The 230,686-nt window shown below is 44.0% G+C and carries 196 protein-coding genes and 6 tRNA genes (2 of these 202 only partly in view); 99 read left to right on the forward strand and 103 right to left on the reverse strand.

Annotated elements, in window-relative coordinates; translation table 11 throughout:
- Together SCB77_RS06940 and SCB77_RS06945 are read left to right on the forward strand one after the other, a co-directional pair.
- Positions 1 to 566 carry the 3' portion of a DinB family protein gene (locus SCB77_RS06940; RefSeq protein ID WP_320185707.1) on the forward strand. Its footprint begins 94 nt before the window's first position, so 566 of the gene's 660 nt are visible here — the last part of the coding sequence; its start codon lies off the left edge, out of view; it ends in the stop codon at positions 564 to 566.
- A 2-nt stretch (positions 567 to 568) separates the two neighbouring features.
- On the forward strand, positions 569 to 1,018 hold the full coding sequence (locus SCB77_RS06945) for an SRPBCC domain-containing protein (protein WP_320185708.1): 450 nt from the start codon (positions 569 to 571) through the stop codon (positions 1,016 to 1,018).
- A gap of 67 nt (positions 1,019 to 1,085) precedes the next feature.
- Here SCB77_RS06945 and SCB77_RS06950 read toward each other — a convergent pair whose 3' ends face one another.
- The gene (locus SCB77_RS06950; protein ID WP_320185709.1) at positions 1,086 to 2,639 is read right to left on the reverse strand and encodes a SusD/RagB family nutrient-binding outer membrane lipoprotein; all 1,554 of its coding nucleotides are present in this window, start codon (positions 2,637 to 2,639) and stop codon (positions 1,086 to 1,088) included.
- Positions 2,640 to 2,645: 6 nt separating this feature from the next.
- A complete protein-coding gene (locus tag SCB77_RS06955; RefSeq protein WP_320185710.1) occupies positions 2,646 to 5,828 on the reverse strand; it encodes a SusC/RagA family TonB-linked outer membrane protein in 3,183 nt (1,060 codons plus the stop codon).
- A 287-nt stretch (positions 5,829 to 6,115) separates the two neighbouring features.
- Between SCB77_RS06955 and SCB77_RS06960 the strand changes: the two genes are divergently transcribed.
- The 5 genes from SCB77_RS06960 to SCB77_RS06980 all read left to right on the forward strand — a co-directional run bounded on the left by SCB77_RS06960 (position 6,116) and on the right by SCB77_RS06980 (position 10,182).
- Positions 6,116 to 6,721, forward strand: a complete 606-nt coding sequence (locus SCB77_RS06960; protein ID WP_320185711.1) for a hypothetical protein — start codon at positions 6,116 to 6,118, stop codon at positions 6,719 to 6,721.
- 57 nt (positions 6,722 to 6,778) lie between these two features.
- Positions 6,779 to 7,849 (forward strand): AI-2E family transporter, encoded by a 1,071-nt coding sequence (locus SCB77_RS06965; RefSeq protein ID WP_320185712.1) that lies wholly within the window; start codon positions 6,779 to 6,781, stop codon positions 7,847 to 7,849.
- 101 nt (positions 7,850 to 7,950) lie between these two features.
- Complete coding sequence (locus tag SCB77_RS06970; RefSeq protein WP_320185713.1) at positions 7,951 to 8,994, forward strand: sensor histidine kinase; 1,044 nt, start codon at positions 7,951 to 7,953, stop codon at positions 8,992 to 8,994.
- The gene (locus tag SCB77_RS06975) at positions 8,991 to 9,746 is read left to right on the forward strand and encodes a LytR/AlgR family response regulator transcription factor (RefSeq protein ID WP_320185714.1); all 756 of its coding nucleotides are present in this window, start codon (positions 8,991 to 8,993) and stop codon (positions 9,744 to 9,746) included. The genes SCB77_RS06970 and SCB77_RS06975 overlap by 4 nt, the downstream gene beginning before the upstream one ends.
- A gap of 163 nt (positions 9,747 to 9,909) precedes the next feature.
- On the forward strand, positions 9,910 to 10,182 hold the full coding sequence (locus SCB77_RS06980; protein ID WP_320185715.1) for a hypothetical protein: 273 nt from the start codon (positions 9,910 to 9,912) through the stop codon (positions 10,180 to 10,182).
- A gap of 100 nt (positions 10,183 to 10,282) precedes the next feature.
- Here the strand turns inward: SCB77_RS06980 and SCB77_RS06985 are convergent, their stop codons facing one another.
- From SCB77_RS06985 to SCB77_RS06995, 3 genes are all read right to left on the reverse strand, one after another.
- Entirely contained in the window at positions 10,283 to 11,602 is a 1,320-nt protein-coding gene (locus SCB77_RS06985) for a PQQ-dependent sugar dehydrogenase (protein ID WP_320185716.1), read from the reverse strand.
- 103 nt (positions 11,603 to 11,705) lie between these two features.
- Positions 11,706 to 12,104, reverse strand: coding sequence for a DUF1634 domain-containing protein (locus SCB77_RS06990; protein WP_320185717.1), 399 nt, complete (start codon positions 12,102 to 12,104; stop codon positions 11,706 to 11,708).
- 32 nt (positions 12,105 to 12,136) lie between these two features.
- Positions 12,137 to 12,970 (reverse strand): sulfite exporter TauE/SafE family protein, encoded by an 834-nt coding sequence (locus tag SCB77_RS06995; RefSeq protein ID WP_320185718.1) that lies wholly within the window; start codon positions 12,968 to 12,970, stop codon positions 12,137 to 12,139.
- A 413-nt stretch (positions 12,971 to 13,383) separates the two neighbouring features.
- Between SCB77_RS06995 and SCB77_RS07000 the strand changes: the two genes are divergently transcribed.
- Together SCB77_RS07000 and SCB77_RS07005 are read left to right on the forward strand one after the other, a co-directional pair.
- Complete coding sequence (locus SCB77_RS07000; protein ID WP_320185719.1) at positions 13,384 to 14,550, forward strand: sensor histidine kinase; 1,167 nt, start codon at positions 13,384 to 13,386, stop codon at positions 14,548 to 14,550.
- 201 nt (positions 14,551 to 14,751) lie between these two features.
- Positions 14,752 to 15,087, forward strand: coding sequence for a cupin domain-containing protein (locus SCB77_RS07005; protein ID WP_320185720.1), 336 nt, complete (start codon positions 14,752 to 14,754; stop codon positions 15,085 to 15,087).
- Positions 15,088 to 15,106: 19 nt separating this feature from the next.
- Here the strand turns inward: SCB77_RS07005 and SCB77_RS07010 are convergent, their stop codons facing one another.
- A complete protein-coding gene (locus SCB77_RS07010) occupies positions 15,107 to 15,361 on the reverse strand; it encodes a hypothetical protein (protein ID WP_320185721.1) in 255 nt (84 codons plus the stop codon).
- Positions 15,362 to 15,671: 310 nt separating this feature from the next.
- Between SCB77_RS07010 and SCB77_RS07015 the strand changes: the two genes are divergently transcribed.
- From SCB77_RS07015 to SCB77_RS07025, 3 genes are all read left to right on the forward strand, one after another.
- Positions 15,672 to 17,006: a cytochrome ubiquinol oxidase subunit I gene (locus SCB77_RS07015; RefSeq protein WP_320185722.1), complete on the forward strand. Its 1,335-nt coding sequence runs from the start codon at positions 15,672 to 15,674 to the stop codon at positions 17,004 to 17,006.
- Positions 17,007 to 17,018: 12 nt separating this feature from the next.
- Positions 17,019 to 18,095: a cytochrome d ubiquinol oxidase subunit II gene (cydB, locus tag SCB77_RS07020; RefSeq protein ID WP_320185723.1), complete on the forward strand. Its 1,077-nt coding sequence runs from the start codon at positions 17,019 to 17,021 to the stop codon at positions 18,093 to 18,095.
- Positions 18,096 to 18,388: 293 nt separating this feature from the next.
- Complete coding sequence (locus SCB77_RS07025; protein WP_320185724.1) at positions 18,389 to 18,847, forward strand: hypothetical protein; 459 nt, start codon at positions 18,389 to 18,391, stop codon at positions 18,845 to 18,847.
- 132 nt (positions 18,848 to 18,979) lie between these two features.
- Here the strand turns inward: SCB77_RS07025 and SCB77_RS07030 are convergent, their stop codons facing one another.
- Positions 18,980 to 20,848: an acyltransferase family protein gene (locus tag SCB77_RS07030; protein WP_320185725.1), complete on the reverse strand. Its 1,869-nt coding sequence runs from the start codon at positions 20,846 to 20,848 to the stop codon at positions 18,980 to 18,982.
- Between the two features lie 168 nt (positions 20,849 to 21,016).
- Here SCB77_RS07030 and SCB77_RS07035 point away from each other — a divergent pair, with 168 nt between their 5' ends.
- Positions 21,017 to 21,592, forward strand: a complete 576-nt coding sequence (locus SCB77_RS07035) for a pentapeptide repeat-containing protein (RefSeq protein ID WP_320185726.1) — start codon at positions 21,017 to 21,019, stop codon at positions 21,590 to 21,592.
- A gap of 83 nt (positions 21,593 to 21,675) precedes the next feature.
- Here the strand turns inward: SCB77_RS07035 and SCB77_RS07040 are convergent, their stop codons facing one another.
- The 3 genes from SCB77_RS07040 to SCB77_RS07050 all read right to left on the reverse strand — a co-directional run bounded on the left by SCB77_RS07040 (position 21,676) and on the right by SCB77_RS07050 (position 24,854).
- Positions 21,676 to 22,890 (reverse strand): bifunctional 3,4-dihydroxy-2-butanone-4-phosphate synthase/GTP cyclohydrolase II, encoded by a 1,215-nt coding sequence (locus tag SCB77_RS07040; RefSeq protein WP_320185727.1) that lies wholly within the window; start codon positions 22,888 to 22,890, stop codon positions 21,676 to 21,678.
- Between the two features lie 76 nt (positions 22,891 to 22,966).
- Entirely contained in the window at positions 22,967 to 24,424 is a 1,458-nt protein-coding gene (locus tag SCB77_RS07045; RefSeq protein ID WP_320185728.1) for an LptF/LptG family permease, read from the reverse strand.
- A 52-nt stretch (positions 24,425 to 24,476) separates the two neighbouring features.
- The gene (locus SCB77_RS07050) at positions 24,477 to 24,854 is read right to left on the reverse strand and encodes an START-like domain-containing protein (RefSeq protein ID WP_320185729.1); all 378 of its coding nucleotides are present in this window, start codon (positions 24,852 to 24,854) and stop codon (positions 24,477 to 24,479) included.
- 228 nt (positions 24,855 to 25,082) lie between these two features.
- On the opposite strand from SCB77_RS07050, the gene SCB77_RS07055 reads away from it, so the two are divergent.
- The 3 genes from SCB77_RS07055 (at position 25,083) to SCB77_RS07065 (ending at position 28,206) form a co-directional block, all read left to right on the forward strand.
- Positions 25,083 to 25,156, forward strand: a tRNA-Met gene (locus SCB77_RS07055).
- Between the two features lie 549 nt (positions 25,157 to 25,705).
- Positions 25,706 to 25,855, forward strand: a complete 150-nt coding sequence (locus tag SCB77_RS07060; RefSeq protein ID WP_320185730.1) for a hypothetical protein — start codon at positions 25,706 to 25,708, stop codon at positions 25,853 to 25,855.
- 920 nt (positions 25,856 to 26,775) lie between these two features.
- Entirely contained in the window at positions 26,776 to 28,206 is a 1,431-nt protein-coding gene (locus SCB77_RS07065) for an NAD-dependent succinate-semialdehyde dehydrogenase (protein WP_320185731.1), read from the forward strand.
- Positions 28,207 to 28,233: 27 nt separating this feature from the next.
- Here SCB77_RS07065 and SCB77_RS07070 read toward each other — a convergent pair whose 3' ends face one another.
- From SCB77_RS07070 to SCB77_RS07095, 6 genes are read right to left on the reverse strand one after another with little or no spacing between them, the layout of a single operon-like run.
- Positions 28,234 to 28,740, reverse strand: a complete 507-nt coding sequence (locus SCB77_RS07070) for a hypothetical protein (RefSeq protein WP_320185732.1) — start codon at positions 28,738 to 28,740, stop codon at positions 28,234 to 28,236.
- Positions 28,741 to 28,752: 12 nt separating this feature from the next.
- Positions 28,753 to 29,304 (reverse strand): CopD family protein, encoded by a 552-nt coding sequence (locus SCB77_RS07075; protein ID WP_320185733.1) that lies wholly within the window; start codon positions 29,302 to 29,304, stop codon positions 28,753 to 28,755.
- Between the two features lie 46 nt (positions 29,305 to 29,350).
- Complete coding sequence (gene hemE / locus SCB77_RS07080; RefSeq protein ID WP_320185734.1) at positions 29,351 to 30,385, reverse strand: uroporphyrinogen decarboxylase; 1,035 nt, start codon at positions 30,383 to 30,385, stop codon at positions 29,351 to 29,353.
- Positions 30,386 to 30,901 carry a hypothetical protein gene (locus SCB77_RS07085; protein ID WP_320185735.1) on the reverse strand — a complete coding sequence of 172 codons (516 nt, stop codon included), beginning with the start codon at positions 30,899 to 30,901 and terminating at the stop codon, positions 30,386 to 30,388.
- Positions 30,902 to 30,906: 5 nt separating this feature from the next.
- On the reverse strand, positions 30,907 to 31,617 hold the full coding sequence (locus SCB77_RS07090) for a response regulator transcription factor (RefSeq protein ID WP_320185736.1): 711 nt from the start codon (positions 31,615 to 31,617) through the stop codon (positions 30,907 to 30,909).
- Entirely contained in the window at positions 31,607 to 32,485 is an 879-nt protein-coding gene (locus tag SCB77_RS07095) for a sensor histidine kinase (protein ID WP_320185737.1), read from the reverse strand. The genes SCB77_RS07090 and SCB77_RS07095 overlap by 11 nt, the downstream gene beginning before the upstream one ends.
- A gap of 103 nt (positions 32,486 to 32,588) precedes the next feature.
- Here SCB77_RS07095 and SCB77_RS07100 point away from each other — a divergent pair, with 103 nt between their 5' ends.
- Positions 32,589 to 33,290: a YjjG family noncanonical pyrimidine nucleotidase gene (locus SCB77_RS07100; protein ID WP_320185738.1), complete on the forward strand. Its 702-nt coding sequence runs from the start codon at positions 32,589 to 32,591 to the stop codon at positions 33,288 to 33,290.
- 84 nt (positions 33,291 to 33,374) lie between these two features.
- Here the strand turns inward: SCB77_RS07100 and SCB77_RS07105 are convergent, their stop codons facing one another.
- From SCB77_RS07105 to SCB77_RS07120, 4 genes are all read right to left on the reverse strand, one after another.
- On the reverse strand, positions 33,375 to 34,544 hold the full coding sequence (locus tag SCB77_RS07105; protein WP_320185739.1) for a peptide-N-glycosidase F-related protein: 1,170 nt from the start codon (positions 34,542 to 34,544) through the stop codon (positions 33,375 to 33,377).
- Positions 34,545 to 35,027: 483 nt separating this feature from the next.
- Positions 35,028 to 35,843 carry a 3-keto-disaccharide hydrolase gene (locus tag SCB77_RS07110; RefSeq protein WP_320185740.1) on the reverse strand — a complete coding sequence of 272 codons (816 nt, stop codon included), beginning with the start codon at positions 35,841 to 35,843 and terminating at the stop codon, positions 35,028 to 35,030.
- A gap of 48 nt (positions 35,844 to 35,891) precedes the next feature.
- Positions 35,892 to 38,345, reverse strand: coding sequence for an outer membrane beta-barrel family protein (locus SCB77_RS07115; protein WP_320185741.1), 2,454 nt, complete (start codon positions 38,343 to 38,345; stop codon positions 35,892 to 35,894).
- 81 nt (positions 38,346 to 38,426) lie between these two features.
- Positions 38,427 to 38,708, reverse strand: a complete 282-nt coding sequence (locus SCB77_RS07120) for an ATP-dependent Clp protease adaptor ClpS (RefSeq protein ID WP_320185742.1) — start codon at positions 38,706 to 38,708, stop codon at positions 38,427 to 38,429.
- A gap of 66 nt (positions 38,709 to 38,774) precedes the next feature.
- Between SCB77_RS07120 and SCB77_RS07125 the strand changes: the two genes are divergently transcribed.
- The gene (locus SCB77_RS07125) at positions 38,775 to 39,821 is read left to right on the forward strand and encodes a 3-oxoacyl-ACP synthase III family protein (RefSeq protein WP_320185743.1); all 1,047 of its coding nucleotides are present in this window, start codon (positions 38,775 to 38,777) and stop codon (positions 39,819 to 39,821) included.
- Between the two features lie 107 nt (positions 39,822 to 39,928).
- Here the strand turns inward: SCB77_RS07125 and SCB77_RS07130 are convergent, their stop codons facing one another.
- The 15 genes from SCB77_RS07130 to SCB77_RS07200 form a co-directional block, all read right to left on the reverse strand.
- Entirely contained in the window at positions 39,929 to 40,567 is a 639-nt protein-coding gene (locus SCB77_RS07130) for a sterol desaturase family protein (RefSeq protein WP_320185744.1), read from the reverse strand.
- Positions 40,568 to 40,699: 132 nt separating this feature from the next.
- Entirely contained in the window at positions 40,700 to 42,601 is a 1,902-nt protein-coding gene (locus SCB77_RS07135; RefSeq protein ID WP_320185745.1) for a RecQ family ATP-dependent DNA helicase, read from the reverse strand.
- Between the two features lie 4 nt (positions 42,602 to 42,605).
- A complete protein-coding gene (locus tag SCB77_RS07140; protein ID WP_320185746.1) occupies positions 42,606 to 44,696 on the reverse strand; it encodes a ComEC/Rec2 family competence protein in 2,091 nt (696 codons plus the stop codon).
- Positions 44,690 to 44,839: a hypothetical protein gene (locus SCB77_RS07145; RefSeq protein WP_320185747.1), complete on the reverse strand. Its 150-nt coding sequence runs from the start codon at positions 44,837 to 44,839 to the stop codon at positions 44,690 to 44,692. The genes SCB77_RS07140 and SCB77_RS07145 overlap by 7 nt, the downstream gene beginning before the upstream one ends.
- On the reverse strand, positions 44,824 to 46,737 hold the full coding sequence (locus tag SCB77_RS07150; RefSeq protein WP_320185748.1) for a ComEA family DNA-binding protein: 1,914 nt from the start codon (positions 46,735 to 46,737) through the stop codon (positions 44,824 to 44,826). The genes SCB77_RS07145 and SCB77_RS07150 overlap by 16 nt, the downstream gene beginning before the upstream one ends.
- Positions 46,727 to 47,494 carry a DNA-binding protein gene (locus tag SCB77_RS07155; RefSeq protein ID WP_320185749.1) on the reverse strand — a complete coding sequence of 256 codons (768 nt, stop codon included), beginning with the start codon at positions 47,492 to 47,494 and terminating at the stop codon, positions 46,727 to 46,729. Before SCB77_RS07155 ends, SCB77_RS07150 begins: the two co-directional genes overlap by 11 nt.
- Before the next feature lie 290 nt (positions 47,495 to 47,784).
- Positions 47,785 to 48,672 carry an ATP synthase F1 subunit gamma gene (atpG, locus tag SCB77_RS07160; protein WP_320185750.1) on the reverse strand — a complete coding sequence of 296 codons (888 nt, stop codon included), beginning with the start codon at positions 48,670 to 48,672 and terminating at the stop codon, positions 47,785 to 47,787.
- Positions 48,673 to 48,747: 75 nt separating this feature from the next.
- Positions 48,748 to 50,322 carry a F0F1 ATP synthase subunit alpha gene (gene atpA / locus SCB77_RS07165; RefSeq protein WP_320185751.1) on the reverse strand — a complete coding sequence of 525 codons (1,575 nt, stop codon included), beginning with the start codon at positions 50,320 to 50,322 and terminating at the stop codon, positions 48,748 to 48,750.
- Positions 50,323 to 50,376: 54 nt separating this feature from the next.
- Positions 50,377 to 50,922, reverse strand: coding sequence for an ATP synthase F1 subunit delta (atpH, locus tag SCB77_RS07170; protein ID WP_320185752.1), 546 nt, complete (start codon positions 50,920 to 50,922; stop codon positions 50,377 to 50,379).
- 58 nt (positions 50,923 to 50,980) lie between these two features.
- A complete protein-coding gene (locus SCB77_RS07175) occupies positions 50,981 to 51,481 on the reverse strand; it encodes a F0F1 ATP synthase subunit B (RefSeq protein ID WP_320185753.1) in 501 nt (166 codons plus the stop codon).
- Positions 51,482 to 51,581: 100 nt separating this feature from the next.
- The gene (atpE, locus tag SCB77_RS07180; RefSeq protein ID WP_028070619.1) at positions 51,582 to 51,770 is read right to left on the reverse strand and encodes an ATP synthase F0 subunit C; all 189 of its coding nucleotides are present in this window, start codon (positions 51,768 to 51,770) and stop codon (positions 51,582 to 51,584) included.
- 38 nt (positions 51,771 to 51,808) lie between these two features.
- Positions 51,809 to 52,909: a F0F1 ATP synthase subunit A gene (gene atpB, locus SCB77_RS07185; RefSeq protein ID WP_320185754.1), complete on the reverse strand. Its 1,101-nt coding sequence runs from the start codon at positions 52,907 to 52,909 to the stop codon at positions 51,809 to 51,811.
- Between the two features lie 90 nt (positions 52,910 to 52,999).
- Positions 53,000 to 53,383 (reverse strand): hypothetical protein, encoded by a 384-nt coding sequence (locus SCB77_RS07190; protein ID WP_320185755.1) that lies wholly within the window; start codon positions 53,381 to 53,383, stop codon positions 53,000 to 53,002.
- A gap of 13 nt (positions 53,384 to 53,396) precedes the next feature.
- On the reverse strand, positions 53,397 to 53,624 hold the full coding sequence (locus SCB77_RS07195) for an AtpZ/AtpI family protein (protein WP_320185756.1): 228 nt from the start codon (positions 53,622 to 53,624) through the stop codon (positions 53,397 to 53,399).
- Positions 53,625 to 53,721: 97 nt separating this feature from the next.
- On the reverse strand, positions 53,722 to 55,944 hold the full coding sequence (locus SCB77_RS07200; protein ID WP_320185757.1) for a helix-turn-helix domain-containing protein: 2,223 nt from the start codon (positions 55,942 to 55,944) through the stop codon (positions 53,722 to 53,724).
- A gap of 209 nt (positions 55,945 to 56,153) precedes the next feature.
- Between SCB77_RS07200 and SCB77_RS07205 the strand changes: the two genes are divergently transcribed.
- The gene (locus SCB77_RS07205) at positions 56,154 to 56,657 is read left to right on the forward strand and encodes a cupin domain-containing protein (RefSeq protein ID WP_320185758.1); all 504 of its coding nucleotides are present in this window, start codon (positions 56,154 to 56,156) and stop codon (positions 56,655 to 56,657) included.
- A gap of 52 nt (positions 56,658 to 56,709) precedes the next feature.
- On the opposite strand, the gene SCB77_RS07210 is transcribed toward SCB77_RS07205, so the two are convergent.
- A complete protein-coding gene (locus SCB77_RS07210) occupies positions 56,710 to 58,722 on the reverse strand; it encodes a hypothetical protein (RefSeq protein WP_320185759.1) in 2,013 nt (670 codons plus the stop codon).
- Positions 58,723 to 58,897: 175 nt separating this feature from the next.
- Here SCB77_RS07210 and SCB77_RS07215 point away from each other — a divergent pair, with 175 nt between their 5' ends.
- From SCB77_RS07215 to SCB77_RS07225, 3 genes are all read left to right on the forward strand, one after another.
- Positions 58,898 to 60,757 carry a DNA topoisomerase IV subunit B gene (locus SCB77_RS07215; protein ID WP_320185760.1) on the forward strand — a complete coding sequence of 620 codons (1,860 nt, stop codon included), beginning with the start codon at positions 58,898 to 58,900 and terminating at the stop codon, positions 60,755 to 60,757.
- 27 nt (positions 60,758 to 60,784) lie between these two features.
- A complete protein-coding gene (purU, locus tag SCB77_RS07220; protein WP_320185761.1) occupies positions 60,785 to 61,627 on the forward strand; it encodes a formyltetrahydrofolate deformylase in 843 nt (280 codons plus the stop codon).
- A 206-nt stretch (positions 61,628 to 61,833) separates the two neighbouring features.
- Entirely contained in the window at positions 61,834 to 63,609 is a 1,776-nt protein-coding gene (locus SCB77_RS07225) for a hypothetical protein (RefSeq protein ID WP_320185762.1), read from the forward strand.
- Between the two features lie 89 nt (positions 63,610 to 63,698).
- On the opposite strand, the gene SCB77_RS07230 is transcribed toward SCB77_RS07225, so the two are convergent.
- The 3 genes from SCB77_RS07230 to SCB77_RS07240 all read right to left on the reverse strand — a co-directional run bounded on the left by SCB77_RS07230 (position 63,699) and on the right by SCB77_RS07240 (position 66,207).
- Complete coding sequence (locus tag SCB77_RS07230; RefSeq protein ID WP_320185763.1) at positions 63,699 to 64,601, reverse strand: class I SAM-dependent methyltransferase; 903 nt, start codon at positions 64,599 to 64,601, stop codon at positions 63,699 to 63,701.
- A 112-nt stretch (positions 64,602 to 64,713) separates the two neighbouring features.
- Entirely contained in the window at positions 64,714 to 65,469 is a 756-nt protein-coding gene (locus tag SCB77_RS07235; protein ID WP_320185764.1) for an ABC transporter ATP-binding protein, read from the reverse strand.
- 3 nt (positions 65,470 to 65,472) lie between these two features.
- Positions 65,473 to 66,207 carry an MlaE family ABC transporter permease gene (locus tag SCB77_RS07240; protein WP_320185765.1) on the reverse strand — a complete coding sequence of 245 codons (735 nt, stop codon included), beginning with the start codon at positions 66,205 to 66,207 and terminating at the stop codon, positions 65,473 to 65,475.
- 176 nt (positions 66,208 to 66,383) lie between these two features.
- On the opposite strand from SCB77_RS07240, the gene SCB77_RS07245 reads away from it, so the two are divergent.
- Together SCB77_RS07245 and ispG are read left to right on the forward strand one after the other, a co-directional pair.
- Positions 66,384 to 67,313 carry a LiaI-LiaF-like domain-containing protein gene (locus SCB77_RS07245; protein ID WP_320185766.1) on the forward strand — a complete coding sequence of 310 codons (930 nt, stop codon included), beginning with the start codon at positions 66,384 to 66,386 and terminating at the stop codon, positions 67,311 to 67,313.
- A 30-nt stretch (positions 67,314 to 67,343) separates the two neighbouring features.
- Positions 67,344 to 69,359 (forward strand): (E)-4-hydroxy-3-methylbut-2-enyl-diphosphate synthase, encoded by a 2,016-nt coding sequence (ispG, locus tag SCB77_RS07250; protein WP_320185767.1) that lies wholly within the window; start codon positions 67,344 to 67,346, stop codon positions 69,357 to 69,359.
- Positions 69,360 to 69,432: 73 nt separating this feature from the next.
- Here the strand turns inward: ispG and SCB77_RS07255 are convergent, their stop codons facing one another.
- Positions 69,433 to 69,840 (reverse strand): T9SS type A sorting domain-containing protein, encoded by a 408-nt coding sequence (locus tag SCB77_RS07255; RefSeq protein WP_320185768.1) that lies wholly within the window; start codon positions 69,838 to 69,840, stop codon positions 69,433 to 69,435.
- 233 nt (positions 69,841 to 70,073) lie between these two features.
- Here SCB77_RS07255 and SCB77_RS07260 point away from each other — a divergent pair, with 233 nt between their 5' ends.
- Positions 70,074 to 72,017 carry a KUP/HAK/KT family potassium transporter gene (locus tag SCB77_RS07260; protein ID WP_320185769.1) on the forward strand — a complete coding sequence of 648 codons (1,944 nt, stop codon included), beginning with the start codon at positions 70,074 to 70,076 and terminating at the stop codon, positions 72,015 to 72,017.
- Between the two features lie 129 nt (positions 72,018 to 72,146).
- Here the strand turns inward: SCB77_RS07260 and SCB77_RS07265 are convergent, their stop codons facing one another.
- The gene (locus SCB77_RS07265) at positions 72,147 to 73,832 is read right to left on the reverse strand and encodes an amino acid permease (protein ID WP_320185770.1); all 1,686 of its coding nucleotides are present in this window, start codon (positions 73,830 to 73,832) and stop codon (positions 72,147 to 72,149) included.
- Between the two features lie 58 nt (positions 73,833 to 73,890).
- On the reverse strand, positions 73,891 to 74,565 hold the full coding sequence (locus SCB77_RS07270; RefSeq protein WP_320185771.1) for an ACP phosphodiesterase: 675 nt from the start codon (positions 74,563 to 74,565) through the stop codon (positions 73,891 to 73,893).
- A gap of 86 nt (positions 74,566 to 74,651) precedes the next feature.
- On the opposite strand from SCB77_RS07270, the gene tyrS reads away from it, so the two are divergent.
- From tyrS to SCB77_RS07295, 5 genes are all read left to right on the forward strand, one after another.
- A complete protein-coding gene (gene tyrS, locus SCB77_RS07275; RefSeq protein ID WP_320185772.1) occupies positions 74,652 to 75,935 on the forward strand; it encodes a tyrosine--tRNA ligase in 1,284 nt (427 codons plus the stop codon).
- A 50-nt stretch (positions 75,936 to 75,985) separates the two neighbouring features.
- Positions 75,986 to 76,972: an energy transducer TonB gene (locus tag SCB77_RS07280; protein WP_320185773.1), complete on the forward strand. Its 987-nt coding sequence runs from the start codon at positions 75,986 to 75,988 to the stop codon at positions 76,970 to 76,972.
- A 127-nt stretch (positions 76,973 to 77,099) separates the two neighbouring features.
- Entirely contained in the window at positions 77,100 to 79,787 is a 2,688-nt protein-coding gene (locus SCB77_RS07285; protein WP_320185774.1) for an FtsK/SpoIIIE family DNA translocase, read from the forward strand.
- Between the two features lies 1 nt (position 79,788).
- Entirely contained in the window at positions 79,789 to 80,433 is a 645-nt protein-coding gene (locus SCB77_RS07290; protein WP_320185775.1) for a LolA family protein, read from the forward strand.
- Between the two features lie 6 nt (positions 80,434 to 80,439).
- On the forward strand, positions 80,440 to 81,465 hold the full coding sequence (locus SCB77_RS07295; RefSeq protein WP_320185776.1) for a LacI family DNA-binding transcriptional regulator: 1,026 nt from the start codon (positions 80,440 to 80,442) through the stop codon (positions 81,463 to 81,465).
- 9 nt (positions 81,466 to 81,474) lie between these two features.
- Here SCB77_RS07295 and uxuA read toward each other — a convergent pair whose 3' ends face one another.
- Both uxuA and SCB77_RS07305 read right to left on the reverse strand, forming a co-directional pair.
- Entirely contained in the window at positions 81,475 to 82,644 is a 1,170-nt protein-coding gene (gene uxuA / locus SCB77_RS07300) for a mannonate dehydratase (RefSeq protein ID WP_320185777.1), read from the reverse strand.
- A 17-nt stretch (positions 82,645 to 82,661) separates the two neighbouring features.
- Positions 82,662 to 83,483, reverse strand: coding sequence for an SDR family oxidoreductase (locus tag SCB77_RS07305; RefSeq protein ID WP_320185778.1), 822 nt, complete (start codon positions 83,481 to 83,483; stop codon positions 82,662 to 82,664).
- 147 nt (positions 83,484 to 83,630) lie between these two features.
- Here SCB77_RS07305 and SCB77_RS07310 point away from each other — a divergent pair, with 147 nt between their 5' ends.
- Positions 83,631 to 84,632 (forward strand): sugar kinase, encoded by a 1,002-nt coding sequence (locus tag SCB77_RS07310; RefSeq protein ID WP_320185779.1) that lies wholly within the window; start codon positions 83,631 to 83,633, stop codon positions 84,630 to 84,632.
- A 67-nt stretch (positions 84,633 to 84,699) separates the two neighbouring features.
- Here SCB77_RS07310 and rpoC read toward each other — a convergent pair whose 3' ends face one another.
- The 14 genes from rpoC to SCB77_RS07380 form a co-directional block, all read right to left on the reverse strand.
- Positions 84,700 to 88,977 (reverse strand): DNA-directed RNA polymerase subunit beta', encoded by a 4,278-nt coding sequence (gene rpoC / locus SCB77_RS07315; RefSeq protein WP_320185780.1) that lies wholly within the window; start codon positions 88,975 to 88,977, stop codon positions 84,700 to 84,702.
- 68 nt (positions 88,978 to 89,045) lie between these two features.
- Positions 89,046 to 92,855 (reverse strand): DNA-directed RNA polymerase subunit beta, encoded by a 3,810-nt coding sequence (rpoB, locus tag SCB77_RS07320; RefSeq protein ID WP_320185781.1) that lies wholly within the window; start codon positions 92,853 to 92,855, stop codon positions 89,046 to 89,048.
- Between the two features lie 162 nt (positions 92,856 to 93,017).
- Entirely contained in the window at positions 93,018 to 93,395 is a 378-nt protein-coding gene (rplL, locus tag SCB77_RS07325) for a 50S ribosomal protein L7/L12 (RefSeq protein ID WP_002992785.1), read from the reverse strand.
- A gap of 73 nt (positions 93,396 to 93,468) precedes the next feature.
- Entirely contained in the window at positions 93,469 to 93,987 is a 519-nt protein-coding gene (gene rplJ / locus SCB77_RS07330; RefSeq protein ID WP_320185782.1) for a 50S ribosomal protein L10, read from the reverse strand.
- Positions 93,988 to 93,989: 2 nt separating this feature from the next.
- Complete coding sequence (gene rplA, locus SCB77_RS07335) at positions 93,990 to 94,688, reverse strand: 50S ribosomal protein L1 (RefSeq protein ID WP_320185783.1); 699 nt, start codon at positions 94,686 to 94,688, stop codon at positions 93,990 to 93,992.
- Between the two features lie 22 nt (positions 94,689 to 94,710).
- Positions 94,711 to 95,154 carry a 50S ribosomal protein L11 gene (gene rplK / locus SCB77_RS07340; RefSeq protein ID WP_037495627.1) on the reverse strand — a complete coding sequence of 148 codons (444 nt, stop codon included), beginning with the start codon at positions 95,152 to 95,154 and terminating at the stop codon, positions 94,711 to 94,713.
- Between the two features lie 227 nt (positions 95,155 to 95,381).
- Positions 95,382 to 95,927, reverse strand: coding sequence for a transcription termination/antitermination protein NusG (nusG, locus tag SCB77_RS07345; protein WP_320185784.1), 546 nt, complete (start codon positions 95,925 to 95,927; stop codon positions 95,382 to 95,384).
- A 15-nt stretch (positions 95,928 to 95,942) separates the two neighbouring features.
- Entirely contained in the window at positions 95,943 to 96,137 is a 195-nt protein-coding gene (gene secE / locus SCB77_RS07350) for a preprotein translocase subunit SecE (protein WP_274266750.1), read from the reverse strand.
- A 26-nt stretch (positions 96,138 to 96,163) separates the two neighbouring features.
- Positions 96,164 to 96,234, reverse strand: a tRNA-Trp gene (locus tag SCB77_RS07355).
- Positions 96,235 to 96,394: 160 nt separating this feature from the next.
- Entirely contained in the window at positions 96,395 to 97,582 is a 1,188-nt protein-coding gene (tuf, locus tag SCB77_RS07360; RefSeq protein ID WP_320185785.1) for an elongation factor Tu, read from the reverse strand.
- 75 nt (positions 97,583 to 97,657) lie between these two features.
- Positions 97,658 to 97,729 (reverse strand) — tRNA-Thr (locus SCB77_RS07365).
- A gap of 94 nt (positions 97,730 to 97,823) precedes the next feature.
- A tRNA-Gly gene (locus tag SCB77_RS07370) sits at positions 97,824 to 97,896 on the reverse strand.
- Between the two features lie 46 nt (positions 97,897 to 97,942).
- Positions 97,943 to 98,023 (reverse strand) — tRNA-Tyr (locus tag SCB77_RS07375).
- Between the two features lie 24 nt (positions 98,024 to 98,047).
- A tRNA-Thr gene (locus tag SCB77_RS07380) sits at positions 98,048 to 98,123 on the reverse strand.
- Positions 98,124 to 98,431: 308 nt separating this feature from the next.
- On the opposite strand from SCB77_RS07380, the gene SCB77_RS07385 reads away from it, so the two are divergent.
- A complete protein-coding gene (locus SCB77_RS07385) occupies positions 98,432 to 99,613 on the forward strand; it encodes a BamA/TamA family outer membrane protein (protein WP_320185786.1) in 1,182 nt (393 codons plus the stop codon).
- A gap of 31 nt (positions 99,614 to 99,644) precedes the next feature.
- On the opposite strand, the gene SCB77_RS07390 is transcribed toward SCB77_RS07385, so the two are convergent.
- The 4 genes from SCB77_RS07390 to SCB77_RS07405 are packed head-to-tail and all read right to left on the reverse strand — an operon-like array spanning position 99,645 to position 104,180.
- Positions 99,645 to 100,115, reverse strand: a complete 471-nt coding sequence (locus tag SCB77_RS07390) for a hypothetical protein (RefSeq protein ID WP_320185787.1) — start codon at positions 100,113 to 100,115, stop codon at positions 99,645 to 99,647.
- Between the two features lie 29 nt (positions 100,116 to 100,144).
- Positions 100,145 to 101,428, reverse strand: a complete 1,284-nt coding sequence (locus SCB77_RS07395) for a sensor histidine kinase (protein WP_320185788.1) — start codon at positions 101,426 to 101,428, stop codon at positions 100,145 to 100,147.
- Positions 101,429 to 101,474: 46 nt separating this feature from the next.
- Positions 101,475 to 102,839 (reverse strand): sigma-54-dependent transcriptional regulator, encoded by a 1,365-nt coding sequence (locus SCB77_RS07400; RefSeq protein WP_320185789.1) that lies wholly within the window; start codon positions 102,837 to 102,839, stop codon positions 101,475 to 101,477.
- A 15-nt stretch (positions 102,840 to 102,854) separates the two neighbouring features.
- Entirely contained in the window at positions 102,855 to 104,180 is a 1,326-nt protein-coding gene (locus SCB77_RS07405; protein ID WP_320185790.1) for a TolC family protein, read from the reverse strand.
- 349 nt (positions 104,181 to 104,529) lie between these two features.
- Here SCB77_RS07405 and SCB77_RS07410 point away from each other — a divergent pair, with 349 nt between their 5' ends.
- The 14 genes from SCB77_RS07410 to SCB77_RS07475 all read left to right on the forward strand — a co-directional run bounded on the left by SCB77_RS07410 (position 104,530) and on the right by SCB77_RS07475 (position 136,343).
- The gene (locus SCB77_RS07410; protein ID WP_320185791.1) at positions 104,530 to 105,780 is read left to right on the forward strand and encodes an efflux RND transporter periplasmic adaptor subunit; all 1,251 of its coding nucleotides are present in this window, start codon (positions 104,530 to 104,532) and stop codon (positions 105,778 to 105,780) included.
- A 13-nt stretch (positions 105,781 to 105,793) separates the two neighbouring features.
- Positions 105,794 to 108,181: an ABC transporter permease gene (locus SCB77_RS07415; RefSeq protein WP_320185792.1), complete on the forward strand. Its 2,388-nt coding sequence runs from the start codon at positions 105,794 to 105,796 to the stop codon at positions 108,179 to 108,181.
- A gap of 54 nt (positions 108,182 to 108,235) precedes the next feature.
- Positions 108,236 to 108,922 carry an ABC transporter ATP-binding protein gene (locus tag SCB77_RS07420; RefSeq protein WP_320185793.1) on the forward strand — a complete coding sequence of 229 codons (687 nt, stop codon included), beginning with the start codon at positions 108,236 to 108,238 and terminating at the stop codon, positions 108,920 to 108,922.
- 75 nt (positions 108,923 to 108,997) lie between these two features.
- Entirely contained in the window at positions 108,998 to 111,418 is a 2,421-nt protein-coding gene (locus SCB77_RS07425; protein ID WP_320185794.1) for an ABC transporter permease, read from the forward strand.
- A 91-nt stretch (positions 111,419 to 111,509) separates the two neighbouring features.
- Complete coding sequence (locus tag SCB77_RS07430; protein WP_320185795.1) at positions 111,510 to 113,954, forward strand: FtsX-like permease family protein; 2,445 nt, start codon at positions 111,510 to 111,512, stop codon at positions 113,952 to 113,954.
- Positions 113,955 to 114,079: 125 nt separating this feature from the next.
- On the forward strand, positions 114,080 to 116,443 hold the full coding sequence (locus SCB77_RS07435) for an ABC transporter permease (RefSeq protein ID WP_320185796.1): 2,364 nt from the start codon (positions 114,080 to 114,082) through the stop codon (positions 116,441 to 116,443).
- 112 nt (positions 116,444 to 116,555) lie between these two features.
- On the forward strand, positions 116,556 to 118,967 hold the full coding sequence (locus SCB77_RS07440) for an ABC transporter permease (protein WP_320185797.1): 2,412 nt from the start codon (positions 116,556 to 116,558) through the stop codon (positions 118,965 to 118,967).
- A 123-nt stretch (positions 118,968 to 119,090) separates the two neighbouring features.
- A complete protein-coding gene (locus SCB77_RS07445) occupies positions 119,091 to 121,457 on the forward strand; it encodes an ABC transporter permease (RefSeq protein WP_320185798.1) in 2,367 nt (788 codons plus the stop codon).
- 103 nt (positions 121,458 to 121,560) lie between these two features.
- Positions 121,561 to 123,939, forward strand: coding sequence for an ABC transporter permease (locus tag SCB77_RS07450; protein ID WP_320185799.1), 2,379 nt, complete (start codon positions 121,561 to 121,563; stop codon positions 123,937 to 123,939).
- 112 nt (positions 123,940 to 124,051) lie between these two features.
- Positions 124,052 to 126,448, forward strand: coding sequence for an ABC transporter permease (locus SCB77_RS07455; protein WP_320185800.1), 2,397 nt, complete (start codon positions 124,052 to 124,054; stop codon positions 126,446 to 126,448).
- Positions 126,449 to 126,488: 40 nt separating this feature from the next.
- Positions 126,489 to 128,897, forward strand: a complete 2,409-nt coding sequence (locus SCB77_RS07460; RefSeq protein WP_320185801.1) for an ABC transporter permease — start codon at positions 126,489 to 126,491, stop codon at positions 128,895 to 128,897.
- 78 nt (positions 128,898 to 128,975) lie between these two features.
- The gene (locus tag SCB77_RS07465; protein WP_320185802.1) at positions 128,976 to 131,381 is read left to right on the forward strand and encodes an ABC transporter permease; all 2,406 of its coding nucleotides are present in this window, start codon (positions 128,976 to 128,978) and stop codon (positions 131,379 to 131,381) included.
- A gap of 75 nt (positions 131,382 to 131,456) precedes the next feature.
- Positions 131,457 to 133,865, forward strand: a complete 2,409-nt coding sequence (locus tag SCB77_RS07470) for an ABC transporter permease (RefSeq protein ID WP_320185803.1) — start codon at positions 131,457 to 131,459, stop codon at positions 133,863 to 133,865.
- Positions 133,866 to 133,934: 69 nt separating this feature from the next.
- Positions 133,935 to 136,343, forward strand: coding sequence for an ABC transporter permease (locus SCB77_RS07475; RefSeq protein ID WP_320185804.1), 2,409 nt, complete (start codon positions 133,935 to 133,937; stop codon positions 136,341 to 136,343).
- Between the two features lie 13 nt (positions 136,344 to 136,356).
- On the opposite strand, the gene SCB77_RS07480 is transcribed toward SCB77_RS07475, so the two are convergent.
- Together SCB77_RS07480 and SCB77_RS07485 are read right to left on the reverse strand one after the other, a co-directional pair.
- The gene (locus tag SCB77_RS07480; protein WP_320185805.1) at positions 136,357 to 136,782 is read right to left on the reverse strand and encodes a hypothetical protein; all 426 of its coding nucleotides are present in this window, start codon (positions 136,780 to 136,782) and stop codon (positions 136,357 to 136,359) included.
- 78 nt (positions 136,783 to 136,860) lie between these two features.
- The gene (locus SCB77_RS07485) at positions 136,861 to 137,442 is read right to left on the reverse strand and encodes a hypothetical protein (RefSeq protein WP_320185806.1); all 582 of its coding nucleotides are present in this window, start codon (positions 137,440 to 137,442) and stop codon (positions 136,861 to 136,863) included.
- A 596-nt stretch (positions 137,443 to 138,038) separates the two neighbouring features.
- Here SCB77_RS07485 and SCB77_RS07490 point away from each other — a divergent pair.
- The 5 genes from SCB77_RS07490 (at position 138,039) to SCB77_RS07510 (ending at position 145,766) form a co-directional block, all read left to right on the forward strand.
- Complete coding sequence (locus SCB77_RS07490; protein WP_320185807.1) at positions 138,039 to 140,423, forward strand: ABC transporter permease; 2,385 nt, start codon at positions 138,039 to 138,041, stop codon at positions 140,421 to 140,423.
- A gap of 69 nt (positions 140,424 to 140,492) precedes the next feature.
- Positions 140,493 to 141,572, forward strand: coding sequence for a hypothetical protein (locus SCB77_RS07495; RefSeq protein WP_320185808.1), 1,080 nt, complete (start codon positions 140,493 to 140,495; stop codon positions 141,570 to 141,572).
- A gap of 51 nt (positions 141,573 to 141,623) precedes the next feature.
- Positions 141,624 to 144,014, forward strand: a complete 2,391-nt coding sequence (locus tag SCB77_RS07500; RefSeq protein ID WP_320185809.1) for an ABC transporter permease — start codon at positions 141,624 to 141,626, stop codon at positions 144,012 to 144,014.
- 51 nt (positions 144,015 to 144,065) lie between these two features.
- Positions 144,066 to 144,731, forward strand: coding sequence for an ABC transporter ATP-binding protein (locus tag SCB77_RS07505; protein WP_320185810.1), 666 nt, complete (start codon positions 144,066 to 144,068; stop codon positions 144,729 to 144,731).
- A 186-nt stretch (positions 144,732 to 144,917) separates the two neighbouring features.
- Positions 144,918 to 145,766: a transglutaminase-like domain-containing protein gene (locus SCB77_RS07510; RefSeq protein WP_320185811.1), complete on the forward strand. Its 849-nt coding sequence runs from the start codon at positions 144,918 to 144,920 to the stop codon at positions 145,764 to 145,766.
- Here SCB77_RS07510 and SCB77_RS07515 read toward each other — a convergent pair.
- Positions 145,750 to 146,808: a hypothetical protein gene (locus tag SCB77_RS07515; protein ID WP_320185812.1), complete on the reverse strand. Its 1,059-nt coding sequence runs from the start codon at positions 146,806 to 146,808 to the stop codon at positions 145,750 to 145,752. The two genes, SCB77_RS07510 and SCB77_RS07515, sit on opposite strands and share 17 nt — an antisense overlap.
- Before the next feature lie 172 nt (positions 146,809 to 146,980).
- Between SCB77_RS07515 and SCB77_RS07520 the strand changes: the two genes are divergently transcribed.
- From SCB77_RS07520 to SCB77_RS07575, 12 genes are all read left to right on the forward strand, one after another.
- The gene (locus tag SCB77_RS07520; RefSeq protein WP_320185813.1) at positions 146,981 to 147,643 is read left to right on the forward strand and encodes an epoxyqueuosine reductase QueH; all 663 of its coding nucleotides are present in this window, start codon (positions 146,981 to 146,983) and stop codon (positions 147,641 to 147,643) included.
- Positions 147,644 to 147,698: 55 nt separating this feature from the next.
- Positions 147,699 to 148,247, forward strand: a complete 549-nt coding sequence (locus tag SCB77_RS07525) for a YceD family protein (RefSeq protein WP_320185814.1) — start codon at positions 147,699 to 147,701, stop codon at positions 148,245 to 148,247.
- A 14-nt stretch (positions 148,248 to 148,261) separates the two neighbouring features.
- Positions 148,262 to 148,453 carry a 50S ribosomal protein L32 gene (rpmF, locus tag SCB77_RS07530; RefSeq protein WP_320185815.1) on the forward strand — a complete coding sequence of 64 codons (192 nt, stop codon included), beginning with the start codon at positions 148,262 to 148,264 and terminating at the stop codon, positions 148,451 to 148,453.
- 105 nt (positions 148,454 to 148,558) lie between these two features.
- A complete protein-coding gene (gene plsX, locus SCB77_RS07535; protein WP_320185816.1) occupies positions 148,559 to 149,497 on the forward strand; it encodes a phosphate acyltransferase PlsX in 939 nt (312 codons plus the stop codon).
- Between the two features lie 6 nt (positions 149,498 to 149,503).
- Positions 149,504 to 150,502, forward strand: a complete 999-nt coding sequence (locus SCB77_RS07540) for a beta-ketoacyl-ACP synthase III (RefSeq protein WP_320185817.1) — start codon at positions 149,504 to 149,506, stop codon at positions 150,500 to 150,502.
- Between the two features lie 59 nt (positions 150,503 to 150,561).
- Entirely contained in the window at positions 150,562 to 151,044 is a 483-nt protein-coding gene (gene accB, locus SCB77_RS07545; RefSeq protein WP_320185818.1) for an acetyl-CoA carboxylase biotin carboxyl carrier protein, read from the forward strand.
- Positions 151,045 to 151,111: 67 nt separating this feature from the next.
- A complete protein-coding gene (gene accC / locus SCB77_RS07550) occupies positions 151,112 to 152,470 on the forward strand; it encodes an acetyl-CoA carboxylase biotin carboxylase subunit (protein ID WP_320185819.1) in 1,359 nt (452 codons plus the stop codon).
- Between the two features lie 85 nt (positions 152,471 to 152,555).
- Positions 152,556 to 153,425, forward strand: a complete 870-nt coding sequence (tatC, locus tag SCB77_RS07555; protein WP_320185820.1) for a twin-arginine translocase subunit TatC — start codon at positions 152,556 to 152,558, stop codon at positions 153,423 to 153,425.
- A gap of 7 nt (positions 153,426 to 153,432) precedes the next feature.
- Positions 153,433 to 153,870: a ribose 5-phosphate isomerase B gene (gene rpiB, locus SCB77_RS07560; RefSeq protein ID WP_189625143.1), complete on the forward strand. Its 438-nt coding sequence runs from the start codon at positions 153,433 to 153,435 to the stop codon at positions 153,868 to 153,870.
- A 12-nt stretch (positions 153,871 to 153,882) separates the two neighbouring features.
- Positions 153,883 to 155,445, forward strand: a complete 1,563-nt coding sequence (locus SCB77_RS07565; RefSeq protein WP_320185821.1) for a M28 family peptidase — start codon at positions 153,883 to 153,885, stop codon at positions 155,443 to 155,445.
- 162 nt (positions 155,446 to 155,607) lie between these two features.
- Entirely contained in the window at positions 155,608 to 156,525 is a 918-nt protein-coding gene (locus tag SCB77_RS07570) for a J domain-containing protein (RefSeq protein WP_320185822.1), read from the forward strand.
- A gap of 4 nt (positions 156,526 to 156,529) precedes the next feature.
- A complete protein-coding gene (locus SCB77_RS07575) occupies positions 156,530 to 156,796 on the forward strand; it encodes a chaperone modulator CbpM (RefSeq protein WP_320185823.1) in 267 nt (88 codons plus the stop codon).
- Between the two features lie 85 nt (positions 156,797 to 156,881).
- Here SCB77_RS07575 and SCB77_RS07580 read toward each other — a convergent pair whose 3' ends face one another.
- From SCB77_RS07580 to arfB, 4 genes are all read right to left on the reverse strand, one after another.
- Positions 156,882 to 157,700, reverse strand: a complete 819-nt coding sequence (locus SCB77_RS07580; RefSeq protein ID WP_320185824.1) for a hypothetical protein — start codon at positions 157,698 to 157,700, stop codon at positions 156,882 to 156,884.
- A 105-nt stretch (positions 157,701 to 157,805) separates the two neighbouring features.
- Positions 157,806 to 159,053 (reverse strand): M56 family metallopeptidase, encoded by a 1,248-nt coding sequence (locus SCB77_RS07585; RefSeq protein WP_320185825.1) that lies wholly within the window; start codon positions 159,051 to 159,053, stop codon positions 157,806 to 157,808.
- Between the two features lie 30 nt (positions 159,054 to 159,083).
- Positions 159,084 to 159,452, reverse strand: a complete 369-nt coding sequence (locus SCB77_RS07590; protein ID WP_320185826.1) for a BlaI/MecI/CopY family transcriptional regulator — start codon at positions 159,450 to 159,452, stop codon at positions 159,084 to 159,086.
- A gap of 138 nt (positions 159,453 to 159,590) precedes the next feature.
- Positions 159,591 to 160,001 carry an alternative ribosome rescue aminoacyl-tRNA hydrolase ArfB gene (gene arfB, locus SCB77_RS07595; RefSeq protein ID WP_320185827.1) on the reverse strand — a complete coding sequence of 137 codons (411 nt, stop codon included), beginning with the start codon at positions 159,999 to 160,001 and terminating at the stop codon, positions 159,591 to 159,593.
- Between the two features lie 193 nt (positions 160,002 to 160,194).
- Here arfB and bshA point away from each other — a divergent pair, with 193 nt between their 5' ends.
- The 4 genes from bshA to SCB77_RS07615 all read left to right on the forward strand — a co-directional run bounded on the left by bshA (position 160,195) and on the right by SCB77_RS07615 (position 163,779).
- The gene (gene bshA, locus SCB77_RS07600) at positions 160,195 to 161,331 is read left to right on the forward strand and encodes an N-acetyl-alpha-D-glucosaminyl L-malate synthase BshA (RefSeq protein ID WP_320185828.1); all 1,137 of its coding nucleotides are present in this window, start codon (positions 160,195 to 160,197) and stop codon (positions 161,329 to 161,331) included.
- A 67-nt stretch (positions 161,332 to 161,398) separates the two neighbouring features.
- Entirely contained in the window at positions 161,399 to 162,103 is a 705-nt protein-coding gene (pyrH, locus tag SCB77_RS07605) for a UMP kinase (protein ID WP_320185829.1), read from the forward strand.
- 26 nt (positions 162,104 to 162,129) lie between these two features.
- Positions 162,130 to 162,693, forward strand: coding sequence for a ribosome recycling factor (gene frr / locus SCB77_RS07610; RefSeq protein ID WP_320185830.1), 564 nt, complete (start codon positions 162,130 to 162,132; stop codon positions 162,691 to 162,693).
- A 111-nt stretch (positions 162,694 to 162,804) separates the two neighbouring features.
- On the forward strand, positions 162,805 to 163,779 hold the full coding sequence (locus tag SCB77_RS07615) for a sugar phosphate isomerase/epimerase family protein (protein WP_320185831.1): 975 nt from the start codon (positions 162,805 to 162,807) through the stop codon (positions 163,777 to 163,779).
- Positions 163,780 to 163,812: 33 nt separating this feature from the next.
- Here SCB77_RS07615 and purE read toward each other — a convergent pair whose 3' ends face one another.
- The 9 genes from purE to SCB77_RS07660 form a co-directional block, all read right to left on the reverse strand.
- Positions 163,813 to 164,322 carry a 5-(carboxyamino)imidazole ribonucleotide mutase gene (purE, locus tag SCB77_RS07620; protein WP_320185832.1) on the reverse strand — a complete coding sequence of 170 codons (510 nt, stop codon included), beginning with the start codon at positions 164,320 to 164,322 and terminating at the stop codon, positions 163,813 to 163,815.
- A gap of 7 nt (positions 164,323 to 164,329) precedes the next feature.
- Positions 164,330 to 165,472 carry a 5-(carboxyamino)imidazole ribonucleotide synthase gene (locus SCB77_RS07625; protein ID WP_320185833.1) on the reverse strand — a complete coding sequence of 381 codons (1,143 nt, stop codon included), beginning with the start codon at positions 165,470 to 165,472 and terminating at the stop codon, positions 164,330 to 164,332.
- A gap of 17 nt (positions 165,473 to 165,489) precedes the next feature.
- Positions 165,490 to 165,993: an NADH-quinone oxidoreductase subunit B gene (locus SCB77_RS07630; RefSeq protein ID WP_320185834.1), complete on the reverse strand. Its 504-nt coding sequence runs from the start codon at positions 165,991 to 165,993 to the stop codon at positions 165,490 to 165,492.
- 3 nt (positions 165,994 to 165,996) lie between these two features.
- On the reverse strand, positions 165,997 to 166,593 hold the full coding sequence (locus SCB77_RS07635) for an NADH-quinone oxidoreductase subunit A (protein ID WP_320185835.1): 597 nt from the start codon (positions 166,591 to 166,593) through the stop codon (positions 165,997 to 165,999).
- A gap of 176 nt (positions 166,594 to 166,769) precedes the next feature.
- Positions 166,770 to 168,113 carry a signal recognition particle protein gene (gene ffh / locus SCB77_RS07640; RefSeq protein WP_320185836.1) on the reverse strand — a complete coding sequence of 448 codons (1,344 nt, stop codon included), beginning with the start codon at positions 168,111 to 168,113 and terminating at the stop codon, positions 166,770 to 166,772.
- 127 nt (positions 168,114 to 168,240) lie between these two features.
- A complete protein-coding gene (locus SCB77_RS07645) occupies positions 168,241 to 168,927 on the reverse strand; it encodes a zinc metallopeptidase (protein WP_320185837.1) in 687 nt (228 codons plus the stop codon).
- A gap of 206 nt (positions 168,928 to 169,133) precedes the next feature.
- The gene (locus tag SCB77_RS07650; RefSeq protein ID WP_320185838.1) at positions 169,134 to 169,724 is read right to left on the reverse strand and encodes an RNA polymerase sigma factor; all 591 of its coding nucleotides are present in this window, start codon (positions 169,722 to 169,724) and stop codon (positions 169,134 to 169,136) included.
- Positions 169,725 to 170,069: 345 nt separating this feature from the next.
- Positions 170,070 to 171,341, reverse strand: a complete 1,272-nt coding sequence (glyA, locus tag SCB77_RS07655; protein WP_320185839.1) for a serine hydroxymethyltransferase — start codon at positions 171,339 to 171,341, stop codon at positions 170,070 to 170,072.
- A 102-nt stretch (positions 171,342 to 171,443) separates the two neighbouring features.
- Complete coding sequence (locus SCB77_RS07660) at positions 171,444 to 171,989, reverse strand: DUF7935 family protein (RefSeq protein WP_320185840.1); 546 nt, start codon at positions 171,987 to 171,989, stop codon at positions 171,444 to 171,446.
- A 102-nt stretch (positions 171,990 to 172,091) separates the two neighbouring features.
- Between SCB77_RS07660 and SCB77_RS07665 the strand changes: the two genes are divergently transcribed.
- From SCB77_RS07665 to SCB77_RS07695, 7 genes are all read left to right on the forward strand, one after another.
- Positions 172,092 to 172,439: a HesB/IscA family protein gene (locus SCB77_RS07665; protein WP_320185841.1), complete on the forward strand. Its 348-nt coding sequence runs from the start codon at positions 172,092 to 172,094 to the stop codon at positions 172,437 to 172,439.
- 199 nt (positions 172,440 to 172,638) lie between these two features.
- Positions 172,639 to 176,052: an isoleucine--tRNA ligase gene (gene ileS, locus SCB77_RS07670; protein ID WP_320185842.1), complete on the forward strand. Its 3,414-nt coding sequence runs from the start codon at positions 172,639 to 172,641 to the stop codon at positions 176,050 to 176,052.
- 2 nt (positions 176,053 to 176,054) lie between these two features.
- Complete coding sequence (locus SCB77_RS07675; RefSeq protein WP_320185843.1) at positions 176,055 to 176,441, forward strand: TraR/DksA family transcriptional regulator; 387 nt, start codon at positions 176,055 to 176,057, stop codon at positions 176,439 to 176,441.
- 62 nt (positions 176,442 to 176,503) lie between these two features.
- A complete protein-coding gene (locus SCB77_RS07680; RefSeq protein ID WP_320185844.1) occupies positions 176,504 to 177,154 on the forward strand; it encodes a lipoprotein signal peptidase in 651 nt (216 codons plus the stop codon).
- Positions 177,155 to 177,264: 110 nt separating this feature from the next.
- The gene (locus tag SCB77_RS07685) at positions 177,265 to 178,218 is read left to right on the forward strand and encodes a M20/M25/M40 family metallo-hydrolase (RefSeq protein WP_320185845.1); all 954 of its coding nucleotides are present in this window, start codon (positions 177,265 to 177,267) and stop codon (positions 178,216 to 178,218) included.
- Complete coding sequence (locus SCB77_RS07690) at positions 178,206 to 179,144, forward strand: SDR family oxidoreductase (RefSeq protein ID WP_320185846.1); 939 nt, start codon at positions 178,206 to 178,208, stop codon at positions 179,142 to 179,144. The genes SCB77_RS07685 and SCB77_RS07690 overlap by 13 nt, the downstream gene beginning before the upstream one ends.
- On the forward strand, positions 179,141 to 179,665 hold the full coding sequence (locus SCB77_RS07695) for an acyl-CoA thioesterase (RefSeq protein WP_320185847.1): 525 nt from the start codon (positions 179,141 to 179,143) through the stop codon (positions 179,663 to 179,665). The genes SCB77_RS07690 and SCB77_RS07695 overlap by 4 nt, the downstream gene beginning before the upstream one ends.
- 47 nt (positions 179,666 to 179,712) lie before the next feature.
- Here SCB77_RS07695 and SCB77_RS07700 read toward each other — a convergent pair whose 3' ends face one another.
- The 4 genes from SCB77_RS07700 to SCB77_RS07715 are packed head-to-tail and all read right to left on the reverse strand — an operon-like array spanning position 179,713 to position 182,077.
- Positions 179,713 to 180,126, reverse strand: a complete 414-nt coding sequence (locus tag SCB77_RS07700; RefSeq protein WP_320185848.1) for an EVE domain-containing protein — start codon at positions 180,124 to 180,126, stop codon at positions 179,713 to 179,715.
- A 36-nt stretch (positions 180,127 to 180,162) separates the two neighbouring features.
- Complete coding sequence (gldC, locus tag SCB77_RS07705; RefSeq protein WP_320185849.1) at positions 180,163 to 180,513, reverse strand: gliding motility protein GldC; 351 nt, start codon at positions 180,511 to 180,513, stop codon at positions 180,163 to 180,165.
- 1 nt (position 180,514) lies between these two features.
- Positions 180,515 to 180,757, reverse strand: coding sequence for a hypothetical protein (locus SCB77_RS07710; protein WP_320185850.1), 243 nt, complete (start codon positions 180,755 to 180,757; stop codon positions 180,515 to 180,517).
- Complete coding sequence (locus tag SCB77_RS07715; RefSeq protein ID WP_320185851.1) at positions 180,758 to 182,077, reverse strand: DEAD/DEAH box helicase; 1,320 nt, start codon at positions 182,075 to 182,077, stop codon at positions 180,758 to 180,760.
- Between the two features lie 145 nt (positions 182,078 to 182,222).
- Between SCB77_RS07715 and SCB77_RS07720 the strand changes: the two genes are divergently transcribed.
- Positions 182,223 to 184,361: a S46 family peptidase gene (locus tag SCB77_RS07720; RefSeq protein WP_320185852.1), complete on the forward strand. Its 2,139-nt coding sequence runs from the start codon at positions 182,223 to 182,225 to the stop codon at positions 184,359 to 184,361.
- Between the two features lie 122 nt (positions 184,362 to 184,483).
- Positions 184,484 to 184,666 (forward strand): histone H1, encoded by a 183-nt coding sequence (locus tag SCB77_RS07725; RefSeq protein WP_320185853.1) that lies wholly within the window; start codon positions 184,484 to 184,486, stop codon positions 184,664 to 184,666.
- A gap of 79 nt (positions 184,667 to 184,745) precedes the next feature.
- Here the strand turns inward: SCB77_RS07725 and SCB77_RS07730 are convergent, their stop codons facing one another.
- Positions 184,746 to 185,534, reverse strand: coding sequence for a GLPGLI family protein (locus SCB77_RS07730; RefSeq protein ID WP_320185854.1), 789 nt, complete (start codon positions 185,532 to 185,534; stop codon positions 184,746 to 184,748).
- Positions 185,534 to 188,296 (reverse strand): outer membrane beta-barrel protein, encoded by a 2,763-nt coding sequence (locus SCB77_RS07735; protein ID WP_320185855.1) that lies wholly within the window; start codon positions 188,294 to 188,296, stop codon positions 185,534 to 185,536. Before SCB77_RS07735 ends, SCB77_RS07730 begins: the two co-directional genes overlap by 1 nt.
- 170 nt (positions 188,297 to 188,466) lie before the next feature.
- On the opposite strand from SCB77_RS07735, the gene SCB77_RS07740 reads away from it, so the two are divergent.
- The 11 genes from SCB77_RS07740 to SCB77_RS07790 all read left to right on the forward strand — a co-directional run bounded on the left by SCB77_RS07740 (position 188,467) and on the right by SCB77_RS07790 (position 199,355).
- Positions 188,467 to 189,837, forward strand: a complete 1,371-nt coding sequence (locus SCB77_RS07740) for a dipeptidase (RefSeq protein WP_320185856.1) — start codon at positions 188,467 to 188,469, stop codon at positions 189,835 to 189,837.
- A gap of 129 nt (positions 189,838 to 189,966) precedes the next feature.
- Positions 189,967 to 190,698 (forward strand): lysophospholipid acyltransferase family protein, encoded by a 732-nt coding sequence (locus SCB77_RS07745; protein WP_320185857.1) that lies wholly within the window; start codon positions 189,967 to 189,969, stop codon positions 190,696 to 190,698.
- A 27-nt stretch (positions 190,699 to 190,725) separates the two neighbouring features.
- Entirely contained in the window at positions 190,726 to 191,484 is a 759-nt protein-coding gene (locus tag SCB77_RS07750; RefSeq protein ID WP_320185858.1) for an ABC transporter ATP-binding protein, read from the forward strand.
- A 119-nt stretch (positions 191,485 to 191,603) separates the two neighbouring features.
- The gene (locus tag SCB77_RS07755) at positions 191,604 to 191,825 is read left to right on the forward strand and encodes a DUF2795 domain-containing protein (protein ID WP_002996718.1); all 222 of its coding nucleotides are present in this window, start codon (positions 191,604 to 191,606) and stop codon (positions 191,823 to 191,825) included.
- 90 nt (positions 191,826 to 191,915) lie between these two features.
- Complete coding sequence (locus tag SCB77_RS07760; protein WP_320185859.1) at positions 191,916 to 192,380, forward strand: hypothetical protein; 465 nt, start codon at positions 191,916 to 191,918, stop codon at positions 192,378 to 192,380.
- A 204-nt stretch (positions 192,381 to 192,584) separates the two neighbouring features.
- The gene (trpD, locus tag SCB77_RS07765; RefSeq protein WP_320185860.1) at positions 192,585 to 193,574 is read left to right on the forward strand and encodes an anthranilate phosphoribosyltransferase; all 990 of its coding nucleotides are present in this window, start codon (positions 192,585 to 192,587) and stop codon (positions 193,572 to 193,574) included.
- Between the two features lie 2 nt (positions 193,575 to 193,576).
- The gene (locus tag SCB77_RS07770) at positions 193,577 to 194,212 is read left to right on the forward strand and encodes a phosphoribosylanthranilate isomerase (RefSeq protein WP_320185861.1); all 636 of its coding nucleotides are present in this window, start codon (positions 193,577 to 193,579) and stop codon (positions 194,210 to 194,212) included.
- Positions 194,193 to 195,377, forward strand: coding sequence for a tryptophan synthase subunit beta (trpB, locus tag SCB77_RS07775; RefSeq protein WP_320185862.1), 1,185 nt, complete (start codon positions 194,193 to 194,195; stop codon positions 195,375 to 195,377). The genes SCB77_RS07770 and trpB overlap by 20 nt, the downstream gene beginning before the upstream one ends.
- A 4-nt stretch (positions 195,378 to 195,381) precedes the next feature.
- A complete protein-coding gene (trpA, locus tag SCB77_RS07780; protein ID WP_320185863.1) occupies positions 195,382 to 196,152 on the forward strand; it encodes a tryptophan synthase subunit alpha in 771 nt (256 codons plus the stop codon).
- Between the two features lie 119 nt (positions 196,153 to 196,271).
- Positions 196,272 to 196,700, forward strand: coding sequence for an HYC_CC_PP family protein (locus SCB77_RS07785; protein ID WP_320185864.1), 429 nt, complete (start codon positions 196,272 to 196,274; stop codon positions 196,698 to 196,700).
- Positions 196,701 to 196,784: 84 nt separating this feature from the next.
- Complete coding sequence (locus tag SCB77_RS07790; RefSeq protein ID WP_320185865.1) at positions 196,785 to 199,355, forward strand: carboxypeptidase-like regulatory domain-containing protein; 2,571 nt, start codon at positions 196,785 to 196,787, stop codon at positions 199,353 to 199,355.
- 101 nt (positions 199,356 to 199,456) lie between these two features.
- Here the strand turns inward: SCB77_RS07790 and SCB77_RS07795 are convergent, their stop codons facing one another.
- From SCB77_RS07795 to floA, 3 genes are all read right to left on the reverse strand, one after another.
- A complete protein-coding gene (locus tag SCB77_RS07795; RefSeq protein ID WP_320185866.1) occupies positions 199,457 to 200,050 on the reverse strand; it encodes a Maf family protein in 594 nt (197 codons plus the stop codon).
- Between the two features lies 1 nt (position 200,051).
- Entirely contained in the window at positions 200,052 to 200,570 is a 519-nt protein-coding gene (locus SCB77_RS07800; RefSeq protein ID WP_320185867.1) for a KdsC family phosphatase, read from the reverse strand.
- Positions 200,571 to 200,926: 356 nt separating this feature from the next.
- On the reverse strand, positions 200,927 to 201,910 hold the full coding sequence (gene floA, locus SCB77_RS07805) for a flotillin-like protein FloA (protein WP_320185868.1): 984 nt from the start codon (positions 201,908 to 201,910) through the stop codon (positions 200,927 to 200,929).
- 249 nt (positions 201,911 to 202,159) lie between these two features.
- Here floA and SCB77_RS07810 point away from each other — a divergent pair, with 249 nt between their 5' ends.
- The 7 genes from SCB77_RS07810 to SCB77_RS07840 all read left to right on the forward strand — a co-directional run bounded on the left by SCB77_RS07810 (position 202,160) and on the right by SCB77_RS07840 (position 211,186).
- Positions 202,160 to 205,618 carry a response regulator gene (locus tag SCB77_RS07810; protein WP_320185869.1) on the forward strand — a complete coding sequence of 1,153 codons (3,459 nt, stop codon included), beginning with the start codon at positions 202,160 to 202,162 and terminating at the stop codon, positions 205,616 to 205,618.
- On the forward strand, positions 205,606 to 206,436 hold the full coding sequence (locus SCB77_RS07815) for a CheR family methyltransferase (RefSeq protein ID WP_320185870.1): 831 nt from the start codon (positions 205,606 to 205,608) through the stop codon (positions 206,434 to 206,436). Before SCB77_RS07810 ends, SCB77_RS07815 begins: the two co-directional genes overlap by 13 nt.
- Positions 206,436 to 207,002, forward strand: coding sequence for a chemotaxis protein CheB (locus tag SCB77_RS07820; protein ID WP_320185871.1), 567 nt, complete (start codon positions 206,436 to 206,438; stop codon positions 207,000 to 207,002). Before SCB77_RS07815 ends, SCB77_RS07820 begins: the two co-directional genes overlap by 1 nt.
- Positions 207,003 to 207,008: 6 nt before the next feature.
- Positions 207,009 to 208,622 carry a response regulator gene (locus tag SCB77_RS07825; RefSeq protein WP_320185872.1) on the forward strand — a complete coding sequence of 538 codons (1,614 nt, stop codon included), beginning with the start codon at positions 207,009 to 207,011 and terminating at the stop codon, positions 208,620 to 208,622.
- A 49-nt stretch (positions 208,623 to 208,671) separates the two neighbouring features.
- Positions 208,672 to 209,202 (forward strand): azurin, encoded by a 531-nt coding sequence (locus SCB77_RS07830; protein WP_320185873.1) that lies wholly within the window; start codon positions 208,672 to 208,674, stop codon positions 209,200 to 209,202.
- A gap of 143 nt (positions 209,203 to 209,345) precedes the next feature.
- Positions 209,346 to 210,752 carry a dihydrolipoyl dehydrogenase gene (gene lpdA / locus SCB77_RS07835; RefSeq protein ID WP_320185874.1) on the forward strand — a complete coding sequence of 469 codons (1,407 nt, stop codon included), beginning with the start codon at positions 209,346 to 209,348 and terminating at the stop codon, positions 210,750 to 210,752.
- A 53-nt stretch (positions 210,753 to 210,805) separates the two neighbouring features.
- The gene (locus SCB77_RS07840; protein WP_320185875.1) at positions 210,806 to 211,186 is read left to right on the forward strand and encodes an acyl-CoA thioesterase; all 381 of its coding nucleotides are present in this window, start codon (positions 210,806 to 210,808) and stop codon (positions 211,184 to 211,186) included.
- Between the two features lie 15 nt (positions 211,187 to 211,201).
- Here the strand turns inward: SCB77_RS07840 and SCB77_RS07845 are convergent, their stop codons facing one another.
- Entirely contained in the window at positions 211,202 to 211,492 is a 291-nt protein-coding gene (locus SCB77_RS07845) for a DUF3817 domain-containing protein (RefSeq protein WP_320185876.1), read from the reverse strand.
- 275 nt (positions 211,493 to 211,767) lie between these two features.
- On the opposite strand from SCB77_RS07845, the gene lpdA (SCB77_RS07850) reads away from it, so the two are divergent.
- Complete coding sequence (lpdA, locus tag SCB77_RS07850) at positions 211,768 to 213,156, forward strand: dihydrolipoyl dehydrogenase (RefSeq protein WP_320185877.1); 1,389 nt, start codon at positions 211,768 to 211,770, stop codon at positions 213,154 to 213,156.
- A 112-nt stretch (positions 213,157 to 213,268) separates the two neighbouring features.
- Here the strand turns inward: lpdA (SCB77_RS07850) and SCB77_RS07855 are convergent, their stop codons facing one another.
- The 4 genes from SCB77_RS07855 to SCB77_RS07870 form a co-directional block, all read right to left on the reverse strand.
- A complete protein-coding gene (locus SCB77_RS07855) occupies positions 213,269 to 214,276 on the reverse strand; it encodes a LacI family DNA-binding transcriptional regulator (RefSeq protein ID WP_320185878.1) in 1,008 nt (335 codons plus the stop codon).
- Positions 214,277 to 214,402: 126 nt separating this feature from the next.
- The gene (locus SCB77_RS07860) at positions 214,403 to 214,963 is read right to left on the reverse strand and encodes an HAD family hydrolase (RefSeq protein ID WP_320185879.1); all 561 of its coding nucleotides are present in this window, start codon (positions 214,961 to 214,963) and stop codon (positions 214,403 to 214,405) included.
- Between the two features lie 4 nt (positions 214,964 to 214,967).
- A complete protein-coding gene (locus SCB77_RS07865; protein ID WP_320185880.1) occupies positions 214,968 to 215,435 on the reverse strand; it encodes a hypothetical protein in 468 nt (155 codons plus the stop codon).
- A gap of 4 nt (positions 215,436 to 215,439) precedes the next feature.
- The gene (locus SCB77_RS07870) at positions 215,440 to 216,090 is read right to left on the reverse strand and encodes an ABC transporter ATP-binding protein (protein WP_320186612.1); all 651 of its coding nucleotides are present in this window, start codon (positions 216,088 to 216,090) and stop codon (positions 215,440 to 215,442) included.
- A 154-nt stretch (positions 216,091 to 216,244) separates the two neighbouring features.
- Between SCB77_RS07870 and sucC the strand changes: the two genes are divergently transcribed.
- From sucC to SCB77_RS07885, 3 genes are all read left to right on the forward strand, one after another.
- On the forward strand, positions 216,245 to 217,438 hold the full coding sequence (sucC, locus tag SCB77_RS07875) for an ADP-forming succinate--CoA ligase subunit beta (protein WP_320185881.1): 1,194 nt from the start codon (positions 216,245 to 216,247) through the stop codon (positions 217,436 to 217,438).
- Between the two features lie 187 nt (positions 217,439 to 217,625).
- A complete protein-coding gene (gene asnS, locus SCB77_RS07880; protein WP_320185882.1) occupies positions 217,626 to 219,071 on the forward strand; it encodes an asparagine--tRNA ligase in 1,446 nt (481 codons plus the stop codon).
- Between the two features lie 148 nt (positions 219,072 to 219,219).
- Positions 219,220 to 219,840 carry an L-threonylcarbamoyladenylate synthase gene (locus SCB77_RS07885; RefSeq protein WP_320185883.1) on the forward strand — a complete coding sequence of 207 codons (621 nt, stop codon included), beginning with the start codon at positions 219,220 to 219,222 and terminating at the stop codon, positions 219,838 to 219,840.
- Here the strand turns inward: SCB77_RS07885 and SCB77_RS07890 are convergent.
- From SCB77_RS07890 to tilS, 7 genes are all read right to left on the reverse strand, one after another.
- On the reverse strand, positions 219,835 to 220,290 hold the full coding sequence (locus tag SCB77_RS07890; protein WP_320185884.1) for an SRPBCC domain-containing protein: 456 nt from the start codon (positions 220,288 to 220,290) through the stop codon (positions 219,835 to 219,837). The two genes, SCB77_RS07885 and SCB77_RS07890, sit on opposite strands and share 6 nt — an antisense overlap.
- A 53-nt stretch (positions 220,291 to 220,343) precedes the next feature.
- Positions 220,344 to 220,904: a Crp/Fnr family transcriptional regulator gene (locus SCB77_RS07895; protein WP_320185885.1), complete on the reverse strand. Its 561-nt coding sequence runs from the start codon at positions 220,902 to 220,904 to the stop codon at positions 220,344 to 220,346.
- Positions 220,904 to 221,218, reverse strand: a complete 315-nt coding sequence (locus SCB77_RS07900; protein WP_320185886.1) for a DUF721 domain-containing protein — start codon at positions 221,216 to 221,218, stop codon at positions 220,904 to 220,906. Before SCB77_RS07900 ends, SCB77_RS07895 begins: the two co-directional genes overlap by 1 nt.
- Positions 221,211 to 222,314 carry a DNA replication/repair protein RecF gene (gene recF, locus SCB77_RS07905; protein ID WP_320185887.1) on the reverse strand — a complete coding sequence of 368 codons (1,104 nt, stop codon included), beginning with the start codon at positions 222,312 to 222,314 and terminating at the stop codon, positions 221,211 to 221,213. Before recF ends, SCB77_RS07900 begins: the two co-directional genes overlap by 8 nt.
- A 70-nt stretch (positions 222,315 to 222,384) precedes the next feature.
- A complete protein-coding gene (locus SCB77_RS07910; protein ID WP_320185888.1) occupies positions 222,385 to 222,711 on the reverse strand; it encodes a DUF4834 family protein in 327 nt (108 codons plus the stop codon).
- A 134-nt stretch (positions 222,712 to 222,845) separates the two neighbouring features.
- Entirely contained in the window at positions 222,846 to 223,352 is a 507-nt protein-coding gene (locus tag SCB77_RS07915; protein ID WP_320185889.1) for a hypothetical protein, read from the reverse strand.
- Positions 223,353 to 223,357: 5 nt separating this feature from the next.
- The gene (gene tilS / locus SCB77_RS07920) at positions 223,358 to 224,689 is read right to left on the reverse strand and encodes a tRNA lysidine(34) synthetase TilS (RefSeq protein WP_320185890.1); all 1,332 of its coding nucleotides are present in this window, start codon (positions 224,687 to 224,689) and stop codon (positions 223,358 to 223,360) included.
- Positions 224,690 to 224,785: 96 nt separating this feature from the next.
- Between tilS and SCB77_RS07925 the strand changes: the two genes are divergently transcribed.
- Positions 224,786 to 227,188: an OstA-like protein gene (locus SCB77_RS07925; protein WP_320185891.1), complete on the forward strand. Its 2,403-nt coding sequence runs from the start codon at positions 224,786 to 224,788 to the stop codon at positions 227,186 to 227,188.
- Between the two features lie 53 nt (positions 227,189 to 227,241).
- Here SCB77_RS07925 and SCB77_RS07930 read toward each other — a convergent pair whose 3' ends face one another.
- The 4 genes from SCB77_RS07930 to SCB77_RS07945 form a co-directional block, all read right to left on the reverse strand.
- Complete coding sequence (locus SCB77_RS07930) at positions 227,242 to 227,817, reverse strand: non-canonical purine NTP diphosphatase (protein WP_320185892.1); 576 nt, start codon at positions 227,815 to 227,817, stop codon at positions 227,242 to 227,244.
- Positions 227,818 to 227,915: 98 nt separating this feature from the next.
- Positions 227,916 to 228,440 carry a hypothetical protein gene (locus SCB77_RS07935; RefSeq protein ID WP_320185893.1) on the reverse strand — a complete coding sequence of 175 codons (525 nt, stop codon included), beginning with the start codon at positions 228,438 to 228,440 and terminating at the stop codon, positions 227,916 to 227,918.
- An 85-nt stretch (positions 228,441 to 228,525) separates the two neighbouring features.
- Complete coding sequence (locus SCB77_RS07940; RefSeq protein ID WP_320185894.1) at positions 228,526 to 229,506, reverse strand: deoxyhypusine synthase family protein; 981 nt, start codon at positions 229,504 to 229,506, stop codon at positions 228,526 to 228,528.
- Between the two features lie 196 nt (positions 229,507 to 229,702).
- On the reverse strand, positions 229,703 to 230,686 hold the 3' portion of the coding sequence (locus SCB77_RS07945; RefSeq protein WP_320185895.1) for a mandelate racemase/muconate lactonizing enzyme family protein. Its footprint extends 114 nt past the window's final position; 984 of the gene's 1,098 nt are visible here — the last part of the coding sequence; the start codon falls outside the window, past its right edge; it ends in the stop codon at positions 229,703 to 229,705.

Consider the following 230,686-nt stretch of genomic DNA (forward strand, 5'->3'; position numbering starts at 1 on the left):
CAAAAAACCTGCATTACGCTATAGATTCTTTATCTGGAATCGACTCGCTGCTGCAATACTTTGAACAGACGACAAACGATTTAGAAAAACAGGTATCGGGGCTTAGCGCAGCACAATTGGCTTTCAAGCCTGCTGCCGATAAATGGTCGGTTAGTCAGTGTTTGGAACATATCGTACTTTCGGAAACCATGCTTTTCGAGATGGCTAAAAAAGAGCTCCAAAAAGAGGCACAACCGCAGCGCCGTAAAGAAGTTAAGGTTACCAATGAAAACCTCAAACAGATGATGGGCGACCGCACACAAAAATTTCAAGCACCACAAGAATTGCAGCCCTTGGGAAAGTATACAGATAGCAAAACCGCTCTATCTGAATTTAAAACTGCACGAGCGCCAGTCTTAGCGTATATTAAGCAAGCGGATGAAGAAGATCTACGAAACCATATTAGTGAATATCCTACCGGTACGGTAAATGGTTATCAAAACCTACTTTTTATTGCCGCTCACATGGCGCGACACATCAAGCAGATTGAAGAAATAAAAGCCAATCCCAACTTTCCAAAACAATAGCTATGAAGACATCAACCTATCATATCAACATACAAAGGCCGGCAGCGCATGTCTTTGAAACGATGCTGACCCGAGATACCTACAGACAGTGGACTGCGGAATTTGATCCGAGTTCCGATTTTGAGGGCGGTTGGAACAAAGGCGACAAGATTTATTTTCTCGGACCTTCGGAGCATGGAAAACGTCAAGGCATGATTGCAGAAATTGTTGAGCATATCCCCAATTCATTTATATCGATTAGGCACTATGGCATCGTTGATGGCGATAACGAAATCACCGATGGGCCGAAAGTCGAAGCATGGGCTGGAGCCTTCGAAAACTACACGTTCTTGGAGAGCGAAGGACATACCAGCTTGACGGTAGAGCTGGATACCAACGAAGAGTATGCGGCATACTTCGATGAAGCTTGGCCCAGAGCACTTCGCAAGCTAAAGGAAATTTGTGAACACTAATCAAATAAAAGCGGGACAACCTTTTGTGTTGTCCCGCTTTTATTTGATTGCTGCGCTAGCGTAATTATCAATCTTTATTCCACCATATTTTAGTGCTAGTCAAATCGTCTCCTTGATTCGTCAATGCACGCTGGTAGTTATCCCGATTCGTGCTCTGTTCCTTTAAAGGATATATAAATCGTGTTGGAATGGATGTACCTACTTCTGGTATAAAACGATAGCTTTGGGCGGCACCAGTACGTGTACCCGACCAAATCACATCATCCTTTTTCACTAAAAATGATGGAAAGCCTGTTCTCCGTATTTCCGACCAAGCTTCTACGCCTTGATTGTACAAGGCCAAGTATTTTTGAGTCAGTACACGTTCTTGGTTTGCTGCGGGAAGCGTAGCTAAATAGTTCGTCACATCCACCGCACTTACGCCCCATTTCTCCAAAGAAGCACGTACCCCTTTTTCATAAGCCTGCTGATCCCAATTATTGTACTCCGCAATAATAAATTGCACCTCAGCAAATTCTTGAAGCACTTCGGCATAGTCCGCCGCATTGATCACATCGCCAGGCAACGATATCGAATCTGTGGGAAAAAGATTACCGGCAGCGAGCGGCAAGCCATAGGGCTGGCCAACATAGGCGCCCTTAACATTGGGCTTCGCATATTTGGGCAACCTAGGATCTGTCGCTGTAAACGGGCCACGTTTGCCCTGCAAGGCCTCCACCAAAACATGGGACACCGCAAAATCCTTTCTGTTGGCAATCACCGTTGCACGATAAAGAGGCGCCTCATTGGGCGAGGTCGTCGTGTACTTGAATGCGGCATTATCAGCATTGGAGGTAAAAACACCTTTCGCGATAGCATCTTCGATATGTAACCTAGCCAAGGAAACATCCTTCTTTGCAATTCTATTGGCCACCCGTAACCGTAGGGAATTCGCAAACTTAGCCCAATTTGCATTATTTCCCTTGTAGATAATATCCGCAGTCCCAAACGTCGTTGCCGAAGCATACTTCAACAACGTATCGGCCGATTGTTGCAGCTCATTCAGTAGATCTTTGTAGATTTTCTCCTGCGTGGCATAACCGGGCGTCAAGTTATCGGGGTCCTGCTGTAGAGCTTGAAAATCGGGATCCGTATTGCCATACGATTGATAGGGAATATCACCAAATACATCCGTTAAACCTTGGAAAGCATAAGCCTTCAATATACGCGCAACAGCTATCTGGTTGACATTTGTACCAGCCGTACCCGCTGCCGCGATGGCGCGAGTAGACTCGTCCGTATTCAGTTTGATAATTTCGTTGAGATTGTTCAGCGCTTTATACAAACCTGTCCAATAGTTGTCGGCATAGCTGTTGGTAATGACATAGCGCGACTGATCGGTATAGATATTCTGGCTGAAATACTGCGCATAGAGCTGTGCACCGCGCAGATTAAGCTCTTCGTTGCGCAATGTATTCATCAACTGTTTTTCGGCACTCACCAAAATATACGGTGTTGAAACGGCCGATGGCCGGTTAGGATCGGTATTAATTTCCGTAAAAATATCTTTTGAGCAGCTCCCCAGTCCTAGTACTGCAAAGCCAATAATACCTAGTGTATAGATCGTTTTAAAAACTTTCATGTTGTCTTAGAATTTAACGTTTACATTGAACCCATAGGTAACAGGAACAGGAATATTTCCTCCCTCTATACCTTGCACATTTCCTCCACTTGATGTGAATTCCGGATCTATATATTTACTTTCGGTATAGATATTCCATAGATTCCTCCCATAAACCGATACGCCTAGATTCTTAACTAATTTGTTATCCTTCAACGGGATAGTGTAACCAAAGGTTACTTCCCTTAATTTCACAAATGTCGCGTCGAAAATAGAAAATGTTGTCGGGCCGTTATATTCGTTTCTAGCCCATTGCTGTGCCGTGATACGGGTATCATTTTCCACCGCATTGCTCACATCGTAGGTACCATCGGGGTTAAAAGTAACATCGGCCTTCACCCCATCAAGCACTACTCCAGTTTCACGAACGTCATTGGCAGCCGTTTTGTCTAATATCCCCGCATACATCCCCACCTTATAGGTTTGAGAGAAGAACTTCCCTCCCACGCGGCCATCGATCAAAAACCCGAGGTTAAAATTCTTGTAGCTGAAACTGTTCTGGAAACCAAAAATAAATTTAGGTAAAACAGAGCCTAGCGGAACGAGTTGCGAAGTACGCATATAAGTTCCATCTGCCTGAACCACTCGTTGCCCATCATTCGCGTAAACAAAATCATAGCCCAAAAACTGTCCATACGACTCGCCTTCACGGGCCACCAGATTCACTAAAGTGTTGCTCAAGGTCAAGGTATTCACGAGATCATCCAGTTTCACGACCTTGTTCACATTGCGCGCCCAGTTTATGTTGGTATTCCATTGAAAATTTTCGTTGCGGACTGGTGTTGCGTTTAAAACAATTTCCAAACCCTTGTTTTCTACACGACCAGCGTTAAGCACCTTAGACTCATAGCCAAAGGCAGACGATACCGGAACAGGCAAGATTTGATCACGGGTGGTATTATTATAGTAAGTCACATCAAAGCCTAGACGATTCCTAAAAAACTGCATATTCAGGCCTGCCTCCCATGAATTCGTAATCTCCGGTTTAAGGTTAACGTTGTTCAACACGGCTGGCAAGCTGTAAGAAGGCACACCAGCAAAAGCTTGTTCTGCGTTATACACCTTCAACAACATGTAGGGATCGGTATCATTACCTACCCAAGATACGCCGGCCCGCACTTTGGCAAAAGACAACCAATCTAACTTCCGTAGCGCGTCGAGTTGACTAAAGACAAAGCTTCCCGATACCGAAGGATAAAAATACGAGTAGTTATTACTCGGTAGCGTAGACGACCAATCGTTCCGAACCGTCGCGTCCAAGAACAACATATCTCTATAGCCCAGTGAAGCGCTACCGAAAAGCGAAGCTATGCGCCGTTTGTAGGTGTAGTTTTCGATCAACACCGATGAGGCATTTTTCAAATTGTAGTAGTTGGGTATAATCAAACCGCCTTGGGTAACCGCATAATCAACCTTTCGCTGCATATCCCGTACATTTCCTCCTGCCAGTGCATTTAGCGAAAAGTCATTCCACTGTTTCTTCGCTGTTGCAATAAACTCATAGTTGTATTCGTTCAGGTTATTTCCAGCTTCCTCATACTGCGAGGTACTTCTTGAATACATGGCTATGCGATCCTCTGATCTAAAGCTATAGACATCGCCGTGTACCTTTGCCTGCAGATTTAACCAGTTTGTCGCTTGATAATCCAAACCTACATTTCCGTACACGCGGTCCCGTTGTTCCTCCATGTAGCTTTCATAGGCCGACCAGTAAGGGTTATCGATGAAGCGTGTGGCCTCCGCCGCAGGGGTATTTTGCCAGCCTGTACGGTTCCAAGCCAACGGCGTACCATCTGCCCGTTTGTAGTTCTCCAATAACTTATAATCTACCTGAACCGCGCCCCACTGAAAAGCTTCCAACATAATATTCCTATTGGAGGCTCCTGCCCAAGGCTTGCCTAAAGATTCGTTCCTAACATAATTTAGCACCGAACTCACGCGCAGCTTACCCAATTGTGTGCTTCCCGAGAAATTCAAGCTATTACGTCCTAAGGTCGAATTGGGTGTAGTACCCCGCACGTTTTTATTTGTATAAGACAAACGGTAGGTGGTATTTTCTCCACTCCCAGCGATAGCTAGATTATTGGTATTGGCTAGCCCTGTCCTAAAAAAATAGTTAACATCATGCTTGGGATACAGCCAAGGTGTAGTCTGCAAATAGGTTGACGCGTCCTCGGGGTTTAGGCTGTACCATTGTAAGACGTTGGTACCATCAAGGCGTGGCCCCCAACTTTCATCTGACGCGTAGTCTACAATCTTATAGTCTGCACCACTGATATTAACCGTTTGAAATTCCGTCGAATATCCCTGTCCATAGAGCTTCTGTCTTTTTGGCAAACGAACGATTTGCTCGAAATCCAACCCCGTATTTAGTGAGATTGAAGTTTGCTCGCCCACCTTTGCTTTCTTGGTCGTGATCATTATCACACCATTGGCGGCTCTAGAGCCATATAAAGCAGCGGAAACAGGGCCTTTCAATACCGAGATATTTTCGATATCGTCCGGGTTGATATCCTGTATCAGATTTCCAACATCTTTTCCGGCACTTCCGTTAATTGTAGCCGATGAATTAAGATCCCGGTCGTCGAGCGGCGTGCCATCAACAATATACAGCGGTTGGTTGTTCCCTGAAATGGAGTTTATACCACGAAGCGTAACACGGGACGATCCCCCCATATTGCCCCCGGAAGTTGTTACTTGCATCCCCGCCACCTTCCCAGAAAGGGCACTTAAAGCATTGGTAGGACGAGTTTGCAGCTCGACACCTTTAACTTCCTGTACAGCGTAGCCTAAGGCTTTCTTTTCACGTGAAATACCCAGCGCGGTAACCACGACTTCTGCTATTTCATCTGCTACAGGTGCGAGTTGAATAGTAAGCGGGCCATCTCCAAGTTGATTGATCGTTTGGGATTCAAACCCGATAAACTTAACCGTGATGGAAGGCGTATCTGCTTTTACGAGCAGGGAGAAGCTACCGTCGCCACCGGTTAGAGCTTGAATTTTCGTCTGATTATCCGTAACTGTAGCACCTGCTATAGGTTGATTATTTTGGTCGACAACGCGACCTTTTAAGGTGGATTGCGCATATAGCTGCCCGGTACCTAGGGCAATAGCGATCCCCGCTATACTTAGATAGTTTTTTGTTTTCATTACAAAGACTTAGGGTTGAAAAATTCTTTTACGAGTTATTCAATAAATTATCGGAGACTAATTTTGATTTAATTATCTCCTAAACACATTCGACGAAAAAGGACAATACACATAGTTTCACAATGGATGTAAATGATCTGAGCGGCAAATGTACATTTATTCCATTAATTTAGTAGACTTTTATCGTCAAAAAAATGTCATCCTAAAAAGACAAAGCTTAACCTACTGTTTTACAATCGAATGAAAATTGAACAAACCTTTAACTTTCTGAACCGTTATACTTGCGTATGAAAAATCTATCTCTTCTTATGCTTTTATGGGGCTCGATTAACTTATTGGGCGCTTGTAACAATCAGCAGCAACCAAACAAACAGGCAGCGGATGCCCGTGCAGACGATAGTACCCACGAGGCCAAGCTTCAGGACTCCGTCCACTATGAACTTATTCACGATACAGATTCGATTCCTGGAAATATCAACGATGGAGTAGCCTCTCAGCTCAAGGCGCCTATCAAAGCGCTGGCCGCTTTTTATGCGGCGATGGGTGGCAGTGGCTGTGATGGAGAGACCTGCAAGCTCACTACGGCCCTAGGACTGGGAAAGCAGGGCTCTGATGCACATAAGAAATTAATCCAAGACTATTTCCCCGATGATAAAGTGGCAAAAACCGTGGTTGCGCAAGATTGCTATCTCCGCCCAAGTGGAGCTTCAACTTTTTCTGACTATGATTATTTGAATATCACCGAATATGGAGATACCTTGCGGGTGGACTACAAACTACTTCAATACAATCAGGGGACAGAAAAATGGACGGAAGGACCTGACATGTATATATTGAAGGACAATGTTTTCCAGAAAATAAAGCGTAACCTATGGACATTTGCTGAAAACTAGCTTCTTCTAGGAGGCAGTCTTCTTATGCTAAAAACGCTTTTTTTAATCACTCGAAAAATGCACACACGCCGAACAAACATTTATCAAACGTTAGCCATCGTCATTTTCGTTGGTGTGCTACTATATTTTGCACGCAGTGTTCTCGCTCCCCTCGCCATTTCGAGTATTCTCGCGATGTTGTTTGTATCGCCAAGTAACAATCTGGAGAAAAAGAGCATACCCAGATGGGCGACAGCGCTTTTTGCTGTTGCCATTTTACTGTTGGCGGCCACGGGTTTGTTTTTCTTGTTCAGTTGGCAATTGCAGAGCTTTTCGGACAACCTAGATGCCATCAAAGATAATGTCATGAATGTATTGTCTGGCATACAGCAGTGGGTAGAATCTAGCTTTGGACTCGACAGGGCACAACAAAAAGCCATCGCCCAAGAAGAAATGAAAGCTGGCCAGCAGACAGTGGGACTTACCACGACCTTCGCATCAGGGTTTCTAAGTATTGCAGTAGATACTGTGCTTGTCATAGTCTACACCTATCTACTCCTATTTTATCGCGCGCGCATCAAAAATTTCATCTTAAAACTTACCAAGGATAGCAGTAGGATGGAAACGCAGGACATTATATCGTCTTCGACCAAGGTTGCCGCAAAATATGTCAGTGGACTAGCGAAGATGATTGTTGTACTTTGGGTACTATACGGCATTGGTTTCAGCAGCATCGGCGTAGAGAATGCGTTGTTCTTTGCAATACTTTGTGGATTGCTTGAGCTGATTCCATTCGTGGGCAACCTCACCGGTACAGGTGTTACCATTTTGGGCGTTATTGCACAGGGAGGAAAAACGGAAATGATCCTTTTGGTCATCGGTATTTATGCGGTCGTGCAATTTGCTCAGACCTATATCTTGGAACCGCTCATTGTCGGCAATGAGGTCAATATAAATCCACTTTTCACCATCATCGGACTGGTGGTCGCCGAAGCTATATGGGGAATTTCAGGCATGGTGCTCGCGATTCCCGTGATCGGGATATGCAAAATAATCTGCGATCGGGTCGACTTGCTGAAACCCTACGGCTATCTCATTGGAACAGAGAAGAAGCGGAAGGTTGCTTTTAAGAAACGTAAATCCGACTGATCAACTATCTGCCGCACGTAAGGAGCTGACGCCAGCAATCAGCCTTCGACAGGTATTCCAAAAGAATCCCTTATCTTTGCCTCCAAGCAAAAATGTAGAACATGGGGTTCCTTCAAAATAGAGATCGCTATCCGTTGAAATACTGGGTAAAAAGAAGTGCCATCTTTTCGCTATGTATCGTTTCCATTCTAGTGATCGATTCATTGTACAAAGATCAAGGCCGTTTCTGGCTCAACACCGGAATTGCCTTCGCTGGCCTTTTCGGTGTCATTATTTGCAATCTTATTTTGCATGTACATTTCGATGTCAAGGATCCTATAAAATCGCCAATCAAAGTCAAGGTTTTTGGTTATTTTCTAACCTTCGGCATCTGTCTAATGATGTTGACCTTCTCCGCGAAGTTGGGTATGTTGACACATGAAGAATGTCGTATCATACAGGGATCACCAATCAACTTCTTTTTATTGTGCGGCTTTCGTGCTGCCATCCTAGATTTTATCGTGCTGCTATGGCTGTATTTCCTGATGAACGATTATTTTAAAAATCAGCTGGAGCTCGAGCGATCAAAACTTGACAAGCTAAAGGAGCGGGCTGTCAACCAAATGCTTCGCCAACAGGTGCAGCCACATTTTCTTTTTAATGCGCTTTCCAGCTTGAAGTCGCTGATCAAGAAGGACAGTATGATGGCAGAGTCTTACCTCCTACAGCTCTCCGATTATCTACGCGGTAGTTTTATGACTTCTGACGATGGGCTAGCGACCGTAAAGCAGGAATTGAAACTCTGTGAAGACTACCTATCGATGCAAAAGATTCGGTTCAAAGAAGCCATCCAATATAAAATTTGCGTATCGGAAGAAACATTTAAAGCCCATCTGCCAATCTTCTCCTTACAACCGCTGGTGGACAATGCACTGAAACACAACCACTATACTATTGAAAGTCCTTTGCATATTGACATCACCCAAGAGGATGGTTGGATTATTGTGCGTAACAATGTATGCGCACGAAAAATCGCAACCGAGGATAACAATAACTATGGTCTAAACAACCTGAAAGAACGCTTTAGTTACTATCTCAGGGATAGTGTTATCATCCGTGATCAAGGGCTCTGTTTCGAAGTACATGTTAAAATTATCCATACATGAGAACGATTATCATAGAAGATGAAGATCTCACGGCAGAAGATCTTGCATTGACGCTGAAAAGGATTGAACCTAAAACGGAGCTTTGCGCACGTCTTTCCAGCGTAAAGGAAGCTGTTGCCTACCTAAAAACGGCTCCTTCTATCGACCTTATCTTTAGTGACATACAGCTTGGAGATGGTGAATCGTTTGATATCTTTAGGCAAATACCTCCTAAGGTACCTATAGTCTTCTGTACGGCATACAACCAATACATGCTGGAAGCCTTCCAAACCTTCGGGCTAGATTATGTTTTGAAACCGTTTTCCGACGAAAGCATTTCAAAGACACTGACCAAATACAAGCTGTTAAGGCAAACCTTCAATCAAAACACCTTGGAGATGGTTCAGTCGGTACGTCCCCAACAAGCGGGCGATACCCGTAAGAAATCGCTGATCGTAATTAGTGGAGACAAGATCATCCCCATCCAGTTACAGGATATTGCCATGTGCTATATAGAGTACGACAATGTTTTTGTGAAGACGGCTGCCGGCAAAGAATATTTAGTCAATAAATCCTTGGAGGAAATGGAGCATATGCTTGGTGAGGATTTTTTTAGAGTGAATAGACAGCATATCATCAAAAGAACAGCTATCGCGTTTGCGAATACCAGTTTATCTCGAAAGCTTATATTAAATTTACATGTAGAACATCCGATCAAAATATCGGTCAGTAAGGAAAAATACCAAGCTTTTATACAATGGTTGGAGGGGTAGAAAGAACGTATCGGTGCATTCACCGGTGAAGTTGTCGGTTCGGCGGAATATTTGTCCGTTTCAGCCGATTTTCTAATAATGATTACCCACAATCCGTGCATATTTGTTGTGTGCTAACGTCGCAGCTCGGCGTATGCAGAAACTTAACAAAAATTGTGTAGCCATGAAGAAGTATGTATTGATTTTTAAAACGTCCATCCGAACCATCTTGGAGCGTTCCCATCTCATTGCAAAACTCTATAATGTATCTAAAGAAGTGAAATTTGCGACAATTGATCTAGACGACGAAGACTTTATTCTACGTGTAGAATCAACCCAGCGCAACGAAGATTTTATCTCCCGATTTCTCCATCTAGAAGGACATCAAGTAGCATTTTTGGCGGCTTTTGAAAAAGATGAGCATGGTCGCCCTCTATTACAGCCAGCTTATTATTAGTGTAAGATCATACATGTCGCTTTATAAATCAACAACGTTGCGTGGGCTTTCAACCGAGGCCCACGCAACTTGCGCTTTATATGTGATCTTGTAAGAAAAATTATTCGTCGCGTTTTACAGCCCAAACGGTGTTTGCGGCATCATCGGTCACCAACATATACTGCTTGGTAAAAGCAATCGATACGGGACGACCATACACCTCTCCTTTTTCCGCATCACTGATAAAACCGGTCAGAAAATCCTCTGCCTTTCCCGCTGGGCGCCCCTTTGAAAAAGGGACGAACATAACTTTATACCCAGAGAAAGAGGACCTATTCCAAGAGCCATGTTGTCCTATATAAGCGCCTTCGGGAAATCCATCACTTTTGTTGAAGGACAGCCCTAGGGAAGCCGTGTGTGCTCCCACCGCAAAATCTGGCGTTATCGATTTCTCCAATATGCCACTAGGCAGCTTACCTTTCCACCGGGGATCAGTGTGTTGGCCCCAATAGGCATAGGGCCAACCGTAAAAGCCACCGTCTTTCACGCTCGTTATATAGTCCGGAACGAGCTCATCTCCCAACTGGTCGCGCTCATTCACTGCCGTCCATAACGTAGATGTTTGCGGCTCGATATCCATACCTACAGGATTACGGATGCCTGAGCCGTAGATGCGCTCGCCAGAGCCATCCAAATTCACTTCCAGAATAGCCGCCCGCCGCACTTCATGTTCCATGCCATTCTCTCCGACATTACTGCCAGATCCTACCGATATGTAGATCTTTGTGCTGTCGGCATTTGGGACTATATTTCGGGTCCAATGGTTGTTATACCCTCCAGCTGGCAAACTTACTATCTTTTCCCCCTTCTTTGCAATTTCGCCGTTCTTATAAGCAAAACGCACTAATCCATCAGTGTTTGCCACATAAAACCAATCTTTAAGCAATAACATTCCGAAGGGCTGCGACAAGCCCGTAAGCACTGTATCGCGTTCATCGGCAACACCATCGCCATTGCTATCGCGCAGGCGAATGATATTATTGGGACTAGCACTTTTAAACTGGTTGCGGGCATTTGCTTTGTCTTCATCTTCATTTTTTCGTTCCGTACGAGACTGTGCGATATACACATCGCCATTTGGCGCTACATAAACATGCCTAGGACTATTCAAGCTATCGGCAAACTTGACAACGCTAAAACCTCTTTTAGCAATGGGCGTCTTCCCATCTTTCCAGCCGGTAATCTTCGAAAATTTATTCTTGGCGGGGGTCGCCAGCGGTTCTTGTGGCACGATCTGCAATCCATATTCTCTTTCCTGCGCTGCAGAATCAGTTTGATCGGACTCAGCTTGTCTTCCCCCGGCCCCGCAAGAGACCATCAAGCAGCTTATACCAAGAATTGAAAACCATCGTTGGCTCGTACTTATCCAATGTTGTATCATGCTATTTTTCGTTTTTATGTGACGAACTTATGTAGAATGGATTGTGAAGATCCTATCTAATTAACCATAATAAAAACGAAAGGTTCTTGATTTTTTTAAATCCTCACCCTGCCAAACCGCCGAAAATACTGCTTAGCATAATGGACAACACAATGAAGGTAATTATGACGTACATGCGGTCTCTTTCTAGTGCAAACGCAATGAGCGAACAAAAGACACGAAGCACCGGCGTGGCGATCAGGGCCAAAACCCCAAGCTGTATAATTTCCTTGGCGCTTCCGGCAAACGCTCCCTCAGCGATTCCTTTATAGGTCGTGTAGCCTTCGTGCTCCCCGTGAAACACACTGTAGTCAGGGATGAATTCCATACCATGCTGATACAAGTATATCGCTCCTCCCACTAGTGCTATTGCACTAGCCAAGAGCACACCGTAGCGCAGAAAATGGGCAACCAACAGATCGACGTCACGATCGCTCATTTGACTTATTTTTTTTGTAGCCATATTAGTAATGTTTTGAAGATAACATGGATTGGTTAAAATTTATGTTGGAAACCATTGTACATCATCTGGACCGCCACAAAAACAATAGCCACACAAAAAATGATCCTTAGTACCTTAGGATTCATACGTGTCAACAATTTAGCACCCGTAAACGCGCCGGCCAATACGCCCAAAATAACAGGCATCGCGAGTCCCGGATCCATATACCCACGTTGCAAATAAACGGCCGCACTCGCTGCTGCCGTCACGCCGATCATAAAATTACTGGTAGTTGTGCTTACCTTGAACGGAATGTGCATGGCTGTATCCATCGCCAGCACTTTCAGTGCACCCGAGCCGATACCCAATAGACCAGAGATAACGCCCGCAACGCTCATCAGGGAAAACCCAGCGCCCACGTGTCGTAGCTTGTAAGGTACCAGCTTATCGCCTACTGGATAGGATGCATTGAGCTTCAGCTTTTCCGCTAACGGGCTGCCTTCTGACAATGCTTCCTGATTTTTCTTGCGCATGGTCATCGCTGCCGAAAAGATCAATATAATACCAAACAAGATAGCGATGGTATTCGTTGGTGTGTAAATAGCCAATAGGGCTCCAAACACAGCGCCTACGGTAGTGGCTATCTCCAAAAACATGCCCAATCGAACATTGGTAATCCCTTCCTTCACATAGGCGCTAGCCGAGCCCGATGAGGTGGCGATAGATGCAAGCAGTGCTGCGCCTATAGCATAGCGGATATCTACGCCAAAAACAAGTGTCAATAAAGGGATGACGACCACTCCGCCTCCCAATCCGGTCAACGAGCCCAACAAGCCCGCCAAATAGGATCCGATCAGCAAAACAAGGGTAAAAACAAGTACTGTCATGATAGAAATATGGAATAAAACAAAATGGTTTCCTGCATCTTAGGAAAAAACATGTACGAAAACCGACGCAACTCTCTTTGATCCTTGCGCTAGGCAAACGTACGACTTTTGCCATTTAACTTCTATTTTGTATCAACCAAGTGACAGGCTGAACACGCCTTTTTTATCTACTCGATCTAACATCCGCCCTGTTTTTAATTACTCAGATAATCCATAACTTTGCATTTTATTAACCGCGTACTAATTACCATTTTACAGATTGCATGAAAAATCTGCTATCGATCTTGAAAAAGCTCACCCATATTGGAGTCCGTCAAGGTATGTCTTATTTAGAGAACAAAAGGATTCAAATGTTGAATTTGATAGCGTTATCTTGCATACCGCTTACACTCTTTTTTTCCATATGCAATTTTATGAAGGATCATCAATTGCTCGCGGGTATCAATCTGGCCAACAGTGCCGCTTCCGCCATTGTTTTGTTGCTGCACCACCGCCATCAATATAATGCAAGCCGAATTGTATTACTGGCATTCAACTTTATTCTATTTGCGATTGGATGTTTACTATATCAAAATGGCGCAACGTATTATCTCCTTTGCGTCCTTATTGTCACTATCCTCGTGTATGATAAAAAATGGATCCAAATTCTGGCAGGCGCAAGCATCATTGGCGTCATACTATTTGTCACCTTTTACCCGCAACAATTTCTGCATAAAGAAGCACTATCGACACAACGAAACATGATCAACACGATAGGTGCACTGGTATTTATGACGTTTATCATTAGTTTTTTCAAACATGTTCAATATGGCTATCAAGCCAAGATAGAAGAGCAGCATGCAAAACTGAAGCAAATGAATGTGGACATGCAAAAGATATTTTCCATCGTTTCTCACGATATCAAGAGTCCGCTCGCATCACTGCAGAGCGTTATCATGCTATTTAAAGAGGGATTTCTTACGATGGATGCCACCGCACAGTCTATTCAACTAGTGAGCAAGCGAATTGCTCAATTAAATAGTACCTTAGACAATCTACTCCACTGGAGTAGCAACAATCTAAAAGGATTGCAGACGAGTAAGTCGCATATCTATCTAATGGGTGTGGTGCAAGAGACCTGCTACTTTCTAGAAGCCTTGGCTGATCAAAAAGCGATAGACTTTGATATACAGGTAGACCAAGAGATCTTTGTATATGCCGATCGCGATCAGTTAAGCACGATATTACGAAACCTCATCAGTAATGCCATAAAATTCAGCTTTGCCGGAAGCACCGTGACATTGAGGGGCATGACGACGGAAGATCATGTTACACTTCACGTGTCCGACACGGGTGTAGGCATGCGACGAGATCATCGCAAAGCACTCTTTCTATCTCTTCAAGCCCCTGCTTTCGGTACTGACGGTGAGCGCGGATCTGGCGTAGGACTTGTGCTGTGCCATGAATTGATCAAGCAAAATGGGGGTAGCATCCTTGTGGAGAGCACAGAAGGAGAAGGCTCAACCTTCAGCATAAGCTTGCCGATCGGGGTATCACATCGACCAACCGTTTTTGTAGGGGATGATATGCTAGTGGAATAAGGCGTCATCAGCTGGCACATATACATGTTAAAAAAGGCAACTTTTATGTATGCATCAGCTTTTTTTCTTATTTTTGTTATGTTTAATAGTGGATACTTTCAAGTGCCAACGCCAATTGCATACTTGTTTCATTATTAACAATGCGGGGAACTTCGGTATCCCCGTATTCTTTTCAAGTCGAAAAAATAAAAGCTTCTTTACATGGACAAACTATTTGGTATAGATCAAGAATTAACATGGACAGATCTCGGAGCAGGCGTGCAACGTAAAGTGATGTCACATAATGAGGAGCTAATGCTGGTCAAGGTAAGATTTGATAAAGGAGCCGTTGGAGCATTACATCAGCATCATCATGTCCAGATTTCCTATGTACAATCGGGTCGATTCAAGTATATTATCGGTGAGCATGAACAGATCCTTGAGGCCGGCGACAGTTGCATTGTCCCGTCCATGCTGATACACGGATGTGAATGCTTAGAAGAAGGCGAATTGATCGATTCCTTCACGCCGCAACGGACTGATTTTTTATCGTATTAAAATCGATCGATCAGTAAAACTAATCGGTTGCGCTAAAACGAATCTCCTGAGACGACTGTATATCCCTAAAATGGATCGACAAGTGTTCCTGCACGCCATGCAATAATTCGTAATTGGGATTAGCTTTGAACGCTCGTTCAATCTCTGCGAAAGAGGCGAGCAGTTCTTTGTTACCTAGGCATTCCTTGAACACCTCCTCATTGAATGTACCCAAATTCCGATCTTCGGTGCTTTTGATAATCTTTATTTTTCTTGTTGTGAACGTAACTTCCATAACCTATCACTTTTGTTATTCATTTGATCCCCATTCCATGGGTGGTATCCGTTAACTCACCGTTTACACAAAAAGTTCTCAACATGATTCTTTCCCGTAGATGCACCGCAGGTTCAGGTATAAACCGATTGATCTTTGGCTGTACCGATCTGATTATCTTGATGCCAGACAACGAAGGAGGAAAACTGCGTCTTCCGACCTTTTAGTTTAGAACAGTTCTAAACTACCTTGTTTTATTGATTGGTCTGTTGCCGGCCATTTTTTCGGCGAAATAATAAATATATTTATTCCATAAAACCCGTCCAGCATTATGGAAGACATGATTCTCTACAACAGGCTTCAATTTGCCTTCACCATTACCTTTCATTATTTATTTCCTCAATTGACCATGGGACTGTCGCTTATGATTGTCTATTTCAAATGGATGTCCATGAGAACGAAAAATCCAGATTACAACCACGCAGCGAAATTTTGGATGAAAATTTTCGCTTTAAATTTTGCGATGGGTGTGGTAACAGGTATCCCGATGGAGTTTCAATTTGGCACGAATTGGGCCAAGTTTTCCGAACTAACAGGGGGCATCGTAGGACAAACGTTGGCTATGGAAGGTATGTTTTCCTTTTTTTTAGAATCTTCATTTCTCGGTATGTTCATTTTTGGTGAGAAGCTTCTGGGGCAAAGGTTACATTTCTTGGCGGGCTTGATGGTGTTTTTGGGATCTTGGGCAAGCGGTTATCTTATCATCGCGACACATTCGTGGATGCAACATCCGGTGGGTTACGAAATTCTTGAAAATGGGAAATTTGTCCTTACGAATTTCGCAGCTTTATTCAAGAATCCTTGGCTATGGCCTTCCTACTTGCACAACCAAGCAGGCTCTTTGATTACCAGTTCTTTTTTTGTCTCTGCGGTTGGGGCTTTCTATATCTTAAGCGATAAACACCGTACCTTTGGGAAGATCTTCCTGAAAAGCGGCGTTATTTTTGGCGTAATAGCCTCTATAGTTGTCGCCTTCCCTACCGGCGATCTGGCCGCTAAAAATGTAGTAAAGTACCAGCCTGCCACCTTCGCCGCCATGGAGGGCATCTTTGAGACGGAGCGTGGGGGCGCTGAAATTGTACTCGTGGGACAGCCCGATATGGTCAATAAAAAATTGGACAACAAAATCTCCGTTCCGAATATCCTCAGCTTTTTGACCTACCAACGGTGGGATGCCGAAATAAAGGGATTGAATGAATTTGATGAACGCGTACATCCAACCAATGTACCGGGGCTATATTACGCCTACCATATTATGGCAGGGCTAGGTACGATTTTCATTGCTATTATGCTGACTGCTGCCTTTCTTCTGGTCAGAAAAAAACTGTACCAGTCGAATTGGTTGCTATGGATATTGATGTTCTCCATTCCGTTTCCCTACATCGCCAACACGGCAGGCTGGTACACCGCCGAATTAGGTCGACAACCTTGGTTGGTTTATAATTTAATGCGGATGACCAGTGGCGTGTCACCAACGGTATCTTCTGGGAACACCTTATTTACGCTATTGGGCTTTGTGGGGCTTTACATCTTACTTGGTTTACTGTTTTTACTCTTAGTGCTAAAGATCATCCGTAAAGGTCCTGAACCAATCTTAGCACATTAACACTTTTTCACGATGGAAACATTATGGTTTATCGTACTGGTTGTGATGTTGGCAACCTACATTGTATTGGATGGTTATGACTTTGGGGCGGGTATCGTGCATCTTCTGGTTGCAAAGGACGATGATGAACGAAAAGCCGTGACAAACGCGATTGGCCCTTTTTGGGATGCCAACGAGGTGTGGCTTATCGCTTCGGGTGGTGTTTTGTTTTTCGCATTTCCAACGCTTTATGCCTCTTCGTTCAGCGGCTTTTACTTACCACTTATGCTTGTTTTGTGGCTACTTATTTTCCGCGCTGTAGGACTCGAGCTAAGGGGACAAGTTCACAACAGGTTATGGGAGCGATTGTGGGATAGGGCTTTTGGCATTGCCAGCCTACTATTAGCGCTGTTTTTCGGCGCGGCATTAGGCAATGTGGTACGTGGAGTAAACTTAGGCATGGTCGAAAATGGTGTAGCCCAACAGGAGGCACCCTATTTTTTTCTACCGCTATGGAACCCAACCTTCGACCCTCTTGCTGAACATCAGGGGATCATCGATTGGTTTACCATTGTACTGGGTCTGGTATCGGTGCTGACGCTCACTATTCATGGTGCCAATTGGATCATCCTAAAGTCGAATTCGAAAATCAATCTTCGGTTAAAACCTCTTATATTTCGTCTGAACCTGGTCCTATCAGTATTCGTCTTGATCTCTGCAGCGCTATGGTACTATGTAAAACCTATTGCATTCACCAACCTAGAAGAGCATTACTGGCTATGGATATTCCCCATGATTGCACTCGCAGGATTAATTGCACTATTCAACATAAAAAAATTCAAAAAAGATAGTAGTGGATTTATATGCTCCAGCTTGTTTATCCTTGGTAGCTTCGGCACAACAGCTGCCTCGATGTTTCCTATTTTACTTCCCTCAACAAACGACATAAATCCATCGCTAACGATCTACAATGCTTCTGCAAATGAATATGGACTATCTGTAGGGCTGGCTTGGTTTATCGTAGCTAGTATTCTTGTCGTCGTTTATTTCATTATTCAATTTAGGGTATTTCGAGGGAAACTAGACGACCTAGGCTACGGAGAGCATTGATTCCTGACAAGCTCCGTTGATTCCCGAATTTGTTTAATAAGGTTACTTCCAGCCGTGTAGTTGTACGAACAACTACACAGTTGGATCTGTTTCTCTGCTTGCGGGAGAATCAGCTACGAACGGTAATTAAAAAATTCAAAACAAATTAAATAATTGATTAACAAAAACTTAACACAACATTCAAAAATAAAACACCTCCCCTTGCGGCATATCTGCGTTTTTTAGCACAGTTTTTGAAAAGGCTGGATAAATCACAGTTTTTATTTTTTTAAATATTATTTAAAACAAGCATCATGCACAAACTAACGTTTAAAAACGCAGGTTTATTCCTGTTTATGCTCTTCAGCGCAGTATTCTTGAACAGTTGCAGCAAGGATGAAGCTACTGTAGAAGAAGGTTCTTACAAAATCACGATTACCGCAACAAATGTTACAACAGATGATTACATCAGCTTCGTTGCGTCTGGCTCTCCTGTTGATTTTCAGGCAAACACACCATGGAAAGTAAACGGTGCAGAACGTACCGGAGAAACAGCAGTATCTGTTACGGATGCCGACTTAGCTGGCGGTACAAAGACTGTAGTTATCGAATCTGCACGCCCATTGCGTATGGTTGCCATCGGAGCACAGTTTATCCCGACGAGACAAGCGATTTCTATCTCATTTAAAGTGGAAAAAAATGGCCAAACTCAAGTGGAAGAAAATCTACAGCTAGCGCCAGAACAATCGTTCTCTAGAAACTATTCTTTTTAATTTCAGCATACATAAGAAATTATATACGAGCGTTGTCTATATGGCGACGCTCTTTTCGTTCCATCACTCTTTCGAACGTAAGCAACACGTTCTTTAGCGAAACAGTTGTACCAAAGTCTGTTTACGCGCTGCTTAACGCTCGAAAATATATTGCTGCAACAACTCCTTATACTGATCTGTTCCAAAAGTAGAAAGATGGTCTCCGTCGTAAAAGTAAGCTTGCGAAGCATCTCCGTGCTTGATTTTTGGTAGATCATATACATCTATATAACGCGAAGCTATCTTAGATCGCTTCAAAAACTGGTTGACATAGTAACGAGCGGGAACCAAATAATCCGATTTATCCAAACCAAAACGTCTGTGTAAGGTCTCGACGACAGGATACTCGACACGATAGCTCTCTGTTTGCCCGATAAAGACAACTGGAACATTGTAGGTAGCAAAGAAAGTATCTATTCGGTTAAAATACGCGATCAGCTGCTTCTTACTATAGCTAGCATAATTTGCTGCGAGAATCACTTTATCGATCTTGGACATGTTGGTCGGTAGATAGTTTTCATACATAAAATCCATTAGATCACTTGGACCTTGGAAAACGGATGCAACACCGGGTACGGGAAAGGCTTCATCTGCCGTTGCCTGTATCAGATTGACCTTATTGTTATTAGCCAAATCGCGCAACGTAGCTGAAAACATGCCCGCGTGACAATCACCCAAAAGCAAGTAATTATACGTACTATCGGAAATTCGGAAGAGATGCTGGCGATCATAGCTATCAAAGGATGAATTGGCCAACAGGTGTCCCCTGCCAAAATCGTACTGTGCTGGCGCATACTGAACCGGATAAACACGTTGAAATTGCGCTAGCGAGGATTGACTACCGAAGAAAAGCAGCCTCTTTAATGGAATTTGTGTTAGAGAAAAGGTAATAAGTACCGTTAGTAAAATTCCCCCGACTAAAACATTTGGAGCACGAAATCGATGCCGTTTTTCCACTAAGTGATAGGCTAATGTACTAACAGCAATGGACATAAAAAAAAAGAAAACTCTAGCCTCAAAAACCTGATCCCAGGCAAAGTAGGTCGACAAAACGACAATCGGCCAATGCCATAAATACCAACTGTAGGATATCCGTGCAGCATAGACCACAGGCGCGGAACGAAACAACCTGTAATCAGGACCGATGAGCAGCACAAACAAAGTGAGCCCCACGGGTAGTAATGTGGCCGTCGAAGGCCAGCCCCAACGACCAATCTGTAGATAGCCCGACAAGGCGAGCAGCAGTGATACAAGCAGCACAATGCTGAGCAAATTTTTTAGCAACAACGACCAACGCTTGGTTAGGATTGGCCCCAAAAAAAACGCAAAAGCACCTGTCAAAAGCTCCCAGGCTCGCGCTGGAAACATATAAAAAGCAAAGGATTCTTTGACCTGCACATAATAAAACATGCATAACAGCGATAAAAGCCACAACAAGGACAGCAGCAGTATCGGGACAAAGTAAGATTTTCTTTTAAGCCATTTCCCGAATCCCAACCAAACCAACGGATAAATCAGATAAAACTGCCACTCTACGGAAAGCGACCATGTATGCAGTAAAAAGTTCAGTTGTGATGAAGGAGCAAAGTAACCCGATGAATGGTAGTAGTGTATATTTGAAACGAAAAGCGTGCTGGATAGTGCGAACCGACTGAAATCGTAAAGCTTTATTCCAAGCACAGCATAGATTAACAACAGAAACACGAGGATGACAAACAGCAATGCAGGCAAAACACGAGCTAATCTTCTAAAGTAGAAATCCTTCAAATTGAAGGTATTGGAATTTAATTGCTGACTTATTATCTGGGTCATCAAGAATCCGGATAGCACGAAGAAAATATCAACGCCTGCATATCCATCACTAAACAACATGAGTTTAAAATGATAGCAAACAACTGCAACAATTGCGAGGCAACGCAGAAATACGATATCATACCGGATGTTATTCTCTATCGTTAGCATACTCGAGCTTCTTGTACAATTTTTTCTTTCCTAAAGATAGGCAATTAAACAGTTTAGTTTTCAACGAAAAAAAAGACTTTTTTCTAGGCAAATCGAGCGACAATATTCCAAAAATTTCATTGCTAAAGTTGTAAATTGCAACCATTAGACACAACATTCTTCCTTTACATGACACAGGCATACCATCAAGACGAGACGTTCAACAAGGCAAATTTTCAAAATTCCGATCTGCGTGGATCAGAATATGATGGTTGCGTATTCACTTCCTGTATCTTTAACCAAGCAGACCTCTCAGACTGTAAATTCATCGACTGCAAGTTCATCCATTGCGACCTGAGTTTGGCGACTGTTTCAAGGACAAGTTTCCAAGATGCATCATTTTCCCATTGCAAAATGATGGGTATATCATTTGCAAGCTGCAGCACCTTTGGACTATCCTTTGTTTTCGACAATTGTCAACTGCAGCATAGCATTTTTACGAAACTGAAATTAAAGGGGCAGAAATTTAGCAATTGTGCTTTGCAGGAGGTTGACTTTACGGAGGCAGACATCAGCGCAGCAGTGTTTGAGCAATGTAATCTGGAACGAAGTATTTTTCGACAGACGAACTTGGAAAAAGCAGATTTCCAGACATCATTTAATTACAGCATAGATCCAGAATCCAACCGGATAAAAAAAGCAAAATTCTCTATGTGGGGACTATCGGGTCTACTCAGCAAATATGAAATACTGATTGCCAAGTAGGTAATCCTATCTATTCTTTTTTCCAGCAAAAAAAAACAGCTCTTAGCAGATAGCCAAGAGCTGTTTCCTGTAAAACAGTAATCTTAATTGTCTTTCATTATAGAATGTCCCATACGGTCTCTTTTCGTCCGTAAGTACGATTCATTGAATGGGTTGGCCTCGATTTCGATCGGTACATTTTCTACGACTTCCAAACCATAGCCCACCAATCCAGCCCGCTTCGTTGGGTTGTTGGACATCAAACGCATCTTGGATACACCGATATAACGTAGAATCTGTGCTCCAACACCATAATCGCGCAAATCCGCCTTGAAGCCTAGCTGTAGATTGGCATCCACGGTATCGACCCCTTGCTCCTGCAACTTATAGGCATGCAATTTATTTATCAATCCGATACCACGTCCCTCTTGGTTCATGTAAACTACCACACCTTTTCCTTCTTCCTGAATCATCTGCATAGATTTATGCAACTGAGGTCCGCAATCACAACGGCAAGAACCGAATATATCGCCGGTTATGCAGGAACTATGCACACGTACTAAAATAGGTTCATCCTCGCTCCATTCTCCTTTATATAGGGCTAGATGTTGTTCTCCTGTATTTTTCTGTGTAAATGCTTTCAACTTAAAATCGCCCCATTGAGTCGGCATATTGACCGTTTCCTCTTCCTGAATGAGCGAGTCGTGTTTTAAGCGATATTCAATCAAATCTTTAATACTGACGATCTTCAGATCAAAACGTTTTGCTACTTCTATGAGATCCGGAAGACGCGCCATTTCTCCGTCGTCTTTTAAAATTTCGACTAACACACCCGCCGGCTCAAATCCAGCTAAACGTGCCAAATCAACAGATGCTTCTGTATGTCCTGTACGACGTAACACCCCACCGTCTTTGGCGATAAGCGGAAAAATATGCCCAGGTCTTCCTAACTCTTCCGGTTTGATGTTAGGATCGATCAACGCCTTAATGGTCTTAGAGCGATCCGAAGCCGAAATTCCCGTGGTACAACCGTAGCCCTGAAGATCAACCGAAACCGTAAAATTGGTCTCATAGACCGCGGTATTTTGCCCCACCATTAGGTCAAGGTTCAGCTCCATACAGCGCTCCTGTGTGAGTGGCGCACACACCAATCCACGACCATGTGTAGCCATGAAGTTGATAACCTCTGGAGTCGCATTGCGAGCCGCAGTCACAAAGTCGCCTTCATTTTCACGATCCTCGTCATCAACAACGATGATGACTTTCCCAGCCTTGATATCCTCAATAGCTTCCTCGATCGTATTTAATTTAATTTCCATGTTGTGTTAGTCTTTCGTCTACAAAGGTAGGGTTCTTTCATGTGTTTTCTATAATACCCTTGTCAAAATCTGTTGGTTAGCGCGACAACCGCTTCCCAAACTTCGATGTGATCCATTTCCACGCAGCCTCCAACTTCAGCTTATATTGTTCAATATCAAAAAGCGAGGAGTCGGTAGTCGACTTGTACGTCAAAAACATAGCCAATGGGCTGAGCACAATTATTGCCATCCACATGCCGAAAATCGGGTCTAAACTACCATCTTTTGCTGCTTTTTCGGACATCGTGGAAATAATATGGTAAATCAAAAAGAAAATAATTGCGACCACCACTGGCAGTCCTAGTCCGCCTTTACGAATGATAGCTCCGAGAGGTGCCCCAATAGCGAAAAGTAATAAACAGGAGACAGCCAAGGTAAACTTTCGATGAAATTCAATATTATAACGAATATCTTTTTCTACGTATGACTTATAATCCGGCTCTTTCATCTCGAACACATTGTTCATCTGCTGTACCTGTCCCAAAGCGTTGCTGATCAGCATTCGTCGCTGATCTTTCGGAACATAATCTGTCAAGAAATCGTTGAATTTTTTAACCTTAATCTGAGCTACCTGCTTCTCATGATAATAGGGAGAAAGGTAGGTGACATAATTTTTAGCTTCCAAATAGATGTTTCGACGGATACTATCCAGCTGCAGACGGTTGGAATCTGTGTACATTTTCAGCTGTTTTAGATTCAACATGGAATGGTGCGTTTTAAAAAAACTCTCATCTGTTCGCTTCATTTGAAAAGCTTCCATATCAAATTTCTGCTCAGTCTCTTTAAATCGAAATCTGGTAAATTGCTGACGTGGATCGTAGCGTTTAGCATTTTTTGCTCTAGACTCCTCATAACGCACCCCGTCCTTCAAGCGCAGAATCATGTAATTATTATCTGCGGAATTCTGCATAAATCCCTCCTTGGCCAACAGCACATTATTCGTGGCATTGCCAGATCGGTGATCATAAATCATCAGGTTATACAAGATTGTTCCATTCTCATTCTTGCTTTTCGCACGAATAGAATAACCTGGAATCGTACTATTAAATATACCGGACTTAATTAAAAAATCGGCTTTCTTATTGCGCACATCCCAAAGCAGCGATCCCATCTTAAGGTTCACTACAGGAAGGATATAGTCGGAAAACAGAAAAGATCCCGCCGCAAAAAGCGTAACGAAGAAGATAAGTGGTGTCATCGCCTTTCGCAAGGAGAATCCTGCAGCCTTTATCGCTACCAGCTCATAGCTCTCTCCCAAATTCCCGAAGGTCATGATGGAAGAAAGAAGCATGGACAACGGCAAAGCCATCGACAGCTGGACGGCACACTGATAACCGATAAGTTCCATCAGCACGTACCACTCAAACCCTTTACCGATCAGATCATCGATATACTTAAACAAAAAAAGCATCAAAAGGACGAACATCACGATACAGAAACATACCATGAACGGCCTAATAAATGCTTGTAGAATAAGAATGTGTATCTTCTTCATATCGATGCTGAATTTCCCTTCGCAACCTCCGACACAAAGATACTATATTTTTTTATGCTCCGATAACACTCTGTAGATAGCCAATGGAGTTAGCCCATATTTTTTTTCGATCTTCCAGATTATCTTGTTTCACATAATCGGTAATGGATAAGGCAACATCGTTGGTAAGCTCATCTTGAATAATTTCGATTTCAAAATAATATGGCTCGTCGTCAATCCATTTAAAGCGAACGGCCTTATTCTCTTTACTAGTAACTAGCCTCGCCCTATTTACCTCATCATCCCAGATAAATTCGTATACACCATCTTTGTAATTTACATCATCGGCAAACCACTGGGACAAAGCATTCGGCTCCTGAATGTAAGGAAATAAAATCCGAGGGGATGAATTTATTATATATTCTAAATGAATTTCCACTTTTTGTTCCATACAGCTTGTTTTGGTTAATAATTAAAAAACCATTGTTGACGTTTTGTAATTATACAATTTTATTTCGGTAATCAAAATAGAAGCTCTAATTAATTTTGGCTTCTAAAGCCGCACCAAATTATCCAATTCATAATGAGCATATTGCAACACGCCCTACGCAAATCGCCTTCGAATTGATTTTTTTTCTTTGCATGTAGCGAGTATTTGCTATATTTGCATCACGAAAACGGCGGGGTAGCTCAGATGGTTAGAGCGCAGGATTCATAACCCTGAGGTCGGCAGTTCGATCCTGCTCCCCGCTACAAAAAGCAGACACCAAAGTGTCTGCTTTTCTTTTTTAAAAGGGTTGAGATACATAGTTAGAGCGCAGGATTCATATCGGATCAAGCAGAATCTTTGGCATCATACCGAATTCTTGGGGGCGATAAAGGGTTCTTGACCAGCAGTAATGGATCCTTTAGTGATCTTGCAGCTGTTTGCCACCCTTCTGGCCAAGAAAGAGATACACGGCATACGTCGCAGCATATATACTATCGTATAAATGCGCCTATTTATTGGTTAAAGATGATAGCTTTCTCTCTTGAGCTGCCTACGATTGCGCGCAAATACCTAGCAAATAAACTGTAACAGCTATCTGTTCTGTCAAACATGCTAGGACGTTGAACAAAACACCTAGAACTTCTTTTCTAAACTCTAGCTGTTTCTTCGCAAGTGCTAGCTTAATTTTGCTAAATGCTAGCATGTAGGTCGTAACACCTAGCATGTCTTCCAGAAAGTCTAGCATTTCCTTTGAACATGCTAGCATTATTCTCAGAACACCTAGCACTTTTATTAAAACATCTAGCACTTCTATGAAAACAGCTAGAACTTTTGTTAAAACACCTAGCACTTTTGTCAAAACAGCTAGCACTTTTTACAGAAATGCTAGCATTTCTGTAAAAAGTGCTACAGTTTTTTCAAACGAACAAGGCAGCCATTTATCGGCCTTCAAACCTATTTAAACGCATGTTTTAAGCTAAAAAGTAGGAAAAATGAGCCAAGCATATTTTTTGAGGTTTGTAGCATTTTGGCTCGATTATCCTAGTTTTACTAGCCGTGATCTTGTAGCTTTGCACCCCCAAAAATCCAAAGAGTGGATTATAAACATACAGACGAATATAGTTGTTCGAATAAAATCTCTCCAATGAGGTTCAGTCTGCTTTCCGTGCGCTCCCAAAATCGAATGTTTTGGGTTTGCTAAATGCGGCGGCAACCTATATTCTTGAAGATGCGGAAAAAGTCGATTTACGTAATCCATTTCTTCCTTGAAACAAATAGTCGATTATTTTTCTTCAAGCCCAAAACTTTTGAACATAATCCGATTTTTTTTTCACGAAGCCCCTCTCCAATTTCCTTACTACCATGATAGGAAATGGGATAAGTCCTCCCATCTTTCTCACAAATGTAGCGAGATCCGCTGATGCGGATATGGTCACAGCCGACTCAAAAAAAGCAAAATTTGTCGGTTTTTGTTTTTAAATGAGATTAGACAACACCCTCCTTTGCCGCAAACCTAGCGTCAAAATCGAGAAATTAAAGAGATCTTTCGTTTACCATCGCTAAAACTTTTGACATTTCCCACCTATTATTCGCATCTTAGTCGAGAAATAAATCATACGAGGTTTCAGGAAAATTGGTCAGCACTCCGAAACACTTTCCCATCATGATCAAAAGAAATTATTACCATCATTGGTAACGAGTTTGCATCTATCCATGATGAGAATGTTGGTCCTTTAAGGTTAAACCACCTGTATGTAACTAAAGCTAGCGAGATCTATCGAAGACTGACATCAATAAGTATCTGAGAACAAAGATTTACTCAGTCCTACGATTTACGGAAACTTTTGGAACATTTCTCCTGTTAACACATTAAACTAAGCACATGAAAACATCGTTTTTTACAGAGAAGGCCTATATAAATGGCAAATTTGTATCGGGTAAAAAAAAGTTTCCAGTTGTCAATCCGGCCAACGGTAAGACGATCGGTTCTGTACCGGATCTAACGGTTGCGGATTGCAAGAAAGCCATCGATGCGGCAGAACAAACATGGCAGTTTTGGAAAGAAACATCTATTGGTGAGCGCTGCAAAGTAGTCAGAGGCATTTTTGATTTGATTAACGAGCACAAAGATGAACTGGCTGAAATCATGACTAAGGAATGTGGAAAGCCCTTAACAGAATCTTTAGCAGAAGTGGATTATGCCAACGCCTTTATGGAATGGTTTTCCGAAGAAGGCAAACGTGCCTACGGAGAAACCATCCCCTCCTTGAAAGGTGATATGCGGTTGAGCACAATAAAACAGTCCGTGGGTGTTGTAGCAGCCATCACGCCGTGGAACTTCCCGTTAGCCATGATTACGCGCAAAGTAGCTCCAGCATTGGTCGCCGGCTGCACTATCATTGTAAAACCAGCTTCCCAAACACCATTTTCGGCTTTAGCGCTAGCCAAAATCGCCGAACTTGCAGGCCTACCCAAAGGTGTCCTGCAGGTGATCACCTCCACTGATAGCCGCGGCATAGGAAAAGAGTTGGCGAGCAATCCAACAGTTCGTAAGATAACATTTACCGGATCCACCGCAGTAGGCAGCACCTTGATGGCGCAAGCCGCCGGAACGGTAAAGCGTTTGTCCATGGAACTTGGCGGCAATGCCCCTTTCATTGTGTTCGACGATGCAGATATAGAGAAAGCTGTTCAAGGCGCTATTGCGGGCAAATTCAGAAATGCTGGCCAAACTTGCGTGGCCGTCAACCGTTTCTACATTCAAGAAGGCGTCTACGCACGTTTTGCAGAACGCTTAACACATGAAGTCAAGAAGCTACGTATAGGCGATGGTATGAAGAAGAATATACAAATAGGACCACTTATCAACCGAGCTGGCTTAGAGAAGGTGCAAGAACACCTTTCGGACGCGATCGGGAAAGGTGCCATCGTTTCCTGCGGAGGAAACAACATAAAAGACTTGTTTTTTGAACCCACTGTGCTAACCAACGTCTCCTACGATTCGCTTATCGCTAAGGAGGAAACTTTCGGTCCCGTCTGTGCGCTGTTCTCGTTTAAGACCGAAGAACAAGCCGTCACGCTAGCGAACGATACTCCCTTCGGTTTAGCCGCTTACTTCTACTCGTCGAATGTATATCGGTGTCAACGGGTTGCAGAAAAGATTGAATCAGGGATGGTTGGCATAAATACAGGAATGGTATCTAACGCCTCTGCGCCATTTGGGGGAATAAAGCAATCAGGACTGGGCCGCGAAGGCGCGAAACAAGGTTTAGAAGAATATCTGACCACAAAATATATCTGTTATGGTACCTAGCCCATAACAGATATATTATGCTACCATCTACCAGAGGTGGTAGCGTAAACCAAACATCACAAAATTGGGCTCAAATTCTTCCCAATCGAAATGATACTTCACTTTATAACCTCCGTAAACGGAAATATTTGCATCTGGAAAATAATAACTCAACCCCAACTGCGCATTGGAAACAGTAAAGTTTCGTCGCGCCTCTGGTGTCACCACCTCACCATCAATTTCATTAAAGCGATAGAAATCTTGACTTAAGCCCGCTCCAAGAAAGACATTGAAATTGCTTTTTTCCTTATCCAAGAACGAAAAGAGGTAATCGGCACCGGCTGCCACAAAACCATTACGCCCGTAAACTTGTCCTTGCACAGCGGAGTACGTTCCAAAATCATATTTCCCCTGAATACCAAAGGCGCCATTATAGGAAGGAGATTCCAATTGCACATCACCATAAAACCCAAAAGCCCAAGCATGATCTTGCGCTTTAGTAAGCAACGATGATAGGCTTAGCACTGCGATAAAAAGTAAACTGATATTTCTCATAATTCAATCGTTTTAATCTATTTTTTCACCTTTCGATTTTCTATATTTCTTATACAATTTAATCAAAATCATCAATAACACCGAAAGCCCGACAAGCCCTAAAACACCATACAACCAATCCACTGCCGAACGAAAGATCACCAAGAACACGATCGCAAAAAGTACCACGGTGGATAGTTCATTCCACAGACGTAAGTGAGATGACTTCCAAGTGCAGCGCTCTTCAGCCAGTTGCTTCATGATGTGCTGCGATTTAAAGTGGTAAAATAGCAATAGCGCAACAAATGCTAGCTTGACATGCATCCAACCCTGACTAAGGAAGCCGGGCGACAGATAAAGCATAGTGATGGCAGATGTGAGCATGATATACATAGCTGGGGTAGTAATTACCCACCACAGACGCCGCTCCATCAGAACAAACTGCTCGTGCAACACCTTATACTCCGCCATAGGCTTTTGTTTAGCCTCCGTATGGTAAATGAACAGCCGTGGCATATAAAACAAGCCGGCCATCCAACATACCATGAAGATGATGTGCAACGATTTCGCGTACAAATACAACATGTCGAAAAAACTATATAGAAGGGACATCTAACCGCCCCTTCCCTTCTTAATACCTAAATTCCTTTACAACGTCAATGGCATACTTCACATTGTCAAACGGGATATCGGGCATGATACCATGACCAAGATTAAATATAAAACCGTTCTCACCACGCATTCGTTCAAACAATTGATGGATTTTTTCCTTGATTACTGCTTTATCGGCGTATAGAACAAAAGGATCTAAATTTCCCTGTACAGCAATTCCTTGTGGCAAAGCTTGTTTAATATTCTTTAAATCGGCATTCCAATCGACAGAAATAACATCTGGATTGGCCTCGGCCATCATTGGAGCAAAAACGGAAGATCCTTTACAGAAGGAAATAACGGGAACCGAGCGCTTTATATTCGCCAAGATGTATTTATTGTAATAGTGTGAAAAATCACGGTAATCATTCCACGACAGTGCCAACGCCCAGCTATCAAAAAGCTGCACCGCATTAACACCAGCATCGATCTGCATATTCAGATATTGGATGGTTACATCAGCAATCTTTTGCAGAATATAGTGTGCGAGCTGCGGATCGTTGTTCAACAGCAGCTTCGTACGCTTAAAATCTTTGGATGACCCTCCCTCCACCAAATAGCTCAGTATCGTAAAAGGTGCCCCGGCAAAACCGATCAGCGGTATACTTCCGTTTAAGCGTTGTTGAATCACCTTGATGGCGTCCGCTACATATTGTAGCTTATCCAAACAGTCTACGTTTAGATTTTCCGCATCGGCCTTTGAGCGTACGGGATTACTGAACAGTGGACCTACGCCCTGCTCAAACGAGAGGTCGCCTCCCATTGCTTCTGCAGTAACCAATATATCGGAAAACAGTATGGCGGCGTCAATACCCAATAAATCCACGGGAAGCATGGTTACATCTGCTGCAATTTCAGGCGTTTTGCACATCTCCAAAAAGCTGTACTTATTTTTTATCTCCCAATATTGAGGCATAAATCGGCCCGCCTGCCGCATCATCCATACCGGTGGACGTTCCGTAAACTGCGACAAGGCCGCTTTGATCAATAGGTCGTTCTGTAAAGTTTGATTCACTTAGCTATGTTTATTTAGTTCTACTTCTATTTTCTGGATAATCCCTTGCTGCCGTTCGGTCAACCTAAGCTTTTTCGCTAGATCGATGTATACCGGCACCCTATCATAGTTCTTTTTCCGCAAGTTTATATTGGCCAAATTGATCAATACAAAGCCTTTTTCGGTATCCCGCTTCCAGGGTAAGCGCGAGGCAAGTTGAAAATGGTATTCCGCCTCGTCTACCTGATCCTGCTTTAGCCGAATATTGCCCATCATAAATTCGTAATAATTGCGTCTTCCCTTACGCAGGCGATCAGGGTTTTTAATCTCGTTAAGTAAGCGCTCTGTCTTTTCATAATCTTGTTTATGAAAAGATTGCGTTGCCAAAAAAACCGTTCCTTCCCGAAAATGGCTCCATACAACATAGCCGACACCACCAAGGATATAAACCGCAATATTGTAGTGCTGGCTGTACAGCGCATAAAGAAGAAATGCCACCGCTACAGCGATGACAATCATTCTGGATCGTGTGTTCATCAATATTAAACGGTTGGTGTGTCCGTAAATTTATAACCTACCCCACGAATAGAATGGAAGAAAACCGGATGTTTCTGATCGGGTTCGAAATATTTACGGAAAGTAAGGATAAAATTATCGATGGTTCGCGTCGAAGGATACACATCGTAATTCCAAACGGTTTCCAAAATTTGCTCCCGTGAAACGGCCTCGTTCTTACGCTCGATGAGTAGCTTCAGCAACATGGTTTCTTTTTTTGTGAGCGATGTGATGCTACCATCAGCATGATGCAACTCATACGAATTGAAATAAATGGTTTTATCGCCGATGGTATAAGAGTTGAATTCTTTCAAATCATCCGCCTTTAAGCCGCGACGAATAAGATTTCCAACGCGCAGGATCAGCTCTTCCAAATTGAATGGTTTGACGAGATAGTCATCAGCACCTTTTTTCAGTCCGGTAATGCGATCCTCGCTACTGTTCTTCGCTGTCAAAAACATAATAGGCACCTCCGTGTTCTGAAGGCGAATAGTCTCAGCTACCTGAAACCCATCAATCTCAGGAATCATCACGTCCAACACAATCAGGTTAAAACGCTCTTCCTTAAATATTTTCAACGCCTTTTTACCATCTGTGGCGGTGGTCACGCGATAGCCCTCTAACTCCAGATTTAGTTTGATTGCTTCCAAAAGATGCTCTTCATCTTCCACCAAAAGTATACGCTGTTTAGCTTGCATAGTTGTCAAATGTTACTTCAAAAATACTCCCTGATGGAGTGTTATCCTTTACTTTTATTGAGGCATTATGTTTTTGCAATACGGTCTTCACAATATACAACCCTAAACCTGTGCCTTTGGTTTTACGTGTAGACTCGTTCCCTACGCGGTAAAACTTGTTAAATATATTCTTTTTTTCTTCATCGGGAATACCCTGTCCATGATCGGCCACCGAAAATTGCAATTTCCCGAGCTCATTCTTTTTCAGCTGCACCATCACGCTGGCACAGGGTGGCGAATACTTGATCGCGTTCTCGATAAGATTATTGACCACATTAGTGATGGCAAATTTATCGGCATGAATTACGATATCTTCCTGCAGATCGGGCTTGATTACTTGCGAACTGCAGGCGTTCTTTTGTAACCTATCCACCACGATATTTACCACCTCTGTAAAATTGAAATCCTCTTTCGGTAAATTGAAACTCCGACTTTCCAACTTGGTAGTCAACAGGACGTTCTCGACCAGATCGTCGAGCCGTTCAATATCCTTTAAGGAGTTTGTCAAAAACATCTTTTGTTGTTCGCGTTCCAAGTCCCTTTTTAAAATCGTCTGTATATACAATTTCACCGATGCCAGCGGAGACTTCAACTCGTGAGTCACCGAGAGCAGGAAATTCTGCTGCTGCTGCTGCTGCTTATGCTCGCGGCTAAAGAGTTTTTTCAACCGCATCGCTCCCCAAATAAAGATAAGCAAAAAGAAAATACCCTCGCCGATAATCATGCCTCTGCGTTCGGGCTCGTAGCTCACCAACAGATAGCCCCACCATCCCAACTGCATAACGGCATAAAACACCAGAAAATAAAACAAAACAAGGGCTCTCTTCATATGCGTATAATCAATATGCACAAAAGTAACCATTTGCTGCAGGCTATGGAAATGCTAGCCTTTTTTTGACACTAATAAGAAAAATCCTTTCCTATATTTGTACATGTTTTTTGATAAAAAAGATATTTTCTTTGACCTTGACCACACCATCTGGGATTTCGACAGAAATGCTCGCGAGACATTACACGACCTGTATTTCAAGTATAAATTCGCTGCACTAACTGGCGTAGATAGCTCCGATTCCTTTATTGAAACATATACGGCCAACAACCATCGGCTATGGGATCTCTATCACCACGGTAAGATAGACAAAGTCACCTTGCGAAAGGCTCGCTTCGAAGATACCTTTTCACAATTGGGACTGTCACCCACATTGTTTCCTTGGACATTTGAGGAGGAGTACTTAGCTATCTGTCCCACAAAGACGAACCTTTTTCCGCATGCGCATGAAACCTTAGCTTATCTCTCTTCCAAGTACAGGTTACACCTTATATCAAATGGATTTAAGGAAGCTTGCGAAATGAAGCTCGAAAACAGCAAATTATCGCCCTACTTCCAAACGATCGTAATTTCAGAAAATGTAGGTGTTAACAAGCCTGATCCGGCCATATTCCACTATGCACTAGAAAATGGCGCCGCTTCGGTCGATACATCTGTTATGATAGGAGATAATGTGGATGCCGACATACGTGGTGCCCAAAACGTGGGTATTGATGCCATATACTTTAACGCTGTAGGTGCAGAGCAACCTACAGACATAAAACATATGATTATCGATCTTAAAGAGCTGCAAGCATGTTTTTAGTCGAAAAAGAATAGCCGCTTTCAAAACTTCTTAGAATCGATTTATAAAGATAATCGAAAGCTTTTTATATTTACTAACACCAAATTATTGCGTTTCATTTCTAGCAAGTGTACCTACCAAACTAATGGAAACAACAATAGCCCCTCCATAGTTAGCTATACCGGCAACATGCTGAGTCATGTCGAGCCGTAGCTGATGTGTTCCTTGTGTCAACATATTTGCCATGAAAGCTGTACGAGGTGGCACCGTGTCACTTTGGCAATAATTTCTTGTGGGATAGTTCCAGAGACCAGGCTGTACACTTCCATTAGCAACAGATGGATTTCGTTCTTGATACCTTTGTTCCGGCACACAGACCATCCTCGTGCTATACGAATCTATTTGCTGACCGTCAAGTGTTAAAACGTTCGTCGTGTAAAACCCTTCTGGCCCTGTATAGAGCACTCTAAATTTCACATCTGCAATATCGTCAGGAACAGTAAACGATTGGGTCAGGGATTTAGTCTGTGTCAATGTACCGCCCATGTTAAGGAACCCAACGATCGGCAAAGTATAATTATCTTTCGGCCATGAGTTTAAATCAGTATTACCTGAACTCACCAAAGTTAGATCGGTCTTATAGGTGTAGGAATTGTTTCCGGGCTGACCTTGGCTAGATGCTATCCATATTGTAGAGTCCTGATCTTTTAATGCCGAAGCGAAAGCACTAATATCAAATTCATAAGGTACTACCGGAGAGCTAGTCGTAATATTGACAAGCCCACTTTGGTTCCATTGTGTCGATAAGTACGGAAGAACATAACGAGCCATCTCTACTCTTCCCGCGCGATATGCAGCCGTAAGCGTTGGATCGTTCTCGGCAGACGGGGTAGCAGTTCCTTTCGCTGTTTTAAAATAATAAAGATATCCGAAAGGCTCTGTCTGAGCCGTGCCTGCATACACGTTTAGGTGCAACGCAAGTGTAGCACCTAATCCTTGTTGCTGCACTTCCGTTAACCTTGTCGCATAAACAAGCTGATCGTAATTACCTACTTCCAAGGCTACGGTGCTTGGATTAATATTTGACTCGCCGTTTGACGGGTAGAAAAGGACGCCTTCTTGAAGTTTGATTTCGCCAATATTCGACACAGAAGCTTGAGCCTTCGTTGACAAAGCTAAAATCGATTCATCTTTTTCTGTTTGTTTTTGACAAGAGACCAATGAAAACAAACCGATGGTCACCGTGAGCAGTAGTTGAAAATTTGATAATCTCATATGTATTAAGTTTAAAAGAGTAAGCCATTCTTTTCAGAAATTATCGCTGCTGCTACCTTAAATTGATCTATATAACATTTGAAAGAGATTACTCTAACCAAAAGTTACACCTGTCGCAATAAAGCGAAAAATTAACCGAATATTAATACATAACGAAACTCACTATTAAATTATTACATGAATTAATGATATTTAAAAAAATAACATTCAATTCTTAATCAAAACACCATACAAACAATCGTAAGAAACAATTTAATCAACAAAAAACCACTAAAGTAAACCTGCAAACGTTAAACCAAATTATAAAATTTCCCCAGCAACCGTTACCCTTTATACAATGACATTTAAAAGGTTGTCAACGTAAAAGGAGTTTTAAAATTTCTGAAGATTCAATTTGAGGGAGAGTAGACGGGTCACAGGCACATAAAAAAAGGTCGAAATTTCTCTCGACCTCAAACTAATTTCTTACTTCGTTTAACTATTTTAAAGAACCTTCACTTTAATGTTCTTCAACCAAACATCATCGCCATGGTCTTGAAATCCGATGACGCCAGACTTGGTCTTGCCACCAACATTGTTCAACAATTCAAACGCCAATGGCCACTTCGCTTCGCTAAACTTACTGGCCTGTAACAAGGTTGTCCAATCGCTTGTCCATAGGCTATACTCGACTACCTTTACATCATTTTGATAATGGGTAACTTTGCCTTTATTGACCACAATCTTAGCCTTATTCCATTGTCCTGCTGGATTACCATTTTGCGGTTTTGCGGGAATCATGTCATACAGAGAACCTGATTTTCTGTTTCCATCAACCCCCATTTTAGCATCGGGATGGTTATCATTATCCAACAATTGGTATTCTGGGCTAGAAATATAAATCGGTTGATCCTTAACTTCTTTCGCTAAAACGAATACACCGGAATTTCCGGAATTTGAAATTTTCCATTCAAACTCCAGCTCGAAATTCTTAAAATCATGTGCGAAAATCAAATCGCCACCATCAGGATTCGTCACTCCAGCCGGGTTCTTGGAGAATTTCAACATACCATCTTCAATAGACCATTTCGCGGGAACCTTCTCCTTATTATATCCTCGCCAGCCATTCAGGGATGTTCCATCAAAGATAATATACGCGCCATTCGCGTCCTTTTTAAAACTTTTCAGATCCACCTTCGGTAGGTTTAGAATCTCATACTGAGGGACGTTCGACGCAGCTTTTTTTGCCTGCTGTGCATTGCAAGACATACTTGTTACAAGCATGGCCGCTCCTATCACATACATAAAATTTCTCTTCATATTAAAATGCATAAGTTTAGTTGCTGATTAAAGGTAATAAAAATCTCCTTAAAAACCTCCGCCCATATCATCACCCGACTCTCCATTTTCCTTTTGCTCACGTTTCTTCGTCAGATCTTGCAAGCCAAAACGATAGGAAAACGAAAGGGTAACCATCCGCTTCATCCAACGGTGTTCAAAATCGGTAACAATCTGTGGTGTGACGGTCTGCGCACCGAATCGACGGGTATTAAATAGATCGCGAACATTGAGCGAAAGATTGGCACGTTTATTCATAAACTCCTTCTTTACGGCGACATCGACGCCCGTCATGTACTTTGTTTTTCCTTGTGCCATCACCCGTGGAGCGAAATAGTCACCACGAAGCTGAAAAGCCCAATTTTTAGGCAATTTCACGTTCGAGTTCAAGTTGGCATTCCAGTTAACGCCCTCTTGTTCTTGTATATCGAAATCCGCATTGCCTTCAAACTTATTATAGAACAGGTTTCCGTTCCATGTTGCATCCCACCAGTTGGTGATATTAACCTTGGTGATCAACTCGATACCAGCGACATTGGAACTTGTTAAATTCTCCCAACGGCTAAAGGTCACGCTGTTTTCATCCACCAAATAAATGTAGGGCTGCATCACGTCATTCATACGTCGATAGTAGGCTGTAGAAATGAAATTCCACTTGCTGTATGTCTTGGCAAAGCTAGCCTCGAAAGAATGAATATCCTCTGGCAATAGATTTGGATTACCTTGGCGTCTGTTCATCTCATCGGATACATCTGGAAATGGATTCACCTGCCATCCACGTGGACGTTGCACGCGACGTGAGTAGCTGAGCTGCACCTTATCTCCTTTATCGTTGACATCATAAGTTAAAAACACCGTTGGATACAGACGGAAATAGTTCTGCCCTCCATCGACAACCTGCTCTGCCGCAGAAAGGTCGGGATCCTTCGCGAAATAGCGCGTAGTCAGATCCACCTGCTCTGCACGAAGGCCTACCTGATAGCCAATCTTTTTGGACAATTTATTTTGATAATTCACATACAAAGCGTGCACGGCATTGGTCATATCAAAATCGTTACTGATCGAGTAATCAGGAAAATATTGATTATTAAGCGTGTTCAGGGTATCTGAAAACTGCGTATCGAATGACTTACGGATTAGGCTTCGGTAACCTGCTTCGAACTTACTATCCTCATTGAAAGGTAGCACATAATCCAGCTGAATGTTCATCATCTTACCATCCTCGCTGGTTTCATTAATCCTTCCATCGGTAGGTGAACCCGAGCTGTAGGTCTGCGTGAAGCTGTTTACACCATCTTCAGTATCCCTACCATAGTTAAAATTAGCAACAAGTTCTGCACCCTCTCGATCAAATTTACGGATAACGTCTAAATTGAATTCGTAGCCTAGATCACTTTCGGTTTGTCGCGACAGACGCGTGCTCGTGCCTGATAGCGAGGGATGGTTAAGGTAGCGATAGATCAAATCGGCATCGCGATCGTTATCGCGGACGCTTAGGTTGGTAGACAAGCCGATGGTCGTTTTATCATTCAAAAAGTAATCCGCACCCAACTTCACCGTATTGTTGATCCCACGTCGAGATGTTTCCTCAGTATTATCTATCCGACTGTCGTTGTTAAGATACAAATTGTTTCTTGCGCCAGACCCAACCATATTCCGTCTATTAAAGTTGTAGTTACCATAATAGTTGAACTTCTTATCTCGGAAATTAAGCGTCACGCCAGCCATGTAGTTATTGTATGATCCCGCAGAAGCCGTGGCCGTACCATTAAGTCCGGTGCTGATGTTCTTTTTCAGTACGATGTTAATGATGCCGGATTGACCCTCTGCATCATATTTTGAAGAAGGGTTCGTAATAATTTCTACTTTATCGATGGCATTCGCCGGCAGCGATTGCAACAATGCATTCACATCACTTCCTGCCAAGGCAGACTCGCGTCCGTCGATAAGAATCTTTACACTGCTGGATCCACGCAGCGAGACTGCTCCATCCATATCCACCTGCAAGGTGGGAACATTCTGCAATAGATCTGTTGCCGATCCACCTACACTGACTAAGCTTTGTGAAACATCAAATACTTTCCGATCGATGCCTAGGCGCATCTCCGGCGCACGTCCCTCAACGACAACCTCCTGAATCACTTTGCCGTCACCGGTCAACAAAATCTTGCCTAAATTGAGCGGATCGACACTGTTTACCTGAATATTATCGCGAATGATATCTTGTTTACCTACGTAGGTTATACGCAGCGCATAGGTTCCGAAATTAACTTCGCCAAATCGAAGATTCCCCTGCACATCGCTTTGTGCACCTAGCACATACTGCTTGTCAACCTGACGCAACAGGGATGCACTTGCCCCGATAATGGGCTCATTGGTTTCTGCATCGATGACGACGGCTTCTATTTTTCCTTTTTGGGCAAGGAGCAGAAAAGGTGAAAAAATAAAGAATAAAAGTACTTTAACGTTTTTAGTTGATATCATTGTGAAAACAAACATTTTCACAAAAAAACAAAATAAAAGCTGCTATAGTTCTATCGTAACTGTATTATTACGCTAGTGGTTTTACTCTACGGATACTGTAAGTCCTTCCGATTTTAAAATTTTTCGGTAAACCTCCATCTCCGTATATGACCCTTCCAGCACCGCACACTTACCTTCATTGTGTACTTTCCAAGCGATCTGTTCGGCTTGTGGTTCGGTATATTGTAAATGTTTAATCAGACAGGCTATTACGTGGTCAAAGGTATTAATCTCATCGTTCCAAAGGATCAGGCGGTTGGAGGTCTTAACAGCTGCCAAGATTTCATCAAGCGTAAAGGTCTCTTGTTCGGTTTGTACACTCATAATACAAAAGTAGTTATTTTTTAAAAAATGACGTACTTTTACCAACTAATCAAATGGATATAAACTATGTTTCAGTCGAAAATAGCGGGCATCGGCTATTATGTGCCCAAGAACGTATACAGCAACAACGATCTCACCCGATTTATGGAGACAAGTGATGAATGGATACAGGAACGCACAGGTATCAAGGAACGTCGCTATGCTGACAGACTTGAAGAAACGACGACAACAATGGGCGTTGAAGCGGCGAAGGTAGCTATTGAGCGTGCGGGAACAAGTGCGGAAGAAATTGATTTTATCATTTTTGCGACCCTATCTCCTGATTATTACTTCCCAGGCTGTGGTGTCTTGTTGCAGCGAGAGATGGGCATGAAAGAAATTGGCGCTTTGGATATCCGCAACCAGTGTTCTGGATTTGTGTATGCACTATCTATAGCCGATCAGTTCATCAAGACGGGCATGTATAAAAATATATTGGTTGTAGGATCGGAGAAACATTCCTTTGCACTCGACTATTCCACTCGTGGACGCGCAGTGTCGGTCATTTTTGGAGATGGTGCGGGCGCCGTGGTGCTACAACCCACAACAGAAGAAGGGAAAGGTATACTAAGCACACACCTGCATGCCGATGGTGAGGAGGCCGAAAAGTTAGCGATGTACTATCCCGGGGCTTCAGGCGGTAAATGGCTGGAAAATAAACCTACTTGGCCGGATCAAGAACTGGGCGGCATGTTGATGACTAGCGACATGTTGGAAGATGGCACCGCCTTTCCCTACATGGATGGCCAAGCTGTCTTCAAAAAAGCGGTAGTTAAATTTCCGGAGGTGATCCATGAAGCCCTGGCTAAAAATAATCTTCAGGCTGGTGATATCGATATGCTTGTCCCGCACCAAGCCAACTTGCGTATATCGCAATATGTTCAAAAAACGTTGGGACTGAAAGACGAACAAGTGTTTAACAACATACAAAAATACGGTAACACAACAGCTGCTTCCGTTCCAATCGCGTTGTGCGAAGCTTGGGAACAAGGCAAAATAAAGGATGGAGACTTAGTTTGCCTTGCTGCTTTCGGCGCAGGGTTCACCTGGGGATCTGCATTGATTCGTTGGTAACGAAGAGGCGAACAAAAAGTTATGCTTGAAGAAGCTAGTTAATCATCATTTTCTTCTGGACGTTCCAGACGTCCAGAAGAAAATTAAACAATCTAGAAAGCGATCACTTAAAGTTTCTTTCCATTTTTCTTACCAAAGCCTGAATTGAATATGAGGTCCCACAGGGATGAACTCACCCCGAAGCCGCGCTCGGGATCCGAGTAATGATGCAACATGTGATGATCCTTAATTTTCTTGAAAATACCCGATTTGAAATTGGCATGATGCATCGCATAATGGCATTCGTCGTAAATGAGGTATCCAATCAGGAAGCCCGCGAAAAAAGAGGCCAACGTAAATTCTTCAAAGAAGAAACTAAAAATAAAATAGATAAATGCAGCCATCGGTATACTAGCGGAAAGAGGCATCACCAGCCGTAAACGATCTTTGGGATAATCGTGGTGCACACCATGGAAAATAAAGTGGATGCGCTGCCCCCATGCAGATTTTGGATGAAAATGAAACACCCAACGATGCAGTACATACTCTGCCAATGTCCAAAAGGCTAACCCAAAGAAGAAGTACAGCACAACGTCTTCGACTTCCATCTCGCCGATAGCCAATGATCGATAGATTAAATAACAAATAACAGGAATCCAAAAAATCAATGGAATACTATAGTGGATTTTTGTTAAAGACTCTAAAAAATCATTTTTGAACATCCGAGTTGACTCCGTAGAGTTCGAAACATATAATTTTTTTGCCATAACAGGGAGGATTTAAATGATAACACAAAATTAACAAGACTTTAACCTTGATCAAAATTTTACTTTTTGAACTTTTTCATCGTTTTGTCAAATAATGATACCCTACTACTCCACCCTATCGGAACAATCTTTTCAAAAACCTGTATTCCAACTGTATAGACCATTTTTCAAGAGAATAGATTCCTCATCCAACAGTTCACGTACAACCTTCACTTTCGATTCGTCATTCCCAATAGATAACTCATCAACCAGTTGCTTGATGGTTTTACTTTCCACCAACAGCAAGGTCTTGATTTCCTGTCGCAAACTGTCTTCGAGGTCTTTTTTATGCAGACGCATCAAGCAGAGGTCGCACACGCCACAATACGTATTATCTTGTTCACCAAAGTATAGTTGAAGGGCTTTGCTCCGGCAGTCGGTAGTATCCAAGTAGGCATAAATCGCTTTAAGTTGGGTTTCCTTTATCGCTCTTCGCTCTTGAATGAAGGCCGCATCAATAAACAGGTTTTTATAATCTACCCTAGCCTGTAAAAATTCCAGTTGCGGTGCATCCGTTTTAGATAGGTAGCTTGCCAACTGCATTTTTTGTAAACCCTGAAACATCTCTACCACATTGCTGTAGGATGTTTTCAGCTTTTTTGCGAAGTCATATTCATTGACAGGCACATAGTATTCAAACACGCCACCGTATGTCCGTAATACAAGCTTTATCAGGGGGTCATATTTTGCGGACTGTACCTGAAATTTATAAAGCTCCTGGTAATCAATTTCGAATTTAAATCGAGATGGAATAAATACCGCTTCCGATACACTGAGCCAACCATCTCGTTCTAAAAATTTAAGCGCGCTCATGGTTGGTAAAATATCAAGCAGGTATCGTTTACAAAAATCTACGATATCGAAATCAAAGAAAGCACCTCTTCCAGCACCGTAAGCAATCTGAAAATAATTACCTAAATGATGGTATACTTGCTGAATAAAACTAATGGGCGGATAGCTGGCTTCAAAGTTTTCCCAAAGTTTATCGCGGTCGGCCTGTTGGTACATCAACACCGGAAATGCTTTTTTCCCATCCCGACCAGCCCTACCGGCTTCTTGGTAATAAGCTTCCAACGAATCCGGGATATCTAAATGCAGCACAAAACGAACATCGGGCTTATCGATGCCCATTCCAAAAGCATTCGTAGCAACAATAATGCGTACTTTATTATCCATCCACCCATCCTGTTTAAGCGAACGTGTTTGCGCGTCAAGGCCAGCGTGATAGAAATCTGCTGAGACACCATGGTTTATCAGATATTGCGCCACCTCTTGTGTTTCGCGTCTATTACGGACATAGATCACACCCGAACCACCCAGCTTATGAATCATGCGCAGCATGCGCCCCATCTTGTCGTCTTCTGCCAAGGCCATGTATCCTAGATTTTCACGACGAAAACTCATCTGAAAAACTTCTCCACCCACAAAGGTCAGTTTATCCTGTATGTCTTGTACAACAGCTGGGGTGGCTGTCGCGGTGAGTGCTAAAAAAGGCACCGTAGGATGGAGCTGCCTTAACGCAGAAAGTTGCAAATAAGGAGGACGGAAATCATATCCCCATTGCGATATACAATGGGCTTCATCGATGGCAAAAAGACTCACTTTCATGTAACGGATACGCTCCTTCACCAAATCACTATAGAGTCGCTCGGGGGACAAATACAGAAACTTAATACGCCCGTAGATACAATTGTCCAAAGCAATATCTACCTCTCGAGGTGACATACCCGAAAAAATAGCCACCGCGTCTATCCCCTTTTTGCGCAAGTTCTGAACTTGGTCTTTCATCAATGCAATAAGCGGACTGATAACTATACAGATGCCCGCCAATTGGAGTGCGGGCACTTGAAAACAAATTGATTTACCACCGCCAGTTGGTAGCAATGCCAGCGTATCGCGTCCCTGCAGCACGCAAGCAATTATCTCGCTTTGCAAAGGTCGGAATGCTTCATATCCCCAGTACTGCTTTAACAGCGCTAAACTTTTGTTTTCCATGTGTCTAATCGAGCTTCTGCCAAACATAGGCAAAATTATCCTTCAAAATATAATATTGCAAATGGGCGAACGAGGCCGTGTGGATCATTGATGAAATCGTCGCCGCATCATTCGTCCCGTCAAATATAACAGCTTCTTGAGGATTAATTACGCGAAATGTGGTACTATCAGTGACTTTGGCATTGCGGACTAAGATCCAAGAGGTATCTTCCAAGAACAAAGGTTCATAAAATTGATGCACCAATGCAAGCCGACCGAAAGGTGTTTCTATTAAGCTTACTTTGCCGGCAGATACATCAATTTTGTGAAAGCTTATATTCGATTTATCCGCGTAGATGGATAAATCAGTCCAGAGTGCGTGTTTTATCCTTGGGTGATCCAGGCTGTCCAAGGTAGAAATCAAGGCGACGCGTCCGGCGTCAATGACAGCAATAGCGATTTCGCGTTGCACATTGTACATTTTTATACCTTGAAAATCTTGATACTGCAAGCGTTGTATCGCTCTGCTAACGCTCAGCACAAAAGCACAAGAAAGCAATACAAATAGCGCGGACTTCTTAAGGCCATACCAAACCCACAACAGCATAAACAATAGAGCCACCGAAAGTAGTAAATCGACTTTACGTAAATGAATACCATGTATCACAGAAATGGGCATAGCCTGAATCAAGTGAAGACCTTTCAGCATTGCAAAGCACAGGAATGTCAGACATTTACCTAAAAATAGGTTTAACGTTACAAAGGGTGAAATCGCCAGCAATATACCGAGGTACATGAGCAAGGTAGAAGGAATAGCGATGAGCAGATTTCCCAGTAAAAAGTACGTCGGAAACTGGTGGAAATAGTATAATGCAAATGGTGCCGTAAACAGTTGAGCAGCTATGGAGACCCAAATAAGCTCCAAGCATAGCCGAAGGGGCAACCATTGAACACGAACTAGTGAACGTAACAGCGGATACAAGGTAAACAGTCCAAATACAGCAGCATAGGACAACTGGAAACCTACGTCAAATAGTAAGAAAGGATCAAAAAGCAACAGAAAAAATGCGGAAGCAAACAATGCATTCAGATTGCCATAATTTCGCTTTGCCACATCGGCAATTAGCAAAAACGAAATCATCATCCCTGCCCGTAATATGGATGGAGCCATCCCGGTCAGGATGACATAAGCCCATATCGCCAGTAGCATGGATACACACCTAAAAAAACGACCATATCTATATCTTTTCAATCCAGATAGCGACACGTTAAGCAGAAAGAAAACAAGGCTAACATGCATTCCAGATACGCTCAATACATGGATGGTGCCGGTTTCAGAAAAAGTTTGTAACAACTCACCACTAAAATCACTTCGATGCCCAAAGATCAGGGCAGCACACACACTTAATGATTCTTCATCAAGCACAACTTCCCCAAACTTGGTTTTCAATTTATGCCGCAACTTGAGTGCTTCGCCAACGACCCAGTTCCCTTGTTCACGTTCCAAGATCAGGCACTCCCTTTGCTGAAGAAATGCCTGATGATAGATATTTCTATTGGCGCAATAGCGCCGATAGTCGAACTGAAGGGGATTATATGCAGTTGGTATCTGCTGAAATCTATTTACCATAGCCACTTTATCTCCATACTTAAAAGGATTCCCAGCTTCTGTGCGTGCGACACTGACCATGACCGAGCCCGAAACAGCGAAACGATCTTTATCAAATTGTCCTTGAATAATATCTACGGGAAATCTTATTGTCTTTTCCCGAACGACGGGTTCGTCGGCAACTATACCGATTAGTAGTTGTGTGGCCTGTCCATCCAAAGGCGACGACTGATGAACAGGAAGTCGATAGGCCAATGAAAGAAGTCCCAATAAAACGAAACATGGATAAACGAACACAGAAGACAAACGACTGCTGAGGGATTTTAGAAAAATCTGTAAAAAGAGCAAAGCGATGCTAGCGATAATGGCAAACGAGCTTATCGCACACAGTGCTATATTCGAGAACTCGATGTAAAGTCCCAATAAAATCCCCAATGAGAACAAAAAAAACACGCGAGCATAAGGCGTTCTCCGTAGCACTTCCTGGACTGCTAGCGCTACTACCATTGGTAACGCATTTGGATTTTCACTTCGGATCGATAAGGCCCACTGCTTTGGTCAAGCCCCGTTCCTACGGTTTCCGCATCAAAATAGCGGCTAATGCTATAACGTGCCCAAACGTCAGTATGCCGACCTATCTTGTAACGCATGTTACAGTAAGATCGCCATCCCTTCCCATTGTATAAAGGAAAGGAATTGGCATACAGCACATCATTTTCAAAAGCATACAAGCGTGCATCGAAGGAATCTGTTGTAAAATAAGCCACCCTTGCATTAGCCTGTAATCGCCCTTTTGGTCGTGTCCAAAATAGATCTTGGTAAAAGAGCATACCGATGTCCCGTCGTTGCTCCTTATCGAAAGAAACCAATTCACTTCGGGATCGAACTTCCCAAACTTTTGATAGCTTGTTTGAAAGTTCAGCCTTATTTGATGCCTTCCTACATCGGCCAAATAACGCTCCGCTGCATCTGTATTTGCGTTCTCCTGCCGCATCCGATATCTATAACGCAAGCCAATGTCGCCTTTCTTATACCACTGGTAGGTTGCTTGAGAAAAGAGATCCACGGCGATACTGGGTGCGTCCGTACGAAACCGTAACCATGGAAATCGAACAAGATCTGCGTAAGCGACCCATGTTAACTTTCTAGCTAACTGGTACGTCACACCCGCATACACGGCTCGTTCGTTCGCGACGGTACTTCCTTCGCCCAATGCTTGACTGAAAGGTGCATAATAGGCCGGTTGATAATTGCGGTAATTCGCAAATATAGAAAGCGTTGGCGTAAGACTCGCAATCAGGCCATTTATCGTGGCCCATGTGCCATTAACCTGATAAGCAAACTCACCAAACAGATAGACATTGCGAAAGCTCATTTGGTAATTTGCCGTGGTATGAAAACTTGATTGTCCCCTAAAGCGATTGATATCGCGTATTGCAGACGAAGGTATAATTGTCCCGTTATACTGACTGTACAACGCTAGAGCGCCAAACCGCAGCCGTGCTCGTTCATAGGATACATTCATGCCCGTCGTCAGATGATCAATCTGGCGCCTGTTACGTAGTTCATTGGGCGTACGATGCAATCCAGATACCGACAACGAATGAATCTCCATACCATCCGCCGTTTGGACGCGATTGCCTGAAAGCTTACGCCAAGATACAAAGGGAACGAACGACAGGGCATGCCATTGCAATTTACCTGCAATGCCCCGCAGAAAATTATATTCATTCATGGAAGTATAACTACGTAGATCCACAGCACTTCGAGCCGTAGTTGTGATCATAGGACCTTTGCCAAAACTTAGCCCATTCCATAAAACCAATCCCTGTCCTACCTGCATGGCATAATCGCCAACAATCAACTCCTTTAAAAATCCACTTCCCCTTAGGTTAAGACTTACGCCGTAATGATCAAAGCCCCAACGCTGTTGTTCCTTAAAAAATGGCTCGCCGGCATCTTTTTCCATATTAATCGCTACACGAATATGATCGCCTACACGTAACCTATACCGCACTGTATACCTATTAGCATCCCCGAGGTAACGCGAACGTGTCGTATCAGTAATTGCATAGCCTGTCTGTCGTTGCAATATTCGAGCGTATCGAAAAATCAAATCCTGATCGACTTTACTGAGAGCCTCCTGTAAACCGCCACTTTGCAACGGACCTGACGGATGAACGACGACGAACGGGATTAGCTTTTCTACTGTTGTCAAATCCAGTCCCTCTACGGATTGCAACTCCAGTACGGAGAGAAAATTTCCGGCTTTCAGTCGATGTCCTAAAATGCTAGCTATCTGCACCGGGCTTAAAAACAATAGATGTGCAAAATCTTTTCCATCAGATTTATTAAGATCTATGGGGCAGCGCAGATAATGTCGTAGTGTCTCTGTAAATTCGCTAATGTCGACCGATTGATCCAGCCCTTCCAACAATTGTTCGACAATTGCCTCTTCCAAATCCGTAGAAAGATCAACCTGTGCTATAGCGACAGTTGTACACAACAGGCTTGCCCAAATTCCGATAAGTATACGACTAAAACGCATAAGACAACGCTAATTGAGGCGACGATCCAAGCGTAACATGGAAAGCCGATGCCAAATCAAATGCCCATTTACCCTTCATAAAGCCTACACCGCCGGTATACTGGAACGGGGAGGAAGCAAAGCCGCCTCGTAGACAAAACTGCTCGGAGAAACGATATATCAAACCGGAACGATACCGCCACGTTTCGGGATGCTCGCGCCACACATCGACTACTGCCTCAAGTTGACTCGTGACCTGCGCTAAAGCACCGACTCCTACCTCTTGGACAATACGTTGATCCACTAACGTGGAAAATTTTGCTTGCGCAATGTTTCGCCAAAAGAGGCCTAAGCTTAGATGGTCTATTCCGCGGAACTGAAAGCCCAAGTCGCCACTAAACTGTCGCTCACTTTGATAAGAATGTACAGCAAACTGATGATAGTTGACGCCGACAGAAGCAGAAAAATGACCAAAAGAGCGCACGAAAGATGCGCCAGATCGCATAAGGCTACTCAACTCAAAAACGCCATAGTTTGTAACCGTGAAACCTAACCAAGAGCCAGAAAAAACTGGAATCGCCAAATAAAAAGCTTGGCTGGCGATATCCGTTCCGACAAAATGTTGTTGAAAAGCGCTGCCTGCAGCTAGTCGCTTTAGTGAAGTAAGACCTGCGGGATTATCTTGCAATGCAAAGATTCCGTCCTGCGCTACACTGGCACCGCCAGCACCTAAAAAGGGTGCAGGAGAAAACTGTTGAGCAGATAATCGAAAGGCCATTACTAGGAGAAGTAACGTCTTGATTATCATAATTCATTATAATTGATGCTTAAAGATAAAACAAACATCGCACAAAAAAGAAAACAACGAAATAAATTTTACGAACACTCGAACGTAAGCTAGAAATCACGCGACGAAAGTCATGCTAAAATCGAAGAGAAAAAGCACGCATGCTTAGGAAACAACGCTTGAGGGAGATTATTGATCGCGGAGACAGTTTGTCACGAAAAAGAGAGGCCGCACATCGTAATGATGCGCGGCCTCTCAACCTTATAAAAATAAATTTAATTTTAGCCGTTAGACAATGCAGCAGCTCCAGAGACAATCTCTGTCAACTCCGTTGTAATCGCCGCTTGACGCGCCTGATTGTACGAAAGTTTCAAGGACTTCAATAAATCGCCTGCATTCTCTGTAGCTTTATCCATCGCTGTCATACGCGCACCATGCTCGGAAGCATTGGAATCCAAAACTGCTTTGAAAAGCTGCGTTTTTATCGCCTTCGGAATCAACTCTTCAATGATCTTCTCTTTAGAAGGCTCAATGATATAGTCAATCTCGCTTGTTGCTTTATCTGCAACCGATTCTTCCGATGGCAGTAGTGGCAACAATTGTTCTGCTGTCATAATTTGAACTGCAGCATTACGGAACTCATTATATACAATTTCTACGCGATCAATATTACCTGCTTTAAACTCGTCCATCACGTATGTGGTGACTTGCGAGACATTTTGGAAGTTCAGATCACTGTACAAATCATTGTAATTGCCAATCACTTGGAATCCGCGTTTTTGAAAAAAATCGTGTCCGCGTTTACCTATGGCAATGATACTTAAATTCCCGCGTGCGTGCTGTTCAGCATACTTGCTAAAGATCAAGTTGTTGGCCGTTTTTATAGCATTTGCATTAAATGCACCTGCCAATCCTCTGTTGGACGTTAACACGATCACCAATACCTTTGTCGGAATACGATCCTGCGTATAGGGAGAGTCATTGCCTTCAACAGAAGCAGAAACTTGCGCCAAAATATCTCTTAGCTTATTGGCATAAGGCCGTAACTGTACTATAGCATTTGTCGCACGCTTCAATTTCGCTGCAGCAACCATTTTCATGGCTTTTGTGATCTGCTGCGTGGAGGTTACCGAGCTAATCCGGTTTCTTACTTCTTTTAAATTTGCCATATACTAGCCGTAGATTGAGTATGGAGTAGTGTGCATTGAGTATCTCGATACGCAATACGCTATACCCGCATCTGATTAATATTTTGCTGCTAAATCTTTAGCGACTTTCTCTAACACATCGGTCAACTCATCCGTGAATTTACCCGCTTTTAAGCTAGCCAATACTTCAGGATGACGTTGCTCTAACTGCGTTAAATACTCTTCCTCAAACTGACGAACATTTTTTACCGGAACAGAACGGAACAAACCTTTAGTACCAGCGTAAATGATAGCAACTTGCTTTTCTACCGATACTGGAGAGTATTGTCCTTGCTTTAAAATCTCTACGTTACGGATACCTTTATCCAATACCGCTTTTGTCGCAGCATCAAGATCTGAACCGAATTTCGCAAAAGCTTCCAACTCGCGGAACTGTGCCTGATCCAATTTCAATGTACCAGCAACTTTCTTCATCGACTTGATCTGTGCGTTACCACCCACACGTGATACGGAGATACCCACGTTAATCGCGGGACGGATACCAGCGTTGAACAAGTTAGACTCCAAGAAAATCTGACCATCAGTGATGGAGATTACGTTAGTCGGGATATACGCAGAAACGTCACCAGCTTGTGTTTCAATAATAGGAAGTGCAGTTAAAGAACCGCCACCTTTTACCAAATGCTTAATGGAATCAGGAAGGTCGTTCATATTACGAGCGATCTCATCTGACGCATTAATTTTTGCAGCACGCTCCAATAAACGGGAGTGCAAATAGAATACGTCACCTGGATATGCTTCACGTCCCGGTGGGCGACGCAACAACAACGACACCTCGCGATACGCCACGGCTTGTTTCGACAAATCATCATATACGATCAACGCAGGACGACCTGTATCACGGAAAAATTCACCGATTGCAGCACCTGACATTGGCGCGTAGAATTGTAATGGAGCAGGATCAGCAGCAGAAGCAGCAACAACTACCGTATAGGCCATTGCGCCCTTTTCCTCTAAAACGCGAACAATATTTGCTACTGTAGAGTTTTTCTGACCTACTGCAACATATATACAGAACACAGGCTGGCCTGCATCGTAAAACTCTTTTTGATTTAAGATGGTATCGATACAAACAGCAGTTTTACCTGTTTGACGGTCACCGATAACCAACTCACGTTGACCACGGCCAACCGGAATCATCGCATCGATCGCCTTGATACCTGTTTGCAAAGGCTCCGTTACTGGCTGACGGTAGATAACGCCTGGCGCTTTACGCTCAATAGGCATTTCATACGTTTCACCTGCAATCGGTCCTTTACCATCGATAGGCTGACCTAGTGTGTTTACTACACGACCCAACATACCTTCACCTACTTTAATAGATGCAATACGTTTTGTACGTTTTACGGTATCACCTTCTTTAATTTCATCAGAAGGACCTAAAAGTACAACACCTGCGTTGTCTTCTTCCAAGTTAAGAACGATACCTTCTAATCCGTTATCAAATTCAACCAACTCACCGGACTGAACTTTAGTTAAGCCGTAAATACGAGCAATACCGTCACCCACAGTAAGTACGGTACCCACTTCCTCGAGTTCGGCTTCTGATTTAAAGCCTGACAATTGCTCTCTTAGAATTGCCGAAACTTCATCTGGTCTTACCTCTATCATGTTATTATTATAAGGGGTTTTTGATTTTATTTACCTTCCAAAAAGCCGCAGCGACTAAACGCCTTGACTTACAAAATATTTATCCAATTTTTGCAATTTACCTGCAATACTTGCGTCGATCTGCTTATCGCCCACACGAATGACGAAACCACCGATAACCGATGCATCAACCTTGTTCTTCAACAACACCTGAGCACCAATTTCCGAAGCAATCTTCGCCTGTATATTCTTTAAATTTTCTTCGGACAATGCCGTCGCCGAAACAACCGTTGCATTTACGATACCTTTCACGACGTTGTATTCACGAATAAACTCTTGCAGAATATCGACAAGAATTGCCGCACGGCCCTTATTGACCAAGATCGTAAAAAAGGAAACGATAAGCGGATTAACCTTATTGTCAAAAAGGGCTAGCAAAACGCCACGTTTTTTATCACCACTTATGATCGGATTTTTGAGAACAGCTTGGACTTCCGTATTAGATTTAAGGACAGCAATGATCTGCTCCACGTCGGTCTTCACGGCATCTAAGTTACCCTGCTCCTGTACCAGTTCAAGAAGTGATTTTGCGTATCTGGAGGCAACTGTAAAAATTGACATTTTATTAAATTAAAAATTAAAAAAATAGAAACTAAAAAAGCTTGATCGCTCTTCAATCTTAGTTTAATTTAACATCCTTCAACAAGTCCGCCACAAATGCATCTTGTTTACCTTGGTCTTCGAATTCCTTTGTTAACACTTTACGAGCAATATCCAAAGAAAGGGAAGAAACCTGATTTTTCACTTCAGCTAAAGCCAAATTTTTCTGTTCTTCAATTTCCTGCTTCGCTTGCTCCAAAATGCGCTTGCTAGACTCTTGTGCTTCGTGTTTAGCTTCGGAAACAATCTTATCTTTAAGTTCTTTCGCTTCTTTCAGGATCTCGTCACGCTCTGCACGTGCTTCTTTCAATAACTGCTCATTTTCGTTCGTTAAACGAGCCATCTCCAACTTGGCTTTCTCAGCTGAATCCAATGCTGCGGAGATACCTTTTTCACGTTCTTCCAAAGCATTGATAATTGGCTTCCAAGCAAATTTACCCAAGATAAAGATTACGATCAATAAAATGATAACCTGCCAGAAGAACAAACCATACGAGAACTGATTAATTAATGCTTCCATTGTATTATATAGTCTAAATATAAGATGTTATTTTTTGTTCTTTAAAAGAGCACCTTTCGCAACCAACCGTTGCAAAAGGTGCCCTGTACGGTACATTGGATTATTTACCTAAGATTAAAGCACCGAATGCTAAACCTTCTACTAGGGCACCAATGATGATCATTGCAGTTTGAATTTTAGATGCTGCTTCTGGTTGACGAGCGATAGCTTCCATAGCTGAACCACCGATTTTACCTAAACCTAAACCTGCACCGATTACGATTAAACCTGCTCCAATTAAGTTGTACATAGTAATGAATTTATAATATAAAATTTAACAAAAAATGCTTAGTGATGTGCGTGCTCTTCGACTGCCATCCCGATAAATAGAGAGGATAGCATCGTGAAGATAAACGCCTGTAAAAATGCAACTAACAGTTCCAAAAAGGTTAATATCAAGGTCAAAACCAACGATACACCGATACTACCTGGAACAGTCAACTGTTGCTGGAATAAGTATACAATAGCAATAAGTCCCATAACAACAGAGTGACCAGCCGTAATATTCGCAAAAAGACGAAGCATCAACGAGAAGGGCTTTGTGAACATACCCAACACCTCGATAGGTGCTAAGACAAATTTAAATGGAACAGGAACGCCTGGCATCCAAAAGATATGTTTCCAGTAATCCTTATTTGCTTTAAAGTTTGTAATCAAGAATGTAAACAACGCTAAACACAAAGTTATCGAGATATTTCCCGTCACGTTAAAACCTAGCGGCGTCAAGCCTAACAGATTTAATGTAAAAATCAAGAAGAAAACTGACAACAGGTAAGGCATAAACTCTTTGTAACGATGACCTATGTTAGGCATAGCCATTTCATCACGAACGTAGAGCACCAATGGTTCCAAAGCACGTCCTAATCCCTTAGGTAAAGCATTTGGCCCTTTTTTGTAGGTTCCAGCAAGGCTGATGAATCCCCAAAATAAAAGTGCAGCGGCCAAAAATAAACCAACAACGTTTTTAGTGATTGAAAAATCCAACGGCTTCGCGTTCGTAGCGTGATGATGCTCATCAAAAGTCAATGTTCCAGCAGCATCCGTTTTGTAGATCTTGCCGTGGTGCAACGCATAGTATTGACCATCCTTTTCCACAACCGTTTCGCCATGATGAAATTCTCCAGAAGAGAACACCTTAAGACCGCCATCGATCAAGATTACAGGTAAAGGAAAGCCGTAGTGCTTGCCCGCTTTTTTATCGGTAAACAACGAAAAATAATAATCGTCCTGCAAGTGATGCTGACTGTATTCCTGAATTTCATCCGCTTGGGACTTAGGCTCCTCGCCATGACCATGATGTGCTTCTTCAGCAGCACGAAGCGTGTCAAACGGGGCAACAGCAAAGAAGATTACTGCAAAAAATAAAAGTGCTCTTTTAAGACTCACCATTTTCGATTTACTATTGAATGATAAAAAATTTTGCGCAAAAATACAACTTTATTTGGCATTTGTTAACAAATGTTAGAACTTTTTATAGATTTACTTTTCAACAACCCTTATATCTTGATTTACAAGCTTATAGGCCACAAAAATATCGTACAATAAAAAGATAAAAAACGCCACCAAAAAGTTTAATTCTAAAAAGTCATTTTCAAATAAATTTAGACCGGATTGAATAAATAGATAGCTCGCCACAGCTTTAATTAAAATGCAACCTAAAAACACGAAGCTGAGGTAGTTTTTCAATGCGAAATCTGTCAGCAATAAAAGTACAGCTACCAGCAGAGAAGCCACAAATCCAAACGTGTAAATCCCGAGCAACGTGTAGTCCGTCTGCCCCCACTGGCTTTCAACACCTAATTTTTGTAACACCAAAGTTTGAACACCATACCCCAATACTGTTATCAGCAACAGTAAACCCACAAATCTCACGTACTTATTCATTCTTATTTAAATAATTGACCTGTCTTATAAATTGATACATAGACACGATAACCCCCAACATGGTTAGACCTTTCATCCACCATCCACCTTCTACCGCATAGCGAACGTCCAACCAGGCACCTAATCGGTAAAACAGGTAGATGGTCACCCCCATCTGTATAGGCATAGAAGTGAAGACCAACCATTTGTTCTTCGCTTTACTTCCCTTTTTTTCTTCCATCAGCAAACTAAAAGGACTCAAAGATAGGATTTAATATGCAGAAACCATCCTGCACACTCCGGCTTTCTTAGATTTATTCTAAAAAAGAAACAAACAATTAATCTGCAGCTAGTTCCAAAACTTTCTGTCCGATTTTTATATCGGGATAATCGAAATCTGCACCGAGCATAACTTTCAGTTCCGAAGATGATTTTTCTGGATTTTGGCGAATCACGTCCAGTATTCTATTGAGTTTATCTTCCGCAATTAGGTCGGTAGCATCCACTTCTTGCCCTACGTAGTTAATAAGGTGCCCATAGATCGTACCCACCACCATATCACGTTTCTTGGCGATATCTTCGATACTCAAACCATCCATAAACATATCAAGTGAAACGGCCTTTGTATCTTTGATAGTATCATCGTCATTCGCTACTTTAATCTTACTATCTTTAGTTTTCTCCTTTGCATGGAGTGAATCCACAACGCCGGACAGATCGCCTTCCTTGGTCAAGATATCTGCAATCGTCAAACAATGCGTAAGCTGTTCTTTCTTACGCCTGAAATCGAGCAACAACGAACGTAACTCTTCGATATATTTTTTTGTTCTCTTCTTGACCTTCCATTCTTCGATATGTTCTTGTGTTGTGAGAAGAACATTCACATCAAATTTTGGCAGAAACCAGCCTACGGCCGATTGTGTACGCTCACAAATTTTACCGTAATCCAATTGCTCTTTATCCCGAAGCATGGCATATAACTGTGTGATAAACTTGTTGGCAACCTTCTCCTGTTCTTGAAGCGCAGCGATCAATCTTTCAAAGTAGGCCAACGCTGCATCCTTGCTATCGATATTACGTTTTGTTAAGGACTCGCGGAGATCCAGCGTGACCTCCAACAAGCTCGTCCACCGAAAGCTTTGCAACAAAATCTGTCCTAAATAATGGCGCTGGCAGAGCTCCAGCACTTTAGCGACTTCATCTCCAGCCTGCATACGCTGCATAAAATCAACCACCTGGAAGTCCGTGCGTATAGAATGCTGCGGAATTTTTGATTTTAGTACCAGACCGCTTAAGCCGGTAAGCCTACTCAGCGCTACATAAACCTGCCCCGCAGCAAAGGACGTACCGGCATCGATAACAGCTTTATCAAAAGTCAGTCCTTGGCTTTTATGAATCGTGATGGCCCAGGCCAAGCGTAGCGGATATTGGGAAAATGTGCCCATCACCTCTTCTTCGATCTTATCCTCTCCCTTGTTATAGTTATAACGGATGTTTTCCCATGTCTCCCGTCGTACCGTGACATCCTCCGAACCATCCTTAAAACCTACAATAACTTGATGCTTATCAAACTGGAGCTCCTTTACGACGCCGATTTTTCCGTTGAAAAACTTTCTATCTTCACCGCTATCATTTTTGATAAACATCACCTGTGCACCAATCTTCAAGGGCAGTGTTTCCTCCGCAGGATAGGACGATTGCTGAAATTCGTCTTTCACCACTGCCTTGACATTATGAAGTGTTCCACCAAGCTGAATCAATTGTTCTTGATTAATACTATCAGCAAGCTTATTGTGGGAAGCCAACGTAATAAATTGCTCGCCCTCTTTTGGCGAGAAGCCTTCTTGGTAATGAGAATTAAGATATTCCAAGTCCTGTGGCGTGCACTCGTTGTTTCGAATGTTGTTCAGTAGGCCGATAAAATCACTGTCATTCTGCCGATAAATCTTGTTCAACTCCAATAGAACGGGAGGATGCTCACGCAGGACTTTTGCGTCGAAGAAAAATGGGCTGCTGTAGTGCTGACGCAGCAATTGCCACTCATGATCGCGCACCACCGGCGGTAATTGGTACAAGTCACCAATAAATAACATCTGTACACCACCGAAAGGACGCATATCCCGCCGCACAGATTTCAAAATAACATCGATAGCATCCAGCGTATCCGCCCGTACCATCGATACCTCATCAATCACCAAAAGCTCCAATTCTTGCAAAATAGCACGCCGCTGCTTTGTAAGCTTGATGGTGGAAAACAGTCTGCTTTTATTATAAATATTACCGTCTTGCTCGTCCCATTTTAAGGGATAATCTTCGATGAACGTACCGAAAGGAAGCCAAAATAAAGCATGCAGGGTTGTGCCGCCAGCGTTCATTGCGGCTACACCTGTCGGCGCTGTGACCGCCATTTTCTTATATGAATTTTCGCGTATATACTTTAAAAAGGTCGTCTTTCCCGTACCGGCTTTTCCCGTCAAAAACAAATGTTGATTAGTTTGATTAACAAACGAAACGGCCTGCATAAAGGCTATATTTTTATCGTCAACTTTTGGCTGTCCCATGAATGTATCCCTGATTATTGAATGAGGGACAAAGATAACAATATCTATCCGTTCCCTGAGACGTACAGCGCCACTATTGTGAATCCCAGCAGCAAATAAGCGGTGTAAAACGGCTCCAACGCAATATTTTGAGCCTTTTGCTTCCTAAAGCGCCTTTTTATTTTGTGTATTTTGGGAAAACCGCTAACTTCACCGCAAATACACAAGACATGGCAGAACATATTGATAAAGGCGAATTATTTAGCCAAATTGAAGAGAAATTAAAAAACGAAGGTTTCCAGATCGACAATATCGACCAAACGAGACCTTGGGGTGGTTTTTTTGTGATCAATGAAGATCAGGCGCAGCAGTTTGCAGATCAGTACTTCGATGGATTAGATGTACAAGGATTGAAAATATCTGGCAAATTAAGCCCAAAAATTCTTATTGTTGCCCCGAACAAACGCCTTTCTTGGCAGTACCACCACCGCAGAGCGGAAATCTGGCGCGTAACGCAAGGTGAAGTAGGTGTGGTAACCAGTGCCACCGATGAAGAAAATGAATTGAAGCGCCTAAGTGTAGGCGAGTTTATACGCTTGTCACAAGGCGAAAGACACCGCCTTATTGGATTAGAGGGATATGGTGTGGTAGCAGAAATATGGCAACATACGGATAGCGAAAACCCATCCGATGAAAGCGATATCGTGCGCGTACAAGACGATTTCGGAAGATAAGTCAAAAAAGTATACAAAAAAGGGAAGGTGCGGCAATGCTCCTTCCCTTTTTTTATTTATTGAACCATGATTTCAGCGAATCCAGAAACGAAGGTTTCGCTATAGCTACGCCCAAACCATAAGCGCTCTTACCTACTCCGCTATACTTCTCCCGAAGGGATGGTATATCAGCAACGGCCACCTCTACGTTCGACAGGGGAATAAACTCGATGTCGGCTACCGCTTCAAACTTGTTGACTTTCTTTTTCAAGCTGTATTTAAAAAGTTCGTAATCGACATTCATTTGTTTATTTGTCGTCTCATCATGCTGCTCGATAGGTTTATCACATCGAATGGTAACACGATATTTTTCGGAATCAAAGGATTGCCAAAAACTCACATCTTTCTGCACATAGTCGCGTAGCTGTTGCTTTACGACAGCCGAATCATAGTATTTCAGATATTTACGTCCGTTGCCAGTTATATAGTAAGGATTATTGATAATCGTTGTGTATTCAGTTACAAACACATTATTTATTTTATCATCGCTGACAATTTGTACGTTTGCATCCTTAAAAATCTCTCTTTTGTCATTAGAGAGTTCATTATCGACAAGATCAAGACAACCGAAGACAAAATTATTCGTATTGTCCACAACAGCTTTTTTGTTGGTATTCTTAAAATATCGGCGCATCGCGTTAGCTCTGCTATAGCGATAGGTGGTTTTTATCGAAAGCTTGCCTACATCGTTCGTTACATCAAATAGAACGTCATCAAAGATCGCAAAGTTGGGGTATTTGTATCCTTCGCGCTGTTGAATGGTACTCGTCGGATTCAGGCTGAGGTAATTTAGAAAACTGATGAATGAACGGTTTTCAAGGGTTCCGTACTCATCCCTGTAGGTGGCATCAACAAAATGCTCTTCACCGTTGTTCAGCACCTTCAAGATCACATGGTTGAAGTTGAAAAGTGATGGCAGGTATTGGCGTAAATAAAAGTCGGCGTTGTAATTTACCAACACAATTTCTGATTCTACTCCAAGATAGGCCAATGCCGTCTTCAGCAGTACCGTCTTCGCCTTACAATCTCCCTGCTTAAATTCGTACGTTACCCAAGGATCCTGCGGCTTATGACCATGCATCTCCTCTTCGTTATAGATATAGCGTACGTTGTTTTGCACATATTCTATAGCAAGCTGTATTTTTCCTTCTATGTCGTCACCTAGGGCATCAAGCTTTGCCACGAGATCTGTTGCATAATCCTGCAGTGATTTCGTTTTCAAAGCCGCTTCATAATGTGGATAAACCAGCTCCATCAACTGTTCGTAGCTTTGATCGGTGGCAAAATCAATAAAAGGAAAAACTTCTCGGTTAACGTCCACCGCATTCAGGTAGTTTTCAAATCGCAACGAGAAGGTCTCGCCCGCTGCAATCTGCCCTTGTTCAACAGGCATCAACTCGCCCATTGTATCCCTGAAATAAAGCTTTTTGTAGACCATGGGTTGCGAACGCTTATTGATCAAATCAAAGGAGTAGCTACCGTAACCCCAATATACATCCGGACTGAACCAAATATATTTAAAGCAGGCCTTACGCAAGAAATCTTTGTCTGTAAATGTCAAAACTCGGGTATCTTCTACGATAATGATATCGTAGAGTCGCACGTCCTTAATACTGACGTTTACCTTTTTTGAACTGTTAATCACACCATCCACACTTTGGTTTTCATGATCCAGCACCTTAAACCGAGTATCGGGAAGCTTATCAATCAGTTGACCATCGCGCAGGACTGAAATCCGGTGAAAAACGATATGCTCAGCCGGATAGAGCACATATTCGTTGACAGAGGCGAAATCTAAGGTTCCCGGTTGTTGAATGGAATAGGCCATCAGATTGTACTCCGCATTTTGCGTATCGTCCGTGTACTGTACTTTCTTCAGAAAATAGCAAAAATCCCGACCATCGTCATATTGCTGTTGGGAAAAATCTGTTTCCACAATACGGGAAAGCAGCTCTTCGTCGGATGTCAGATCGATCCATGAAGCCGGCTGCCCAATCTGGTATTTTTCTTCTATTTCATGTTCCATAAATGTGTGTTGCTTATTTTAATTGGCAAAGCCATCAAATAGCAGAAAAAACCGTACCGTAATTCATAAAATGTATAAAAAATAGCAAATTTTAGGGATATCGTCTTTTTTGAACATAGGCATCCTTCGGTTTTTTTTCTATTTTTGTTCTCGAAGAAAACTAGCGTAACACTACATGACGACATATAACGAAGATAGCATACGGTCACTAGACTGGAAAGAACATATCCGCCTGCGTCCAGGTATGTATATTGGTAAATTAGGCGATGGTTCTGCCTATGACGATGGTATCTATGTGCTGTTGAAAGAAATTGTCGACAACTCTATTGACGAATTTGTCATGGGAGCTGGAAAGACAATTGACATTACCGTTCACGAAAACAAGGTGGCTGTGCGCGACTATGGTCGTGGCATCCCTATTGGTTCTGTTGTGGATGTAGTATCCAAAATAAATACCGGTGGAAAGTACGACAGTAAAGCTTTTCAAAAGTCAGTGGGTTTGAACGGTGTGGGTACAAAAGCGGTCAATGCCTTATCTAGCCAGTTCGTTGTACAGTCCTATCGCCAAGGCGTTACCCGGATTGCACAATTTTCTTGCGGCGAGCTTGTTGCCGATGAGCAAAAAGATACGTCGCAACGTAATGGTACCGCAACCAGTTTTTTTCCAGACGAGTCCATCTTCCGCAATTACAAGTTCCGCACAGAGTTTGTAGAGAACATGATTTGGAACTATGTTTTTCTAAACTCGGGTCTAACGGTCAATTTCAACGGTCAGAAGTATATTTCTGAAAATGGCCTTAAAGATCTTTTGGAGCGTAATATAGACACCGAATCTATGCGTTACCCAATTATCCACCTGAAAGGCGAAGATATCGAAATTGCGCTTACACATGGACAACAGTATGGTGAAGAGTATTATTCGTTTGTCAACGGACAACATACCACGCAGGGAGGAACGCATCAAGCTTCCTTTCGGGAGGCTCTTGTGAAGACCGTTCGTGAATTTTACAAAAAAGAGTTTGATGCAGCCGATATTCGATCATCGATCATCGGCGCTATTGCCATAAAAGTGCAGGAGCCTGTCTTTGAATCGCAAACGAAAACAAAATTGGGTTCGCAAAGTATCGGTCCAGATGGACCTACTGTGCGTACCTTCATCAACGATTTCATCAAAAAGGCACTCGATGATTATTTGCACAAAAACCAAGATACAGCAGATGCCTTGCTGAAGCGGATATTACAATCGGAAAGGGAGCGTAAAGATATTGCCGGTATCAAGAAATTGGCGAATGAACGTGCTAAGAAAGCCTCGTTACACAACCGCAAACTACGCGACTGTAAGGTACATTTCAACGATAAGAACGAACGCAATCAGGAAACGACATTATTCATCACCGAGGGTGACTCTGCCAGTGGCTCGATAACCAAATCGCGTGATGTACAAACCCAGGCCGTTTTCAGTCTAAAGGGAAAGCCACTAAACTCTTTCGGTATGTCCAAAAAGATCGTTTATGAGAACGAAGAATTCAACTTACTGCAACATGCTTTGAATATCGAAGATGGATTGGACGGATTGCGCTATAACAATATCGTTGTGGCTACCGATGCCGATGTCGATGGGATGCACATTCGGCTTCTGCTATTAACCTTCTTTTTACAGTTTTTCCCAGACTTGGTAAAAGCAGGACATGTTTCCATTCTGCAGACACCGCTTTTCCGAGTAAGAAACAAAAAAGAAACCATCTATTGCTACTCTGACGAGGAGCGTCAGCGTGCCATCGCGAAACTTGGAGGCAAGCCAGAGATCACACGTTTCAAAGGTTTGGGCGAGATTTCACCATCGGAATTTGGTCTTTTCATTGGCAAAGACATCCGTTTGGATCCCGTTATCTTATCCAAAGAGAACAAATTGCCGCAACTGATGGAGTACTACATGGGAAAAAACACACCAGAGCGTCAAAGACATATCGTCGAAAACCTCCGCATAGAGGTCGACTTAGAAGAAGAACTCGCAAAAGCAGCTGCAGCCTCCTAGAGGTTGTAGCTATTACGCACAGAAAACATGTACAACCAAACCTTAATTCTCATCCAATGTCAAGATGCCGTTGGACTTGTGGCGGCGATCGCCCAGATCATTGCCAAACATCAACTTAATATCGTCACCATGCGTGAATTTGTGGACGAGGAGAACAAAAAGTTTTTCCTCCGTGTGGTCTGCAGCGGCGTACCTGCCGAGATTCCCGCATTGCAAGAAGACCTCCTATCCAATTTACCCGCACAGGCACTCGTAACCATAAATCCCGATCGCCAAAAAAAGATAGTCGTATTGGTCACCAAAGAGCACCACTGCCTTGCAGACATACTCGTCCGTCATTTCTTCCAAACGCTTAATGCTGATGTAAAAGCGGTTGTAGGCAATTACGACAGCTTGAAGGGCTTTACTGAAAAATTTGACATCCCCTACCATTTGGTATCGCACGAAGAAAAAAGCAAAGAACAGTTCGAACAGGAGTTAGCCGAAATCATCGAGCCCTACCAGCCGGATTACATTGTACTGGCGAAGTTTATGCGCATCCTCTCGCCTAGCTTCGTTGCCCGTTTTGAAAACAAGCTGATCAATATACACCACTCCTTCTTACCGGCATTTATTGGTGCAAACCCCTACCGACAGGCGCACAAGCGTGGCGTGAAAATTATCGGTGCCACCGCACATTTTGTGACGAACGACCTTGACGAGGGACCAATTATCGTGCAGCGTACAAAATCCATCAACCATAGCTATGATGTTCCTAATTTGGTAACAGCAGGAAAGGAAATTGAAAAAGCTGTGCTCAGCCACGCCATACAGCTGCTGATGGAGGATCGTGTAATGCGGCAGGGAAACAAAACCATCGTCTTTGAATAAGCGGCTTTAAATATCATCAAGATCACCGCTTGGTAGCATGATCCTGAGTGTTGCAAAAAATAAATGCCAGCACGCGACTAGCATATTTTGTGCAAGCTCAAATCCAACCATTGGCGAACAAAATGATTGATATCATTTTTTCCTAAGGGCTCCATTATTTTATGCTTGCCTGTATTTTCCGTATTTCGCGGTTATATTACAGCGATATGAAACATGGTTTCCACATTCCAGTATTAGGACTGGCATTTTCCATAGACACGCCGATTAAGGTGGCCAAATACGGTATCAATTCGGTTCTTTCCATTGTCGACGACGAGCTAATCGAGCGGATACGCTTGTTCTATCTAGCGAAAAGCGGCGAGCAACCGCAGCCAATTTCAAAAAATGAAAGCGACTATCGAGCAAAAAGGATAACAGCCTACCTCGATTTAGTCAAGCAATTGGTGGATGCCGACATAAATCGAATGAAGAACAGCGGATTTGCCATCGGTTCGGATCTAAACAAGTACTATGAGCTCCTTCCAAGCCAGAGTGCGGAAAAGCAGATCTATCTTGCCATGCTTCAACTGGAGGAAGGAAATGAAAGAGATGCATTCGCCAGCCAACTTAAGAAACTCTTGCAGCCGGGCGATATCGATGTAAATATTATGTCGAAAGTAGACAAAATGAACGTCGATAAACACGGCCATACGCTTGAAGACAAGTATTCGGATGCCTCTGCTGCCCTTCGTGGTTTCGCCAATTCTACGCTCACCTCTTCTGTTGTACTATCTGCAGGCATGAACCCACGTCTTTACAATTACCTCGCCGAGCTCCCGGCATTTCTCCCCAACGAGGCGGGAAAACTGGAAAAGAAGATCACATTGAAAGTATCCGATTTTCGGTCGGCAAACATACAAGCCAAATACCTAGCCAAGAAAGGTATTTGGGTTTCCGAGTTCCGCGTGGAATCGGGACTAAACTGTGGCGGTCATGCTTTTGCGACGGACGGTTATCTCTTAGGTCCTATTTTGGAGGAATTTAAACAGAAGAAAGAAGAACTGTTAGCAGAACTATCTACGATCTACAACGAAGCTTTAGCCAAAAAAGGATGTCGCCAACTTGCTGACCTAAAAATACGATTCACCGTACAGGGAGGTATAGGCACCGCCGACGAACAGTCATTTCTCCTCACCTATTACGGCTTCGATAGCGCCGGCTGGGGATCGCCATTCCTATTGGTTCCCGAAGCCACGACCGTCGACGAGAAAACCTTGGATGCTCTTGTACAGGCGGAAAAGGAAGACTTCTACCTAAGCAACGCATCACCACTTGGCGTGCCTTTTAACAACTTCAAGAAAAGTAGTGCCGAACAGGAACGAATCCTGCGCATAAAAAAAGGCCGCCCCGGAAGTCCCTGCACCAAAAAATACCTCATCACCAACACAGAATTCTCCGCAGAGCCCATTTGCACCGCCGCTCGCGTGTATCAACATGCTAAGATAAAAGAGTTGGAAACAAGAGAGCTTTCTGCGCCGGACTTTCAAAAGGCATTCGAAAAAATCACCGAGAAGACCTGTCTTTGCGAAGGCTTGGCAACGGCAGCTTATACAAAATACGGCATACAAAAAGCAAAAGAGAGCGCAGCCGTCGCCATCTGTCCAGGTCCCAACACGGCGTTTTTTCAAGGCATCTACTCCCTTCAACAAATGGTCGATCACATCTATGGAAGAGTACCTATCGAACTACGTAACCGCCCCAATCTGTTCATTAATGAGCTACAGCTTTATGTAGACTATCTTCGTAATTATATACAAGAAGTGGCGCATGATGCTAAAAAAATAAAGTTCGTCGACAAATTTAAAGCACAGCTGCTCGACGGTATAAGCTATTACCGCACACTTAGCAATCCACTCAGCAAACTTGGTTCTTTAAACGTTCCTTCATTTCTCTCTGGGTTGAAAGCCTTCGAAGAGCAATTGCTGAAAATGCAACTGGTATAAAAAAATGGGACCTCACGTATGAAGGTCCCATTTTTTATATTTTTCGCTAATGTTAGCAAGGGCAGTCTTCACAACAGCTACCAAACACTTTACTTCGCTACTTTGCGGAATTTACCAAAAACGCCAAGCGGAAGTTTAACACCAGCGGTGGCCTGCAGGTAAAGTTCGCCGATTTCCAGATTCTCTACAGCCGGAAACGATGTCCTGATCAAATTCTCCACGATTACGGAAGAAAAGCCCAAGGAGTATGTATTTAAAATCAAGAAGTGCTCTTTGGGATCCAGCAATTGTACCACATCGCGCATCATCTCCATGATATGGTCTTCAAGCTTCCATTTCTCACCCTTAGGTCCATGTCCGTAGGCCGGTGGATCCAAAATAATACCGTTGTACTTATTCCCTCTTTTCAACTCGCGCTTTACAAATTTCAATGCATCTTCAACCACCCAGCGAATGTTATCGATACCGGAAAGCTCTTGGTTTTCATTGGCCCAGGTTACCACCTGTTTAATGGAATCCACATGTGTCGTATCTGCTCCAGCGGCCTTAGCAATCAATGAAGCCCCTCCTGTATAGGCAAACAGATTGAGCACTTTTGGCTGCTCCGTTTTAAAAGACTTCACCGATTCCGAGATATAATCCCAATTTACAGCCTGCTCGGGAAAAATACCAACGTGTTTAAAGGATGTCAAGCCCAAACGGAACTTAATGGCAACATCGTTATTTTTGTAAGTTATATGCCAACGATCTTTAAGCTTGGGATCTTTTTTCAACCAGTCGCCTGAAGTGGCAGAACGCCCTTTGAAACGGATATCGTGCTTTTTAGTCCACTCGGATTCGGACAATGTTTTCGGCCAAACAGCCTGCGGTTCGGGACGAATTAAGATTAAATCGCCGAACCTTTCCAATTTCTCAAAATCACCGCAATCGATAAGTTCATAGTCAGCCCAATGTTGCGGAGTGAGCAGCTGAATAGTTGTTGTTGAAGCCAAAAGTTAAAATTCAAAAGTTAAAAAAATCCACGTATGAAAACATCCCGTGGAATCAAATAAGTCTACAAAAATATGAACTTAACGGCTACTTATCAAATCGTATGCTATTCGCCTATTTAATTGTTGACCGCGCAGCCTTCATCAATGGGCTGGCAAAAACAAAATCATTCAGTTCCTGCACGTCCGAGCGGAGCATCTCTTCATTAGATCCTTCCCAGAATTTTTCACCTTTGTAGAGAAACAGAATATATTCACCTATACCCATCACCGAGTTCATATCGTGCGTCACCACAATAGTGGTACATTGGTATTCCTCGGTAAGCTCTTGGATCAGTTCGTCGATTAGAATGGATGTTGCAGGATCGAGCCCTGAGTTAGGCTCATCGCAAAACAGATATTTAGGGTTCATACTTATGGCGCGTGCGATGCCCACCCTTTTTTTCATCCCACCCGAAAGTTCTGCGGGATACAGTTTATTCTTATCCTTCAGGTTAACCCGCTCCAAACAAAAATTTGCACGATCAATTTTCTCCTGCCGGCTCATGTCCGTAAACATATCCAAAGCAAACACTATATTTTGCTCGACGGTCATAGAGTCAAACAAGGCCGAGTTCTGAAACAACATCCCTATCTCTCGGCGAATGGGCACCCGTTGTTCGAAATCCATGCCCGTAAACTCTTCTTTATCGAAAAAAACCTTACCTTCTTCCGGTTCATGCAAGCCGACAATACATTTCAACAAGGTACTTTTTCCTGATCCCGAGCCACCAATAATCAAGCTTACTTTTCCGGGTTCGAAAATAGCATCAATACCTTTCAATACATGGTTGTCCCCAAAAGATTTATTTATGTTCTGAATTTCAATCATATGTTATAGCATCAAAGCGGTAATAATGTAGTCGGAAGCGAGAATGGATATACAGCCAATCACCACAGCTTTCGTTCCCGCTTGACCAACCTCTAATGCTCCACCGCGTACATAGAAGCCCATATAAGCCGGCACCGTAGTAATAATAAAGCCGAATACAAAAGCCTTGACCAAGGCAACGGTCACGGTAAAACCGTTGAAGCCGCCCTGAATCCCTTGGATGTAGTCGGATGGTGCCACCGCACCAGAGAGAGAGCCTCCAAGAAGTCCGCCCGAAATCGCACAAAAAATGGCAATAATAACCAACACCGGAACCATCACGGCCCCAGCGATAACCTTGGGCAATATCAAATAGCCCGGTGCATTGATTCCCATAATCTCTAACGCATCGATCTGCTCGGTAACGCGCATGGAGCCTATCTGTGAGGAAATGGCCGACCCGACTTTGCCCATCAGCACTAAAGCAGAAATGGTGGGGCCGAGTTCCAAAATATTCGAGTCGCGATTGATTTGACCAATGACCGTTGGCGGAATCAAGTCAGAAACCAACTGAAAAGCGATCTGTAAGGTCATTACAGCGCCAATAAAGGTAGAAATGATCACAATAAGCCCAAGCGAACCTAAGCCTATCTCATTCATCTCATGAAAAATTTCTTTTATATATATCTTCCATTTCTCGGGTCTTTTGAAAACCTTGTTCAACAACAAAACATACTTACCAAAATGGTGGAATATCATAGAGTACCTATCGCTTTAAATTAACATCATTGCAAGATACACATTTGCGGGGAAGAAATTTCACCGACACAATGCTTTCTTTTACCGAAGATATTAACAAAGTAACCTAAAACTGGTTTTATAAAAAATTAGTAAGTTATAGTTTTGACCTATATATTTACAGTGAATTAGAAAATATGGAAAACAAAATCACCTCCGGAATTTGGTTCGTCTTTATCGGCATCATTCTTCTGTTGCATAATATTGACGTCATAAACTTCAACTTTATCGCTACTCTCAAATATTGGCCTTTACTGATCGTCATTGTGGGTATAAACTTGATGGTCCAAAACCGGATGTATGGAAACTATATTAAGATAGCTGCTAATGTGCTTTTCCTAGGCTGGATTGCCTATGTAGGTTTAACGAGCCCTTCGAGTCACTGGACATCGCAACTCTTCAACAACCGAGATATTAAGATCGGCGACCTCGATGATGATGCGGAACTGCTCAATAGCGTTCAAACCGAAATAGATAGCTCGGCCGATGCTGCATCCTTGGAATTCAATGGCGGCGCAGGGAAGTTCGAAATCCGCGGTGATAGCACATCCAAACTTGTGAGCGCGCGTAGTGAAAACGATAACATGGGCATGAATATTCAATCGAAGGTGGAAGAGGGAACACAACGGGTGATCCTAAACGCCAAACCAACGAACAACAGCAACAAAAAAACAGGCAAGGTATTCATCGAAATTAATGAAAAACAATTATGGGATCTAGAGTTTAACTATGGAGCGGCCACAATTGACGGCGACTTGTCGAACGTTCGGTTCAACAACTTAGAAATCAATACAGGTGCAAGCGACATGAACCTTAAATTAGGCATGCCGCAATCCGAGGTATCCAAGATAAACATTGCTACAGGCGCTTCCAAGATACATTTCAACATCCCTAAAGAAGCAGCTATTAGCGTAAAGTATTCGTCGATCCTTTCCAAAAATTCCTTCGAGGGCTTCAAAACGAAGAAAAATGGAAAAGCCCTTACCGCGAACTATGAGGAAGCAACCATGAAATTTGACATCGAGTTGGATGGCGCTGCCAATACATTTACAATTACCCGCTATTAATATAAAAAATAGCTAACTTTGTGACTAGGCATGGAGACAAAAGACGCAATTCATTTGGCAGGGGGGTATTGTAACTCCAAAACGACATATAGCAGATTTTTAACACGGGAAGTCAAGGTTGGAAATATTCCTATGGGCGGAAATAACCCCATTCGTATCCAAAGCATGACGACCGTCGATACCATGGACACCATCGGCTCGATCGAACAGACGATACGTATGGTAGATGCCGGCTGTGAATATGTGCGCATCACCGCGCCTAGCATCAAGGAGGCAGAGAACCTAGCCCTCATCAAAAGTGGATTGAAAGCACGAGGTTATGACGTACCACTAGTTGCCGATATACATTTCACCCCTAACGCTGCTGAAACAGCGGCGCGTTTAATAGAAAAAGTCCGAATCAATCCCGGTAATTACGCCGACAAGAAAAAATTTGATCAAATCGATTATACCGATAGTGCCTACGAAGCTGAACTGGAACGTATCTACAAGAAGTTTTCGCCATTGGTGAACATCTGTAAAGAGTATGGTACGGTCATGCGCATAGGCACCAATCATGGATCTCTTTCCGATCGTATCATGAGTCGCTATGGCGACACACCTGAAGGCATGGTCGAATCTGCGCTTGAATTCATCCGCATATGTGAAGATCTAAAGTTCTACGACCTTGTGGTCTCCATGAAATCCTCCAATCCGCAGGTCATGATCAGCGCATATCGCCTTTTGGTCGAAAAAATGGTGGCCGAAAACATGAACTATCCGTTACATTTGGGGGTTACCGAAGCCGGCGATGGTGAAGACGGTCGTGTAAAATCAGCGGTTGGCATAGGTGCACTATTAGAAGATGGACTAGGCGACACCGTCAGAGTTTCACTTACTGAAGAACCCGAAAAAGAGGCGCCAGTGGCGATTGCATTGGTCAATAGATATGCCAAGCGACGTGTGGCCATGGAGCAGGAAGCACCGCAAGAAATTGTCAACCTAGCTAACCACAGCAACACGGCCGCCTATGAAGCTAAAGAAGTAAATGCTTTCATCGGAGGCGCACTAGTCCCTAGAGTGGTAGTCGATATTTCTACCTCGAATCTTAAAGATCCCTTCGTGTTGGATCCTGTCGGCTACCGTTATGATGCCGTAAACGATAAATATCATATGGGCGATCAGTCGGTAGATTTCGTTTATCTAGGCTCAAATTTACCGTCATTCACGCTGCCTGGCAACCTTAAGGTGATTTACGATTACGAGACTTGGGTGACATTGGAAAGCAAGGCAAATAAGCATCCTTTGTTTGACCTAATAAGCTATCAACAGGCAACAGTACATGATCCGGTATTGAATCTCATTCGGATTTCAAACAATGATTTTGTAGGTGAAGCGTTTGCCGATCTGAAGATCGACAAAACGGTTGTGTTTGTGCTAGAAACTGATCATCTACATGGCATGGCCGATCAACGTCAATTTTTTATTAATTTCCAAACTATCGGCCTAGATAACCCCGTCATCATCAAACGATCTTACGCCGTCGATGAATTTTCTGGGCCTGTCGGAAATGTGATGGATCCGGAGGAACCTATCTCGAAGATACAGCTTTATGCAGCGACAGATTTAGGAGCACTTTTGGTTGACAAATTAGGATCCGGGATATGGATAGATTCTCCTGCTACTCCAACGGATAAGGTAGCTTCCCTATCCTTTGGTATTCTACAGGCTACACGTTCACGTATATCAAAAACGGAATACATCTCCTGCCCTAGCTGTGGGCGTACGCTTTTCGACCTGCAGGAAACCACACAAATGATCCGAAGCCGCACGAGCCATTTAAAAGGCCTGAAAATAGGCATTATGGGATGTATTGTGAATGGTCCCGGAGAAATGGCCGATGCAGACTACGGTTACGTGGGTGCCGGACCGGATAAGATAACGCTATACCGTGGAAAGGAAGTTGTGAAGAAAAATGTCAGCGCGACACATGCCCTTGACGAGCTTATCGATATCATCAAAAACGATGGTCTTTGGGTAGAAGAAGAACCACTAACGACGGTTTAAGCTTACAAGTTAAAGAAGCATACTTTTCGTATACTGCGATTCGCTACAAAGAATTTATAAAATTTTCAGGGATTTAACGTACAGAAATACGTTTAACAACGGTCTCTGCGCCTGAGGTGACGCGAACAAAATAAACACCCGTGGTCAACTTTCCATTGGAGTCAAACGACAAATTTTGCATACCCGCGTCTAATCTACCGTTCATTAGATTAAGTACTTCGTTTCCTAGCGCATCCATTACCTTGATGGCCACCGTACCTGGCTTGGACATTTTGAAGTTTGTCGTTATCTGTTCAGCAACGGGATTGTAGAAAACCTTAACATTATTGATAAGCTTTTCGCTATCTTCTTCGGGCAAATGGGAAAGCGTAAATTGAGAAGAGCTGGTCTTAGCAGAAATACGAGAAGATTGTGACGTAGCCTGTACTCCTTGCAGCATATATATGCTTGCAAAGGCAACAAAAGCTATTTTCTTCATCATTCCTTTCATTTTTCTTAAACGTAGATATAGGTAGTTGGTATAAAATCACAATTTCCTCCCGCAACATCTAAAACCTTCTCTCACAAAGTTAATTGTTTTACCGTCATCTAGCATATGATTTTTTAAAAAATATTTTCCATTTAACAATTTTTAACAAGATTATTCGTTGTGTATATTTTTGTATATGTTTGGCACATAATTTACTGTAATTTTGCAGGATAATTTTGTTTCGAATGAAAACCCATAAGCATCACGATGCACATAAGCTTAGCTTTGCAGGCTTACTCATTAGTCTAGGTATCATTTTTGGCGATATCGGTACATCCCCGCTCTACGTTATTAAAGCTATTTTCAACAAAGGAACGATTGAGGAAGATCTTATTCTGGGTAGTCTCTCCTGTGTTTTTTGGACATTGACGCTACAAACCACCATTAAGTATGTTTGGATAACCCTCAATGCGGATAATAAAGGCGAAGGCGGAATTCTTTCGCTGTACTCTTTGGTTAGAAAAAAAGCAAAATGGTTGATCATTCCTGCCATCATCGGCGCCAGCACCTTATTGGCTGACGGTATGATTACGCCGGCGATCACCATTTCATCCGCGATAGAAGGACTGGCCATCCGACATCCGCAGGTACCCACTGTGCCCATCGTCGTCATGATTATTACCCTTTTATTTGTTATTCAACGCTTTGGCACATCCATCGTGGGACGAATATTTGGCCCAATGATGTTTATTTGGTTCAGCACAATCGGCATCTTGGGAGCCATGTATATTAAACATGCACCCGAGGTATTTTATGCCTTAAACCCTTACTACGCTATTTCCACCATTATCAACCACCCCAACGCACTATTCCTGATCGGCGCAATATTTCTTTGTACCACCGGAGCAGAAGCGCTATATTCCGACATGGGCCATTGCGGAAAATCCAACATTCGCATTAGCTGGATTTTCGTTAAGCTTACCTTGGTACTCAATTACTTTGGGCAAGGCGCTTGGTTGATGCAACATGCAGGCACGCAAATGGGCGAAAAGAACCCATTCTATGCCATCATGCCGGAAGGTTTTGTTGTATATGGTATCGCCATCGCCACCATGGCCGCTGTTATTGCCAGCCAAGCAATGATTTCAGGGTCTTTTACCCTTATTTCGGAAGCCGTGCGGCTCAACATTTGGCCTAAAGTTTCCATCCGCTATCCGAGCGACCAAAAGGGACAGCTTTATGTTCCGTCGATTAACCTTATCTTATATATTGGCTGTATGCTTATCATTGCTGTCTTCAGAGAATCGTCTAATATGGAGGCCGCCTACGGTTTAGCAATCAACTTAACCTTTATTACAACGACCATCTTGATGTGTATATTCTTGGCGCGCGTGCACATCCCAAAAATTTGGATTGTCGTGTTCGCCATATTCTACTTTACTATTGAGGTTTCCTTTTTAGCGGGCAATCTGGTTAAATTAACACACGGCGGATGGCTTACATTGCTTCTGGCAACGACCCTGTTCATCGCCATGTTCTCTTGGTATGGCGCTCGGAAGATAAAGAACAGCTTCGTTCGATTTAATGATATCCGGGACTACTTCCCGATCATATCGGAACTTAGCGAAGACAAATCTGTCCCGCTGTTTGCCTCTCACTTGGTGTATTTGACGAGTGCAAACAATAAAAATGAAATAGAATCGAAGATCATCTATTCCATTATCAACAAAAAACCCAAACGCGCCGACGTCTACTGGCTTGTCCATGTTGATGTGATGGACAATCCGCATACGCGCGAATTCACGGTAGAGCAGCTCATCCCAAATAAACTGATCCGAATAGACTTCAAACTCGGATTTAGAGAGGAACAACGCATCAGCCTACTATTCCGTAAGGTTGTTGAAGATATGGTAGAAAAAGGAGAGATCGATATTACCAGCAACTACGAAACCTTGAAGAAGCACAAAATAGCAGGCGATTTCAACTTTGTGGTGCTTGAAAAGATGATTGCCAAAACACATGATCTTAGATGGCATGAAAAGATCATTCTAGAAATCTATAAAATCCTGAAACGCTTCAGTTTATCGGAGGAAAAAGGCTTTGGATTAGATAGTAGCTTCGTGACCCTAGAGCGCGTCCCGCTAAATATCCCAACGACGAAAGAAGTCAAATTAAAAAGACTGAACTAGTTGCTCGCAGATTGGAAGGCAGTAAAATATTTATTTACCTCTTTGCTGCCAAACTCCACAAGTATACGTCACAAAACAATAAGGGCGGCCTATCTCGATAAGCCGCCCTTATTTTATCTAATCTTATTTTTAGTTTGTCGTTTTATTCAGCTTAGAGTGTTTATATCCATAAGCAAAATAGAGCACGAGGCCGATAACCAACCAAAGGATAAAGATTATCCAGTTGCTGGCTCCAAGTTCGCTCATCAGGTACAAGTTTATCAAGATCCCCACAACAGGTAATAAAGAAAACCGATATTTGAATCCCATTACCGCGAGCAGAACCCAACTGAGCCAAAACACCAGCACCAACGACTTATGTTCTACAATCTCCGCGAAGGAAAGAGATTTCCACTCATCTATCGTCCCCTGTGCATAAGTGAAGAGTAATATCCAAGCGAGAACAAAGCCTGCGCCAATCAGGTATTTTCCATTGATGTAGGGCACCTTAAATTTGGACTTGGCCGATAAACCGGCATGATCCATATATAACACGCCGGCACAGACCAAGATAAACGCGAAAAATGTACCGACACTAGTCAAGTCGACGAAAAAATCCATCTTGAAAAACAAAGAGGGAATAGCCACGACAATCCCCGTTACAATGGTCGCATAAGATGGCGTTTTATATTTCGGATGTACACGCGCAAATCGCTTGGAAAGCAATCCGTCACGACTCATCGTCATCCAAATTCTTGGTTGCGCCAACTGATAAACCAGCAAGGCACTGGTAATAGCGATAACTGACGTAACGGAAACGATGCCCGCCATATGATCAAACCCGACGTATTTGAAAACGAAAGCTAGTGGATCCTTTACATTAAGTTCCGTGTAATTGACCATTCCTGTAAGCACTAAGGTGATAGCCACATACAACACCGTACAGATAATCAAGCAGATGATCATGGCTCGCGGCAAATCACGCTGTGGATTCTTACACTCTTCAGCTGTCGTCGATATCGAATCGAAGCCGATAAAGGCAAAGAACACCGCAGCAACCGACCCCATCACACCACGTAGTCCATTTGGTGCGAAGGGCGTCCAATTATCAGGTTTGATATAAAATATACCCCCCACGACCACCAAAATGATGATACCTACTTTGATCATCACCATGATATTACTAGCACGTTGCGACTCCTTGATTCCAATGTAGACAAGCCAGGTTACCAAAAGCGTCACCAAGCCAGCAGGAAAATCGAAGATTATAGGGATGTCGCCGATTCGGGGCGCCGTCAAGTATGCGTCTAGCCCAGATTTATCTGCTGCATTCAGCGCATCCATCCCATCGGAAAGAAACTTAGCATGTGCATCCAGCGCATATCCGGGGGCCATGGTTAACCATTTCGGCAGAAAAATACCGAACCCTTCGAGCATAGACACGAAATACTGGGACCATGATATCGCGACTACGGTGTTTGATACCGCATATTCCAAAACCAGAGCCCAGCCTATTATCCAAGCAAACAATTCGCCAAAAGCGACGTATGCATAGGTGTAAGCACTGCCTGAAACCGGAACCGTACTAGCAAACTGCGCATAGGCCAAAGCGGTAAAAACACAAGCAAAAGCCACAAACACAAAAAGCAGGGAAATAGCGGGTCCACCTTCAAAGCTTGCGAGACCAATGGTACTAAATATACCGGCACCTACAATAGCGGCAATGCCGAGCGACACCAAATCACGTACGCCCAACACCTTAGCCAACCCGCTACCCTCTTGCGAATCCAGCAAAATTTGATCAACGCTTTTCTTCCGGAAAAGTTTATTTATCATATCAGATTGTTAATAATTTCATGCTCAATGAACACAAAAGTGGTAAAATTTGAGCTAATTAGCTCAAATTATCTTGGATATAATGAAATATATCCAAATAATCACCCAAAAACTGCTGTTTATAGGTGATTAAGCAAGTGGTTAGTCTATTAATATCGTCATTGCTTTGTTCGAACCCCCACACTCTTTTGCAAATATTAAAAAGTGCATGCGCGATATTTCCTACGTCTTCGTACTGAAAAATATATTTTGATTGCAGAAAACCTTCATAAAAGGCCAAAAACCGGGGGATGTCAACCTCTCCCAGCGATTTGAGGTATTTTTCGATTGTAGGTTTGGAGACATGGGCTAGATGCTCATAAAGACGGTGCACATTTACGCGATTATGCGCAATCAGCAAATGATCCAAAAGAAGCTCTATACTAATGTGCGCCAGAAATGATGCTCGAATTGGAAGATGCTGTACAATGGGATCGAGCTGCTTACGCAAGCGATGACAATGTTCCAAAAAAAAGCTTGCGCTATGAAATAGCTTGTCTACCTCGACATGTCGGTACCATCCTTCAGAAATCCAGCGCGTCTGAGGAAGGGCAAAAAGCACCGCTTCCGCGCGCTGTGGTTGAAAATTATATTGCTTATCCACATTCTTCAATAGGTCGGGCAGCAAGCCTCCCAACACGGTCTCCGATTGCGGGCTGTAACGTTCAAAGTAGTAATGCGACAAAAAATTCACGGTCCAATCTTCTCAATTATTATCGTAAGATACGGCTTAATCTCTTATCTTTGCAATCTTAGTAAAAAAATCGTAATCTTTAAAAAATGAGCTTTGTAGAAGAACTACGTTGGAGAGGTATGTTGCAGGATATCATGCCCGGAACTGAAGAATTACTGAACAAAGAAAAAGTTTCTGGATATATCGGATTTGACCCTACGGGCGATTCCCTACATGTGGGACACCTCACCCAAATCATGACCCTCATACATTTCCAAAATGCCGGACATCAGCCTGTAGCTTTGGTGGGTGGTGCCACAGGTATGATTGGAGACCCTTCGTTCAAATCTGCAGAACGTAACCTTTTGGATGAAGCTACCCTACAACACAATGTAAATTGCTTGAAAGAGCAATTGGCTAAATTCTTGAATTTTGGCGATGGCGAGAATGACGCCAAAATGGTGAACAACTACGATTGGTTTAAGGATTTCAGTTTCTTAGATTTCATCCGCGATGTGGGTAAGCTGATTACTGTAAACTATATGATGGCTAAAGACTCCGTAAAAAAACGCTTGGAGGGCGATAACGGGCTTTCGTTCACGGAGTTTACATACCAACTTATCCAAGGCTACGATTTCTATTATTTATGGAAACACCACAACTGCAAAGTGCAGATGGGCGGTTCTGATCAATGGGGAAACATTGTAACGGGTAGTGAAATGATCCGTCGTCAAGACCAAGGAACGGCCTATGCGATCACTACGCAGTTGATCAAAAAGGCCGATGGACAGAAGTTCGGCAAAACCGAGTCTGGCGCAGTTTGGCTAGATCCAAAGAAAACATCGCCTTACAAATACTATCAGTTTTGGTTGAATACTTCGGACGATGACGCCAAAAATTGGATTCGCATCTTTACGCTTAAAACAGAAGCTGAAATCGATGCTATCATAGCTGAGCATGACGCTGCTCCACACACACGTGCCGTGCAAAAAGCATTGGCCAAGGATATCACGATACGCACGCACAGCGAGCAAGATTACGAAACGGCCGTAAAAACATCGGAATTTTTGTTTGGTAATGGATCATTGGAATTTTTGGCCGATTTGGAACATGAGGCGGTTCTCGAAGTATTTGATGGCGTTCCTCAGTTTGAAATCAGCAAAGAGGCATTGACCGCTGGCATCAATATTTTAGACTTGCTGGCCGTAGACACACAGGTATTCCCTTCAAAAGGAGAAGCGAGGAAGATGTTGCAAGGCGGCGGAGTTGCCTTAAATAAAGAAAAAATCAGTGACATAGAGCTTGTCGTTTCGGCAGATAGTCTGATCAACAATACATATATCGTAGCTCAACGCGGTAAGAAAAATTATTTTTTGATTATTGCGAAATAGCGAGTAATTTCGGTGCAGAGGAAATTTTGCCTCTGCACTGAAATTCTATAATGAAAAACCTCTTTTACCTATTTGCCTTAGTACTTCTCTTTAATGTATCCTTATTTGGCCAAACCAAGCAAGTAAGCTATCATGATGTTGATGGTGAGCTGGTAGAAACGTCCGAGCAGTCCTATTTTTACAGGATCATCTCCATTGATGAACAATATCCCGATCTCCGAAAGTATCAGGAATACTACACCAAAGATGATCGCCTGAAATTAGACACCCGGTTGACTAGCGGTATGAACACCATGTCTAGAATAGGCGAATGTCGAACGTATTACCCGAATGGACAGTTGCAAGAAAAACTGCGCTATAATGAAAACCATATGCTCATTGATACTGCATTTTCCTACTATGCGAATGGCATCCTTTATGCCCAAAAGTTCTATACCGGACAAACTGAAATTCTTAACGATCTTGACACAAGAGAAGTAGACACCAAATACATATTAGTACAAGACAGCCTTGGAAAGATCGTTGTCACACAAGGAAACGGTATTTTGCCGATTTACGACCTAAATAAGATGGAATTGTTGGAGCAAGGTAAGCTGAGCGACCATAAAAAGAATGGGGAGTGGAGCGGAAAAGCAAACAAGCAAACCTTTGTGGAGACCTGGAAAGAGGATCGTTTAATCAGCGGAATAACCAAGGATTCGCTGGGCGTGGAAACAAAATACGATGAGCAAAATTTCGCGATTGCCCCAGAATACCCGGGGGGAACAAAAGCATTACGCATGTTCGTTGCAAATAATTATCGGTACCCACCAGCGGCCATAGACAACGGCGTTTCCGGTACTATACAAATTGAATTTATCGTCGAACGTAATGGAAAGATGACCAATTTCAAAGTAAGGAACGACTTAGGTCATGGAACGGGTCAAGCAGCCATCAATGCTATCAGTAAGGCAAAAAAACAATGGACACCGGGCGTGCAACGCGGAATTCCTGTCCGAGTGGCCTACGCATTACCTATCACCCTTAATCTCATGTAAATATAGCGCTAGCGCTGCGATATCCCCTATTTGAGCAAATATAAAGCTCGCAGAGCAAAGCTAAATTTGTCATCCGATACTCATCCTTTTTTTTTAAGTTTGTATGTAGGAGGATTATCTAATTTTCATGTCGAATAAAGGGAATACATTCAAAAGTTCCGGTAATAGCAGCAGCAAACGTAGCCCACGGAGTGCCGGAAATGTAACATATCAGAAAAAGGAACGCTTTAAGTCCTTTGAGAAATTAAATTTTTCAGAGGGACAGCGCAAAGCATTGAAGATTGCAGGTATTTTTTTAATCTTCGTTTCTTTCATATTGGCTGTATCATTTGTGTCTTATCTGTTCACGTGGAAACAAGACCAGAGTTACATCGCGCAAACCAATGGTGGATGGTCTACCCTTTTCCAAACAGCGGATGAAATCGCTGACGACGCCGTAGAGCTACCTGTTGTCGAGAATAAGCTGGGTAAACTAGGTGCCTTACTGGCCAATCAATTTATTTACGAGTGGTTTGGTGTGGCCTCATTCCTCTTCGCATTGATATTCTTTGTAATCGGATACAAATTCCTATACAAAAAATCCCTTCTTCCTGTGTGGAAGACCATTCTTTATGCGTCGGTCAGTATCATCTTTCTATCTGTTACTTTGGGCTTTCTGCAAGACTTCCTGACCGATTCCCCGCATATTTTGGAAGGGAAATTCGGTTTTTGGACCAATCAACTCCTGAAAGCTCAAATTGGCTCCACAGGAGTCGCAGCCTTATTGGTACTTGCCTACCTCACGGCCTTGATCCTAGTCTATAACCTTGATCTCAAGTGGACGTGGACCAGTCGGAAAAAAGAATCTGAAGAGGAAGAGTTGGACGAGGAAGAAGATAATTTCGATACTTTCCAGAACCAGCATGCAACCGCTGTATCAGCCAACAAAAACAATATTTTAGGGAATAGACGCCCGGCAGCATACGAAGACAACGAAGAAGAAGTCGAGTTGCCTGTTGCGCCCGCTCGTCCAAAAAGTATTAACGAGATGGCTGCAGAAGCAATAAGCAACAATGCTATCGCCGCTGCTGCTGCGCGCAAACGGGAAGAGCCTGATGTAGAGGAAGACGAAGAAGAGGATTTTACCTTCTCCTCCCCTGCGCCATCGCCGGCAGAAAATGAGATCACGCTGTCTATCGATAATGAGCTGGACGAGCTTGAGCTTGAAACCGAAGTAGACGACGGGCCGGCACTTAGCGTGGCCAAGGTTGTCGAAGAAAAAGAGATAACAGCAAACGACCTAGTGGCTCAATTTGGCGAGTATGACCCCAAGCTTGATCTATCGGGCTATCAGTATCCGACGTTGGACCTTTTGAAGGACTACGGTACAGGCAAGATTACCATCAACCAGCAGGAGCTAGAGGCAAACAAAAATCGGATCGTTGACACGTTGCGAAACTACAACATCGAGATTGAACATATTAAAGCGACGATCGGGCCGACGGTTACCCTATACGAGATCATCCCGAAACCAGGCGTCCGCATTTCGAAGATCAAAAACCTCGAAGATGATATTGCTTTGAGCTTGGCGGCATTGGGTATCCGTATCATTGCGCCAATGCCTGGCAAAGGCACTATTGGTATCGAGGTTCCGAACAGTTCACCCGAGATGGTCTCTATGCGATCGGTCTTGGCTACCGAGAAATTCCAAAAGACCGATATGGATTTGCCTATCGCTTTAGGCAAAACCATCTCCAACGAAGTATTTATTGCCGACCTATCAAAGATGCCCCACTTGTTGGTTGCCGGCGCTACTGGACAGGGTAAATCGGTGGGGATAAACGCTATTTTGACCTCGCTGCTTTATAAAAAGCACCCTGCAGAATTGAAATTTGTGATGGTCGATCCGAAAAAAGTAGAACTTTCACTTTTCAAAACGATAGAGCGTCATTTCCTAGCGAAGCTCCCTGGCGAAGAGGAAGCCATTATCACCGACACGAAAAAAGTCATCAATACGCTCAATTCCCTATGTATCGAGATGGATCAACGGTATGATCTACTCAAAAATGCGCAGGTGCGGAATTTGAAGGAGTACAATGCAAAATTTGTCGGACGCCGATTAAACCCTGAGGAGGGTCATCGATTCTTACCATTTATAGTACTCGTTGTGGATGAGTTTGCCGATTTGATGATGACTGCGGGCAAAGAGGTAGAAACGCCTATTGCACGTTTAGCACAATTAGCGCGTGCCGTGGGCATACATTTGGTGATTGCTACACAGCGCCCCTCGGTCAATATTATCACGGGAACGATCAAAGCCAACTTCCCTGCCCGTTTGGCATTTAGGGTGTTGTCTAAAGTCGATTCACGCACGATTTTGGACAGCGGTGGTGCGGATCAGCTGATTGGCCGTGGAGATATGCTCTTGAGCACCGGAAGTGATCTTACACGTATACAATGTGCATTTGTAGACACCCCGGAAGTAGACAAGATCTCCGAGTTTATCGGTAGCCAAAGGGGATATCCTTCGGCGTTCCTACTGCCAGAATATGTGGATGAAAATGGTGAAGGCAGTGGGTCGATGGATTTTGACATGAGCGATAGAGATCAATTGTTTGAAGAAGCAGCACGGCTTATCGTGATGCATCAACAAGGATCAACATCCTTGATTCAACGCAAACTGAAACTGGGCTATAACCGCGCAGGTCGTATTATTGATCAGTTAGAAGCAGCCGGTATTGTAGGCCCTTTTGAAGGAAGCAAGGCGCGTGAGGTGCTTTATCCCGACGAATACTCTTTGGAACAGTATTTGGAAACGTTGAGAAAAAATGATTAAGATGAAAAAACAGGTAATTGTGTTGATGCTTTTTTTATGGAGTACTTTGGCGGCTTTTGCGCAAAACGATCCTCCCGCACAAAAATTGTTGGATGAGGTTTCTAAGAAATATGATGCCTACAAGACCATACAGTCGAACTTTGGCTTTTCCGCACAGCAAGCCAAGGGTGAGTCTTATGTGGACCAAGGCACGTTGTTTCTGAACAAATCAAAAAATCAATATCGTATACAACTGAATAGCCAAGAGCTAATCAGCGATGGAAAAGCAACTTACAGCGTACTTAAAGAAGACAAAGAAGTACAGATTGCGGATGCGGATAACAGTTCGTCTAGCATAGGACCAAATAATCTATTCACTTTTTATAAAAGTGGATTTAAATATGTGAGTGCCGATGACGAACGTGTTGCTGGCGAAGTGCTGAATGTTATCGAGCTAAGTCCTATTGATACTAAAAACAACTATTTTAAGATCAAATTGCGTATCAATAAGAACAAGCATATCCATGATGTCCTTATCTTCGACAAATCGGGGGCTCGCTACACCTACACGATCAAGACGCTTTACGTCAACAATACATTGGCAAACAGCAACTTCACATTTAACAAAGCAAATTACCCGAACTACGAGCTCGTTGATTTACGATAAATTCCGATGGCAAAAACGACACTAAAGAGTTTAGCGGCCGTCTTGAATATGTCGGTCTCTACTGTTTCCAAGGCATTAAATGACAGCTACGAAATAAGCGAGAGCACGAAGCAGCGTGTAAAAGATTTTGCAAAGAAGCTTGACTATCAACCTAATGTGCTCGCGCAGTCACTAAAAACCGGAAAAACACAAACTATTGGCGTCATTCTGCCCAAGATGACAAGTCCATTCGAATCTCAGATTTTGGAAGGTATGCAGCTGACTGCGAGCGCCCTGCATTACAAGATTGTGATTATGAGCAGCATGGAGCATGAAGAGACTGAACGAATAGCTTTGCAGTCTATGGTAAACAAGGCTGTCGATGGCCTACTGTTTTGCCCTATCCATGAGCGTTCCAACGTAGATCTTGCCAAACAGATTTTCAATAAAACGCCTGTTGTCATTTTCGACCGAACAGATTATCCTTTGGAAACCCATAAAGTAGGCGTTTTAAATGCTGAAGGTACCTTTAGCGCGTGTAAACATTTATTCGAAATAAAGCGTAAGAAAATTGCGATATTCTGTGGTACCAACCAAGGGATCACCGCAAAACGACTTGCCGGATACAGACAAGCACATCAACAGTTTAACCTCGATGTTGTACCCGAATACATTGTGTTCTGCGCTATTAAAAGTATAGAAGACCTCCATTTACAGATGGAGCAACATATTGTGCGCTTACTGAAGTTACCGAACCCTCCAGAAGCCATTATCGGCGCTTCTGATACCATTACCACGCACCTGTTAGGTGTTTTGGCCAAATTGGAAATCAACGTGCCCGAACGTATCGCCGTAGTGGGATTTGCCAATACCGACCTGGCATTATCTCTGAATCCGTCGTTAAGTACCATTCGCCAACCTACGAAAGATATTGGCGCAATTGCCGTACGCAAGTTGGTAGAAGTCATCAATAAAACAAATCGAAGCCAAATAGAGTGGGAAGAAATAAATCTCCCGACTAGTATTCAGCTTCGACGATCGACGATTGGTTGATAGGTCGCCCTATTTATTTCTGATAATGCCGAGTTCTAGGCCACGCAATTCAGCTAAGCCTCGCAGCCTACCGATTGCAGAATAGCCCGGGTTCGTCACTTTGTGCAGGTCATCCAGCATCTGATGGCCATGGTCAGGTCTAAATGGTATAGCGATATCCCGTTTTTGATTTTCAGCAACAAGCTCCTTCATAACGGCATACATGTCCACGTCGCCGTCCAAATGGTCCGCTTCATAAAAGCTTCCCAATGCATCCCTTTTTACATTACGTAAGTGTACAAAATTGACCCGATGTTTTACTTTTTGGAACATCGCGACTAAATCATTTTCAGGCCCCGCACCCAGCGATCCAGTACAAAAGCAAACGCCATTGAAAGGTTTATCGACGCGGCTGATGATCGCCTCGAAATCAGCAATGTTGCTGGCGATCCTAGGAAGGCCAAGAATAGGATATGGCGGATCATCGGGGTGAATAGTCATTTTTATTCCCTCACGCTCACATACCGTAGCTATGCCATTTAAGAAATACGCTAAGTTATCGCGTAATCCGTCAAAGCCGATTTCTGCGTATATCGCGATACTATTCCTAAGATCTTCTAATGAAGGATCTTTCTCGCCCGGTATGCCCATGAGTACGTTATTTTGCAAATGTTTCTTTGCGGCATCATCGTATGTTGCATAACGCTCTTTTGCGGCGGTTGCAATTTCAGCTGCATAAGAAGATAGGGCATCCGGTCGCTCCAAAATGTAGATATCAAAGATAGCCAAGTCTATCCAATCAAAATACAGAGCCTTCGAGCCGTCTTCCATCAATAGATCTAACTGTGTGCGCGTCCAATCCAAAACAGGCATAAAGTTATAACATACCGTCTTTATACCACAGTCCGCCAAATTCTGTAGCGTTTGCCGGTAGTTCTCCAAGTAATGATCCACCTGTGCTGAACGCGTCTTTATAGCTTCGTGCACCGTCACGCTCTCCACCACGCTCCATACCAGTCCCGCCTCTTCAATAATATTTTTACGTTCCAAGATATCGGTTACCGGCCATACTTCACCATGCGGAATATGATGTAGCGCCGTCACGATAGCTGTCGCTCCGGCTTGCTTCACATCTGCCAATGATACCGGATCATTTGGGCCATACCATCGCCACGCTTGTTCTAAAAATCTATTTTCCATTGTTAATCACTTATTTATTATACACCAGACCAGCTGTTGAAACCGCCATCTACAAAAATAGTCTCTCCCGTCACAAAGGCTGCAGCATCACTTAACAGGTAGACCAAAGTACCCTCTAGTTCGGATGGGTCTCCCAAACGAGAAAACGGTGTTCCTTCTACAAATTTGTTGGCACGATCGGTATAACTACCGTCGGCGTTAGTTAGCAACGTTCTGTTCTGCTCTGTTAAGAAGACTCCAGGCGCAATAGCATTGACGCGAATCTTGTTGGAATAACGTAAAGCCAACTCGGAGGCCATCCATTTTGTAAAACCATCGATTCCGTGCTTTGCGACGGTATAACCTAATACTCGCGTGATCGGGCGGCTTGCGGCCAACGAAGATATATTAATAATTGATCCGACGCCCTTTGCGGCCATCACCTCGCCGAATACCATCGTCGGAATAATCGTACCGTAGAGATTTAATTCTATGGCCTTTAGCGTATGACCGATCTTGTTGTCAAAAATACTCTCTTCGGGGCCTATTGTTGCTCCGGCAATATTACCTCCGGCAGCATTTACCAAGCCATCGATGGTTCCCCATTTCTCCAATATACGATCTTTCGCTGACCGCATAGAATCTTCGTCTAACACATCGGCTACGACCGCGAAAGCATCACCGCCCAAGGTCTGCACCAAGCGAACGCGTTCGTTTGCCCGCTCTTCATTTCTGCCGATAATACATATTTTAGCCCCAGCTTCGGCAAGGGCCTTTACAAAAGCTTTTCCTAAGATCCCTGTTCCCCCAGTCACTACCACAACCTTCCCTTTTAAGGAAAATCTATCTAGAATATTCATAGTATGATTTTGAGTTTATAAGCCCCAATAATAGCTAAATTTTTATCTATATACAGTGCTATAGCGGTATAATTCACGATAACGATTTCGTAATAGCGGCAGAAAAAACAAAAAAATAACGCTATTTTAACCGACATAAAACAAACTATGATGAACCGTATCTTATCCTTTGGAGAAATCCTCATCCGACAGCAAAGCCTAGGAGCAAGTTTCTTCGACCAAAAGAACAATAAACTGGAAATTTTCCCCGGTGGCTCAGAAGCCAATGTCGCTGCCTCGTTAGCGCAAATGGGTGACAACGTTTCTTACAGCAGTGCTTTTCCTAGCAACGCCTTGTCGACAGAGATTTTGAGTATCCTGCAAGGATTAGGTGTGGATACGGAGAAATGTATCTCCAGTGGAGATCGAATAGGTTCTTACATATTGATGTCGGCAAATGGCCTATCTAAAGGCGAGGTAATCTATGATCGGAAGTACTCAAGCTTTAGCCAATTGACGGCCGCTGATTTGGATATAGATCAACTGTTCGAGGGCGTCACATGGTTTCATTGGACAGCGCTTAGCCCAGCGCTAAATCAGGATATGGCGAAGTTGATGGAACTATTGTTAAGAAGTGCGTCCGAGCGTGGTATAACTATTTCTGTCGACCTCAATTACCGCAGTAAATTGTGGCAATATGGGCAGGAACCTCTATCGGTTATGCCTGCACTGGTTACCTATTGCGACGTCATCATGGGCAATATTTGGGCGGCTAACAAAATGTTGGGCACAGCCGTAGATGAAAATCTGGACCGTAATACCACGAAAGAAGCTTATTTAGAGGCCGCACAGACATCAGCAGCAGCAGTATTCAGCAGATACCCGAAGTGCAAACATATTGCGTACACTTTCCGCTTTATGGATAGCCCACAACATAATCTGTTTTATGGCACCTACCACAACAGAAGCGTAGATGTGTACTCCAAGACGCTAGAAACACAACAAGTGATCGACAGAATTGGCAGTGGAGATGCTTTTATGGCGGGTCTTATACATGCATTGGTGCATGACATGACACCACAAGAAATTGTAGATACCGCTACGGCAGCTGGCTTTCACAAGCTATTTATAAAAGGTGATTTTGGCGATGGACAAATCAGTTGGTTTTAGCCAAAGCCTCAAAAACAAAAAAAGGGTAGCGAAAATCGCTACCCTTTTCTATGTTTAGTCACAACGACTAGTCCTCCTCTTTAGAAGCTAAAAGTTGATCGTATTCTTCGCGAGAACCCACGATAATATTGCCGTACTGACGTAAACCCGTACCTGAAGGAATCAAGTGACCTACGATTACGTTTTCTTTCAATCCTAACAAGTCATCACGCTTACCAGCGATTGCTGCCTCGTTAAGCACTTTCGTCGTTTCCTGGAAGGACGCTGCCGAGATAAATGACTTGGTACCCAAAGATGCACGTGTGATACCTTGCAATAAAGGACTCGATGTAGCGGAGATCGCGTCGCGAACCTCTACTGTTTTCAAATCTTGACGTCTCAACGTAGAGTTTTCTTCACGAAGCTTACGCATCGTTACGATTTGACCCGGACGTAAAGTTTTCGAATCACCAGCCTCAACAACCACTTTCTTGTCGAATAGTGAATCGTTTTCTTGCATGAAATCCCACTTGTTTACAGCTTCTTTTTCCAAGAATCTCGTATCACCTGGATCCTCGATATTTACTTTCTGCATCATTTGGTGAACGATGGTTTCAAAGTGTTTATCGTTGATTTTTACCCCTTGTAAGCGGTAAACCTCTTGGATACCATTCACGATATATTCTTGTACTGCTGCTGGCCCTTTGATCGATAGAATATCACCAGGAGAGATCGAACCATCAGACAATGGCATACCCGCTTTCACGAAGTCATTATCTTGTACTAAGATGTGTTTAGAAAGCGGAACCAAGTATTTCTTGATCTGTCCATCTCTAGACTCGATAGAAATCTCACGATTACCACGTTTCACGCCACCTAAGGTAACGATACCATCGATTTCGGTAACAACAGCTGGGTTTGAAGGATTACGCGCTTCGAACAATTCCGTTACACGTGGAAGACCACCCGTGATATCTCGGGTTTTACCTGTAGCACGTGGAATCTTCGCCAAGATGGTACCTTCTTTGATTTTCTGTCCGTCTTGAACCGAAACGTGGGCACCAACTGGAATGTTATACGAACGTAATGTGTCGCCAGTCAAATCCGCAATCTTGATTGTCGGGTTTTTCGTTTTGTCACGCGTTTCGATAATAACTTTCTCCTTGTGACCAGTCTGTTCGTCAGACTCATCGCGGAATGTTACACCTTCGATAATCGCTTCGAACTCGATTTTACCACCAAATTCAGAGATGATTACCGCGTTATATGGATCCCAGTCAACTAGGTTTTTACCTTTTTCTACTTTATCGCCTTCGTTTACATACAAGTTGGCACCATAAGGGATAACTTGGTTGTAAAGAACTTTCTTATCATCGCTAACAATGCGAATCTCGCCTGAACGACCGATTACCACTTGGTAAGGGCCATCTTCGCCTTCTTTCGCTACAGAGCGCACGTTTTCAAATTCGATGTTACCATCATATTTCGCCACGATACTAGAATCAGCAGCGATGTTAGATGCCGTACCACCCACGTGGAACGTACGAAGTGTCAACTGTGTACCTGGCTCACCGACAGACTGTGCGGCGATTACCCCTACAGCCTCACCTAGCTGAACACGTTTGCCCGAAGCCAAGTTACGACCGTAACAACAAGCACAAACACCGCGTTTCGACTCACAGGTCAATACCGAGCGAATCTCCACACCTTCGATACCAGCAGCTTCGATCTCTTCCGCTACTTCTTCCGAAATATCGATGTTTGCAGCGATGATCAATTTACCTGTCTCCGGATGGAATACATCGTTCAACGGTGTACGACCCAAGATTCTGTCATACAACGGCTCTACGATATCATCGTTCTCCTTAAGGGCTGTTTTATAAATACCTCTTAACGTAGCACAATCTTCTTCTACAACGATCATATCCTGCGCTACGTCATGCAAACGACGAGTCAAGTAACCCGCATCCGCCGTTTTCAAGGCCGTATCGGCAAGACCTTTACGCGCACCGTGGGTAGAGATAAAGTACTCCAATACGGAAAGACCTTCTTTAAAGTTGGATAAGATCGGGTTTTCGATGATCTCTCCACCGGAAGTACCAGACTTCTGTGGTTTCGCCATCAATCCCCGCATACCGCATAACTGACGAATCTGCTCTTTCGATCCACGAGCTCCAGAGTCCAACATCATGTAAACAGAGTTGAAACCTTGGTTGTCGTTGGAAAGGATATCCATAACGTGTGCCGTCAATTTGTTGTTGATACGCGTCCAGATATCGATGATCTGGTTGTAACGCTCATTGTTGGTGATGAAACCCATGTTATAGTTATTCTTCACCTCATCAACTTCGTTCGTTGCTTGCGTAATCAAATCAACTTTGGCAGCTGGGATATTTAAATCTTGCAAGTTGAACGACAAACCACCTTTGAAGGCCGTTTGGAATCCAAGCTCTTTCATATCATCCAAGAACTGTGCTGCACGAGCCATACCCGTATTCTTCACAATCTCTCCAATGACATTACGCAATGATTTCTTGGTCAACAACTCGTTGATAAAACCAACCTCTTCAGGTACTACCTGATTAAAGATTACACGGCCTACTGTTGTTTCAAGTAATGTATCAACGATTTGTCCTTCTTTATTTTTTGCTTTGGTTTTAACCTTAATAAAAGCATGCAAGTCAATCTTGTTCTCGTTCAAAGCGATAATAACCTCTTCTGGAGAATAAAAGATCATGTCTTCACCTCTTACAATATGGCTTTCTACTGATCTGCGGCCTTTCGTGATATAGTAAAGACCCAAAACCATATCCTGTGAAGGAACCGTTACCGGTGAACCGTTCGCAGGGTTAAGGATATTGTGCGACGCCAACATCAAGATTTGCGCTTCCAAGATTGCAGCATTACCTAAAGGTAAGTGAACCGCCATCTGGTCACCGTCGAAATCGGCATTGAACGCTGTACATACCAATGGGTGTAACTGAATCGCTTTACCCTCTACCAACGTAGGTTGGAAGGCCTGAATACCCAAACGGTGAAGCGTAGGTGCACGGTTTAATAATACCGGGTGACCTTTCAACACATTTTCTAGGATATCCCATACAACAGGATCTTTACGGTCAACGATCTTTTTGGCCGATTTTACAGTCTTCACGATACCTCTTTCAATCATCTTACGGATGATGAATGGTTTGTAAAGCTCCGCAGCCATGTCTTTAGGAAGACCACATTCGTGCAATTTCAAGTTAGGTCCAACGACGATTACCGAACGAGCCGAATAATCCACACGCTTACCCAACAAGTTTTGACGGAAACGACCTTGCTTACCTTTCAAAATATCCGATAGGGATTTCAACGCACGGTTACCTTCGGTTTTCACCGCATTCACCTTACGTGAATTATCGAATAACGAGTCTACCGCTTCTTGCAACATCCGTTTTTCGTTACGCAAGATAACTTCTGGCGCCTTGATCTCGATCAAACGTTTCAAACGGTTGTTACGGATAATAACACGACGGTACAAATCATTCAAATCGGAAGTCGCAAAACGACCACCATCCAAAGGCACCAATGGGCGCAACTCTGGTGGAATGATAGGCACGATCTTCACGATCATCCATTCTGGACGGTTCTCGATACGACCGTTAGCACCACGGAAAGCTTCCACCACGTGAAGTCGTTTTAACGCTTCGTTTTTACGTTGTTGTGAAGTTTCGTTTGCTGCTTGGTGACGTAAGTCGTATGACAACTGATCTAAATCGATACGTTTCAACAACTCTTCCATCGCCTCAGCACCCATTTTAGCTACAAATTTCTGAGGATCTGTATCGTCAAGGTACTGGTTTTCTTTCGGTAATGTATCTAAAATATCTAGGTATTCTTCTTCCGTCAAGAAATCCATGAATGAAATGCCATCCTCTTCTTTGATACCCGGTTGGATAACCACGTAACGCTCGTAGTAGATGATCATATCCAATTTCTTGGTTGGAAGACCTAGTAAATAACCAATTTTATTTGGAAGGGAACGGAAATACCAGATGTGTGCTACAGGAACCACCAAGCTGATGTGTCCCATACGCTCACGACGTACTTTCTTTTCTGTAACTTCCACACCACAACGGTCACACACGATACCTTTATAACGGATACGTTTGTATTTACCACAGTGACATTCGTAGTCCTTTACAGGACCAAAGATACGCTCACAGAATAAACCATCACGTTCTGGTTTGTAGGTACGATAGTTAATCGTCTCTGGTTTGGTAACTTCACCACTTGAACGCTCCAAAATAGTTTCTGGAGAAGCTAAGCTGATCGTAATCGATGTGAAGTTACTTTTGATTTTATTATCTTTTTTGTAAGACATACTTTATAAAAAGTTAAAGCTGTATAGAGAAGCCTGAGAAGTCCGAAAACATCTCAGGCATCTTGATATTAATCTAATGTGATATCTAAACCTAAACCGCGTAGCTCGTGTACCAATACGTTGAACGATTCTGGTACAGATGGCGTTGGTAAATTGTTACCCTTAACGATTGCCTCGTAGGTTTTCGCACGACCAACCACATCATCGGATTTCACCGTTAAGATTTCCTGAAGGATGTTAGACGCACCGAATGCTTCCAATGCCCAAACCTCCATCTCACCAAAACGCTGACCACCGAACTGTGCCTTACCACCCAATGGCTGTTGCGTAATCAAGGAGTATGGTCCGATAGAACGCGCGTGCATCTTATCATCTACCATGTGTCCCAGTTTAAGCATGTAGATCACACCTACGGTTGTCGGTTGGTCAAAACGATCACCGGTCAAACCGTTGTACAAGTATGTTCTACCAGAAGCTGGCAATTCCGCTTTCGAGATCCACTCTTCTACCTCACCCATTTCAGCACCGTCGAAGATTGGCGTAGCGAACTTCATACCCAATTTCTGTCCGGCCCAGCCTAATACGGTTTCGTAGATCTGTCCAAGGTTCATACGTGAAGGTACCCCTAGTGGGTTCAACACGATATCAACTGGCGTTCCATCGGCCAAGAAAGGCATATCCTCATCACGTACGATACGTGCAACGATACCTTTGTTACCGTGACGACCCGCCATCTTATCCCCTACTTTCAACTTACGTTTCTTAGCTACGTAAACTTTAGCCATCTGCACGATACCTGAAGGAAGCTCATCGCCCACGGAGATCGCAAATTTCTCACGTTTAAATGCACCCAATTCCTCATTGATCTTGATGTTGTAGAAGTGTAACGCCAATTTGATCAACTCGTTCTTATCGTCATCTGTTGTCCAACCCGTTGGGTTGATATGCGTATAGTCTAAGTCTGTTAAGATCTTTTGTGTAAACTTCGCTCCTTTAGGTACCAACAGCTCTTTGTAAACATTGTATACCCCTTGGCTAGTTTTACCGTTCACAACCGTGAACAATTTCTCTACCAAACGTTCTTTCAAGATCTTCGCAGCTCTATCGTGTGCCACTTCCAGTTTATCCAAAGCTTTTCTTTCGACTTCTTTAGACATCTTTTTAGCACGAGAGAACAATTTGGTATCGATAACCACACCTTTCAATGATGGAGAAGCCTTCAAAGAAGCATCTTTCACATCTCCAGCTTTATCACCAAAGATCGCACGAAGAAGTTTCTCTTCCGGTGAAGGATCAGACTCCCCTTTAGGGGTGATCTTACCGATCAAGATATCACCACCGTTAACCTCAGCACCGATACGGATGATACCGTTCTCGTCAAGATCTTTGGTTGCTTCTTCCGAAACGTTAGGGATATCAGCTGTTAATTCTTCTTCACCACGTTTCGTATCACGCACTTCCAATTCAAACTCTTCAATATGAAGAGAAGTGAACAAATCTTGCGATACCACACGCTCTGAAATCACGATCGCATCCTCAAAGTTGTAACCTTGCCAAGGCATGAATGCCACTTTCAAGTTACGGCCAAGCGCTAGCTCACCATTCTCGGTTGCATAACCTTCACACAATACCTCACCTTTACTTACCTTTTGTCCTTTGATAACAATAGGCTTCAAGTTGATACAAGTATTCTGGTTGGTTTTCTTGAATTTCGTTAATCTATATGTTTTTACGTCGTCATCGAAAGAAACCAAACGGTCATCTTCGGTACGCTCGTAACGGATTTTAATTTCGTTTGCATCAACGTACTCCACCACACCATTGCCTTCGGCGTTGATCAAGGTACGCGAGTCAGATGCCACGCGAGCCTCCAAGCCTGTACCAACGATCGGTGCACTAGGGCGCAACAAAGGCACCGCTTGGCGCTGCATGTTGGATCCCATCAAGGCACGGTTGGCATCATCATGCTCCAAGAAAGGAATCAATGATGCGGCAATCGACGTAATCTGGTTAGGCGCAACGTCCATGTAGTCCAAACGTTCTGGCTCGATAATCGGGAAGTCACCCTCGTATCTCGCTTTTACTTTAGGATCTAGGAAGTTACCTTTATCGTCATACTGCGCGTTGGCCTGTGCAATAGTTTTATCGTCTTCATCTTCTGCAGATAGATAAACAACGGGCTGGTCAACGACAACTTTACCGTCTGCTACCTTACGGTATGGTGTTTCGATAAAGCCCAAGTTGTTGATTTTCGCGTGTACTGCCAAAGAAGAAATCAAACCGATGTTTGGTCCCTCAGGAGTTTCGATGGTACAAAGACGACCATAGTGCGTATAGTGAACGTCACGAACCTCGAAACCAGCACGCTCACGGGAAAGACCTCCAGGTCCTAAGGCTGACAAACGACGCTTGTGCGTGATCTCCGCCAATGGATTGGTTTGGTCCATGAACTGCGACAACTGGTTTGTTCCGAAGAACGAGTTGATTACAGATGATAGCGTACGCGCATTGATCAGGTCAGTCGGCGTGAACACCTCGTTATCACGAATGTTCATACGCTCACGGATGGTACGAGCCATACGAGAAAGACCAACACCGAATTGTGCATACAACTGCTCACCTACCGTACGTACACGACGGTTAGATAAGTGGTCAATATCATCCACCTCAGCTTTTGAATTGATCAAGTTGATCAAATACTTCACAATAGCAATAATATCTTCGCGGGTTAACACTTTGATATCATCTGCAGTACCCAATTTCAACTTGCGGTTGATGCGGTAACGACCTACATCGCCTAAGTCGTAACGCTTGTCCGAGAAGAACAAACGATCGATGATACCACGAGCGGTCTCCTCATCAGGTGGTTCTGCGTTACGCAACTGACGGTAGATATGCTCCACAGCCTCTTTTTCAGAGTTTGAAGTATCTTTTTGTAATGTATTATATATAATGGAGTAATCCGCATTGTTTGATGCATCTTCTTTCGCTAGGATAATAGATTTAACACCTGCGTCAATGATCAAGTCAATGTGGTCTTCCTCTAAAACTGTTTCACGTTCTAAGATTATCTCGTTACGATCGATAGAAACCACCTCACCTGTATCCTCATCCACGAAATCTTCGATCCATTTTTTCAATACCCTAGCTGCCAAACGGCGACCAACGTATTTCTTAAGACCAGACTTACTAACTTTAACCTCATCTGCTAGATCAAACAATTCAAGGATATCTTTATCCGAATCGTATCCGATCGCACGTAACAAAGTAGTAACTGGGAATTTCTTTTTACGGTCGATGTAAGCATACATGACGTTGTTTACGTCCGTTGCAAACTCGATCCAAGATCCTTTAAAAGGAATTACCCTTGCAGAATAAAGTTTAGTACCATTTGTGTGTCTACTCTGACCGAAGAATACACCAGGGGAACGGTGCAACTGAGAAACGATTACACGCTCTGCTCCGTTTACCACGAAGGTACCTTTTGGAGTCATGTAAGGGATCGTTCCCAAATATACATCCTGTACAATGGTTTCGAAGTCTTCGTGCTCTTCGTCATTACAAGATAACTTCAATTTTGCCTTAAGAGGAACGCTATAAGTTAAACCGCGCTCAATACATTCTTGAATGTCGTAGCGAGGAGGATCGATAAAATAATCCAAAAACTCAAGCACAAAGATGTTTCTTGAATCAGAAATAGGGAAGTTTTCTGCGAAAACCTTGAACAGCCCTTCCTGATGGCGATTGTCAGAAGTAGTTTCTAATTGAAAAAACTCCTTGAAAGATTGCAATTGCACGTCCAAGAAATCCGGGTAATCGATTACCTTCTTACTTGTAGCAAAATTCACTCTTTCGTTTTGAATATTATTGTTTGCCAAGGGAATAAGAATTTTAGTTTAAAAAAACTGAGCCAACTATGCTGTAATCATGTATTTGTCAAATGTCAGCACCCATTTGACACATGTAATAATATAAATAGGAATAGACTCTGGCAAAATATTGACAGAGTCTAAACCTTTAAGGTGCTTTAATATGTGAGATTACTTGATCTCAACAACAGCTCCAGCTTCTTCTAATTGTTTTTTCAACGCTTCAGCTTCGTCTTTAGAAACACCAGCTTTCAATTCTTTAGGAGCGCCGTCAACTAAATCTTTAGCTTCTTTCAATCCTAAACCAGCTAGGTCTTTTACTAATTTAACTACTGCCAATTTCTGACCACCAGCTTCTTTCAAGATAACGTCGAATGAAGTTTTCTCTTCAGCAGCAGCAGCGCCACCTTCAGCAGGAGCAGCAGCAACTGCAACAGCAGCAGCAGCAGGCTCGATACCGTACTCGTCTTTTAAGATATCAGCTAATTCCTTAACTTCTTTTACTGTTAAGTTTACCAACTGTTCAGCAAGTTGTTTTAAATCTGCCATTTTATTTTGAATTTTTGAATGTACTTAAATAATGTTTAATTAATACACGAACTTATATTATAGAGGGCGTTCGTTAGCCTCTTTCTTCTAAAGCTTTTACTAATCCTGCAATCGTATTTCCACCCGATTGAAGAGCTGAAATAACATTTTTCGCTGGTGATTGAAGTGCTGCGATGATGTCTGCAACAAGTTCGTCCTTAGATTTAAGGGTAACTAATGCATTCAATTGATCGTCACCTACGAAAGCTGTCTCTTGAATATAAGCTGCTTTCAATACTGGCTTCTCACCAGTTTTACGCAACTCTTTGATCAACTTCGCAGGAGCATTTCCTGTTTCAGAGAACATTAATGTAGAAGCACCTTTAAGTACGCTACGTAGTTCTTCTGAATCGATACCTGCTTCAAGCAATGCTTTCTCAATCAAGGAGTTTTTCGCTACTTGAATGATGATGCCTTGATCGAAACATTTACGACGAATGTTATTCACCTTGTCTACAGTTAAATCAGCAGTATCTGTAATATAGAAATTACCATAAGATTTAATCTGTTCGGCCAAAGCTTGAACAATTTCTTGTTTTTCTTCTTTTCTCATGATTAAATTCCTGCTACTGATTTAGTTTCAACATGAATACCAGGACTCATTGTTGAAGAGATGTGAATACTCTTGAAGTAGGTTCCCTTAGCTGCAGATGGTTTCAAACGAGCAAGTGTTTGCAACACTTCCAATGCGTTATCATAGATTTTATCTGCTTCGAAGGACACTTTACCAACTGAAGTATGGATGATTCCTGTTTTGTCAACTTTGAAATCAATTTTACCAGCCTTAACTTCGGTTACAGCTTTACCAACTTCGGTAGTTACTGTTCCTGTTTTAGGGTTAGGCATCAAGTTTCTAGGACCTAAAATACGTCCTAATTTACCCACTTTAGCCATCACACTAGGCATAGTAATAATGATATCAACGTCAGTCCAACCACCTTCGATTTTGCTGATATAGTCATCAAGACCTACGAAATCGGCACCTGCTGCTTTAGCTTCTTCTTCCTTATCAGGAGTACACAATACTAAAACGCGAACAGTTTTACCAGTTCCGTGAGGTAATGTTGCAATACCACGAACCATTTGGTTTGCTTTACGAGGATCCACGCCTAAACGAACGTCGATATCCACAGAAGCGTCAAATTTAGTCGTAGTAATCTCTTTTACCAAAGCCGCAGCTTCTTGCAAAGAGTACGCTTTACCAGCTTCAATTTTGGATAGTGCCGCTTTTTGATTTTTTGTTAATCTAGCCACTTTCTTAAACTGATTTCGTTAATTAATTGTTCCAAGGAGCGTTACCGGAAACGGTAATACCCATACTACGTGCTGTCCCAGCGACCATTTTCATAGCCGACTCTACAGTAAATGCGTTCAAATCAGGCATTTTATCCTTAGCGATCGTTTCAACTTGCTCCCAAGTAATAGAAGCAACTTTCTTACGGTTAGGCTCGCCAGAACCACTCTTCAACTTAGCAGCATCTTTCAACTGCACAGCTACTGGAGGAGTTTTGATGATAAAATCAAATGATTTGTCACTGTAAACTGTAATGACAACAGGCAATACTTGACCTGGTTTGTCTTGCGTACGGGCATTGAATTGCTTACAGAAATCCATGATATTCACCCCTTTAGCACCCAATGCAGGTCCTACTGGAGGTGATGGATTGGCAGCACCGCCCTTTACTTGTAATTTTACTAACGCACTGACTTCTTTTGCCATTTTGTTTTGAATTTAATTGTTAAATGTTTGTTAGTAAGTTGGAAGCTCAAACGTAACATTTATTATTCGAAAGCTGTGCGGCTATACACCAACACAACCAAACGAGGTGCAAAGATATATATAATTCTGATTAGAACAAAAAAAGAAATAAAAAAATTATTTCTTTTCTATCGAACAATGTTGTTCTATAAGTGGCATAAAAAAACCCTTCTTCAAAGGGCTTTCTTTTATTCTTTTTCGACTTGCATATAGTTAAGCTCTAATGGTGTCTTACGACCAAACACCTTAACCATAACCGTCAATTTCTTTTTATCTTCATGAACCTCTTCAATCTCTCCCGTGAAGCCATTGAAAGGACCATCGTTCACTTTCACCGTCTCACCAACGTAGTAAGGAACATTCATGCTCTCTCCTTGTTCGGCCATCTCATCAACCTTACCCAAGATACGGTTAACTTCAGACGGACGCAATGGAATCGCATTGCCGGCTTTATCGCCCAAAAATCCGATCACACTATTCAAATTCTTTATCGCGTGTTCAATCTCGCCATCCAGCGAAGCTTCGATCAATACATACCCTGGGTAGTAGTTACGTTCTTTTGCCACTTTCTTGCCATCACGCATCTGGTAATATTTCTCCATAGGTATCAAAACCTGAGGAACTAAATGTTGAATACCCAAGCGACTTACTTCGGCTTCTACATATTGCTTTACCTTCTTCTCTTTTCCACTAACGGCACGAACTACATACCATTTTAACGATTGATCTGCCATAAAACTAACTGCTATTTAGGAGGTAATTCCGTACAACAACTCTAATAGATTGCTTGACGCCTTATCCATCACAAATACGAGAAGTGCAATAAGGATTGATGCTACAAGTACTACCACTGCAGAGCTTTGCAATTGAGCCCATGTAGGCCAAGTTACCTTCTCGGTAACTTCGATGTAGGACTCTTTAAAAAAATCAAGTACTTTAGCCATTTTTTAGTTTACCTAAATTATTTTAGCACGGGCACCAGGACTCGAACCCAGACCAAAGGTTTTGGAGACCTTCGTTCTACCTTTAAACTATGCCCGTGTAGAATTTGTTTACTGCTGCAAATATAGCGTTTAAGCCGTATTGGCGCAAATATTTTTATGTTTTTTTTGCGTTTTTTTACCCTCTACGCTAAGAGAAAAACAAGCTAATCAGCCTCAGCCAATTAGCTTGTTTTTGTATAGTAAGCGAATCTAAAAGATTACGCTAAGATTTCAGTTACCTGACCAGCACCTACTGTTCTACCACCTTCACGGATAGCGAAACGTAGACCTTTTTCCATAGCGATCGCGTTGATCAACTTCACAGTGATTGTGATGTTATCACCAGGCATAACCATCTCAGTACCTTCTGGTAAAGAAATTTCACCTGTTACGTCTGTCGTACGGAAGTAGAATTGAGGACGGTATTTGTTGAAGAATGGAGTGTGACGACCACCTTCTGCTTTTGACAATACGTAAACCTCAGCTTTGAAATCTGTGTGAGGAGTTACTGTACCTGGTTTACAGATAACCATACCACGACGGATATCAGTTTTCTCAATACCACGCAACAATAAACCTACGTTATCACCAGCTTCACCGTAATCTAAGATCTTACGGAACATCTCAACACCTGTTACTGTAGATTTCAAGTTCTCAGCACCCATACCTAAGATTTCAACTGGATCACCAGAGTTGATTACACCTCTTTCGATACGACCTGTAGCAACTGTACCACGACCAGTGATAGAGAATACGTCCTCGATAGGCATCAAGAAAGGTAACTCAGTCAAACGTGGAGGAATTGGAATGTAGTTATCTACAGCATCCATCAATTCCATGATTTTGTCAACCCACTCAGGCTCGCCGTTCAACGCTCCTAATGCAGATCCTTTAACTACTGGAATATCATCACCTGGGAATTCGTAGAATGATAATAATTCACGAACTTCCATTTCTACTAAGTCTAACAACTCTTCGTCGTCTACTAAGTCGGTTTTGTTCATGAAAACAACTAGAGCAGGTACACCTACCTGGCGAGCCAACAAGATGTGCTCACGAGTTTGAGGCATAGGACCGTCAGTAGCAGCTACAACGATGATAGCACCATCCATTTGAGCAGCACCAGTAACCATGTTCTTCACGTAATCCGCGTGACCTGGACAGTCAACGTGTGCGTAGTGACGGTTAGCTGTTGAATACTCAACGTGTGCAGTATTAATTGTGATACCACGCTCTTTCTCTTCAGGAGCAGAGTCAATTGAATCAAATGAACGAGCTTCTGACAAACCTTTATCAGCTAATACTTTAGTGATAGCGGCTGTAGTAGTAGTTTTACCGTGGTCAACGTGGCCGATAGTACCAATGTTTAAGTGCGGTTTACTACGGTCAAATTTCTCTTTTGCCATGTTTATGCGAATTAGTAATTATAAAATATTTCTTATTTAATCCTTATTACAAAAGTAAAAACTTTTGGTTTAATGAGCCAAAGATGGGATTTGAACCCACGACCTCTTCCTTACCAAGGAAGTGCTCTACCCCTGAGCTACTTCGGCTTTCCTAAAAGCTTATCTACAGATAAATGCCTCCACCTTATTTAGATACTTTCATCAAAAAAAGACAGAGACTTAATCAAATACTAAAAAAATGAGCGGAAGACGGGTCTCGAACCCGCAACCTATAGCTTGGAAGGCTATCGCTCTACCAATTGAGCTACTTCCGCTTTTTTGTTCGAAACCTATTACTAGGTTTCGAACGTTTAAAAAGTGTGGAGGGAGAAGGATTCGAACCTTCGAAGCCGAAGCAACGGATTTACAGTCCGTCCCATTTGACCGCTCTGGAACCCCTCCAGACCTGCAATCGAAATTGCATTTTGGAGCCTCTTATCGGGATCGAACCAATGACCTACTGATTACAAGTCAGTTGCTCTACCAGCTGAGCTAAAGAGGCATATTTATTTAAAAAACTCTCTTTTTAAGAACTTCTATCCTTTCAGATAGCGAGTGCAAAAATCTCATTTACTTTTGATATTTGCAAGTTTTTTAAAAACTTTTTTTTATCGTGTTAAAGAACTCTTTTCTTATCATTTCCGAACCGTATAACCCTGTTCGTTTTTGATGATGCAAAGATAGTCACTCTACCGAGACTTCAAAAATATTTTGCAAAAAAAACCGCCCTTTTCGACCATATACTTGATATGCAAGGAAATAATTTACATCTTGCACCGCATTTTTTAAGTAGCTCCTACATCGATATTCATGAAATTGACATTAAACTTCAAAAAGATACTATTCTACGCGCTCACCCTCTTTAGTTTTTCAGCTATTCCAGCCCATGCACAAGACAGCATTCCAACAAAACAGGATAACAATTTAATAAAAAAACTGATCAAGCAATTCCTCTCCTCCGAGAACGATTCGTCTCGTGGAGGCAGCCTTATCATCCTGCCGGCAGTAGGCTATGCGCAGGAGTCGGGTTTCGAATACGGCGTAGCTGGCACCTATAATTTCTATTTGGACAAATCCGACCTGAACAGCCGTACTTCAAATATTACCTTAATTGGTACCTTGACCACCGAAAAGCAGAAAAATATAAAACTTACCTCGGATATTTGGACCAAGAACAACGATTACCATATACTTTCCGAACTCCGCTATCGTGACTGGCCTTTTAACTTCTATGGCCTTGGCTCCGACACCTGGTTGGCTGATGAGGATTTCATCGGGCAAAAGCTTATCCGAGCCAAGATCGATGTCGAAAAAAGAGTAATCCCTAATCTTTACGTGGGTGCCAATGTCAACTACGAGCATTTTCGCTTTGACGATCGCGAAGCTGGCGGCGTGTTCGACCAAGATATAGTCTTGGGCAAGCTTGGCGGGCAGTACCTCGCCTTGGGTGTATCTTCTTTATATGACACCCGAAACAATACGACCTATAGCACCAAAGGTGTTTATGCGCGATTAAAATACGACTACTCACCCAACTTCTTCGGAGGCGATAACTTTACTGGAACGGAACTGGAGGCAGATCTGCGCGCCTTTAAGGAACTGGCACCTACGCTCACGCTCGCCGGGCAAGTGGTTTATCGTGGCACCTTTGGGAAGAACGTTCCCTTCTATGCTTATCGCGACTTGGGAGGCGACATGACCATGCGGGGCTACTACCTCGGACGCTACAAAGACCGTAATTATGCTACCGCCCAAGCAGAATTACGCTACCGCTTTATGTCGCGCTTCGGCATCGTGGGCTTTGGCGGAACCGGTGGAACCTTCTCCCCAGAACGCAGCTTACGCTTAGTGCCTAGCTACGGAGCGGGCATACGCTATTTCTTCAGCTTGGAGCACAATAGCACCATCCGTTTTGACTATGCTTTTGGCGAGAAGAGACCGGGAGAACAGCGACAAAAAGGATTTTACCTCAGCATCAGCGAAGCTTTCTAACAAAGGTTGCAGGCAGACAACGAGCTTGGCTCTATCGGCAATAGGGGTAACGTAGCACAAAATGCTCCTTGCGTTGTCCTTCTCTATGCATCAGTATACCGAAATGGAACAGATCGACACTCACCACCACCCGATGGTCAGCTACCATATTATTCCATAATCTCGTCGCTTTGTGGGGCTCGTGCACGATGATGACCGTCCCATGTTCCAACAAGGAAAGCGAAAACTTCGTGGAAACTTGATGTAGATCTACCCAAACGGCATCTGCCTGCTTGCCCGCTTCAAAAACCTGAAGTTCTTGCAGTTCAAGAGACGATAATACCGCGGCTAAAAGCGACCCGTAACGCCACGGAAAATAGGTCGGAAAAATAACTTCAGGTTCCACAGGTGGTTTCTTTGCATAAATCACCTGCTCTGCCAATCGATAAACGAAGGGCGAATGTGTTCCATGCCGACTATTTGCCGTCAGAAAATGTTTGACAAGTGCCCAGTAATACCACATATTGCAAAAATACAGCTTTTACCAAAGCATCAACCCGGAAACTGCAAAATGAAGCTACTGCCCTTCCCCTCCTGACTTTCCACAAATAGGCTACCCTTGTGCAACAGCATAATCTGCTTGCTCAGCGTAAGTCCAACGCCACTACCCGATTTCTTGGTGGTAAAGAATGGCGTAAAAATCTGTTCCTGTATATCTGCCGGCATCCCACAGCCATTATCCTGCATCTTGATCACCGTATAGCCGTCACGGCTCAGACCGGCAATACTGATGTAAGGTGCATCCACGTCCTTAACCGCCTCAATAGCATTTAGCAGCAAGTTGATTAAGGCCTGTTCCACCAAGTTAACATCCGCTTTCAGCACCAGCCGCGTATCTTTCAGGATAATATCAAACTCTATGGTCTTTTGTAATAAAGTCGGCTCCAGCAGTTGGTAAATATTTTCGAAAAGCACCTTCAATTGGATTTCTTGCATATTAGGTTCATCCACCCGGTTGATGAGGCGATAGCTCTTCGCAAACTGCAACAAGCCTTCACTCCGTCTTTTTATCGTATAGATCCCTACCTTAAGGTCATCGATATCTTCCTCGCCATAGCCTTTCTCCAATCTATCGTGCAAGGTCTCCGCCAATGAGCTGATCGGCGCTATGGAATTCATGATCTCGTGCGTGAGCACGCGCAACAATTTCTGCCAAGCCTTTGTTTCTGTCGCGTCGATTGCTTCATTGATATTCTGATAAACCACAATACGAAAAGTACCGTCTTGTGTTTCAAACTCCGAGCCGTGCATCAAAAGCTTGATCTTGCCCACCGCCGAACTGGCCGTTTCCATCTGCTGCGCCCCCAGTTTCATGTGGATCGTCTTTTCATACAGCTCTTGGTGCCGCTTCGTCAATCCACGGATGTTACCCAAGTGGGGTGTTTGGAAGAGCTGCTTAAAGGCATCGTTTATCCAGATCACCCGCCCTGTATCGGATTGATAAAAGATAATCGCCGAATCGAGCATGTTGATCACCTTATTGAGGTACTGGTGCTGAATCTCCTTGTCTATACTGATTTGTTTGTACACCTGATTGACCTGATTAAACGCCGAAAAAAGCTTCCCTTCCAGCGTTTCCGGTTGCTTGACCGCAAAACGGCGGGTAAAGTCTCGGTAGCGTACAGCCTCCGCAAAATCCAGCACATGCTCGATCAATTTGCGTTCCGCGCTGAACCAGCGATAGCCGATCAGCAGCCAAAAGAAAAACAACAGTACGCTATACAAATACAGCTTCAAAAATATCAGGTAGGCAATGCCCACCGCCGCTACCGACAAAAAAACTAGTTTTAAAAAAAAGAAAAATCCTGAACGCCTCATCGATCTAGATATCATATTTCTCCATCCGCCGGTATAGGGCGGCCCTTGTGAGTCCCAATTCTCTTGCAGCTTTGCTGATGTTGCCACTGTAGCGCTCTATGGCCGATTGAATCGCCTTTCGCTCCATCTCTTCCAGACTTTGCGTAGACATGTTTGCCGCGCCGATAGGCGATTCCACCACAGGCTCCTGCTCAATGGGCGAGAAAAGAATATCCACATCGCGGATGCTCTGCTGCTCGGCCATAATCACGGCTCGCTCCAAGCTATATTGCAGCTCGCGCACATTCCCCGGAAAATGGTAGTTGCGTAGCTTCTGCAAAGCTTCACGCTCCAGCCCCTCTATGTTCTTGTGATATTTTCGGCTATAAAAGTCCAGGAAATAATTGGCCAATAAAATAATATCATCTCCGCGACTACGCAGGGGTGGCACCTGAATCTCCACGGTATTTATCCGATAAACCAAATCTTTGCGGAAGCGGCTCTCATCGGCCAACGATTTTAGCGGTACGTTGGTCGCACTCAACAGTCTAATATCAACCGGAATGCCTTGATAGGATCCCAGCGGCACCACCTGCCGGTTCTGCAATACACTCAATAATTTAGCCTGCTGCTGCAGGCTGATGTTACCTATCTCGTCCAAAAACAAAGTTCCTCCCTGCGCCGCTTCGAACCGTCCCTGCCGGTCTTCGCGCGCATCCGTAAAGGCACCCTTCTTGTAGCCAAACAGCTCACTTTCAAACAATGTATCCGTCAAGGAGCCCACATCAACCTTAATATAAGGACCTTTGTTGCGTAACGATCGGCGGTGTAGAGCCTGAGCAATCAAATCCTTACCCGTTCCGTTTTCGCCCAAAATCAGAATATTGGCTTCCGTCGGTGCCACTTTATCCATCTTGTACTGCAGATCTTCCATAATGGCCGACTTCCCCACGAGGTCGATCTCGTCCCTAGACTTGCTTGCTAACGGCTTCGCTTCGCCAGATGCTTTAATCTCCTCAAATACGGTACTCAACGTTTGCAATAACAGATCGTTCTGCCAAGGTTTCACAATAAAGTCCGAAGCCCCTTGTTTCAAGGAGCGCACCGCTAGATCTACAGCACCATAGGCCGTGATCATCACTACTTTAATATGGGGGTAGACCGCTTTGATCTTCCCAAGCCAGAAAAGACCCTCGTTACCGGTGTTGATCGCACTTTTAAAATTCATATCCAGCAATACCACATCCACTGCCTCGCGGCTCAAAATATTCATCAGATGCTCTGGATTCTTTTCGACAATGACTTGCTTTACCTTCGGCCGCAGCAAAATACGTACAGCCGTTAGTAGGTCTTGGTCATCATCAACGATTAATATGGTGGCTTTCTTCATAAAACACTAAGATACTTACAATTCCAATAATCCCGCGTAATAATCATTGAAATATTTCTGCAACAACCACTGATACTGCCTGATCAACAACTCGTTGCGTGTATTATCCAATTTATTCTTTGCTGTCAAGAACAATACAGAGTTGCTATTGCCAGCATCAAAGTGCACCTGTGCTATGCGGAATGCTTCTTGGTAGCTCAGCTCCTGCTCCTGCAGGTTCTGCACGTTCTTCTTCAGGGTAAGCAAGCTAAACACGGTTTTTGCTGTCTCCTCACGAACGGTATTCTCTTGTATCTTCCGGTTCCATTTTGCTTCGTCTAGATTCAATTTCGCCAACTTCACCTGGCTCCGCGCCGCCATCCGGCTAAAGATGGGCACGCTCAAGCTCAGTGATATCCCCTTCGATGGATAATTCACCAACTGCTGCCAATAGTTATAGCCCAAAACATCCACACTGGAATAGATAGATCTGATGCCCGCATCGAGCGATAAGCTGGGGTAATATGCGGATTTTGCCACTTTAATCGTTTGTTCTGCCTCACGGATACGCCAGTCCAAGGCCTTGAAATTGGGCAACGCTTGCAGCGCTTCCTCATAAAGAGCAGCACCCGACAAGCTGCTTACCGACGATGGCATCGCTATCGGCTCCAAGGCCGGCAGCTCTGCTATAGGTAGATAAAGTAGCGCGGCCAAACGTGCCTCGCTGTTATACAGATCTCTTTTGGTATTCTCTAGCGTGTTCTGCTCCGCATAGGCCTGCCCCTTAAGGTCATGGTAGTCCCCCGGATTGATCGCACCCTCGTCCTGCATCACGGTAGCTCTGTGCAGATTCTCCTGCGTCACGGCAAGCTGCCCCTCGGCTTGCTGCAACATATCGCGCGAGGTCAACACAAGAATATAGGCTTCAATAACATCCAATTTCAGTTCGTTGATCGCGCTTTCAAACTCCAGCTTTCCGGCCTCACGCGCGCTGGCTTTACGCCGAATATCATGCAGGATTTCGAAGCCTCGAAACAACGGCGCATTCAGCGACAGCGACTGGTTACCCGAGTAGTAATTGTTATCCACGAATTGATTTGTCGTGGTATTGATACTTCGTCCTTCATTATAGCCATGCCCAACGTTACCACTCACCACCGGAAGCCGGTTGTACTGTGCTTGTTTATAATTTACCTCATTGCGTGACAATTCCAGTTCGGATCGCTGTAGATTTGGATTATTCTTTATCGCGAGGGAAACACAGTCTGCCAAGGAAAGTGGCTGGGATGTCTGCCCCAGTACAGTGGACAAGCTGCTGCAACAAACAAGGATCAATAAGCTGGCTTTGAGAAAATTTTTCATTCATTACTGTTTCCCTGCCATACACACAGCACGTGCCAAATACATAAAACACTATAAAAGAACAAAATACAATAACAACACCGGATAAACTGTCCGATTACGGACAATTGCTGTACGAGCGTGGACAATCGGACGTTTTCCTGCGAAAATGATCGGTGGACGGCACAAAGTCCCGATTAGGGCTGTCCAACAGCGAACAGCCACTGTCCGATTACGAACACCTACAAAACGGAACCAACACTAAAATACTGATAATTAAATAATTAAAAAAATGGCATGAGATTATATAGGCTATTAGCAACGGCAGATAAAAAACGCCAATTTTTACATATTTGACCTTCAAATTTTAATGGACAGACCGATAGAACAAAAGAAATGGAACACGAGACGTATTTTAACGCTCGTAGGCATCGTTGCACTCGTTAGCCTTATTGGCGCCAGCTATTATTTCACCAGTGGAAATAGCAAGCTGAACGTCGAGGCCGACCGCATCAGCATCGTGGAAATTAAGGAGGGAACATTTCAGGAGTTTATTCCAATCAACGGAACAGTATTGCCCATCAGCAGTATCTACCTCGATGCTTCGGTGGGTGGACGCGTAGAAGAAAAGTTTGTGGAAGATGGTGCCATTCTCAAAAAAGGAGATGCCATTATGCGCCTATCCAACACCGATCAAGAACTAAGCTTGGTAAACCAAGAAACACAAGTTCTCAACCTCTTGACCCAAGCACAGATTGCTCGTACCAACGCCGAGCAGGTGTCCATCAACAACCGCAACCAAATGGCCGATGTAGAACAGGCCTATCGCGAAGCCGAGCGTATCTATCGACTGAACAACAAACTCTATAAGGAGAAAGCAATTGGCAGCCAAGAATACCAGAAATCATTAAACGAGTACAACTACCAAAAGCAGCGCGTTACTCTCACCAAGCAGATTCTTCGTCAGGATTCAATATCGTCAAGCCAAAAGGCTAACCAAGACCGCGAAACCTACCAGCGTACCCAAAGTGCGCTACAGCTGATGCAACAGAAGGTTGGCGACCTAATCGTTCGCGCGCCAGTAGATGGACAGCTGACCTCCTTCGACTCCGAAATCGGGCAAAATAAGAATGCCGGTGAGCGCTTGGGCCAAATAGACGTGTTGACAGGCTTTAAGGTGCGTGCCGAAATTGATGAACACTATATCAACCGCATCTTTACCGAGCAGGTTGGCCAATTTTCCATCAGCGGCAAAAACTACCAGCTAAAGATCAAAAAAGTGTACACGCAAGTCACCAACGGACGCTTTCAGGTGGACATGGAATTTGTCGGCGAAATTCCAAAAGGTATCCGTCGTGGACAAACCTTACAGATACGCCTAGCGCTAAGCGATGAAACAAAAGCTTTGCTACTCGCTAAAGGCGGCTTCTATCAACAAACAGGCGGCAACTGGATCTTTAAACTGGATAAAGGCGGCAAAACAGCCTATCGTGTCGATATACAACTGGGCAGACAAAATCCAGAATATTATGAGGTAGTGAGCGGATTGGAACCTGGCGACAAGGTAATCGTATCCAGCTACGAAACATACGACAAAATACAAGAATTGAACATTCGCTAATTATTATACGACTATGCTAGCAAACTTTCTACGATCGGCGATCAGAAACCTTTGGAAAACCAAAGGATATAGCTTCTTGAATATCTTAGGATTGGCTTTGGGCATCGCTGTCACGGCGCTAATCTTCCTTTGGGTCGAAGACGAAGTATCTTGGAATGATAATTTTGTTAATAAGAAAGATATCTATATCACAAAATCTCAACAGACCTATGATGGGAACATCAATGTATTCGAAGCTACCCCCGGCCCATTCGCCAAAGAATTTCAACGGGAGTTTCCTGAGGTATTACACGCCGGAAGGTTAAACTGGGGCAGCAGCAACCTCTTTACGGTAGGCGAAAAGCAACTTTATCAATTTGGCTATTATGCCGATCCAGAGATTCTTTCCATCTTAGCGCCTGAGTTTTTAAAAGGTGATTTAAAATCGGCTTTAAAAGACCCTAGTAACATCGTGTTAAGTGAATCTGGAGCGAAAAAACTTTTTGGAAGCACTGACGTCCTTGGAAAAACAGTAAAACTTGACAACAACGAAGTCTTCAATGTGTCGGCCGTAACGAAAGACTTTCCAAAGAATGCGAGTTTTAGATACGATTGGTTGATTGATTTCAAAAAACTTGAAATGTCATCACCAGAGTTTGGATACTCCAACTGGGGAAACAATAGCGTGATCACCTTGGTGCAACTAGACCCTGCTGCAAACTTGGCCTCGGTAAATGAGAAACTAAAATTCTACATCGACGATAAACAAGGCTCCAAAGAACACGTAGACGAGAATTTCCTCTATCCCATGGAACGCTGGAAGATGTACAATACCTTTAAACAAGGTGTTGAACAGGAGGGTAAAATTAAAAGCATCCGATTATTCAGCTCCATCGCGTGGTTGGTACTGTTAATTGCCTGCATTAACTTTATGAATCTGTCAACCGCTAGGTCCGAGAAAAGATCTAAAGAGGTAGCCATGCGCAAAATCGTCGGTGCACGGAGAAAATCATTGATAGTACAATTCCTTGGCGAATCCCTTGTTTTTTCATTTATTGCTGGGCTACTCGCCATAGGTTTGGTTCAATTAGGGCTTCCTTCATTCAATACTTTTGTTTACAAAGAATTGGCTATTGAGCTCGACAATTGGCAGCATCTTGGCTTTATTGTGTCCATCGTTGTCGTATGTGGCCTAGTATCAGGCAGCTATCCGGCTTTTTTCCTATCCTCCTTTGCTCCCCTAACAACGTTAAAAGGAGGCAAACGAGCTGCTGGCTCGAGCAACCTCATACGAAAGGTACTGGTCATTACGCAATTTACCGCAGCTATCATTCTAATGATCTGCACGTCGATCATATATCTTCAAGTACGCCATGCTAAAAACCGTGATTTAGGATTTGATCGCAGCCAAGTGATCACAACGAGCATTCAGGGAAGTATGTTGGAACATATGGATGTGATCAAGCAAGAGTTGAAAGCGACTGGCAGTATCGAATCCGTCGGATTAAGCATCAATGACGTCCTCAATGTCGGATCCAATACTTCCGGATTTGAATGGGATGGGAAAGATCCTAAATCATCCATCCTAATCGGATTTACCTTTGTTGATCCTGAGTTTACAGACGCCCTGCATATCAAGATTAAGGATGGCCGAAACTTTAGGCCAAATTTATTAGGCGATAGCTCCTCTATTCTGATCAACGAAAGCTTCGCAAAGTTGATCCAGCCGGATGGGTTGGTCGCTGGAAAAACAATAAAGATGAACGGTTTAACATTCACCGTAGCAGGTGTTGTAGACAACTATGTCTATAATGACATCTACGGTACCGCAGAGCCCTTGATGCTAGCACCGATGCCCATTGGATATGCATATGGATATACCGGTGGCGTGTTAAACATAAGAACCGCGGCAGGTGCCGATCTACAAAAAGTCGTGCAACAAATAGAAGGAATCGTGAAGAAGTATAATCCCGATTTTCCGTTCAGCTACAAGTTCTTAGACGAAACATTCAATAATCACTTTGGCACCGAGATGATGCTCCAAAAGCTGGCCAGTTTATTTGCCATCTTAGCGATCATTATTTCTTGTCTCGGCCTACTGGGTCTTGCGGCTTATTCTGCCGAACAAAGATCCAGAGAAATCAGTATCCGCAAAGTGTTGGGTGCTTCCATTGCGCGACTGGTTAAAATGCTGAATTACGAATTTCTTATTTTGGTCAGCCTATCCTGTCTCATTGCTTTTCCTATTGCTTGGTACTTTATGAACGATTGGTTGAAAGGTTACAACTACCGTATGGAAATGCCATGGATTGTTTTTCCTATTATTGCACTACTAGCTTTATTGATTGCTTTATTTACCATCAGCACACAAGCACTACGCGCGGCGAATGCAAACCCAACCAAAACATTACGTGACAACTAGCACAAACATCGATTGATAAACAGAACATTGAACATAAAAAATTAACTAAATAACATGATCAAAATAACAAACCTCCAAAAATACTATCGCACCGAAGAAGTGGAGACGGTAGCCTTGAACAATGTGAATATCCATGTTAAAGAAGGCGAGTTCGTCGCGGTGATGGGTCCATCGGGCTGTGGAAAATCAACCCTACTCAATATTGTTGGTCTGTTGGACGATTTGGATGAAGGAAGTTACCTTTTCAACAGCATCGAAGTCGCTAAATTTAAAGAGGGCAAACGTTCCGACTTGCGCAAGCACAACATAGGCTTCGTATTTCAGAGCTTCAACCTGATTGACGAGCTTACCGTGTTCGAAAACGTGGAACTTCCCTTGGTTTACACCAATGTTCCGGCCGCCGAACGCAAACGCCGCGTAGAGGAAGTTCTAGAAAAGGTACAAATCATGCACCGCCGCAACCACTTCCCGCAACAGCTATCCGGCGGTCAGCAGCAGCGTGTCGCCGTAGCCCGTGCCGTGGTAAACAATCCAAAGCTAATTTTGGCCGATGAGCCTACGGGTAACCTTGACTCCAGTAATGGTAACGAGGTGATGCAGCTACTCACAGAACTGAATGAAGCCGGCACCACCATCGTTATGGTAACGCACAGTGAGCATGATGCCAAGTTTTCCGACCGTGTCATCCGTATGCTGGATGGGCAGGTGATTATGGAAACCGAGAATGTCGAGATTCGCTAGCAAATACGACAAGCTTTTGTACCTGATTATACTTATGCCGTAAAGTTACTTACATAACCTTATCATATCGAAATTATGTTAAATCTAAAAATTACACTCAGACAATTATGGCGTAATCGTCTGTTCACCGCCCTCAATATTCTGGGACTTGCTATCGGTATCAGCGCCTGTTGGATTGTTTTTAGGGTTTTACATTATGAATTTAGTTTTGATAAGCATATACCTGATATCGCGTACATACAACAAGTGGTTTGTGTAGATGATGAACCAAATGCTAGTGCTGGTTTTGTTGGCGTACCATTGGGCATGGCGCCTTTACTTACAGATCAAGCCCTTCCAGATGCCACAGTAGTACCGGTATATACACAATACTTCGAACGCTTGCAGATTTCGCAGTCTGGCGACGATAATCTGTCTTTTGTTGAAGAGCCCGAGAACGTCATCGGCATCAACAACAGTTATTTCGAAATGCTTTCCTATGAATGGCTTGCGGGACGTGCAAATACAGCATTAAAAGATCCGTATAACATGGTACTTCGCGATGATGTGGCCGCGACATACTTCCCCGGTTTGCAAAGCAATGAAATTATAGGAAAAACAATTACAGCAGATTCGACAAAGTACACCATATCTGGCATCGTGAAAACTTTGCCCTATCCCAGTAGTTTTCAGGCCAAAATATTTGTCCCCATACCGAATAAAGAATGGTCCAACCACGACTGGTTATCGTTAAATTCTTCCTACCTAATTTATATTAAGACAAAAAACGTCGCTTCTTTAAACAAACTATTGGCAGTAGCACAAAAAGAATACGATAAAATTGGCGCTCCAGAGCATCTAAAATTCGGTGCAGCCAGCAAGTTTGAAACATTCCCACTAGCGAAAAAACATTTTGAAAAAGCTTACGATAGTGAAGGAATATCCTCGGACAGAAATGTAATGTATGGTTTGATTGTTATAGGTTCTTTTTTACTACTACTGGCCTGTATAAATTACATCAACCTGAGCACGGCACAAATCCCTCAGCGCGCAAAAGATATTGGTATTCGCAAAACTTTAGGCGTTCGCCCACTACACATTACCTTCAGTTTTTTAGTCGAGACCTTTTTTATTACGATTTTAGCTTTGATACTCTCTTGGCCAATCGTCAAACTTTTCGAAATCGGCTATCCCGAATTTATTCCAAAGGGAATTGATGCGTTTGACAACAGCGCGTTGGTAGCCTTATTTTTGATAGGATTAATTGTAATTGTATCATTGTTATCCAGCATTTATCCAGCTTATCTGATAAACAATTTACGATCAATAGAAACACTCAAGGGAAAAATAGAACACAAAATAAAAGGTACTCGTTTAACACTTCGCAAATCACTAATTGTCTTTCAATTTGTGATTGCTCAATTCTTTATTGTTAGTGCGCTTATCATAGGTCAGCAGCTTGATTTCACCATACATGCAGATTTGGGCTTCAAGCATGAGGCAATCGTCAACATGCGCATACCCTATAAATCTTATCAAAATAGCGATGTGAATCCGCTCCTTTACAGAAGAGCGCTAGAGAAGCACTCTGAAATAGCAGCAGTTTCTGTGGGACACGAACCGTTGAATAGCAGCTATTGGGGAACTATATATCATTTTGCCGCCGACACTGGAAGAATTCAGTTTAACACTCCTCGCAAATATATAGACGAAAACTACATTGATTTATATCAAATACAACTACTTGCGGGTAGAAACATCCAATTTACAGATACGATGCGCGAGGTATTGATCAATGAATCAGCCTTAAAAGCATTAGGTCTAAAAAATCCGGAGGACGCGGTAGGCAAACAGCTTACGAGAACGGATAACGCGATCTACCCTATAGTAGGCGTTTACAAGGATTTCCATCAACGCTCTTTACGGGATAAAACAGGCCCACTTATTCTCGGCTCGTCGAACATCGCCACTCAACTACAGTATTTCAACGTCAAGTTGCCTGCAGATCGAAGAAAATGGCAGGAAGCCTTCAGCATCATGGAGAAAGAATGGAAGTCATTTTATCCAAATGCTCCTTTTGAATTCAAATTCAATGAAGAAAAAATAAAAAATCTTTACGAAAAAGATTACCGAACGGCAAAACTTATTGACTTAGCAACGGTAATAACCATTTTGATAAGCTGTTTTGGACTTTTTGGGCTCGCTACCCTTACGGCATTTCAAAGAACAAAAGAGATTGGCATACGAAAGGTATTAGGCGCTTCGATAGGCAAAATTGTAGCGATGCTTTCTAAAGACTTTGTAATCCTAGTAACTATTGCAATTGTCGTTGCCACACCGATTGTTTGGTTAGCCATGAATAAATGGCTGGATGATTTTGCTTATCGAATAGACATTGAGTGGTGGATTTTCATCGTCGCTGGTTTACTAGCTATTATAATATCGCTATTGACAGTCAGTTATCAGGCTGTAAAAGCTGCCGTTGTAAATCCAATCGACAGCTTGCGAGATGAGTAATACAACGTAAAAGATAAAAATTGAGTAAGACTGATGCCCAGAATAAGCATAGTAGTCTACGATCTAACATCTATAATCTAAATACTAGAAAATGTTACAGAACGACATCAAAATAGCTTGGAGAAACCTGCGTAGCCAGCGGCTTTTCTCTACCATTAAAATCGGAGGCTTTGCTTTTGGAATTGCTGTTTCCCTGCTTATTGCGTTGTTCGTGCAGCATGAGCTTAGCTACGATAAATTTTATCCTGAGGCAGATCAAGTATTCCGTTTGGTGGGCGTAGCCAAGCAAGACAATATCATCCGCAAGGGTATCTCCATGCCGGCACCTACCGGACCGACCTTCCAAGCAGAATTTCCTGCAGTGGAGTCGACGGGACGGATGCTTTCCAACCCCTTGTTTGGCGCGGGGAGCAATCAGTTATCTACGAATGAAAATCCGGAAAATTTCTCCGATAATGGATTCACCTACGTCGATCAGTCGCTGTTAGACATGCTGCCGCTAGCCACCGTGTTTGGTTCCCTACCTCGGGCACTTGACGAGCCCAACAGCATCGTGATCACCAAAAGCAAAGCCGAGAAGTATTTCAAAGGAGACCCTATTGGTAAAATCATCTACCTAAATAACGATAAAGACAAGCCCTATAAGGTCAATGCCGTAATCGAAGATGTGCCGAGCAACTCCCACCTCTACGGTTTCAACTTCTTTATGACCCTATCGGGTATAGACTTCTACCCGGGTGAACAGCAAAATTGGGTCGCCAGCAATTATGCCACCTACATCAAGGTCAAGAAAGGAACAGATACCGAGCTGCTTGCCAAACAGCTCACAAAATCATATATCAGCGACCATTACATTCCAGCTATCCGGCAGGCCGGCATGCAAGTAAATCCGGTATTAAATTCCGCACGGCTCGTACTACAGCCGCTCGAGAAAATACACCTCTATTCGACCGATATAAACGATTACAAGATCGAGACCCAGCAGCGAGGCGACATCAAAGTGGTATGGATCTTTGCGGGCATCGCCAGCTTTATCCTACTTATTGCAGTGATTAACTTCATCAACCTATCTACCGCAAATGCAAGCAGCCGCGCCAAAGAAGTAGGTGTACGGAAAACCATCGGATCTAGCAAAAAGGCGCTGATCAAACAGTTTATCACCGAATCTTTGCTTTATAGCCTCATCTCGGTGTTTCTAGGTATCGCCATCAGCTTTCTGCTGTTGCCCCTATTCAACAACCTAGCTGATAAAACCTTACACATTCCTTGGAATAGCTGGTACTTTCTGCCCACAGCCTTATTTGCAGCAGCAGGCCTAGGGTTGCTTTCGGGCATCTATCCCGCCTTCGTACTCTCCAGCTTCAAGCCCATCGCGGTGCTCAAAGGCAACGTATCTCCAAGAAGCGGAAGCTCCATCTTCCGTAACGGATTGGTCATCTTTCAATTTGCCACCTCCATTATCTTGATTATAGGCACGCTCATAATCAACCAACAGCTCAATTTCATCCTGAACAAAGATATTGGCTTCAACAAAGACCAAGTCTTGGTTTTACATGGAACAAGGACCTTAGGCAATCAGGCGAAGGTTTTTAAAGATGAACTCAGCAATATCCCCAGCATACAAAGTGTTGCCATTAGTGATTACCTGCCGGTGAATATCGACGGATCCAAGCGCAATGGGAATACCTTTAATCTCGAAGGCACGCAACAAGTGGAAACTAGCAAAGGAGGACAATTCTGGATAGTCGATAAAGACTACATCAGCACATTTGGGCTTCATCTGGTTGCTGGGCGAAACTTCAATATGGATATCGCATCCGATTCGGCGGCCGTGATTGTGAACCAGCGCATGGTCAACGAACTGGGCATCAAAGATCCTATAGGTGCACGGATTACTAACGGCAACAGCTACACCATCATTGGTGTGGTTGAAGATTTCATCTTCGGCTCCCTCCGCGAAGAGGGCTTAGATCCCCTTTGTATGGTTATTGGCGGTAGCAACTCCCTTATATCCGTTAAGATCAAAGCAGCCGATGCCACGCAAACCATACGGGATATCAGCAACATTTGGACTAAATTTTTGCCACAGCAACAGATACAGTACAGCTTCTTGGACGAAGGTTTTGCCTCGCTATACAACGATGTACAGCGTACTCAAGGCATCTTCACAGCCTTCGCCATCATTACGATATTTATCGCCTGCTTAGGACTTTTCGGTCTAGCAGCCTATACCACGGCACAGCGCACCAAGGAAATCGGGGTACGCAAAGTGTTAGGGGCAAGTGTATCGCGCATTATCCAGCTGCTATCCTTTGGATTCCTAAAACTGATATTACTGGCTTTGCTTATTGCCACACCTATCGCGTGGTGGGCCATGCAGAGCTGGTTACAAGATTTTAACTACCGCATCGAGGTGGAGTGGTGGGTATTTGCATTGACCGGCGGCATCAGCCTGCTCATAGCTATGGGCACCATCTGCTACCATGCCCTACGAACAGCGCGGATGAATCCCGTAGATAGTTTACGTGATGAGTGATAAAAAGTAAAAATTCAAAAGTAAAAAGTAAAAAAACCGACAGGGGGTGACAAGCATGGTGCGAAGCGCCTAAAAGCAAATGTCTCGTCTACGATCTAACTACTATTATCTAAATACGAAGTACTATGGTAAGGAATTATTTAAAAACGGCTTTGCGTAATTTGTGGAAAAACAAGAGTTATTCCTTTATTAATATTCTCGGCTTGGCCGTTGGCCTAGCTGCAGTATTCCTCATTGCGCTGTGGATACAGCATCAATTTCGGTATGACAATTTTTACAGTCATCAGGATGACCTGTATAAGGTACGCCTGAAGACTACCGGTGCTGATAACGAAATCTACGTGGGTGATATCACCTCGGCACCGATTGCGCCCTATTTCACGCAAGAATACCCCGAAGTAGAATCCGCGGCACGGATGTACTGGTCGTCGGATGCATTGCTGGCTTTTAAGGACAAATCTGTCAAATCTCAGGGAAATGAAGTCGATCCCTCTTTTTTGAACATCTTTAATTTTCCTGTTCTTAGCGGAGCGGGTGCAGATGCGTTAGCCGGGAAGCATCAGATCGTGCTAACCAAAAGCTTGGCTAAAAGTCTATTTGGCAGCGAAGACCCCATCGATAAAGTTATCGTACTGGACAATAATCACCCCTACACAGTTACCTCCGTACTCGACGATCTTCCCTCCTATACGGATTTTAATTTTTCGTACCTCATCCCCTTAGCCAACACAGATACCTATGGTACCAATTGGCGCACGAATACCTACTACACCTTTGTGCGGCTAAAAAGTGGTACAAATGTCCAAACCTTCAACAAAAAAATAGAAGACCTGATCGCCAAAAATTCGAAAGAATCTGCACGCAGTCAAGCTTTTCTATACCCCATGGCAAAACAATATTTGTACACCCGGTTTGAACAAGGAAAAGCTGTTGGCGGAAAGATTGACGAAGTACGCTTAGTAGCTATTATCGGTGTTCTGATCCTCGCCATAGCGGCCATCAACTTCGTCAACCTGAGTACCGCACGCGGACAGAAACGCGCAAAAGAGGTGGGCGTTAGAAAAGTAATTGGTGCCAGCAGATCCACTTTAGTCAAGCAGTTTCTCTTAGAATCGGTCTTGCTGTCTACCCTCGCTGGCCTTATTGCCCTCTTGCTGGTATGTATTATGCCGCCTCTCTTCGGATCGCTGCTGCCTTTTGATGTACGTTTTGAAGCAGGCAACCTCATCATTTGGTCGACATTCGTCGCTTTTACCGTATTAACAGGTGTGCTTGCCGGCCTGTATCCTGCTTTTTTCCTTTCTGGCTTTGCCGTAAGCAAGACACTAAAAGGCGGAACCCTATCGAAGAAAGCGGGCTTTAGCTTTCGGGAAGTACTGGTGGTGCTACAGTTTTGCATTGCGATTGTACTCATCATCTCGAGCATCGTTATTCGCACACAGATACAACATACGCAAGAACGGAATATCGGGTATGAAAAGGCGCAGCTCCTCGAAATTCCATTGGAAGGGGAAGCACCATCACATTATCAGGCCATACGGTCGGCTTTGTTGCAAAACCGATCGATAGCCTCCGTAGCGCGCACCGGTTGGTCTATCACAATCGATGGATCGTCTTCCGGTGGTAACTTTTCTTGGCAAGGAGCTACACCAGAACAAACTGCGAACACGTTTTTTAGATTGTATCGCGCCGAAGACAATCTCGTCAAGACACTCGGCTTAAACTTGATTGACGGTCGAGACCTCGATTATATCCGTCTTCCAGCTGATAGTGCCTCCGTATTACTTAACCAAGCCGCGATTCAAGCCATGGGGCTAAAAAATCCGGTAGGTCAGTCTATCAAATGGGGCGACGACACCTACACCGTGGTCGGCGTGATTGAAGATTTCATCATCGGTTCTCCTTATGAACAGGTTCGTCCGATGTTGATTTATACATCACAGCATTATATGTCTAACATGCTTGTTAAGATCAATGCGCAAGCTGGTGTAAAAAATAGTTTGACGACTATAGAAAACGTGTTGAAAAAGTTCAACCCGGCCTATCCATTCGACTACAAATTTGTGGATCAGCGGTTTGCCGAGAAGTTTAACGATCAACAGCAAACAGGGCAACTCACGTTCATATTTTCGGCCTTAGCCATTGCTATTTCTTGTTTGGGACTGTTGGGGCTTATCGCCTTTATTGCCGAGACAAGGATCAAAGAAATTGGTATACGGAAGGTTCTCGGAGCTTCGGTACCGGGTATTGTTATGATGCTATCTAAGGATTTTGTAAAGCTGGTGTTGCTCGCGCTTGTTATCGCTGCCCCAATTGCTTGGTGGGCAATGAACAATTGGCTGGCCGACTTCACCTATCGCATTGACCTGGCTTGGTGGATGTTTGTCTGGGCAGGACTTGCAGCGGTGCTGATTACCGTATTAACGGTCAGCGGACAGGCGCTTCGCGCAGCAATGGCCAATCCCGTAGATAGTTTGCGTAGTGAGTAGGAAAAAAGTAAAAATTAAAAAAGCCGACATGGGTGATACGCATAGTAGTGCTGAAGTTAAAAACAAATGTGTCGTCTACGATCAAACTACTATTATCTAAATACGAAGTACTATGGTAAGGAATTTTTTTAAAACAGCAGTCCGATACACCTTGAAAAACAAAGTGATTACGGGCATCAATATACTCAGCTTAGCAATTGGCATCAGCGCCACTTTGGTTATCTTTTTGCTGATCCAGTACGACTTGAACTTTGACAAGAAGGTCACCGACCGAGATCGCGTGTACCGTTTGGTGAGTGATGGCGATTTTAAGAATTCGGGCACCTTGGTTCCCTTGGTACGTATGCTAGAAACCGAACTGACAGCCATCGAGTCCGTGCTTCCGCTTTACAAGATACAGAACGCGAAAATAAAGGCCTCCTCTCCCGGCAGCAAAGAGCAGCAGGTGTTAACCAAACAGCAGGGCTTCGTCTTCACCAATAGCCAATACTTTGCATTCTATCCGCACACATGGCTGGCCGGATCGGCAGCAGCACTCGATCAGCAGAGCATGGCCGTACTGACCGACAAAGATCTGCAACGCTATTTCCCGAATGTGTCCCCCGCAGAAGCCATCGGCAAAACGTTTGTCTTGGGCGATTCTGTCACGCTGGAGATTGCTGGAGTTGTCAAGGAGATGTCCTACAACTCCGATTTCAAGTTCACCAGCTTTGTCGCTGTTGCAACAATACCGCTGTCCGCAAGCCTCAAAGAACAATTTAATTGGGACGCATGGAGCAATTACTCCGATGCCTACCAATGCCTGCTAAAGATCAAAGCGGGCACCTCCATCGAAAATATGGAAAAAGAGCTCCTCGGACTATTGGCCAAGCACAAAAAGATAGACATCGATGGTTGGAAAGACAAGTTCAAACTGCAGCCCCTTGCAGATGTACACTTCAACACGGAGTTCAACTACGGTGCCATCAAGCCGGATACCTTACGCAACCTGCTTATACTGGCGCTGTTCCTCCTTTCTCTAGGCATCATCAACTTTGTCAACCTTTCTACGGCCCAATCTATCGAACGGGCCAAAGAGATCGGTATTCGCAAAACCTTGGGCAGCTCCAAGCGAAAGCTCGTGCTACAGTTTCTCACCGAAACATGCATCGTGGCTTTCGTTGCGACCCTGCTATCCATTATTTTACTTCCCATCCTGCTACAAACCTTTGCCGGTTTTATCCCAAAAGGACTTACTTGGCAAAATTTGCCGACGGGCAGTATCGCGCTTTTCCTTTTCGGCCAGCTTATCGTTGTAACCTTAGTTGCCGGATTCTATCCTGCTTGGGTTCTTACGGGCTATGCTCCTGTATTGGCGCTCAAAAATCAGCTATTTAAAAACAGTAACCTTTCCAGAAGCAGCGGTATTCGCAAGACATTGACCGTATTCCAGTTTGTGCTGGCCCAAGTATTTCTTATCGCCGTCATTGCCGTCACCAAGCAGATACAGTTTGCTACACACAAAGACATGGGTTTTCGGAAGGAAGCCATTATCAACTTCTATATCCCGGGTTCGTACGGAAACTCGGACAAAGGAAAATTGCTAAAAAATAAGCTCAAGGCCATGCCCGAAATCAAGGCATTAAGCTTTGGTAACCAATCACCGGCCTTCTCCGGATGGATGAACACCACCATAAACACCGGCAGCGAACAGGACAACAAACTCGTGACCTTAGACTCTAGAACGGGCGACGAGCATTATCTCGAGGTGTACAATATTCCGCTCGTGGCAGGGCGCAACATCGAACTTCGTGACTCCATCACCGAGGCCATGATCAACGAAAAAGCACTCCCGTTGCTTCACCTGAAGTCGCCGCAAGAGGCCTTGGGACTATCCCTAAACAATGGCGAATTAACTGTCGTGGGCGTTATGAAGGATTTTGATGTGGCCTCTGCCCATCACGAAGTACGACCACTCATTTATTGGGGGGATAATAGAGGGTATGTTATGCATATTGCCCTAGATCAGCAACATCCCGAAAACTGGAAAACAGCCATCGATAAGATATCCAAGGAATACAGCGCACTGTTCCCTGAGGATGCCTTTGAATACCAGTTTCTCGACGAAACTATTGCAGGCTTCTACATGAAAGAACAGCAACTGTCCAAACTATTGCGATGGGCCGTGAGCTTGTCTATCGTCATTGCCGGTTTAGGCCTATTTGGTTTAGCCATATTCACGGCCAACCAGCGATCCAAAGAAATTGGTATACGTAAAGTATTGGGTGCTACAGCCGCACAAATTGTCGTCCTGCTGCTCAAAAACCTGATCTCCTTAGTGGCTATAGCCTGCCTGATTGCATTTCCGATCGCTTGGTATTTAGTCAACAAATGGTTGCAGGACTTTGCTTACCGAACGACAATCAACTGGTGGATATTTGCCGTATCGGCTATCGGCTTACTCCTTGTTGCAACAGCTGTACTCCTATCGAAAACGGTTCTTGCTGCACGTGCAAATCCAGTGGATAGCCTGCGGGATGAGTAGGGAAAAGTAAAAAAGCAAAAGTAAAAATTAAAAAAACCGACAGCGGTAATAAACACGTGACTAAGACATTAAAAGCAAAGGTTTCGTCTACGGTCTAAGTACTATCATCTAAATACTATAAAAATGGTAAGGAACTATTTTAAAATCGCTTGGAGAAGCCTTCGTAAGAACAAGGGCTTTACAGCCATCAACATATTGGGACTTGCCATCGGTATGGCTGCGGCTATGCTTATTTTCCTTTGGATTAGCAGTGAGGTAAACTTCGATCGGTTTTATCCGAATACAGATCGCTTATATGCTGTGGGTACGCGAGAGCCACTAGACAATGAAATATCAGTCTTTTTCTCGACGCCAAAACCATTAGCTCCGGTTATCAAAGATGAGTTTCCTGAAGTAACGAACAGCACCCGTGTGTCACGAATCAATGGATTCTTGTTTACCGTAGACACCAAGAAACTGACTACGCGCGATGCTGCCTTTGTCGATTCCACTTTCTTAGAAATGTTCGGACTGCCTCTTCTGTCTGGAGATCCGAAAACAGCGTTGATCGATCCGTCGAGTATCGTTCTATCAGAAGATCTGGCAAGAAAGCTCTATGGAACCACAGATGTCATCGGCAGAAATCTTGCTTTAGATCGCAATGAAGTTCTTACGGTCAGTGGGGTTATTAAACCTGTTCCAAGCAATAGCCGCTTTGCCTCTTGGGAGTACCTCCTTCCTTGGACCTGCATGGAAAAACTAGGCTACGCCGATGAAAATTGGGGCAATAGTTCGGTACTCGCTTTCGTCGAACTGGAGCCACAAGCGGATCTTCCCGCCGTGCAGCAAAAGATGCAAAAGATCCTACAACGGCATTCCGCAGATTTACGATCTGAAAGCTTTCTACAGCCTTTGTCAGAGAAGTATCTATACAGCAAATTCGAAAATGGAAAAGCTGTAGGCGGCCGCATAGAGATGGTGCGGGTATTTACCATCATCGCCGGATTTATCCTGCTGATTGCCTGCATAAATTTTATGAACCTAAGTACAGCGCAATCCGAAAGACGTGCTAAAGAGGTCGGTGTACGCAAAGTTATCGGCGCCCAAAAACACACACTTGTAGCGCAATTTCTGACAGAATCTTTTTTGCTGACAATTCTTGCTGGCATCTTTGCCATATTGTTGCTGCTGCTTGCTTTGCCGGCCTTCAGCCAACTGGTAGATAGAAAACTATCCATCGATTTTTCTTCTTGGAAATTTTGGTCGTTATTCGGTGCCTTTATTGTATTGACGGGATTGTTAGCAGGAAGTTATCCCGCTTTTTTTCTTTCTTCATTCCGCCCTATAAAAGTGTTGAAAGAGAAGTTCCAACAGATACAAGGCAAGATAAGCGCCCGAAAGATCTTGGTCGTGTTTCAGTTTGTGATAGCCATCATTATGATCATTAGCACCTTGGCTATCCGACAACAGATTCAACACGGGCAAGATCGCGAAAGCGGATACCAAAAGGATAATCTCGTATACATTCCCGAAAAAGGCGACATCTCCAAAAACATTCACCTTATCAAGCAGGCTTTGATGGAGCAGCAGATTGCCGCATCGGTCACGCGCACCATGTCGCCCCTCACCGAGCGTTGGAGTGGATGGAACGGTTTTACATGGGAGGGAAAAGATCCCAAGAGTATGCTGCAGTTTAACAGACAAACGGCAGATGACAAGCTGGTGCAAACCGCCGGCTTTACTTTAGTTGAGGGCCGTGACTTCGACCTCAACAAATTTCCGACAGATTCTAATGCGGCGATTTTAAATGAATCGGCTATACAGATCATGGGATTGAAAGATCCTGTAGGAAGCTATATTATGGATGGCGGTTCTAAGTTCCACATTATTGGCGTGATCAAAGATTTCATTCAAGAGTCTCCTTTTGATCCTGTCATGCCCTTAGTTTTCGAAGGAGCAAATGGATTTGGCATGCAGACCATGCACATCAAATTTAACCCTAGCTTGTCCACCAAAGAGGCGCTAGAAAGAACGGAGCAGGTCTTTAAAACATTCAACCCAGACTATCCTTTCGAGTACAGCTTTATTGATGAGGAATATGCTAAGAAATTTGATGAGTCTCAGAAAACAGGGAAGCTAGCCAGCTTATTTGCTGGGCTCACCATTTTTATTTCCTGTTTAGGGCTCTTCGGCCTTTCAGCCTATATGGCCGAAAATCGCATCAAGGAGATCGGTATCCGCAAAGTTTTAGGGGCTTCGGTGTTTTCACTGACGCGTTTGCTATCCGGAGAGTTTTTATTGCTCGTTAGCCTAGCCTGCATAATCGCCTTTCCAATTGCTTTTTGGATGATGGATAACTACCTGACAAAATTTACGTACCGCATTAAGATCGGTCCAGAGATATTTATTACGGCGGCTGCAACAGCGCTATTGATCACAATACTAACCGTTAGTTTTCAATCGATAAAAGCTGCACGCGCAAACCCGGTGGACAGCTTACGGAATGAGTAGGGAAAATTAAAAAAACCGACAGGGGGTGAAAAGCATGGTGCGAATTAGTCAAAAGCAAATGCCTCGTCTACGGTCTAAGTACTATCATCTAAATACTAGAAAAATGATAAAGAACTATTTAAAAATAGCTTGGCGCAATTTACGAAAGAGTAAATCATTCTCTATCATCAACATTTTAGGATTAGCCATCGGGATGGCTGGCGCATTGCTCATTGCACTTTGGCTGCAAAATATGCTTTCTATGGATCGCTTCCACGCAAAAAGTGATCGATTGTATATCATCAGTAACCGAGACACCTATCAAGGCGAGCTCCAAGCTTGGTTGAATACCCCAAAAATCATGGGACCAACGTTAAAGAATGACTTTCCAGAAATTGAAAGTTTTACGCGCATCGACCAAGGACACGAGTTTCTTACAACAAACAAGGAGAAGAAACTCGTTTCAAAAGTCGCTTTCGTGGATCCCGGCTTTTTTAACATGTTCAGCTACGAACTGCTTCGAGGCGATAAGGTCAACCCACTGGCAGATGCCAATTCCGTAGTCCTTACAGAAAAATATGCGCAGGCACTTTTCGGCGATGAAGATCCCCTAGGAAAATCGCTGGAAATAGAGTCGACACATCCTGTTTTAGTAAAGGCTGTAATAAAAGATCCCTCCAGCGTCAGCAGTCTGCAATTCGACTACCTCGTATCTTGGGATCTCGCAAAAAAAATGGGCTACGTTGATGAAAACTGGTCTAACAATTCCACGTACACCTATGTGTTGCTAACAGAAGGAACGACATTAAGTCATTTCAACAACAACATTCGCCTATTTAGTCAAAACCATATCAATGTAGGTGATAACGATATCAAATCCACAAATGAATTATTTGCATTCCCTTACAAAGACACCTATTTATATGACGTAAGCGAGCAAGGCAACTACACAACAGGCCGCATTCGACTCGTACATCTTTTTAGTTGGATTGGTGTATTCATCCTGCTCGTCGCTTGTATAAATTTCATGAACTTAAGCACCGCAAGATCCGAGCGAAGAGCAAAAGAGGTTGGGGTTCGAAAAGTTGTTGGAGCGACACGCAAAAGCTTGATCCTGCAGTTCATCATTGAAAGCGTATTAATCAGCTTTTGTGCTGCGGTACTTGCTGTCAGTTTGGTGGTTATCGCTCTTCCGTTTTTTAACAATCTCGTCGAGAAAAACCTCACCATCGCTCTCCTTTCTGGATATAATTGGTTGTTTTTAACCATCTTCAGCTTACTAACAGGAATCGTAGCCGGTAGCTATCCCGCATTCTTCCTGTCTTCTTTCAAGCCTCTTCATACCTTGAAGGGAAAAATGATGGCTTACAGCAAAGGGCTTAACATCAGGTCGCTCTTGGTAATCATTCAATTTAGCCTTGCCATTATCCTGACGATATCGACGATTATCGTCTTCCAGCAAATCCAGCATACCAAAGACAGAGACCGAGGCTATAACGTAAACGGACTCGTAACGACGAAGTTCTCTGGCGATTTATACAAAAACTACGAAAGTCTTCGCCAAGAACTACTGGCCAGCAATGCCGTAACCTCGGTATCTAAGAACATGTCTCCCGTCACTAGCCGCTACAGTAACGGATGGGGATTTAGTTGGGAGGGAAGCGCAGAAAGCGATAAAAGGATATCTTTCAATCGCTTTAGTACAGATGCCGACGCGGTAAAAACGCTAGGGTTTACCCTTGTTGACGGTCGGGATATTAATATATATAAGTATGCGACCGATAGTAATGCGATGTTGCTAACAGAAACTGCCGTCCAAAAGATGCGTTTAGAAAACCCCATCGGGCAGACTATTCAAGGAGATGGACAAAACTGGACAGTGGTTGGGGTGATCAAAGATTTTATCGTCGAGTCACCTTTTGACTCCCCCTATCCCATGGTTGTTTTTGGACCGCAGTCTTGGTTTTCGAATATACATTACCGCCTAAATACAGACAACAATACATCCGATAATCTAAAAACGATCGAGACGATTTTTAATAAATTTAATACAGAATACCCCTTCGAGTTCAGCTTTATTGATAAATCATTTGAAGACAAATTTAAGGAAGCGAAGTCTATCGGAACGATATCCATGCTCTTTGCCGGATTGACCATCTTCATCTCCTGTCTTGGGCTATTGGCATTGATCACCTATATGGCAGAAACGCGCATGAAAGAGATTGCCGTAAGAAAGGTGTTGGGGGCAAGTATCCTCCAAGTGACGTCGTTGCTATCGATCGATTTCATCAAACTGGTCCTTATTGCAATTCTCATCGCCTCACCGGTGGCCTGGTGGGCGATGGAAACCTGGCTACAAGACTATAGCTACCGGATAGAAATACAGTGGTACTATTTTATCCTAGCAGGGTTAACTGCCGTCTTCATCAGTATGGTTACCATCAGCTACCAGTCCATTAAAGCCGCAAGAGCCAATCCCGTGGATAGCCTGCGGGATGAGTAGGGAAAAGTAAAAATGAAAAACTAAAAATTAAAAAAACCGACAGGGGGGTGACAAGTATGGTGCGAATTATTCAAGAGCAAATGCCTCGTCTACGGTCTAAATACGAAGTATCATGATAAAGAACTATATAAAAATCGCTTGGCGCAGCATCTTAAAAAACCGCTTCTTCAGCCTATTGAATGTCGTTGGTTTAGCGATAAGCTTGGCAGCAGCCATCCTATTGGTTTCCTATGCTCGACAAGAATGGAGCTACAACAGACATTTTCACAACGCATCGAATATACATAGGGTTTACCTGCAAGCCAACGCAGAGTATAACTTCGAAAAGTGGACCAACCTACCCAACGCCGTCGGTCCATTTATGCTGTCCGATATCCCCGAGGTGAAATCTTTTGCGCGCTTGGTCAAGCTTGATTTCACCGGCTTTGCTTCTTTTCAGGCAAACGACGACACCTTTATCGAAAAAAACATCGTCCTGACGGACGCGGCTTTCTTTGATCTGTTCGATGTAGAGTTTTTGGAAGGCAATCGCCGCAGCGCCTTCTCCCAACCGGGTAACGTCCTTATTTCCGAGACCCAAAAGCGAAAGATCTTTGGCGATAGTCCAGCCCTTAACCAAACGATGGTCATCAACCAACGTGATACTGTCCACATCTCCGGCGTCTACGCCGATTTCCCGACAAACAGCTCCTTCGACGCCACCATCATGTTGAATATCATGGATTCCTGGATGGGCAAAGACGTGTATTGGTCAAATGCCAGTTACCAAACCTATTGCTTGCTGGATGAAAAGGCCGTACCGACTGATGTCGAAGCTAAAGCCACCGCCTTGATCGACAAGTATATCCCAAAAGACAATCAATACTACACGAAGTTCTTTTTGCAACCTCTTGCGCAGGTTCACCTCTACTCGGCAGACCTCAAAGATACCGTGCTCAGCCGGCAAGGAAACATCGCGAGTGTGAAAATGGTCGTTCTTCTTGCCGCGCTGATCATCGTTATCGCCTGCATAAACTACATGAACCTCGCTACCGCACGTTCACAACGCCACGCTAAAGAAGTGGGCATAAACAAGGTGCTGGGAGCACGACCAAAACAGATCAAGGCACGCTTCTACTTGGAAACCGGATTCATCACCTTTTTTTCCATCTGCGCCGGCCTCCTCTTAGCGTTAGTCGTCGCGCCAATATTCAACACGTTGGTAGATTCCAATATGTCTGCGGCGCAGCTTTTAAGTAAAGAAAGTGTGGGGCTGTGCCTCGCTCTTTGGCTCATCACCACGCTGTTGGGAGGCACCTACCCGGCAACCTTGATGGCAAACATCCCCTCATTATCGTTGATGAAGAAGATTACATCGTCTAAAGGTATGCCCATTTTTCGTCAAGGACTGGTACTCTTCCAGTTTACCTGCTCCATCATCTTGATTATCGGCGTGATTATTATCTCCCTGCAGATGAAACATGTAGCCAATAAAGATCTAGGCTATCAACCGACAAACATTATGATTGTACCCATACGCTCTATACCGTCCATGGACAAATACAACAGCATCAAACAGGCTGTAGAAGGTCTAGCAGGCACCGTCAGCAGCGCCACGCTGCAATCTTTCCCCGGTTTTGGCGAAAGTGGAAAAAACATCCATCGACCTGGAGCGCTCCAAGAGGGGCTGCCCACCGCCACCTCTAGCAGCAATGGACCTGTCGTATCAACCTTAGGCTTGCACCTGCTTGCCGGAACCGATTTGCCGTTGCAATTGCATCCCAACGACACAACCTGTTATGTCCTGATCAACGAAGTTGTTTCTGCCTACCTAGGGTATACTGATCCAAACGATGCCGTCGGAAAAAACATCGGCACCGAGATGAGTGATCGCTCCATCATTAGCGGCGTGGTGCGTAACTTCAATTTTAATAGTCTAAAAGGTGAGATCGGTGGTTACGTTTACTCCCGCATGAATCGCCCTAGCGAAGGATATCGCTATTTGTTACTCCGCTATGATACCAATAAAAAAGAGGATTATGTGCTCCAAGTAAAACAGATCTTTGAAACGCAACTACCACAGGCTGCTTTTGACTATCAGTTTATGGACGACCATATCAAAAAGTATTACAGCGCGGAGAGCAGAACCAACAACATCATTACGACGGCATCCCTTCTGACCATTGTAGTCGCCTGCATAGGCCTGTTCGGGTTGGCCGCATTTACCGCTGAACAACGTCGAAAAGAAATCGGTGTGCGGAAAGTCCTTGGCGCGAGTATATACAAAATTGTGAAATTACTATCCGCACACTTTTTGTTGTTGATCCTTCTCTCATTAATCATCGCAAGCCCCATTGCCTGGTGGATATTCTCCGACTGGTTGCAGAATTTTAACGATAAAATTGCTATTCCTTGGTGGTCGTTTTTGACCGCAGGATTATTCGCTACGGGAATTGCCCTCATCACGATCGGCTTTCAGGCGCTGAAAGCAGCCAAAGCCAATCCGGTGGATAGCTTACGAAACGAATAAAAGAAACACACGAACGGCAACAGATTTAAACGAAAAAAGTATGATCTATCATTTAAAAATAGCGCTGCGTACTTTGATACAAGGAAAGCTATATACAGCCATCAGTATCTTGGGATTGGCATTAGGCATTTTCTGCTCCTTACTGGTATCCACGATCGTGTTGGATGAGTTTTCGTACGACAAAGACTGGAGCCGATCGGCAAATATTTTCAGGTTACTGTCCGTAATGGAACGCGGCACCGAAACAATCGACAAGACCGGGGCGGCTTATGCCGGACTGGCGCCCGAACTAAAGCGCACATTCCCCGAAGTGGAAGAATACAGCGAGCTCTATGTAAGCCCCATTGACATGAAATTGACGCCGGAAAGCAACCAGCATATCAATCTAAAGGCCTTGTATACGGACAGTGCCGTACAGCACCTGCTAGACATCGAACTGCTTCAACAGCAGGATCTGCAGCCCACCAAGCCTGTCCAGAAGATTATCATCTCCGAGCATGTCGCGAAGTCCTATTTTCCAAATACAGATCCGCTGGGCATGGAAATCTATGACCTGCCTCGATACGAATCGAAAGCCAACCGCTATCTGATCGCTGGCGTGATGAAAGACATGCCGGCAAACACACACCTCAGGGCGGATATCGTGATCCTGAAAGACCGAACAGAGAAAGCCCTTGAAAAGGCAGATCACGGCATGTATGTCCGGCATTACCTCTTGCTCAAATCAGGCACAGAACCGAAGGCTTTTGAACAAAAAGTAAACCGCTGGTACCGTGATTACGTGACGAGCAAAAACCCGACCCGCTATGAGCTGCAGCCGATCCAGGATGCGTACCTACGATCGGATTTCCCGGCCTACCAAGTGCATAAAGGAAACCTGCAGCAAAACTACATCTTCATAGCGGTGGCGGCCCTGCTCCTGCTGATTGCCTGTATCAATTTCGTCAACCTCAGTACCGCGCGAGCCAGCAGTAGGCTGAAAGAAACGGGCGTAAGAAAAGTACTTGGCGCAAGCAAGGCTACGTTGATCAGACAGTTTTTGTTAGAATCGATGCTTGTTTTCGGTGTGTCCACCGTCCTGTCCCTACTCTTGTATACCTTGGCCCTACCCTTTGCAGAAAAGTTCATCGAGCACCCTATCGCCTTTACGCTTTCCAACAACTTGGGCTACTTCGGCGCGATTTGGGCTATCGTTTTTCTGATCAGCTTACTCACGGGGCTGTATCCGGCAGTCTTTCTATCGAGTTTTCAAACGGTGAACAACAACATCAACAATTTATTGAAAACACCACGAAATAAACGCAGCAAGCTGCGCGAAGCGTTGGTCGTCGTGCAATTCAGCCTTTCCATCGTTATCCTTATCGCCCTGTTTGTCATGAGCAAGCAGATAAATTTCATGAAGGACAAAGATCCCGGCTTCGACAGCAAGGGCTTGATTAGTATTGACCACATCTCCTTTGATGAGAAGTCTACAGCCTTCAAGGAGGCACTGAACGCAAACCCTAATATACAGTCGCATAGCTTCAGCAGCTGGCTCCCCATGGATGGCGCTGGCTACATGACACGATATATGGAAGACCCCGGTAATCCCGGACACAAGGTGGAGATGTGGTACATCGCCGGTGAACCAAACCTCGCTGAAACGCTGGGTCTGCGATTGAAAGAAGGACGTTTCCTATCAGCAACACGCCCCTCGGATGCCATCGAGGCCGACAACTACGACGACGAATCGAACGCTATGCGCCCAGCTGTTCTGACGGCAAGCACCGCCAAACGACTGCATGTCGCCCAACTCGACCAGGAGATGGGTAAAGAAAAGATTGTGCCTGTTGGCATCGTGGAGGACTTCAACAGCGAATCCCTGCATAAGCAGCTGGTGCCTACCGTTATTGTGGGTTACCGCAATCCGCAGTACGGTGCCTTGCTTATCCGCGTACAGGACGGGAAAGAGCAGGAGGTCATGCAGTACGTCGCTCGCGTTTGGAAAGACCTTTATCCCGATAAATTATTGGATATGGAGCTGATGAAAGATAAACTACAGGCGCAATATAAAGCCGAAGAGCGCATAGAAGCACTGTTTCGTGCCTTCAGCATCTTGACCATGTTTTTAGCCGCATTGGGCGTATTCGGATTGATCGTCAACACCGTCAGTCTCCGTGTCAAGGAAATAGGCATCCGCAAGGTCATGGGTGCATCCGTTTTACGAATCATGACGATGTTGTCCAAAGACTTTCTGAAGCTAACGCTCCTGGCCGCACTTCTCGCCTCGCCCCTGGCTTGGTGGGCCATGCACAACTGGCTGGATAACTTCGCCTACCGCATCGAGATCAATCCTTGGCTATTTGTAGCCGCAGGCCTCATAGCGGTGCTCATTGCCCTGCTAACGGTCAGCATACAGGCCTTAAAGGCCGCACGCGCAAATCCAGTAGATAGCTTAAGGGATGAATAATAGAAAATAAAAAAATACGAAGAGTGGACACAAGAACGGAAGTCTACGATCTAACATCTATAATCTACATACTACAACATGATCACGAACTACATAAAAATCGCTTGGCGAAACCTCTTGAAAAACAATGGATATTCGTCGATCAACATCCTCGGCCTAGCTATAGGGCTGGCATGTTGCCTATTGGTTGTTCTGTACATCCAAGACGAGCTTTCCTTTGACCATTATCATACCAAAAAGGACCGCATCTATCGTGTAGTGCACGATTGGAAAGAAAAAAATGGGATGGAAACACAGCAGATATGGGGTAATGCGCCCGTAGGCGCAGCGCTGAAAGCCGATTTTCCAGAGGTGCAAACGGTCGTGCAGTTTTCCGGTCAGATATCCATCCTGCTGAAGCAAGGCGAAAAGGCATTTCAGGAAGAACGCGTGTTCTGTATGGACTCCACGGCTTTTGATATGTTCAGCTGGACATGTATTGCAGGCAATCCCCACACCGCATTGGCCGCACCTTACTCTATCGTATTGACCGAGACTATGGCCAAGAAATACTTTGCCGACAGCAATCCTATTGGCCAAACCTTGGAAGGAGGCGTCACCGGCGGCCGCGCCGCGCCCGGCATATACACAGTCACGGCCGTCATCAAAGACCTCCCTTCCAACTCCCATTTCACCTTCGATGCCTTACTCTCCATGAGTTCGTTTCGGCAATCTTGGGCTGAAGTATTCGAGCAATGGGGTTACGTAGATTTCTATACCTACCTGCTCTTGCCCGACGGCTACGACATCCACAAACTGGAGAAACAGGTACCCGATTTTATTGCGCGCCATCAGGCATCTCAAGATGGTAAATACAGCATTCACTTCGAACCCATGCTGGGCGCCTATCTAAACTCCAAAGCAGACCGCCAACCTGGCCCTGTGGGAAACATGCAAAATATCTATATTTTCGCGATCATCGGCGCTTTCATCCTCTGCATCGCCTGCGTCAATTTTATGAACCTCGCTACCTCCCGTTCGCTGGAACGCGCCAAGGAGGTCGGCGTACGTAAAGTTGTGGGCGCCAGCCGAAAAAACTTGATCGTGCAGTTTATGAGTGAGTCGCTCCTGCTCGTGGTCTTCGCAGCACTATTGGCCTTGGCACTCGTCATCTGCTCATTGCCTTTTATGGAGATGTTTGCCGGCAAACGCTTTGCGCTGTCCAGTTTATTCCAAATGCAAACCTTCAGCCTCTTTATCGGTATTGTCTTGGTCACCTCCTTGGTTGCGGCCAGCTATCCCGCATTTGTATTAGCAAACTTCAAGCCGGTCAAAGTGTTTAAAGGTTCATCTGGCTTAGCGATGGGCGGGACTTGGCTGAGAAAAGGATTGGTCGTTTTCCAATTCGGTTTGTCCATCGCGTTGATTGCGGGCACCTTGATTGTCTTTTCACAACTGCGCCACCTACAACAAACGGATCTAGGCTTCCAGAAAACCCAAATGCTAGTCATTGATTTTAACTACGACAATCAGGTCTTGCAAAACCTGGATGCCATCAAACAAACCTTTGCCCAGCAAAAGGATGTCCTCTCCGTTTCCGCCTCCCGAAGTATCCCGGGCTCTTATTTCCCTAATGCTGGCACACAGATCGAGCTGCCCGACGGTGAAATGAAACCCTTAAACCAAGCCATATTCGAGGTGGATGTCGACTTTATTGCGAACTTCGGTATACAGATGGCCGCCGGCCGGCCCTATTCTAGGGACTTCCCCGCCGACACCATCAACTCACTGGTCATCAATGAGGCAGCGGCCAAACTGTGGGGCTACCCCGATCCAGAAAAGATCATTGGAAAGCGTTTCGCACAATGGGGACGTGAGGGGCAGGTCATCGGCGTCGTGAAAGACTTCAACTACCTCTCGCTCCATCAAAAAATAGAACCGTTGACCCTACGCCTAGAACCGTTGAGCAGCAAGTTCATAACCTTGAAGATACAACAGGCCAGCAATCCGGAAACAATCGCTAAACTGGCCGACATATGGTCCACCGTAGCGCCGCATCGCCCTTTTCTATACAGCTTTCTTGACAATAGTTTCAACCGCCAATATGAAGCAGACTATCGCTTCAGACGACTGTTCTCCGCGTTCTCGGGCTTGGCCCTTTTCATCGCCTGTCTAGGCTTGTTGGGCTTGGCAACCTACACGGCGCAGCAACGCACCAAAGAAATAGGCGTGCGTAAAGTGTTGGGCGCATCTACCTTTAGTATCGTCAAGTTGCTCTCTATCGACTTTCTGCGCTTGGTCATCATCGCTCTATTTATTGCCGTTCCCTTGGCCTGGTGGGCCATGAATCAATGGCTCAGTGACTTTGCCTATCATATTACCATTCCATGGTGGATTTTTGCCATCGCTGGCGCCAGCTCCTTGTTTATCGCCCTCTTTACCATCAGCGGTCAAGCGATACGCGCTTCCATGGCTAACCCGGTAGATAGCTTAAGAGATGAGTAGTGCGTAAAGGTTAGTTACTGCTTCGGTAGCAAAGCATATTTTTTACTTTTTAATTTTGACTTTTTAATTTTTAACATGATAACGAACTACATAAAAATTGCTTGGCGGTCTCTAATTAAGGCCAAAGCACTGAGTGCAATCCACATCTTTGGACTGGCTGTGGCCATTGCTGCCTCTACTTTGCTTTACCTGACAGCCATGTTCGAGCTGTCTTTCGATAATTTCCACGAGCACCGCGAGCAGGTAGGCTTGCTATACACCGAAACACAGCCAGAGGAAGGAACGAAACGAAGCTCCACCGTATCCTCCCCCTTAGCTCCCGTATTAAAAAACGGCTTTCCAGAGATGGAGTATGTCAGCCGATACATGAACAGCGGTATTATCCTAAGAAACGGGGACAAGCAACTGGAAGCAAGCAACAAATATGTTGACCCCGACTTCCTATCGATCTTCAGCTTTCCCTTTGTAGCGGGAAACACATCGGCCTTAAACGAGCTGGATAACCTGGTGATCGATGAAACCACGGCCAGCAACCTTTTCGGCAGTAGCTCCGTCATCGGCAAACAGGTCGAGGTCTACCAAAACGGAAAATGGGGATCAAAGACCATCAGCGCCGTGCTCTCTAAAATATCTAAAAATTCCAGCTTGACATTCAACACGCTTTTGCGTTTTGAACATAAACCAAACTACCAAGCCAATCTCAACGATTGGGGGCACGAAGACCACAGTGTTTTTGTAAAACTTAAATCGGGCTCAATAAACGACGAGGCCTTTACCAAAAAAGCAAAGCCTTTTGTGGATCTGTATTATAAAGATGAGATTAATATGCGCAAGCGCGATGGCTGGGGCGTGGACAAAAACGGCGCTTACGTAGCCCTCCACCTGCTGCCTTTAACCAAGTATCACCGCAACGATCTCGATGTTGGCCACGGCTCAGCTCCCTTGTTTCCATGGATCTTGTTGATTATTGCAGGGCTGATCCTTTTCATTGCCTGCTCTAATTTCATCAACCTATCCTTAGCCAACTCCTTTGCTAGAAATAGAGAAATAGGCACACGGAAAACGTTGGGCGGCACCACGGCACAGCTGATGTTACAACTTTGGACAGAATCCTTCTTACTGTGTCTGCTGGCTACCTTAATCGGCATCGGACTTGCTTGGGTGTTGCTGGGCCAGTACAATGCGATTATGAACTACAGCCTCTCCATCGCCCAGTTGCTATCGCCATTAAATCTTGTTTTCTTCTTGCTGACCTTCCTCCTGCTAACCATGCTATCTGGAGGATACCCCGCTTGGCGAATTGCAAAAGCCAATATTATACAAACATTAAAAGGAAAAGCATCCATCAAAAGCAGCAAGCTGCGCAATAGCTTGACCGTACTGCAGTTTTCAATCGCCATTGTCTTAATCTTGGCTACCATCATTATCGGTATCCAATTGCGCTACATCGCCGAGCGCCCTTTAGGCTTTGACAAAACGGAAGTGATCAGTATCCCCATTGGCGAAGGGATAGACCATGAAAATGCTGTACAACAAATGCGCGTAGCTCTTGCGGCACAGCCTTGGGTAGAAAGCGTCAGCGCATCAGATCTCAACCTAGGCCGTGGCCGCGATGGATCCATGTCGACCAGCCGCTTTGGCTTTGATTTCGAAGGACGACAGGTCTACACCAATTTCATGCGCGTAGATTACGACTACCTGAAGACCCTCGGTATCCAGCTCCTGCAAGGGCGAGACTTCGACCGCAGCTTCTCCAACGATACGCTTACCGTCATCATCAATAAGCAGATGGCGGCGCAGCTGGGCGGTGCTGATAAGGTATTGGGCAAAAACCTCAGCATGGATGGAAATCCGCAGATCATCGGCATTATCGACGACTTCAACTACCAGGATCTACGCAGAAAGGTGGAACCATTGACCTTATCCATCAACCCCAACATCTTCTCCGTTGCTTATATCTTTGTGCGCGTGAAGACCGACAATCTGAGCGAGAGCATGACCAAGCTAGAGGAAATCTGGAAAAAGGTAAATCCAAAGGCTAACATTGCCGCATCCTACCTCGATGAGAATACGCAGAATATGTATCGCGACGAGCAACGCTTCGTCCAGATCGTCATCAGCGGTGCGGTTGTAGCCATAGCGATATCCTGCCTCGGCCTTTTTGCATTGGCTCTACTGATGATCAACAAACGTGTAAAAGAAATCGGAATACGAAAAGTATTGGGTTCCTCAGTCATGCAGATCGTTGTTTTACTATCCAAAGAGTTTGTCAAGCTGATGCTCCTAGCTTTTATCATCGCGTCGCCGCTAGCCTGGTGGATGATGAACGCTTGGCTGCAGAGTTACGCCTACCGCATCGAAATCACCTGGTGGATGTTTGCCGCAGCTGGTGTACTGACAATTGGTATCGCGCTTGCAACCATCGCCTGGCAAACGTTGCGCGCCGCAACCAGCAATCCAGTCGACAGCTTGAGAGATGAGTAGGGAGTTACTGCCTGCTTAGATTCGGAGCTACAGGTTTTTAATTTTTATTTTTGACTTTTTAATTTCTTCATGTCCAGCATATACCTAACAACGAAAATCGCTTGGCGCAATTTGCGCAAGCATAAAGTACACAGCAGCATCAACATTGTAGGCTTACTGTGCAGCATGGCTTTTGTGCTGTTGATAAGCGCCTACATATGGCAGGCCTATCAGGTAAACGCTGGATTACGAAACAAGGATAGGCAATTTGCTTTACAAAGCAGTTATAAACAACCCGGCATAGGGCTCGACCTGACGACAGTCGGCGCCTTGCCGCGTGCGCTTAAGGAGGAGTATCCAGCGCTCGTTGCCAACTACTACCGGCTCGATGGCCTGACCTGCATCATCTCCAACGGCACGGAAGTATTTGAAGAAAACGTATCCCTAGGCGATTCCACCCTACTCAGCATGTACGGGTTTTCCTTGCTACAGGGCAATGCCAATACAGCCCTATCCAATCCCTTTTCGGTCGTCATCGACGAACAGGCGGCTATGAAATATTTCGGAAAGAAAGAAGCTGTGGGTGAGCGACTGCGTATTCGCAACTTTGCGGGAGAGCAGCGTGATTTCGAAGTGACCGCCGTAATCCATCAGGCTTCGGAGAATTCTATCATGCGCTTGATGCCCAGTATGCAGACCGCGATTTTCCTGCCCATGAGTAGTGAGCAATATTTCGGACGCGACGTAAACAACTGGCAGAACCTATGGATTGCTGGCTTCATCGAGCTTCAAGAGGGCGTCACACCCGAGCAGCTCCAGCAGCCTATAAAAAAATTACTGGAACAGCATGCAGATAAACAGATTGCCGAGAACCTGCAGCCACAGCTGAAGCCCCTTGCGACCTACTACCTAGACGACAATCAGGGAGCGATCAGACAGCTGCTTTTGGTATTAAGTTTGACAGCGGCCTTCCTCATCATCATGGCCATTATCAACTTTGTGAACCTCAGCATCAGCCAAAGCCTCACGCGGCTGAAGGAAGTAGGCCTGCGCAAGATCTTAGGCAGCAGCCGTAAACAGCTTATCGTGCAGCTTCTCGCAGAATACTGCTTGATGGTATGTATAGCAGGTCTGCTTGCACTGGCACTCTATCCGCTGCTGGCGCCTTGGTTTTCATCTGTGATGATGAAAGACCTTCCTGCCCTATCCGCGCTTCCTTTCCGCTTTTTCGTTCTGTTCTTCGCGGGCAATGTGGTTCTTGGCCTTCTAGCAGGTATTTATCCAGCACTGAAATTATCGAGCAATCCGGTTGTCAGTGCGGTCAAGAATCAATTGAACGAATATGGCGGCAAGCACCTTATCCGACGATCGCTCCTATTGCTGCAGTTTGCCGTAGCTGTGCTGGTGCTCATATCATCGGTCATCATCGCTAGGCAAGTGGATGTATTCATCAACGGACAGCTGGGCTACAACAAAGATTATTTGCTTACTGCGCAGGTGCCACGCGATTGGTCTGAAAGCGGCTTGCACAATATCCAGCAGGTACAGCAAGAGCTTAGGCAGCTAGCGCAGGTAAAAGATATCAGCCTCTCCTACGGCATACCCAATTCCTTTGGCAATGGGATACAAACGGTTAGTAAGGTGGGCGCTGAAGAAGGAGTCGACGCCTTGGTCATCACTTCCGATCAGCATTTCGCAGCAACTTACGAGATACCTCTATTGGCAGGGCAGTTTTTCGCAACACAAGAAGATCCCTCCATTTCCACCAAAGTGGTGATTAATAGAAAGGCCGCGCAAACACTGGGCTACGCCACAGTCGATGAAGCCCTCGGGCAATCGATACAGCTTTTCGATGGCGAGTTTACCGGAACTATTGCCGGCGTCACCGAAGATTTCTATGCAAACTCGATGCACAGCGCATCACCCGCTGTTGTTTGGGTTCCCGTGCAGGCCAGCATGCAGTACCGCTTTCTGAGCATCCGGCTCCAAGCAGGTCCCATTGCCCCTGCCGTCGCTGCCTTGGAACGCCGATGGAAAGAGCTGATGCCCGACGCTCCGTTTCAATACAAGTTCATCGACGAGACAATCCAAGCTATGTATAGCACCGAAATACAGCTAAAACGCGCCGCCCAGACGGCCACAGCAATATCGATGCTCATCGTTCTGCTCGGCGTTATCGGCCTCACATCGCTTTCTATCAATCTGCGCCTGAAAGAGATTGGAATCCGAAAGGTTTTAGGAGCCAACCTCCGCAATATGGTGCTGCTGTTCAGCAAGGAATTTTTCGTCATTTTTGCGGTAGCCTTATGTGTCAGTATTCCTCTTACCTATTTCTTCATGCACCGGTGGCTGATGAACTATGCGGTAAAGATCGATCTGCAGCCGCTATTATTTATCATCCCAATCATCGGTTTATCCACAGTTTTACTTTTGTTTATCGCCGGGCTAGTGCTGCGAGCCAACACCCACAATCCTATAAAAAGCCTACGGGACGAGTAATACCTCCTTCTATTTACGTTTCGGACTCCTTCGTTAAAGGGACGAGTCCGAAACGTTTTACACAAAGCAAAAAGCAAAGTGCTAAGATCGTTCCCGCAACACCATAATAGGCGTCAACCACATCCGGCGTATTCAGTATAGGTACCCAAAGCTCATAAACAAAATTACAGCCGATCAACAACATCCCGCAAACAACTAGAAATCTAGTGGGGATACCTATCAAGATCCACATAAAACCTATTCCGCCCAACATCAGGTAGCTGATAGAAAAATTGGATACATGAAGATAGAAATCAGGCCAGTGTTCCACAATAACAGCGGGGCGTAGCGACATTGTCTTACGACCAAAAAATAAAAGCATAACCAGCACGAGCAACACAATATAGGCGATCGCCGCCGGAAGCTTAGGTGCATACTTCAGCACATTCATCTTTTCCATAATTACAGATCTAACATATCGATGCAACAAAGATAAAAATACATCGAAAATTACTCTTCTCGACATCAATCCAACAAGCTAAACCACATAACAGCTTACAACCGAGCTGTAAGTTATCGTGGGGTTACTGCTCGTGTAGGCCACGCGAAACTCATGTTGCTCCAAAGACTGCAATCCGCTGATTTCACAGGAAGACTTCGTGGTGAACAGGATGTTCCACAACACATCGCCCACCTTTCGGTATTCAAAACGACATCCAGTGGCTTTCTTCCACACGTCCACCCGACAGCGCACGCATCCTGGCCGTTGCATCTGAACCTGCACGCGTAAGTTGTGTGGCTTGGGCGCTGCACCAATTGTTGCATAAGGCTTATTGGTCGCGAAGCCTGCCGATAGAATAATCCAAGGATCACCTTGGGCCACCTGTGCTATATACAAAGACAACCGGTACAGCTGTTCCTTGTGGATACGCAACAACTGATTTTTGATAGCCACACAGCGCATATCACGAAATTGTGCTTCGGCCATAGCGCGTGACAGCCGGTGCAAAGTGCCTTTCAACACCGATAACGGAGGTTCACAATCCGGAAAAAGAGATACATTCTCCTCCATACGCGCAACTACATTGTTTGCATAACGCAGGAAATTCGCTTCCCGCATTTTCTTAAATTTTAAAACAGGTTTTATCATAACCATACTTATTTAATACAGGGTGCACCACGCATCGCTTCTACAAAGCTAAACACACGTAACAGAAGAAAGGGTATCAAATTACGCCAATCTTTTCGGCTTCGGTCGAAATTTTTGGCGTAATTTGATACCCTTTTCCAAAAGATCACAATTGAAAAAGCGGCTTTACGACATGAAAAAGCACCTTTCCACTATGTTTTATTTCTTTTCACTATGCAGTTGACGCATTTCCCATAAGTTTTGCCTTTTTACCCATATCATTTGTCTGCTTTCTATGGGTTGACAGCAAGCTTCACAACCGCATCAACACATCTCCTACAGGAAATATCTCATTTTCATGCAGAAGTCAAACAGATGCATATTGAAAGGCAGCATTCCCTCTGGAAAAAGAAATCGATGCCCTCGCTTTTTGTTAGAGGTTGTCCGCAGACGAACGCCTACTGTTCGATATCGAACAGTTCAAAACCGAAACAACAAACACAAAACACTGAAAACAAGCAACATAAAACAATGGCGCAGCGCTTGCACGCTACTTAACAACCAACATTTACTAAACGAACAGGTGTATGAACAGTATATCCATAGCATGGCGCAATATTCGAAAAAACAGGGGATTCTCACTATTGAATCTCAGTGGGTTGATCATAGGCATTACCTCTTTTCTGTTACTAGCTGCGTATATCCTACATGAGCTGAGTTACGATAACTTCTTACCCAATGCAGAGCGAATAGCCTACGTCTCCTATGCCTACAAGTCTGCTGATGACAACGAATTTATCCAAGCTTCCACCACCCCCACGGCCGTTGCGCCGACGCTTGAAAAGGAATTTGCCGAGGTGGAAACCGCTGTCCGTATCTATCCCTACAATAGCGAAGGTTTAGTAAAAAAAGGAAACCAAGAAATTAAGGAAACACAGTTCCGGTTTGCCGATGAAGCTTTTTTTCAAGTAGCCGACTATCCGTTCTTGCAGGGCGATAGCAAGACAGCCCTTGCCGAGCCCTACCAAATCGTGCTGACGCAAGCCTACGCCGACAAATACTTCCCCAACCAAGATGCCCTAGGGCAAATTCTGCAAATCGATGGGCAGCCTTGGAAAGTAAGTGGCGTAGTCCCCAACCCTCCATCCTACACGCAACTTCCCTTTGCGGCCATACTGTCGAATAAACACCTGACGCGCTACCAAGAACCTGTATGGCACAGTGCCAACGACATCACCTTGGTATTGCTGAAGGATAAAAAAGCTATTCCCGCCCTAGAGAGCAAGAGCAATGCTTATATAAAAACAATCTTTGCCGACGTTTTTGAAAGCGGAGCCGCCTTAGAACTGAAAATAGAACCTATTACAGATATCCACCTACATTCCCAGATCGGTAGCGGAAACCTGCTATATGTCTATATATTTGCCGGTCTAGCCATAGGCATCATCCTGATAACAGGCGTCAACTTCGCCAATCTATCGCTGGCCCGATCCACGGAGCGTGCTAAAGAAATTGGCGTCAAGAAGGTGTTGGGAGCCAGCCGCACCAACTTATTCTTTCATTTCCTAATCGAATGTGGTCTTTTGGTACTTATCGCGTTCGCCATTTCGCTATGCCTAGCCCATGTGTTACTGCCATTTTTTGCGCAATATCTGGGAACGTCCATCGCACTCGATATCAGCTCCAGCAATATGCTGTTCCTTGCTATCCCTATTTTCGCATTGACCTTAGCCTTGCTCGCCGGAAGCTGGCCGGCCTTAGTGATTTCCGCATTCAAGCCTATACAAAGTTTAAAAGGCACCACAAAAGCAAATAAAGGCGGTTTTGCATTGGGAAATGTACTTATCGTCATCCAATTCACCATCTCTACGCTCTTTATTATCGCGACCTTGGTAACAGCGCAACAACTGCACTATATACAAACCAAAAATACCGGATTGGACCGCTCCCAGATTGTTGTACTTGATGGGGAACTGCTCACCGATAGCGAAAGGACAACCTTAAAAAACAAACTCCTTGCTCAACCATCTGTCAAGGGATTCACCGCATCATATGATTCCCCAGTGAACATACAGGGTGGATACAACATCGGCTATGTGGAAGGGAAAAAGGCAGACTTTCAAATGAGTGTCACCGCCATCCCGATCGAAAAAGATTTCGTTCCGGTTTTCGAAATTCCCGTGCTAGCCGGAGAAAACCTGAACGACGGCGATATCGCACGTGCACGCGATACCAGCAATGCACGCAGCTACAGCTTTATCGTGAATGAACAACTGGTTAAGTCATTGCAATGGACGCCACAGGAGGCCGTTGGCAAACAAATCAATTTAAATGGCCGCCTAGGACGCATTAAGACCGTGGTACAGGATTTTAATTTCGCATCCTTACGTGAAGACATCAAGCCTGTGGTTCTTTTCCCGGAATATAACTACTTTGGAAACATCTATGTAAAGGTTGCTTCGGGGAGCAATATGCAGCAGTCCATCGGCGATATTCAATCGGTATGGAAAGAGGTAAAACCACAGGCTCCTTTCAACTACCACTTTCTGGATGACGACTTTGCCAACCTCTACCAACTGGAAAGGCAAACCAGCCGCACCATGTTGCTCTTCTCGTTCATCACCATCGGCATTGCCTGCTTAGGTCTTTTTGCGCTCGCCGCTTTCCAAGCGCAGCAACGCATCAAAGAAATTGGCATCCGTAAAGTATTGGGCGCATCGACGGGTAAAATCGTGATGCTACTGACGGCTGATTTTGTGAAGCTGGTGATCATCGCTTTTCTATTGGCAGCGCCACTAGGCTACTGGATCATGCAGAACTGGTTGCATAATTTTGCCTTTCGGATATCGGTAGCATGGTGGACGATCCTGATCGCGGGCATCTTGGCGGTGTTCGTAAGCCTGATTACCATTAGCGGGCGTGCCTTCCGTGCGGCACGCACCAACCCGATCAACAGCCTGCGCGACGAATAACATATTTTCATCAGTAAACACGATGACATATTTTAAAACATATCATATTATCCATAATAACCAACCAACATGAAAAATATAGCAGTAGCAGCATTTCTATTTTTGGCCATGAGCACCTGCGCGTTGGCGCAAACCGTAAGTAAAAAGATATTTACTTGGGAGGCCAGTGACGACAACGGCAAAACGAAGCTCACCGTAAAAGGCGATGTAAACATCGGCGACGATGACCAGCATATCGAATCGCTCTCCAAAAATGGATCCATCAGCTTTGAGCAAAAGTCCAATAAATTGGAGATTACCACGGCATCGGATGGCACACTGATCTATCGCATCAACAGAAAAGAAAAGAATACGCTGGACGCCAATGATGAAAAACTCCTAAAAAATGCGCTGGAGATGATGATCAGCCGCGGTATGAATGCCGAAGCGCGCACAAAACGTATCTATGCGAAAAAAGGAACGGCAGGTGTGCTCAACGAGCTTCCCAAACTGCATGGCGACTATGCCCGTCAAAAATACCTCTCTACACTATTGACACTCGGTATTAGTAAGCCTGAAATGACGAGCATCCTAGAAAGCAGCAGCAGCTACCTATCTAGCGACTACTACGTTGCCGAGCTCTTGTCTGACGTAATGAAAAACTATCTATTGGAAGACGCCACCTCCAAGGCTTACCTAAACCTCGTTGCCAACATGAAGTCGGATTACTACCAACATACGACATTACAGAAGTTGATGAAAAACGAACTCAATAGTGAGCAAACAGCATCCGTCGTCGGGATTATCAAAGCGATGAAATCAGACTACTACCAATCCGAAGTGTACAAAGACCTGTTAAAGCAGGAATCGTTTGGCGGTGTAGCCTTTAACGAAACCTTGGATCTTGTCTTTGCTATGAAAAGCGATTATTACAAAACCGAAATCATCAAAAACATGATCAAAAGATCGCTGACGGAAGCGGATTGGACACGCCTCATCGGCTATGCCAACAAAATAGGCTCCGACTATTACCAGTCCGAGCTGCTACTGAACATTGCCGAAAAAATGCCCGACAACGAAAACTTGAAAAAAATCCTGTTTGAAGCGGCCAAAGGAATAAAATCGGAACATTACTACGGGAAGCTAATGCGGAAAATTGCAGCATCATAGCCCAAAAGAATAGAACAAGTATTTCGGTAGACTATATTATGTAAGAACAGTATGGCAAATAGCTTCTTTACGTTATTTTGGAGAAATTTATGGAAGAACAAGTTTTTTTCTTTGATAAACATCACAGGGCTGGCTTTAGGCTTTGCGGGCTTCATACTTTCTTATCAATACATCAATAAGGAAACCAACTACGATCGTTGGAACAAAAATATAGATAACATCTATTTGGTGGGACTTCGTTTGGCAGGTAACTATACAGACCAAACTCCTTCCGCATTGGCCAGTGCCATTCAGGCTAACTTCCCAGAAGTGATGCGTGCAGGCCGTAAGATAAACTATTTCTACGGAGACTATCCTATTTTTGGCGAAGAAACCATATACGTAAAGAAGGCAATTGCCATCGACTCTGCCGCCGCCCGCATTTTCGATATTGAACCGCAAGAAGGAGCCTTGTACAAATCTGCAGAGCAGCAGGAAGCGACAATGGTGACGGCCGACTTAGCAAAAAGGCTATTTCCGCAAGAGCAGTCATTTGGAGAACCCAAAAAGGTGCCTGTTTTGGCACTGAACATGGGCATGGAAGAAACAATCTATGGGATCAGTAAATACAAAGGTCCCTCCATTCTTGATTTTGACTTGCTATTTATCCGAGAAATGGGCGGCGAACAAGATCTATTCACCTACCAAACGTTTATTCAGGTCAGGCCTGGCACTGATCTTCCTTTATTGGAATCTAAGATCAACCGTTTGTTTCAGGAGAAGATCTCGAAACACGCGGACAACACTGCTTCAACTTTTTCCAACGGATCAATATACCTAGATCCATTGGCCAACCTACACCTACGTCCTCGGCACGGATCCAACAGTGCCTACCTTGGCATTTGGGTATTGGGTGTGTTATCGATATTAATTTTGGCATTGGCGGCAGCTAACTTCACCAATCTGATGTTAGCACAAGCAGACAAAAGGGCAAAGGAAATCGCGTTAAAAAAAGTTTTTGGAAACAACCGTTTCCGTGTTGCTTGTGAATTCCTATTTGAAGTATTCTTGCAATGCCTGCTTGCCGTTTCAATCGCATTGCTGTTGTTGGCTTTTTGCGGTAACATTCTGCAGAGCAAGTACAATGATGATCTAAGCAAACAGATCTTCCATAGCACAACATACCTACAGCTCAGCCTTGCCTTGGTATCGACCTGCTTGCTATCCGGCCTCTATCCTGCATTTATCCTGTCGGGCTACAAGCCCGCTCGTATGCTCAAAGGCGCCTTGATCTATGACCCGAAACGATCCCCGCTAAGAAACGGATTATTGGCTTTCCAGTTTGTCATCGCCATCGTATTTCTTGTAGGCGTTTTTACGGTGCAAAATCAAATAGATTACATGCGTCATGCGGAGAAAGGGTTTGAGCCTGGACAGGTTATCAGCTTCAAAAGTGTAGGCCTCTATTATGATGGAAAACTGAATGGTACTTTTCAAGATTTCAAAAACCGATTAGCACAGAAACCCAGCATTGCCTCTGTCGCTGCGGCCAGCAATGTACCGGGAGGAGCCGAAGCGCCTCCAAAAAAACAATTTACCCATATAGATGGAAAAGCAGAGATGGATCATATCGCCGTCGACGTCAACTACTTCGAGACACTACAGATACAGAGGATACAAGGTTCGACGGCACTTTCTCCAGAACAACTTTTGGCCGACAGCAGCAAGCACTATGCCGTCGTTAATGAAACAGCTGTTAAACAGCTGGGCATGGCAAATCCGATCGGTGCAAAGGTTAGTGGATGCAAAACAGACTTTACCATAGTAGCCGTGGTTGCCGATATGAAAGCCTACGGCTTTGAGCGTCACATCGCCCCATCGCTATATTCATTTAAAGACGAATGCGGCCCCGGCCATCTAAAGATAACCTTACTGGTTAAAGCAAGAGCTGGAAAAAATGAAGAAGCTATTAAAGCCGTAGAAGAAGAATGGGAAAAAAATCCGAATGCGGAGGCTCTTCCCTTGGATTATAACTTCATGGATCAACAGTACAACCTGCTGCATGCGAGACAGGAACGCTTGGGACAAGCGCTATACGGATTTTCCATACTATCGCTTATTATTGCCTTAATGGGCCTGTTTAGCATATCCGCTTTCCAAATCAATGCTCGCCAAAAGGAAATGAGTATCCGTAAAATATTGGGAGCAAGTGCCACAACACTTTTTGTTCAGTTGAACGGCGGGTTTCTCCGGATTATTGGTATTTCTATGCTCATAGCCACTCCAATAAGTTATCTGCTTTTGTATCTTTGGTTAGCTAATTTTGCATACAAAGAACCGATAAACAGCTGGATCTTCATTTGGATCGGAGGCCTTTTTACTTTGATGTCGGCACTCACCATCTCCTTCCAATCGATAAAGGCAGCACGATCAAAACCTATCGATAGCTTGCGCGATGAATAGCGGTGGGCGACGGTAAAATATATTGACATACTTAAAAATAGATTTTAAACGATGATAAAACTAGAAAACATATTTAAATGGTATAATGTCGGCGGGACACGCTCCTTTATTTTGAAGGACATTAACCTCCACATTGAGGAGGGCGACTTTGTTTCCATCATGGGCCCGTCGGGGTCGGGTAAGTCGACCCTGCTGAATGTTATAGGCCTTCTTGATGAACCCAATGAAGGCAAATATTACTTTATGGACGAAGATGTGCTGGCCATGAAAGCCAAGAAGCGTACGGCGCTCTTTCAATCGCACATGGGCTATGTTTTTCAATCGTACCACTTGATCGACGAATTGACGGTATATGAGAATATCGAAACGCCATTGATATACAAAGATCTGTCAGGCAAAGAGCGGAAAGCGATCGTTGCCGATATGCTCGACCGCTTCGGTATTGTTGGGAAGAAAGACCTTTTCCCAGCGCAGTTATCGGGCGGGCAGCAGCAAATCGTCGGTATTGCGCGTGCTTTGGCGGCTTCGCCCAAACTGTTACTTGCCGATGAGCCCACCGGAAATCTGAACTCCAAGCAGGGCGAAGAGGTGATGCAGCTGTTCAAACAGCTCAACGAAGATGGCGTGACCATCATTCAGGTAACGCACTCGGAGAAAAATGCCGAGTATGGCAAACGCATCATCAATATGCTGGATGGACAGCTGAAGCTTGACTAAGCTAAAGCAGGACAATAAACGAGCGGGAAACGCTATAAACAGCAGTGCGGAACGACGGATATCTGTCGTTCCGCACTGCTGCTTATTAAAGCTAACCTCCACTTTAATCCCATCACTTGGCCATTATCCTGCTTAAATCTGCGGACACACTTTCCATTCCTCCGAAAAATTAGTAAATTCGTTTTGATGAAGGAACAGGAATTAAAAGCATTAATTTCCCTGTTGGACGATCCCGATACGGAAATATACCAAGCACTCGAAGATAAGCTGATCACCTGCGGTCCAGAGGTGATTCCCCTACTGGAACAATCTTGGGAAGAATCTTTTGATGTGCTGCTGCAAAGCCGCGTCGAGCAGATCATCCACAAGATACAGTTTAACGAGGTACAGAACGACCTGCAGCTATGGAAATTAAGCAATCAGGAAGACTTGTTGGAAGGTCTGCTGATCGTCAATCGTTACCAATACCCCAACCTCGGCGAGGAGGAGGTATATACGAAATTGGCAGAACTGAAACGCAGCGCTTGGTACCACCTGATGTATGACATGAGCCCTGTAGAGAAGGTCAAGCTTCTTAATAACATACTGTTCCGCGAATTTGGCCTGTCGGGCAATACCTCGGACTACCACGCCCCACAAAACTCCTTTATCAATAAGGTATTTGAAACAAAAAAGGGAAATCCAATATCGCTGGCCTGCATATATACCCTTGTAGCGCAACGATTGGATATACCGATTTATGGGGTAAACCTGCCCAAGCATTTTGTATTGGCCTATATGAAGGAAGAAAATCCAGAGGAAGTGCTGTTCTACATCAATGTGTTCAACCGCGGACAGATCATGCGGGAAGATGATATCCGCTCCTTTTTACAGCAGCTGAACCTACCGGCAAGTGACGATTACATCAAGCCCTGCAGCAACTTGGCCATCATCAAAAGAGTACTTCGCAACCTGATTGCCGCCTACGATCATATCGACAATATCGAAAAACGACAGGAGGTGCAACTGCTGCTTGACCTTATTGACCAGGCGTAGGATAAACGCGGGCATCCAACGCCAAGCCGACGGGTATTTGTGTGCCGGTGCTTGCTTCCTGATCTGGCGCAACATTGCCATCATCATCAATACGGAAACGGAAAACGGCGAGTGCCGAGCGATCGGCTACATAGAGGTAGACACCCGTTTCACGCGGGTCGATCACTACATCCACTGGCACTCGCAATTTGGTAGCTGCGCCCGTAATGATCCGGGTTGGTGTTATAGTAGTCCCTTCTTGATCAATCAGCGAGGAGAAATTATCGAAAATTAAGATACGTCCTGAGCCCACGCTACCATCACCAAATTCGGCTACGGCAAGCACATTCTTTACGGTATCATACGATATGCCGCGTAGGTTGCGGGCATCAGCTATCTGAAGGACACGTGTTGGTTCGAAATTCCTTATAGTCGAATCCGACTCTGGAACAGCCACTGTTGCTATATTATTAAAAACATTGATCCCAGGTCCACTTCCCAAGCGCGAGGTAAACAGGCAATTATTTGCATAAGCCGCCCCCCACATTTGCTGAGCAGGTGTGCGCAAACGCTTTACAGGCTGCACATGCCCACGCCTACTTTTAGGCGTATTCACCACATAAATGCCCGCATTGGCACCCGATCCATTCACGATAAACAGGCGATTGGTGGCTTCGTGGTAAGCCAATCCACGCACGGCACTATAGGTTCTGTTCCCCATAGCTGTCAGATTCTGAAGCACGCCATTCGTCGCGCCAACACTCATACTATACACCGCAGTATCATTGATACCATTCAAGTTTGCACTCGCTTGAAAAAGGGCTTCTAGCCGAGGATGGAAATAAATAGGGCCACCGCCTTTTGCTTGAGAAACATGTTTCAATGTAAAGTTGAATTCCGAAGAATCTGCCGGATAGATGGTACGCATATTCGTATCTGGAACACCTAGGTTGGAGGTATTATACTGTTCAAAAGAAACATATAAGCGGGTAAATTTTCGCATCTCCAGATTAGGCTCTGCATCGTTCCGTTCGCAGGCATAAAAGCCGATAAGCAGTGCCATCGCACAGCAGACCTTAATTAATAGAGCGCTTTTCCACATAAATTACACGATTATAATGTTACAAAAATATAAAAATAAACGGCTAGATAGGTCGCTTCCTGCCATTAACAGCTGTTAAGTTTTGTAAAATCTTTAGGTTTTCCGTAAAATTGCAGGGTAATTACGAGGAAATATGAGCGACAAGGAATTCAAAAGAGAGAAACTAGCCCTTCCTAAGGAAGGCAAGAAGCTACTGTTGCACTCTTGCTGTGCGCCCTGTGCGGGCGAGGTAATGGAAGCGCTTATCGCGTCGGATATTGATTTTACGATCTATTTCTACAACCCCAACATACATCCACGTAAAGAATACGACTTGCGCAAGGAAGAGAATATACGCTTTGCTGAAAAACACAATATCCCGTTTATCGATGCCGATTACGATGTGGATCATTGGTTTGACTTGGCCAAGGGCATGGAGCAGGAACCCGAGCGGGGCATCCGTTGCACGATGTGCTTTGACATGCGTTTCGAGAAAACGGCCGAGTATGCTGCGGCTCATGGCTTCGACGTCATATCCAGCTCCTTGGGAATCTCTCGCTGGAAAAACATGGAGCAAATCAATGACTGTGGCCTTCGCGCGGCATCGCGACATCCCGACATGGAATACTGGACGTTCAACTGGCGCAAGAAAGGCGGATCTGCACGCATGTTAGAAGTCAGCAAGAAAGAGAAGTTCTACATGCAGGAATACTGTGGCTGTGCCTACTCCCTGCGCGACACCAACAAATGGCGTATGGCAAATGGGCGGCCGAAGATCGAGTTGGGTAAATATTACTATGGAGACGAAGAGCAATAATTTTGCAAAAAAAGTTTCCTTTTTAACAAATTAATAATTAATTTTGCAGGCTCAAATGCAGGTTTCGAAATATCTAAAACAGTATAGAATTCCGTTTTCCGGTCTTGCAGCAGGAAAACATGAGTTTGATTTTGAGATTGACGATAAGTTCTTTGATTGTTATGAACATAGCCTTGTAAAAAAAGGAAAATTGAAAGCAGACGTAGAGTTGCAGAAGCAGGAGAATATGCTGGTTGTCAACTTTCACATCTACGGCATGATTCAGCTGAGCTGCGATGTATGCCTAGCCGACTTTGATGCTCCCTTAGATTTTCAAGAGCGTGCTCTGGTAAAGTTCACCGATGAAGATTGGGAAAGCAATACCGATGAAGTATTGGTATTATCCAAAACCGATTACGAATTGGATATTGCAGCGTTACTTTACGAATACATCAACGTCCGCGTACCCTACTACAGTAAATGTACAGAGCAGGGTGTAAATTTGAGCTGTGACCCCGAGATGTTGGCCAAAATAAATGTGGACAGCGAGGAAGAACAGGAAGATAATACAGAAGAAAAGATAGACCCCCGTTGGGATATATTAAAGAATATTAAAAATAACTAAAACAGAAATACGAGATGGCACATCCAAAGCGTAAAACTTCGAAATCCAGAAGAGATAAAAGAAGAACACATTATAAGGCAGAAAGACCTACGTTAACCGTATGCAAAGAAACTGGAGCGGTACACACTCCACACCGTGCTTACACAGTAGATGGTAATTTATACTACAACGGTAAGTTAATTATTGACAACACTGCTACTGTCTAACGACATCATTCAAAGAGATTAAACATCCCAAATAGGTGTAAAATTTGATTTTTATACTTTAATTTGGGATGTTTTTGCGTATTATTGATTTAAAAATAATAACGGATGAAGATTGGTTTAGACGTTTTAGGTGGCGATTATGCCCCCAACTCTACGATAACTGGTGCTATCGAGGCCCAGCAATTATTGCAAGATGATCAACGTCTTGTTCTTATCGGCGATCAAAACGACGCCGTCGAGCGATTAAAACAGGCTGGAGCAAATCCAGATGATTTTGACTACATACATGCTCCTGATACCATTGGTATGCACGAGCACCCTACGAAGGCCATCAGCCAAAAGCCCAATTCAAGTATCGCGAAAGGTTTTGAGCTGCTGAAAAATGGAGAGATCGATTCGTTCTCCTCGGCGGGCAATACCGGAGCCATGTTGGTTGGTGCTATGTTCAGTGTAAAAACAATCCCCGGGGTGTTGCGCCCCGCCATAGCGACAAACGTTCCTAAGATCAAAAGCGGTTATGGCATCCTGTTGGATGTGGGAGCCAATGCAGACTGTAAACCCGAAATGTTGAACCAGTTTGCCCTATTGGGCAGCTTATATGCACAACATGTGTATGGCTTGACAGATCCAAAAGTGGGCTTATTGAACATTGGTGAAGAAGAAGAAAAAGGAAATAACTTAACAATATCCACCTACCCCCTATTAAAAGAAAACACCAAGATCAATTTCATAGGCAACGCGGAAGGTCGTGATCTATTCACGGATCTCGCTGACGTTTACGTGTGCGACGGCTTTACGGGCAACGTGGTCTTGAAATTGGCCGAGTCTTTTTATGTGGTTACCTTGAAAAAGGGAATGAAGGATGATTTTTTTGACAGGTTCAACTACGAACGATATGGAGGCAGCCCCATTCTGGGTGTCAACGCTCCCGTTATCATCGGACATGGGATATCTACCCCTGAAGCTATCAAAAACATGGTTTTACTTTCAAAGGACATGATCGAATCCAAATTTATCGACAAGATCAGGTCTGCTTTCAACTAATTTTATATGTCTAAAATACATGCTGCTATTACAGCAGTGAACGGCTATGTGCCCGACTACATCTTGAGCAATCAGGAATTGGAAACCATGGTTGACACGAACGACGAGTGGATTGTTTCGCGCACGGGCATCAAAGAGCGCAGGATTCTTAAAGGCGAAGGAAAAGCCACGTCTGATCTTGCTGTTCCGGCTGTAGAGGGTTTGCTGAAGAAAAGAGGGATTACCGCCAACGACATTGAGCTCATTATTTTTTGCACCAGCACGCCGGACATGCTATTCCCGGCCACGGCAAATATCCTTGCGGAGAAAATAGGGGCAAAAAAAGCTTGGGGCTACGACTTGCAGGCAGCCTGTTCAGGCTTTTTATTTGGCTTGACAACAGCGGCGCAATTCATCGAATCGGGAAAACACAAGAAGGTATTGGTAGTGGGTGCCGACAAGATGTCGTCGGTAGTCAACTATGAAGACCGCAACACCTGTATCCTCTTTGGTGATGGCTGTGGATGTGTGCTATTGGAGCCGAACGACGAAGGCAACGGACTTATTGATGCCGTGCTGAAGACAGATGGCGCCGGAGGCCCTTTCTTGAACATAAAAGGTGGTGGGTCGCTGAACCCTGCTACCCATCAAACGGTTGATGCGGGGCTACACTATGCTTACCAAGAAGGTCGCACCGTGTTTAAATTTGCGGTAACCAATATGGCGGATGTTGCTGTTGAGGTAATGGAACGCAACAAGCTTACTTCCGACGACATCAGTTACCTTGTACCCCACCAGGCAAACAGGCGCATTATAGACGCTACCGCTGAACGTGCTGGTTTACCCGAAGAAAAAGTGATGGTGAATATCCACAAATATGGGAATACTACCAGTGGAACCATCCCGCTATGTCTTTGGGAATGGGAAGACAAACTAAAAAAAGGCGATAATTTGATTCTTGCTGCCTTCGGCGGAGGCTTCACTTGGGGTTCCATTTACCTGAAGTGGGCTTACACAAAATCATAATATTTGCTTAACTTTAACAATTCATCGAAAGAAATTTATACATAAAACCTACTAGAAATATGAGTATGGATATCAAACAAATTCAAGATCTGATCAAATTCGTTTCCAAATCAGGCGTGAATGAAGTCGCTATCGAAGAAAAGGACTTTAAAATTACCATAAAGACGAATCAAGAGCCGACTTATGTAACGGCTACGGTTCCAAGTCCGGTAGCATTACCAGCGGTAGCTCCAGTTGCCGCAGCAGCTCCAGTAGCGGCTACACCTTCTACTCCGGTGGCCACAGCAACAGAAGCGTCGAATCTGATCACTATCAAGTCGCCGATGATCGGTACTTTCTACCGCGCTGCGGGACCAGAAAAACCGTTGTTTGCCAATGTGGGTGATGAAATTGCTCCAGGTAAAGTATTATGTATTGTGGAAGCAATGAAACTTTTCAACGAAATCGAATCCGAAGTTTCCGGTAAGATCGTGAAAATCCTAGTAAATGATGCACAGCCTGTAGAATACGACCAACCTTTATTCTTGGTTGATCCTAGCTAATTGCGTTTTCTTTAAGAAAGCCCAATTCATCGCGAATATTCGCATACAGTAACAACGTTATTTATCTATGTTTAAAAAAATATTAATAGCCAATAGAGGAGAGATAGCCCTTCGTATCATTCGTACTTGTCGCGAAATGGGCATTAAGAGTGTAGCGGTATATTCCACTGCCGACCGAGACAGCTTACATGTGCGTTTTGCCGATGAAGCGGTTTGTATTGGTCCTCCTGCCAGTAAAGATTCGTATTTAAACATCCCTAATATTATTTCGGCGGCCGAGTTAACGAACGCGGACGCTATCCACCCAGGGTACGGATTCTTATCCGAGAATGCTAAATTTTCGGCCATTTGCGCGGAATATGGCATCAAGTTTATCGGTGCTACTGCCGATCAAATCGAGAAAATGGGCGATAAAGCATCGGCCAAAGACACGATGAAGAAAGCAGGTGTACCTACCGTTCCTGGATCGGCAGGCCTTATTCCTGATGTAAAAACAGGTATCAAGCTCGCTGGAGAAATCGGCTACCCTGTCATCATCAAAGCCACTGCAGGTGGTGGTGGACGTGGTATGCGTATCATCTGGAAAGACGAAGAGTTTGAACCAAACTGGGATTCGGCACGTCAAGAAGCGGCAGCGGCCTTTGGCAACGACGGTATCTATTTGGAGAAATTCGTGGAAGAGCCACGCCATATCGAGATCCAAGTAATTGGTGACCAATACGGCAAGGTGTGTCACCTTTCCGAGCGCGATTGTTCCATCCAACGTCGTCACCAGAAATTGGTCGAAGAAGCTCCTTCGCCGTTCATCACGCCCGAGTTGCGCGCCAAAATGGGTGAAGCGGCCATCAAGGGTGCCCAAGCGGTAAACTATGAAGGTGCCGGAACCATCGAATTTTTGGTGGACAAACATCGCAACTTCTACTTCATGGAGATGAACACCCGTATTCAGGTAGAGCACCCAGTGACGGAAGAAGTGATCAACTTCGATTTGATCAAAGAACAAATTAAAGTTGCCGCAGGTATTCCGATATCCGGAAAAAGCTACGAGCCAACGATGCACGCCATCGAGTGCCGTATCAATGCCGAGGATCCGTTCAATAACTTCCGTCCATCACCAGGAAAAATCACGAACTTTCATTCACCGGGCGGACATGGGGTGCGCGTTGATACGCACGTATATGCGGGGTATACCATTCCACCAAACTATGACTCCATGATTGCGAAGCTGATCACGGTGGCGCAAACACGCGAAGAAGCGATTAACACGATGGAGCGTGCCCTGAGCGAATTTGTGATTGAAGGTATCAAAACTACCATTCCTTTGCATCTACGCTTAATGCGCGACCCGAACTTCAGAGCGGGCAATTTTACGACCAAATTCATGGAGACTTTCGACTTGACGGAATACCCTGAAGATGAAATTTAATAAAATTTCTTTTACATAGTTTTAAAATACCATTCTTATCAATAAGAATGGTATTTTTGTTTCTATCCGCATTTAAAAATTTACGATGTCGAAGTCTAACGATCTAATTAAAGCAATAAAAGATAAAGGGAAAAATCTAGAGGCAGAAATGTCTTTCTTTGACCATCTTGAGGTTCTCAGATGGCATATCATCCGCTCCGTTATCGCGATAGCGGTGTTTGCTATCCTTTCTTTCACTTTTTACGATTTTGTTTTCAACGACATCATCATGGGCCCCAAAAATTTGGATTTTTGGACCTACCGGATGATGTGTAAAGTTGGTGATCTGCTGAGCCTCGACGGCTTCTGTGTAGAGAAAATACCGTTCAATATTATCAATACCGAGCTGGCAGGGCAGTTCATGCTACAGATCAACTCCTGTTTGCTGATGGCCTTGGCTCTTGGGTTCCCCTACCTCTTGTTTGAAGTATGGCTGTTTATCAAACCCGCCTTAACAGATATTGAACGTAAATCGGCACAAGGATTTGTCATTTACGCATCCATCCTATTCATCTTAGGAGCACTATTTGGCTATTACATCGTGGTACCGCTTTCGGTCAACTTCTTGGCCAATGTTTCTTTAAGTGAAGAAATCACCAACCAGATCACGATCGACTCTTACCTGTCGACAATCGCCACACTAACCTTGGGCTGTGGTGTTGTATTTTTGCTGCCCATCCTAATCTTCATTCTTTCGAAAATAGGCTTGATGACACCGGAATTCATGCGCGCAAGTCGCCGCTATGCTACCGTCATCATCTTAATTATAGCGGCGATTATCACGCCTACGGCAGACGTGATCACCTTGTTGACCGTAAGTGCGCCGATGTTCCTACTCTATGAATTGAGTATTATGGTATCGGCGAATGTCAAAAAGAAAAAGCTACAAGCGGAAAAAGAATTTTATAAAAAATAACCATAACATGTCAAAGAAAATTGCAATAGGAAGTGATCATGCTGGATTTGAATACAAAACAGCCTTAGTAGAATTTCTAAAAGCGGAGGGCTTTGAGGTAGAAGACTTCGGGCCAGCTACGGGCGACTCTGTGGACTATCCAGATTTTGCACACCCAGTGGCATCGAGTGTGGAAGACGGAAATAATGAGCTTGGTGTATTAATCTGCGGAAGCGCAAATGGCGTAGCCATCACGGCCAACAAGCACCAAGGCATACGTGCAGCTATCGCTTGGCAAAACGAGATTGCCGCCTTGGCACGTCAACACAACAATGCCAATGTGATTTGTATACCCGCACGTTTCATAGACATTGCCCTTGCGAAAAAAATCGTGAATACGTTTGTGACGACTGATTTCGAAGGCGGAAGACATGCCACCCGTGTAAATAAAATCGCTTGTAGCTAAACTTAAGATAAGATGTTTAAAAACTGGATCAAGGCCATCGCATTAGTACCTGCCATATACAGCTGTGCTATTGCGCAAGACCCCGTACAGGTCAAATATGCTAATCTACTCACGCAAGAATCGGCAAAGACACACCTTACCTTGCTAGCATCGCCAGCTTTTGAAGGCCGTGGCACAGGACAAAAAGGAGGCGAGAAAACGGTTCAATATATAGCTGAACAGTTTAAATCTTTTGGCTTAAGGGCTCCGGTTCAAGGCAGCTACTTCCAACCTTTAAAACTTGTTCGCTCTTCGTATAAGGTGCAGCAATTTGCCATCGATGGAAAAGCCTATACCAACGGGAAGGATCTTTTCGTGCAGGGTGATAACAAAGAGAATGTCTTTGATGCTTCTGAAATCGTATTTGTTGGATACGGCATTCAAGATGCCAAACACAATGATCTAGCCGGGCTGGATATTCGGGGAAAGATCGTCTTGCTGATCAACGAAGGTGAACCACTAGATGAGAAAGGCAACTCCCGCATTACCGGAACGGACAAACCCTCAGAGTGGGCTAGCAGCCGCTTCAAACGTTTACAAGAGCTGGCCAAGGCGCAGCCGAAAATGATCTTAGCCACCAGCAGCACCGTGGCACAGATGATTTCGCGATTCAGCGATCGATTGACGGCAGGTAGATTTATGCTCGACAATGCTAAGGCTGCCAACGAGGGAACACAAAGCCCTCCAGTCGTTAACATCACGCTGGATATCGCCAACAGCATCTTGGCAAAGAAGCAAACAACAATTGATCAACAAAAGAAGAAACCCAGTAGCTTCGCCATTCCGATAACCGTAAAGGCAAAAATGGGGATAACGCAAGAACACTTTGCCGATCCGAATGTTTTGGGACTTCTAGAAGGTACCGACTTGAAAGATGAAATCGTCGTTATTTCTGGTCACCATGACCATGATGGCATTACAGCCGATGGAACGATCTTTCCGGGCGCAGACGATAACGGCTCGGGAACAACAGGTGTCTTGGAATTGGCTCGCGTTTTCGCGCAGGCAAAAAAAGATGGCAAAGGACCACGTAGAAGCATTCTTTTCATTGCCTTCGCGGCAGAAGAGAAAGGGCTTCTGGGCTCACAGTTCTATTCCGAAAACCCGGTGTTTCCATTGGCCAACACCGTCACCTGTTTGAATATGGATATGATTGGTCGCATCGATGATAAGCACCTAAACGGAAACCACGATTACCTCCATATTATCGGATCGGATAAGTTGAGTTCAGAGCTGTATGCCATCAACAAAAAGGCGAATGAGCAATACACGAAAATGGAGCTGGATTATATGTATGACGATCCGAAAGATCCTATGCGGATTTGCTACCGTTCGGATCAATATAACTTCGCCAAGCACAACATCCCGGTGACCTTTTATTTCTCGGGACTGCATCCGCACTACCACACGCCAGAAGACACGGTCGATAAGATCGACTTCCCAATGATGGTCAAACGCGAGAAATTGGTCTTCCATGCGGCTTGGGACATTGCAAATCGTGATAAACGCCTTGCTGTGGACAGCAACAAAGAATAATCAAGCTTGACAGCTTTGGATGTTGCGCCGTAATATAGGTGGGCTTTCCACCGCAAAAAATCCCATCTCTGCGAGGTGGGATTTTTTTTGCGGATCGGTGCCGGCACTTTCGTGCGAACAATATGCCTGATCGATTGTTTTATGCCTATACAACATATATTTATGGCATTTGTAGATTATTACAAGGTATTGGGACTGGACAAAGGCGCATCGGCAGATGACATCAAAAAGGCCTACCGGAAGCTGGCACGAAAGTATCACCCGGACATGAACCCCAATGACGAGGCTGCCAAGCAAAAATTTCAGGAAATCAATGAGGCCAATGAGGTGCTAACCGACTCCGAGAAGCGTAAGAAATACGATCAATATGGAGAAAACTGGAAACATGGCGAAGCCTATGAACAAGCCTCACGTCAACAGCGCAGTCAACAAAGCGGACAAACAACGGGTAATCCTTTTGAGGGTTTTGACTTCGATGGATACAATGGTAATTACGACACTGGCGAGTTTTCCGATTTCTTCGAACAGATGTTTGGAAGTCGTTCTGGTGGTGGGCGGCAAGCTAAATTTAGAGGCAACGACTACAACTCGGTGTTGGAGCTGACCTTACAGCAAGCCTACAACACCCATCAGCAGACCTTCACGGTGAATGGCAAGAACATACGTATCACTATTCCTGCAGGTGTAGAAAGCGGGCAGAAAATAAGGCTCAAAGGCCAAGGTGCCGACGGCATAAACGGAGGACCCGCGGGCGATCTATTTATCCAATTTGATATCAAAACAGATCCGCAGGTTCAGCGTCAAGGCAACGATCTCTATAAGACACAGGAGGTAGACCTTTACACCATGCTGCTCGGTGGTGAGCTACTGGTCGAGACCTTCGCTGGCAAGATCAAAGTGAAGGTGAAACCAGAAACACAGAACGGCAGCAGGATAAGGCTCAAAGGAAGAGGATTTCCGGTATACAAAAAAGAAAATGAGTTCGGCGATCTATTTATCAGCCTGCAAGTAAAGCTGCCAACGGATTTGTCGACGGAAGAAATAGCCCTCTTCCAACAACTGGCTAACAAAAGAAAATAAAACTATGGAACGTACTTGGATAAAGATATACGATGTATGCAGCTCTCATCAAATAGAAATTCAATTTGTGCGCGAGCTTTCCGCTAGCGGTTTGATCGAACTGATCACTGAGGAGGAGATAGAGTTCATTGATGAAGAGCAGCTCATCTTACTGGAACAATTTGCAAACTGGCATTATGAGCTGGAGCTTAACATACAGGGTATCGAGGTGGCGCGACACTTGTTGGCCAAGATAGAGTATCTGCAACGTGAGCTTGACCTCCTGAAGTAACGTTTGGTGAGATGTTGGCGATAAACATCCCACCAAACGGAACAAGAGGCTGATGAGAAACTAAATGTAGTTTACGCCGCCGCCACTACTCTGCTATATAAAGCGTATCCGTATGTAGCAACTGATCGCGTTCATTCCGGTATTCCAAGGCGTAACTATTTGGACAAAGAGCCAGCGACAACGAATCGGGATCTTTCCTTGTCAAGATCTTCGCGTACGAAATGCCACGACTATTTTCATACAGTGTATACATTTGCAGGTAGACAATTTTTTTCTTCTTTGTCAGCTCCTGCCTAATTTTAAATGTCAGATTGACCTTATCCTCGTGACAGTCGGTGATTTGCCAAAAATTACGGAAGCCTTCATCCAGCTGCAACTCTTGGGCATTGATCTCCGCTAGGTAGTTCAGCATCTTAAATCCGTCGTTCGCATGTTTGTCCTTATCGACATAATAAACCATACTCATCAACTTGTGATGCGCACTGGGGATCACCACATGCCGAACGACGAGGAAATCCAGTTCAAAGTCTTTATAAAAGTAAAAGCGCTGCTTTCCCTGAAATTTCTCGTAGTGGCTGTAATCAAAGCCTCCACGCCGATGTTGCAACACGGCAAGATGATAGTTCAGCCTATTCTTTGGCTTGGCCGTAAAGAGCACACGCACTGCCCTGCCCTTCAAGCCAAGCCGCTTAAAAATATCCCGATCTTTGGGATAAAGACTATCAAGGCGCACTCCATAATTGCCATTGTAGGCCAAGTAGTCCATGTAGAGCCACACATTGGCCTGCTGAGTCAAATTGAAATACTCGTCTACACCATCTATAAAGTGGCCATTTTTTGCAAAAGGATAATTCTTGCAGGATACCAAGCCCAAAAAGGCTAAGAAGAAAAACAAAACTTTCATAACAATACTAGCCGTATGATCTCTACCAATTGACAACGGGGCAGGCGATTGAAACATGTACAACATGACATAAAATTGTGTCGCCAGCCCCTTACGCTTGGTACCTTACCCTTTCTTGTCTTCCTCTAAATTTAAAGTAATAGGAAGCGTGTACGCTACCCGAACCTTTCTACCATTTTGGATTCCAGGTGCCCACTTAGCGGCCTTACGCAAAAGATCTAAGGCGGCTTCCCCTGTTCCATATCCCAAATCCTTAATTACTTCGAAATTACTGAGTGTACCGTCGGCCTCCACAATAAAGGAGACCACCATTTGTCCTTTCAATGCAGCGTCGACGGCTTCCTGCGGATAGCTATAATTGTCACCAATCCACTTCCTGAAGTTGGCAAGTCCTCCTACCGGCTCTGGATTTACCTCTGTGGCCGTAAAGACCTTTTGCTTTTCTGCATCTTCCTTCATCTTAGTACCGGTAGTATCTGGCTCAGCTGTGATAACCGCCGTGTATTCCACCTTATTTTCAATATCACGCACCAAACTTTTGGCTTTGCTACTGTTGAACACCAAAGTGGACAAAAGCGTCAAGCCCAATACCGGTGCTATGGAGAGGTACAGAAATTTGTATTTATTTTGTGTTTTTTCTTTAAATAACATGGCAATTCGATTTTTTAAAAATGATTTTTCGGAAAACTCATGTAAAAAATGGCTTCGTTCCACCTGCATTGCTTGTGCTACCAAGAGCTCCGCATAGGCGACTCGATCTACCGAGCTCTGCTCATCCGCAATACATTCATGCTGAAATTTGAGTTCTTTAAGGTAGAGTCGCAGTACCGGATTGAACCAGTTGAACACCCGAACCAACTCGACAAAAACGAGATCATAACTATGTCCCTGTGCAACATGTATCTGCTCGTGCGCTGCTATAACTTGATTTTCCGACACCTGATCCGCCAATACGACAGTTCTGAAAAAAGCAAAGCTAAACGTGCTGTTGCCCGACCGTAACAGAACGAGCACCCGCGAACAGCGGAAACATAACCACAGCAAGGCCAAGCCCGCTCCTATCCAATAAACGATCTGCAAGATATCCTGCATGGATGCTGCTCGATCTGCCTGTTCTGCCAGCAACATCTCCTCGCCTAGGAATAAATTCAGATCAATATTGGGAAGCGTTTCTTCCGCAATCAAGCCCCGAGGCATATCGATAAATAGCCCAATGGGAATCAACAGCGATACGATAACCGCCCCCAATAGATAGATTCTATTCAGCTGAAAGAAGGTGAGCTTTTTCAAAAAGATGCTGTACAAGGCGTAGCATAACAGCAAACTGACGTTCACGAGAATAAGATAGACCATAATAATGATGTTTATAAAGGTGGTTAAGCCTTATCTATTTTTATTGATGATTTGCATAATTTCGTCCAGTTCCTTAACATCCATCTTCTTCTCTTCCAAGAAGAAAGACAACATGCTTTTAGCGGAATTGTCGAAATAGTTATGCAGCAGTTTTCCAGTGATTAATTTCTTATATTCTTCCTTACTGATCTTCGGCAAATAGCGATGGCTTCTGCCAAATGATTCATGCGCCACGAAACCCTTGGTTTCGAGGATGCGAATAATGGTTGATACTGTATTGTATGCCGGCTTCGGATCAGGCAAGTGTGCAATCACATCTTTCACAAATCCCCCTCCCATCTCCCACAGCTCTTGCATGATCTGCTCTTCGGCTTTTGTAAGTTCTTTTAATTCGTCCATGACTCTATGTATTAAAGTAGACAATATTGCCCATAATCGATTATAAATCAAATTTAAAACTAAAAGATTAGTTTTACAACTATATTTTTAGTTTATAAATTATAAAAATACAAATAGCTGTTTTACAGCAAGATAAAATCAATCGAAATCAATCCTACCACGTAAAGACTTCTTTTGTGCATTCTTTTTCTTTCTATCCAAGCGATCTAGGACCTTCGATTTGGGTATTTTCGTTGCGATACGTTTTTTATCGACTTTGAGTGCATTTTCCACTAAGGTTAGGAAACGCTGTGTGACCAGCTCCTTATTTTTCACCTGGCTGCGGGTGTCGGAAGCATCTAGCTGCAAGACTCCTTCTTTGTTAAGTCTATTGGCCAACTTAGTAGCCAGCTGTGCACGTTGATGAGACGTGATAGATGGGGATGTCAAGAGGTTCCAGTACAAGGAAACTTTGGATTCCACTTTATTAACATGTTGCCCACCGGCGCCGCCCGAGCGCGAGGTGCTAAAAACAACTTCTTTCAACAATAATGTATGATCAATAGTCATCAGCTTTGCTAGAAAATGAACAAATGAATTATTGCAAAACAATTATAAAACCATCCTTATATTTACGCGGTTAATTAACTGCAAATGCATTACATAATATACACATTTTGTCGGTCATATTCGTTTCGCATTGATGATTTTTCACCCAAGCAAATTATTGGATAATCTCCGTGATTAAAAACAAACTATTCATATGAAAATTGGTATCGTATGTTACCCTACATTCGGAGGAAGTGGTGTGGTAGCCACTGAGCTCGGTAAAGCACTAGCTTCTAACGGGCACGAAATACACTTTATCACCTACTCGCAACCAGCCCGTCTAGATTTCTTTTCCGAAAACCTGTACTACCACGAGGTGTCGATGGCGCAATACCCGCTATTTGACTTTTCACCTTACGAATCGGCCTTGGCTAGCAAGCTTGTCGATGTTGTCAAATTCGAAAAGCTGGATCTCCTGCACGTGCACTACGCCATTCCGCATGCTTCTGTGGCCTACTTGGCCAAACAGATCCTTGCTTCGCATGGCATAAACATCCCTGTCGTTACCACCCTGCATGGCACTGACATTACCCTTGTCGGAAAAGACAAGAGCTTTAGCCCCGTGGTGACCTTCTCGATCAACCAATCGGACGGAGTAACGACCGTTTCAGAAAGTTTAAGGGAACAGACCTTAGAGTATTTCGATGTCAACCGCGACATCCGTGTGATCCCGAATTTCATCGATTTCTCGCGTTTCCACAATAAAAGCAAGGAACATTTCAAGCGCGCCATCGCTCCCGGCAATGAGCGTGTCATTACGCATACCTCCAACTTCAGGAAGGTAAAGAACACGCAGGATGTGGTACGCATCTTTAAGCGGGTGAACGACGTATTGCCGAGCAAGTTGCTGATGGTGGGCGACGGACCAGAGCGTCATAATACCGAGGAGCTGGCACGTGAGCTGGGCGTCAGTCAGGATGTACGTTTTTTAGGAAAACAGGATGCTATTGAAGAAATCCTGTCCGTTTCGGATCTTTTTCTGATGCCTTCCTCGTCGGAAAGCTTCGGCTTGGCCGCTTTGGAGGCCATGGCCTGCCATGTTCCAGTTATTTCCTCCAATACGGGGGGACTTCCCGAATTGAACGTACAGGGTATCAGTGGTTTTCTCAGCAATATTGGCGATGTGGACGACATGGCGAAGCATGCCATCCATATTTTAGAGGATTGCGATCGACTGCAGGTATTCAAGGATGCTGCTTTTGCACGTGCACAGGAATTTGATCTAGCGAAAATCCTTCCGTTGTATGAAAATTATTATGAAGAAGTCGTTTCAGCCTCGAAAAAAGGCTAAGATAATGGCCTTGGCGTGAAAAAAAAGTTTTATCTTTGGCTTTTGGGAATGCTCCAAAAAAACAAACATGAAATATAAACGTATCTTACTTAAACTTAGCGGTGAAGCCCTAATGGGCGAACAAAGTTACGGCATCGACATCAACCGGGTGATGCAATACGCTAACGACATCAAAGAAATTCATAGTCAAGGGTTAGAAATTGCCATCGTCATCGGCGGCGGTAATATCTATCGGGGTTTAAGTGCAGAGAAGGCTGGCATGGATCGTGTACAAGCTGATTACATGGGTATGTTGGCCACGGTAATCAACAGTATGGCCTTGCAAGATGCGTTGGAAAAAGTGGGTTTAAAGACCCGTCTTTTAACGGCCATTAAAATGGAACAGATCTGTGAGCCGTTCATCCGCCGTAGAGCAGTTCGTCATTTGGAAAAAGGACGCATCGTTATTTTTGGCGCTGGAACGGGAAATCCTTATTTCACTACGGATACCGCGGCCTCATTACGTGCCATTGAAATCAACGCAGATGCTGTACTAAAAGGCACACGTGTTGACGGTATCTATACGGCTGATCCGGAGAAAGATCCTACAGCACAGAAATTCGATACCATCTCTTTCCAAGAGGTTTACGCGAAAGGATTGAACGTGATGGACATGACAGCGTTCACGCTATGTCAGGAAAACAACCTTCCTATCATCGTATTCGATATGAACAAGCCGGGCAATTTAAAGAAATTGGCTGATGGTGCGCACATCGGAACGATTGTTAGTTAAGCTATTGTAAAAGAAACAACAAACATATGAACGAACTTATTTCCTTAGAACTAGATGACTGTAAGGAGAGCATGGGAAAAGCTGTTGCTCATACAGAATCTGAGTTGACGAAAATCAGAGCTGGAAAAGCATCACCTTCCATGTTGGACGGTATTGCCGTAGATTACTATGGAAGCATGACGCCACTAGCACAAGTGAGCAATATCAATACCACGGATGCGAGAACGATCGTTATCCAGCCTTGGGAAAAAAATATTCTAGGTGCTATCGAAAAAGCGATCATAGATTCTAACCTTGGTCTGAATCCGCAAAATGATGGTATTATTATCCGTCTGGCGATTCCGGTTTTAACGGAAGAGCGCCGTCGCGATCTTGTAAAAAAAGTAAAGGAAGAGGCGGAAAAAGGACGTATTGCCATCCGTAATATCCGGAAAGATGCTAACGAATCCATCAAGAAACTTAAAAATGATGGTGCTTCGGAAGATGAGATAAAATCTGGTGAAGGCGAAGTTCAAAAACTAACGGATACCTTTATCGTTAAGGTTGATCAGTTGGCCGAATTGAAAGAAAAAGATATCATGACCGTGTAACGGACATACGACTTTTAATGTTAAAAAAGGATTCTTCGTGTTAGAATCCTTTTTTCGTTTTCTTTTTTTGATTAACTTTCCTCTACAATTACCAATTTAAACAAACAAACTATGCAGCATAGTAGACGAAAATTCCTGAAACAGGCAGGCCTCGGGGTGTCAGCGGCCTTTCTGAGCCCTTATCTGTTTTCCTGCGAGCCAGGAAAAACAGGGAGCGGACCATTCCATAACTTGGGCATTCAATTATTCTCGCTTAGAGACCTCTTGGCCGAGGACCCGACAAAGACATTGGAAATGGTCGGAAAAATAGGTTATAGACATGTGGAAACATTCGGTGTGGATGCTGCTGCTGGCAGCTACTGGAATTTACCTATTGCGGAATTGAAGAAGGTGTTGGCCGACAATGGGTTGAAAACACACAGTGGGCACTACGACATGTCCAAATACCTCAGCCGAACGCAAAACGACAAAGAAAATATCGAGAAGTATATCGAGATCGCTCATGAACTTGGTCAATCGTATATTGTCGCGCCTGTAACGCCTATGGACGACCTGAACAATTTGAAAGTAGAGGATTACCAGTATGCGGCCGAACAACTAAACAAGGCTGGTGAAATGGCTAAAAAAGCAGGGATTAAGGTCGGCTATCACAACCATTTTTGGGAGTTCCGCAGCTTTGGCAACGGCACAAAAGGATTAGACATTCTCTTGGCCTTTACAGAACCCGATCTGGTAGACTTTGAGCTAGACCTATTTTGGATCGAAAAAGCGGGCTACACGCCTCAATCTTACTTTGAAAAGTATCCAGGCCGTTTTACAATGTGGCATATCAAAGATATGGACAAACAGTTTACCAAGCCGGTGGTGGGCGAGGAATACGACAAGGCGGGCTTCATGGATATTATCAAGGAAATTAAATATACCGAAGTGGGTACGGGCGCTATCGATTTCATCAATATTGCCAACTATGCCGACAAATCCGGTTTAAAATATGCCTTCGTAGAGCAGGATGATATCTACATCCCGAACAAGTTTGAAAGTATCAAGAAAAGCTACGATTACGTACAGAAGTTTTTAGCAAAATAAGAAGAGCCCCTAGGGGCTCTTTCTTATTTTGCTTTAAAATATCGTTGCTTCGACATCGCGGGCATTCGTTTCGACCGCCTGTCTTAACTCTTCCTTATAGGCCAATATCCGATCGGAAATTTCCTGTGAGGAAGTACCTAAAATCTGAGCCGCTAAAATACCGGCATTCTTGGCGGCATTGAGTGCTACGGTTGCTACAGGGATACCATTTGGCATCTGTAGGATAGATAACACGGAATCCCAGCCATCAATGGAGTTGGATGATTTTACCGGCACGCCGATCACCGGAAGGTGGGTTATCGAAGCCACCATACCTGGCAGATGTGCTGCTCCGCCCGCACCGGCAACAATAACTTTCAATCCGCGTTCTGCAGCCGACTTGGCATAGTCGAACATACGTTCCGGCGTGCGATGTGCGGACACGATCGAAACCTCGAAAGGCACGTCCAACTTTTTCAAAATATCAATGGCATCCTGCATAACAGGGAGATCGGACTTGCTACCCATAATAATGCCTACCAGCGCTTTCTTTTCTACACTCATTTTATTCTTAAGCTTTTACTTTCAATGTTTCCTGCACCCAACGCGCGTTCTTCACCGCTGTCTCGCGGTCGTCGTTGATAATACATACGTGTCCCATTTTACGGAAGGGTTTGGTATATTTCTTTCCGTATAAATGAACGAATACGCCTTCTTTGGCCAACACTTCTTCTACGCCTTCGTATTTGGCAAGACCTTCATACTTGGCTTCTCCTAACAGATTGATCATTACAGCGGTGGATCTTGCCGCGGTAGAGCCCAAAGGTAAATTGAATATCGCCCGTAGATGTTGCGCAAATTGCGAAGTAATATTCCCTTCGATCGTCTGGTGTCCGCTGTTATGCGGACGAGGAGCGAGTTCGTTGACCAAGATCTGTCCATCTTTGGTAAGAAACATCTCCACGGCCAAGAGACCGACAATCTGCAGATCGGCAGCAATTTTACGCGCAATATCTTCTGCCTGTGTTTGGATTTCAAAAGGCAGTACCGATGGAGAAATCAGGAACTCCACCAAGTTGGCCTCGGGGTTGAACTCCATTTCCACCAAGGGAAAGGTCGATACATCGCCACGGTCGTTGCGCGCAACGATAACCGCAATTTCCTTTTCAAAATCGACCAGCTCTTCTACCAAAGAAGGCTGTGGAAAGGCATCCTCAATATCTTGCACGCTATTGATGCGCTTCACGCCTTTACCATCGTAGCCATCGCGACGAAGCTTCTGGACATAAGGTAAGGCTATATTGGATTCGTAGAGATTCTCCCGTGTGGAGATTAACTGAAAAGGCGCTGTTGGGATATCATTTTGTTTAAAAAACTGTTTCTGCATCCCCTTGTCCTGAATAAGACGGATAACGCGCGACTGCGGATATACCACAACACCCTCTTCCTCCAACTTCTCCAAGGCATCGACATTGACCTTCTCGATTTCGATCGTGATCATGTCTAGGTCCTTTCCGAAATTATAAACGGTATCGAAATCGCTTAATGATCCGCATTCAAAACGGTTGCACAATTTACGGCAGGGCGCATTTTTGTCCGGATCCAACACATGCACATTCACGTTGTAATTAATTGCCTCTTGGATGAGCATGCGCCCTAGCTGACCACCGCCAAGAATCCCTAACTGCAACTCACCATAAAAATCTTTTGCCATAATGCTTATTAACTATATTATACCTGCTCGGAAAAGTATTGATCCTTGAGCACGCTTTCTTTTTCTATTTTCTTCTGAAGCTCCAAGAAGGCGCCAATTAGCGCTTCTGGCCGTGGAGGACAGCCCTGCACATACACATCTACCGGAATAATCTTGTCGACTCCTTTCACTACATGATAGCCGTGTTGCCAATATGGGCCGCCACAATTTGAACAGGAACCCATGGAAATGACGTATTTCGGCTCGGGCATCTGCTCATACAGCTTGCGTATCCGATCGGCCATTTTAAACGTCACCGTTCCGGCTATGATCATCACGTCGGATTGACGTGGTGAAGGCCTCGGAAAAACCCCCAGTCGATCCAAATCGTAGGTGGAGGCCATGGCGCCCATCATCTCGATCGCACAACAGGCAATACCAAAGCTCACTGGCCACATCGATGACAGCCGCGCCCAGTTGAGCAGATCGTCCATCTTTGCGACAATCAAGCCTCCGCTTTGTGCATGTGCTGTTGTACTCATATCTTAATCTTTTGAAGACTTAAATTTAGGTCGAAATCCTAAGGATGCCTTAGGCTTTGCCGTGGCCGTATCTTCTTCCACTAAATCTACCGATGTTTCTTGGGCTTTCTTATAGTCCCGCACCGCATAGCTCTTCGAGTTGATCAGTTCATAGGCCGATGCAGGAATGCCCACGGAAAGCACCGGTTTTTGGTGCGTAGGACGTATCCACGAGATGTCTCCCCTTTTCCATACATACACTAAGCCAATGATCAATATCCCTAAGAAAATACCCATTTCAGCTAATGTAAACCAGCCCCAACGTGCATCCGCCGCCGACAGCTCGCTGCTGCCAAACACCGTTGCCCAAGGAAAAACGAAGATTAGCTCCACATCGAATAACAAGAACACCAAGGCAATAACGTAAAATCGAGGATTTATCTGTACCCAAGAGCTCCCGAGCGCTTCTTCACCACATTCATAGGTACTAAGTTTTTCGGGATTAGGTTTTTTGGGAGAAAGTACTTTCGCCAACAGAATGGTCATACACACAAGTAGAATGCCGACAAGGGCAATCACCAATATCTTTCCATATTCTGAAAGCTGCGCGGGGTCATCCATAGAGCAAAATTAATAAATATTAACCATAAAAATAGGCAAACATTAACAAAAATAAAACAGCTCTACCTCTTCTTTTTCAGAGCTTAGCCATTCCTACGCCCATCTGACTGCTCCTGCACAAGGCAAATAAAAAGGGAAAGCCCGTTGGCTTTCCCTTTCCTTATTTATTATAGCTACTAGAAGGAATTGCCCGGCATCTTAGGCATGTTGCGCATCATTTTTGCAGCCATCCCCGGATTGGACATTTGCTTCATGACTTTACGCATATCTGCAAATTGCTTCATCAGCTTGTTCACCTCATTAATATCCGTACCTGATCCTTTAGCGATACGCATGCGTCTCTTGGTATCGATAGCATCCGGATTTTCGCGCTCAAATGGAGTCATCGAATCGATAATGGCTTCGATAGGTTTAAAGGCGTTGTCGTCAATTTCGACATCCTTTATCGCTTTACCAACACCCGGGATCATACCCATCAGATCCTTCATGTTACCCATTTTCTTGATCTGCTGTATCTGGCTCTTAAAATCGTTAAAATCAAACTTATTCTTGCGAATCTTCTTTTGTAGCTCGGCAGCCTGTTTTTCGTCAAACTGCTGCTGCGCGCGCTCCACCAAGGAAACGACGTCACCCATACCGAGAATACGCGAAGCCATACGATCTGGATAGAAAACATCCAACGCCTCCATTTTTTCGCCGGTACCGATAAATTTGATCGGCTTGTTAACCACGGACTTGATGGACAAGGCTGCACCACCGCGTGTATCACCATCCAATTTGGTCAACACAACTCCTGTAAAGTCCAAGCGGTCATTAAATGCTTTTGCTGTGTTCACCGCATCTTGACCGGTCATGGAATCCACAACAAAGAGAATCTCATGCGGTTGCGTTGCATCTTTAACAGCAGAAATTTCCTGCATCAAAGCTTCATCGATCGCTAAACGACCAGCGGTATCGACGATAACGACATTATGTCCATTCCGCTTTGCTTCTTCCACGCCTTCACGGGCAATCGCTACCGGATCAGTAGATTCCCGATTAACGTAAACCGGAACGTTCACCTGACTTCCCAAAACCTGCAACTGATCCACCGCAGCAGGACGATAAACGTCGCCCGCAACCAATAGTGGTTTCTTGCCTTTCTTCTCGCGTAGGTAGTTTGCCAACTTACCGGAAAAAGTCGTTTTACCCGCACCGTTTAAACCGGCTATTAAAATTACGGTTGGGTTCTTTGCTGTATCCAGCTCCGTAACGGAGCCCCCCATTAAGGCGGTAAGTTCATCGTTCATGATCTTCGTCAACAACTGACCCGGAGAGATACTTGTCAATACGTTCTCGCCCAAGGCCTTTTGCTTTACGTCATCGGTAAACGTTTTTGCTGTTTTATAATTCACATCGGCATCGAGTAAGGCCTTGCGAATCTCCTTCATCGTCTCTGCGACGTTTATTTCAGTGATACTTCCTTGTCCCTTTAATACTTTAAAGGCCCTATCCAGTTTATCCTGTAAATTCTGAAACATGTATTTATCTTCTTAATATGCTAAGTGCCAAAGTTACAAAATACTCGCGAAAGCTACCCTATAATTATAAGCATAAAAAATGCGACACTCAAGCGTCGCATTTTTCGGTTCTTTGACGTGTATATATTTAATCTCTTCTTCCAAATAGAATGGAGGCGTAATACAAAAGAGTCACTAGCGCACCTAAAGCTGCCACCACGTAGGTCATTGCGGCCCATTTCAACGCATCTTTCGCGCCATCGTGCTCATCGCGAGCGTGTGTAATATTAGCTTTCTCCAACCACGCAAGTGCTCGGTTTGAAGCATCAAACTCTACGGGTAGGGTGATGAACGAAAACAAAGTTGTCAAAAATAAAGCGCCGACACCAATGGCCAAAATCGTTGGATTTTGACGGGCGAACATCAGCATAACCCCGGCAAGTAGCACCCAAGAAGTCAGTTTTGAAGCGATGTTAACAATGGGCACCATAGCCGAACGGAATTGCAACCATGAATAAGCGGTAGCATGCTGAACAGCATGTCCGCACTCGTGTGCAGCGACAGCAGCAGCAGCGACACTTCGTCCATGGTATACCTCCGGACTTAAATTGACTGTTTTATTCCCCGGATTATAATGGTCAGACAGCTGCCCTTCGTTGGCCACCAAGATCTGCACATCATAAATACCGTTATCATGAAGCATTTTCTGTGCGATTTCTGCTCCAGATAAACCGGAACTCAGCGGAAACTCCGAATACTTCTTAAACTTATTTTTAAACCTCGACTGCACGATCCAACTGATCAGTGCGATTCCAATAAATATAATCCAATACATATCTTATAATCTTATTAATTTTCTATACAATGGCTGTACATCAAATCACATTCCACATACGCCATACCGCCTTGAAGATAGCAAATTTCATCCATTATGACAGCTTAAGGAGGTACTTAATTCCACAAACCTGACATTATTGCTGAAAAAAGAAGCCATTCCGAGCTACCGGAATGGCCATAATGCTTTTATGACAAGCTTTGCGGTTAACCCAAGTTCAGCATCATATTATGTTCTTCAATCATCTTCCGAAGATTATTGAGCGCATAGCGCATACGCCCCAAGGCAGTATTGATGCTCACCTCCGTAATATCGGCAATTTCTTTAAAGCTCATGTCGCAAAAATGACGCATGATGAGGACTTCCTTCTGATCGTCGGGAAGGCGTTGAATAATTTTCCGCAGATCGACGTTACGCTGGCTAAGCATCAACTTGGATTCTGCACTGTCATCGGCAAACTCCAAGACACCAAAGATGTCGTAGCCATCACTGCTCACCACCGTAGGGCCGCGTTTGGCTTTCCGGAAATGGTCAATCACCATATTCTGCGCAATACGAACCACCCAAGGCAAAAACTTACCTTCGTCGTTGTAGCGACCAGACTTCAAGGTGTTGATCACTTTAATAAATGTTTCTTGGAAAATATCCTCGGCTAGATATTCGTCTTTCACCTGCAAATAGATGGACGTATATATCTTTGTTTTATATCTGTTTAACAGAATCTCTATCCCAGCCTCTTCCCCTGCTATATAAGCTTGAATTAGTTCAAGATCACTTTTTTCTTTTAATGCTTTCATAATAAATCTCCCAGATTTAGTTTGAATTACTTGTAAGAGTAAAGTGTTTTATAGGCGCTCCTTTTTTTGATTACGTTTTATTAGATTATAGTCCAAATCAAATGAAAAAATACGAGTATTCAAATTAACAGTCTGATATTTAACATTTCTTCACACTCTACCACATTGCTGTTACAATAACCGCGCTTGAACTCTATGGTATAACAATCATCGACGATAATGTTCTTCAAAAATTTCATTTTTTTTGCTGCAATCGTCTCAGTCACTCCTTCCTTTAAAGAAAGGAGCCCCCAAAGCTTGCGCTTTTGGGGGCTCCAATTTCTTAGCAGAGCTCAGATACAGGTATTACCTGTAAAGTGGAAACGCTGCCATCAACTCTTTAACCTTATCATGGATTTTATCTAAAGCGGCATCATCTGATCGATTAGCCAATGCCTCATCGATAAATTCACCGATTTGAATAATTTCGTTCTCTTTGATACCGCGCGTCGTGATAGCTGCCGTACCGAAACGGACGCCTGATGTAACGAAAGGTGAGCGCGTATCGAAAGGAACCATATTCTTATTGGTTGTGATACCTGCTTTACCTAATACAGCTTCCGCTTCTTTTCCGGAGATATCTTTGTTGCGTAGATCAACCAACATTAAATGGTTATCTGTTCCCCCAGAGATGATGTTGTAATCTTTCTCTACGAAGAACTGCGCCAGTACAGAAGCATTTTTCTTCACCTGTTGGATGTATGTCAAATATTCATCAGACAATGCTTCGCCATAGGCAATAGCTTTTGCTGCGATCGTGTGCTCTAAAGGACCTCCTTGCGTACCTGGAAAAACAGCTAGATCCAACAATTGAGTCATCGTACGAATCTCTCCTTTCGGTGTTTTGATACCCCAAGGGTTTTCGAAGTCTTCGCCCACCATAACCATCCCGCCGCGCGGTCCACGAAGGGTTTTGTGCGTAGTGGTCGTCACGATATGACAGTGTGGAAGTGGATCACTCAACAAGCCTCTGGCGATCAAACCTGAAGGATGGGAAATATCAGCCACTACAAGTGCTCCGATTTCATCAGCCACCTTGCGGATACGCGCATAATCCCAATCGCGAGAATAAGCCGATGCTCCACAAATAATCACCTTTGGTTTTTCTTGCAAGGCGATTTCTTCTAGCTTTTCGTAATCGATCAGCCCTGTATCTTCTTTCACACCATAAAATAATGGTTCGTACAACTTACCGGAGAAGTTGGCCGGCGAACCGTGCGTCAAGTGCCCACCGTGCGACAAGTCAAATCCCAAGATCTTATCTCCCGGCTTCAAGATAGCCAAGAAAACAGCCGCATTTGCCTGTGCGCCAGAGTGTGGTTGAACGTTCACCCATGTTGCGCCGAAAAGCTTCTTCGCGCGTTCGATAGCAATCGTTTCAATTTCGTCTACGACTTCACAGCCACCGTAATAGCGTTTGCCCGGTAGGCCTTCTGCGTATTTGTTTGTCAAAACTGAACCCGCAGCTTCCATCACTTGTTTACTAACAAAGTTTTCGGAAGCAATTAACTCGATGCCTTCCTCCTGGCGCTTTAGCTCATCAGCTATTAGGTTAAAAACCACCTGATCTCTTTCCATTATTTTATTCTTAAGGAGTAAATTTTAATAAACTTCTAAATTCGATGCAAATATAGTATAAATCAAACAAAAGACTCACACCGCAAGAGCATATCTTCTTTATTATAGGTACATCTCGCGTTTGAGCTGCTGCTGTACAGCCTCATATGGATTTACCTCAACCTCACGCACTTGCTTCAAAACCTGTGCAACATACTGGTCAACAAGAGGTTCGCCGGCTTCTGTTTCCAGCACGCGGCGCAGCAGGCTAACTGTACTTTTCTTCAAATCGGTCACAGCCTGCCAAGCGACATCAGACACATACAGCTGCTGCGTAAAATTATGCTGATACTCGGCTTCAACATCTTGGATGGCACGAGAAACGAAGGTGGCTAAGGTCAGCTCTTCCTGATGCTGACGCACAAGCACCTGTATGGGCTCCATGCGGTGTACCAACACCAAAAGGCGCTCGTAGGCGGCAAACTTTAGCTGTCTTATCTCTCGATCTTCTGCACGATTGCGCTGCATCATGTGGAGCTTAAACTGGAACGACTCCACACGTGGCCACAACAGCTTAAACCCAACCACAACGGCAGCCAAGCCACCCAAAGCAAATGCAAACACCTGCGTAAAAAACTCCACAAACTCCTTACTTACCATACTGATCATTTATGTTTTATTAGTGTCAAAAATAGTCATTACACAAAAATGTCTCTAAAAAAATGTAAATTTGTTCGTTAACGAACGATATTTTAATTGAACAATATAGATATGGAAACAGCAACTGCTACAGTTCCGGTAAGCTTGACCCAAGGGGCTGTTAATGAATTGAAAAAGTTGATCGACCAACAGGAAATAAGTGCCGATTTCGGATTACGTGTAGGCGTTGAAGGTGGTGGATGTTCTGGTATGAGCTACATACTGGGTTTCGACCAAAAGAAAGACGGCGATAGCGAATATACGATTGCGGGTATACGTGTTTTCATGAACAAAGCACACGGCATGTACCTCGCAGGTATGGAAATCGATTTTAAAAACGGTTTGGATGCCCGTGGTTTTACATTTAACAACCCGAATGCGAGCAGCACCTGCGGTTGTGGAAGCTCTTTTTCAGCTTAAGGATTTTTAACAAAACGGCGCCTGTTTACATGCGCCGTTTTGTTTACCATCGTTACCCCATAAACGGTGATCTGTCCGATCTATTTTAGCCTGTCAACTCCCTAGAAAAGCATAGTCATTCTTCCGATGTTTTCCCTATTTATTCTTAAATTAAAAATCGTTAAATTAGCGACCTTTAAGAAAACAATAGCAAATTCGGATGTATAAGGAATATAAGCAGTTAAATCTGCCTGAAATAGGGAAGGAAATATTGAAGCGTTGGGAATCGAATAACATCTTTGAAAAAAGTATATCGAATCGTCCGGCGAGTAAACCATACACATTCTACGAAGGACCACCTTCAGCGAACGGCATGCCAGGAATCCACCACGTTATGGCACGTTCCATCAAAGATATTTTCTGTCGTTACAAAACGTTGAAAGGCTATCAAGTAAAACGCAAAGGTGGCTGGGATACCCATGGGCTTCCTATTGAGCTGGCGGTAGAAAAAACCTTGGGCATAACCAAAGAAGATATTGGTAAAAAGATCTCCGTGGAAGCCTACAACGAGGCCTGCCGCAAAGAGGTCATGAAATATACCGATGTGTGGAATGATCTGACCCAAAAAATGGGCTATTGGGTTGACCTTGAAAACCCATATATCACCTATCAGAACGAATATATAGAAACGCTGTGGTACCTATTGAAAGAGCTGTACAAAAAAGGCCTTCTTTACAAAGGCTACACCATACAGCCCTATTCACCCGCTGCAGGAACCGGCTTAAGCTCGCACGAGCTTAACCAACCGGGCACCTACAAGGATGTGAAAGATACGACGATCGTCGCGGAATTCCGCTTGGATAAAACGCAGGTGCATCCCTTGATCAGCGACTTAGTCGAATCCGAGGAGGAAGACGTGGCGTTCATCGCCTGGACAACAACGCCATGGACCTTACCAAGCAACACAGCACTGGTTGTCGGCAAGAACATAGAATACGTAAAAATCAAGACATTCAACCAGTACACGGGCACCCCTGTATCAGTGATTTTGGCTAAAAACCTTATCGCTAAACACTTCAAAGCAGAAGGTAAAGATGCCCCATTTCAAGATTTTCAAGTAGGTGCTAAAGTGGTACCTTGGGAGCTGGCGGGAGAATTTAAGGGCGAAGCACTTGTTGGTTTACGTTACCATCAACTCCTTCCCTACATCACCAATGAGGAATTGCAACGCGATGCCTTTCGGGTAATACCGGGGGATTTTGTGACTACCGAAGATGGTACTGGTATTGTGCATGCTGCGCCAACCTATGGAGCGGATGACTTTCGCGTCAGCAAAGAACACGGTATCCCGGCAATTTTGGTACGTGATGAAAACGGAAAGGATGTACCAACGGTAGACCGTACCGGTAGATTCGTAAAAGAAATCACGGACTTCGCCGGCCGCTTTGTAAAAGAAGAATACTATTCGGCAGAAGAACGCGCAGAGAAAGACTTCCGCCCTACAGATGTGCTTATCGCCATCAAGCTGAAGGAAGAAAATAAGGCGTTTGATGTCAAGAAATATGAACACACCTACCCCCACTGCTGGCGTACCGACAAGCCGGTTTTATACTACCCGCTAGATAGCTGGTTCATTCGCACAACCGCCGTTAAGGAACAACTTGTAGGCCTCAACAAGACCATTAACTGGAAACCGGAAGCAACCGGATCGGGTCGCTTCGGCAACTGGTTGGAAAACTTGGTCGACTGGAACCTGTCGCGTTCTCGCTACTGGGGAACACCGCTACCGATTTGGCGATCGGCCGACGAGAACGAGGAGATATGTATCGGTTCCATGCCCGAATTAAAGAGCCAACTACGCTTTGCTTTGGATTCGTCGGTATTGAGCGCAGAAGAAAAAGCTATCAACCAAGAGTATTGGGACAAATTCGATACAGACGCATTAGATCTACACCGTCCTTATGTCGATAATGTGGTTTTAGTATCCGAAAACGGACAAAAGATGTTTCGGGAGCTAGACCTGATTGATGTTTGGTTTGATTCTGGTGCTATGCCTTATGCACAATGGGGGTTGGATCATGAGAAGCTCGAACGTGGCGACGCCTATCCGTTCAACGAGGGTTATAACGAAGCTTTCCCAGCTGATTTCATCGCTGAGGGAGTTGATCAGACACGCGGCTGGTTCTTTACGTTGCATGCGATTTCCACCATGATCCGTGGATCAGTAGCATTCAAGAACGTCGTGTCCAACGGATTGGTATTGGATAAAAATGGCAACAAGATGTCCAAGCGACTTGGAAACGGCGTTGATCCATTTGCGACTATCGACCAATACAGCGCTGATGCCACACGATGGTACATGATCAGCAATGCGGCACCATGGGACAATCTGAAATTTAACGAGGAAGGGCTGGATGAAGTGCGTCGTAAATTTTTCGGCACACTGTACAATACCTACGCCTTCTTTGCCCTGTATGCCAACATTGACAACTTCAGTTACAGCGAGGCCGATATCGCTATCGAGCAACGTCCGGAAATAGATCGTTGGATCATTTCGCTGTTAAACAGTTTGATCAAAGAAGTGGACGAATGCTATGCCGATTACGAGCCAACGAAAGCGGCCCGTGCGATCCAAAATTTTGTGGATGAACACCTCAGTAACTGGTACGTTCGTTTATGTCGCCGCCGCTTTTGGAAAGGAGACTACAGCGACGATAAAATTTCGGCATACCAAACGCTATACACCTGTTTGGATAGCATTGCGAAGCTGATGTCGCCAATCTCGCCGTTTTTCTCGGACAAGCTGTATCTTGATTTGCATGCTGGATCGGGACGGGAGAACCACGAGTCTGTTCATTTGGCGGATTTCCCTGCATTCCACGCGGAACTCGTGGATAAAGACTTGGAAGAACGCATGGCTTTAGCACAGGACATATCGTCGTTGACGCTATCGCTCCGCAAAAAGACCGGCATCAACGTGCGACAACCACTGAACAAAATCTTGGTTCCCGTATTGAATGCTGCATTTCAAACTAAGGTGGAGAAAGTCAAAGAGCTTATCCTCTCGGAGACCAACATCAAGGATATTTCATTCATTACGGATACAACAGGAATCGTAAAAAAGAAAATAAAACCGAATTTTAAAGTTCTTGGCGCGAAAGTTGGTAAGGATATGAAAATCGTTGCCGCAGCCATCCAAGCACTCGACGATAGCCAAATCAATATATTGGAACAGACAGGGGCTTTGGAGCTTACAGGCACGGCATATAGTATCAAACCGGAAGATGTGGAGATTATTGCAGAAGATGTTGCCGGATGGCAGGTCGCAAACATAGGGAAATTAACCGTCGCATTAGACATCAACATTACAGCCGAGCTCAAAAAAGAAGGTCTTTCCCGTGAATTGGTGAATAGAATACAAAACCTTCGTAAAGAGAAAGGACTTGAGGTTACAGATAGAATTCATGTAAACGTAACACAAAATCCTGAAATACAAGATGCTGTCAATAATAATTTGTCGTATATTTGCACCGAAATTCTAGCAGAGTCTTTAGACTTTAAAGAATCCGTGGAGTCTGGAGATACTATCGATATTGATGGTATAGAATTAAAGGTATTTATTGTTAAAATTTAACTATGGGAACGACTAACGAAAAAACACGCTACAGTGACGCCGAACTGCAAGAATTTAAAGACATTATTCTTGAAAAGTTGCGTATTGCAAAAGAGGAGTTAGCATCATTGACTTCAACACTGAGCAACAGTAATGCAAATGGCACCGACGATACAGCAGGCACCTACAAAACGCTTGAAGACGGTTCTGCAACCTTAGAAAAGGAGCAAGTCAATCAGCTTGCTGCGCGCCAGAAGAAGTTTATTGACAACTTGGAGGCAGCGTTAGTCCGTATAGAAAACAAAACCTACGGTATCTGTCGGGAAACAGGTAAGCTCATTCAAAAAGAAAGATTGAAAGCTGTACCTCACACGACATTGAGCATCGAAGCGAAAAACAAACAGTATTAATTTTTAAGATTTTATAAAATGAGAAAGCCTCAAAATTTGGGGCTAGCTCATTTTTCGTATATATGAAAGGCTACACAAGACCTCTGTTACTTATTGTAATTATTCTTTTGGTGGATCAGTTATCCAAGTTTTGGGTAAAACTGAACATGACGATCGGTCAAGACTTCAAGGTGCTGGGCAACAAATTCCTGATTCATTTCATTGAGAACAACGGTATGGCTTGGGGAATGGAGTTTGGAGGAGAATTCGGAAAGTTGTTTTTGACACTCTTTAGAATAATCGCTGTCGCAGGTATAGGTTACGGCCTCTATTATATGGTAAAAAACAAATACCATCGCGGATTTATCCTGAATGTCGCATTGATCTTTGCCGGCGCACTGGGAAATATCATCGATTCAACATTTTATGGATTGATCTTCAGCGAAAGCACGTTCTACGAGAAAGCGGTACTTTTTCCAGCAGGCGGCGGCTATTCTTCCATCTTTCACGGAAAAGTGGTTGATATGTTATATTTTCCCTTGCTTGAAGGAAACTTCCCAACATGGTTCCCTATTTGGGGCGGAGAACATTTTCTGTTCTTCAGACCGGTCTTTAATGTCGCAGACTCTGCCATATCGGTCGGAGTGTTTCTTATCTTGATATTTCAGCGTCGCTATTTCAAGGAGGAGCATGTAGAAAAAGAATCTGCAAACAGTGAGGTACTAGAAGATTAATAGAAGCCCCGGTTCAGTTGCGAATCGGGGCTTTTTAATTATATGCCAAGGCTACACTTGCCCTTTCCCCTATAGCTTGCATATCAAAGCGAATTTTTCTAAGTTTGGACATGAAAGAAAATGCCCGTTACATCAAAACCATAGCGCTATGCTTATCGTTTTTGTTCTTCGGAAAAATATCCTTTGCCCAGATTGATGCGGCACGTCTCAAAAAGCACATCTATTTTTTAGCGAACGACAACATGAAAGGCCGAGGAACCGGCTCCAAACAGGTAGAGAAAGCAGCGAACTACATTGAAAGGCAGTTTAAACGCTACGGACTTCTTCCAAAGGGAACAGTGGGGTACCGTCAATCCTTTACCGCAAAGGTGACCCGTGTGGTCGTTCCCGATAGCATCAGACAAGCGGACAATATCATTGGGTTCATTGACAACGGTGCAGCATATACCGTCGTCATCGGTGCACATTATGACCACTTGGGCGAAGGACACCAAGGCAGCTCCAAAGATTCGCTAGGCGTAGGCAAGATCCACAATGGTGCCGACGACAACGCATCGGGCGTTGCAGGCCTGCTGGAGCTCGCCCGACATTATGCCCTTAACAAAAGCAAAGAACCTTATAACCTCCTTTTCATCGCTTTTGGTGCCGAGGAACTCGGACTATTGGGGTCGAAACACTTCACGGAGCACCCTACGATCCCGTTGGCCACGGTGCAGTGGATGCTCAACATGGATATGATTGGGCGCTACAACCCAAATAACGGTGTAGCCATTATCGGTTACGGTACAAGTTCCAAATTTCCAGCCATATTCGAAGGTGTGCAAAGCGAGATCAAATTTTACACGAGCAAGGATGGAAATGGAGGCTCTGATCAGACCTCGTTCTACCGAAAAAATATTCCGGTACTGTTTTTCCATACCGGCGGACATGAGGACTACCACATGCCGAGTGACGATCCCGAAAAAATAGACTACCGGGCACTTCGCTCAATCGTTGAACTGGAACGCCACGTGATTGACAATTCCATGCAGCAGCCTAAAATGGACTTCATATGGACAAACTAAGCCTGAAGTCAGCTATGCGTATACTTATCACAGGATCCAACGGATTTTTAGGGCAGAAACTCGTCGATAAATTGACCAGCGAAGGAAGCGCGGTAATCATCGCAACATCGAAAAGCCCAAATCGCAATCCCAACACTATAGGCTACACTTTTGTACAAAGCGATTTGACAGATGCGCAATCGTTGGAAAAACTGTTAGTAGAGCAACAGCCTACCCATATTATCCACACGGCGGCCATGACTAGTGTCGAGGCCTGTGAAAATAATCCGGAGGAGTGCGAGGCCATGAATGTAACACTAGTTGCACATATCGCGGCCTGTTGCCGCGAGCAGGACATACACCTGACCTTCCTTTCCACCGACTTCGTATTTGATGGCACGGCAGGACCTTATCATGAAGCTGACACACCGAAGCCATGCAACAATTATGGTTTAAGCAAATGGAAAGCCGAACAGGCGATCTTGCATTCAGGCTGCAAGGCCGCAATCCTGCGCACTATACTGGTGTATGGCCATATTCAGGATCCCAACCGATCCAATTTTGTGCTGTGGGTAAAAGCAAAGTTGAGCGAGAACACGGTGATAACGGTTGTTGAAGACCAATGGCGCATGCCCACTTGGGTGGACGATTTGGCAGATGCCAGCATCCTTGCTGCGACAAAAAATGCAATGGGCATATACCATATATCCAGCGATACGCTAATGAGCATATTAGAGATTGCTCAGGCGGTAGCCAACTTCTGGAACTTGGACAGTAGCTATATAAAACCCATTTCGGCTGCGGCTATCGGGCAGGCGACAAACCGGCCTCGCAAAACAGGATTTATCATCCGCAAAGCGAAGGATGAACTAGGCTTTCAGCCCACAGCTTTAGCTACTTCATTTCAGGAAATAGAAAAACAATTAGCCTTATACAATAACGTATGACAAAAAAATTTGCACGGGAATCCTATACGGAGATGAATGAACTCGTCCTTCCCAATGACACCAACACCTTTGGTAACTTAATGGGCGGCCGCTTGCTTTATTGGATGGACATATGTTCTGCCATGGCAGCACAAAAGCATTCGAATAGCCCTGTTGTAACCGTATCCGTTGATAACGTATCCTTCAAGCGATCCATTAAGTTGGGTGAGGTAGTAACGATACAGGCACAGGTCACACGCGCATTCTCCACATCCATGGAAGTACGCATGGAAATCTTTGCGCAGAATCTACCAGAAGGTACAAAAGAAAAATCCAACGAAGCTTATTATACCTTTGTGGCTATTGATAAAGAAAACCGTCCGAGCAAGGTTCCTGAACTGCTTCCTGAAACAGCATTGGAACACGAACTGTTCGAAAAAGCATCTCAACGTCGCGCTTTACGCCTAATTTTGGGCGGGAAAGTGAAGCCAGAAGATGCACTCGAATTAAAGAATATTGTCAACGCAGCACTAAAAGGTTAGTCACACCGACAAAAAAAAGAGAGCTTTCGCTCTCTTTTTTTTGTCTTTTATGCACTTTCGTTACCTAGAGCAACGATACGGTCAAACTCTTCCGCCTTCAAGGGCATAACGGAGAGACGTCCTTGGCGCACCAAAGCAATGTCCTGAAGAAATTCGTCCGTCTTTATCGTTTCCAATGTTACTGGCGTCTTAAAGGTCTCCACGGGTGCCAAGTCAACGACTACCCAACGTTCGTCGTCGGTTGTTGGATCCTGATAAAACTCCTTGACCACCTTGGCGATACCGACTACATGTTTACCTTCATTACTGTGATAAAAAAGAACAAAATCGCCCTTCTTCATCGCTTTTAGATTGTTTCGTGCCTGAAAATTACGCACACCGTCCCAGAAAGTTTGTCCATCTTTATTGAACTGCTCCCAGCTGTACTTAAAGGGTTCCGATTTGACCAGAAAATAATTCATCGTAATGTATGCCTTTTATTAGTAAGATAGTAAGAACTAGGATTCCTGTTCCAAAACTTCCATTTTATCGCCAAAATGCGCACAGTAGTCACGCAAGTCGCCGATTACTTTTTCCGCCATGGGATCGCCGCCAGAGGCGCGCAAGAAGGAATCACCCAAGGTTTGAAGCGTCTCGTAGAAGAAACGTTTCATCTCATCATAGGGCATATCTTTTGTCCATAGATCGATACGCAACGAGTTTTTATATTGAGCATCCCAAAGTGCCAAAAACATCGCTTTCGCGGGCATCTGATCGGAAGTTTCACCATCTGTAGACGACCAATCGATGCTATCGGGCACGTTACTATCGTCCAACGTTACATTTAGTTTTATTTCTGCTGTTTTCATATCAATTCCATAAAATTTTCACTATTACCATCAGGATCCCTGAAACAAGAATAAATCCTATTTCGCCGATCCATAATTTCTTCAAATCCTTCACGAAGAACCGAAAGACCATATCCGCCAATGTAACCACCACCAAAAACAAGATAACCTGCCACCATGCCAACCGAAGCTGATCATTGCCCCACTCGGAAACAATCCAAGTCAGGAAGCAGGCCACAACAATATTGAGCGGAGTTAATTTCATCTACGAGCGACCTTTTTTATTTTTTACGCCTGCTTTCTTTTTTGTCGAAGATCGTGGTCGGGATGCCGCTTTTATCGCGTACTTTTTCTCGTGAAATGCCCCTTTAAAGTCGGGATCATCCTTTTTCTTTTGATTATCGATTTCCCGCGCTATAGCTTGCCGTTCTTCAAATCCAGTAGTTTCGATAAACACATTGACCGGAATATCCTTCTTGGGTATCTCTTGGCGAATAAGCTTTTCAATCTTATCGATATAATAGGCCTCAGCAGGGTTACAGAACGTGATTGCATCACCACTGTTAAAAGCCCTTCCCGTGCGGCCGATACGATGTACATAATCTTCAATAACAATGGGCACATCGAAATTGAAAACGTGACTTACATTGGATACGTCCAAGCCACGAGCTGCCACATCAGTTGCCACCAAAATACGGATATTGCCTTCTTTGAACGCATTGATGGAGTTGATGCGCGTGTTCTGCCCTTTGTTGGCATGAATAACACGAACATGCTCATCACCATATTTACGTTCTAAATAATGAAAGACATTATCTGCCACGGCCTTTGTCTTACAGAACACAATGATGCGATGAAAGGACTCATGATCCAATAACAGATACTGCAAGAGATTGAGCTTCGTACGTAGGTTAGGCACCTCATACAATGTTTGTGTTACGGTCTGCGCCGGCGTGGCCTGTTCAGTAACTTCGATAACCGTAGGGAAAGCCAAAAAATCTCCGGCTATTTTACGCACCAACTCACTCATCGTGGCAGAGAACAATAAGTTTTGCCTTTTACGTGGTACGACCTCCAAAATTCGGTGAATCTTGCCGATAAAGCCCATATCCATCATTTTATCGGCCTCATCCATCACCAGGAATTTCAAAGATTTCGTATTGATCTCTCCTTCGAGGTAAAGATCCAAGAAGCGCCCTGGTGTTGCCACGATGATATCGCAGCCCTTTGCCAGCTGTTCTTTTTGCACTTTAGGTCCTAAACCACCGTACAGCAGTACCGTCCGCAGATCCAAGTAGCGCGAAAACATACGAATATTTTCTTCGATCTGCATGGCCAACTCGCGTGTAGGCGACAAAATGAGCGCACGTGGGTCTTGCCCTTGGGCATATTTAAGTTTCATCAAAAGAGGAAGCACAAAGGCTGCCGTCTTTCCCGTACCCGTTTGTGCAATCCCCATAACATCCTGTCCCGCTAGAAGAGGTGTGATTGCTTTTTGCTGAATCTCGGTTGGTATTTCATAACCCGCTTCTGCAATTGCATTGAGGAGTTGCTTATTGAGTTTAAAATCTTCAAATGATGCCATCTTGCAAAGATAAAAAAATCAAACTAGATCGCTTTACCAAAGCCAACATATGACAATACTATACCGTTTACCACGAATATTTCCGTTAAATTTTGATTTGAAAAGGAATTAAATCAACTTTGTGCAGTATTAATAGGTTGATAACATGAAAAAGATTTGGATTTTCATACTGCTAACTGCAGTCAGTATGAGCACCTTCGCCGACGAGGGGATGTGGTTTTTGATGCATTTGAAACGTCTCAACGAGGCCGACATGCAGAAGAAAGGCCTCAAATTAACGGCTGAAGAAATTTATAGTATTAACAATTCCTCATTAAAGGATGCCATTGTACAGTTCAATGGTGGCTGTACAGCGGAAATTGTTTCGGGACAAGGCTTGGTATTCACCAACCACCACTGTGGTTACGGCGCTATTGCGGAGCTATCCACACCGGAGAACGATCATTTGACCAACGGCTTTTGGGCAAAATCATTTGCAGAAGAGCTTAAGCCGAAGTCCCTTTATGTACGCTTCTTCGTACGTATGGACGACGTGTCAAAACGCATCTTAGGCTTGGTAAACGACAGCATGAGCGAGAAAGAGCGCGAGAAAGTCATTAACCAAGAGATTGCCAAGATTGAAAAAGAAAATAGCGAAGGGGGCAAATATGTGGTATCCGTAAAGTCGTTTTACAACGGCAACGAATATTACTATTTCGTTTACCAAGACTATACTGATGTTCGTCTAGTAGGTACGCCTCCCAACAGCATTGGTAAATTTGGTGGTGACACCGACAACTGGGAATGGCCTAGACATACCGGAGATTTTTCTATCTTCCGCGTCTATGGCGACAAAGATGGTAATCCAGCAGCTTATGCACAGGACAACGTGCCCCTAAAACCTAAACACTTCCTTCCAGTAAGTTTGAAAGGTGTGCAAGAAGGTGATTTTTCCATGATCTTGGGCTACCCTGGCCGCACCAATCGCTGGATGCCGGCAGCCGGTATTGACCAAAACGTCAACTACGCTTACCCAGCGTGGGTAGAGGCTTCAAAAGTAGGTATGGACGCCATGAAAAAACACATGGACAAAGACCAAGCTGTAAAATTGAACTATGCATCTACTTATTCTGGCGTGGCCAACTATTGGAAAAACAGACAGGGTATGATCGATGCGCTAACCAAACATAACACCGCAGCGACTAAACGCAAACAAGAAGCAAAATTCCAAAAGTGGGCTAACAAAAAGGCCAACAAAGCTACCTACGCAGAAGTACTACCGACCATAGACGCGTATTATAAAGCGACGAATGAGAAAGCTCGACATGACAACTACCTCACGGGGATGCTTCGCTCATCGACCTTTGCAGCCCTGCCTTACAGCTTGGGTGGAGCATTGAAACAATATGCTGCTGCAAATGAAGCGAAACGTGCTGAGATGCGCCCTACCTTGGAAAAAGGCTTGAGCGAAACCTTTGAGAACATCTACGTTCCTTTAGAGGTTGATGTTCTATCGGATGAACTTAATCTGTATGCAAAAAAAGCGGGTAACATCGCACCGTACATCCAAGAACTGGCACAAAAAAATGGCGGATCTTTCCAACAGCATGTCAAAGCAGCTTTTGACAAAAGCATCTTTTCATCGACGGAACAACTGAATGGTTTCTTAAATAATCCTTCGGCAGCAGCGATCGATGCAGATCCATTATACCTAATTTCAAAATCCTTGATGGATAAATACAGAGAGAAATCTCCAGAAGCGGATGCTTTGGCTGATAAGTTTCAGGCGGCCTACCGCAAATATATTGCGGGCGTGCTAGCAGCCAATCCTAAAGGAAAATATTATCCTGATGCCAACTCTACATTGCGCTTGACCTACGGTACTATCAGAGCCTTACCTGCCGATCCACGCAACGACGCCGATATCAACAATTACACGACGTTGAAAGGAACCATCGCCAAGTACAAGCCAAACGATGAGGAATTCGATTTGCCTAAACGTTTGATGGAGCTTTATGAAGCGAAAGACTACGGACGTTACGCAGACAAGAAAGGCTACATGCCCGTTAACTTCTTGAGTGATCAAGATATTACAGGCGGAAACTCTGGTTCTCCTGTGTTAAATGGTAATGGCGAACTTATCGGTTTGGCGTTTGATGGAAACATTGAAGCGATGGCGGGTGACGTGATCTTCGATCCTGTTTTACAACGTACTATTTCAGTCGATATTCGCTACGTGCTGTTTATCATCGATAAGTTCGCGGGGGCGCAAAACATCATCAATGAACTGAAAATCGTTGAATAAAGCCTGTAATCCAAATTTATTTTGATATTTGGATACAAAAATTGGATATTCGTTCTTTGTTTTTGTATATTTATTCTATCTTAGAACAAGAATTAATAGAAACTAAAATTATATAATTGAAAATGGAAAACTACAACAAATTAAAAAGCTTAGTAGCTGCTATCGAAGCTGATGCAGACAAGTTCTTCAACAATGGCAACTCTGCTGCAGGAACACGTGTACGTAAAGGTTTGCAAGAAATCAAAACTTTGGCACAAGAAATCCGTAACGAAGTAACATCAAAGAAAAACGACGAAAAGAAATAATTTTTCTCTCGGCACTATAAAAAAATCCCCTACAAACTGTAGGGGATTTTTTTATGAATTGCATGTTCATTGGCTTCATTTACAGCAGCATGTTCACCATCATCATATTAAATTCTGCTTCGGTATACCAATCGCCAATGCGGAGCCTATCGCGCATAAAAGATTGGAAAGCAGTCCTGGTCATCGGCTTATCCTTTTTCTTTGCTAGCTCGCTTACAATCTGCGGCTGGCCAATCTCCACCTTAGTCGCGTAAATATTGTAGTGTTGATCCGGAACCGCTAGACCCAAGATCATCCCCGGCAGACCGTGTGTACCGATGGGACCAGAAGATAGCGGTATAACATCGGTGTAGAAGGCGACCACAAAGATCGAATCTAAGAGCACACCATTGGCCCGTCGGCAGGTATACCCAGCGATATCACGGTATTCATTCGTTATCTTCCATTTAATGTTCAGCAAAGAGTCTTCCAAGAGAATATTACCTCCCTCGTAGTCCAATCTACTTTTGAACACTCCTTTCTCTATGTGCTGATAATAGCTGCCACTGTAATCAAATCCATACCAATCCAAATTGCGCATGATCCCTGTCTGTTCCTGTTTAACCGCATCATAGCGCGATTCAGCACCATTGAAGCTCAGCGTACTCTTGTACACATAGGAATCAGGCGCCTTACTTAACAGCTGCTCAATATAGGAGCGATCGAAGTTGTCACTTTTCGACAGCGCCATCTTTGTTTTCATAAAATTCTTCAGATGCACACGTTTTTCAAAGTGGATCACACCACCTTCGGGAAAATAAGCATGCTGTGCTAAAGCCATAGCCGAGACAAATAACATCCCAAATGTTATCAATACCAATTTTTTCATTATTCTTTTCCTCCTTTCATGGATGTGAAATCCCAACTTACTTTTAACATATAATATCGCGCTATCGTGTTATACTGGTCTTGTATGAGCGTACTGGCACTCTGCTGCCTGTTGAAACCAATGTTTTGATTTAGCGCATCGTTGATAAAAAAGTTTAATGTCAACGATTCGTCTTTCAAGAATTTCTTGGTTACACCAGGTTGCCACAGAAAACGTTGTAAGCTTTCCGAAAACACCTTGGTCGGCGCTTGATACAAGTAATTGATATTGGAGTATATTTTCACTTTCCAAGGCAGGTAGTATTCTAAATTTGCGTTACTTCGGTAGACAAAACCATTACTGTTCAAGTCCGGTTGCAGGGAGTTACGAAGCAAGCTATAGCCTGGCGTGAAGCCGATATAGAAATCAAGACCTTTTTTTACATTTCGACTAAAGTTCAACGATACCGACATATCGATGTTGTCATTCTCGCTTAAGGCTCCGTTGATGTAGTTGAAATAATTGTTATATGTCCCATCCAGACCAATATTTCCGCGCACCTTTTGCTTCTTTAGTAAATCACGACCAATGCTACTCCACAAGCTTACCGTATTGGCAACACGATCCAAGTTGGCGTAAGAAAGCGTCCTTCTTCCCTCCTCAATCAGTATATTCTGTTGAATATTGTTGAAGCGTTGCGACCAATTTAAAGAGATATAACCATATTGATTCTTCATCATGTTATAGGTGTCAAAACTTAAATTGTAAGAATTACTTTGCGCGGGACGAAGATTCTCATTACCAACGACAATATTCAACTGATCGGTATTTTGCCGTAATGGCTGTATCTGCATTAGTGATGGCAAGCTATTATTCCGGTTGAAGCGAAAAGAAACACTTTTGGCTTTCGTTATTTTATAGCGAAAGTATAAACTGGGGTTATAGGTCAGAAAACTACGACCGAGATCCATTTCTTCATAGTTATTTACCTGATACAACTCGTCATTACGAACGTTATTGGTCAAATTGGCATCGATTAGATCAGATCGGTAGTTAAACGAAAGGTTCGCTGCATGACGCGTGGTATTAAAATCAAAATCGTTACTAAACTCGTCGTCCAACACATCATACGGGCCATTGTCTCCTGATCGATTAAATGAATTGCTGATGGAGGAGGAAACACCATGACTGAATTCATATTGTAAACTGGAGCTCAACCGTTTTGTCAACGGTTCGGTATATGCTAAGGAGCTCCTAAAGTTATCTCCTCGCGATTCCATCGTCTTACGCTGATCGATGATAGATACGGTATTCGAGCTATAAAAATTCGCTTCGGAATTTAACCAACCTTCGCCATTGGTTTCATTATGGTTTCCGTTGATGCGTAGTGATATCGAACGACCTTCCTTTTTTAGCTTTCTTGTCAAATAAGCGCTGTAATCGATAGATTGGTTATCAGATTGCATTTCTTGACTAGCTATATTATCGTTGATGGCATTGCCATTTCCATCAAAGGTATTCGTTCTTTGTGTTCGGCTACTTTCGGTATTCCCTTTGGAAGCTCCAATGCTCATGGTCAGTGTGGTGAGCGAATCTATCTTAAGATCATAGCGCGCATTAAGCCGGTGCTTTTGGTTACGTGCATTGCTCGCGCTAGAATCAGACGAGTTTAACACCGCGTCGACAAGATTTTCCTGCGATGTGCGTGTGCTCTCTTCTTCATTCTCAATGATCCCAAACTTATAACTTGTATTCAGCTTATGCTTAGCTTCTTTCCAAGAGTCAGCAAAGGAAAGGCCGGTACTGATGGCTCTCGGACGGCCGCGACCATTCCAATAATCCATATTATCTCCACGCCAAGAAAAGGATACCGATCCATCGTCAGAAATTTCCGAACTGATATCGGAGAATCCGAAGCGGTCGCGATCCTCCCAATTCAACGATACAGTACCGTCATTGGAGGTTAAACCAAACACACCGATCTTCTGCGTGCCATTAAACTTGTTGAAAGCCAAAGTTCCGGTGTAGAAGCCCCTATCGGTATCTGCCCCGCCGCCACCTTCCGCTTTCCCAAACATCCCTTTTTTCGCGTCCTCTTTAAGCTTTAAGTTGATCGTTTGTATCCGTTGCCCGTCATCCACGCCCGTACGTTCGGCCTCTTCCGATTTCTTTTCAAAGAGCTGCACCTTGTCGACCATGTCCGAGCGCACATTACGTGTCACCAAGGTAGGGTCATTGCCAAAGAACTCCTCCCCGTCAACCAAGACCTTCTCCACGGTCTTTCCTTGCGCTGTTATCTTCCCACTGGCATCCACCGAAATACCGGGCAATACCTTTAACAGATCTTCGACCTTCGCATTCTTCTCGACGGCAAAGCTCGAGGCATCATACTCCGTGGTATCGCCCTTGATGACCACCGGGATCTTACCCGTAACGATGACTTCCTCCAACAATTGACTTACGCTACTCAATCCTATGCGCCCTACTGCCCCATCGCTTTCCTGCACAATTTCCTTATAAAAATCACCGTATTTCGGATACGTAACGATTAATAAATACGGAATGGTATCCGGCCGCAACAGGGAGAATTTACCATTTTGATCCGCTCGCGTATGCTGCACTAAAATGGAGTCTTTGGCACGAATCAACATGACGGAAGCGTTGGATAATTTTGTGATTTGGTCTGCATCGTCTACAACCTCACCAGTAATTTTCGTCTGCCCTTGCGCAACAAAAAAAACGGTTAAGATCAAAAACGCGCAAAGCGCGGTTAGCTTTTTCATAAAAATTGGTAGTACATGATATATCTACGAAAATATCATAATTAACTTCCGATTCAAAGGGTTTTGAAATGTTTAACATTTCCTTAACAAGTTTCTTTACGTAGTACACAGGAAAAAGATGTCGCTACGGAATAAAATTATAATTGGTAGCTTTGTAAAAACAAAAAAATATGCAGACGATAAAAGAATATGTTCAATCCAATCAGGAGAGATTTTTAGAAGAATTGTTCGCTTTATTACGTTTTCCGTCAATCAGTGCCGACCCTAAATACAAAGAAGATGTGGTGAAAACTGCGGAATTTGTAGCAGAAAAATTAAGGGAAGCCGGTGCCGATCAAGTTGAAGTATGCGCTACCGCAGGCAACCCGATCGTTTACGGAGAGAAAATTATTGATAGCAAGCTGCCTACTGTCCTTGTCTATGGACATTATGACGTACAGCCGGCAGATCCGTTGGAGCTTTGGGACACCCCTCCTTTCGAGCCTACTGTGCGCGATGGCAAGATCTATGCCCGTGGAGCAGCTGACGACAAAGGGCAGTTTTATATGCACGTTAAAGCCTTTGAGTATATGATGAAGAACGATGCGTTGGCCTGCAACATTAAATTCATGATCGAAGGCGAGGAAGAAGTGGGCTCTGCAAACTTAGGCACCTTCGTCAAAGAAAATACAGAGCGTCTACAGAACGATGTCATCGTTATTTCGGACACCTCGATGATCAGCATGGATCAACCTTCGTTGGAGACAGGGCTACGAGGCCTATCTTATGTCGAAGTTGAGGTTACCGGTCCAAACAGAGACCTGCATTCCGGCGTGTATGGTGGTGCTGTAGCCAACCCCGCGACGATCTTAGCAAAGCTGATTGCCTCTTTGCACGACGAAAATAACCATATCGCCATTCCCGGTTTTTATGACGACGTATTGGAACTATCTGCCGAAGAGCGTGCAGCGCTTAATGAAGCACCATTCGACATCGAGGCCTACAAAGAAGACCTAGGAGTAGCCGAAGTATGGGGAGAAGCGGGATACAGCAGCATTGAACGCACAGGTATCCGTCCCACCTTGGAGGTTAACGGTATCTGGGGAGGCTACATCGGCGAAGGAGCAAAAACGGTGCTACCGTCCAAAGCTTTTGCTAAAATATCCATGCGTTTGGTACCCAACCAAGATTCGCAGCGCATCACCACGCTCTTCAAAGAGCATTTTGAAAAGATTGCGCCTAGCTATGTAAAAGTTGCCGTTAAACCGCACCATGGCGGCGAACCGGTGGTCACGCCGACTGATAGCGTTGCATATAAAGCAGCAGAAAAGGCTTTGGAAGAGGCTTTCAATAAGAAGCCCATCCCTACCCGTGGCGGTGGTTCCATACCTATCGTAGCGCTTTTCGAAAAAGAACTCGGTGTAAAAACCGTATTGCTGGGCTTTGGGCTTGACAGCGATAACCTACATTCTCCGAATGAAAAATACGGGATCGAAAACTATTTAAAAGGTATTGAGACTATACCTTCGTTTTTCAAACATTTTGCAGATCTCAGTAAATAATTATATTCTGCCTGCAGCGAATAACGCTGCAGGCAGATTTACCTATTTCCCAGCAACAGCTCCGCCCCGAAACACAGCATCCGTTGCATATTACCGTAAAAATCTATATGTTTGGACATGCTTAGGATTTTGAGAAAACTACATCGCTGTACCTACCTCGCTCTGGTTCTCTTCTTTTTTTTATTAGGCTACCCTTTTTTACTTTTCTACGCAAAAAATCCTATAAGAAACTACAACAAGATCGTGTCTTTCCGACGATGGATAAGCCTAGCGGGCATCTACGCAGTGGGAATACGGGTGCAGGTGAACTTTGAAGAAGAAGTAGACTGGTCGAAAAACTATGTCATATGCCCAAACCACAGCTCCTTTCTCGATATCACGGTATTGACCTACTTGTGCCGCGAGCCTTTTTCCTTTATGGGTAAAGTAGAACTTTTGGATAACCCAATTACCCGTGTTTTTTTTGAGACCATCGACATTCCGGTTAAGCGTGACAGTAAAATATCGGCTTTCAAAGCATTTAAAAGGGCGCTCGAACTACTGGAAGATAAAAAGTCACTAGTGATATTTCCAGAGGGTAAAATCGACGACAATTTCCCGCCCACGCTGCACCCTTTTAAATCGGGCGCCTTTCGCCTGGCTACGGAACACAACGTCCCTATTCTTCCCGTCATCATACAAGACGCTTGGAAAATCTTTTGGGACGATGGCAAAAAGTTTGGTTCAAAACCGGGCGTCATCCATGTAGATGTGCTAGCGCCTATTCCTACGCAACATTTTGGAAAGGAAAATGCCGAACAATTAGAAACTGCAGTATATCGAAAAATGAAAGACCGTTGGGATCTCTACAATAAATCGTAACTTCATAGCAGTCTACAGCCAAAACGCATGGAAAATAACTTTTTAATCCAAATTGAAGACATCGGTAGAGCCTATATTATCGGCGCAGAAAAAATCCACGCCCTAAAGTCTGTCTCCCTCAACATCAAAAAAGGTGAATTTGTCGCTTTGATGGGACCATCGGGATCGGGCAAATCCACTTTGATGAATATTTTGGGATGTCTGGATACGCCCAGTAAGGGTACGTATATCCTCAATGGCATCAATGTGTCGGACATGAGCGAAAATGAACTTGCGGAGGTTAGGAATAAAGAAATTGGTTTTGTGTTCCAAACATTCAACCTGCTTCCCAAGAGCACGGCTCTGGAAAATGTCGCCTTACCCTTGATTTATGCGGGATACAGCAAGAAGAAAAGAGAAGATCAGGCATTGAAGGCGCTAGAAGACGTGGGGTTAGGCAATCGAGTTGATCATAAACCAAATGAGCTCTCGGGCGGTCAGCGCCAACGTGTGGCTGTAGCACGCGCCTTGATCAACAGTCCTTCTATCATTTTGGCGGATGAACCGACCGGAAATCTAGATACCAAGACGTCTATTGAAATTATGGGCCTACTGGAAAATATCCATGCAAAAGGAAACACCATCATCCTTGTGACCCATGAAGAAGATATTGCACAACATGCTCACCGAATTGTTCGGATGCGTGATGGCCTTATCGAAGATGATTACCGTAATCCCGATATAAAATCTGTATTGCCAAGACTCGATGCATTGAAAGAAAAAGGTTCCGATTTTGAGAAAATTTGAAACATAAGACACTAAAAATAAACCAATTACAATACATAAAATTTGATAACATTCATTTGACTTGTTTTTATCAATAATAATGTTATTTTTGCGAGAAATAGCGACTTAAATTATTAGATATGTATTGGACACTAGAATTAGCATCGCACTTGGAAGATGCGCCATGGCCAGCAACTAAAGATGAGTTAATTGACTATGCTATTCGTTCCGGAGCTCCGGTGGAGGTTATAGAAAATCTTCAAGCGTTAGAGGACGACGGCGAGCCATACGAAAACATCGAAGAGATTTGGCCCGATTATCCGACTAAGGATGATTTCTTTTTCAATGAAGACGAGTATTAATTGAACATAAAAAACGCCCTAGAGGCGTTTTTTATGTTTTTTATTAATCCTTCTCTTGGAAAAAGAGTCTTAGGATAATAGAGCGAAACGATGCAAAAAAAAATTATTCCTTTTATCCTATTGCTTAGTGTGTCATGGATAGCGAGTTTCGCGCAAACCATCACAGATAAGCAAGAGCGGGACATACAGATCATTAAGGATTTTGTTCTTGATGTTGCCGATGAAAATATTCGTCCAGATTTGATCTTGAGTAAACATGTACGTATTACGGAGACCTCAACAAATGAGGAATATGATTACCTGGAAGCTAGCATCGACGAAATACGGCTGAATCTGCAAACCAAAAATATAGAGGAGATTGCATACATCCCTTTTCAATCTTTGCCCAAGAAAGAGGTGCGGGATATTGATCCAGAAGGAAAACCGATCGAGAACATGTACTTTCTTCGCTATAAGAACCGCCAGATGCTTGCGATCTATATCGAAGAGGATAAGATCGCATCCTTTACCCTTGTATCCAAAGGCGACAAAGTAGCCCATTTTGTGACTTATTAATTTTTCAACAAAAAATTTGCAGTTCATTAATAAATAATAGATATTTGTTTTCAACGAATTAGCATGATTTCAACGATTGTAAATAAAGCATGGTGGTGGCACAACTCTTAAAGTTGTGGCAGAAACCTATTGCTTGAATTTTTTACATCAAAATATAGCGGCTTGCCTGAATAGGCAAGCCTTTTTTATTTCACGATACAGTATATGAAAGAGATTCTTACTCATTTATTTGAGTACAAAACATTTACCAAAGAGGAAGCTTACACTATCCTCACCAACATCGCCACGGGCAAATACGATAGCCATCAGATAGCCGCCTTTATGACCGCCTACGGGATGCGGAGCATACGCGTTGACGAACTGAGTGGCTTTCGTAATGCGATGTATGATCTCTGCGTCAAATTGGAATTCCCGGGTTATGATTTAATAGACCTTTGCGGTACCGGTGGTGATGGTAAAAACACCTTCAACATTTCGACTTTAGCTTCCTTTGTTGTTGCAGGAGCAGGATATCATGTGGCCAAACATGGAAACGTAGGTGTATCTTCCGGATGTGGATCATCAAACGTTATGGAGCACCTCGGCTATCGATTCACCAATGATAGTAGCGAACTACACCGACAACTTGACGAAGCGGGTATCTGTTTCCTCCATGCCCCACTTTTCCATCCGGCGATGAAGACCGTGGCTCCTATTCGCCGAGCTTTGGGCGTCAAAACATTTTTCAACATGCTCGGGCCACTTACCAACCCCGCAAACCCAAAATATCAAGCAGTAGGGGTCTTTAGCCTAGAGCTTGCTCGCCTATACAACTACCTGTATCAACATACCGAGAAGCAATATAGCATCGTCCACGCACTGGACGGCTACGATGAGATTTCGTTGACGGGAGATTTTAAAGTCATCGACAACCAAGGCGAGAAATACTATCAAGTAGAAGATCTTGGCTTCTCCAAGATCGCAGCGGACGAACTTGCCGGAGGCGATAATGTGGAAGAAGCAGCAAAAATATTCAACGATATTATCAACGGTCGAGGCAACGATGTGCAGAATAATGTGGTACTTAGCAATGCGGCCTTCGCCATTAAGACCATACATCCCGAGAAAACTTTTGGCGACTGTTTTTACGAAGCCGAAACATCGCTGCTGGGCAAAAAAGCTTTAGCTAGCTTCAACAAGTTAATTCAGCGATAGAGATGGCAGCGCTTCAAGTCAAAGTTTGCGGAATGCGTGACAGCAGCAATATTCGGGAACTCTCGGTTTTACCGGTAGACTATTTGGGATTTATTTTTTATGCAAAGTCACCGCGTTTCACGGAAAACCTCCCGCTGTTGCCTGACCTTCCGCCCAACATCCAGAAAATCGGTGTATTTGTCAACGCTACCGAAGCTTATATCCTTGATAAAATAGCTGAGGGACTAGATGGCGTTCAGCTACACGGCAACGAGTCGCCTTCCCTATGTGCTGCGCTACAACAAAAGGGTGTTAAGGTTTTCAAAGCCTTCGGGATAGAGCGCGGCTTCGATTGGGAGACATTATCCGCATACCTCTCCGTCGTAGACTACTTCCTATTCGATACCAAAAGCAACGAACATGGTGGCACCGGACAACGCTTTGACTGGCAAACCTTAGCTAGCTACCCTTTTGAAAAGCCTTATTTCTTAAGCGGCGGCCTATCGAACGAAAATATCCAAGATGCCCTCGCTATTGGCGATCAGCGCCTGATAGGCCTCGATCTAAATTCGCGCTTTGAGATAGCACCCGCATTAAAAGATATCAGTAAAATAACAAACGCTTTGAAAATTATTAAAGATGAGCAAATATCAAGTTAACGAAAAAGGATATTACGGTCCATTTGGTGGAGCCTACGTTCCCGAGATGCTCTATCCAAACGTGGAAGAGCTTCAACAAAAATACTTGGAGATTATGCAGGAAGAAAGCTTCCAAAAAGAATTTCACGAGTTGCTTAAAGATTATGTGGGGCGTCCGTCTCCTCTATATTATGCAAAAAGATTTTCCGAAAAATACGGCGCCAACATCTTCTTGAAGAGAGAGGATCTGAACCATACCGGAGCCCACAAAATCAACAACACCATCGGGCAAATTTTATTGGCCGAGCGATTAGGAAAGAAAAGGATCATTGCAGAAACGGGTGCCGGGCAGCATGGTGTGGCCACGGCTACGGTATGTGCATTAAAAGGTCTGGAATGCGTGGTTTACATGGGCGAGGTAGATATTCAGCGGCAAGCGCCCAATGTGGCTCGCATGAAGATGATGGGAGCAACTGTGGTCGCCGCACAATCGGGTAGCAAAACCTTAAAAGATGCAACTAACGAGGCTCTTCGCGACTGGATAAATAATCCGGTTGACACACACTACATCATAGGATCAGTGGTTGGCCCACACCCTTATCCAGATCTTGTTGCTCGATTTCAGTCCATCATATCGGAGGAAACAAAGCGGCAGCTAATAGAGAAAACAGGAAGCGACAAACCAGACTATGTATTGGCCTGTGTAGGCGGCGGATCCAACGCCGCTGGTATGTTTTACCATTTTCTTGATGACGAGGATGTGCAATTGATTGCTGTCGAAGCCGCTGGCCACGGTGTAGATAGCGGCGAAAGCGCTGCTACAACGGCGCTTGGCAAAGACGGTGTTCTGCACGGCAGCCGTTCTATACTCATGCAGACCGACGATGGACAGGTTATTGAACCCTATTCTATTTCAGCAGGGCTCGATTATCCCGGCATCGGACCGCAGCATGCCTGGTTATTCAAAAGTGGACGCGGTCAGTATGTAAGTATTACCGACGATGAAGCTATGCAGGCAGGATTACTCTTGACAAAACTTGAAGGTATCATTCCGGCTATCGAAAGTTCTCATGCGCTGGCCTACTTAGAGAAAATGAATTTTAAAGGTAACGAGAATGTAGTGATCTGCCTATCAGGCCGAGGGGATAAAGATCTCGACAATTACATGAAATATTTTGGATTTTAGTACCATGCAGGAGCAAGAAAACTTATTCAACGGAAAGCAAGACAGGTTGCTCTCCATCTATTTTACGGCAGGTTATCCTAGCTTGGACAGCACGATCGACATCGCCGAAGAACTGGAAAAGTCTGGCGCAGATTTTCTAGAAATCGGATTTCCTTATTCCGATCCCGTTGCTGACGGACCGGTTATACAGCACAGTTCTGAAGTTGCATTAGACAACGGAATGAACCTGAAACTACTCTTCGAACAGCTGAAAGAATTACGTTCACGAGTTTCCATCCCTGTATTTCTGATGGGTTATTTCAACCCTGTACTGCAATTCGGTGTGGAGAACTTCTGCAAAGCCTGTGCAGCGGTAGGTGTAAACGGTGTGATTATCCCCGACCTACCAATGTATGAATACGAAGACCTCTATGCGGAGACGTTTCATCAACATGGTATCAGCAACATATTTTTAGTCACGCCACAAACATCGACGGAAAGAATAAAGAAGATCGATGCGCTTTCAAACAGCTTTATCTATCTGCTATCTTCCAATGCCACTACCGGCAAGAATTTAGAAGTTGGCGAATCGTCTGTGACCTATTTCCAACGGCTAAAGGATATGCAACTCAAGAATCCTCTCGTGATTGGTTTTGGTATATCTAATTCGAAAACCTTTGCCCAAGCGACAGACTATGCCAAAGGCGCTATTATCGGCACCGCATTCGTCAAATTGCTGGGCGAAGAAAATTACTTGGAGAAAATCCGAGGGTTTGTTGCCGATATTAAAGCTTAGACCATCGTCCGTTAGTGCATGGCAAGTCACTAACGGACTTTTGGTTTTTCTCGCGTTTCAAGCCAGATTATTGATAGTGCTTTCTGCTTAGTTCGATAATTTACTATCTTTGTACAACGATGAAGATTTTTTTGTCCTATATACTGTTGTTTCTATACACATTAACGTGTACGGGAACTTCTGTGTATATGCACCTTTGTGGTAAAGGCTCCATCGCTATCATACAAGTGCAACAGCCCGCGTCCGAAAAAGAATGCCCCCTTTGTGCAAAGACGGAAAAGAAGTCCGCGGCAAAACATGCATGCAGCGACAAAGACGATTGTTGCAAAGATGTGAAGCTAGACCTAAAAAAAGGCAATCAGGAAATTGAAAGCACCGCTAATTCGCCTACTTTTCTAGCACTTTCTCCCGCGGTAATCACCTTGTATTGGATCATGCTTGTTCCACAGGAAGCGAGCGCGATAACACAGTCTACTGTGTCACAACCGCCTCCACAGCTGGCCTCGGCTAGCCCTCCCTACTTAATTCATTGCAACTTCAGAATTTGATTTTATAACGGTAAGAAACGTCGCGCTCGTAACGGATACGATTGCGAAGAAGGACATATTACACGTTACATCAAATTTTAACACATGAATTTTATTTTAAGAGGAATATTCATTCTATTTTTTATCCATAGTTCCATTTTTTCTTTTGCGCAACGCGACAGCAGCATAACCTTTGAAGTGGCTGGTAATTGTGGACTCTGTAAACAGCGTATTGAGAAAGCCGCAAAAATAAAAGGGGTATCGGAAGCGCTTTGGGACATTCCCAGCAACAAAGCAACTGTAACCTTCGACCCAGCGAAAACCTCCGCGACCTTTATTAAACAAGCTATTGCTGATGTTGGGCATGATACGGATGAAATTCGCGCAAAGGACGAAGTCTACGCCAAACTGCACGAATGCTGCCTGTACGAAAGACTAGACGGTAATTCCCGCGACAACGATACGTCCGCAGCCGACGGCCATGATCATGACCACATCGTCCGTGGTGTAGTGGTTCAGGAAAGCAATAAAGGTGAGCTTAGCCCCATTGCCGGCGTAAATGTCAATTGGTTAGAAAACCCAAAAATAATCGTGCAAACTAATGAAAATGGCGTGTTTGACCTGCAGCATGAACAAGGTTACAACCAGCTGGTGGTGAGCTTCGTTGGAATGAAGTCAGACACCATTACGGTAAAAAATCTTCACGAAGTATTGGTCATCCACGCGAAGGACAATGTGCTTGGTGAAGTTGTGGTTTCCCGAAAACAGCGATCAAACTATATATCTAAGCTGTCACCAAATCGCATCGAGATGATAACGGCCAAGGAGCTGTTTAAAGCGGCCTGCTGCGATTTGAGCGAAAGTTTCGAAACCAATGCATCTGCTGACGTCGTCAGTAGCGATGCCGTAACTGGCGCAAAACAAATACAGTTACTGGGCTTAAGTGGCGTGTACACCCAACTCACCGTGGAAAATTTGCCCGGGCCTAGAGGATTCGCATCGCCGTTGGGTCTGAACAGCATGGCCGGCCCTTGGATTGAATCTATACAGATCAGCAAAGGGATGGGCTCTGTAGCCAATGGTTTTGAGAGCATGGCCGGACAAATCAACGTAGAGCTTAAAAAACCGCATAACAGCGATAGACTATATTTTAACGCCTATGCAAACAATATGGGCCGTACCGACGTCAATCTCAATCTGGCACAGAAGATCAATGATAAATGGTCCGTCGGGCTACTGCTTCACGACAATTTCATGTACAACAAGTCCATGAATTTCAGCAATAACGGTTTTCGGGATATGCCTGTTGGGAATGTGTTTTCTGGAGTAAATCGTTGGCATTATGAAAATGGGAAGGGATTAATTGCCCAATTTGGTTTAAAATATCTCCGGGACGACCGAATAGGTGGGGAAATCGATTTTGATGAAGATCGAGACAAACTCACAACCAACAAATACGGGCTAGGCTTTGACATCAATCGAGTAGAAGGTTTTGCAAAGATAGGTTATGTTTTTCCAAACCATAAATTGCGAAGCATAGGCTTACAGCTCTCTGGCTCACATTACAGTCAAGATAGCTACTTTGGACAAACGACTTACAATAGCGAACAGAATAGTGGCTACGCCAACCTATTGTACCAAGATGTCATTGGCAGTGTGCAGCATAAGTACCGAGGTGGTTTGTCTCTTTCCTACGACAAGTACAACGAAGATATCTTAACAAACAACTTTAGGCGTACGGAAGCTGTATCTGGCGCATTCTTAGAGTACACCTTCGCTCCAAGTGAAAAATTTGATGCTGTCTTTGGTTTACGCCAAGACTACAACAACATTTATGGCTGGTTCACCACGCCACGTGCTGTTTTGCGTTATGCACCTGCAGCCAACACAAGCATTCGATTGAGTTCTGGCAGAGGGCAACGGACAGCCAATATTTTTGCAGAAAACATAGGTCTATTTGCCTCCAGCAGGACAATCGATTATGCACAACTGAACAGCCCCGGAACAGCCTACGGTCTGAAGCCTGAGGTTTCTTGGAATACTGGACTTACCCTTGACCAAGACTTTCAGTTACTAGGCCGAGAAGCGGGATTATCGTTGGAGCTTTTCCACAACAATTTCAGCAATCAAGTTGTGGTGGACTGGGAAGATCCTCGTGCCGTATCCTTCTACAACCTAGAAGGCAAATCGTTCTCCAATAGCCTGCAAGCAGATTTTCGGTTTATGCCTCTTCCCCATTTCGAAACCAAATTTGCCTATCGCTTATTAGACGTGCAAACCGATTACCATTCGGGAAGATTGCAAAAACCATTAACAGCTAAACATAGAGGCTTTATGAATTTAGCATACAGCCTGCATAGCGGTTGGAGTTTTGACTACACGATCAACGCTGTGGGCAAAAAACGCCTGCCATCTACGGTAGAAAACCCTGCTGCTTATCAGTTGCAGGCATTTTCAGAAAGCTATATCACCATGAATGCGCAGGTAAGCAAAAGCTTTGGGAAGGACAACAACATGACGATATATCTAGGCGGCGAGAACCTAACGAACTTCTTTCAGAAGAATCCTATCCTCGCCTTCGACGATCCCTTCGGACAACATTTCGATACCAATCTGCTATGGGGACCACTTACCGGCCGCCTGTTTTATGCAGGGCTACGTTATAATATCAAATAAGGTTGATCAAGCACAGCGAAGACTACCTGTAAAATGAAAAAAGTCTTGTATCGAAAATGGATACAAGACTTTTTTGATACAACGAATTGCTTTGTAAAGGTTTATTCCTCCCTTACTATCGTCTTAAGCTCTTGGTACAGCCTTGCTGTGGGAAGCCCCACAACATTTTCATAAGAACCTTCGATGGACTCAATACCAATTAATCCGATCCATTCCTGAATACCGTAGGAGCCGGCCTTGTCAAGTGGCAGATATTGTTCCACATAATATGCAACCTCTGCTGCCGTCATTGGATAAAACGATACCGCTGTAGTTTCCACAAACGTATATGTCTTTCCTTGGTAGGCGATAGCCACAGCTGTCAATACCTCATGCTGATTCGCTTGCAACGCCCTAATTGTACGAATCGCCTCTGCTTGATCTTTCGGCTTTCCTAAGATCTGCCCTTGATGCACCACAACCGTATCAGCGGTGATCACCAAACTATCCTGAAATTCAGGTAAATCAAAAGCCTGCAGCTTTTTAAGCGCTATACTTCTGACAATTTCCATTGGCGAATCCAACGGATTAAAGTCTTCCGAGGTATCTTTTACCAATACTTGAAAATCGACACCAAGATTGGCAAGCAACTCTTTTCTGCGAGGCGATTGGGAGCCCAAAACAACACGAATCTCTTTTAATGTTTCTATCAACATATTATATACTTTTAATACCTGTTCCCGTATCCCACAGACCTTTTAGGCGCAATATTTTCTCCAGCACATCACGAACGCAACCCGCGCCCCCATTTTTAGGCGATACGTAACCTGCTACAGCCTTAACCTCTTCAACAGCATCTTGCGGACACAAGGCTAAACCAACATTTTTCAAGCAGTCCAAATCGGGCACATCATCCCCCATAAAAGCCACATCTTCCCTTGACCATCCTTGACGATGCATGATCTCATTCATCAGTTGCAATTTATTAGAGATGCCTAGATGTACTTCAAGCACACCTAAATGCTGGAGCCGTTTTAACACCCCTTCAGAACGGCCTCCGCTAATGACGATAACCTGTACACCAACTTTTACGGCAAGCTGTATGGCATAGCCGTCCTTTATCGAAAATCGGCGAAGCTGCTCACCCTCTTCAGTAACCAACACCGTACCATCAGTCAACACGCCATCTACATCTAAAAACAGCGCTTTTATTTTTGCAAAATCCTGTAAAATCATATCAGTCCAAAATTAATCATTTCTACAACAATCAACTCTACGAATAAAAAACATCATTTTTGGCCATTTATTTATTAAAAACAGACGTTCAATCAAAGATTTGTCAGAGTTTAGTTGTTATCACAACTAAAAAGATCAAAACTATTGCCACATATTGTTTTTCGATGTACATTTGTCACATATCAACGTAGCAGTTGATTTTATACATAACATTGTCTTTTCATAATTTAGGTTTATAATTGGTTAGTAGCAAACCCTGACGCCCATCGTCAGGGTTTTGTATTTTCGACAACCAAGAAAAAGGCCAAGAGCAATTGTTACATACCCTTGGCCTCCCGCTATATTATTTTGAAAACTTAACTCTTTCCTTTATCGCCCGCATTTGGTTTGGCGATGGAAGTACGCATATCGGTATCTGCTTGAATATTCTGCATTTTGTAGTAATCCATAATACCGAGATTTCCATTGCGAAATGCTTCAGCCATTGCCATCGGAACCTGAGCTTCGGCTTCGATCACCTTTGCCTTTGCCTCCTGTGCTTTAGAGCGCATTTCCTGCTCGGTAGCAACCGCCATTGCACGACGCTCTTCGGCTCGTGCATTGGCCACTTTCAAATCCGCCTCAGCCTGATCCGTCTGTAATTTAGCCCCTACGTTTTCACCAATGTCTATATCTGCAATATCAATAGATAATATTTCAAAAGCAGTACCTGAATCCAGGCCTTTAGAAAGCACAGTTTTGGATATACGATCCGGATTTTCCAATACTTCTTTGTGATTGGTTGATGAACCGATAGTGGTTACGATTCCTTCACCCACACGGGCTAAAATTGTTTCCTCGCCAGCACCGCCCACCAACTGGTTGATATTTGCCCGTACGGTAACACGCGCTTTAGCGATAAGCTGAATACCGTCTTTAGCCACTGCTGCCACTGGAGGCGTATTGATTACTTGAGGATTTACCGAAAGCTGCACCGCATCAAACACATCACGACCCGCCAAATCAATTGCTGTAGCTAGCTTAAAATCTAAGGGTATATTGGCCTTATCAGCCGATATCAATGCCTTTATTACCTTGTTAACGTTGCCACCTGCAAGGTAATGTGTTTCTATTTCGTTCGAAGTAATGCGTAGCCCTGCTTTAGACGACGTGATCATGGCATTGGTAACCAATGATGGAGGTACTTTCCGCAGACGCATAAGCACCAGATTAAGCAAGCTAATCTTTACATTAGAGAGTTGTGCTGTAAACCATAGGTTGACAGGAAGTAAATACAACAACAGGAAAAACGCGACTACGCCTCCGACAATAATCAAAATCAAACTAATTCCAGGATCCATAGATTTCTAAATTTTAAGTAATACCTTAAAGATATTATTTTATTTAAAATATACCATGAATAATTGGTCAAATCATGAAATCTTTAGCCTAAAATTCCCCTGTCGACCCCAGCATCAACCTACCAGAATATAACACACGAAAAGAGGTGACAAAAGACTGGATGCAAATTTTTTATATTCCTATGTAAAGCCTTGCAATTAATAGTTAGATTTGCTTGAAATACCAGATTAAAAAAAGGCCGCATCAAGATGAAATTTAAAAAAGAAGCTATCCTGAAATGGGAGTTATTTATCGGGATAATCGTTGCTTACCTTATTATTATCGGCACTGCGGTGTACTTTTTCACTTCGATGGGTAAGAAGGTTGACGATATCAAAATAGCAAGCGATCGTCTCCAACAAAAGACCAACATAGTTAATGAGATAGACCAACAGATCTTCAATGCTATTCAGGCCAAAACGCGCTATCTTTCCAAGTTGGATATCCATGATTTACGGGAACTTACAACCCTACAGAAGAGCGTCGAACGATCGTCTGCCGGCTTAAAAGAAGGCTTCGATACTAACAGCCGGTTCTATGCAGAGATTAACTCCCTCGAAAATGCTTGCCGCACGATATTTGACATCAAGTCCATCCAAGAACAAAAGGAACATAGTGCCGAAGACAATAAAGAGCTTCTTTTGCAGGATCAATCTACCGTTAACGACATCGTCTTGGCCATTCGCACCCTAATCTTACAAGAGCGGCAGGCTATGTCGAATGGGTTTCACGAGTCTGTACTTTCACTAAAAAATACCGCCTATTTTCTTATTGGGCTACCGCTCATTTTCATACTGTTTATTTTTAACAGGGTAATAAAAATTGTACGCGAGCTTAGCCGCCGATCGAAAGAAGCACAAAAACTGAATAAAGAAATCCAAGCTGCACAGAAAAACATCGAGGAATTTAATTGGGTGCTAGCAGAGTCCAGTATATTAAACGAAAAGATAACCGGCATTGACAATGAAAACCTGATCGCAGAGACGGCTTTTAAAACTATCGCCTCTTCGTTAGATTTCTATGCGGGAACGCTCTACGTCCGCCGAATGGATTCCTATGAGTACCTTTTGAAAGAAAAAATCGGCATTGATGGTGCAAAAGAGGTACCTGCTTCGTTCGTCCATGGAGAAGGCCTCTTGGGCAATGTGACAAAGCGGAAGGAAATAAAGGTTATACAGCAAGGTGTGGAGGAGTTGATGACCTCATCATCTACGCTTCAAGGAAACCAGATTAGTACATTGATTCTTGCGCCATTAGTATTTGAACAGCAATCGCTGGGCATTTTGGAAATAGGCGGTGCGTTTAATGAGGAAGAACTCTCCAAGACATTGCAATACCTAGAGCGTATATCGCGTATCCTGGCCATGTCCATTAAGTTTGGGCAGAGCCACACCTTGGTAGAAAATCTATTGGAGGAAACACAACAGCAGACGGAAGAACTCGAAGCGCAGCAAGAAGAACTTCGGATCACGAACGAAGAACTTATTTACAAAACCAATCTATTGGAAGCGTCGGAAGAAGAGCTCCGCGTACAGCAGGAAGAGCTCCAACAGACCAATTTGGAGCTTGAGGAAAAGGCTAAACAGCTAGAAGTGCGAAACCAAGATCTTAACGATGCACAGAAAATAGTCGAAGAAAAAATTCAAGAGGTAGAGCTCGCTAGTAAATACAAATCCGAGTTTATGGCCAATATGAGCCATGAGCTGCGTACACCGTTGAACAGTATCTTGATCTTGGCGAAACTGCTTCATGACAACAAAAACCAGAACCTCAACAGCGATCAAGTGAAGTATGCTTCTGTAATACACAGTGCGGGAAGCGATCTTTTACAGTTGATCAACGAACTGTTGGATTTGGCCAAAATAGAGTCTGGGAAAGTAGAGCTGAATTATGAGCGAATCGTCACAAAAGACTTTTTACACAATATCGAGAACCTATTCATCACGACAGCAGAGGAAAAGGAAATCGACTTCCATATATCTACGGATGCTCATATCCCGGATCAATTCATTAGCGACGAATATCGACTGGAGCAAGTACTCAAAAATTTCCTATCCAATGCGTTTAAATTTACCGACAAGAAAGGATCGGTGACTTTGGCCATCCAAGCGGTTAACGAACATCTTAAATTCATTGTCTCTGACAACGGCAAAGGTATCTCCGAAGAGAAGCAACAACTTATTTTTGAAGCGTTCCGGCAAGAGGATGGCTCCACTAGCCGCAAATACGGTGGAACCGGTCTAGGGCTTTCTATCAGCCGTGAAATTGCTTCGCTCTTAGGTGGTCGCATCACGCTAAGCAGTGAACTCGATAAAGGCAGTGTGTTTACCCTCATCATCCCCTACAGCATGGCTGTTGAAGACGAATCTACAGAACCAGCAACTACGCTACTAAGTCAGAGTGTGATAGCTGCGAAACCGATAGACGATCATTCGCAGCCAACTGTAGAATCAGTAGCCGCCCCATCAACGGAAAACGCTGCCAGCAAAAATCTACTTATCGTTGAGGATGACATCAATTTTGCGGACATCCTACGTGATTTCGCTTATATGTACGGGTTTCAAGTGATGCTCTCGCATGATGGTGCAGATGCTGTCGAGAAAGCAAAACAATTTAAGCCTCATGCTATTATTCTAGATGTTATGCTCCCTATAGCTGACGGTTGGGAAGTACTCAAAACGCTAAAAGGTATTCCAGAAACAAAGCATATTCCCATTCACATGATGTCGGCAGCGAGCTTCAACCAACGCGAATTTATCGAGAATGGCGCCATTGGCTTTCTATCTAAACCTGTGTCGGAAGATTCGCTGAAGAAGGTTTTTGACAATATACACCTCAACATAAACAAAGGTATTAAGAAAGTACTGCTTATTGAGGATCAGGAGTTCCAGAGCGAAATTATTAAGTCGGCATTTGCCGAACAGCACATCAATGTCATTCAGGCCTTTTCAGCAGCAATGGGATTGACAAAATTAGAGACGGAAGAGAACATCGATTGTGTTATTTTGGACATCAAACTGCCCGATGCGGATGGTCTTGATGTACTCGATCAAATAAAAGCGATGCCCGCATACAGCGACACGCCTATTATCATCAACACGGCCTATGATCTATCTAAAAAGCAGATTGACCACATCCGACAGTACACCAAGGCAATGGTGCTCAAGTCCGGAAAAAGCAACAGCCGCCTGATCGACGAAGTCAAGTTGTTCCTGAATAAAATAAGTTCCGATGATTATTCGCCGGTCAAAAATATTGGAAAGCTAGATCAGCTGTCTGGACAAAGTGATAGCCTACAAGGTAAAACTGTGCTCATCGCAGATGACGACATGCGTAATGTTTTTGCACTGACCACCACACTGCAGGAATACATGATGGAAATAGAAATTGCCAATAATGGTTTGGAAGCGGTGGAAATCGTTCAACAAAACCCTGGCAAAATCGACATTGTACTGATGGACATCATGATGCCCGAAATGGACGGCTATGAGGCTATCGCGGCAATCAGGAAAGAGAAAGCCAATTCTAGCTTGCCTATCATCGCCGTAACGGCAAAAGCGATGAAGGGAGATCGGGAGAAGTCGCTGCAGATCGGGGCGAGCGATTATATCAGCAAACCTATTGATATTGACAAGTTAGTTTCATTGATGCGTGTATGGCTAAGTTAAGCGTATCCCATATCAGTTTTCTAGAACTACAGGAGATCGTCGATCTTTTGGGTAAGGTGTCGGGCTATGATCTGTCGGGCTATAGTAAATCTTCACTTAAGCGACGTGTGCAGCGTGTGCTGGACCTAGAGCGGATGGACTTGGTAGACCTCAAGAACGCCATTACCAACATCGAAAGCTTCCGTACCTACCTCATGAATGAGGTAACGGTGAATGTTACAGAGATGTTTCGCGATCCGAAGTACTACGCCACATTACGGGCTGAGGTGGTTCCCTATTTAGCGACCTACCCCAACCTGAAATTCTGGAGCGCAGGTTGTTCCACAGGAGAAGAAGTATATTCCTTGGCCATCATGCTGAAAGAAGTGGGTCTATACGACCGAAGTTTTATCTATGGCACCGATATCAATGGCAATGTGCTGGAAACCGCAAAAAAAGCCATATATCCTTTAAAGAAATTCAAGCTGTACAGCGAAAACTATAACGCATCTAATGCGCAGGAAAGCCTATCAAACTATTACACGGCGATGTACGAAGCGGCGATCATCAACAATGAAATCCGAAAAAACATTCTTTTCTCCCAGCATAATTTAGCGACGGACTACATCTTTAATGAATTTCAATTCATATCTTGTCGAAATGTATTGATCTACTTCGACATGGATCTCCAAAACAAGGTTTTTCAATTGTTCTACGACTCCTTGAGTGAGTTTGGCTTTTTGTGTTTAGGTTCTAAGGAGACCCTACTGAACCGGGATATCATGTCCAATTTCAAAGTAATCAATAAAGAGTTTAATATCTATCAAAAGATCAAGTAATGAGTAAGGCGGAGGATATCGTGTTAGTGGGGGGAAGTGCTGGTTCCTACAACCTTATTGTGGAACTTATCGAAGCGTTACCAACTTTTTTTGCCGCGGCGATTGTGGTGATCATTCACCGTAATCCAAAGTTCACCACCCGCTTAGAAGACACCTTAGCTGCTCGTTTACACCGCCCAATCATTCAAGCGGGCGACAAAACAACGATTTCAAAAAACATGGTCTATTTTGCTGTCCCGGGATATCATTTGCTGATAGAACCCGATCGGACATTTTCGCTGGATATTTCCGATCCAGTCCAGTTTTCGCGTCCCTCCATTGATGTTCTTTTCGAGTCCGGCGCAGAAGTCTATGCCCAACATTGCACTGCTCTTCTCCTTTCCGGAGCCAATAAAGACGGTACAGATGGCCTCACCGCTGTCCAACAAATGGGCGGACGGATTATGGTGCAGTCGCCCGAAGATGCCTTGATATCCACGATGCCAGAAAGCGCTATTCGGGCAAACGATGGCATAGCGATAGTTAGCGACCAACAGATTATTTCCTATTTCAGGAGTTTAAAATAAATGCCTATGAAAAATGTTAATCTTCTGATTTTAGATGACAAGGAGGAAAACATCATCAGTTTATCCGCCCTGTTGGCGGATGTTCAACACATCAATATCATTCGATCCACCGACCCCAATGAGGCATTGAAAATCTGTTGGAAAAATGACATCGCTATCGCTTTGGTGGACGTGCAAATGCCAGATATCAATGGTTTCGAGTTTGTTTCCTTGTTAAAATCAAACCCGAAGACGAACCATATCATGGCTATCATGGTAACGGCGATATCCAAAGAAGATCGATATCTACTGAAAGGGCTGGAGAGCGGAGCTATCGACTACCTCTACAAACCGCTCAACCCGGAGATAACGGTGGCAAAAGTGACTTCATTTGTTAACCAAATCCATATACAGGAAGAGATCAAGCAAAAAAACATCGCATTAGAAGAATCGAAGAAACAACTTACCCTAGCAAAGGAGGAAGCGGAAGAGGCGCGAAAATCGAAGGAAAGTTTCTTGGCAAATATGAGCCACGAAATACGCACACCTATCAATGGGATTATTGGGATTATCCACATGTTGCGCAACTCGCAGCTCAACCCCGAACAGCAGGACTGGATACATCGATTAGATATTGCATCCAACTCGTTACTACTGATCATCAACGATATCCTGGATATTTCCAAGATTGACTCCGGCATGATGAAAGTCGAGAATGAGAGCTTTTCGATCCGACAAAAACTGGAAGACATCCGAAATATCTTCAAAGTGAAAGCCACCGACAAACAATTGGACTTTGAAATGGATATCGATCCACGTTTGCCCAACTATGTAAAGAGCGACCCCCTGCGTATACAACAGATCATCAACAACTTTATCTCGAACAGCTTAAAGTTTACGGAAAGTGGAAAAATCACGCTTAAAGCCGAGGTTCTAGCGCAGTCCAACACCGAATCGACGGTACGCATGACCGTAACCGATACGGGGATAGGCGTAAAACCCGATGCCATTGACAAGATCTTCCTAGCCTTTGAACAGGCAGATGACGGGATTACTAAAAAGTTTGGAGGTACAGGGCTGGGCTTGGCGATTGTTAAGCGTCTGGCCGATTTGCTAAACGGAACTGTAGAAGCCAGCAGTGTGTATGGAGAGGGTTCGGCATTCTCCTTCCAAGCGACATTTGAACATGCCCAAGACTTCCCGCGGGAAGAAAAGATGGATAAAAAGGTCTTCTCTAAACTCGACAAGTTTGAGAATCTCCGCATTCTTATCGCGGAGGACAACGACCTAAACAGCTTCATGCTTGCACACATGTTGGAATCATGGGGCTGCAAAGTCGACAACGTTAAAAATGGTCGTTTAGCCGTGGAGAAAGTCAACAATAGCGAATACGATCTCATTATGATGGATACCCATATGCCCATCATGTCGGGCTTTGAGGCAATAAAGGAGATCAAAAAAAGTGAAAATCCACAAAAATCCTTTATCCCAATTATCACGATATCTGCCTCGGTATTGGAACATGAGCAAGCGGCAGCCTATGAGGCTGGTGCAGACAGCGTGATCGGCAAGCCGTTTGATCCCTTGGATCTACATCAAAAAATAAGCAAATTGATCAGCAAAAAAAGAGTACAACCTTGATTAAAAAATAATTGTTAGATTTGTTGAAAGCATATATTTAATTTGTAAAATGAAAAGATTATTTATTTTTCCTGCGATTGCAATCGCGCTATCACTAGCGGCATGTGGAGGTTCTGAAAATAAAAACACTTCTACAACCACAGAGGAAACAGCATCTACAGAGACCCCAGCGGCGGAAACAGTTCCTGGAATCGAAAATGTAGAACTTTCAAACACTATCGTTGTTGAATCCAACGATCAAATGAAATTTAACAAAGAATTACTTCGCGTAAAAGCTGGTGAAGAGGTTTCATTGACCTTGAAAAACGTAGGTACACTACCTAAAGAATCTATGGGTCATAACCTGATCGTCTTGAAACCAGGCGTAGATATCGCTACTTTTGCGGGTGAAGCTACGGCTGCAGCGGACGCTGACTACATTCCTAAAACTTCTCTTTCTTCCATTGCGGCACATACCAAATTGCTTGGACCGGGCGAAGAAGATAAAATCTCTTTTACATTGGAAAAAGGCACATACACCTTCATCTGTAGTTTCCCCGGACACTATGGTGTAATGCAAGGTAAAATTGTTGCAGAATAATTGGTGTTCATCCAAAAAACAAAAAAGCACTTATCGTTTGATAAGTGCTTTTTTATATATATACGCTTGGTTTTTTACAACTTAAATACAATTAAGTTTATTTAATTAGCTAACTTTGAGACTGTAACTATATACTAATTTTTATGCAATACGACGTAATCGTTATCGGAAGTGGTCCAGGTGGATATGTTGGCGCTATTCGCTGTGCACAGTTAGGACTTAAAACAGCTGTAATCGAAAAATACAGCAGCTTTGGGGGTACCTGCCTAAATGTAGGTTGTATTCCATCCAAGGCATTGTTGGATACATCCGAGCATTACCATAATGCCGCACACAACTTCGAAACGCACGGTATCGGACTTAGCAATCTAAAGATCGACGTCAAAAAGATGATCGACCGTAAAAATGACGTGATCGCTCAAAATACAGCTGGTATTACCTTTCTGTTTAAGAAAAACAAAATAGATGCATACGAAGGTATGGGTTCTTTCGTAGACAAAAACACCATCAAAGTAACCAAGAGCGACGGAACTACCGAAGAGCTTAAGGCAAAAAATGTGATCATCGCTACCGGTTCAAAACCTACGGCGCTTCCATTCTTACCTGTAGACAAGAAACGTATTATCACGTCGACAGAAGCACTCAACCTACAGGAAGTACCTAAGCACCTCATCGTGATTGGCGGTGGTGTTATTGGTTTGGAATTAGGTTCGGTTTACGCACGTTTGGGCGCTAAAGTGTCTGTTGTAGAATTTGCCAAGTCGATCATCAGCACGATGGACGGTGGATTGGGAAAAGAATTGCAGCGCGTATTGAAGAAAAACCTAGGTATGGAATTCTTTCTTGGACATAAAGTAACTGGCGCAACAGCAAAAGGCAAGAAAGTGACCGTTACAGCGGAAGATTCAAAAGGCCAAGCCGTGGAATTGGAAGGAGACTACTGTATCGTTTCTGTTGGTAGAACAGCTTATACAGCAGGCTTAGGCTTGGAAAATATAGGTATCAAAACCGAAGAGCGCGGCAATAAGATCCCCGTAAACGAGCACTTGGAAACCAGCGTAGAAGGTGTTTATGCCATCGGTGATGTTGTTAAAGGAGCGATGTTGGCGCACAAAGCCGAAGACGAGGGTATCTATGTGGCCGAGCGTATCGTTGGTCAAAAACCGCATATCGACTATAACTTGATCCCAGGTGTGGTCTATACTTGGCCAGAAGTTGCTTCGGTTGGTAAAACAGAAGAACAATTGAAAGAGGCAGGAGTAAAATATAAGTCCGGTTCTTTCTCCTTCAAGGCATCGGGGCGCGCGAAAGCCTCTGGTGATACCGATGGATTTGTCAAAGTATTGGCAGATAGCGAAACGGATGAAGTGTTAGGCGTACATATCATAGGCCCTCGCGCAGCAGATATGATTGCGGAAGCGGTTGTTGCCATGGAATACAGAGCCTCTGCGGAGGATATCGGTAGAATATGCCATGCGCATCCGACATTCACGGAAGCGTTGAAAGAAGCAGCTCTCGCTGCTACTGCAAACCGAGCTATCCACGCTTAAAAATACAAAGGGCAAGATATTTCCATCTTGCCCTTTTCAATTAACATAACATTATGAATTTTTATACACGAAAATGGATTAAACCCGAGGATTTAAATCCGAACGGCTCTCTTTTTGGAGGAACATTGCTACGCTGGATTGACGAAGAAGCTGTCATTTATGCAATCGTGCAATTGGGCAATCCACATGTGGTGACGAAGTATATTTCCGAGATCAATTTTGTCAGTTCAGCGAAGCAGGGCGACATCATTGAGATGGGGATTGAAGCAGTTAATTTTGGACGAACTTCGTTGACCATGCGCTGTGTGGTTCGCAACAAAATCACCCGTAAGATTATCCTGTCCATTGACAAACTGGTGTTTGTCAACTTAGATCCTGACGGCAATCCTACGCCGCATAACAAGACCGAAATTACTTACGCATATCGCGATTAATACATCAAATAGCTTCTACTTTTTAGAAGCTATTTGCTTTTTAAGGTCACGCTCCACCCAAAACGATACAATAGGAATAAGCGACAGCACGAAGTAAGTCGCCACGCGCTTGAGCGTCCATTTGTATTCGCTCCAGCACATAATTAGCATCACGACGAACAATACAACCAAAAAACCGTGTATTGATCCGGCAACCTTGACCGCTTCCGGAATTTTGGCAATATATTTTAAGGGCATGGCCACAAAGAAGAGGATAACCGTAGATATGGCTTCCCACAAGGCAATCTGTTGAAATATGCGTAACATAGTCGATCCACAAAATGATTTCCGCAAACTTACTGCAAAAAGCTTCAGTACGAAGAATTTACTTCAGTATTTACGCTAGCCTGACAAGCGCCCGCTCTTACGCGACTGTATGCGGTAAGAAACCTAAAAAACCGTTGCTTGATACCCAAAATTTTATGTATTTTTGAGGGTTCGGAATGAGAACAAAGTCTTAACTACAAATATTAATAGGTGATAACTGTTGGGGCTGCAAAGCATCGACAATTATTGTTTATGACGTTAAAAATAACATACATATGAATTACGACATCGTAGTAATCGGTAGTGGTCCTGGAGGATATGTAGCTGCTATCCGTGCATCCCAATTAGGCTTCAAGACAGCAATTATTGAACGCGAAGCATTAGGTGGAATCTGCTTAAATTGGGGATGTATCCCGACCAAAGCCTTGTTAAAAAGTGCGCAGGTATTTGAGTATTTAAACCATGCCGAGGAATATGGTATTAAGGTTCAAGGTGGCGAAGCCGATTTTTCCGCTATCGTGAAAAGAAGCCGCGGTGTTGCCGACGGCATGAGCAAAGGTATCCAGTTCTTGATGAAAAAGAACAAGATCGATGTGATCATGGGTACAGCCAAAGTGAAAAAAGGCGGAAAAATTGAAGTAAAAGGTGCAGATGGTGCAGTAAAAGAGTACACCGCAAAGCATACGATCTTAGCTACAGGAGCTCGTTCTCGCGAGTTACCAAACCTTCCACAAGACGGCAAAAAAATCATTGGTTACCGCCAAGCGATGAACCTGCCTAAGCAGCCTAAATCACTTGTTGTGGTTGGTTCAGGTGCTATTGGTGTTGAATTTGCTTATTTCTACAACGCTATCGGTACGCAAGTAACGATTGTAGAGTTTATGGATAGAATTGTACCAGTAGAAGATGAAGAGGTATCGAAGCAATTGGAGAAATCCTTGAAAAAAGCAGGCATCAATATCTTGACCAAATCCGAAGTACAATCAGTAGATACATCCGGCGACTTGAGCAAGGTTTCCATCAAAACGGCTAAAGGTACAGAGACTATCGAAGCTGAAGTAGTATTATCTGCGGTGGGCATCACGCCAAACATTGAGAACTTAGGCTTGGAAGAAGCTGGCATCAAAACCGATAAAGGACGTGTCTTGGTAGACGATTACTACAAAACAAATGTAGACGGTGTGTACGCCATTGGTGATATCGTAAAAGGGCAAGCTTTGGCGCACGTCGCTTCTGCCGAAGGTATCACCTGTGTTGAGAAAATCAAAGGTCTACATGTCGAGCCTATTGATTACAACAACATCCCTGGATGTACCTACTGCTCACCGGAGATTGCATCTGTTGGTTACACGGAAAAAGCGGCAAAAGATGCCGGTTATGAAGTAAAAGTAGGTAAATTCCCATTCTCGGCATCAGGAAAAGCTTCGGCGGCTGGTGCAAAAGATGGTTTCGTGAAGCTGGTATTCGATGCTAAATATGGCGAACTACTAGGCGCCCATATGATCGGTGCGAACGTAACGGAGATGATTGCCGAAATCGTTGTGGCTAGAAAACTAGAGACTACAGGTCATGAAATGATCAAGGCTATCCACCCGCATCCAACGATGAGCGAAGCCATCATGGAAGCGGCAGCAGATGCCTATGGTGAAGTTATCCACTTATAAGAGCATAAAAGAGGCGCAAATTTTGCGCCTCTTTTTATTTTACACGTCCTCCAACTTCAGACCGATAGGTCAGGTTGAAATGAACTAGAAACTCGTTCCTGTCTTTACTCCCTTAATTTTTCAGTACAAGCTTAGAGTCGAATATAACCGTCTCCGTTTTGCTATCATCTTTCGTACCGATCTGTTTAAACAAAATCTCGGCAGCACGACGAGCCTGTTTATCCGGATACTGTTCGATGCTTCCCATTGGGGGATTTTCCATGTATTTCCACAAAGGATAGTTCGCATAACTGATAAAAAAGATATCCCTTTTCTGCACAAGCCCTTTCTGACGCACGTATTTAATCACATCCAAGGTGACAAAATCATTGAAGGAGACAATCGCCGACGGGCGGTCCGGCAGCATCAATAACCTTTCTATAGCCTCAATATTACCAGCCTCCGTCAAGTCGGTATTGACCACATACTTAACATCGAATGACAGCTTTTCCTGCAACAGAGCATCCTTATAAGCTTCGGCGCGTTCTTGGGAAGCGAGCAGGCTTTCCGGTCCGTTGATCAAGGCAATATTCTTATGTCCTATCGCGGCAAAAGATTTAATAGCCTCCTGCATTCCAGATGACAGATCGCTGTACACTTTATTGACGCCTTCGATACGTGGCACACAGTCGAAAAATACGATAGGAATTTCCGATTCCTTCAGCATAGTTACAAAACCCAAATCTTCGGTATTTTTCCCCAAAGACATAAGGATGCCATCCACGCGATGCTTCTTGAACGTATGGATAATCTGCAGCTCTCGCGCGGCATCATCATGCGACTGTCCCATCAATACCGTATAATTCTCTTCGCCGGCCACATTTTCTATTTCGCTAATAGCCGAAGAGAAAAAAGGTTCAGAAAGACTTGGTAAAATAACGCCGATCGTAAACGTACGACGCTGTTTAAAGAAAATAGCCGTTTGATTAGGTTCATAATGCAGCTCTTCTGCCATCTTCTTCACGCGCATCGTGGTTACTAAACCAATACTCGGATGATTGTTTAGCGCGCGTGAAACGGTAGACGCCGAAATCTTCAACTTGCGCGCAATTTCCTTAATTGTAGCAGGTTTCTTTTTCATACCTTATTGGTTATTAAGTAAACAAATATATAGCTATTTCATGTGATCCAGCCGGATAGACCTAAACTTACAATTTTTTACGGTATAATCCCAATAATTAAGTTAACTCCCTATACGATTAAACCTTTACAGCTGATGGATTATACAAATATCGTCTTTTTCCACTTGATAGGTTTCCGCTAGAAAATCCAACGCTTCAATATTTCTAAATTGCAGTTCTTTCAGAAAAAAAACTTTCATTGAGGACAGTAGCGGATGTAACTCCTGCCAGTCCAAGTGCTTTAGTTTATTGAGTTGCTCTACAGGATTGCCATCAGTCAAAATGCCAATCTGCTTCTTTGATGTCGACAGTGTTTGCAAGAATGCTTTTGTCTTTTCTGGTATAAATAGCTTCAATGGCAAATGTGCATTTGCCTGCAAACGTTCAAAGTTCTCTTTATAGCTATCGCTCAGATTAAAATGGTCGAAAGTCTCTGATAACACGGCAACTTCCCCACGCTCTTCATAGACCGACTTCATAAAATCAACCATCGACTTGCTCAGCTCACGTCCTTCGGTGAATTCCACAAAATTGGCAAACAAATAATACACCTGCAAGAGATAATCACGCTTCGGAAACAGAAGGTCATCGATTTCAAGCAGGTAAACCGACCTATCTAAGCTTACATCCCATTCTATTTTATCCATTGGGCTATACTATACATAATATGGGTTCATCGCCTTCATCAGAAAGCACAACAGCTCCCGATACAGGTGGTTCGGCCATAGTTTCATTGGTCAACATATCAACACCTCGATTTAGAATATGTATGTCAGCAGTGCTCGGAGGGTTCTCTAACAGACGAACGCCGAGGAGCTCATCTGGGAGCAATAAGGAAATACCATATTCTTCAAACAAAACCCTTGTTTCATGTAAGACCTGCAACTCCATTTTACCTAAAGGTAAGACATAGCGGTAATCTTCGTCCAAAGCGAGTTTCAACAATTCATGTGCAAAAGTAGGATTAGCGCCAGTGGGGATTTTTCTAAAGTTCCCCTTCAACAGCAATTCCGGAAAAGACTCGCTGCTGGCATAGTGACATTCAAACGCCGCGGCCAATACTTTTCCTATACGCTGAGCAAAAGGCCTAGTCCCATATGTTATTAATAATTTGTGCATTATTTTAGAGTATTTGACCGTCACGCATATGTACGGTGCGGTCGGATATACTAGCCAACTCTTCGTTATGCGTTACAATAATAAAGGTCTGTTGTAGGGATTCCCGGAGCTCGAAGAACAGCTGATGCAGCGAGGCCGCATTTTCTGAATCCAAATTTCCCGAAGGTTCATCCGCCAGCAGAAGAGCGGGACTGTTCATTAGTGCACGTGCTACAGATACACGCTGCTGCTCGCCTCCTGACATCTCGGAAGGTTTATGATCGACACGATGTTTAACGCCCAATCGATCCAATAATTCCATCCCGCGCGACTCCGCTTGTTTGCGGCTTTGACCACGAATGAAGGCAGGAATACATACATTTTCCAATGCTGTAAATTCTGGTAGAAGATGGTGAAATTGGAACACAAAACCAATATGCTCATTTCTGAACAAGCTCATTTTCTTTTGACTAAGCTCTCCAATATCCACATTGTTTATCACCAGTCGTCCACGGTCCGGCTTGTCCAACGTACCGATAATATGGAGTAGCGTGCTCTTCCCTGCGCCGGAAGCACCCACGATAGAAACAATCTCTCCTTTTTCTACGGACAGGTCTACGCCCCGCAAAATAGGCAGCTGCCCATAAGACTTGTGTATTTGACTTGCCTTCAATATCATATTGCGAAGGTAAGGAAAATGAGACGAAATCAGCGCATCAATTCTAGCGGATCCATACACGCAAAAAATAGCACCGATTATCTCGTTTTTTACCAAAGAATTACTTGCCCCTTCCATTTAAAAACCATATTTTTACCACAAATTTTTTAAGATGAATATTCACGAATATCAAGCAAAAGAAATACTTAAAGGTTTTGGTGTAAGGGTTCAGGAAGGAATTCTTGCGGAAACTCCAGAGCAAGCTGTACAGGCTGCACAAAAATTAAAACAAGATTTTAATTCAGACTGGGTGGTAGTAAAAGCACAAATTCACGCTGGTGGCCGTGGTAAAGGCGGTGGCGTTAAATTGGCTAAAAACCACGACGAAGTGCTCGAACGTTCTACAGACATTATCGGCATGCAGTTGGTCACTCCGCAAACTGGACCTGAAGGAAAAAAAGTTCACAAAGTTTTGGTAGCACAAGACGTTTACTATCCTGGTGAAAGCGATATTAAAGAGTTTTATGTTTCTGTCTTGTTAGATCGTGCTAAAGGTCGCAACATCATCATGTATTCTACAGAAGGTGGAATGGACATTGAAGAAGTAGCAGAAAAAACACCTCATTTGATCTTCAAAGAGGAAGTAGATCCTAAAGCAGGCCTTCAAGGCTTCCAAGCGCGTAAGATAGCTTTCAATTTGGGTCTTTCTGGTGCTGCACATAAGGAGATGGTTAAATTCATCGGCTCCCTTTACAAAGCATACGATAGCATCGATGCTTCTTTGTTCGAGATTAACCCGGTATTGAAAACATCCGACGACAAAATTTTAGCAGTTGATGCAAAAGTTAATTTCGATGAGAATGCACTTTACCGTCACGCAGATTACGCAGCCCTACGCGATGTATTGGAAGAAGATCCAACAGAAGTAGAAGCTGGCGCATCGAATTTGAACTACGTAAAATTAGATGGTAACGTAGGTTGTATGGTGAATGGTGCTGGTTTAGCGATGGCAACTATGGATATCATCAAGATTGCCGGTGGTGAGCCTGCAAACTTTTTGGACGTAGGTGGTACAGCAAATGCTGAAACGGTGAAGGCCGGATTCAACATCATCTTGAAAGATCCTAACGTAAAGGCTATTTTAATTAACATCTTCGGTGGTATTGTTCGTTGTGACCGCGTAGCGCAAGGTGTAATCGATGCATACAACGAAATTGGCGACATCCCTGTGCCGATCATCGTTCGCTTGCAAGGTACAAATGCTGCTGAAGCGAAAAAATTGATCGACGATTCAGGATTGAAAGTTTATTCAGCAATTTTGTTGAAGGAAGCTGCTGAGCTTGTAACGAAAGTGTTGAAAGGATAATTTTCTTTTTCATAATATAGAAAAGCCTTTGGAAATTTCCAGAGGCTTTTTTTGTCACCCGCTGTTTATTTATCTTCATCATCGAGTTTCCCTTAACTTTATCAACCTTCCCCACGTAATTAAAAAATAATAAGCTATTTTTGTAAACTCAAATATAACAGGAAAAGACGCTCATTATAGTTTACTAATGGAACATACACGTATAAAACAACTATTACAGTCAGAAGAAACTGGCAAAGAAGTTATTGTTAAAGGTTGGGTAAGAACATTCCGCAACAATCAGTTTATCGCTATAAATGATGGATCGACCATTCACAATATACAGGCAGTAGTTGATTTCGAAAATACCGACGAGGCCCTGTTAAAAAGAATCACTACAGGAGCGGCTATCCGTGTTAAAGGTGAGCTTGTAGCCTCCTTAGGCAAAGGGCAACGCGTAGAGATTAAAGTTATCGAACTTAATATATTGGGCGATTCAGATCCCGAGAAATTCCCATTGCAGCCCAAGAAGCACAGCTTAGAATTCCTTCGTGAAATTGCCCATTTAAGGTTTCGCACGGGAACATTCAACGCAATCTTCAAAGTACGCAATGCATTGGCATTTGCCGTAAATAAGTTCTTTAACGAACGGGACTTTGTGTATATGCACACGCCTATTATTACTGGATCCGACGCCGAAGGCGCTGGTGAAATGTTCCGTGTTACAACCTTAGACCTGAACAATCCTCCACGTACGGAGTCAGGTGAAATTGACTTTAAGGAAGATTTCTTTGGCAAGTCCACCAACCTTACCGTATCGGGGCAATTGGAAGGCGAACTAGCAGCGATGGCTTTCGGGAACATCTATACGTTTGGCCCTACGTTCCGTGCCGAAAACTCTAATACCACGCGCCATTTGGCCGAATTTTGGATGATAGAGCCGGAAATGGCTTTCTATGAGTTAGAAGATAACATGGATCTGGCGGAAGAGCTGTTGAAGTATGTAATCAATTACGCCTTAACGGTTTGTCCGGACGAGATTGAGTTCTTACGCAACCGCTTATTACAAGAAGAAAAATCAAAACCACAGGCTGAACGTTCGGAATTGGATTTGGTTGAAAAATTACATTTTGTTATCCAAAACCGCTTTGAGCGCGTGAGCTATACCGACGCGGTGGAAATTCTTAAACGTAGCAAACCTAATCAGAAGAAGCAATTTAAGTACCTTATTGAAGAGTGGGGAGCGGATTTACAATCCGAGCATGAGCGCTACTTAGTCGAAAAACATTTCAAAAAACCGGTTATCTTAACCGACTATCCGCGGGAGATCAAATCATTCTACATGAAACAGAATGAGCCAGATGCACAAGGTCGCCAAACGGTGCGTGCCATGGACATCTTGTTCCCGGGCATTGGCGAGATGGTCGGCGGTTCTCAACGGGAGGAAAACTTGGAAAAACTGTTGACACGCATGGCCGAGGTTGGCATCCCCGAAGAAGAAATGGACTGGTTTTTGGATACACGTCGATTTGGTTCAGCACCGCATTCGGGATTCGGTGTAGGCTTCGAGCGACTGGTATTGTTTGTCACAGGAATGACCAACATCCGCGATGTGATACCTTTTCCAAGAACACCGAAGAGTGCTGCTTTTTAGCAAAAAAATATACCTATACAGAACCGCCGAACATTTTTTACGTTTGGCGGTTCTCTTTTAAGAGATAAGCTATTCCATACCTGCCCCTAAACAAGTTGGTCATCAGGGTGAACAAGCGTGTTTTTGGTGCACAATTAAATATACGATCATGTTGTTAAAGATATACGAAGATAATCCAAACCCCAAAGCTATACAGCAGGCCGTCGAGGTGCTGCAAAAGGGAGGCGTCATCATCTACCCTACCGACACCGTTTACGGTATCGGTTGTGACATTACCAATCAGAAAGCCATCGAACGTGTATGCCAGATCCGTGGTTTGCGCCCAGACAAGTCTAACTTGTCCTTCATATGTTACGACCTAACGGATATCTCCAATTACACGAAACCCTTCGATACGGCCGTATTCAGGGTATTGAAGAAGGCGCTACCGGGCCCCTTCACCTTTATTTTCAATGCCAGTGGGAAAGTGCCCAAACTACTGAGCTCTAAAAAGAAAACCGTAGGTATCCGTGTTCCCGACAATAACATCGTGCGAGAGATAGTGAAAGAATTGGGGCGTCCAATTGTGACCTCATCTATCCATGACGAAGATGATATCATCGAATATTCGACTGACCCGGAATTGATCTACGAGAAATACCAAGATCTTGTGGATATCGTTATCGACGGCGGATATGGTGGAAATGTGGCATCAACAGTCGTTGATCTCACCTCTGGTGAATTTGAAGTTATTCGGGAAGGAAAGGGAGATTTAGAGGAATATCTATAGACTCATTGTGACTTGCTCTTCTACCTTTCTTTTCAACGCTTGGTTAAAAGCTTCAAAACCTCTTTGCGTAGGCCCAAGAATCATTTTCCTCAACAGGGGCACCAACAGTCCATCAAAGTGCTCTCCTTGTATAAATAGAGTCGTCCCATTGGGTAATGGCTTCAATATAAAATAATGTTCTCCATCAAAAAGACCTGGCAGCAACAGTCGACCTCTCCAACGCAATTCCTTCATTTCTACTAATTGAAGCACCTTGGGATGCATGGTCATCTTCTTGCCATCTGGCTGCTGCAACAACACCGTTGTCGACTCCCCTTGTTGGGGTGCTGCAGTCAAAAAAAGGATTGTAGGACTCCACTCCGTGTAGGCTTTGAAATCGGAAAACACTTGCCATACCTGTTCGACGGTAGCGTTGATGTTAATTTGCTTCTCTATATCTATTTTTCGCATAGCACAAAAATAATACGGCACAAGAAGCTTTGGCTTGACAAAAATCAAGAAAACTACTTAGCGCGAATACGGCTCAGCGTTTCCGGGCTCATCCCCAGCAAAGAAGCGATATATTGCAGCGGAACCTGATTGAAATGGTTAGGATACTGGGCGAAATAGCGGGCGTAGCGTTCCTCTGTAGATAGCGCAATAAAGTCGAAAATTCGGTTTTCCATCACGGAAAAACACTTCGCAACAAATCTTTTTTCCAACATATTCCAAGCGGGCAGCTCCTTCTCAAATTGCAGGTAGTCAGCATAGGAAAGTGTCCATAGCGTCGTCTCCGACAGCGCTCGGATATTCCAGCGAGCAGGCTCTCGAAACATAAAGGAAGAGATATCCGTTAGAAAATGTCCTGCATCTCCGATCCATTGTGTCACCTCTCTCTTTTCGGTTTCGGCAAAAACACGAACCAAACCGGAACTAATAAAACTAAACTTGTTGCAACGCTCGCCCGTTTGCAGGAAGTAAGCATTTTTAGGAAGTAATTCGGGAGAAAACTTACTGGAAAAAACCTGCGCCTCCGTTTCACTGATGTCGAACATCACACTAAAAGCGCGCGTAAGCTGTATCATTAAAGAATAATAAATTCTTCTATTACCACATGTCCGACGTACTCATTGACACGCCCTATAATCTGTCGACGCATCATCGCGAGTTCATTCTTGATAACCGCTGACTCGACCCTCACGAAGAGTTTCTTGTTGTGTATATAAATTTTCTGTGTTCGGTTAGCAATGGCACTACCTATGATCTCGGGCCAAGCGGTAACGATCGATGATTCATCAAATTTAGAGCGCAAGCGGTACACTTCGATCCATTTTTCAACGGCTTCTTTAATTCCGATGTCGTCTTTCGTCGGAATTTCATCAAATTTCTTCTTATACATCAACCGTGCCTCCTTTAACCTCAAAAATACGAATTGGCTTTTCTATTTCATCGAAAATTTGTTTTATTCTTTCCCCATTTGTATCCGTCAGGAAAATCTGTCCAAATTCATCTTCAGAAACCAATTGCATAAGCTTACGGGTTCGGTATTCATCCAGTTTATCAAAAATATCGTCCAAAAGCAGCAGCGGCTTATATTGTTTACACGCCCGCAAGAAGCTGTATTGTGCAAGCTTCAGGGCGATGAGAAAAGATTTCTGCTGTCCTTGTGATCCGAACTTCTTCAAAACCATTCCATCATGTATGGTAAACAGGAGATCATCCTTATGTATGCCTTGCGTTGTGCGTTCCAAGGCGCGATCTCTATCAATGGATTGCCGCAATAGCGTCTCGAAATCCTGCCCCATCAAGGGTGACTCGTAAACCAAAGCAACCTGCTCCGCATCGGTACTCAAGAAAGCATAATACCGTTCGAATTCCGGTAAAAAGCGTTCCATAAATTGCTTGCGACGGGAGAAAATACGCTCACCGGCTTCCACCAACTGTAGATTGAGCACCTCCAAAAGTCCGACATCAAAAACGCCTTTCTCCCGGATTTGCTTCAACAGTGTATTGCGTTGCAATAGAATCTTATTGTACTGAATAAGTATATCCAGGTATTGATTATCGGTTTGGGAGATAACGTTATCCATAAATTTCCGTCGCTCTTCACTACCATCGGTGACAATACTCGTATCACTCGGAGAGATCATTACCAGTGGAAATTGACCGATGTGATCCGCTAAACGTGGATAATCTTTTTTATTCTTCTTAAACTGTTTTTTTTGATTTTTTTTTAGGCTACAGGATATGGTGTCCGATGCATAGTCTTTATCAAATTCTCCTTGAACCATAAACCAATCTTCTCCCTTTTTGATATGTTGGGAATCAATAGGATTGAAATAAGATTTACACAGGGCAAGGTAATGTATGGCATCTAACAAGTTTGTCTTTCCCGCACCATTAGGACCGGCAAATGCATTCACTTGCGCCAAAAAATCCAAGGAAGTTTCCGTGTAATTCTTAAAATTTAAGACAGAGAGTTGCTTTAGCCACATGTATGAAGGAAAATCCAAAAATAAAAATTTAATAAGGAAGGGGCAAACAATGTTTGCCGCATTCACGCTATTATTTTATTTCTTCAAAATCCACGAATTCACCGGCCGTCTGTGTACCTTTCCGTTGTTTGGCTTCTTCCGTAGGAACGTAATCCACACGAATCTCGCCATTGTTTCGTCCGTTCTGATCCTGCTGTTGCTTAAACTGGTCAAAAGGGTTGCTTTGTTGGTATTGGTAGCGTCCATTTCCTGCGCCCTGTTGCGCCTGCTGTGCTGCTTTGCCCATAAGGCGTTCGGAAAGCTTCCGTAAAGCAATGGGCATCAACAAGCGAAATAAGAACTTCACGCCGTAAAAAACCAAGAAAAATATAAGGATAAACTTTATTAAAAATTCCATGTGCTAAACTATTTGATCAAATTTACTAAAAATCTATAAACCCTTTCGTCAACAAAATGTCAGCATGAATATGTTAACAGATTTTAACGCGGAAAATCGCACACCAAGCGCGCAACGCTATGGTTAAGATGATCTTACGAAATTCCTTTATCTCCTTTTAGTCTTTGCTGCGCTAACTCCACGGCACGTACGAATTCTTCCGCCTTGTGCGAACCAATGATATAGATCAATCCTTCTTTATCCGTCAGCCAAACGGCATCTTTCCCTCCGGAATAAAAACGTATTTTACCGTTTTTATGTAGATTATAAACAGGATTATTGAAAATGAATAAACTGTATGGTTTTCGTTCGACCTTAACAATATTATACAAGTCGATCTTCACCAAACGAGAGGACCACAGTCCGCTAATTATCAAAAACTTACCGCCTACAACAGTCTTGTAATGCACCATATAGATCATGATGATCGACACCACGATAATACTCACACCGACGATAAAGAAAAGTTGGCTCGACGCCAAGTGCTGCAGATTCAGGTAATAGGCAATAAAACAGAATAATACCAAGATCATCCGTACACTTAACCAGGTCGCATCACGTCCTAGGTATTGCTTTTCCTGAAATAGATATTGTCCATCCATAGCCATTATTTATAAACCAAAGTAAACACTTTTTTTGTACTTTCCGTTATCCGATAGCGATTATCCAGTCTGTAGCCCACCACCCAAATTATATCACCATTGCCATTCAGCAAGATTGGAATCTGTTCCTTTTCAAACAGCGATATCTTCTTTTGCACAAAGTAGTCACTAAGTTTTTGTTTGCCTTGCATCCCTAAGGGATAAAATACGTCGCCCTGTCTCCAGTAGCGTAGGGTTAAGGGAAAAACCAATTTAGTATAATCTATCTTCGCCCTATCCGCCCGCGGATCTATACTGCTGTCTTCTCCTGCCGATCCTTGAAAAGTATAGGCGCCAAAAAAGACTTTGCTATCGCTCTCATAAAAAGAAATCGAATCGATCCGCCCCAGTTCAGACAAAATAGGGCGTAACAATAAGGAGCTTCGGTCGAGAAGCAATTCGTGCGTTCCCGAATAGAAGCGTCTGCCCGGTTCGCCATCCCAAGCGCGCTGCAGATCGCCTAGCACCTCCTTCGAAAAACCATAGGGATTAAAAAGTTCGTAAAGTAACCCTGTATTGCTTAGATACTGTTCCAATTCCGCGCGTTCTATTTCAACAAAATCCGCCTTTTGCCGAAATAGGCTGTCGCGAATCGGCAAGATGAAGGATTGCAACAGCGTGTATGTCTCGCTGAAGTTAGCGATGTTATCCAGCATCACCGCATCAAAATCGGGATTAACCTCCCTTAGCTTAGGCAACACCTCGATACGAATCTTATTTCGTGCATATTTGGTGGAGAAATTCGATTGGTCATCCCGAAACGGGATACCCAAGGCTGTCACATGTTTAGTTATCTGATCCGCGCTAAGAAATAGCAATGGACGAATCAAGAGGCCTTGCTTTGGTAGGATTCCACGCAGGCCCCGCAGGCCTGTTCCTCTGCTCATATTGATGAGCGTCGTTTCGATATGATCTTGCTGATGCTGCGCGATAGCAATCCATTGGGCATTTTCTTGCTGTCTTAATGCTTCGAACCAAGCGTAGCGCAGATCTCGTGCAGCCATCTGTATAGATATGCCCTTTTCGTCCGCATAGGATTCGGTATCAAATCGTTGTACGAAACAAGGCACAGCATATTGTGCCGCAAACTGCCGTACCAATGCCTCATCGGCATCCGAGTCGGCACCTCGCAAACTAAAGTTACAATGTGCCAAGCGACAGTCGTATCCCAACTGTATGAAAAGATAAGCCATCAGCATCGAATCACGCCCGCCACTGACGGCCACAATGATCCGATCATTTTCGGCAATAGCCAAGCTTTCCTGTAGGTATTTCTGAAATTGGCGAAGCAAATCCATAGACCAAAGTTAAGACAATATTCTATCCAAAAGTATTTGGCAGGAAAAATTGTGCTTTAACATTTTTTTGCTTTTTTATTAGCTATTTTTGCGCTCGTGAAACAGTACTTCATTATCGTCTTCTGCTTATGCTACGCATTCGTTTCGTTTGCGCAACAAGTCCCATCTGGTCGCAACGGACAGGGTGAAGATCGGTTGAATTTGGTAAGTTCACGGAATGCTGTTTTCAATGCCAAAACCGGATATTCCACCTATTACAACGGTGTTTTTGAACATAAAGGCAGCACATTATCCGCCGATAGCAGCATCATGTATGAGGATGAGCTGAAACAGCAATTTTTTGAAGCGTTTGGGAATGTCGTGATCACGCAACCATCGGGCACGGTTATCTATGCAGACAAGCTTCATTATGATGCTACACCGCAGATTGCGACCTTAACGAATAATGTGCGCATGGTGGATGCCAACTCGGTTTTAACGACGAATTTTCTAGTCTATAAAATGCGGAGTAAGGTGGGCACCTACACCGGTGGTGGACGTATCATATCAAAGGGTGATACCATCACGTCCAAAAATGCCTATTACTTTGAAGACACCCAAGATGCTTATTTCCGAAATAAGGTAGTGGTACGCACACCCAATGTCAAGATTTATACGGACACCATGCGCTATAACTCGGCACAGCGCATGACTTACTTCTTCGGCCCCACCAATATAAAAGGTAATAAGGGCGAAAACTTGTATACCGAAAAAGGCAATTACAATACGGAAACCGGCGTGGCCAACTTTTCAAAAAACAACCTTTATACCGAAGGAACGCGTTTTCTGAAAGGCGATAGCTTGCACTACGATCGCAGTACTGGCTATGGAAAGGCCTTTCGCAATGTGGTCTTTGTAGATACCACGGATAAATTTTACGCTTATGGAGGTTACGGCCTGTACAATCAAGCCGATGAGTCCATCACGATGACAGACAAACCGCTGATCACGATGGTTGTGAACAACGACTCGACCAAGACGACGACAGATAGCACAGCGGTGGTTGACGACAGCGCCACTGGAAAAAGAAATAAGGGCAAAAATAAGCCTGATAAAAAGATAGACGTAGACGAGCGGGTTGATGCAGAAAAAGAACCTATCACCCTGCAATCCGACTCGACTATGATTGCCACGCCGGTAAAGGAAGCCCCCAAGGTAGATTCTGTTTACATGACAGCTGACACCCTGTTTTCAAGGATGATCTTGTTGAAAGACTACAAGGCCTTGGATTTTAAGCTAGACCGCAGTGGTGGCGAATTGGATGTAGAAGAAGATGTCGATTATGGCGATGACGAGCTAGGCATCGGTGAAGAAATGGAAGGCGACGCACTGACTTTGCAGGATTCCGTGGGCGTAGATAGCCTAGGTATAGACAGTCTGGGCGTAGATAGCGTCCTGACTAAAGTTCCGGAAAAGGCTGTCTCCAAACAAATACAAAAGCCTGCTGAGATCAAGAAACCTGTAGCAAAGCAATCGAACAGGACCGCAGCTCCTCAGAAAAATGAAAAGACCGAGATTGCGAAGACCTTGCAGCAAGATTCCGTTATCCGGCAACGTGCGATTGTACCGCGGGAGGCAGAAGCCGACAGCTTGATAAACCAAGCGCTGGAAGTTGCTCAAAAACCTGACACGGCATTTAAAGACACCAGCAATCAAGCCTACCTCGATACAGCCCGTACGCGAATCGTCAAGGCATACTACAATGTGCGCATGTTCAAATCAGATCTCCAAGCTGTTGCGGATTCTGTGTATTATGGTATGGCCGATTCCATGTTCCGCTTTATGGGTAGACCAATGATTTGGTCGGACGGCTCGCAGATTTCGTCGGACACTATCTTTATGCAGATTAAGCAGCAGAAGATGGATAATGCCCTATTGATCAATAATGCCTTTATGGTCAATGCTGTGCTTGACTCCATCAAATACAATCAGCTAAAAGGACGTAAGATCACTGCCTTTTTTGCAAATAATGCTATGGATAGGCTTTACGTAGACGGCAATGCGGAGAATTTGGTATTCTCTTCCAATGACAAAACGAATACCATCAGCGAAATGTTCCACGATCGCGGGGCGCGTATCAAGATTAAAATGGAAGGCAAAAAGATTATTGACTACACCACGATTCGGAAAGTAGACCAGAAAGTATACCCTTTCAGACTAGTGACTCAGGAGAACGAGACTTTGCCCGGCTTTATTTGGCGCCCGCAAGATCGTCCAAAATCCAAACAGGATATGATGGATAGAAAACGGGAACTACCAAAAGGAGGAGCAACGAATGAAGGTGAAGAAAACAGTAAGACACCTGAAAATCAAGAAAAAGGAGCGCAAAAGGAAGGTGACTTACCGCCTAAGCCGACAGTTCCAAACAAAGTGACGCCTAATGTCGGTGTTAAACCCGGAGCCGCCGCTGCAAAACCTTCTACTGCCCTCCCCGAAAAAATGGTAGCTCCTCAGCGTTAGCCGAAATGCCTGATTTCTCTTTTCGATTTACGTAGTTCAAAACGAGCACCTACTTATTTACTTAACAAAAAATCGGTGAGTTTACTAACCGCTATTGCCCGATGGCTGATGGCATTCTTTTCTTCCGACGTCATTTCTGCAAATGTTTTATCGTAACCGTTGGGAATAAAAATCGGATCATATCCAAAGCCCTCTACGCCGCGACGTTCCGGCACAATGGTTCCTTCAATAGCTCCATCAAAGAAATGTTGCTGTTCATTAAGGTACAGCGAGATCACCGTCCTAAATCGAGCAGTTCGATTTTCGTTCGCTCCCAATCGTTCCAAAACAAGGTCAATATTCTTTTCCATATCCCGGCTTCCGGAATAGCGAGCAGAATATACACCTGGCTCTTTATCGAGCGCATCGATTTCCAATCCGGAATCGTCCCCGAAACAATAAAGCCCATATTTGTTCACCAAATAATCGGTTTTCTGTTGTGCGTTCTCTTCAAAAGTAACTCCAGTCTCCGGGATATCATCCTGACAGTCAATGTCAGCCAAGGACTTGATAATAAATTTATCACTAACGATAGCTTGCACCTCGGTTAGTTTATGAGCGTTGTTTGTAGCAAATACAAGTTCGAGCATTTTGAAAATTTAAAAGTAAAAATTAAAAAGGCAAAAGTAGAAAGTCAAAGATTAGAAAAGTAGTAGATGCGAAAGATCTACAATCTAAGTACTTCGTACTAACTACCAATAAACGTTTTGAACTCACCCCAAAAGAGTTTCTTCTTCTCTACATCGGCGAACATCTCTTCGAAGCTGAACGTGTTGAACACGGTAGCAACACGTCCTTTCATATAGGAATTATGTCCAATATCAGGCAGCTTCAGCGAAGCAGGTTCAACACCCAGTAAGGTAATTTTCTTGGGTTCGAAAAAGGACATGATGCGTTTAAAATCGTTGGGATTGTGCGCATTGGCCAAGTTCACCACGGCTACATTAGTAAGGGTCAACTTTAAAGCGCCGATCGTCTTGACGAAAGCTTCTTCTGCCTGCGGCGAAAAATAAGGATAAGCAGGATAACGCAGAATAAATAAGATACCTGTTGATTTGTCACCACTATAGACAAATTCTTCTTCGGCAGACTCTTGCGCTATCGGCATCTCTTTTGCCGCGACAGCTTCATAGTCTGTAGCGCCATGTGTGAAGATTGTTTCCGACATCAAGGCCTGTAAAGCGGCCGGATTATGCGTTACCAAATTATTCATTGCTATCAATCATGTTAACGAAAAAGGAGCAAGCACAAGGCCTACTGCCCAGCCCTGCTCCTTCTCAACTTATATTTTCCGATTACTAATGTCCTAAAATGTAGGAGAAAATCAATGGCGCAACAATCGTCGCATCAGATTCCACGACAAATTTAGGTGTATCAATATCTAATTTACCCCAAGTAATCTTTTCATTAGGCACAGCACCTGAGTAAGAACCATAAGAAGTCGTTGAATCCGAAATCTGACAGAAGTAAGCCCAAAAAGGAACATCTTCCCACTCCAAATCTTGGTACATCATCGGTACAACACAAATAGGGAAATCGCCGGAAATACCACCAGCAATCTGGAAGAATCCAACACCTTTACCGCCAGAGTTCTCGCGATACCATTCGCTCAAGTAAATCATATACTCAATACCAGATTTAACCGTGCTCGCTTGTAGCTTACCCTTGATAACATTCGCCGCAAAGATATTTCCCGTTGTAGAATCTTCCCATCCCGGACAAACTATTGGCAAATTCTTTTCTGCTGCCGCGACGATCCAAGAATTCTTCGGATCGATCTCATAATATTGCTCCAAGATACCGGAATTCACCACTTGATATAAAAACTCATGTGGAAAATAGCGCTCGCCTTTTTCTTCGGCAGCATGCCACACATCTTCCAAGTGCTTTTGTAAACGACGGAACGCCTCTTCCTCTGGAATACAGGTATCTGTTACGCGGTTGTAGTGTTGGTCAAGCAATTCGCGCTCTTGTTCTGGTGTAAGGTCGCGGTAGTTAGGCACACGTTTGTAGTGTGAATGAGCCACTAAGTTCATGACATCTTCTTCCAAGTTTGCACCTGTACACGATATAAATTGTACCTTATCCTGACGGATCATCTCCGCCAAGGAAATCCCCAGCTCTGCTGTACTCATTGCACCGCCTAAAGAAATCAACATCTTTCCACCATCTAAGAGGTGAGCTTCGTAGCCTTTCGCTGCGTCAACCAATGCTGCGGCATTGAAATGCAGGTAGTTTTTCTCCAAAAATTGAGAAATAGGACCTTTTTGTGTACTCATAGTTTTTAATTTTCTATTCCTTCACAAAGGTACATAAACTGCTCGACTTGCCCGAAGTTGTTTTGCATTTACTTCCTTTTCAACAAGCGACTAAAAACGGACCAAAAGAAAACGAGAATAATCAATAATATCGTGAGGATCACAACTTCTTGCGTACCTATCCCCCATGCTATTGTATGCATCATAACCATACCGATTAAACTATCCATTGCTCACAACGCTCCAAGAATCCCGGCTCTATATCTGCACCAATACCTATGTCGTCTGTCACCGAAACGTGATAACCGTTGAATTGTGCGCCTCCAACGACTGGATCTTCTAAATGCCCCAGCATACAGGTGTCTAGATCATAAAATTTCACATTGCTCGTCGCATAGGCAAAGTGTATCTTCGCTGCCAATGCCAATCGCGACTCCAGCATGCCGCCAATCATGCAGGGCACCTCATATTCCGCCGCCACATGTTGCACCTGCATCGCCTCCACAATACCTCCAGACTTGGAAAACTTGATATTGATATAATCGCAGGCATCGTTACGACATAGCCTATCGGCGTCCTGTTGGCTGTAGACGGATTCGTCTGCCATGATAGGGATAATTGTTTGACTACGCAGTTCCGGTAGCAGATGATCATTGTATGTCCGCATCGGTTGTTCGCAAAATTGAATCTTGAATGGCTCCATACCATTCAGCGCTTCCACAGCTTCTTCGAAAGACCATCCTTGGTTAGCATCAATCCGTAAAGGAATATCGAAGCCTACGGCACGACGTATCGCGCGTATGCGTTCTACATCATCTTTCGGCTTTTTGCCCAACTTCACCTTTAATACGGCCGCTCCGGCCGACTTGAACTGCTCGGCCTTCTGTGCCATAACTTCGGGCTCGCCCAAACCGATAGTGATATCTGTCGTGATCTCCTTGCGCTGCCCGCCTAAAAATTTATACAACGGCAAGCCGGCTTCCTTCGCCGCAAGATCATGCAGAGCCATATCAAAGGCAGACTTTATTGTTGTATTTCCAGCCACAAAAAGATGCAATTCGGCCATCCTATCGTTTATCGCCAATGGATTTTTACCCTTCCAAAGGCGTGCAAACTCGCGCGCCAGCACTAGGCAGGTGTCCTGCGTTTCACCAACAATCATCGGGAAAGCAGAACATTCACCTACACCGTAGAGACCGGT

Source organism: Sphingobacterium bambusae, assembly GCF_033955345.1.
In the GTDB taxonomy this organism is placed as follows: Bacteria; Bacteroidota; Bacteroidia; order Sphingobacteriales; family Sphingobacteriaceae; genus Sphingobacterium; species Sphingobacterium bambusae.

Bases quoted from the DNA above. Each gene is read 5' to 3' on its own strand.
- gldC (WP_320185849.1), bottom strand. From the start codon at position 180,513: ATGAAAACAGCAGAAATAAAACTAAATGTAACGTTGGACGATAGTAAC.
- uxuA (WP_320185777.1), bottom strand. From the start codon at position 82,644: ATGGAAAATAGATTTTTAGAACAAGCGTGGCGATGGTATGGCCCAAAT.
- SCB77_RS06960 (WP_320185711.1), top strand. From the start codon at position 6,116: ATGAAAAATCTATCTCTTCTTATGCTTTTATGGGGCTCGATTAACTTA.
- SCB77_RS06945 (WP_320185708.1), top strand. From the start codon at position 569: ATGAAGACATCAACCTATCATATCAACATACAAAGGCCGGCAGCGCAT.
- cydB (WP_320185723.1), top strand. From the start codon at position 17,019: ATGGAAACATTATGGTTTATCGTACTGGTTGTGATGTTGGCAACCTAC.
- floA (WP_320185868.1), bottom strand. From the start codon at position 201,910: ATGGATCCTGGAATTAGTTTGATTTTGATTATTGTCGGAGGCGTAGTC.
- SCB77_RS07435 (WP_320185796.1), top strand. From the start codon at position 114,080: ATGGTAAGGAATTATTTAAAAACGGCTTTGCGTAATTTGTGGAAAAAC.
- SCB77_RS07540 (WP_320185817.1), top strand. From the start codon at position 149,504: ATGTCTAAAATACATGCTGCTATTACAGCAGTGAACGGCTATGTGCCC.
- arfB (WP_320185827.1), bottom strand. From the start codon at position 160,001: ATGACTATTGATCATACATTATTGTTGAAAGAAGTTGTTTTTAGCACC.
- SCB77_RS07830 (WP_320185873.1), top strand. From the start codon at position 208,672: ATGAAAAGATTATTTATTTTTCCTGCGATTGCAATCGCGCTATCACTA.
- SCB77_RS07245 (WP_320185766.1), top strand. From the start codon at position 66,384: ATGGAAAACAAAATCACCTCCGGAATTTGGTTCGTCTTTATCGGCATC.
- SCB77_RS07100 (WP_320185738.1), top strand. From the start codon at position 32,589: ATGTTTTTTGATAAAAAAGATATTTTCTTTGACCTTGACCACACCATC.
- SCB77_RS07615 (WP_320185831.1), top strand. From the start codon at position 162,805: ATGCAGCATAGTAGACGAAAATTCCTGAAACAGGCAGGCCTCGGGGTG.
- SCB77_RS07390 (WP_320185787.1), bottom strand. From the start codon at position 100,115: ATGTGGTATTACTGGGCACTTGTCAAACATTTTCTGACGGCAAATAGT.
- glyA (WP_320185839.1), bottom strand. From the start codon at position 171,341: ATGGAAAGAGATCAGGTGGTTTTTAACCTAATAGCTGATGAGCTAAAG.
- SCB77_RS06985 (WP_320185716.1), bottom strand. From the start codon at position 11,602: ATGATACAACATTGGATAAGTACGAGCCAACGATGGTTTTCAATTCTT.
- SCB77_RS07625 (WP_320185833.1), bottom strand. From the start codon at position 165,472: ATGGCAAAAGATTTTTATGGTGAGTTGCAGTTAGGGATTCTTGGCGGT.
- SCB77_RS07060 (WP_320185730.1), top strand. From the start codon at position 25,706: ATGAAAACAGCTAGAACTTTTGTTAAAACACCTAGCACTTTTGTCAAA.
- SCB77_RS07145 (WP_320185747.1), bottom strand. From the start codon at position 44,839: ATGCGTTACAAGATAGGTCGGCATACTGACGTTTGGGCACGTTATAGC.
- SCB77_RS07475 (WP_320185804.1), top strand. From the start codon at position 133,935: ATGTCCAGCATATACCTAACAACGAAAATCGCTTGGCGCAATTTGCGC.
- SCB77_RS07410 (WP_320185791.1), top strand. From the start codon at position 104,530: ATGGACAGACCGATAGAACAAAAGAAATGGAACACGAGACGTATTTTA.
- SCB77_RS07200 (WP_320185757.1), bottom strand. From the start codon at position 55,944: ATGGGACAGCCAAAAGTTGACGATAAAAATATAGCCTTTATGCAGGCC.
- ileS (WP_320185842.1), top strand. From the start codon at position 172,639: ATGTATAAGGAATATAAGCAGTTAAATCTGCCTGAAATAGGGAAGGAA.
- SCB77_RS07800 (WP_320185867.1), bottom strand. From the start codon at position 200,570: ATGATTTTACAGGATTTTGCAAAAATAAAAGCGCTGTTTTTAGATGTA.
- SCB77_RS07090 (WP_320185736.1), bottom strand. From the start codon at position 31,617: ATGCAAGCTAAACAGCGTATACTTTTGGTGGAAGATGAAGAGCATCTT.
- SCB77_RS07290 (WP_320185775.1), top strand. From the start codon at position 79,789: ATGAAAAAACAGGTAATTGTGTTGATGCTTTTTTTATGGAGTACTTTG.
- ffh (WP_320185836.1), bottom strand. From the start codon at position 168,113: ATGTTTCAGAATTTACAGGATAAACTGGATAGGGCCTTTAAAGTATTA.
- SCB77_RS07285 (WP_320185774.1), top strand. From the start codon at position 77,100: ATGTCGAATAAAGGGAATACATTCAAAAGTTCCGGTAATAGCAGCAGC.
- rpoC (WP_320185780.1), bottom strand. From the start codon at position 88,977: ATGTCTTACAAAAAAGATAATAAAATCAAAAGTAACTTCACATCGATT.
- SCB77_RS06980 (WP_320185715.1), top strand. From the start codon at position 9,910: ATGAAGAAGTATGTATTGATTTTTAAAACGTCCATCCGAACCATCTTG.
- SCB77_RS07680 (WP_320185844.1), top strand. From the start codon at position 176,504: ATGAAAGGCTACACAAGACCTCTGTTACTTATTGTAATTATTCTTTTG.
- nusG (WP_320185784.1), bottom strand. From the start codon at position 95,927: ATGGCAGATCAATCGTTAAAATGGTATGTAGTTCGTGCCGTTAGTGGA.
- sucC (WP_320185881.1), top strand. From the start codon at position 216,245: ATGAATATTCACGAATATCAAGCAAAAGAAATACTTAAAGGTTTTGGT.
- SCB77_RS07630 (WP_320185834.1), bottom strand. From the start codon at position 165,993: ATGAGTACAACAGCACATGCACAAAGCGGAGGCTTGATTGTCGCAAAG.
- bshA (WP_320185828.1), top strand. From the start codon at position 160,195: ATGAAAATTGGTATCGTATGTTACCCTACATTCGGAGGAAGTGGTGTG.
- SCB77_RS07675 (WP_320185843.1), top strand. From the start codon at position 176,055: ATGGGAACGACTAACGAAAAAACACGCTACAGTGACGCCGAACTGCAA.
- SCB77_RS07155 (WP_320185749.1), bottom strand. From the start codon at position 47,494: ATGGCCTTTCGATTATCTGCTCAACAGTTTTCTCCTGCACCCTTTTTA.
- SCB77_RS07770 (WP_320185861.1), top strand. From the start codon at position 193,577: ATGGCAGCGCTTCAAGTCAAAGTTTGCGGAATGCGTGACAGCAGCAAT.
- SCB77_RS07175 (WP_320185753.1), bottom strand. From the start codon at position 51,481: ATGGAAGCATTAATTAATCAGTTCTCGTATGGTTTGTTCTTCTGGCAG.
- SCB77_RS07445 (WP_320185798.1), top strand. From the start codon at position 119,091: ATGGTAAGGAACTATTTTAAAATCGCTTGGAGAAGCCTTCGTAAGAAC.
- SCB77_RS06990 (WP_320185717.1), bottom strand. From the start codon at position 12,104: ATGGCTACAAAAAAAATAAGTCAAATGAGCGATCGTGACGTCGATCTG.
- SCB77_RS07260 (WP_320185769.1), top strand. From the start codon at position 70,074: ATGAAAACCCATAAGCATCACGATGCACATAAGCTTAGCTTTGCAGGC.
- SCB77_RS07930 (WP_320185892.1), bottom strand. From the start codon at position 227,817: ATGCTCGAACTTGTATTTGCTACAAACAACGCTCATAAACTAACCGAG.
- SCB77_RS07715 (WP_320185851.1), bottom strand. From the start codon at position 182,077: ATGGCATCATTTGAAGATTTTAAACTCAATAAGCAACTCCTCAATGCA.
- SCB77_RS07895 (WP_320185885.1), bottom strand. From the start codon at position 220,904: ATGATACAGCTTACGCGCGCTTTTAGTGTGATGTTCGACATCAGTGAA.
- SCB77_RS07700 (WP_320185848.1), bottom strand. From the start codon at position 180,126: ATGAATTATTTTCTGGTCAAATCGGAACCCTTTAAGTACAGCTGGGAG.
- SCB77_RS07635 (WP_320185835.1), bottom strand. From the start codon at position 166,593: ATGGATGACCCCGCGCAGCTTTCAGAATATGGAAAGATATTGGTGATT.
- SCB77_RS07195 (WP_320185756.1), bottom strand. From the start codon at position 53,624: ATGGAAGAAAAAAAGGGAAGTAAAGCGAAGAACAAATGGTTGGTCTTC.
- SCB77_RS07810 (WP_320185869.1), top strand. From the start codon at position 202,160: ATGAAATTTAAAAAAGAAGCTATCCTGAAATGGGAGTTATTTATCGGG.
- SCB77_RS07885 (WP_320185883.1), top strand. From the start codon at position 219,220: ATGTTGTTAAAGATATACGAAGATAATCCAAACCCCAAAGCTATACAG.
- SCB77_RS07735 (WP_320185855.1), bottom strand. From the start codon at position 188,296: ATGAAAAAGCTAACCGCGCTTTGCGCGTTTTTGATCTTAACCGTTTTT.
- SCB77_RS07115 (WP_320185741.1), bottom strand. From the start codon at position 38,345: ATGATATCAACTAAAAACGTTAAAGTACTTTTATTCTTTATTTTTTCA.
- SCB77_RS07440 (WP_320185797.1), top strand. From the start codon at position 116,556: ATGGTAAGGAATTTTTTTAAAACAGCAGTCCGATACACCTTGAAAAAC.
- SCB77_RS07580 (WP_320185824.1), bottom strand. From the start codon at position 157,700: ATGAAAGTTTTGTTTTTCTTCTTAGCCTTTTTGGGCTTGGTATCCTGC.
- SCB77_RS07125 (WP_320185743.1), top strand. From the start codon at position 38,775: ATGTTTCAGTCGAAAATAGCGGGCATCGGCTATTATGTGCCCAAGAAC.
- SCB77_RS07785 (WP_320185864.1), top strand. From the start codon at position 196,272: ATGAAGATTTTTTTGTCCTATATACTGTTGTTTCTATACACATTAACG.
- SCB77_RS07140 (WP_320185746.1), bottom strand. From the start codon at position 44,696: ATGGTAGTAGCGCTAGCAGTCCAGGAAGTGCTACGGAGAACGCCTTAT.
- SCB77_RS07725 (WP_320185853.1), top strand. From the start codon at position 184,484: ATGGAAAACTACAACAAATTAAAAAGCTTAGTAGCTGCTATCGAAGCT.
- SCB77_RS07150 (WP_320185748.1), bottom strand. From the start codon at position 46,737: ATGCGTTTTAGTCGTATACTTATCGGAATTTGGGCAAGCCTGTTGTGT.
- SCB77_RS07400 (WP_320185789.1), bottom strand. From the start codon at position 102,839: ATGAAGAAAGCCACCATATTAATCGTTGATGATGACCAAGACCTACTA.
- SCB77_RS07070 (WP_320185732.1), bottom strand. From the start codon at position 28,740: ATGAGAAATATCAGTTTACTTTTTATCGCAGTGCTAAGCCTATCATCG.
- SCB77_RS07815 (WP_320185870.1), top strand. From the start codon at position 205,606: ATGGCTAAGTTAAGCGTATCCCATATCAGTTTTCTAGAACTACAGGAG.
- SCB77_RS07585 (WP_320185825.1), bottom strand. From the start codon at position 159,053: ATGGTCTATCTTATTCTCGTGAACGTCAGTTTGCTGTTATGCTACGCC.
- accC (WP_320185819.1), top strand. From the start codon at position 151,112: ATGTTTAAAAAAATATTAATAGCCAATAGAGGAGAGATAGCCCTTCGT.
- rplJ (WP_320185782.1), bottom strand. From the start codon at position 93,987: ATGAGAAAAGAAGAAAAACAAGAAATTGTTCAAGCTTTGGCCGAACAG.
- tatC (WP_320185820.1), top strand. From the start codon at position 152,556: ATGTCGAAGTCTAACGATCTAATTAAAGCAATAAAAGATAAAGGGAAA.
- frr (WP_320185830.1), top strand. From the start codon at position 162,130: ATGAACGAACTTATTTCCTTAGAACTAGATGACTGTAAGGAGAGCATG.
- rplL (WP_002992785.1), bottom strand. From the start codon at position 93,395: ATGGCAGATTTAAAACAACTTGCTGAACAGTTGGTAAACTTAACAGTA.
- SCB77_RS07215 (WP_320185760.1), top strand. From the start codon at position 58,898: ATGACGACATATAACGAAGATAGCATACGGTCACTAGACTGGAAAGAA.
- atpA (WP_320185751.1), bottom strand. From the start codon at position 50,322: ATGATAGAGGTAAGACCAGATGAAGTTTCGGCAATTCTAAGAGAGCAA.
- SCB77_RS07740 (WP_320185856.1), top strand. From the start codon at position 188,467: ATGCAGACGATAAAAGAATATGTTCAATCCAATCAGGAGAGATTTTTA.
- SCB77_RS06975 (WP_320185714.1), top strand. From the start codon at position 8,991: ATGAGAACGATTATCATAGAAGATGAAGATCTCACGGCAGAAGATCTT.
- SCB77_RS07210 (WP_320185759.1), bottom strand. From the start codon at position 58,722: ATGGAACATGAAATAGAAGAAAAATACCAGATTGGGCAGCCGGCTTCA.
- SCB77_RS07760 (WP_320185859.1), top strand. From the start codon at position 191,916: ATGCAAAAAAAAATTATTCCTTTTATCCTATTGCTTAGTGTGTCATGG.
- SCB77_RS07845 (WP_320185876.1), bottom strand. From the start codon at position 211,492: ATGTTACGCATATTTCAACAGATTGCCTTGTGGGAAGCCATATCTACG.
- SCB77_RS07730 (WP_320185854.1), bottom strand. From the start codon at position 185,534: ATGAAAAAATTGGTATTGATAACATTTGGGATGTTATTTGTCTCGGCT.
- SCB77_RS07520 (WP_320185813.1), top strand. From the start codon at position 146,981: ATGAGCGACAAGGAATTCAAAAGAGAGAAACTAGCCCTTCCTAAGGAA.
- plsX (WP_320185816.1), top strand. From the start codon at position 148,559: ATGAAGATTGGTTTAGACGTTTTAGGTGGCGATTATGCCCCCAACTCT.
- SCB77_RS07105 (WP_320185739.1), bottom strand. From the start codon at position 34,544: ATGAGATTATCAAATTTTCAACTACTGCTCACGGTGACCATCGGTTTG.
- SCB77_RS07050 (WP_320185729.1), bottom strand. From the start codon at position 24,854: ATGGAACAAAAAGTGGAAATTCATTTAGAATATATAATAAATTCATCC.
- atpH (WP_320185752.1), bottom strand. From the start codon at position 50,922: ATGTCAATTTTTACAGTTGCCTCCAGATACGCAAAATCACTTCTTGAA.
- tuf (WP_320185785.1), bottom strand. From the start codon at position 97,582: ATGGCAAAAGAGAAATTTGACCGTAGTAAACCGCACTTAAACATTGGT.
- SCB77_RS07825 (WP_320185872.1), top strand. From the start codon at position 207,009: ATGAAAAATGTTAATCTTCTGATTTTAGATGACAAGGAGGAAAACATC.
- SCB77_RS07460 (WP_320185801.1), top strand. From the start codon at position 126,489: ATGATCTATCATTTAAAAATAGCGCTGCGTACTTTGATACAAGGAAAG.
- SCB77_RS06955 (WP_320185710.1), bottom strand. From the start codon at position 5,828: ATGAAAACAAAAAACTATCTAAGTATAGCGGGGATCGCTATTGCCCTA.
- SCB77_RS07040 (WP_320185727.1), bottom strand. From the start codon at position 22,890: ATGGAAATTAAATTAAATACGATCGAGGAAGCTATTGAGGATATCAAG.
- SCB77_RS06965 (WP_320185712.1), top strand. From the start codon at position 6,779: ATGCACACACGCCGAACAAACATTTATCAAACGTTAGCCATCGTCATT.
- SCB77_RS07510 (WP_320185811.1), top strand. From the start codon at position 144,918: ATGAAGGAACAGGAATTAAAAGCATTAATTTCCCTGTTGGACGATCCC.
- trpD (WP_320185860.1), top strand. From the start codon at position 192,585: ATGAAAGAGATTCTTACTCATTTATTTGAGTACAAAACATTTACCAAA.
- accB (WP_320185818.1), top strand. From the start codon at position 150,562: ATGAGTATGGATATCAAACAAATTCAAGATCTGATCAAATTCGTTTCC.
- SCB77_RS06995 (WP_320185718.1), bottom strand. From the start codon at position 12,970: ATGACAGTACTTGTTTTTACCCTTGTTTTGCTGATCGGATCCTATTTG.
- SCB77_RS07750 (WP_320185858.1), top strand. From the start codon at position 190,726: ATGGAAAATAACTTTTTAATCCAAATTGAAGACATCGGTAGAGCCTAT.
- SCB77_RS07015 (WP_320185722.1), top strand. From the start codon at position 15,672: ATGGAAGACATGATTCTCTACAACAGGCTTCAATTTGCCTTCACCATT.
- SCB77_RS07790 (WP_320185865.1), top strand. From the start codon at position 196,785: ATGAATTTTATTTTAAGAGGAATATTCATTCTATTTTTTATCCATAGT.
- SCB77_RS07110 (WP_320185740.1), bottom strand. From the start codon at position 35,843: ATGAAGAGAAATTTTATGTATGTGATAGGAGCGGCCATGCTTGTAACA.
- SCB77_RS07255 (WP_320185768.1), bottom strand. From the start codon at position 69,840: ATGATGAAGAAAATAGCTTTTGTTGCCTTTGCAAGCATATATATGCTG.
- pyrH (WP_320185829.1), top strand. From the start codon at position 161,399: ATGAAATATAAACGTATCTTACTTAAACTTAGCGGTGAAGCCCTAATG.
- SCB77_RS07030 (WP_320185725.1), bottom strand. From the start codon at position 20,848: ATGCTAACGATAGAGAATAACATCCGGTATGATATCGTATTTCTGCGT.
- SCB77_RS07525 (WP_320185814.1), top strand. From the start codon at position 147,699: ATGCAGGTTTCGAAATATCTAAAACAGTATAGAATTCCGTTTTCCGGT.
- SCB77_RS07515 (WP_320185812.1), bottom strand. From the start codon at position 146,808: ATGGCACTGCTTATCGGCTTTTATGCCTGCGAACGGAACGATGCAGAG.
- SCB77_RS07385 (WP_320185786.1), top strand. From the start codon at position 98,432: ATGAAATTGACATTAAACTTCAAAAAGATACTATTCTACGCGCTCACC.
- SCB77_RS07405 (WP_320185790.1), bottom strand. From the start codon at position 104,180: ATGAAAAATTTTCTCAAAGCCAGCTTATTGATCCTTGTTTGTTGCAGC.
- SCB77_RS07935 (WP_320185893.1), bottom strand. From the start codon at position 228,440: ATGAATAATTTGGTAACGCATAATCCGGCCGCTTTACAGGCCTTGATG.
- SCB77_RS07565 (WP_320185821.1), top strand. From the start codon at position 153,883: ATGTTTAAAAACTGGATCAAGGCCATCGCATTAGTACCTGCCATATAC.
- SCB77_RS07425 (WP_320185794.1), top strand. From the start codon at position 108,998: ATGTTAAATCTAAAAATTACACTCAGACAATTATGGCGTAATCGTCTG.
- SCB77_RS07295 (WP_320185776.1), top strand. From the start codon at position 80,440: ATGGCAAAAACGACACTAAAGAGTTTAGCGGCCGTCTTGAATATGTCG.
- SCB77_RS07840 (WP_320185875.1), top strand. From the start codon at position 210,806: ATGAATTTTTATACACGAAAATGGATTAAACCCGAGGATTTAAATCCG.
- SCB77_RS07130 (WP_320185744.1), bottom strand. From the start codon at position 40,567: ATGGCAAAAAAATTATATGTTTCGAACTCTACGGAGTCAACTCGGATG.
- SCB77_RS07650 (WP_320185838.1), bottom strand. From the start codon at position 169,724: ATGAAAGCATTAAAAGAAAAAAGTGATCTTGAACTAATTCAAGCTTAT.
- SCB77_RS07305 (WP_320185778.1), bottom strand. From the start codon at position 83,483: ATGAATATTCTAGATAGATTTTCCTTAAAAGGGAAGGTTGTGGTAGTG.
- SCB77_RS07310 (WP_320185779.1), top strand. From the start codon at position 83,631: ATGATGAACCGTATCTTATCCTTTGGAGAAATCCTCATCCGACAGCAA.
- SCB77_RS07855 (WP_320185878.1), bottom strand. From the start codon at position 214,276: ATGAAAAAGAAACCTGCTACAATTAAGGAAATTGCGCGCAAGTTGAAG.
- SCB77_RS07225 (WP_320185762.1), top strand. From the start codon at position 61,834: ATGAAACATGGTTTCCACATTCCAGTATTAGGACTGGCATTTTCCATA.
- atpE (WP_028070619.1), bottom strand. From the start codon at position 51,770: ATGTACAACTTAATTGGAGCAGGTTTAATCGTAATCGGTGCAGGTTTA.
- lpdA (WP_320185877.1), top strand. From the start codon at position 211,768: ATGAATTACGACATCGTAGTAATCGGTAGTGGTCCTGGAGGATATGTA.
- SCB77_RS07665 (WP_320185841.1), top strand. From the start codon at position 172,092: ATGGAAACAGCAACTGCTACAGTTCCGGTAAGCTTGACCCAAGGGGCT.
- SCB77_RS07755 (WP_002996718.1), top strand. From the start codon at position 191,604: ATGTATTGGACACTAGAATTAGCATCGCACTTGGAAGATGCGCCATGG.
- SCB77_RS07480 (WP_320185805.1), bottom strand. From the start codon at position 136,782: ATGGAAAAGATGAATGTGCTGAAGTATGCACCTAAGCTTCCGGCGGCG.
- rplK (WP_037495627.1), bottom strand. From the start codon at position 95,154: ATGGCAAAAGAAGTCAGTGCGTTAGTAAAATTACAAGTAAAGGGCGGT.
- SCB77_RS07690 (WP_320185846.1), top strand. From the start codon at position 178,206: ATGGACAAACTAAGCCTGAAGTCAGCTATGCGTATACTTATCACAGGA.
- SCB77_RS07085 (WP_320185735.1), bottom strand. From the start codon at position 30,901: ATGAACACACGATCCAGAATGATTGTCATCGCTGTAGCGGTGGCATTT.
- SCB77_RS07455 (WP_320185800.1), top strand. From the start codon at position 124,052: ATGATAAAGAACTATATAAAAATCGCTTGGCGCAGCATCTTAAAAAAC.
- atpB (WP_320185754.1), bottom strand. From the start codon at position 52,909: ATGGTGAGTCTTAAAAGAGCACTTTTATTTTTTGCAGTAATCTTCTTT.
- tyrS (WP_320185772.1), top strand. From the start codon at position 74,652: ATGAGCTTTGTAGAAGAACTACGTTGGAGAGGTATGTTGCAGGATATC.
- SCB77_RS07240 (WP_320185765.1), bottom strand. From the start codon at position 66,207: ATGATATTCCACCATTTTGGTAAGTATGTTTTGTTGTTGAACAAGGTT.
- SCB77_RS07265 (WP_320185770.1), bottom strand. From the start codon at position 73,832: ATGATAAATAAACTTTTCCGGAAGAAAAGCGTTGATCAAATTTTGCTG.
- SCB77_RS07465 (WP_320185802.1), top strand. From the start codon at position 128,976: ATGATCACGAACTACATAAAAATCGCTTGGCGAAACCTCTTGAAAAAC.
- SCB77_RS07900 (WP_320185886.1), bottom strand. From the start codon at position 221,218: ATGTATAAGAAGAAATTTGATGAAATTCCGACGAAAGACGACATCGGA.
- SCB77_RS07505 (WP_320185810.1), top strand. From the start codon at position 144,066: ATGATAAAACTAGAAAACATATTTAAATGGTATAATGTCGGCGGGACA.
- SCB77_RS07645 (WP_320185837.1), bottom strand. From the start codon at position 168,927: ATGTATTGGATTATATTTATTGGAATCGCACTGATCAGTTGGATCGTG.
- ispG (WP_320185767.1), top strand. From the start codon at position 67,344: ATGGAGACAAAAGACGCAATTCATTTGGCAGGGGGGTATTGTAACTCC.
- SCB77_RS07415 (WP_320185792.1), top strand. From the start codon at position 105,794: ATGCTAGCAAACTTTCTACGATCGGCGATCAGAAACCTTTGGAAAACC.
- SCB77_RS07575 (WP_320185823.1), top strand. From the start codon at position 156,530: ATGGAACGTACTTGGATAAAGATATACGATGTATGCAGCTCTCATCAA.
- SCB77_RS07500 (WP_320185809.1), top strand. From the start codon at position 141,624: ATGGCAAATAGCTTCTTTACGTTATTTTGGAGAAATTTATGGAAGAAC.
- SCB77_RS07025 (WP_320185724.1), top strand. From the start codon at position 18,389: ATGCACAAACTAACGTTTAAAAACGCAGGTTTATTCCTGTTTATGCTC.
- lpdA (WP_320185874.1), top strand. From the start codon at position 209,346: ATGCAATACGACGTAATCGTTATCGGAAGTGGTCCAGGTGGATATGTT.
- rpmF (WP_320185815.1), top strand. From the start codon at position 148,262: ATGGCACATCCAAAGCGTAAAACTTCGAAATCCAGAAGAGATAAAAGA.
- SCB77_RS07075 (WP_320185733.1), bottom strand. From the start codon at position 29,304: ATGTTGTATTTGTACGCGAAATCGTTGCACATCATCTTCATGGTATGT.
- SCB77_RS07450 (WP_320185799.1), top strand. From the start codon at position 121,561: ATGATAAAGAACTATTTAAAAATAGCTTGGCGCAATTTACGAAAGAGT.
- SCB77_RS06970 (WP_320185713.1), top strand. From the start codon at position 7,951: ATGGGGTTCCTTCAAAATAGAGATCGCTATCCGTTGAAATACTGGGTA.
- recF (WP_320185887.1), bottom strand. From the start codon at position 222,314: ATGTGGCTAAAGCAACTCTCTGTCTTAAATTTTAAGAATTACACGGAA.
- trpB (WP_320185862.1), top strand. From the start codon at position 194,193: ATGAGCAAATATCAAGTTAACGAAAAAGGATATTACGGTCCATTTGGT.
- SCB77_RS07590 (WP_320185826.1), bottom strand. From the start codon at position 159,452: ATGGACGAATTAAAAGAACTTACAAAAGCCGAAGAGCAGATCATGCAA.
- SCB77_RS07890 (WP_320185884.1), bottom strand. From the start codon at position 220,290: ATGCGAAAAATAGATATAGAGAAGCAAATTAACATCAACGCTACCGTC.
- SCB77_RS07430 (WP_320185795.1), top strand. From the start codon at position 111,510: ATGTTACAGAACGACATCAAAATAGCTTGGAGAAACCTGCGTAGCCAG.
- secE (WP_274266750.1), bottom strand. From the start codon at position 96,137: ATGGCTAAAGTACTTGATTTTTTTAAAGAGTCCTACATCGAAGTTACC.
- asnS (WP_320185882.1), top strand. From the start codon at position 217,626: ATGGAACATACACGTATAAAACAACTATTACAGTCAGAAGAAACTGGC.
- SCB77_RS07005 (WP_320185720.1), top strand. From the start codon at position 14,752: ATGGACAAACTATTTGGTATAGATCAAGAATTAACATGGACAGATCTC.
- SCB77_RS07710 (WP_320185850.1), bottom strand. From the start codon at position 180,757: ATGAAATTAACTCCGCTCAATATTGTTGTGGCCTGCTTCCTGACTTGG.
- SCB77_RS07940 (WP_320185894.1), bottom strand. From the start codon at position 229,506: ATGAGTACACAAAAAGGTCCTATTTCTCAATTTTTGGAGAAAAACTAC.
- SCB77_RS07495 (WP_320185808.1), top strand. From the start codon at position 140,493: ATGAAAAATATAGCAGTAGCAGCATTTCTATTTTTGGCCATGAGCACC.
- purE (WP_320185832.1), bottom strand. From the start codon at position 164,322: ATGAGTGTAGAAAAGAAAGCGCTGGTAGGCATTATTATGGGTAGCAAG.
- SCB77_RS07010 (WP_320185721.1), bottom strand. From the start codon at position 15,361: ATGGAAGTTACGTTCACAACAAGAAAAATAAAGATTATCAAAAGCACC.
- trpA (WP_320185863.1), top strand. From the start codon at position 195,382: ATGCAGGAGCAAGAAAACTTATTCAACGGAAAGCAAGACAGGTTGCTC.
- SCB77_RS07720 (WP_320185852.1), top strand. From the start codon at position 182,223: ATGAAAAAGATTTGGATTTTCATACTGCTAACTGCAGTCAGTATGAGC.
- SCB77_RS07570 (WP_320185822.1), top strand. From the start codon at position 155,608: ATGGCATTTGTAGATTATTACAAGGTATTGGGACTGGACAAAGGCGCA.
- SCB77_RS07860 (WP_320185879.1), bottom strand. From the start codon at position 214,963: ATGGATAAAATAGAATGGGATGTAAGCTTAGATAGGTCGGTTTACCTG.
- SCB77_RS07420 (WP_320185793.1), top strand. From the start codon at position 108,236: ATGATCAAAATAACAAACCTCCAAAAATACTATCGCACCGAAGAAGTG.
- SCB77_RS07035 (WP_320185726.1), top strand. From the start codon at position 21,017: ATGACACAGGCATACCATCAAGACGAGACGTTCAACAAGGCAAATTTT.
- SCB77_RS07490 (WP_320185807.1), top strand. From the start codon at position 138,039: ATGAACAGTATATCCATAGCATGGCGCAATATTCGAAAAAACAGGGGA.
- SCB77_RS07045 (WP_320185728.1), bottom strand. From the start codon at position 24,424: ATGAAGAAGATACACATTCTTATTCTACAAGCATTTATTAGGCCGTTC.
- SCB77_RS07795 (WP_320185866.1), bottom strand. From the start codon at position 200,050: ATGTTGATAGAAACATTAAAAGAGATTCGTGTTGTTTTGGGCTCCCAA.
- SCB77_RS07000 (WP_320185719.1), top strand. From the start codon at position 13,384: ATGAAGGATCATCAATTGCTCGCGGGTATCAATCTGGCCAACAGTGCC.
- SCB77_RS07280 (WP_320185773.1), top strand. From the start codon at position 75,986: ATGAAAAACCTCTTTTACCTATTTGCCTTAGTACTTCTCTTTAATGTA.
- tilS (WP_320185890.1), bottom strand. From the start codon at position 224,689: ATGGATTTGCTTCGCCAATTTCAGAAATACCTACAGGAAAGCTTGGCT.
- SCB77_RS07095 (WP_320185737.1), bottom strand. From the start codon at position 32,485: ATGAAGAGAGCCCTTGTTTTGTTTTATTTTCTGGTGTTTTATGCCGTT.
- SCB77_RS07915 (WP_320185889.1), bottom strand. From the start codon at position 223,352: ATGGATGGACAATATCTATTTCAGGAAAAGCAATACCTAGGACGTGAT.
- SCB77_RS07910 (WP_320185888.1), bottom strand. From the start codon at position 222,711: ATGGAATTTTTAATAAAGTTTATCCTTATATTTTTCTTGGTTTTTTAC.
- SCB77_RS07235 (WP_320185764.1), bottom strand. From the start codon at position 65,469: ATGATTGAAATTCAGAACATAAATAAATCTTTTGGGGACAACCATGTA.
- purU (WP_320185761.1), top strand. From the start codon at position 60,785: ATGTACAACCAAACCTTAATTCTCATCCAATGTCAAGATGCCGTTGGA.
- SCB77_RS07485 (WP_320185806.1), bottom strand. From the start codon at position 137,442: ATGCGGGAAGCGAATTTCCTGCGTTATGCAAACAATGTAGTTGCGCGT.
- atpG (WP_320185750.1), bottom strand. From the start codon at position 48,672: ATGGCAAATTTAAAAGAAGTAAGAAACCGGATTAGCTCGGTAACCTCC.
- SCB77_RS07470 (WP_320185803.1), top strand. From the start codon at position 131,457: ATGATAACGAACTACATAAAAATTGCTTGGCGGTCTCTAATTAAGGCC.
- SCB77_RS07685 (WP_320185845.1), top strand. From the start codon at position 177,265: ATGAAAGAAAATGCCCGTTACATCAAAACCATAGCGCTATGCTTATCG.
- rpiB (WP_189625143.1), top strand. From the start codon at position 153,433: ATGTCAAAGAAAATTGCAATAGGAAGTGATCATGCTGGATTTGAATAC.
- SCB77_RS07820 (WP_320185871.1), top strand. From the start codon at position 206,436: ATGAGTAAGGCGGAGGATATCGTGTTAGTGGGGGGAAGTGCTGGTTCC.
- SCB77_RS07660 (WP_320185840.1), bottom strand. From the start codon at position 171,989: ATGATCAGTATGGTAAGTAAGGAGTTTGTGGAGTTTTTTACGCAGGTG.
- SCB77_RS07205 (WP_320185758.1), top strand. From the start codon at position 56,154: ATGGCAGAACATATTGATAAAGGCGAATTATTTAGCCAAATTGAAGAG.
- SCB77_RS06950 (WP_320185709.1), bottom strand. From the start codon at position 2,639: ATGAAAGTTTTTAAAACGATCTATACACTAGGTATTATTGGCTTTGCA.
- SCB77_RS07120 (WP_320185742.1), bottom strand. From the start codon at position 38,708: ATGAGTGTACAAACCGAACAAGAGACCTTTACGCTTGATGAAATCTTG.
- SCB77_RS07065 (WP_320185731.1), top strand. From the start codon at position 26,776: ATGAAAACATCGTTTTTTACAGAGAAGGCCTATATAAATGGCAAATTT.
- SCB77_RS07865 (WP_320185880.1), bottom strand. From the start codon at position 215,435: ATGCACAAATTATTAATAACATATGGGACTAGGCCTTTTGCTCAGCGT.
- SCB77_RS07695 (WP_320185847.1), top strand. From the start codon at position 179,141: ATGACAAAAAAATTTGCACGGGAATCCTATACGGAGATGAATGAACTC.
- SCB77_RS07135 (WP_320185745.1), bottom strand. From the start codon at position 42,601: ATGGAAAACAAAAGTTTAGCGCTGTTAAAGCAGTACTGGGGATATGAA.